We start from the raw sequence: 174,855 nt of genomic DNA, 5'->3' as shown, positions 1-174,855 counted from the left end.
TCTTCGCTACTTTCTTCGTCGCTTTCTTCGCTACTTTCTTCGTCGCTTTCTTCGTCGCTTTCTTCGCTACTTTCTTCGTCGCTTTCTTCGCTACTTTCTTCGTCGCTTTCTTCGTCGCTTTCTTCGCTACTTTCTTCGTCGCTTTCTTCGCTACTTTTTTCGTCGCTTTCTTCGCCATCATAATTCCCCTGTTATTTTAAAAATATACTCTTTCTTATATCATTTACTTATTCAATTGAATAGAAGGTGCCAAACTCGTTGGCATATTTTTGTGTAATCATTCCATAGCCCGGATATGATCGGTTATTTAAGATAAATTTCTTACCAAAACCTTTAACACCCCAAGAGTTTTTAAAATAGTAAACTCCCTTATATGAAAATTCCTTAGTACTACCATCAGTCATTAACATATTTGTTTTAACAATCACGTCATCGTCATAGCCAACAATAGTAATAGAGTGTCCTCCGCCATTAACTGCTGAGATCTCACGATCACGACTTCCTACTTCAGGATAACCAACAATACCTTGGTACCAAGTATCTTTATCTCTAGGTTGAATATCATAGGTCTCCACTTTTGAACTATTCCACGACCCGTAATAAAGCTTAGTCCCCATGATGAGAGGTTTTCCTTGAATCAAAAGCTCTCTTATCTTAGCCGTTGTCTTAACTCGATAAGAAGACTTTTTCTTATAAAGATTTTTTATTAATTGATCTTTAAGCAGCATCGCTTCTGAACGAATTGCTTCAAACTTTGGATCAACTTCGATTAACTGATGTACCGGCATATCATATAGCCTCGGATCACGATGACCAAGTAAACAACGTTTTAAAAGACTCACATTTCCTTCGAGATGTTCACAAGTTTGTCGACTCTCTACGTAATCATCAAGGGTCAACCATTTCTTTCCAAGATACGGCCATGTATTTTCGTACACAACTCCAGAGTTTAGAACTTCACGCAAATTTTTAGAAGTAGAAGATCCCTCAGTTTCTTTATTGCGCATAATTGTATACTGCATCCACTCTTCCGATAAATCGATGGACTTACTAGAGATTCCATTACCAATTAAGTAGGACTCAATCAGGCCAATTGTAGTGAACATTGTACAAGCACCACGTTGGCCTTGGGAGCGAACTGGGGACTGTTTATTAATCACCGATTCAATATCAGTTTTTGAAGCTAAACTAGACTTATTTTCAAAATGGTTAACAATAGGCGGCCTATTTTCACCAAAGTAGGCCATTGAGTTAGAAACAAATATAAGGGTGATTATTGCTCGTTGCAACATTCTAATAATCATAATTTTCTCCAATACTTAAGTGTTCCACTCAACTAACTATTTGTCAAAAATCGTGTTGTCTAATTGCAAGATTTAAAGCAAAGTCTGTCTATGATTTCTCTTAGTGGTCTTAATGACAAGCAGCGCGAAGCAGCAGAAACAATTGAAGGTCCAGTACTGATTCTGGCCGGTGCAGGCAGTGGTAAAACTCGTACCCTGACATACCGAATTTCTCATATGGTCGATAATCTTCATATCGATCCGAAGTCTATTCTTGCTGTTAGTTTCACCAATAAGGCCGCAAAAGAAATGAAGGAAAGGGTTATCGCCCTCCTAGGAAAGAGAAAGTCTAAAGGTACAACCCTCGCAACATTTCACTCATTGGGGCTTCGTATCTTAAAAGAGGAAATTGATAAACTTGGTTATCATAAGAAATTTTCAATCTACGATACTTCGGATCAGCTTGCCATTATTAGAGAAGCTCTCACTCTCTACAATGCAGAGAAAACTTTCAAAAAAGAAGTTATTCTCTCAAAAATTGGTGTCTTAAAAAATGCTGGCATCAGTGCCGATGACTTTAGCGACTCAAATTACTTTAATGATGAAGATCCATACGATCACGCTATTAACTATGTTTATGAAGTTTATCAAGAAAAGTTGAAATTCTTTAATGCTATCGATTTTGACGATATCTTACTTCTCACTGTGAAGCTATTTGATAAGTTTCCTGATATCGCAGAAAAATATTCAACGAAGTACAAATATATTATGATTGATGAGTATCAAGATACCAATACTCTGCAGTTTAATCTCGTTTTACACTTAACAAAAACACATAATAATCTCTGTGTTGTAGGTGATGATGACCAAGCGATATATTCTTTTAGAGGCGCTGATATTACAAATATTTTAAACTTCGAAAAGAATTTTCCTGGCGCAAAAATTGTCAAGCTTGAACAAAACTATCGTTCAATCTCGCCAATTCTCGAACTTGCTAACGAAGTAATTAAAGAAAATAAGAATAGAAGAGAGAAAACTCTTTGGTCAGATAAGAAGTCTCCTAACAAACCACTACTATGGTCTATGGCCGATACTGATCATGAATCACAAGTAGTCGTTGAAGATATCGTAAATTTCCAAAGTAAAGGTGGTCACTTAAGTGATATCGCGATTCTTTATCGCTCTAATACGCAGGCCATGCCAATTGAAGAACAACTTAGACTTTCGCGTGTTCCGTATGAAATGCTGGGTGGCCAAAAATTCTATGAAAAGAAAGAAGTTAAGGATCTCATGGCCTATCTCATGGTTATTAGAAATCCAAATGATCAAATTTCGCTGCGTAGAATTTTAAATATTCCTAACCGTGGAATTGGAATGCGTACACTTGAAAAATATCTTGAAGTCACAGAAGATGAGGATATAAGTCTTTATCAGGCACTGAAAGATAAGCCTGATCTAGACCCGAACAGACGGGATCATATACACAACTTCACTAAGCTAATTGAAGAATTTAGACATAAGTTCAATCATGGAACACTTGCTCAATCTATTTCTGCTCTCGTTGAGGAAATAAAGTATTTTTCTTTCATCGAAAAGAATTATGACAATGTAAAACAGATTGAAAGACGTCGCAATGATATTACGATGTTTATCGAGTCTGCAGAACGTTTTGAAAAATACTATAAAGAAAAAGCAAATCTTGAAACATTTGTTGAAAAGCTTCTCTTGCAAGACAATCAAGACACCAACGAAGACGAAGATGATGACATCAAGAAGAACTCTGTTACCATGATGACTCTACACTCTTCAAAGGGCCTTGAGTTTGACACTGTTTACCTTATAGGCATGGAAGAAGAGCTTCTTCCTCATAAAAGAGTTATTAGCGAAGGTGGCGGAACCGACGAAGAAAGAAGACTTTGCTATGTAGGAATTACTCGCGCCCAAGAAAAACTTGTCATGACATACTGTAAGCAGAGAAAGATCTATGGAACAGATGTTCCTAGGCATAAGAGTCGTTTTATTATTGATCTTGATAAGAAGGGGCTATTTCTCGAACAGGACAGACAAAGTTTTGGACATCTAGGAAGTGAAGAAGAAGTTCAAGAGTATAAGAAGAGTTTCTTCTCGAATCTTATGGGTCTTTTAGATGAAGATGAACGCAGTTAATAGCTAGAATAAGTGTAAAATAAAACTAATCATCACTAAAGAAAAGCCCGCATAATAAATCATTGAGTTTTTTATATCAATACTAGCGCGACCGGTACTAAAAAGTCTTCCTCGACTGACCTTCAACATTTTTCCGTATAATGAAACAAAAAGTCCTAACATAAATAGAAGCAGTATATATATCGAATAGAAATCTTGATGTAATAAATCAAGGAGCATATGTACAACAGAAAAAATATAGAAAACCTCTAATGAGAATGTAATTGATAATCCAATATTTGAATCAAGAAATTCATGCTTCAAGCCGACCTCCAAAAGAAGAAACATAACATGAGAAATCTAAAACTCTAAATCAATAAATCTTAATTATCGATACCAGATAGTGATTGTGCGAGAAGTAAAGGATGGAAGAATTCCCAAAACAACATCAGTAAAATCAGTTTCAACACTATAAAAAAGTTCTGACATCTGAGTGCAGTTCAATCCATGATCTTTTAATTCTTCATAGAGAAGAAAATCATAGTTCCCCACTCCCTTTGTTGTTATTTTAATATTTTCATACTTTTGACTACTAAAAGTCTTAGGAAACAAAACGAGTGAAGCGTTGCACTTATGTGGCTTGATCGTCAAAGATGTAGAGCATCCAGAGAGAAGAAATAGTAAAATAAAAAATAATATCCTATTCACTTAACTTGTACTCCCCCCAAAAATTATACTGAACTGTCTCTGGAATATAGATCCCAAAAGAGGCAATAGTTAGAAACTTCTGGTAACGAGTCTGATAAATCTTAACTGAAAGGTTTCCTACCTTATTATAGGCCCCCAAGTTAATATTTTTATAGACATCAAGCTTATTCTCGGTAGGTATCATTCCCCATAAAAGAGTTTCTGATACAAATTCAATAATATAATTTTGCTGCTTTTCGACTTTAGGAGAAACCGTTCTAATTAAAATATCTGAGTCATTGTAAAATGAAAGATTAGAACAACTCGCAAAAGTAGCAAGAATCATGATCATTAAGAAAGTAGTCAATAAACTACTTCCTCTCAAATTCAACCTCTGTTTTAGTTAGTAAAGCATCGATGGCCTTAAAGTGATCATCACTACGTTGAGTAATTCCCTGTGCAAGAGAAACAAAGTTCAAATGAGACTGTAGATCATCTTTTGCGGCACGTTTCATTGCCATTTTGGTAAACTCAATTGCAATAGGAGCATTTTTCGAAATCCTACGAGCAAGGCTCATTGTTTCATTTAACAATTCACCACTTAAGCAAACCTTATAAACAAGACCCATTTCCTTTGCTTGTGTTGCAGAATAAATATCACCTGTTAAGTACATCTCCATGGCCTTTGTATACCCAATGACACGTGCGAGAAAATATGGACCGCCATCTCCTGGAACAAGAGCAAGTTTAGTAAAAGTTTCGCCAAAACGAGAATTTTCATCACAGATTCTAATATCACACATTGCTGCGAGATCACAACCAGCACCGATAGCAGCACCATTAACCATTGCAATGATAGGCTTTTTTAGGGCTTCAATAGCAAGAGGGATTCTCTGAATACCTGATGCATATCGTTCACGCAATTCATAACTTTCCCCAGCAAACATCCCGGTCTTGTTCTGCATTGCCTTGACATCTCCACCTGCACAGAAGTTTTTCCCTTCTCCAGTAAGAATGATAACTCTAACGTCAGGAGAGAAATTTGCAAATTCTAATACTGATACAAAAGATGAAATTAATGCATCAGAAAATGCATTACTAAATTTCTGATTATCAAGTCCTATGACTAGAATTCCATCATCAAGTTTAACCTTTAAATCTTTAAATTCTCGAGAGAAAAAATCACTCATGACTTTCTTCCTTCAAAGGCATGAAAGAATTTAGATCCTCCCTGCTTTCCTAGATTTTCTAGGATATAAGATGATGCTTCGTGAAGTTTAGACGCATCGATACCTGTGTTGACGTTCATTTTATCAAAAAGATTTACAACGTCATCTGTTGCAACATTACCAGTAGCTCCTTTTGCGTAAGGACAACCCCCAAGACCAGCAGCTGATGAATCAAAAATTCTTATACCTTCGTTGAAACTAGTATAGATATTTGCAACGGCCATCCCTTCTGTATCATGAAAGTGCATTGCAATCTTTGAAAGATCAAAGTTCTTTTTAAGCGCCGTGATAAGTGTTTGCACCTGAATTGGGTTGGCCACCCCGATAGTATCTCCAAGTGAAATTTCATCAACACCCAAGTCTCTCATTTTCTCGATAACTTTAAGGGTATGGTCTAAATCAATTTCTCCCTCATAAGGACAGCCAAAGACAGTTGAGACATAGCCTCTCATTTTAACGGCTTTTCCCGAGGATTTCACATATTCAACGACTTCTTGTAGTCGACTAAAAGATTCATCAACAGTCGCATTAATATTTTTTTTGTTAAACGTATTTGAAGTCGCACTAAATAGTGCAATATGATCAACACCAAGGCCAAGAGCAGAATTTAATCCAATAAGATTAGGAACGAGACAAGGAAGTTCAACGGCCATATCCCTTGCAAATTCTTTGATTAACGGAAAAAGTTCTGAAGCGTCACTCATTTGTGGAATTTTATCCGGCCGAACAAAGCTAGTCACCTCAAGTGAACGAATACCAGCTGCCAGAAGTTTTTTTATAAAGTTAACTTTAACCTCAAGGCTCACAAGATTCTTTTCATTTTGAAGTCCATCCCTAGGACCGACTTCAACAATTTTCACATTATTATTTGTCATTTTAACTCTCAATTAGCTCAAAACTGATAAGGTCTCGAGACCCCTCAATTAATTGCCCCTCTGTAACAAGGTAATCTAGAAGTTTACCATGAACTGAAGCCTTTACCGTATGCTCCATCTTCATTGCTTCCATTACAAGAATCGCATCACCAGGAGCAAATGTATCACCAACATTTAAACATTGTTTTAAAATCTTTCCTGGCATTGGTGATAACATATCCCCACCATGAGATTTACTCGAAGAAGTACGCTCTGTCTTAACTGTCGCAAGCTCAATATCTTGACCATTAATAGCGACTCGATCATCACTAACTTGAGCTTTAAAATAAGCATCATTTAATGAAAAGACATCTCCTTCATTGCGAATAGTATAAAGAGTCTCATTATAGTAAAACTTTACTATATCGACATTAACCTCAATGATATCAATAATAATCTCACTATCACCTAATTTAAAAGAACGTTTCATTATATATTCCTAAATCCAACTAATGAGTCCCAAGACTTATTAGAATTAACATTTTCAATCAACTTATGATCATTCAGCAAAAGTGCTCCAATCGCTGCGGCAACAACATCATCAGAAGGTGCTGCTTTTTTTAGATCTTCTTCATAAGTTTTTACAAAGTGAGTATATGTCTCCCCACTCATAAATTTTTCATGTGTTAAGATACGAGTGAGATAATCACGATTAGTAGCAAAGCCAAAAAATGGTAGATCACTCAAAGACTCCAGCATCATCTCAATCGACTCTTCTCTTGTATCTCCATGAACGATTACCTTTGCAATCATCGGGTCGAAGTTTACAGTAATCTCAGAACCATCACGGTAACCAGTATCAAGACGAGTGAAATAATTTGGCTCTCCAATTTTTGTAATTTGTCCAATCGCAGGCATGAAATTATCATCTGGATTTTCCGCGTAAATTCTAACCTCTAACGAATGTCCAGTTTGAATGATATCATCTTGAGTAAAATCAAATTTTTCACCAGAAGCAGCTCTTAACTGAAGCTCAACAAGATCGAAGCCAGTGACCTCTTCAGTAATTGGATGCTCAACCTGAAGTCTCGTATTCATCTCAAGGAAGTAGAACTTATCTCCATCTAGAATAAACTCTACCGTTCCAGCGCCGGAGTAGTTAATTGCAGAAGAAATCTGCACGGCTGTTCTGGTTATCGAATCACGAAGCTCTGGACTAAGAGCAGGTGATGGCGTTTCTTCGATAATTTTTTGATGACGTCTTTGTATCGAGCACTCTCTTTCAAAAAAGTGAAAGTGGTTTCCATGATTGTCCGACATGACCTGGACTTCAATATGTCTTGGATTCTCAATGAATTTTTCAATTAATACAATGTCTGATCCAAATGAGTTTGTTGCTTCACGCTTACATGACTCTAACTCAGCAACAAAGGATTTCTTATCATAAACGACGCGCATACCTTTTCCACCACCACCAGCAGAAGCCTTGATAAGCACAGGATAACCAATACTATCAGCAGCGGCTTCTAGAGTAGAAGTGCTTTGATCAGCTCCATGATAGCCAGGGATAGTTGGTATACCAACTTCAATCATTTTCTCCTTAGAACCTTTCTTATCACCCATAAGAATGATGGATTCAACAGAAGGCCCAATAAAAATCAAACCATTTTCGACAACTTTTTTTGCAAACTCTGCATTCTCAGAAAGAAAACCGTAGCCAGGATGGATTGCATCAGCACCAGTCTCTTTAGCAACACTGATAATCTTATCAATATTAAGATATGTGTCTTTTAGTGGTCCATCTCCAAGGTAAACACTTTGATCCGCTTCAAAACGTTGAGGAAGATCTTTTTCTTCTTCAGTGTAAAGAGTTACAGTTTTAATATTATAGAACTTACAAGTTCTGATAATACGAATTGCAATCTCTGCTCTATTAGCAATTAGTACTTTATTAATTTTCATTACGACTCCAACCAATTTGGCTTTCTTTTTTCAAGAAGAGCATTCATCCCCTCTTGCCCTTGCTCACTAATCCTCATTTTGGCAATAGTTTCACAAGTAAATTTCTTTCTATCTTCAAGACTATGCATACGACTTTCAACTCCAAAGATCAGTTTCTTTGATTCAACTTGTGCTGCAGGCGATGATTTTAAAAACTCTTCAATTGTCGTTTGGATATCTTTTTCAAAATAACGATCGAGTGAGATGTCGTGAACAAGGCCGATACTCTTTGCATATACAGCATCAAAACGCTTCCCAGAAAGAAAAAGAGTTCTTGCATTTGAGTGACCAATTTTAGCAATAACATATGGAGAGATAACAGCAGGAACAAGCCCTAATCTTGCTTCTGTAAATCCGAAAAGAGCACTTTCGTGAGCAACGACATGGTCACAAACTGCAACAAGTCCACTTCCTCCTCCAAGAGCTGCACCATTAATTTTACCAATAATTGGCTTAGAGAAGAAATTTGTAACTTCGAAGAGGTTTGCAAGATTCATCGAATCAGCAATATTCTCCTCAAGAGTATAGCTCACCATTTTCTTCATCCAATTTAAATCAGCGCCTGCACAGAATGACTTTCCCTCTCCAGTTAAAACAACCAGCTTTACAGAAGGGTCTGCGTCCATCTCTTTAAATTCCTTAATTAGACCTAGAATCAATTCGTCATTAAAGGCGTTATGAATTTCTGGGCGATTTAGAGTGATCGTGGCCACTCCCCTTGTATCCAATGTTTTCTTATATAAATCAGTCATCAAATCACCAACCAAATTACATTCTAAAGACACCAAATTTAGTGTCCTCAATTGATTTATTTAAACTTGCTTCAATAGCAAGACCTAGAATATTTCTCGTGTGCTTAGGGTCGATAACTCCATCATCCCAAAGGCGAGCTGTTGAGTAATAAGCACTTCCTTCAACATCATACTTATCAAGAATAGGCTTTTTAAACGCTGCTACTTCTTCATCACTCATTGGCTTCTTTCCAGCTGCTTCAAGACCATCTTGTTTAACTGTAGCAAGAACACCTGCGGCCTGTTCTCCGCCCATTACAGATATTCTCGCATTTGGCCACATCCATAGGAAACGAGGAGAATAAGCTCTTCCACACATCCCATAGTTCCCAGCGCCAAATGAACCACCAATGATCACAGTAAATTTTGGAACGTCTACAGTTGAAACGGCCGTAACCATCTTAGCTCCATGCTTTGCAATACCCTCAGATTCATACTTCTTTCCAACCATGAACCCAGTAATATTTTGCAGGAAAACTAGTGGAATTTTTCTCTGTCCACAAAGCTGGATAAAGTGAGCTCCTTTTTGAGCACTTTCAGAAAATAGAATACCATTATTGGCAACAATACCTACCTGATGTCCGTGAATACGAGCAAAACCACAGACGAGTGTCGCCCCGTAGTTTTCTTTGAATTCATGAAATTTTGAACCATCAACCAGACGAGCAATGATTTCTCTAATATCGAAAGGCTTCTTCGTATCATGTGGAAGAATTCCATAAACATCTTCGATATCATATTTCGGATCTTCTACTATGCTTTCTCTCTTGTCTCCAGTAATGGTACCGAGTGACTTATAATTCAAGTTTTCAACAATATTACGAGTAATAGCTAATGCATCCATCTCATCTTCAGCATAATGATCAGCAACACCACTTTCATGAGTGTGAACATAAGCCCCACCAAGTTCTTCAGCCGTTACCACTTCACCTGTAGCAGCTTTAACAAGAGGTGGCCCACCTAAAAAGATTGTTCCATTGTCTTTAACAATAACTGATTCATCTGCCATTGCTGGAACATAAGCCCCTCCGGCCGTACAGCTACCGAGAACGACAGCAATTTGCGGAATTCCCACGGCAGACATCTGAGCTTGATTGTAAAAGATTCTTCCAAAGTGTTCCTTGTCAGGAAAAACCTCGTCTTGCATAGGGAGAAAAGCGCCCCCCGAGTCAACAAGGTAAATACAAGGTAGTCTATTTTCCCTCGCGATCTCTTGTGCTCTCAAATGTTTTTTAACTGTCATCGGAAAGTAAGTCCCACCTTTAACAGTTGCATCGTTCGCAACAAACATACATTCTACACCATGAACACGTCCAATCCCACAAACGATACCAGCACTTGGAACGTCCATTCCATACATTCCGTCAGCAGCAAGAGAAGACAACTCTAAAAATGGCGAGTCCTGATCAAGAATTTTTTCAATCCTTTCTCTTGGAAGTAATTTACCACGACTATGATGTCTAGCTACGGAACTTTCGCCTCCTCCAGCTTTAACGTGATTTATTTTTGTATAGAACGTTTCAAGTATTGAAATATTATGTTCTTTATTGGTCTTAAAATCGTCACTATGACGATCAATTTTTGAAATAATCGAATCCATCTCAAATCCTAAATTTAAAAGAGTAAGTATGTGAGAATATTACTATTTGAGTGACCTTTATGACAAGAACTTGTCTTAAGGCTTACTAGATTTCAGAGACTTTTCGATGCGTTATTTTATCAAAGAACAAAGATACTCGAGCTTGTTTGGAAATGAACCACTGAATTCCATTTTTGAGGCTAGTTGACCTTCAAAAAGTTGATGAAAGCTAATGGCAAGAAGATTAGTTTTAGGATCTGAAAAGTTACTAACATAAGGGTCGAAAGATTTTTTTTGTACCACATACTTAGCATGCATTGGACCTAGAACATATGTTAAAACATTATAGGCGTCGGCGGGACAAGATGTACCCAAAATCTTTTTAAAGTTTTCAAGTTGAGCTTTAGTGAGTGTAGAGAAAAGAGAATTCACTAAAAGCTTAGAGCTTTCGATATCATCGAGTTTAATAGAAATATCTTCCAATGGATTCACTTTGATTAAAATGATATTTTGAAGATTCACGATCTCCATATTAAATGACTTAGGGGCCCATACAAAAAATATTTTTGCCTGAAAGTTCTTTTTAAATCCAAAAAATTTAAAAACATCTTGATAGGCCTTTAGTACACCATTCTTCTTTAAACGCTTCTCAAGCTCGGGCGCCTTTCCTTTAAAACTAGCGGATTCAGAAATAAATGAACTTGCTTTTTGTTTGAAGTGTCTTAAAAGTTTAACGACAGTATCGACTTCTTTCTTTGTTACAACTTTAGAGAGGTTTTTTAAAGCTTCATCTATCGAACTTGCTTTATAAAATGAAAGTGTAAAACTATCGAACTCTTGATCTTTTTTATTATACTTTGCTCTCAATTCACGAAATTGCTTAAGCATCTCTTTCTCTTCATCACTAAACTGACCAAACTTTTTTATCCACTCGTTTTGATAGAGACCATCTTGATTCGACCCATAACTTAAAGATAAATAATCAAAATAGTTTAGAATATCAACAGATTGTGAGTAATTAAAAAAACCCTTACCAAAGCTAGTAAGGGTGATAAGAGATATAATAAAAATTTTCTTAAGCAATTTTACTTTTCTCCTTCCGCAGAATTTAAGAGTGCATCAAGTTGTGCTTTTCTATATGCAGGGTCTTCTGGATTCAACACAGGTTCATCTGTAACAGAAGCTGGGAGGCGTTTTAATTCTTCAGTATTAGCAGCAGCTAGTTCATCTTGTTCAATGAGCGAAGTCGTTGCAATTTCTGTAATAAATTTCAAGGTCCCATCTTCTTCGACAATATTACCTTTAGCATCTTTCATTGGACTAATTCTATAAACGTTTCCGCCAACATTAACATAGATTGTTTCAATTCCATTTTGGTATGCTTCTCTAACCTTTGTCTGCAGCGAAGGATCATCTAAACTCTTCGCTGATAAAATAGATAGTCCACCACCTGAAGCAATTCCCGCCTGGCTTCGACTTTCCTCAAGTCTCTTAAGAGCATTTTTTACATTTTGAGTATCTTTCGATGAACTAATTGAGTCAACTCTTGAAAAATTAGATCCACTACTTGTCGATACGACCCCTTGAGAACTTTCAACAGTGCCTTCACTTTGTTCAGCCCCTGAAGTCGCTAAGCTATTTCCTTTGGTATTCATAGGATTAGAATACTTAACCTTCTTATTTGTTGGAGTTGAAGCTAGCGATGCTTCTTTCTTCTCTAATTTGGCAATTTTATCTTCTAATGAGTTGATAGTATTTTGAAGTTTTCTTTCATTCTCATCGTTAATACGTTGTTGCTCAGCAAGCGCTTCTTTAGCCTTTAGCTCCTCAAGTTCTTTTTTTGTACTCTCCATCTCATTCTTTGACTTTGCCAATTCTTCTTGAACCTTTTTAAGTTCGTTCATCACTGCTGTGTTATCCGCATTAGCGGCTTGTACTTGAGCGAGGTCATTTGCTACGGCCTCTTCCCCAATTGCGACATCTGAAGCAGCACTTGAAGATGCGAATGAACTAAAATCAGACTTTGGTAATGCCGTCATCGCAGAGCTATTAGAAAAGGCGGTACTTGCTGCTTGTTCGAATCCTGTCGCGGCATGGTATTCCTCTTGAGAAGAATCAACAATATCAGTCGCATTACGATAATCAGCTTCTGCTCCTGGACTAAATTCCACATAAGATAATTCTTCTAACTCTGTAACACTAATTGGGCCAGATAGCTCTCCTCTACCAAATTCTCCATCAACAATTGAACGACCAGAGAGTTGACTATCTGTGGCCATGACGCTATCAAGAGTGAAATTCCCATCAGTTTCTTCTGGCTTATCACAATGTCTTACATTCTTATTTTCTTTGAGCTGACATTCATAAAGACTACAGTACAAGTAACCAGCATCGACATGTGCATCAATCGCATCTGATAGAGAATCCTCATCACTTAAGTAAATATCATTAAGTACTTTAGACAATTCACTTGGTTTCTCATTCATAATATATTTCCACGGATCTTGAGAACAAAATTTCTCAACATCTGCAAAGGCCTTCATACACTCTTGGTTCGCATTAACAGCGACTTCACCGATAGAATCAAGATACATTAAGTAAAGTTGTTCAGGTTCTTTACTTAAAACTAATGGTCCTTGACCAATCTGAGAATGCACCGACTTTAGAGCAAATCCTTTAAGTTTATTTTGAACTTCAAAAGAATTACTATTAATTGAATTTTTATTAAACATAAGACTTGGTCCAAAAGCTGCAGCATCAAAAGAAGGTATTGGATTCAGACTTCTAAGCAAAGGATTTTTTTTATAAATATCTGCAATGAATTTATACTCCTGCATTGTTGGTTGCCTTAGATCGGAAATTTTTCTCGATATTTCTTCAAGCTTAAGAAAGTCTCTCTTTTGTAATCGCTCATAAGCATCTCTATAAGCAGAAGGATTTTCGACTGCATCTTTAGATTTATAGATATTACTTAGTAAAATTTCTTGTGCCATCATACCAGATGCAAATGAAGCGCTAATTGTCTCATCTAATTTCGCACCAATACTAAGAACATTATCAGATTCGTCAAAAGATATTTCCTTCAATTTATTATATTCAACTGATTGTTCTTTTAGCTTGTTCTTTAAAACTTTTATCGACTTTTCACTTACTGCACCTCCCAAACAACCTTTTTTTTCTTTGTTCTTATTAGAGTTCAAAAGTCCTAACATTTTCTCTAAGTTTTTTGGTGAGCAAGAAGGATATTTAGAAAGACCTTTACTATTTCGAATCGAGTTATAATTTTTCATACTTGTATCAATTGCATTACCAACAGAGTCGGAAGTCGCTTGCCCATAGCCTACGAGTTCAGCGTTTTTAAAATATGATACAAGAGCATTGTTTAACTTAGAAGCTAAAGCAGAGGCATATAAATCTTTCGCAAGCTTTTTAAGATGACCCTTTTGCTTCTTAGACTTCTCAGACCTTTTCTTACCGTCAATACATTTACAATAATCCGTTGAAGATCCTCTCGCACTTAAACCACAACTTAAATTTCCAACTGATTCAGCGAGTTGTATAATTTTTAATTCTTCTTCTGTTTTTACTCGACAAGTTTCAGGGCTACTACTTAAACCTGTAGTAAAACTAAGTCCATCTGCAGATTGATGGACACTTGGGGACATTACAGGTACTCCATAGATTGCTCCATTTAAACCTAAGGTCAAAGAACTTTCTGCTAACAATAATGCGGCTGGAGTCGGCTGATTAGAAGGAGCATCCAAGAAGGGTTCCCCATATGAAAGCGAGCTCATCGTAAAAGACATAAGGATCAATAAGTTTTTAAAAATCTTCATTTACATTTCTCCAGTTTCCAAATGACTTATCGGCCATCCAACCAAATTACTTGAGCCATTCCCTCGCCTTATAAATACATTCTCTCGTGAAAAGGAAGTGGCACAAACACAAATACTCGCGATCTCAAAGAAATAGAGCAAGCAAAATGGTAAGCTACAGATTTTAAAAGATTAACAAAATAAAGATTGCAAACTGTTCATGAAAAAAAGCTTGAAGAAAACGCCAAAAAATAGAGGCAAGGGAGCTTAGATCCCTGTGCCGTAGCGCTTGATTTTTGATATATGGGCCTCGATAGTCACTCTAGCGTAGAGATGTAACCTCTCAGGAAGATCAGGATAAATTAATGATAACATCTCATCCTCTGACTTCCCCTCATCAAGATATTTTGAGATAGACTCTTCCCTCTCAAGACGATGCTTTAAAGTAGCCGCAATCTTATCTATCCCACCAAGTCCAATACCATGGGAAGGAAAAATACTTAGAGGATTTATATCAATCACCCTCTTCAATGAAGTGAAGTATTTCTTCATATCTCCTTCTTCTCCACCAATCACAACAGTACCAACACTTTGGATAAGATCTGAAACGATCATCCAAGCATTGTCAGCACGAAGAAGAGAAAGTTGTCCTTCATCATGACCTGGAGTAGAAAGGACTTGCACATCATGACCCTTAGATTGAGTGAGAATTTCTCCCTCTTTATAAAATCTAATTTTGATATTTCTAAAGTAGTCCTTACCAAGTTTTTTAGAAAGTCTTTCATATGAATCTTCACTCAACCCAAGCCCTACACCAAAATGTTCACACATCTCAATTGCATACTCATGGTGATCAGGATGGTGATGTGTTAAGAAGATAAGCTCGGGTACATGTCCATTATCAACAAGTGTTTGTAAAAACTTCTTATACTCTTCTTCATTCTTTGGAGAAGGATCAATTAAAACCTTCAAACCATCTCCAATAAAAAAAGAATTTGTCCTATTTGCTGGAGGAAAAGTATTTGAGAGTGGCAAATACTGATTAAGACCACTCACTGGAATAATCATTGGAACTTGAGTTTGACCATCGTACTTTAAATTTGGATCTATCTGCTCAGTTGATAAAATATCGCGACTCAAGTCTTTTAAGATTTTTATCATAGGAGGAACAACGAGCATCTTCCCTGAATCATATAAATCAAAGGCTTCTTTTGCATTAAGCCACTCTGCCTCAGCAATTTCACCTTCATCCACATCAAACTTAATCTCCTCATTTAAGAAGATTTTGAAATAATAATTCTTAAAACGATGAGGGTTAAAATCAGGAGTTACAGCTACGCCAAATTCAGAGATCGAATCAATTTTCTTTGAAGCAAGAAGAGATTTTATATCAACACCTAATTCTTCCTCAAGTTCTCTGGCCAAAGCATTAACAAAGCGATCTTCTCCACTTGTATCAATCTCATCGACCTTCCCACCAGGAAATGAATAATACCCAGGAAAGGCCTTCAGATAATTTTGTCTCTTTATTAAAAAAACCTTATCTTTGTGAATAAATATCGCTGAAACAGATTCTTTCATATAATCCTTAATTACTGATATAGAAAGGCCGCACTTTCGTAGCGAACTTTTCGATAACCTTTTACATTTTCTAATTGTCTAAGACTCATCAGAGGTTGAGCTTCCTTTGGTACTTTATTAAAAAGAGCATCTCTGATCTTCAAAGAAATCTCACGCTCTTTATGATGCCAATTTCCAAGCACAAATCTAAGAATACGAGCATGTCTCATGATCTTAAGCATCCAGTCCGTAGGAGAAATATCAAATTCGATAGTCTTACCAAAAACATCAAAGGCCGGTCTATTGATACGAGTTTTCCCATAACCTGTTCCTAAGTTAGCATAACGGTCATCATCCATCGCCTTTAGAAGGGGAGAAATCATCTGATGAGAAATGTAAACCTCATCTTTAATAATGAAAGTCTTTGCATAAGTTCTAGCAGCGATTTTAAAGTGTTTTGAATCCGGATAAATATCTTTTAAAGCTACAAGACCACTAATAAACTCATCAATATTTTGTCCTCTATCAAAAATAAACTGATCATGAACAAAAGTTATCAAGTCGTTACGTGAAATGTCAGAAATTTTAGTAGTAATCTTATTACAAGAGTCCTTAAACTTCTCAAGAATATATTTTCTTTTTTGCCAAGGAAGGAGTGACTCGCTAACTGACTGAGTCGCTAAGTCAAAATAAGACTCTGCTTTATGCTTTAAAACATTCTGGTACTTCGCTTCGAAAGCATTGTTCCCAAGGCTTACCATTTCACGGCCTAACTCAAAAGCAATAAGATTATTATCAACCTCATTTCCTTTAATAGATGCTCTTAATGCATTTTGTATGTCTTCATGAGCAAATGGAACTTTTCCATATTGATAAGCAACACCAAGAATCATCGAAGAAGCGTATACGGACTTTCCAAGTAAATTCTCAGACCATTTCTTTAAAGGAAATAGTCTAATTCTCTTATCTTCAGAATTACTAAGCTGATCACGAATTTCAATTGCATCAAGGTTACGATCAAGAAGAATTGAAAGTGGAACTTGATAATCTTGATCAAAAATAGCTAATCCATCTTCTTTTAAAAAGCTAAGCTGATTCGCACCATCAAGTAGATCTGGAGAAACTAAGACATCAGAACTTCCGATCGGCGTCACGGCGCCCATGGAATTTATAGATGGACAAATAGACATATGACTTGTCACGTTTCCATTACGTTGAGCAAGACCCTTTTGATCCATAAACTTAAAATCAAGGTCATCGTGCCCCCCCATTTTGATTGAGGCATTTGCGATAATCTTAGAAATTGTCGTAATCCCTGATCCTCCAACACCAGTCACAACCATTCGCCATGGTGTTCCTGCTGCGATTGTATCGAGAGTCTTTTCTCTTTCTGGTTCAGTGAGAGAAGAGAAATCAAACTTCATATTGTTAGAGATATATTTAGATGGATGATAATTCTTAACCGTTACAAGTTCAAAACTTGGACACGCCTTCATCTTAGTGCAGTAACTATCAGACACACAGATCTGAGGATCAATTGAGACCTTCGTACCGTAAGCATCGTGAACTTGAGTAAGACCTGGACATCCAGTGGCCTCGACACAAACACGACAATCTTCGCAAGCTAAAGTATTAATCTGATAAAAATTCTTTTCTTTAATTACACCAGACTGCTTGATTTCATTTCTTTCTTGTACTCTCTTCTTACTTTGAAAAGTAAGCGAGCACTCTTTATTCGAAACGATAACTTTTACGCCACTTTTCTTTATAAAGTCGCGCATCACATTCTGGTAGAAATAGCGATCACTTGGATTAACTTCAATAGTTTGAGTAACACCAAGAGATTTCACGACGGCCAACATATTTTGTCTTGGTCTTGTCTTACCCTCGACAGAGATCCCAGAGGCTGGCGTCATCTGATGTCCAGTCATCGCTGTATTATCATTATCAAGAAGGATATAAGTAATATCATGATCCATCTGTAAAGAGTTAGAGATATCAGTAAGACCAGAATGAAAGAAAGTAGAATCCCCCATCAAAACAACACTTGGATTTTCAGTAAATAAATCAACACCAGCACCAAGGGCCCCACCTTGTCCCATGGCCGAAAGGTTATGCATCTCTTTAAATGGAGGTAGGAAAGAAAGTGAGTAGCAACCGACATCCCCATGAGTGATAAGATCAATGCCATCTTTTTTAAGATGACTTCTTAAATCTTTTAGAAGAGACAATGTTTCGCGATGCGGACATCCGGGGCAAAAAGTAGGAAGTCTTCTTGGAAGAATTTCACCAAATGGACGAGCTTCAAACTTAATGCTATCGCAACTTTTATAGCCAAACTCTTTTAAAAGAATTTCTAGTTTATCTCTGATAATTTCAAAGCTTAAACCACCATAGGCAGGAAAACCTTCCTGGCCTTTAAATTCTTTTCCAAAAATTTCAAGCTCAAGCCCATATTTTTGGCAAAGCTGTTTAATTTCAGTTTCAAGGAAGCCGCGCTTTTCTTCAATAACAACTAGCTTTTTTAAACCTTTTAAATATGGAACTAAAAGATCGTCAACGAGCGGATAAGAAGCTGCCAACTTGTATAGGGAAAAATGAGAAAGATAATCAGCTTCCTCAAAAATTTGCTTAACCGATTCGAAAATAACTCCCGAACTAATATAACCAATTTCACTATTTATATTTCCAAAAACCTTATCAAGATTTAATTTCTTTAATGCTTCTTTGATTTTTGGAAAACGCTCTTTAATCATCGCATGATCAGCAAAGAGCGAGTTTGGAGGAACCATAACATTCTTAGAAAGATCGAAAGTAGAAGGGTCAAGATTAATAAGCTCTTTTGGAACTTCCTTCTCGGTGCTTAAGTCTACCCTTCCTCCTCCTTCGGCCAGGAATGTCGTAAGAACAAGACCTTGATATAAACTTGTCATCTTTGAGATTTCAAGGGCCTTACCAATCCAGTCTTTTAATTCCTGTGGAGTTGAAGGCTCAAGAAAAGATATATGGAGATGTTTAAATAGATAACGTGAATCAGCTGCTGTTGACGTTGACATCGACCAAGGATCATCACCTACAACGACAACAGTTCCAGGGTAGCGAGTCTCCCCTGTTACCTCATCTGTATAAGGGATGCCAGGGTTGGCGAAATTCCCAACAGAAAGCGCATCACTGGCCACATGAAGCCCCATGGACTTCATTGCGACCATACAGTCACGTCCCGCTTGTTTTGCACCCGAAGCCATCGCAGCAGCATTGGCCTCAGAGTTTGCTATAACAACTCGAATCCCTTTTTCATGAAACTCATTTTTTTTTGCGTAGAGAATATTAAAGTACTCAGCAAGTGGTGAGCCTGGATAACCAGTATATAAAGAGAATCCTGCTTCAAGGCCCCCTTGAACAATGATCTCATTGCCATTTAAAATTTTATGCGCCATATAAATCTGTCTCCCTTAAACGAGAAAATACTAACTTATATTTCACCGATGTGCTAGCTCACTAAACGAAACATTGCAGCATCTGATTTTCGTGCGTTGTGCCTTAAAAAAGCACATCAAGCTCCATAGACTGTAAAAAAAATTAACAAAGGACATTAAGTTGAAATCTAAAATCAGTGCGGAAAACCCACTTGGAATTTTGGCCATCGATCACTTGGAATTTACATGTGATACACTCGACACAAAAACAAAAAATTTATTCTATACATTTGGCTTTGAAAAAACTTATGAAAACCAAGGTCTTGATCTTGAGTTATTTTCACAGGGTCAAGTAAGGTTCCTTCTTAATGCATCAAAGAAGGAAACTGATCACTCAAGAAAATATTTTAATGCTCATGGAGAAGGTGTTTCAAAGATAAGCTTCCTTGTTGAAGACTGTGAACACGCAATTAACGAAGCATTAAAAAGAGGTGCCGAAGAAGTTAGTGGGCTCAAAGTAATCGAAAGCGAGCACGGAATGTATTTAACTGCAGCAATCAAGGGCTTTGGTGATGTTGTAAACGAATTTGTACAAAGACCAAATACTTACTTCCGTCCCTGGTTAACAAAACTTGACTCTGATGCTAACGCACGCCCACTTTCTGCACGTGTTGCAAGAATTGATCACCTCACAAATAATGTTCCAAAAGGTGAAATGAAGAAATGGGTAGAATTCTACGATAGAATTTATGGATTTAAAGTAACACGTTACTTTGATATCAAAGGCGTAAAAACTGGTCTTCAATCAGAAGTAGTTCAACTTCCAAATGGCGAAGTTATCATTCCAATTAATGAGCCAGAAGTTGAAGGTGGAAAATCACAAATTCAAGAGTTTTTAGATCTGCATAAAGGACCAGGGGTTCAACATATTGCCCTAACATGTGGAAATATTCTTTCAACTGTTGCAGACCTTAGAGAGCGTGGAATAAAGTTTCTCGATATCCCATCAACTTATTATGAAGACATCCCAAAAAGAGACTTCAAAGTTGAAGAGGATATTAAAGATTTAGAAGATAGACAGCTCCTTGTCGATGGTGACCCAGAAGGGTATTTAATTCAAAACTTTACTGAAACATATGTTGGACCACTATTTTTTGAATTTATTCAAAGAAAGAAGCACAACGGCTTTGGTGAAGGAAATTTCCAAGCACTTTTTGATGCGATCGAAAGAGATCAGCAAAAAAGAGGGTACCTCGACTAACAAGACAACAAGAGGGACATTCAGTCCCTCTTTTTTTAACTATAATAAACTCTATCAGACCAATTACATAAGGCCACGAGAATATTTCGTGCTTCAAGTCCATTCATTGTTAACATGTAATCATTGCCATCTTTGATCACAAGATTATCTCTTTGTAGCTCCTTGAGAGAAACTGATAACATTTTATCAGAGATTCCAACCACTTCACGAGAAACCCCAGCAAAAGTAAGCTTCTCTCGATACAAAAGTTGACCAAGTATTTTTATTTTCCATTTCCCGCCAAGCACATCAAGAGCGGTATAAATATTTCGTACGCTAATTTTAACTTCTTCTTCTGTCATAATTTCCTAACTTTTTGGTAAGTATTATTTAAAAGTTTTTTCATATATATTAAGCAAAAGGAGTTTTCATGTATAGATTATTATTTTTAGTACTTTTGTTAACATCATGTTCAAAAAGTATGGTTGTTAATAAAAGTTTCGATCAAAAGAAATACAAATTTCCAAAGAGGTCAGAGAACTACGTAAGCTTATCAAGAGTTCAAACAGGACACAATCTCTCCGCTGAATCACTTGTCATGGATCAAGGAAGAAACAATATCAATCACTACTCTATCCATCAGGCTTTTCTCATTGAGAAAAATAATCATCGAATTTTAATTGATACAGGCATGTCTAAAGATGGCAAAGCTCAACTGAGAGAAATTCCACAACCATTTCGATCGCTTCTTGATTATACTGAGGATGGAGACGTTAACTCAAAGTATCCACGAGATCTTGAAGCAATATTTATAACACATATGCACTTCGATCATGTCAGTGCAATTAAAGATTTGGCAGAGAATAAGAAAACTAAAATTTTCATATCTAATGAAGAATTTGAAAGCGCAATGGCCGAAAAACCACCTTTTGGCTATATTCCTCTACAGTATGATTCAAAGGATCTAAAATGGGAGAAGATTAAATTCACGGAGAAAACTTATGGTCCATTTCCAAGATACTTTGACTACCTAGGAGATGGAACGATTATTATCGTAGAACTACCAGGCCATACAAAAGGCTCAATTGGAATTCTAGTAAACACTCAAGAGACAAGAGTTTTCCTTGTCGGAGATGCTGTTTGGTCTATCGAAGAAGTCATTAGCCAAAAATCGAAATCAAAGCTAGCAAGTTACCTCGTAGATGAAGATAAAGAACAGACCCTTAAAACAATTAAACTCCTACATAATATTTGGATGGCAAACGCAGACACAAGAATCGTTCCGGCCCATGATTTGAAAGCATCAATATTTATAAATTCAATCGATAATGCAAAAGAAGTTCATTGATATCACAAGCGACAAACAAACCGCCAATAAATCTTCCGGCCTGGTCATGAAGAGGTATCGAAATACCAAGCTGGAAAACCTCTTCTGAGCGATCAAAGTAGATATTTTGAATGTGCAGTGGAGAAAATTGATTATTATCGCGAACAAGAGCAAATTTACTCTCATCAGATTGATCGAAATCACTTGTAACATTTAATGACGAGACTAGTGCTCCCTGTGCATTAAATGCAAAGATTTCATTAATGTATTTGTACTTTTCTTTAAAACTTCGAAGTAAGCTTGTATACTTATTACTCATAACTTCAGTACGAAGAGTACGCCGTTCAAAACTCTCTTCTCCTGTCCACACGGCCTCCCTTTTAGAGACGTCATTATAAACTTTAAATGGCCCGTTTATTCGAGAGCCCATAGCTAAGAAATCTTTAGCAATCTCTGAAAAAATCTTTTTTTTCTTATCATCTGGTAATTTGAAATCCATAGAAGAAAGACAACTTAAAAAATTATGTGAAAGTTGATCAATCGAAGACTCAGATTTTCGGACAAAGGATTTACTAACTTTAAGTCCCATACTTTCAAAATGTAAGCTTTGAATTTTATATTTCTTTAAATTAATTTCTCTTGGAAGTTGAGAACGACGCAAAACAACTGCATCACTGCGACGTCTTTCGAGACCACCAATAAGAGCCTCAACACTCGACACAGAATATAGCCTGTCGATGCGTCGATCAAACTTCTGAAGATAGTCGAGGTCTTCTTTAAGAGCCCCAACATTTAGCTTATCACCTAAATCCTCACCAAAGCGTGACATCAGCAAAAGTTCATCAATATATAAGGGAAATAGACCCAAGTCATTCTTATTCTCTTCCACTGAAATAGGGTAATAAGCATCGAGAACCTCATCTTTAAAACTACTTTTTACTCTCTGCTTAGGTAGTGTGATCATTTTGACTGTCAAACGTTTTTTCCTAACTGCACATTCAAGAATGCTTTGAATTTCAGATACCTTTAGAAAACCCAAATTATTATCTATGCGACCGACGACTAACGTCTGTGCGATACATGGGTAAGTAATTAAAAATATAAATACAAGTTTTTTTACTCTCATATCATCTTATTCAGTTCCTCTATCGATTCGCTTAATAACTCTGAAACATTATGAATATTCCTAGACAGATTTTCAACCTCATTTGAACGCTGAGCAGTCACCTGGTTTGAATCATTGATTTCCTGTACCGCTGAGTTTATTTCCTCGACACCTACACTTTGTTCCTTCGATGCGTCTGCAATTTCAATAGACGATGAAGATATGGACTCAAACATTGTACTAATTTTTTGCAGTACACTTTCACACTCTTGCGACAGATTTAAACATTCTTCAATTAATGATTTATTATTATTAACTCCAGCAAAAACCTCATCTTTTGAGCGCTGAATAATCCCCGAAATACTACCAAAACTATTATCAAGTTCTGTGGAGATTTCATTTGCTGACTTACCACTTTGCTGAGCAAGACCACCTATCTCCTCAGCAACAACAGCAAAGCCCTTTCCATGCTCTCCAGCACGGGCTGCCTCAACAGAAGCGTTGAAGGACAGCAATTTTGTCTGAAAAACGATATCGTTAATAACGCTAGTCTTACTTTGAATTTCATTAAATACACCAAGAATTTCAGAAAGACGTGTGTGGTTTTCATCAACACTTTTTCCAAGATCTTGAGACGCCTGGTTAACATCCTTAATTCTTTCAGCAAGTTTAAAAATGAGACCAATCCCCTCTGATAGTTGATTCTTACCGGTTCCAACCATATCAGCAGAATTTACAGCAATATCAGTGTTCTTTTTTACCATCTGAGAGATTTCGTGAAGGGATGAAGATGTTTCCTCTACACTGGCAGATTGCTCTTGAGCAATAGATGATAATTCAACTGACTTATTTGAAAGGTTCTCGGAAATATTATTAAGATCATCTTTATTTCCATTAATTGTCTTAACAGCAAAAGAAATCTTCTTCGTGATATTTCTTACAATGAAGAAACTTAATAATCCAGAAGATAGTAAACCAATTATTAACGCTAAAATTAACTCCTTAACGGATGAATTGTATGTCTCTTGTGCACCTTCAAACTCTTTATCTGCATAATTTAAAATAAATTCTTGAAGAGCATCAAGATCACCTCTTGAGTCTTCAAAGAGTTTTGAGGCTCCGTGTAAAGATTTTTCAACATAATCTTTTCTAGATCCCTTATAATCTACCTTTAAAATTGGTAGGTTCTTATCTGAGAACTGCGCCCAACTCTCATACTTCTTTGTAAAGCTTTCAATAAGCTTCTTTTCTTCCTCGGTTGCAGCGAGCTTAGCAAAAGTTGAAAATCGTTCAATAACTTGCTTTCTATTTTTATCATAATCTTTAACTAGAGATGCATATTCCTTATCACTTAATCCGTCCATCAAAAGAGTTCTCTCAGCGACAAGTGCTTGCTGAAAGTCTCTATCGGCCTGAACAAGATTATCTATTGATGGTAAACGTTTTTCAAAAACAGAAACAAGTCCATTGTTAACAGTTTTTATTGAGAAGTAACTCAGGGCACTAATGACAAGTTGAAAAAAAATAAGGACTAAAACTAACGAAAAAATCTGAACATTGATCTTTCGAAATATTTTCATAAATACCACCATACTTAAAATTAATCTCTATTTAGTTAATTATCGGAAAGTATTGAAATTAAACAAAGTAAATTATTGTTAATTTTCAATAATAATTGTTAAATATCAATATGGTAGAGCAAAGTAACACACTAATAAGCATGCGCTGAGTCTTATCAGAGGCTCCTTAAATCCCTATACTTTATGGAATTAATTATCTTTAAGAAAGGGACATATCTATGTATAAATTGATCGCAATTTACAAAATTCCAAATGATATTGATGCATTTGAAAAACACTATAACGAAGTTCACGGGCCACTAGCTGCTAAAGTTCCAGGTCTTGTAGAGCTTCGTGTAAATAAAATCCAAGGTACTCCGGCCGGAGCAAGCAACCTACATATCATTGCAGAAATGGTTTTCAAAAATAAAGATGACTTTAAAGTTGCAATGAAGTCAGAGGAAAATGCAGCAGCTGGAAAAGACCTTATGAGCTTTGCAAAAGATATTGTCTCAATTCACTTTGCAGAAGAAGTAGTAACAAAACCACTTTAATCAAGGATTCAATCTTGGAAAATATTATTGTTGAACATCCATATAACGGTGATAAACATGTTGCCCTTATAAGGCTCAATAGACCGAAAGTCTTAAATGCACTTTCTACAGAACTCATGCAAGAACTTGTTGAAGCTCTCTTCGATCTTGAAGATAACGATGTTGTTCGCTCAATAATCTTAACGGGTAACGAACAAGCATTTGCGGCCGGAGCCGATATCGCACAAATGGTTGAAGCCACACCTATTGATCAAATTACAGATAATCGTTTCAGATCATGGCAACAATTGGCAATGATAACAAAACCGATTATTGCAGCAGTTAATGGTTATGCTCTAGGTGGCGGCTGTGAACTAGCAATGTCTTGTGACATTATGATTGCATCAGACTCTGCAAAATTTGGACAACCAGAAATTAAGATTGGGACAACGCCAGGAGCTGGTGGAACACAACGCTTAACGAGGGCTATCGGTAAGAGCAAGGCAATGATGATGGTTCTAACAGGTGAAATGATCGATGCAAAAACAGCATACGATTGGGGGCTAGTTGCCAAAGTAACTCCAGTTAAAACACTTCTACAAGAAGCTTATGAACTGGCCAAGACAATTGCCAATAGAGCTCCTGTAGCAGTTAGACTATGTAAAGAGTCAGTTAATAAGGCCTATGAAATGAGTCAGTCTGATGCTATTGATTTTGAAAGAAGAAACTTCTATCTAACTTTTGCTTCTCGTGATCAAAAAGAAGGAATGAGAGCTTTTCTCGAAAAAAGAGAACCAGAATACAAAGGTGATTAAATGAGTGAATTTAAAAATATTTTAGTAACAAAAGAAAACTTCACAGGAACGATCACAATTAATCGTCCAGAGGTTTATGGCGCTCTCACAAAAGAAGCGAAGTTCGAATTAATTAGAGCAATTAGACAGTTAAATAAAGATAGCGAAGTTGGTTGTATTATTCTCACAAGTGAAGGAAAAGCATTTTGTTCAGGACAAGATCTCAACGATCGCACAGTACAAGCAAGTGATCGTGCTGTCGACCTAGGCGAAACGCTTGAGACAGAGTGGAATCCACTTGTAAATGCAATTAGAGAATCTAAGAAGATTGTGATTGGTGCAATCAATGGTGTTTGTGCTGGAGCAGGTGTATCAGTTGCTCTCGCATGTGACCTCATTGTTTCTCATCCGGATGCAAAATTTGTTTCAGGCTTTTCAAAACTTGGCCTTTGTCCAGATGCTGGAGCGACAAAGACTTTCACTCAAGCTCTTGGACCAAAAAAAGCACTTGAATTTTTCTTATTCAATGAAGCCTTAACTGCACAAAAAATGACTGAAGCAGGTCTTATAAACGCACAAGATGAACAGTTTCTTGAAGTAGCGAAAAAATGGGCAAGAGATATTAATCTCTTAGCTCCGATGAGTGTTGAAATTATAAAAGAAAATATCTCACGCGCTCAAGACTTAGACTATAATGAAGTTATGAGCAGAGAAGTAAGCTCACAGCGCTTCCTGGGCAATTCAGAAGATTACAAAGAGGGCCTTAATGCATTCTTTGAAAAGAGATCACCAAAATTTTTAGGAAAATAATAAGGAGTTTATATGAGTGCAAGACAATATACAGAAGAAGAAATCAAATTATTTGATGAAATTAGAAATGGTAGAAAATTTGATGCTGGTGAAGAATTACCTCCGCTATACAAGAAGGCGTTAAAAAATCTTCTTTGGATGCAACATGACTCAGAATACTCTGGGGCCCTAGGTTATGCTCCATGGATTGAGAAAGCTCCAACAATGCAAGAAAAAGTAATTGTTGCACAAATTGTAAAAGATGAAATGAGACATGCTTCAGTTATCTACAAGCTCCTAGAAGGTCTTGGAGAGGACGTAATGTCACATATTGAAAAAACAGAGCTTGGCTGGAAGAGTCCAGAAGATAAAGCTCAAATTGGTTTTCAAAGATTAAAAGATGATTACAGAGTTAATATCTTCTATTACGGAATTAACTTCTGGGAAGACTTTATTCTATTTAACTTCCTAATGGACAGAGCAGCTGGTCATCAACTAGAAGACACACTAGATTCAAGTTACCTTCCTTGGAAAAAAGGAATCGAAGGGATTTATAAAGAAGAAATCATGCACCTTGCTCACGGAGACAAGTGGATCAAGATACTTGCAGCGAGTGAGAAAAAAGATTTCTTACAGGAAAGATTGAATATTTGGTGGCCACGAGTGATGAACGTTTTTGGTTCAACTTCAGGTCGTTCAAATGATCTCTATGTAAACCTTGGGCTTAAGAAGAGAAATAATCAAATGGTAAGAGATACTTTCGTAAAAGAAGTTCAAGACATGTGTGAACAAGCAGGCCTTGTACTTCCTGAATACAAAGAGGAAGAACAACCAACAAGACAATAGTCATCACAAAAAAGAGGGGGAGCTCTCTCCCCCATCTTAACTTCATCTAAAGGAATCCACAGGATGGAAATAAATAAAGTTCTCATTATTGGTGCTGGCACCATGGGAAGAGGTATAGCTCAATGGTTTGCGCAACAAGGAGTTATTGTTGAACTAACCGACGCTGTATCAGAGATGGCAATAAAATCTCAAAAAATGATTGCGGACTCTCTAAATACTTTAAAGGCCAAAGGTAAATTTACAGAAGCACAAGTTACTGCAACACTAAACAATCTCAAAGTTGTTGACCTTGAAAATTACTCAACTGATTCAGATCTCGTAATTGAGGCTATTATTGAGGATTTAAAAATCAAGACCGATCTCTTCTTAAAACTCGATAAAACCATGAGTAAGCATACAGTACTTGCTTCTAATACCTCAAGTATACCAATTACAACATTAGCAAGAAACCTTTCAAAAGGAAGACAAGAAAAAACTCTTGGTCTTCACTTCTTCAATCCAGCGACTATTATGAAGTTGGTAGAAATCATCGAAACTCCTTGGTCTTCAAAAGAGCTCGCTAACAATCTAAAAACATGGTTTGCAGCTCAAGGAAAGAAACCAGCAATTTGCAAAGACTACCCTGGATTCATTGTTAATCGCGTCGCTCGTAACTTCTATGGAGAAGCTTTTCAAGTACTAGAAAGTTATGACCAAGATAAAATTAAGGAAATTGATGAAGTGATGACAGAGGTTGGTGGCTTTAAAATGGGTCCTTTTACTCTAATGGATCTCATTGGAATTGATATCAACTATGACGTTACTTGTAGCGTTTGGAATAGCTACTACAATGACCCAAGATTTAGGCCGCATCGAGTTCAAAGAGAAATGGTCGACAGTGGTCGCATTGGAAAAAAGGTCGGGAAAGGATTTTATAGCTATGACAAGTAAACTCATTTTAGCAACAGATAACCACCCTCTAGCTCAAGCACTAGCTGGGACAGATTACGATATTCTTGAAGTAGACTCGCAAGCTCTTTATGAACTTTCACCAAATGACTTTGAGAATAGAGAAATGATTCTTGATTTCACTGTAATGGATACGGATTCAAAAGCTGAATTACTTCTGAGTATTGAAAACTATACAGATGCACCAATTTTTAGTGATACAACTATTAACTGGGGTGATTATTTAGTAAAGAATATAAGTAGCCTAACAACATGTTTCGCAGGAGCTTTCTACTCTCCAAACCAAACAGTTGAAGTATCGTCAAGAGATGATCATTCATTTGAATTAATGACAAACTTTCTCAAAGAGATTGGCCTTAAATCAAAAAGAGTCGAAGCTCCGGGAATCTGTTTTACTTACCCAAGAATTATTTCCATGATTATCAATGAGGCTCATTTTGCAAAAGATGAGAATTTAGCAACTGATGAATCACTTGATACGGCCATGAAGTATGGAGTTAACTACCCTCTAGGCCCAATTGAATGGTCAGAAAAGATTGAACCAATATTTGTTTACCACGTGTTAACAGAACTATACAAAGTTACGGAAGACAGCCGTTACCGTGTTAGCAAATCACTTAAATTAAAAATTTAGTACCGGAGAATTATATGAAAGATGTATTTATCATTCACGCTAAGAGAACTCCCATTGGAAAGCTTGGAGGCAGTCTATCTCACTTTCGTGTAGATGACATGCTCGCAACTCTTTTTAGAGATTTTAAAGATTCTTTTAGTTTTGATATGAAAGAAATTGATGACGTTATCACAGGCTGTGCAAATCAGGCAGGCGAAGATAACAGAAATCTTTCGAGAATGGCCACGATTCTCGCGGGTCTTCCTCTTGAAGTTCCTGGAGTTACGGTTAATAGATTATGCGCATCAAGCCTTGATGCCATCATTGATGGATACTCAAGAATTGCTTCAGGAATCGCTGACTGTATTCTTGTAGGTGGTGCAGAGAGCATGACTCGAGCACCATATGTTATGTCAAAAGGATCATCTGCATTTGGTCGAGACTCACAAATGTATGATACAACTTTTGGGTGGCGCTTCCCAAATCCAAAAATGAAAGAAATGTTTCCTCTTCTTGGTATGGGTGAAACAGCAGAAGAAGTTGCACAAAAGTTAAATATAACAAGAGAAGAGCAGGATCTTTTCGCTTACAACTCGCATATGAAGGCAAGTAAAGCTTGGGAAGATGGCAAATTTGCCAACGAAGTAGTTTCTCTCGAACTTCAACTAAAAAAAGAATTACTCAAAGTATCCGAAGACGAATGTCCACGTGCAAACACAACACTTGAACAAATGGCAAAACTTCCAGCTGTTTTTAGAAAAGGTGGAAGTGTAACACCAGGAAATTCTTCTCCCATGAATGATGGGGCAAGTTGTGTAGCAATAGTATCAGAAGATTTTTTAAGGAAGCATAACTTAAAACCACTAGCAAGAATAACAGGCGGAGCTGTCAGAGGAATTCATCCAAGTATTATGGGCCTTGGTCCGGTTGAGTCAACAAAAGTATTACTAAAAAAATTCAACAAGAAGATTTCTGATTTCGACGTTTTTGAATTCAACGAGGCTTTTGCTGTTCAAGCATTAGGTTGTATGAGAGAGCTTGAAGTTGATCCAGAAAAAGTGAATCTCAAAGGTGGTGCAATTGCACTTGGACATCCCCTAGGATGTTCAGGAGCAAGAATCACAACAACACTGACGCATATTCTTCAAGAAAATAAAAATTTCAAGCAAGCCCTTGCAACAATGTGTGTAGGAGTTGGACAAGGTGTGAGCTTAAGCTTAGAAAATTGCTAATTAACGAGGTAGATATGAAAGAAATTAAATTATTTATAAACGGTGAATTCAAAAATTCTTCAACTGGTGAAACTTTTGAATCAATTGATCCGTGTACAGGTGAACTTGTCGCTAAAGTTCATAATCCTTCACAAGAAGACATCAATGATGCCGTAGAAGCTGCTCATACAGCCTTCTACTCTAAGGAGTGGAGTGAAATGACAAGAGAGAGAAGAAGTGAAATCCTTCTTACGATCTCAGAAAAAATTAAAGAAAGAAAAAAAGAGCTAATCGAAGAAGAAATTAAGGACTCAGGTTCAACATTTAGAAAAGCAGCCGCAGATGTACACAACACTTCAGCATTTTTTAAGGTCATGAGTAAAGTAGCTGCGACATTCAACTTTGAAGAAATAGATGCAAAAGCATCAAGAGAAGGCTTTTCAAAAAATAAAAGACAATACACTCCAATCGGTGTTTGTGCACAAATTATCCCATGGAACTTCCCTCTCGTAATGGCCGGTTGGAAAATAGGACCGGTTCTTGCGACAGGTTGTACTACAGTTATTAAATCAGCAGCAGAAACGCCTGTAACAGCATCAATCCTGGCAGAGATTTTAAAAGAATCTGGAGTTCCAAATGGTGTTGTAAACGTAATCACGGGAGGCGCAAAAGAAGGTCAGGCCCTTATCTCTCACCCGAAAATATCTAAGGTAGCCTTCACTGGCTCAACAGCTGTTGGTAAAATTATTCTTGGTGAGTCTGCTAAAACAGTAAAAAAGACAACTCTTGAACTTGGTGGAAAGTCTCCAAACATCGTCTTAGATGACGCTGACCTTGATATTGCAGTAGATGGAGCACTATACGCATTCTTATATCACTCTGGTCAAGCATGTGACTCAGGAACAAGACTGCTTGTTCAAGAAGGAATCTATGACCAATTCATGGCAAAGTTCTTAACTCGAATTGAGCAAATTAGCATTGGCCAAACAAATGATAAAAATACAGGCTTCGGTCCAGTTGTATCTGAAAAGCAATTCAATACAATTATGCGATATATTGAAACGACAAAGAAAGAAGGAGCAAAACTTCTTTTTGGTGGCGAGAGAATCACCGGAGAGGGTTTTGATAAAGGTTACTTCATTAGACCAACGGCATTTGAAATTACGCCATCAAATACGATTTGGAAGGAAGAAATTTTTGGACCTGTTGTCGGAGTTACAAAGTTTAAAACTGAAGAAGAGGCCATAGCCCTTGCAAACGACTCAATCTATGGGCTAGCAGCAGCGATCTGGACACAAGACGAAAACAAAGCTAATTCGATTGCCTCTAAGCTTGAGGCCGGAACAATCTGGATAAATGAGTATCACCTTCTAAACCCGGGGATGCCATTTGGTGGTCTTAAAGAATCAGGAATTGGAAGGGAGATGGGAGTAGAAGGAATCCTTGCCTACCTCGAAGTTAAGCATATCTGGGAATCTGATTGTAATACACGTGAAGGCAAAATGTGGTTTGATGCCCTATTTTAGATAATTCATTGTAGGCCACGCTCTGTGGCCTACTTTCTACCATAATTAGTTTAAACCTAATCATACTCGGCCAAAAAAACGATTTTACCAAAATCTAAAAAAGGTAGAAAATTCTTAATTAGATAAATGTTAAGTATTGTGCTTAATAATTGAGACAATTGACCGGAGGCCACATGAAAAAATCACTTTTACTTTCAACACTTCTTCTACTTCTTTCTGTAAATATTTATGCAGACACAGACTCAGATATGGAAGATACAACTGCTGTTGAGACGACAACAGAATCAGAAGTTTCTGGAGACCAATCTCAATGGTACCAAAACCAAAACTCTACAACTGAAACAACAGAGTCAACAGAAGACTCTTCTGAATCAGGATCTGATTACTAATTATCAAGGCCATGTAAATGGCCTTTTTTTAATTACACTTTGAGATATAAAGACTAGAGACTTCTGCCCCATTATTCATCACACCGACTTCAAATAGAGAATAGTATTGATTACTTTTAATTTTAAATTTTATAGACTTATCAGTGTAGCAACGTGATACACGTGTACGATAAAGCTCATAATCAGCAGTTATTAATGGATAGAATTGACAGGAGTTAAAATCCACAAGATCTCTTTCATCGCCAATACATTCAGGGTGAGAGATTTTATAAAATTCCGTCTGCTCCCAATTATTTTGAGTCACAACAATTTTATTTTTTTCAAGCCCACCTGAAGTTCCATAAAAAAGTGTCGAGATAAAGAAGTTATACATCGAAGAAGAAGTCACACTTCCAATAGGCTGAGAGCACAGGGCTTCTTGCTCACGAGTCAATTTAATTTCAGGAAATAAATCGGATCTTTGATAAGCTAGGCAGTTTAACGGAGTCGCAATAAGCAGATTTCTCCCCTTCTTTGTCCCCATTAGATTATTAAAAATATCTGTCTTCTCTACAATACCAGTTGCTAGACCTACAACATTTCCATTTGAGTCTAAAATCGCTGCCCCTAGACTCTCTGCTCCTGGAGGACAATTTGTAAGGATAATTTCTCGCTGTTCTCCATTTTGTTGAAATGGGAAACGAATATTATTCTTTGTCATACGACAGTATTTTGTTTTTTCTAAATGATACTTATCGTTTTCGTAACTTCTCACAACATTCCATCTTTCGTATGATGATGTTGTCTTAAATGACTCCTTAGATAAAGTCACAGGCTCAACATCAAGCTCATCTGCAAGCTCAATATGAACAAAGAGATCTTCTTCTCCATTCGTATTTACAAATCCGTGAGTTATATTTTTACAAAGAGCTGCATTACCCTTAATGTCTTTAACAGCTATTCCTGTTGAACATTTTTCGATAAAACTTCCGATACATTCTCTAGAAGTTATAATGTCTTTTTTACTGATAAAAAAACCAGAACAGACATTAGAGTTCGCAATAAGGTCATTACTTAGATTCTTGATAACAAGACCATATGCGCTTGGGCATTTTGAATCTTCACAAGAAAACTCAATATTAGAAGCTAATACTGAAGTTGAAATCTTCGCTGTTCCAGGTGAGCTTGGCTTACTAAGATCAATCTTGTCGCCACCACCGCATGATGAAAATATTAGAATGCAAAGCAATCCGATTAAAATATTGTTCATTGTGTCCCCGTGTTGAGAAACTTGTAACACACCTAAATTTATTTAACAATGTGCATATAATTGTAGTGAAAAAAATTTAGAATGCCTTGAGACTATGCGTAAATATGGTAAGTTGCACAAATGAAAATAGTAAGCGCCTGCCTTGCTGGAGTTGAGTGTCGATACGATTGCAAATCTCAAGAAAGGGCAGAAATCATTGAAATTGTTGAAAGAGGTGAGGCCATTCCAGTCTGTCCGGAACAGCTCGGAGGTTTACCTACTCCAAGAACACCTGCAGAACTCATCGAAAAAAAAATAATTACACGTGACGGGAAAGATGTAACAAATAAATATAACTTAGGAGCTGAGCAGGCCCTTAAAATAGCAAAGCTTTCTAATGCCACGGAGGCCTTACTAAAAAGTAAGTCCCCAATGTGTGGTTGTGGGAAAATCTATGATGGAACCTTCACTGGAAACTTAATCGAAGGAGATGGTGTTTTTACCAAACTCTTGAAAGAGAATGGAGTCATTGTTAAGTCCATCGATTAAGAACTACCCCTCAACTAGTGTTAGTACTTGATCAACGACCTGATCTAAATTATTTGCCTCAGCTTTTAATTCTTGAGCATTTCTAGCCGCAATACTTGCAGCATTATTATTTTGACTCGTAACATCATCAAGTAATCTCATCGCATTAGTGATTTCGTTAACACCCTGAGACTGTTCACGACAAGCACTCGCAATTTCTGAAATCTTGATATTTACTTCATCTACATTTTTAACGATCTCATCTAGAACTTCCTTACATTGCACGGCCTTGGCCTTCCCAGCTTCGACAGTACTCTTACCTTGGTCAATAACATTCTTAACCATTGAAGAAGTATCACTAACAATCAACTCTACACTTTTGATTGATTCATCTAAAAGTTGCTTAATCTCATCACTCGCCTTACCTGACATATTGGCCAGATTTCCGACTTCTTCAGCAACAACAGCAAAACCTTTTCCACTTTCACCAGCACGAGCTGCTTCGACAGAAGCGTTAAATGATAGAAGTTTTGTCTGGAAAACAATATCGTTAATAACCTTAGTCTTGTCTTCGATATTTTTGATAATACTTAAAATGCCTGCAATTTTTTGATTACTCGATTCCATCTGCTCCATGGCCTCGTTATTATGCTTACCAATCATCTCTATTGTTTGAACCATTTGGTCGACAGTTTGTTTACCCTGAATAGCATGTTGTTGAGAAGCATCACTTGTCATTTTCGATTGCTCAGCAAAATCACTATTTCTGCCAATCATAGAAGATATCTCATCAACAGAGGCAACTGTTTCTTGTAAGCTCGCGGCCTGCTCAGTAGTCGCTTTTGAAAGAATATCTGATGTTTCAAAAGTATCTTCTGAGCCTTTCGTTACATTCTTTGACGATTCTCTAAGTCGTTGTGCCATTTGAAGAAGTGGATTTGAAACTCCTTTTTTCAAGATGATGAAAAAGAATATTCCCATAAGAGTAATTCCAATAACTCCAAAAATAATTTGTTGCAAGAATGTTTTTAAAATATATGCTTCAACATCTTCAAGATAAATACCTGTACCAACAACCCATCCCCATGGCTTATATAGTTCGACATATGAGAGCTTATCAACAAATTTATTCTTATCTGATTTAGAAATCCAAGAATAATAAATATAACCATTGTTTTGCTCTTTAACGAGTTTAACAATATCAAGAAATAATGGTTTTCCTTTTTTATCTACAAATTTTGTAACATCCGTCCCTTCTAAAGCTTTCGAAGGGTGGGCCACCATAAATGGTGTTAAATCATTAATCCATAAATAGTCATCTCCATCACGCCCATAGCGAATGGTTTTAACAAAGTGCTTAGCAATAACCTTAGCCTGCGCCTCAGAAATCTCCCCACTTAAAACTTTTTCTTCAAGTGATTTAAATTGCGCGATCACTGTCGTTGTAACGTCATGAATAGTATTTTTCTTCTCGAGAATCAGTGCCTTTCTAGTTGAGTTATATCCATAATACATAAAAGCGAGAAGAAACAAGATAAAAGGAATCAAGGCCATATTCAAAATTTTTGCATTTAAGCTAAGCTTTCTTTTCTTAAGCATGATGTTACTCCGACAATTTCCTGATTTATATCAACATTATCGAATCAACCCATAGGTTAACAAACTTAAAAAATATAAAATTTACTATTTAACTGAACTAGTTCTATGAATACAAAGGCTTAAGCTAGACAAATGATTGAATCGAAGTGTTAAAAGAAACTTACAGTTCTAAACAGAATTTAAAATTGAGAATTTTTAGTTGCACACATAAAAAAAGGCCCCGAATTCTCGGGGCCGATACCTTTTAAAAAGTTTAAGTATTGATTTAATTAACCAATAAGTTTTAGTGCTTGTTGTCCTTGTGCATTTGATTGAGCAAGAACCGAAGTACCAGCATTTGTAAGAATATCAAGCTTAGTCTTCTTAGCTGTTTCTGAAGCATAATCAGTATCTCTGATACGAGAGTTAGCTGCAGATAAGTTTTCAGAACTAATCTGTAAATTTTGAACAGTTGAAGTTAATCTGTTCTGCTTCGCTCCTAGCTCCGCTCTTTGTCCTGATACTTGTTGAATTGCATTGTCAATTGCTGCAAGACCATTTTGTGCGTCTTCCTTTGTTGAAACCGCAAGACCATCAACACCAAGACTTCCAATTGATGAGTTTAGAAGTTGTGTATCAAAAGAAATTCTATCTTGGAAAGCGTCGTTATTGATACCAATTTGGAAATCATAAGTATCACCTTCTCCATTTAGAAGTTTCTTACCGTTAAATTCAGTAACTTGCGAAATACGCTCTACTTCTTGCTTAAGGTTTTGATACTCAAGATCAGTAAACTTTCTCTCTGTATCTCCTACAGTATCCGAAGCTGACTGAACTGAAAGTTCTCTTAGTCTAATAAGAATGTTCGAAATTTCATTTAAACCACCTTCTGCAGTTTGAATCATTGAAATACCGTCATTCGCGTTTCTTTCTGCTTGATTTGTTGATCTAACTTGCGCCTTTAACTTCTCAGAAATCGCTAAACCTGCTGCGTCATCTGCTGAACGTACAATTCTTGTACCAGAAGATAACTTACCTAGTGTTTGTGCTTGATCAGCGCTGTTGTTTCCAAGTGTTCTTTGTGCTGCTAGAGATGTAACATTCGTGTTGATACGTAAACCCATTGATGCCTCCTTGATCACTTTCCCCGTGCTGGAGTTAGTACATACAACCTTGTATGTCCAATGAGCTTACTGCTCTTAATAACCTTTTTTGTTAGTTAAAAGTTACTGGTCATGCCGACCATTCATGAATATTTTTCGGCAGTACTTTTATAAGCTTTAGCACAAAGTTAAAAAATTTTAAAAATAATGTTGGACAATATTTATCTGCTATTAAAAAACTTAAAAAAACAAGCTTTTGTGCCGATAAAAAAAGCACTATGAGCGGCACAAAACCATTAATATTCGTCCATCCCTTATCAGATTCTTTGAAGAAGCTGAAAGAAGTCATTGCGGAAACAGCCGATGAGGATGGAGTTGAAATTTATGAAGTAGACGATGTAATGGAAGTATCCCAATTACTTCCGACAATTGGACAGTCTCTAACAATATTTTCTAATCCAAAAAAATGTGCTTCAGTTCTTCAACCAAACAGAAGAGCTATACATAAATTAAATTCAAAAGTAATTCTTCTATCAGCAAAATCAATTCCTAGAAAGACACTTGATAAGTTTTCTAAGATTGGCCTTACTGAATGTGTAGTAGAACCTGTACCACCAAAGACTCTTCTTTATAAAGTTAAACTTCTACTACGCTCTATTGTTGTAGCAGGTGAAGAAGACGAAGAACAAAATGAGGAAGTTAAATTTGCTCATAGTGAAGATGAAGGTACTGATACAAAACAAAAACAACGTGTAGAAAAAGGAATTATTTCTGAAAGTGATAATCATATTGATTACAACCTTCGAGGAAAACTTGGCACAGAACTAGAAATTGATGCTGATGAGAGCGAAGAAAATAGGCCTGGTTATAAAGAAGGAAAGATTGAAACAGAATGGGAAGGAAAAGTTCACAATACAGACTTAGCTTTTGACGAAGACAAAGAAAAAGATAAAGAAATGAGTGAAGGTAGTTATCTCGACTCATACCTAAGAAGTAAAAAGAAAGATAAAAATGAAGTGACACTAGACTTTGAAGAACCAACAAAGGAACGTCGATCTAACGAGATGGAATATGATGAGTATGGAAATCCATCAAAGAAAAGCTCTCTAACACTAGAGACCGGAGAAGATAAAACAGGAAGAGAAAAAGAAGATAAGGATAAAGCAAAGGCTGATGATAAGTACTACAAGGGAAAACTCAACAGTAGCATGCTTGATATGAATTTTGATGAAGATGATAAAGACTTATCAAAAGAGGAAGAAGAACTCGAGGAACGCAGAAAGAACAAAACTGAATTAGAGTTTGGACTCGATTTATCAGCTGAAAATGATTCTGAATTAGAAGAATCATCGCAGCACACAGATGATGACGACCTTTACGGAAAAAGGAACAAATCATCAGAAACGATGCTAGATCTTGACGATGAAGAAGAGAAAAGCATCAAAACACAAGCAGAGTTGAAGCTTGATAGAGAAAGAGAAAGTGAAAGTGAAGATTCTGAACATACAAACGAAAAACGTCGTGCTGAACATGAAGGCAAGAATGATATCGACTTAGGCTTTGAAGAAGACGAAGAAGACCAAAAGAAAAATGATAATGAGATTGATAACTATATACGCGGAAATGTCTCAAAAACTGTTACTGTAATCGAAGAAGAGGAAATTGACGCTCGAAACAGCAATGATATATCAGCAGATGAAGATGAGGAATCTGATCACACTCACCTCGATCTTGAGAAGGGTCTTGATCTTGAAAATGATGATGAAGATGAGAGTGACCTCTATGGCACGAAATTAAAACTTCAAACAGATAAAGAACGAGAAGAAGGCCTTGATCTTGAAGAAGATAAAGACGATCAAGAAAACTCTCGAGCAGGAATTAACCTCAAGCTAGAAAATGACAGTAGCACAAGAGATGATAAAAGCATATCAGAGGATGAGGATGACTTTTCTAGCGTAAAGAAAGAAAAAGATCTCGACCTGGCCTTTGACAGTGAAGAGAGTGAAAAAGAGGCCAATAAGAAAAGTTCTACCGAAAAAGATTTTGGTCGCAGAAACTCAAGCATGGATCTTGATCTCGAGCATGAACAAGATGCAAAAAAGTATTCCGCGCACACAGAAAGAATAGAAACAAATCTTGATTCAAGAAAAGGGATCAAGCATCAAGAATACGACTGGGACATTAATAAGAAAAAAGATGGAACTGAAAATTATGGTCAAGAAAAGAAGAATAAATCTCAGCTAGATATCACTTTCAAAGAAAAAGTTGATCTTGGTGAACAAACAATTGATTATAGAAAGCTACATTCAGAATTTGAAGCAATTACTATTAATAGATCCTCCAGTGGTAAAAAATCAGAAGGGCCTAAATACTATAGTGAGAACGCAGACAAAGAGTTTCTGAGAGGTATTTATGAAGATGATTATCTCGACTCTCTTTCAGAAGCTGAGATTGTTGCTTTAAAGAACAAGGTGGATAAAGAAGAGGAGACCATTTACACTCCAAAGTCTAATGGAATTGAAATTGCGATTAAAGTACTAAACCTCTATAGCGACAAGAACTTAAACAAAGAGGATCTTTTTAAGTTTATTACTGACTCAATCAAAAATAAGTATCAAGGGTATTCGACTTTCTACTCTTTAAATAAAGCTAATGGAAAATTTGAAAAAATTTACCAATCTAAAGAAAATGTACTAGAGAAAATTACCGATAAAGAAGAAACACATAAAGATGAATGGGATTTGATGAATCTACCAAAGTGGGAAAATGAGAAATTTAACACTGAGGAGAATTTGTTTTTCTTCCCTATTTATGAAGGTGCTAACAAACTTGGTTATATTACTTGCTATTTTGAGAACTCTCCTAAAGAAGATATCTCTAAATCAATCGAAGTAATTTTTGAAACTACACGTGGTATTTTCCTCGAGGAATCTCACAAGGCTGGACTCACTGGGGAATACAATAAACCAAAAGCAATAAGTTCACAAAATAATAATGAGGAAGAAGGAATCATCAAATCAATATTTGGTAAATTCTTTAAAAAGGCAAGTTAATGAAGACACAAGAGTATTTTAATATCACAGTCGACATGCTTAGAGAAGGACAGCTCTTCCCTTTTCACCTCTATGTCTATAATCCACAATCAAAATTATACAATGTATTCTTATATGCAAATAGCCCATTAACAGATGATCATAGAGAGTTTATTTCATTTATCACTGAAAAAGGTGGCTCCCTTGCTGTCGATAAAAAACAGAAAAGAACTTTTCTTCATTCTGTAGAGATTGATGAAAGTGAAGTTCCCTCCCTTCAGGCTAGAGAGCTATCAGAAATAGAAATTAAGAGAAATGAGAAACTCAAGGCATTAGCACTAGAAGAATATGAATCAGAAAGTGGTGAAATTCCAAAGTATGACCTAAAATCAGGAATGAATAATTGTATTGATGCGGATTCATTTTTACCAATGATTTTAAGTGCCAAAAAAGAAATAGAAATATTTCAGCTAAATATCTCACACACTGTTTCTCTGGCCGGATACTTGGCAGAAGAATTGTTGACGGAAGACAATAGAACCAACCGAATTGTGGCTATATCTTATTATTTGGCGAAAAATATGAATATGAATGACCAAGAAACGTTGGCAGATATCGTATGTGCTGCATTTTTTGCTCATCTCGGATATACGCAACTTGATCACTCACTATCACACAGACCAACTAACGAGCTTTCTGATAAAGAAAAGGATAAGATTAAAAAACATCCTGGCTATTCTCACCATCTCCTACTAAAAAGTGGGATTGAAATCAGTGAAAGGTGCAAGAATATTATCTTTCAACATCATGAGCGCTATGATGGTTCTGGGTATCCCAGACAAAAACATAGTGAATTTATCGATACAATGGCACTCATTTTAGGTGCAGTATCTCATATTTTAGAATATTCAGAAGGTGAAATCACAGGTTCTAAGCTACCAATTCGCTCAGTTATTCAAAGAATGAAAAATAAAACCTTTAGCGCTGGACTTGAATTCGAGTTTGGCGATAAAATATATGAAAACCTAATAAACTTAATAAGTACTGAAAATATAAGTGAAGCTGCTTAAGGAGAAGAGAAATGGCGCTAAAAGCGAACATGAAAATTTTAGTTATTGATGATATGGCAACGATGAGAAAAATTATCAAGAACATGCTTGGTCAAATTGGTTTTACGAATATCACTGAAGCCGACGATGGTGCAACGGCCCTACCAATGATCGAAAAAGCAACTGAAGTTGGTGAACCGTATGAGTTTATCGTTTCAGACTGGAACATGCCACAGTTAACAGGTCTTGATTTACTAAAGAAATTAAGAGCATCTGAAGAGTATAAGAAACTACCATTTCTTATGATTACGGCAGAAGCTGAACAAGGTAACGTTGTTATCGCAGTAAAGGCCGGAGTAAGTAACTTCATTGTAAAGCCTTTCTCGGCGCAAGTACTTAAAGAAAAGATTGATAAAATTTTTAATAAGTAAGGATAACTATGGGCCTTATAGACGATCCTTCAATGAAGGAAATTATTATTGAGTTTTGTGATGAATCATTAGAACTTCTTGATGAGCTTGAAGCCTGTCTTGAAGAACTCGAAGAAGATCCAACGAAAACAGCAAAACTCGAACAGTTTGGACAAGTGATCGATCGTATCATGGGTGCGGCTAAATCAATTGGAGCTGATGAAATCGCAACTTTCTGCGATCTTGGAAAGGCCATTGGTTATAAGTCAAGCCAGATTAGAGATCATGCCCTACTTGAAGTCGTTGTAGCAATTCTTTTCGACGCTCATGACCTTCTGGGACGAATGGTAGATCAGCTAAAAACTGGAAATGATAATGGTCTAAAGTCTATGAATACACAAGCTTTTGTGACGAGACTTAAATGGCTACAAGATAAATTTAAGAATATCGAAAGGTCTTCTGTAGCATACAAAGATGATAGCGTACTTGATCAAAGTTCAATTGATGATCTAATGTCTAGTTTAGGTTTATAAGAGACAAATGGAGAAGTAATGTCGAATGCAAATTTTTTAGAGTTTTCAAAACCATTTATTGATGCTGCAAAAAATGTTTTTGAAACAATGGTATTTACCAAACTAGAACCAGGAAAACCACAAGTAAAGAAAGGTAACCTATCACAAGGTGATGTATCCGCCGTACTTGGTCTATCAGGGACTTTAAGTAAAGATGGTGTAGAGCGTGACTATCGTGCTATGCTTGTTATCTCATTTCCATATGCCACATACTTGAAAGTAGCTGGAGCAATGTTAATGGAAGAATATACAGAATTTAACGAAGATATCAGAGATGTTGGAGGTGAAATCTGTAATATGATTATGGGGAATGCAAAACGTGATCTTGCAGGAATGGGATATACCTCAAATATGGCAATCCCTTCGATCATTGAAGGTAGTAACCACACAATCAAATACCCAGAGGGAACTACTGTTATACTGATTCCTCTAACTTCTGCGCATGGGCCAATGTATCTTGAGCTCTGCTACGCTGAAACAGAATAAACTAATTAAAGTTATGGTATGGGAGCTTACTAGTTCCCTGCCATGAATTCAAATTCGATCTCAGATAACTTCCCTCTTTATTCTTTACAACATCAATCTTTGCAAAAGTAAGCTGAACACTTGAAGAATCTTTCCCGAAATCAAGGTGATACATTCGCGTCCATGTCCCGGTATTGATAAAAGTTTTACCATTGGCATAGTTACGACAAATAGGTTCGTGTGTGTGCCCAACAATTAGAACTTGCGTATCGTTACTCTTACTCAGAAAATCATAAGTCAGGGACTCATAATCCTTAAAGAGCTCAAGCTCTTTTAAACAGTGATTTAAGAGATCTGTGAGATTTTTGCTCGACTTGAATAAGAAGATCGTTCGAACCATCACAAAGTAGAACATATTAGCGAGGATGAAGCGAGCAGTAAAAAATGTATCGTAAATTAAGCCGTTGATTAAAAATTTATTAATAGGTCTCACAGCATTAACATGATAACGCTCTTCTTTGAATTTATTGATGACTCGTGTGACGTAATATGATCCCCAAGGTGGATTAAAATACTTCTCCCCGTCACTGTCCTCAATTATATTGTCCTCACTATTGAAGTGGTGTGCAAGCTCGTACTCATGCCCGTGTTTAACACAGACCTTTTCATGGGGACGATATTCGATATGCTCATTTAAAAGAATGGTGAATCTCTCAACTCTATCATCTGGGATTTTAGAAAGTACCATTTTCTGAAGAGACTCAAAAACAAGCTCTGCATCATGATTTCCTACAATCATCGTAATTTTGCGATTCTTCTTTTCAATGAACTTTGCAAGTGCTTCCATGACATCCTCATGGGCCTCTAAAATCATTTCTAACTTCTTTAAAGAAGCCTTCTCTGACCAGAACTCATCATCATAGAATTCGACAAAAGGAACCGCCAGAAGATCAAAAAAGTCACCGTTGATGATCAACTCAATCTCGCGGCTAGCATACTTTCCTTCACAAAAATATTCTAAAAAATCAATGAGCTCTTCATCTGAATGAAAATCTTCGAGATAGTTCTTTTGGCCATCAACGTATTCTCCAGCACCAAGATGGATATCAGAAATTACGAGAATCGTTTTTTCAATTTTATCTTTGCGCAGGAACTTCATATGATTTTTCACCTATTTTTAATTCTACTTCTTGGAATGCAGGAGAGAGCGGAATGAAATGATATTTTTTCGATTTATCGAACTCAAACTCAATCGATGTCGACTTACCAGGAGCCGTTGTTAAAAAAGCCAAATCCTCTTGTCCATTTCTTTGTAATTTGCCTCTAAGCTTATGTAACGTCTTGTTGACCACGATAAGACTTATTTTCTTATTTATAGTAACAGGAGAAAGAACCTTGTAATATCCAGAGAGTGCTTCAACAATAAAAGCATCGGCCTTCTCGTATGCGTGAGAAGCTGTAACCGACAAAAACAATAAGATAAATAGGATTAAATCTCTAATAAAAACTCCAATATAACTATCATACAAGAAATCTCGACTTCAAAGGACTCTTAGGTAAGTATTTCCCAAATAATATCAAGTGATTATTATAGTTGATTGAACTGATGATTATCCGATATTTAATCATGATCTTTGTAAAGTTGAAATCTAAAAACATAACTAAGCTGACAACCAAAGAACTTCTTCTTAATAGAGCTGAACACGAGTGGATACGTCAAGATAAAATACTCTATAGATTCTTCAAAGAATCCATGGAATTATTAACCCCCGAAGACTTCACTAAACTCAATAAGCAAAAAGAACTTTGCTTTCTCTATTCTACGGGAAAGTATGCATCCACCCTTGCTGCACATAATAATAAACAATTCATTATTCTTTATCCTGAGTTTATCGGTATGGTGAGATCTGTGGATAACACGATTGCTTTTGCCATTTTGTTTCATGAACTAGGACACATCTACTTTGGGCATAATCAATCAATGCTATCGGTTCTTGATAAACAATTTGAAGCGGACTTATTTGCATGCAAGTACGGATTCGAAAATGAACTTCTAGAAATCCTATATGGAGAAAATAAAACTAATGAAGTAATTCAGAGAATTAGTAGAATTCAGGAATACCAAAAAAGTCATCGTTCACATCAATAGAGAAAAGATCCAAATTATAAACTCCGTCGGCACATAGTATAAATCTTGGATTTGAGATTCTACCAAAATCATCTTTTTCAAAAAAAAGAACGGGATCAGCGGAAGAGTCATCACAAAGATTACGGTATGCCAACTTCTTCTTAATGCGACTTTGCCCTGTGACTAAATCATAAGGACTATCATAGTCAATCGAAACAAAGTTATTAGACTTTAAAAGATCAAAAAAATCGAGAGGTACTGCCAATTCTCCAGTTGTAATTGATTCACCAATACCATTAAAAATAAATGATGAAGTCATGTCAGTTGAAAAGCAATCATTACACAACTCTTCCTCAATAACCGTTACTTCATCAAAATATGTTAGGCATTCATTATTACCTTCACAGTATAGTGTTAGAGATTTTGAAAAATTATCATTCCATGAAACTTCAACGCTCATGGCCTCAACACTTAATGAAACTAAAACTAATAAAATATATCTCATTTCTTTTCCAGCTTACAATCAGACTTAATTTCAAAAGAGTCTTCATTTCTAAAGTTTACAGATACTGGCTTATGACACTCTCTAATTTTAAATCTATAATTACCAAACACAGTCTTAGATTCAGCTAAGATTGTTACATTGTACTTAGAATTTAGGATTGAAACGGCTTTCTCTTCTCTCGAACTTCCAAGGCAGGCTTTACCTTTTGTAAGTTTTTTTACACAAGATTTTGGAATATATCCAAAACGTCTATAAGTATTTTTTAAATGATTTAGATCAATTTCCCAATCTCTTGCAATATTATCAGGATCACTTAATCCCTTTACAAGTCTTACTACAGAGCGAACGAGGTAGTAAACAGGTCCAATTGCATAGTTAAAATAAGTCAAAGTGTTTGATACTGACTCGAAGTTTAGTCGACAAGCAAAACATCCCGACTTCACATCTCCATCAGGAGTCGAAATATCAGATGCAGAATTTACAATAATTTGAGAACTGTCTTTTGCAGTACACGCCCCTACTGAAACCCCATTGAACTGGTAAAGGTTATTGTATCCATTAGAATACTTTCCAGCAATTGAGACTGCACAAGGAACACCCAATAAAGGTCCAAAATCAGAAACAAGCTCCATCATCACTTTTTCTTTTTTAAAGTTCTTATTGAAAAGGATTTTCCCGTCTTTAACCATAGAGTTAAAGCTTTCAACGTGCCCTGGTTGTAAAGAAAACTTAGAGTATAGTACACCTGGAGTAAATCTACTTACAATTGCCTGAGAGATGTCAGATGTAAAGTTAGTTATTGTCGCACGAGTCTTAAACCACGGATCATAAACCTTACATGCAACCCTTTCACTATAAGGATTAAATACATCAGAGCTTGTTGCTTTATGTTTTGATTTCCAAAAAGTTGAAGCATAGTATGTTGCACGAGTTATTTCTAAGATATGTGAGATTGACTCTCTTACACACGAGCTAGGGGAATGGCAGATCACTTTACCAGAAGCACCATAACTAATATATGGCTTTAAGTTAAGCTCTGCTAATTTTTCTTCACTCGTAGACTTTAGATTCTTTACCTTATAGTTCTTGTCTAGGTACCACTGCTTAAACCCTGAACGGTCAACTTCAAACTCTCCCCCAAATAGCTGCTCTCCATCGAGGGAGTCACAAAATGCGTTAACATCTGTAAGAAGTGCTTCATAATCATTGACAATATCCTCAAGACTATTCTCATTGAAAAATAGCTTCATTGAGTCAATAAAGTTTGTATCTTTAATTAATGTAATATTCTTTTTTACAAAACTAAATGTTTCACTCGAAACAAACTTTGCTTCACTACACATATAGTAGATATCATTTTTTATTTTATCATCATCAAAGTTAGAAACACTGTAATAACGATTTAAATCATTACTAAGTTTTGAAACACTTAATCTCTTCGTTAAGATTGTATAGAAGCTTAGTGCGACAGTAAGTTTATTCTTAATATATGCCTTCGTACCAGAAAAATTATTAAATAGAGACTCAATCCACTTATTTGCGTCTTCACGAGTTGCAAGGTCAAGAATATCAGTATTAACTGCTGTAAATGGATTTTCGAGCATGATATCCTGAGCACCACTAACAACAGGGCTTAAGACATCCAACTCAAGAGCTGTTTTCTTGAAGTCATCTTTCGCCATTTGAGCAAGGACTGACTTTGATAGGTAGTCATTACTACACTCTGGTACTTCAATACTCTTACACCCATTAGAAACTAGAAGAATTGAATCCTCAGTTTGAGTTGATTGAATTATTAGTTCGTAATCAAAATCGACGACAGTAGTGCTTTTAAAGGCCCAAGAAAGATAGATTTTTAGACTGTTCCAAAAATCAAAACCAATCTTATTCCACTGAGAATCATCAAGATGTCTAATATCCAATTGATAACCAGCGACTTTAAGATTCTCGATACTCTCATCATCACACGAACCAAAGTACTTAGCAGTATCACCGAGTCGAGATGCAATTTTTTGAAGTACTTCACGATCAGGTTTAGTTCCAAATAAATGAGCTTGAATTGGAGAGAATTTTTTTAGAAGGTTACAGCTTAAACGTGTATCCTCATCAAGCTTGTGATAGCTCTCTTCGCTATGAAAGTTATCTGTTTTATAATTATTAACAATTTTTCTAACTGCAGGAACATTAAGTTTGCTATTTGCCCAAAGCTTTTCGAGATATTCATTTAACTCTGGACAATCTTCCTGCTCGAAGCAACCTTGTACAATTTGCTTATAACGGCTTGGTACATGGAGCGAGCTCGTTAGGTTTGGAAGAAGTGGCAACTCTCTATTAGAAAGCTTTTCAAATATAGTATTTGTTAAAGTGATAAGTTTTTTACGGTATGCTTTAATTGCAAGCTTTGTTGTCTCTTCTGGATCTTTACGAGTAAGTGAAGCAAGACGGTAAGCGGCTTTTCCAATTGTAGTATTATCGACTAATAAAAATACTGACTGTGTAGGAAACTCTGAATCCTTTGCACACCCTGCTCTGTTTCTAAGCTCGATTGGATTGACGTCCAAATTCAGATCGGCCAGGTCCTTATCCCAAGAATGGAAATCTGACGCAGCAAAGATATTGCTTAGAATTAATAGAGAAATTATTATTTTTATCATTGCCGATTTATACCAGATTATCGAGATAGATTGTTCAACTATGTAATAAGTAGAGGGTAAATCCCCCTACTTACCACATAATTTATTTATTACTTTGTACAACCTTTAACATTGTTCATGATAGTAGTGTAGAACATAATCATTGCTTCATCAGCAGGAGTAAAACCTCTTCTTGTTCCACCTTCGTCAGTAAGAAGACCATACATATAACGGTTTACAGCATAATATACTGATTTTGGTACTTTAACTGTTTGAGTACATTTTCCACGAGAATATTTTACTTGGAATCCCCAGTTTAAAGAGTCACAAGTATCACATGTCCCATAACCACCAGTGTAAATATTAACTCCATCCTTTCCATTTGTTGACATACCAGTACCTTGTCCAACATTGAAAGAAACTTCAAACCCACCGTATCTACTTTCCATTGAGTGAAGTGTACAAAGACCTTTGTCACAAGAAATAGCAGCGTTTCTGTCGATTTCTAATAGGATCGACTCATCAGAGAAACGGTCAAATTCAAATTGATCTTCTCCACTTCCAAATAAATCATCAACATCACCAGCAAATGACATTTGAGCAACTAAACCAAGCATTAATAGACTTTTTAAAATCATTTTCACGTTATTCTCCCTAATTGGCGCCATTCCCATGAATTGGGCCACAAATATTATTACAAATTCCTACATAATCATGTTGATGAACATCTCTAAAGTCTTTCTCATCCTTCCCATATTTGATATATGACTTTAGATGATCAGAATTGTTAAACCTTAAGTTTGTACACTCATAAATCTTCTTATTATCAATAGTCTGAAAGCTCGCCCCAACCTTAACAGTTTCAATCATTGAGCCATATGAACCATTCGTTCCATTATTATTACCGTTGGTAATTTCTTGAACATGACAAATTCGAATTGGCCCATCAGTGATAACTTCTTCGTGTGATTCAACGTTATTTAAGACTGTAATATTTTTCAAATCCCAGTCTCTCATTCTGTCTGGATAGATTTCCTTAAAAGATTGACGAATAAAACAAAACTCAGAGTTTGATACTGCATAATCAAAAGACGCTTGTTGTCCTGTTCCAAATGGTAGATATGAAGTCCCGTCAACAAGCGATACTGTTGAGTAGTCAAAATTCCCATCAAAATTCTGATCACAATAAAGAAGGAATCGAGAATGTAGGCCCGAGTGAATTGGATAAGAAATTCCATTACTACTTTCAGCTATAACACTAGAATTGATTGTAAAATCTAGGCTATATTGCTCAAGACCAGTTGTATTCATCCAACATGTATCAACAAAATATTCACCATTAAGGCGTTCTGAACCTAGTTTAAATGAAAGTCCGTTATCTTCTGTAATTCTTGTGTATGCAGGATCTGTCGTTGCGACATTGAAGGTAGCCTTTCCTGCATTGATATTTTTAACTTCTGTATTTGAACTAACTTCAGTCAATGGGTTATAAGTTGATAACTCAACAGAGAAATAATCAAATAAGTATAAGTCTTTTGCTGAAGTACAAACACAGTTTGCAGCACCTGGCTCACATTGAGAAACAAAACGTGGTTCACCTTCATCTTTGTTGATGCAAATTTGATTATCAACATCCTGATGTCTCATTCCAGCATTGCATACATAGGATTTTTTCACATTTCTAAGTCCACACTCACCGTAGTAGTCATTCTCATGTTCAGCAAGGTGACCGTATAAAGATGAAAATGATACGCATACCTCAACATAGTGAGGGTTGATTTCACTTCCTGCATGGCAGACAACGGCCTTATAGTCAGGACAATTAATTCTTGCAACTACAGAGAGAGAAAGAAGAAAAATGAATGTGAGTTTAAAATAAATTTTATTCATTAAAAATCAAATACCACGTCATCAAAGTCTGGCCCATCGCTATCGTCTTGAACCAATCCACAATTAATTTTTGGAAACTTATAATCTGAAATATGAATATCTTTAGAAAAATTTGATGTTTTTGAAAAATTGACATCACTAATTTTAAAACCTTTGTTTTTCTTTAATAATTTGAATCCTAGAGAAAGCTTTAACTTGCTCTTTTTTTGATCGATACATTTGCTATCTGTGCATACCTTATCAAAGTAAGGGGGCCAGAAAGAACTCTTAAAAGTGCGAGAAATCGAGTTCAAAGCGTTTCTTACACCATTAAACCCACTACCAGAAAAGTAAATACCAACAATAGAGTCAATCATTGGTAATTTTTTTATTTCTCCAATTGTACCAATTTGTGGAATCTCTCTTATACCAAGCCCTCCACGTCTAAGCTCAGGAATATTATTAGCATTCATTTTTATTTGTTTAGTAATTCTTCCCTTTAAGCTCATATAATTAAGTTCTTGATCACTAATATCATACTCAAGAACGTAGTCTTTCCCTTCTTGCAGAAGTTCCTTTTGAATTTTTACACCTACTCCATTCACATAACCGGCCCAATTAGCAGGAACAATTCCACCATCAAACCATGAAGCGAGTAGTTCTTTTTTACTCCCATTAACTTCATATAGAAGAAACTCTCCAGTCACAGGTTGCGAATATGTACAACTTGAAGCACATAGGCCTTCTTTACAAGTAAGTGGACAGTTATTATTAGCAAAAACAGGGACAGTGATTTCGTCAAAAAGATCAGAACCTGTAAGAATTTTTGGTTCCCCTAGATATAAATCACTTACATTCCATGTCGTAGGCCATGTCGGACGATCATCGCCGTAATCAACATTTGTTGGGATCAGGTCTTTTGGCGAGTTTACAGATATTCTAAAGTCCATTTGTTTAAGAGATGTTAAGTCAATTGACTTCCCTGTAGCATCTCCAGACTTATAAACTGTGATATTCCCAAGAATATCTTGAAGTTCAATTTTATTTTCTTTGTAATAGTCAAAGCTTTTACACTCATCTTTAATATCAACAGTAAAGACAATAGAGCTATCAACCTTTGGTTTTACAAAACAAAAGCTTCCTTCAAAATTAACAGCATTTTGAGAAATTTCAGTAATTTTACAACCTGGTTGCTCAGAGGGAACATCAATTCCAGTTCTTGAAAAGTCAGTTAATTGAAAGACAACACACTGATTTAAAAACTTACGTCTCTTAATGAGTCTTTTATTTCTATCTTCTTTCGTTGGAATAAACGATGAAGGATTATTATCAATTTTACACATATCTCCAGACATTGAGAGATAATCATTTATTGAGTAAGTCATAAACTCATCCGAAAGGATGAAGTTTTCTAAACCTACAGAAAACATAAGATACTTGTTCTCTTTAGCTACTTTTTCACAGTTTGAAGCACTAACATTTGGGCGATCGAAAACAAGTCTTAAATCATTATAGAAATAATGAGTCCCATTTTGAGGATCGATAGCGATATTGATATTCTCAGGAGTACTTAGATTCGCACAACCTAGAGTATAATATGAAAGTAAGAGTAGTATAAAAATTTTCATTTAAACCTTATAAAAAAAGTTGGCCAACATTAGTTTGTTGGCCTTACTCGAATTACTCTGCTTCGTTTACAGAAGTATAAGTACAGATTCTAGCTTTTTGAGCTTTCCACTTTCTTACACTTGAAATTCCGTCAACATTAGTTTCTTTGAATGTATATCTTACGATACAACCTTTAAGATCAGCTTTTGTGCTTCTTGAAGCAAATTTAATCTTTTGAGCAGCATCAAAAGTTGTATATGCAGTTTCTTCGTTAAATACTAAAGACCCATCTTTATCTTTACAGTAAAGAGTTGCTTTAACTTGAAGAGCTGAACTTGTTTCATAAGTTGCTAAAGAATAGATAACGTCTGTTTCATCAAGATCCCAAACATGAGTTGAATCACCAAGATCAGAAGATAGATCAGTAATTGTTACACCACGATCAATTGCCCAGTTAAGCTTGTCACCGTTTGCATATGTATTTGAAGATGGGTAATCAATTTGAGTTGCTCTGAAACAAACGTCAACAAAGTACTCTGCACCATATCTTTCAGAACCAAGATTAAAATCTAGGCTTAAAAGTTGAGTTGAGAATGTATCTGCTGCATTGATTGCAGTTTGAGCAGAATTCTTCCCAGCTGTTTTTCTTACATACTGAATATTTGTTGGAGCTTCACCATTGTCTGTCCAGTTTGCATATGAAGCGTTGAAGAAATCTAATCTGTACTCTCCATCATCTCTTCCATTATTTGGAAGAGTGAAACCACCTGTACAAACACAGTCACAAGCTTGTCCATCTTTACAAAGAACTGGATTACATGAGTTAAGAGTTTGTCTGTCATAACATACACGTCCAGCAGGATCAGCATGCTTTAGACCAGCATTACATGCATACATTGAGTTACCTGAAGATGTTACTTCAAATTTAAACGCAAGATTAACGGCACTTGCATTTAACGCCGCAAAAGTCATAGCAATTGCTATAATTAATTTTCTCATTCAACACTCCTTACAAAAAGATTGAGATAAATAAAATGTTTTTTTGATTCGCTGCTTATATAAAATAGAAATAAAGTTGTATACTAGGATAATGAAAAAGGTTCATGATTTTTATTAGATTTTTTAAAAAATATAAGAAAGATGGAATTTCTTTAATAATTGTAAATATTTTTCATATACATGGATGATTTAAATTAACAGATAAGCTTCGTTAAGACTTTTTATTTCATCTCTAAACTTAGCCGCGTCTTCAAAACGTAAGTCCTTAGAGGCTTCTTTCATTGCTTGCTTTAACTCATTGATTCTCTTTTCAATAGACTCTCGATCAAGAGCGATATCCTTAGCAGCAATGCGAGACTTACCTTTATTCTTACCTCGTAAAGTCTCGATAACTCCCCCCTTAACATCTTTTTTAATCGTTTTAGGAGTAATTCCATTATCAAGATTGAATTGGTGCTGAACCTCACGACGCCTCCTTGTTTCCCCTATGGCCTTTGCCATACTATTGGTCTCTTTATTAGCGTAAAGGATCACTCGCCCTTCACTATTACGAGCAGCTCGACCAATAGTTTGAATAAGAGATCGCTCAGAACGAAGAAAACCTTCCTTATCAGCATCAAGAATTCCAACCAGCGATACTTCAGGAATATCAAGGCCTTCTCTTAAAAGGTTAATCCCAACGAGAACATCAAACTCGCCAAGACGTAGGTCACGGATAATCTCCATTCTCTCAATAGTATCGATATCACTGTGAAGGTACTTAACTTTTACACCCACAGAGGCGTAGAAAGAGGTCAACTCCTCGGCAAGCTTCTTTGTTAGAGTCGTAATTAGAACTCTCTCCCCTTTAGTTACTGTGGCACGAACTTCAACAAGCAGGTCGTCAACCTGATTATCGGCCGGGCGAACATCAATGATCGGATCAAGAAGTCCTGTAGGACGAATTATCTGCTCGACATATTCGCCATGTGTTTTTTCAAGCTCATAATTTCCAGGTGTTGCTGAAACATAAAGAGTATCATCGAGCTTTGAGATAAATTCTGTAAAGTTTAATGGCCTATTATCAAGGGCGGAAGGCAATCGAAATCCATAATTGACAAGGTTTTCCTTACGAGCGCGGTCTCCACGATACATCCCTCCGACTTGGGGAACTGTAATATGAGACTCGTCGATAATCATAAGGAAGTCTTTTTTAAAGTAATCAACAAGTGTCGGAGGTGGATCACCTGCTTTTTGCCCAGTTAAGTGTCTCGAGTAATTTTCAATCCCTGAACAAAAACCCATCTCCTCTAACATTTCGAGATCTAGTAATGTTCTCTGTTCCAATCTTTGCTTCTCCACAAGCTTTTGGTTCTCTTCAAAGAACTGTAGTTGAGATCTAAGTTCTTCCTTAATTGTCTCAATTGCTCCATCTAACTTCTCAGTCCCAACAACATAATGAGACTTCGGATAAATAGTAACCTTATTAAGTGATGTGATTACCGTCGACCTTAATGGATCGACAATGGCAATTGACTCGATTTCGTCATCAAAAAATTCAATACGAACCACATTTGAATCCTCATGGGCCGGGAAAACCTCAACAATATCTCCACGAACTCTAAATTTACCACGGGAAAAGTCAATGTCATTTCTTTCATATTGAATTGAAACGAGTTGTTTTAAGAATTCATCACGATTGATAATATCCCCAACGAAGAGAGTTGCTTTCATTGATTCGTATTCATCAGGTGAACCAATCCCATAGATACAACTAACACTTGAAATAATAATGACATCATCTCTTTCAAGTAATGAGCGGGTAGCACTATGTCTAAGCTTGTCAATTTCGTCATTGATAGACGCATCTTTTTCAATAAAAGTATCTGAACCAGGAACATAAGCCTCTGGTTGATAGTAATCATAGTAAGAAACAAAATACTCAACAGCATTTTCAGGGAAGAATTCTTTAAACTCTCCATATAACTGGGCCGCAAGAGTTTTATTATGGGCAAGAATAAGAGTTTTCTTTCCTAGGGCCTGAATAATATTGGCCATGGTAAATGTCTTTCCAGAACCAGTTACACCGAGAAGTACTTGCTCCTTTTCCCCTTTATTAAATTTATTAACAAGGGTCTCAATAGCTTGAGGCTGATCACCACAAGGTTTAAATTCTGATTTTAATTTGAAAGGATTTTTTCTTGCCATGGACCTATTCTAGGCCCAAGACAAGAGTTTGAAAAGATTATCTGATAATAAATGCTTTAATCTGTGCCTTCTTAATGACTTCAAGAGATGTATCAAAGTACTCAACTTCAGAGACAGTCTGACCAGCACTTGGATTTTTAAATTCTGTATGAACAATATCATTCATTGAGATTACTTTCTTTGAAGTTACAATCATCTCAAGTGTATCGATATGAATCTTACCAGCGCCTGTAACCTCTCCAAGCTTAAGTCCTAAAGATTTTAACTTCGCTGTTGAGAGACCATTTTTAACAAGAATTGTTTCGATCTCTTTACCTGCCCCTGTTACTTCACCACCAAGAACAATATTTACGAACATAAAAAAAGAGAATATTACTTTTAATAAATTTTTCATTGGATTACCTCTACTTGATTACCAAGATCAAGTGTGTCACATAAGTCTAACGTAAAGAATGGAATATCACCTTCATAGAATGGAGACTGCATAATCGCATGTATCTTCTTTACTGCTTCTTTTTGAATTTCTTTTATTTTTCTAATTCCATCTTCACTGATTGATTCACTCAATGTATAAAAGAGATTTTTCCCATTTCCAACTTGATGTGGCTTATAAAATCTCACAAGAGACGGTAAGTGTCCTGCTGCGATATTTACATCAAGGGAAAAGTTCTTCTTTACCGCGTGATATCTTTCATCTTTTTGAACAACAATTCCTTTAGAAACAAGATAGTTTAATTTATCAATACCAAGCTTTCCAAAAGTTCCATCAATATCAACAAGATCAGTTCCGACTCTATTCGCACTTAACTTATAAACAAAGTATGTGATCTGATCTCTAAGAACATCGTTTAAATCAAGATCATAATTAGTATCGATTTCTGTAAGAAAATTACCGAACGCCTGAGTTAAATATTCTTGAATTGGACCTTCGTAGGCCTTTACAATCTTATCAAGTTTATTCTCATTTTTGATGGCACTTACGATATTTAAAACGGTGTGAGGAGCTGGATCTCCTTTTATCGTACCTTGTATTACTCTTCTAAGAGTTGTCGCAGCTACTCCACTTTTAAGTGATAGAGCGTTGATACTCATATGAGGATAGCGCTCAAAATAACTATTAACAACACTTTGTAACTGAAAGTTTACACTCATGACAGCCCCTTTCTCCCTAAGTCTGCTTAAGTTCAAAATATTAAACTTTCTCAAGAAGGGCCACCGCCACACAATAAATGGGCCAAAATTATGGCCCATTGTATGAAAGTGATAGAAATTTACAGTATTCATATTATTGAAAGTGGTCAAAGTGACACCCGAATGTCTTATCGACGTCCGAATATTGAGATACATGTTCGTTGTTTATCATGCCAAATACCACCGAGGCGACGACACATTTCAATCTTATCATCATCTCTATCTCCACGACCTGGGCGAGTAGGTCTTGTTGGACGCGTTGGACGACCTCTATCACTACATTTTTCCTTGTGTAGTTTTATTTTGAAGTTTCCACGCATATCACTGGAATCAATAGCAAGCATTGCTGTCGGTGTTCCTAATCGGCGATTAATAACCTCTGCACGAATAAAATTTCTTATTAAAAAATCAACCTTACTTGCTCTAGAACTTGTGTTACATGAAGAGTTGATATTAATAAAAGCATTTCGAGAAAGATCTAATTCCTCATCAAAATCGCCAGAGTAGACACGATTAACAATTACATCTGAATCATTTCGAGTTCCTCCAGAAGAGTCTTTCCAAGAAATAATACGCGAATCAAACTCTGTCTCTGTACCGTACTCTCCAAATGTCATCCCTCTAAAATCAGTCTGAAACTCAATACCTGTTATTCTCTCTCCTTCTGGAACATCAAGAGAAACAGAAATATTACACACCTTTCTGTCAATTAGTTTCTCTATTCCACTTCCAAAATCATCACTTCCAGAGAATGGTACTTCAACAATCATTTGATCAAACAATAGAGAAGCAGAAGTTCTATCAGGTGAAAAAACAACTGCGCTATTTTGATCTGAACAACCTCTTCCCTGTAATTTAATGCTGTCAAATTGCACCTCCAAGGCTTTCGCTGACAACGTTGATAGAGTACCTAGTATTAATAATGCTGTTTTCATTTTCCTCATATTTTCTCCTCTCTCTAGCTAAAATTAGCTCCCTGAAATCAAATTAAAACAACACTAGTAAGATATAAAGCAAGAACGTTAAAACTTAGAAGTATCTGCGCCACGTGGTGCACTACCAAGTGGAAATTACTAAAAACACGTTTATGGCCTCTATTTGGCCATACCACGTGTTCTAGAAAGTGTACAAAAAACTTGTTTGCTATTTTCTTTTTTTATTTGCACGTGCATTCTGGGTTCAAGAGAGAAACGCGAAAGCGATGGGAGATCTCAATTAACAATCTTTTGGAGGGATGTTTTATGAAAAAATTATTACTAGGACTTTTAACTCTTGCAAGTATTTCAAACATGGCACTAGCAAATGATGATCTAAGACTAGGTGAACCAGGTTACGGTGGTTCAGGTTGTCCAGCTGGTTCAGCTTCAGCAACACTTTCGCCAGATAGTAAGTCTCTATCAATTATCTTTGATGAATATATCGTAGAGGCAGGTGGTAGCACAGGAAAGTCACTCGATAGAAAGAACTGTTCAATTGCGATTCCTGTTCACGTTCCTCAAGGATTTAGTGTTTCAATCATCGATATTGACTACAGGGGATTTAACTCTCTTCCAAGAGGAGCAATGTCAAGATTTTCGGCAGAATATTTCTTTGCAGGGATGAGAGGACCAAGAGTACAAAAAGATTTTAGAGGTGGGCTAGATGAAGATTACATCATCTCAAACAAATTAGGACTTAACGCTACTGTTTGGTCAAAATGTGGAGCTGACGTGAACCTTCGTATCAACTCTTCTTTAATGGTTAGAAATACAAATAGAAGAATGGAAGCCTTAACGACTGTTGACTCAGCAGATATCAATGGTGGACTTGTTTATCACTTAGCATGGAAAAGATGTAACCAAGCTCAGGACGATGATTTCTTTGATGGTGTATTCTAAGAATTCGCCTTCTATTCCGATACACACTCAAAAAAAAAGCGGTCTTAGGACCGCTTTTTTATTGTGCTTGAGTTGCCTCAAATACGTTTTCAATTTTCTTTTTGACATCAGTTTTTTCTTCACCTTTTGTCAGTGCAATTTCTTGAACTAGTAAATCTCTACATTGCTCAAGCATTTTCTTCTCTCCGAATGAGAGATTTTTCTTATTCTTTAATAAGAAGAGTGATCTAAGTACATCGGCTATTTCAAGAAGAGAACCCGTCTTAACTTTTGCCATATAATCACGGTGTCTTCTATTCCAAGTTGAGTTATCAACTTTCACGTCGTGATCATGTAAGAGTTCAAATACTTCTTCAATCTGACTATTTTCGACTAATTGCCTGATTCCTGTTTCACTATTTGTAGGAACCATTACAGTCATACCGTTGGCGATCACTTTAATGATGTAAAATGATAAGGTTGCATCCCCCATCACTCTTTCTTCAATATCGACAATTTGCCCAACTCCGTGACCAGGACAAACCGCGTATTCGCCAATGTTAAACATTACATACCTCCAAGGGTCGTTATACCAACACAGTTATATCGCAAAGCAGCAATGCATACAATGGAGCTTGAAATATTTTCATAGTTTAGACGTGAAAAATTAACCCAAAATAGACATATAAGAATTATTTGATAGACAATAATAATCGCTGATTAGAAGGCGAATCTTAACGCGCCAATAGCCTGAATTTATTGAAAATTAACCTCGCCTTCGAGCAAGTTCATGATAGAACGATCATTCAATTCCTATGAATATTGTCACTTTATACCAATACTTAATGTTTAGCGGCGATTAGTATAGTAAAATGTATAGTCTTGCTACCAAGCTTTAGTATTTTAAGATAATAAGGCTCATGCGCTTATTAAGCTTCTTCCTATTTCTTTGTTTTCAATTAAACACTCTTGCGAGTGTCTGGGAATCAACACGTGACTGGGAGCTAGAAGACCTTAAAGGCTACTCTCATTGGATCGAAACTGAACTTAAGCATGACATCTTTTCAAATAAGGATGGCCCATACTACGGTATTGAAACAGACTGTGCTGATGCTGTATTTGCACTAATGATAATTTATAGTTACGAGAATAAGCTCTCACTCAGTATCAAGTTTTCGGAAGGCCACATTCTATCTAATACAACGGCACAGTTTGACGATTTGTCTGAGTTAGAAAGAATCAAAAGTTTTATCAAGCTGATTTCAAAAAGTGGTGGGACATACGCCCTGGCCCGCTATAATAGTGCAGCTCTAAAATTAGACAAGCTTAGACCTGGAGATATTTATATATCGTCGAGTGATAAGAGTAATCACGCGGCCATCATAAAGTCTTTTTTAGGAACAGGGCACTTTCGCCTATTTTCTTCTACAACTCCAGCTCTTATTCGTCCTCTTGCTGAAACCCAGGGGCATCCAGGACACATGACGAGCGAAGCTCCGTGGGGATTTAAACGACCAATGCCTTACAACTTAGTTAAGCAATTTGAAAAGACAGAATCTTTCTCTCTTGAGCAGTATCCATTAGCAAATAAGCTAGGTGATAAGTTTTTTAGTTATGTAACTGATATGTACGCAGTTGAAAAAGATACAATTGCAAAGTCTATAACAAGAAGGATTGATAATATCTGTCGTATGCTCGATGCTCGAAAATTTGCCATTGACTCTGCGCTTGAAAGAATCGAAGTTCAGGGTCGATGCCTTTCTGGTTCTCAAATAGAACTTTATTCAACTCCCACAAGAGATGGAAATATCAAGGCGGCCTTTTATCGACTTATGAATGCTTGGAAAAAAATTAGAAAAACAAATGCAACTGTAGAAGATGAAGATTATAAAATACTTGAATACATTCTTGGTAAGGACACAAGTACCGATTCTAAAAATATCACTTTTCTTAGATGTCCAATGACTATTCAGGGCGCCAAGTACGATCTCAGAGACTATTTTATGGCCCTTTACTATGGAAAGCTCTCCTCAAATCCAAATGATAGTGAATTGTCGCGCTGGGGAATTGGCGGCTCTTCAAAGGCATGTTTTCCATAAATAATAATTGACGATATCCCTTTTGTATTAAATGATATTTAAAAGTAAACAAAAGGACATATTGTGAAACTACTACTCATTTCGTTTATCACTCTATCTACACTAGCAACAGAATATACAACATCAATCTATTCTTCATTTTTAAAGCTTGAAAATGTTGAGTTTGAAAGAGCTTACTTAATGGATGGCAAGATTAATCGTGGAAAAGTTGTTAGAGCTACAAATGATGAAGATTTCCCTGTTTGTATCGTAAGCTTAATCACAGAAGGGCACAATATTAAGAATGAATTTTTTAATAATGGAAAAGTTATCATTCAACCAGGTAGAACTGAGCCTCTAGGTGGATTTACACAAATTAATCCAAGAAAAAGCTGGAACGCGAAATGGGTTCACATCAGAAGAAAGAAAATTAGCTCTTGTAATTAAGAAAACTTTGGAAGTGTAATGAGGAACTCTGTGTTAACAGAGTTCACATTGAACTTTAATGTCCCATTGAAGCTTTCGATAATTTGCCTAGAAATACCGAGTCCAAGTCCAGTTCCTCTATCTTTTTTACTCGAATAGAAGACCTCAAAAACTTTATCCGAGTTTTTAATATTGCTAGCATGACCTGAATCCATAAAAGAAATAGTAATAACTTCATGATCTTCCTTAATGGTAAGCTTTATCCATTTTTCATCATCATTAAGGATTGCCTCAACTGAGTTATTTAATAAATTCGTCAGGACTTGAATCAACTGGACGGATTTTCCAAAGAGACAATTTCTCGATGTCACCTGACTGTCGATGTATAAGTTAATACCTTCAATATGTAAGCGGTGCTCAACAAGTTCTTTAAATTCAAAAATACAGTCATCGATATCATATCTTTCGTTATCAACGTCGTTTGAATTTTTAGCGAGTAATTTAATACCTTTAATAATGCGATCAATTCGACGAGACTGTTCTCTGACGCTTGCAATACCTTTAATAATTTTTTCATCATATCCATCTGAGATAATGCTTTTTTCCAGGTTTGCAAGACGCCAAAGAATGATGGACAAAGGATTGTTAATTTCGTGAGCAACTGTAGCTGAAAATTCACCAAGAGATGCCATTTTCGAGGCATTAATAATTCTTAATTGACCGTCTTTAACTGTTTTCTCGAGACGCTTTCTTCGAGCGATTAAAATAAGAAGAGTGATTACTAAAGTTAAAGTCAATATTCCAAGTCCGATCAGAAAATATTTATTATTTCTTTGGCCCTTTTGAATATAGTGAAAATCAACAAGGCGCTCCCTCCAATATGTAGCCTCCATTGTCAGGATTTCTTTTATTAATGTCGAGATGCGGTACTCAATATTATAGAGTTCGACAACATTTACCTCATCACCGGCCTGAACTCTACTTACCTCTGCTTCAAACTGATCGATGATTTCTTTGATCGTATTTTTAGAATTAACAATATTACGAAGAGAAGGATTCCCCTCAATGTCACCGAAGTCATGATCAGCACTTGATCTAAAAAGAGCTAGTGCTGACTTCAACCTAGTTAAAGAGTCTTCAAGCACTGCGAAGTTATTTGTTCGAAGATACTTTTCCATTAAAAAATTAGAATCATATAGAGCATTTGAGACTTGCAAATGAACGCGTGAGTACAATCTATTATTATAGATATTTGTCTTACTATCATAGGAATTCAAATTTCCTATGATAAAAAAAATTAAAATCATGATGAGAAATACAAGGGCACTTAGAATTTTTGCCTTTCTATTAATATTATCATGATCACTATCGAGAATTTGATAATCTTCTTTATTCAAATTTTAACTCGCTTACCATCCAAACCCAAGGAGCACCTTCTAGAACGAGATTGTCTTTGGATATCACCCCAAGACCACTTCGAACAATTCGAAGGGGTCCCATTCTCTCAACAGTTATATACTTGCCATCTTCTTTGAAAACAAAATAAAGATTCTTTGCGACAGGACTGCCTTTTTCAATTTTAATTTTATAAAGGTTGATTGCTGTAACATCGACAGTCTTTGCCTCTGGAGCAAAAACTTTAAAAATATCATCAATTGAAAGTCCTTCAAAATCAATTTCCTTATCACTTGTGTAAGGGTCATTAATTTTAACTTTTTGAATACCAAACTTTTCAAGATAGTTAACTTGAAACTCTTTGCTAATTCCTTCTTTGATTTTTCCAGAAACTTTGATTTTCTCACGAGGCACAATACTTGCTGCATTTGCCAAACAAAGAAAAGTAAACAAAAATAGAACTTTCAACATTAAACTTCCTTTATTTTATTTAGAAATATTGGAACAAATAATTATTTAAAAATCAAGGCGCATATAAATGAATTTTAGGACTCCACATCATATTCTCAGATGGATATTTATTCCAAAGCAATCCTTTCTTGAAGAGTTCAAATTAAATTTCGTTGTCATGCCTCTTGATATTGATTTTAACTTACACCTCAACAATGCAAAGTACCTCGGTTTTATGGATATAGGTCGAATGGATGCAACCGTGCGCTCGGGACTGTTTAAAGCGGCTTTAAAGTATAAATGGCAGGCTGTAGCGGCCTCTGTGAATATTGTATTTAGAAGAGAAATTCCACCTTTTGCGAGGTTTTCTCTTGTCACTAAACTTATTTCGTTTGACGACAAATGGTTCTATGTTGAACAGGATTTCATTCACAAGGGAAAGCTTTGCGCAAAGGCAATTGTTAAAGTTGGAATGTTAAAAGGTAAGCTGATTGAGCCGAAGTATGTCTTAGAAAAAATGGGCATCACTGACGTTAATCTTGAGATGCCCGAGTATTTAAAAGAATTAATTCAAGGTGAGAAAGACTTTATTGCTACAACGAAGTAACCTGACAACCAAGAGTTCTACTTGCTCCCCAATGATCTGAAACCCAAGACATTATTAGTATGGCCTTAAACTCGCTGCCAACATGAAGATCAGATATTGAGGAGATTGGTAAAAGAAAACTTGTATACCCAAAAAATCCTTCTTCACCATTCACTTCATCAAGACCAGATGTATAATCAAACTGTACGTGGCCTTTATACTTTCTTGGTTTATAACTCTTGTTATTAGTGATTACCTTTTCAGACGAACCATTAAATTCATACCAAGGACTTCCTTCATCAGCATCAACAGCAAATGAAATATTTCTATCTTTAATGTGATACTCTCCATCTCCAAAACTTTTGAGTGTAAACGACATTTCAACGTCTAGCCCAAAATCTTGCTCAATTTGATAGAATGACTCACATTTAATATTTGCAGCGAAGATTGATACAGAAAATAGAAGTGTAAAAAGAAATTTCATATGTCCCCCCTAAGAACTTGACTTAGGGGTTTATACAAATATCAGACTGCAACGTAAAATAGATAAATAGAATGAACTCAATCTAATAAATAGATAGTAAACGCAGATTGTGAACTTAGAACGAGGACATTCGCACATCGTCGACTTCGGCTCCTGCCTCTCGTCGACATACCGTCCATCGGGCCATCGTCGACTTCGGCTCCTGCCTCCCGTCGACATACCATCCATCCTGGACATAAAATTAGTATCTTGGAAGAACTTCCCTTCGCCGAACTCTAAGGCAAAGTATTTCGTTTTACATCTTCATTACAAGTTGAAAAGTGACACTGTCACTTTTCATCGGCGAAGTATCTCAGAAGTACCTTCTTCTCCAAGAATGAAGCAAAAAGGCCCTGCATTAAGCAGGGCCTCATTGTATTTCAAAATATAATTTTAAAAATTAGTATCTTGGAAGAACTTCATTCTTGTCGAAGAAGTAATTGATTTCTCTTTCTGCAGCAGAAGCTGAATCAGATCCGTGAACAGCGTTTTCACCGATTGATTTTGCGTAAAGCTTTCTTAGAGTTCCTTCCTCAGCTTCAGCTGGGTTAGTTGCTCCCATAATTTTTCTATTTTTCTCAACAGCGTTTTCACCTTCAAGAACCATTAATACAACTGGAGCTGAAGTCATGAATGCTACTAGTTCACCAAAGAATGGTCTTTCTTTGTGCTCAATATAGAATCCTTCTGCTTTTTCTTTTGAAAGGTGAGTAAGTTTTGCAGCAGCAATTCTTAGCCCTTCGCTTTCAAATTTCTTAATGATGTTCCCAATGTTGTTATCAAGTACCGCATTTGGCTTAATAATACTAAACGTTCTTTCCATTGTATTGTCTCCTTAACGAATAAAATCTAATTATCTACAGCTATAATGGGATACTCGTAAAATGGCAAGTATCCCGGCTCAAATCAAAAATAACTATTTAGATTTAAGAACAGCTTCCATTTTTTCACCAAGCTCAGCAGGTGAACGACATACAGTAATTCCACACTCAGCTAGGATTTTAAACTTAGCTTCAGCAGTATCATCACCACCAGAGATTAGAGCACCTGCATGACCCATTCTCTTACCTGCTGGAGCTGAAGCTCCTGCGATGAACGATACAACTGGCTTCGTCATATTTTTTTGGATCCATCTTGCAGCGTCAGCTTCTGCTGAACCACCGATCTCACCGATCATGATAACTGCTTCTGTTTCTGGATCTTTTTCAAATAGTTCAAGAACGTCAATGAAGTTAGTTCCGTTAACAGGGTCACCACCGATACCAACACATGTTGATTGACCAATATCTCTTTGAGTTAATTGGAAAACCGCTTCATATGTAAGAGTACCTGAACGTGATACAACACCAACTTTACCTGGCATATGAATATGACCTGGCATAATTCCAATCTTACACTCACCTGGAGTGATAACACCTGGACAGTTTGGTCCAATTAGTTTCGACTTAGAACCTTGTAGCGCTGCTTTTACTTTAATCATATCAATAATAGGAATCCCTTCAGTAATCGCGATGATTAGAGGAATTTCTGCGTCGATACACTCAAGAATTGAATCAGCTGCAAATGGAGGAGGAACCATAACCATGGCCGCGTTTGCACCAGTTTTATCAATTGCTTCTCTTACTGTATTAAAAACAGGAAAACCTTCGTGGACAGTTCCACCCTTACCTGGAGTTACACCACCAACAAAGTTAGTTCCGTAATCTCTAGATTGAAGAGAGTGAAATGTACCTTGCTTACCAGTGAAACCAACAGTGATTAACTTAGTATCTCTATTAATTAAAATGGCCATTACGCATCTCCTTTTGCCGCTGCTACTGCTTTTTTAGCAGCATCTGCTAAATCGTCTGCAGCAATGATATCAAGGTCAGACTCATTAAGAATTTTCTTACCAAGAGCAACGTTTGTACCTTCAAGTCTTACAACGAGAGGAACTTTTAAACTTAATTCTTTTGCAGCAGCGATAACACCTTCTGCAATAATGTCACACTTCATGATCCCACCAAAGATATTAACTAGAATAGCTTTTACGTTTGGATCAGAAAGAATAATTGAAAATGCTTTTTGAACAGCTTCTTTAGTTGCCCCACCACCTACGTCAAGGAAGTTAGCAGGAGCTCCACCGTGAAGCTTAATGATGTCCATTGTACCCATCGCAAGACCAGCACCGTTTACTAGACAACCAATATTTCCATCAAGCTCGATATAAGAAAGACCAAAAGCAGAAGCTTCAAGTTCTTTTTCCGATTCTTCAGTTACGTCTCTTAGAGCTTCGATTTCTTTATGTCTAAAAAGAGCATTGTCATCAAAGTTAAGTTTAGCATCAAGAGCTAGAATCTCACCTTGCTTAGTTTTAACAAGAGGGTTGATCTCAGCTATTGAGCAATCATACTTAACGTACATATCATAAAGCCCTTTAAAGAACTTTGATGCTTCAGATACTTCTTCTTTAGTTTTTAAACCAATACCGTAAGCAAGTTTTCTTGCTACATATGGAGTAAATCCTGCACCTGGCTCTACAGCAACTTTAATGATCTTCTCTGGAGTTTCTTCTGCGATCTTTTCAATCTCAACACCACCTTCCGCTGATGCCATCATTGTGATCTTTCCAGTGTTCCTATCAAGAACAACACCTGCATAGTACTCGTGATCAATGTCACAACCTTCTTCAATAAGAAGTGTTAAAACTTTCTTACCTTCAGGACCAGTTTGGTGAGTTACAAGAGTCTTACCTAAGATCTCTGTTGCGTGTGCTTTAACTTCATCAAGAGTCTTAGCAAGCTTAACACCACCAGCTTTACCACGCCCACCTGCGTGAATTTGTGCTTTAACAACCCAGATGTTTCCACCGAGTTTCTTTGCCGCTTCAACCGCCTCATCAACAGTTTTAGCAACATGACCATTAAGAACCTTAAGACCTTCTTTTCTCATTAGGTCTTTGGCCTGGTACTCATGTACGTTCATAAGTTCTCCTCTATTTAATTGAACTTTTAAATGGATGTAACTGGCCTTATGATAGACCTCGAACCCCTATCTTCCTAGGAGCAACGCTTCATAAATTGCCGTTTTTTTTGGAATTTATTGTTTAATATCGATAATGTTGCTACCGTATCGGCATATTATATTCGAAACTATTGGAGAAATGATAGATATGAGTGAAAAAAATAAGAACTCTTGTGAAATCAAAAACTTTTGCATCAGTCCAGGTTTATTTAGACTCGACGGTGGCGCAATGTATGGGATTATTCCTCGCCCACTCTGGGAGAAAGTCTCACCACCTGACGAACTCAACAGAATTGATCTAGACCTTAGGCTTTGGCTTATCCAAACAGCTGACAAAAACATTTTAGTTGATACAGGAATTGGTGATTATCATGGTGATAAATTTGATAGCCGATTTGATGTAAGACAAAAAAGAGACCCTCTTGAAGAAACACTCAAAGCTTTAAGTCTTAGTACCAAAGATATCACTGACCTTGTCATCAGTCATCTCCACTTCGACCACATTGGCGGTTTGACTAAAAATGTTGATGATAAACTTGTAAGTGTTTTTGAAAATGCCACAATTCACCTTCACTCTAAACACTGGGAATATTCAAAGAATCCAACACAAAGAGATGCTGGCTCTTTTCACTATGATACATTTGCCCCAATTATTGACGAAGCTAACAAAGCAGGAAAAATAAATTGGCTCGATGGAGAAGAAGGTACGGTACTAAAAATAAGTGATGATAAAAATCTCTACTTTAAGTGTTCTCATGGTCACACACCTTTTCTTGCTCATCCTTATACTGATGAATTCATCTACCTTGCTGACTTAATTCCAACATCAAATCACGTTAGTATTCCTTGGGTCATGGGCTACGATATTAGTCCAGGGATTACAACAGAAAACAAAGTAGAATTTCTCGATATGATTATTGAAAAAGATTTAAAGCTGATTTTTGAACATGACACAAAGTTCTGGGGAGCAAAAGTTAGTAAAGACCCAAAGAAAGGTTATTACTGCAGCGAACTCTTTGTAAAAGAATCCCCTATATCGCAGATTTAACTTCTTCTAGTTGAAGTTTGATCGAATCTCTAATCTTTTGAATCTTTTCTTTATGCTCATCGATATAAACGGTGAGCGCTTCTCTTTTAGCTAATCTAATTTTTGAAGTTACTTTTGTATACTTACTAATATCTGCAGAAAGCTCCGAACTCATGGCCGCAATATCTTTTGCAACACCATGGATCTGCTCACTAATTTCTTGTAGAACTGCACGTTGTACAGAAGTCACATAAAGCTTTTCATAATCTTCAAGAATAATACTTTGTAAAAGTGGACCTGCTTGCATTTGATAGCGCTTTTCAAACTCACTACGACATTCTTTACCTGTGTTAAAGTTCAAAGATAGACGATAATGAAGTGACAATGAGGTTAAAATAGAGTCAACAGTCTGCAGTTTCTGATCAAGAGAAATCAGTATTTCCTTTTCGTGTATTTTCTTATTCGCCTGAATTGTTTGAATTTGCTTCTTATATTCAGATAAACTCGCAGGGATAAGGTAAGAGTCATTTTCGAAGTAAAACTCATTTGGTTTTTTCAAGACAAAGTTTTTAAGCTTATGCCAAGGATCAATTACCTTCGCAAGAAATCTTACATGATAAAGTCCCTGCACAATTCTTTCACCTTCAATGAAGTCGAAATCATCAAATTTAACAACGCCTTCTTTAAGAGTTGCAGAGGAATGAAATGAGATTTTGTCTGTATAGCTATCAACGCCAATTCTTTTAAACTCGGCCCTTACAATAGCATCTGAGCTTAGATTAGAACTTCCATAAATAACTTCACTACTCTTATCAAGACCAAGGTTGACGTAGAACTTAGACCCCTGTTGTTTCGTTTGTAGCTGATCAAGCACATCGATAGAGACATTTTTAAACAATGTAGGTCTTGATTCTGATGGAACAAGTACGAGAAAAGAAAAAACAACAAAGAGAAGAGAAAAGACAACACCTACTGCGAAAGTATAAACTGGAAATGATCGTTTTTCTTCATGATGAGATTCATTAGAGTCTATCTCAGCTTCGAAATCATCCTCGGCTTCGAACTCATTCACGGCCTCATCTTCACCCTCTTCGTTTCCAGAAGTTTCATCAATTAAAAGTTCAGCTTCCCCATCTTCATACTCAAGAAGAGCATCGTCGAGCGGATCAAGACCTGACTCTTCCTCGAGATCCATAGGGATATTTGGAAGTTCAGGTTCTATACTTGGTAATGGCGGAAGGTCCGGAAAATCAGGCAAAGGTGGTGGTACAACTTCAGCCTCAAGTAGACCTTGAGCCTGAAAAAAAGGAATCCAAGAAGGCATGCCCTTTCTTAAGCAAAGAGTAAATTCCTTTATCTCCCCTGCCTGAGCAAGTTTTAGTAATTCACTGGCCGAAAATGGGCCCTTGTTTTTACCATCTTGGTTAATGTACCATTGTTTATTCATAGCAATATTGTATAGGAAATATATATGAGATGGGAAGAAGTTAATAAAAATTTATCGTCACGAGTTGATGATTCAATCAAAGCAAAAATTAATAACACAAATAAAAATATCAAAGAAAATGTTCATCTCATCACAAGCTCAAGTGATACGGGAGTGATTAGAAACGGTGGACGCAACGGAAGTCTTTATGGACCACGTGCGATTATGGCCACGCTTTCAAAGATGGCAAATACAAACACGAATAAAAATATTTTTCATTCTGAAACTGTTACCAACGAGGATGAGAACTTTGACAGATTTCAAGTTGAGCAAACAGAGTTGATTAAAAATCTTCTAAACAAAGGCGACTCTACCATTCACATTGGATCTGGCCACGATGGGATTTATCCTTTTATTAAGGCCATCGCTGCCACTAATTCCAAAATAGGTGTTATCAATATAGACGCTCATCTCGACACACGTAAAGATCAAGTCCATCACTCTGGTACCCCGTTTAGGCAATTAGCTGATGAACTTGGCGAGAAACTTGAGTTGATACAAATCGGTATTCACGATTTTGCAAATGCCTCTTCAAATTATCAAGATATAAAAATGAATATTGTGACGATGAAAGAGCTTAAGTCACAAACTCAAAATATGAATCAAAATAAATCGTTTATAGAAAACTTATTTTCTAGTTTTAGCGAAAACGCAGTTATAATTATTAGTATCGATATTGATGCAATAGACGGAAGTGAAATGAAAGCAGTAAGTGCCGTTAACCATGACGGTATAACTCTGGCTTTTCTAAGAGAGCTTCTTTCAAGATATAAAGAGATTTATCCAAAACATTATTTAGGACTCTACGAGTACAATCCTCTTTTTGATGATCTTGGAACAACAGGGGCTCGAGCGATTTGCTCATTAATTCACCAGTTTTTTTATTCAAACTAGGCCACAAATTTTTCAGAGCTAACAACCAATAAACACCAAAATATTTAGACCTAGTTTAAATAAAAAAAAACCCGCTAAAGAAATTAGCGGGCTTTTTTGAGAGACATTTTGACGGAGTCGAAAAAATCCTTTTTTCTATCTCCAACACACACACGTATTTATATAAGCAAGAGCCGTGCCAACTTTGGCACACACATGCCAATAGCTAACTATCTGATATTACACACACCAATGGTTTAACTATTGTCAGTACTTTGACTGACACTGGGCGCATACAGGTTTATTTTCTGACACTATCAAGAAACTGACTTAACTTCATCATACCAAAATCTATGGACTCTTGATGGTCAGACAAATTAAAATGACTCCCTACATGCTTAAATATCTTACGAGACTCTTTCAAGACAATATCAATTTCTATAGAGAAGGACTTTGCTTGTTTTAACACAGTGATTCGACCAAGAAGGTTGTCATTACTTGTAAGTTCTATGTAAAATTCCTGAGGATAGTATTCATTCATAATTAATAGGGAGCATATATGTTTTTAATTGCAGCATTACTTACCACTTTCACAGCATCAGCACAATGTTTAAATTTTGATGCAAGCGCAGCTAAGATTCAGTGGACAGCATTTAAAACTCCTGCCAAAGCTGGAGTTAAAGGTTCATTTGATAAGATTACAATTACACCAGTGAAAAACAAGACAGCATTTGATACTCTTTTAAAAGGCTCAAAATTTAGTGTAGATACAGCTTCTGTAAATACAGCAAACCCAGGAAGAGATGCAAAACTAAAAGAGTTCTTCTTTATGGGGACAAAGATTGACGGTGTTGTTACTGGAGTATCAAAAAAAATGATTACGACAGAAATGACAATCAACGGGCAAAAGAGAACAGTTCCTCTAGCGTACACACTTGATGGAACCAAATTAAATGCGAAAGGTACGATTGATGTTTTCGATTTCAGCATGAGTAAACACCTAACAAGTATCAATAATGCATGTAAGGCACTACACGAAGGTAAGACTTGGAACGATGTTAATATCGAACTAGAAGTTAACTTCACAGGCTGTTAATGTCTCTACTTGTATCATTTAAAGGGCAATTCTCACCTCTTCAACTAGAGGTGAAACGACCAATGATACAAAAACCTCAAGAGGTCAATTCAGCACATGAAGTGAGACCTCTTGCAGATTTTGAAGATCGCTCTTCATTCTCTGAAAACTCTCCCAAAAAATCGGCCATAGGTAGTTATCTCAAAAACTCTACAAAAGCATCTCCTTCGATTATTCAAGTTCGAGCGAATGAGATTATGACAAGAAAAATTTTGACAATTAAATCAGATTCTAAACTTGATGAGTTACAAAGTTTTTTTGAAAGCTACAGCTTTCGTCATATTTTAGTTGAAAACAATGACAATCAAATTATTGGAATAATCTCGGATCGAGATTTTTTAAAAAGTCTATCAAGAGGACTGAATTTCAATAACGAGGTTCAAGAAATCATGACAGAGAAAGTGTTTTTTGCAAGCGAACATTCAACGATACAAGAAATTGCGCGCCTGATGTTCTATGAAAATATCAGCTGTATCCCTGTCGCAGATTCAAATTATAAATTAACAGGGATTGTGACGAGTACTGATATTTTAAAATTTCTTATCAGTACTCATAGTATCAATAGCAGGATCTAGAACTTAAGATTTAGGGGTATCTTAAGGTACTGTTTATCATTACTTTCACTTTTTGGAAGATGTCCAGCATCGATATTAACTTGAATACTTGGAAGTAAAAGCTTTGGAGCAGCAAGAGTGGCATCTCTCTTATTTCTAAAATCAATAAACTCTTCTTTAGATGTTGAGGCCTTTAATTGAATATTGTTTGCCTTCAGCTCTCCAATAGTTGTCTGCCAATTATACTCTCTTCCGTTTGGAGCATAATCATGACCAACATAAACAATTGTGTCATCGCTGAGCTTATATAGCTTTTGGATAGAATTATACAAATCCTCAGCACTTCCTTTTGGGAAGTCACAGCGACCAGTTCCCATATCTGGCATAAAGATAGCGTCCCCAGTGAAGATCATATTATCAATTTTATAAGTTAAGCATGCTGGAGTATGACCAGGCGTTGAGATTGCTTCGATCTTAATTGTTCCAGCTTCCAGAACATCTCCCTCATCCATTAAAATATCAAACTGAGATCCATCTGTATCGAGATCGACAAGATTAAAGACTGGTGCAAAAGTTTGCTGTACTAAAGTGATCGCCTTACCAATAACTAGGGCGGCCTCTGGAAAATCTTTCTTAAAAAGAGGTGCCGCTGTTAGGTGATCTGCATGAGCATGTGTCTCAAGAACTTTTTTTAGTTTTAATCCATTATCAAGAATATAATTTTTTACCTTAAGATAAGATTCATTGGTAATTGTTCCAGAATGTGAGTCAAAGTCTAAGACGGAGTCAATTACTACAGCATCTTTAGATTGCTCATCATAAACAACATAAGTCACAGTAAATGTATTTTTATCAAAGAATGATTCAACTTTCATAATTTTCCCTTTTTAAAAGTTCTAATTTAATTTAACAAATGGAGCTGTTAAAAACCATGACCATCGTCAAACTAAAAGACTTTCTTTTTATTTATTTTAACCATAAAATAATTGAATGTTTAGCCAATTTGATAAAAACTTTGATCTTCTTAAGCTTTTGACTAAAGAAGAATGCCAAGAAGTGACCACATTCAATTTCAAAAAAAGTGACATTATTTATAATGAAGGAGATGCCCCCTTGGGCCTCTATTTTATCAATAAGGGCTATATTGGGCTCACTCGCCTCTCAGTATCGGGTAGTGAAACTCTACTTCGAGTTTTCAGCCCTAAATACTTCTTTGGGCATCGTTCGTTGATGGCAAATGAAGCCTATCATGCCAATGCTACGGCCCTCGTAAATAGTGAAATCACCTTCATCCCTAAAGAGTGTTTTTCAAAAATTATAGCTCGAGATAACACGCTACTTGTCTATATCGCCCAGATTTTGGCAAAAGAGTTGAGAATTGCAGAGAATAAGTTCAGCTCTCTTGCTTCAAGTAAGGTGACTGCAAGGATCGTGCAAACCCTCGCCTTCCTTAGAACGAAGTATCCAGATTACAAATGGACGAGAAAAGAAATTGGCGAATACTGTGGGGCGAAGACTGAAACCGTTTCTAGAGTTCTTACAGTTCTTGAAGAGCAAGAATTGATAAAAAAAGATGGACGCAGTATTGAAGTCATTGACTATGAGAGATTGTACTTATTTGCTCAAGATCTCGAAGAAAATAATTAAACATTGATCATCATCATATAAAAAGATGCCCTCCATAAGCTAATATTTATCATGTAACCTATAAATGGGAGATTTTATGATTTTAGCATACCTACTCGCAACACTCATTGGATTGAGTCTAGGTCTTTTAGGCGGTGGCGGGTCTATTTTAACAGTTCCAATTCTTGTCTATGTCGTAAAGATGGATCCTAAAACATCAATTGCACTAAGTTTGGCCATTGTCGGTGCCACGAGTTTAATAGGTTCTATTGGACACTATAGAAAAGGAAATATTAACCTCAAGGTTGCACTAATTTTTGCACCATTCGCCATGATGGGCACATTTGGAGGGGCAAAGCTTTCTGTTTTCATGTCAGGGGCAACTCAGCTAATTCTCTTTGCTATTATTATGCTTATCGCCAGCTTCTTTATGTTCAAGGGAAGAAAAGAAGAAGAAATCGATGAGTCGAAAAAAATAAATTATGCTCTGATTGCTGGACAGGCAATCTTCGTTGGTATCGTAACAGGAATAGTTGGAGTTGGAGGTGGTTTCATTATTGTTCCGGCACTTGTTCTCTTGGCTAATATACGAATGAAACAAGCAGTAGGAACTTCTCTTTTTATTATCGCCCTAAATTCGATCTCTGGCTTTGTAGGTTATTTAAATCTCGTAGAGGTACCATGGTCATTTCTTGGGACTTTCATCATTTTCGCAAGTATTGGTATAATTATTGGAAGTAATCTTATTCAATATGTTTCACAGGCTAAGCTAAAAAAAGCATTTGCTATTTTCTTAGTTGTGATGGGATTTTTCATTCTCTATAAAAATAAAGATAAGTTTTACACTTCAACTCAGGAGTTAAATAATGCAAGAATTGAAAAATTTGTCTCATAAAATTGTCATTATTGGTGGAGGAACAGCAGGAATTACTGTGGCCGCTCAACTTCTAAGGAAAGATCAAGCTCTTGACATTGCAATTATAGAACCTGCAAAGAAACACTACTATCAGCCAATGTGGACACTCGCAGGCGCAGGGATCATTAACAAAGAAGTCACAGAACGCGAAGAAGCTGATGTCATGCCAGAAAATGTAAACTGGATAAAAGAGTTTGTTACAAAAATCCAAGCATCTCAAAATTATATTGAGACGAATAACTCTAAAATTAATTACGACTTTTTAATCGTTGCTCCAGGTCTACGACTTAGACCTGACCTTATTGAAGGACTTGATGGGCGTCTTGATCACCCAGGAATTGGTTCAATCTATGATTACAATACAGTAGATCACTTCTTCAAAGAACTTAATACATTCAAGGGCGGCAAGGCCATTTTCACAATGCCAAACACTGCCATTAAATGTGGAGGAGCTCCTCAAAAAATTATGTATCTCGCACAGAGTTTAATTAAAGATAATCTTGGAGAAGGAAAGTTTGAAACAATTTTTACTTCTGCGAAACAGTCAATTTTTGGAATTGATATCTTTTCAATTGAATTAAACAAGGTTATCGCAAGAAAGAACATTAAGACCAAGTTTGGCCATGACCTAAAAAAAGTCGATCTAAAAAACAAGAAGGCCACTTATAATATCATTAATGGAAATGGTGACGTACTTAATGAAGTAACACTTGATTACGACCTTCTTCATGTGACGCCACCAATGACGGCCCATGACTTCATTCTAGAGTCAGACCTCATTCATGAAGATGGACCTCAGAAAGGATGGCTTGACGTGGACATTCACACGCTTCAACACAAGAAATATAAAAATATTTTTTCTCTTGGAGATGTAGCAGGTCTACCAACAGCAAAGACAGGAGCTGCGGTTAGAAAGCAAGCTCCAGTAGTGGTATCTAACCTTCTATCCTTGATGGCCGATGGTGAAATAAAGATGCCAAAAGAGTATAATGGATATAGCTCATGTCCACTCGTAACTGATGAAGGAAAAGTAATCATGGCCGAATTTGGATATGACAATGTTCTTCTTCCAAGTTTTCCATTTAATCCTGCAAAAGAACGTTACTCAATGTGGCTTATTAAGAGATATTTACTTCCGGTACTATATTGGGAATTCATGTTAAGAGGACAGGCCTAGGCCTGTCTCCTTTTTTACTTAATAAGTGATTTACATTCATCTACATTAAGTTCTCCTAAAAATGCTGATCTTCTATGAGTGAATGGGATACCTCTTATTGTTGTAGTAACATCCTCATCTAATGACCTAAAACACTTCTGATCACTGATTGTAAAGCTTTCTGTTAGAGTAACTCTTACTGCAATATTTTCAGTTTCATTTTGAGAATCAATTAATACATCTGGGACAGTAAAATCTTCACAGAGCATTGTTCCCGCAGTGATACAAGGGCCTAGTCCATCTTGATTAGAATGATCAAAGATTGTTGCCCACTTCAAAGATTCTAAAGTAACCTTCAGTTCGGGAAAACCATATCCCACAGCAGAACAGCGAACAGTTTCTGTATTTAACGTAACGGCAGATTGATGTGTTTCATCTAACAATATCCGAGAAAATCTCTCTGATGAAGATGCTTGAAAACTTAAAAACAAACTAAAAAATAACATACTTTTTTTCATAACCCTCTCCTTTTCTGGTGAAAACAAGTTACAAAAATTCATTTATAAAATATAATTATATAAACTAATACTAATCATAGGTTTTTTTTATGTTAGCAAGTCACAATGAAATCATTTATTTTTTGGAAGTAGCGGCAACAGAGAATATCTCGAAAGCAGCAACAAGACTTGGGATCACTCAACCTACACTTACTCAATCAATTAAAAAACTAGAACAAACTCTTGGCCATGAGCTTTTGATTCGTTCAAAAAGTGGGGTTCAACTGACACGAGCCGGCAAGCTCTTCTTAAAGGAATCGAGACAACTAATTGAGCAGTGGGAAAATTTAAAAAAATCTATTAATCAAGAAAATGATGAGATAAGGGGTCAGTATACAATCGGATGCCATCCATCTGTTTCACTTTACACATTGCCTTACATCCTTCCAAACTTATTAAGAAATAGTCCACATCTGGATCTTAAGATCGAACACGCTCTCTCACGTATCATCACAGATGAAGTTATTAGCTATAATATTGATATAGGAATTGTGATCAATCCGATTAAACATCCTGATTTAATCATTAGAAAATTAAAAAATGACAATGTTACACTGTTTAAATCCAAAGGTATGCCTGAGAGTAAAATAAATAAAATTTTAATTTCTGATCCAGACTTAATGCAGTCTCAAACAATTATGTCAAAGCTTAGAAAAACAGAGTATATCGATTATAAACGTCTTTATACGTCTAGCTTAGAAACTGCGACAAAGCTCTGCCTCGAAGGCTGTGGTTATGCGATTTTACCGAGTTTGGTAACAGAAGAAGTTTGTAGTGGTCAATTAGAAAAAGTTAAAAACGCGCCAGTTTTTAAAGATGAGCTATGTTTAATTTATCGAGTTGAAAACAAAAACTCGAAGGCCTTACAAGAAATAGTAAAACATATTACTAAACTGTAGGGCCTTACAGTTTAATCAATCGAGAAAAATAATTCCTAATCCATCTTTTACAATGTAACCAGAGAATGACTCTCCAGCTTTAAGACACTTTCCACTTAACGAGTAATCAAAAACAAGATTATTTTCGATCTCAAATGAATCAAGAGAGCAGAAAACGTGAGGAAAAAGCTCTTCTACCTCAACCTTGTACTGACAGTTAAACTCTCTATTATCAACTGTAGTCGCTGACTCAAGAACTGTACCAAAAATTTGAGCTTCATACTTAGAACAATCAAGTGCAGATATGTTGAGAGAAAATAGCGAAATCATAATTAGAGATAATTTTTTCATTACGTGGCTCCTGATTTTTTTTTGAAAATTATCAGTAATTAATCTGTAAGCCAAATCATATTTTTATTAGGTAAATATTTTTTATCCTACTTATTTTCAGATATTTAGTTATTATTATATATATGGAAACTGATATGATAATCAAAGACATGATAGAAAGTCTGCAAAAGGATGTAAATTCTTACATGCGAATTGAGTCTGCAAGTATTCAAAATCTTCGCGCCGCCATTTATGACTTGGGTTCAAAAATCAATGAGCTAGCAAGTCTTTGTAATGAAATATCTGTGTCGACATCGTCACCGCTCACTCCCAAAGAGCAAGAAGTTCTCTCCTATGTAGCTGGTGGTTTTACAAATAAGGAAATTGCTAGTGCGATGAGAATATCTCCTAAAACAATTGAATATCATCTCACAAGTCTTTTTAAGAAAACAGAGAGTACAAATAGAACAGAATGTCTCGCAAATGCATTAAAAAACAGATGGTTATAATCATCCTAGGAGAACCCCTAGTATCCTTCGATCCAAAAAAAGACGATCATAAAGAATAGCAATAACGGGAGAAACAAAATGAAAGATACAAACTTAGAAAAAGTTCTTGGGAAATTATATTCTATCTTTAACGATCCAAATGTTGATGAGATATTTATCGATTCGTACAAGGATATCTACTACACAGAAAATAGCAAGATTGTTGAGTTAAAAGATATTTTTTCAAATAGAGAAGAATTAGAAAATTTCACTCTATCACTTATTAATTATTTCCAAGTCAAAATCACAGAAGAAACTGAAACGCTCAATTTGAGCTTTGATGATTATCGTAGTGTTAATATCATCTTAAGCACAATTAATAAAACTGGTCCAATTCTTAACTTCATGAAACTTCCACAAAAAACTTTCGGCTGGGAGGATTATTTAAAACATGGAGCAATAGATGAAGAAGGAAAAAATGTTATAGAAGGACTTCTAAAGGAAAATAAGAATATCATTATTGCAGGACCTGTCGGTTCAGGAAAGACAACACTTTTAAATCTTGTCGTAAACTCTATCCCTCTGCCAAATCGTGTCATAACAATCGAAAAAATTAGAAATCTCATTATCGACAGAAAAATGACTGCTCGCCTAATTGCAGAATCTTCAAATTCAAAGGGAGTCAGAAAACTAATCGAAGCTGTAAGAAGAATGAGAGCTGACTATATTGTTCTAGACGATATTCATGGATCAGAAGTCGTGGATTATATAAATCTTATCAATGAGGGACATAGCTCTGTCTCTCTAATTGGTGCGGACAATATCTTTGATGCCCTAAGAAGAATTGAAATTTTTGCACTGAATGATTACAATGCTAAAACACTGGACGATATTAGGTATTCAATCTCCACTGCATTTGATTATATTGTTTTCCAAGAGAAATTAGAAAACGGAAAAAGAAAAGTAACAAAAATTGGAAAAGTTATTTTTGATGGAGAAAAACCAAGTATTGAGTTAGTCTATAACAAATAAAAAAGTGAGTATTTATGTCTGAATTAAAAGATCGCGTAAGTAAAGAAATTATAACAGCAATGAAGGCAAAGGATAAAATTAGACTGAATGTTCTTCGTTATCTTAAAAAATTATTCATTGAAAATGATACGGCAAAGAAGCCTGTACCAGAAATGGATATTGTTATTTCACATGCCAAGAAAATAAAGGATTCTATTTCACTATACCCGGCTGGATCACCACAAGCACTTGAGCTTCAAGAAGAAGTAATAGTGATGGAGGAGTTTCTTCCAAAGCAACTAAGTGAAGAAGAGGTAATTGCAATGATCAATGAGATTAAGGCATCTCAAGAAAAGCCAAATATGGGAAGCGTGATGAAGGAGTTATCGGCGCGAACAAAAGGCCAATTTGATGGCAAAAAAGCAACTGAGCTTGTAAAGGCCAACCTGTAATCACAAAATCAATAACGGGGAAGTATTATATCTATTTTTAGATAGTTACCTCCCCTTTCCTTGTTTATATTTATTACATTTTCAATTACTTACCTTGCATAAAATCCATTAACTTGCTAAACAGCATTTATGAATAAATCACAAGATGAAATTGACTGGTCTGGAATCAAGTTCAAAATTATGAAAGAACTTGGCGAGTGTATCGATATTATTTTCATCAAGGAAAATCGAGAGAATACAAAGAAGAAGATTTTCCTGAAGTCTCACGATCTGGCCGATGGACTTAGTGCAATTACAGAGCTTCTTGAAATTGATAACAATATCAATATTGATCGCTTCCCGATTGTTAAGGCCCATAAGAAACCTTCACAAATAAAGAGACTGATATTGGCCTATAAACATCTCAAGCGTCAGAGTCCTGTCGATTATAATTGGAAAATTAAAAGGAAAGAAATAACTGGTACATCACCAGGACTTGCTTACTTCTATTTTACCAACGAACAGACAACCCTAATAAAAAAGATATGTGAGAAGCGTAATATCAATACAAACACTCTGATTCTTTGGGCGTTAGATAAAGTTGCTGGTGAAATATTTGTGAACCCAACAGAAAAGAAAGTTTGGATGGTGCCAGTTAACATTAGAGACTCATACGAACAGAAATATAAGAAAGGCAATCATGCAACTGCTTTAAGTATTATCACGCAAGGAAATCAAAAGCCAGAAAACATACATAAACAAATAAAAGAGCAGATGAAATCAGGAATAATCTGGGGAGGCAAGATAGTTGCCAATGCGCCAAAGTTAATTGGAGAAAAAAGACTAAGAAAGATTGGGGCCAATGCGAAAAGCCCTTATTTAGGACTTTGCTCAAATCTAGGCGAACAACCTTTTGAAGATTTTAGAATTAAGAATAAAGAGCAATACCAGTGGTTGGTTTTTCCTCCCTCTATTAAATATTGCCCAATTTCAGTGTGTATAATGACATGGGATGGAAGACTTGGTATTTCATGTCAACTTCACCCATCAATAGTCACGAACATAGATGAAACTAAGCAATTTCTTGAAAAAATGTATAATGAAATCTGTGAAGAATTAAATTCGACAACTTCATTAGTAACTACTGTAAAAACAATAAAGTGGGAAGATGTTGAAAAGAATGGAATTACTTATTAGGATAATAAATGAAAGTATATCATGATGTACAAGTTATATGGGATCTTACAAGTGAGTTTAAAAAAGTAAACCCCCTTAGGTTCTACTTCACACTAATTCACTGTGCATTAATTGGCTGGGGTTGCTTTCTCATAGCCGGTTATACCGATGGTTACCTCATGTGGATAAATTATCTTATTTCACTTGTTTTTATCTATAAGGGAACTTTAATGATTCACGAAGTGGCGCACTTTCAAAGAAAAGTTAAAGGTCTAAGAACAACTTATAACATACTCTTCGGATTCATGAATAACTACCCTGCATACCTTTATGATACACACGCCTTCCATCATGGTCGCAATACATTCTCAACTAAGAAAGATCCAGAATACCAATATGTAAAACCAGATAATTTTTTAACTATTATCGCCCCTATTTTTGCATCAGTATTTCTTCCTTTCTTTCAAATTATTAGATTCACCATCATTCCAATAGTCTATCTTTTCACTGGGAAAAAATTTAGAAAGTATATTTATACTAATTTCTCAACGCTCGTATTCGATCTTAAGTACCAAAGACCTTTAAAAAACGATAAAGATCTAAATCAAATGGTAAGAAATGATTTAATGTGTAGCCTCACAACTATTATAGGACTCGCACTTATTCTTACGGGATTATTACCAATGAAACTAATTCCAATGTGGTTTGGAATGGTTTTTACGGCTTCTCTTTTAAATATGTACCGTGCGAAGTTCAACCATGTCTATAATAATAAGGAACGTGCATCTCTTTCTTGGGAAGATCATCTCCTTGATTGCATAACTGTTGATCGTGGTATTTTTACTGAAATTTGGTCTCCAGTGGGACTTCGTTACCACACACTACATCATGTGATGCAAGAGATCCCATTTCACAATCTAAAGAAAGCACATGAACACTTAATGGCCAATTTACCTGCAGACCATATCTACAGGCAGACGGTTGTTCCAAATTTTATGGGTGCAATCAAAAGAAGAAATGCAGTGGCAGTCTAGAATTTAGCGTAAATTAAGTATTCTTTCTTATGTGAAGATAATTGCATCTCAATGACTTCTCTAGCGCCAAAATCAATAAAGAGTTTTTTGTACTCACCCATTTTTTGCAGATGAAACTCATTAACAATTTTAATAGTAAAAAGAATTCCACGGATATCGTGAGCATGCTTCTTTGTTAAACGGAGAACTTCTTTTAAAGATTGCTTTGGGTTAAGGTTAAGATCAACTGTAACCAGTTGAACTGGTGCATCTGGGAGTTTCTCCTGAGACAAATCTTGCACAGGAATTTGTAGATGTTTAAAGTTAGGATTATTAGCACAGCTCTCATCCATTAAAGCTGGATCAACTCCAACAACCTTTAATCCTTTATCTAAGAGATAAGTTGTCGCCCCCCCTGGAGCACTACCATACTCAATAACCAGATCATTAAAATTTAAATTTAGATTAAAAATCTTATCAGCTTCTGCAATTTTTAAATAAGCTCGAGATGGAGCGTTAGGAGGCAACACTATTTCAGTATTCCCGTTTGGATACGGATTAGTCGCATTAGTTACAAATGAAAGACCAATCCAAAACTTTCCAGGACTGATCTCAATAACATTAACGATATACTCGTAAGGTCTCGCTCTATTATTAAGCTGCGAATATGTTGATGCGAGTTTCTCTTCGCCAACAAGTGAAAATGGCTCACCTTTTATATTAAAGTAGTGTACGCCAAACTTTTCCCGAGCAATCAGATCTGTCACCTTGGCAAGATCATCCAACAACAAGTCCTCATCAGTTTTTAGAATATGAATCCCTGATCGCAATGCAAATACTGGACTTTTGTCTGCAAGTATTCTCTCATCGATTTTTTCACCTTTATTTTTGAAGGTAACAAGTCCCTTACCACTAAAGCTTAAAGTGAGATCAGGAAAATACAGACGAATCTCTTCTTTTAAAAGGGATTCATTACCAATAACTGTTGTACAAAAAATAAATTGATCGTTCATTCCCATCTTGTAACACAAAGCTTTCAAGTTAAAAAGCAAAAGGGTCAACTAAATTAAAAACACTTAGATTATTGGAATAAATTCCGATAACTACTTAGTAATCAGGAGAAGAAATGAAACTGTTTGGTTCTATTTTATTATTTTTAACTATTTTAATTAGTTCATGTTCAGCACCTAAAAGTTCTACAAATGCCAAGTTTGGCTTGAGCTTTTTGAATTCAGACTATGATACAGGTGGTCTGATGGTCTTTGGAAAGAACAATCGTACAAATGAATACGTTGGAAAAAACTTAACAGCGGGAGTTAATGAGTTCGAACTCACCAATGGAACCTGGGATTTCATCGCTATTGCTTGGGGATCAGCCTCTAATATTATGGAAGGAACATCTAAATGTGGTCGAGTTGAAGGAGTCAATTTATCAGGAGAAGATACGAGTGTTAATTTTATCCTTACACAAGATCAATGTGAAAAAAATGATGTTTTTGGAAAGAGAGTTACGTTTGAGAGTAATTTTCAAATTGCACCAATAACAATTCTTAACTGCACAAACATCAATGCGGGAGATGACCCCGATATTAACGATATAGCCAAAAAGTGTTTCATGGGCGGAGCAAAGTCTATGAAATTAAAAATACCTGAATTCGATGAGAATGGCTCTGTTTCGACAGCGAATGCATTAAGTTCGCGTTGTTTTGACTTCTCTTCGACACCACAACTTGCAACGACCATAAAAGTTCCAATTTTCAATGACCAAGCTTCTCCCTTACAAGTTATTTATGAAGCGTACACTGGATCTGGTTGCACAGGAAATGTTATAGCTCTTAATTCAAAACAACATAATAAAACTCGTTTAAAATATCAGCCGGCTAATCAGATAAACTATGTCTTTGCACAAGTAGATTATTGTCAGGCAGAAAGAAATACACAAAGCGTTCTATTAAACTCAGTTGGAGGTAGCTACTATATGATCTGTAGCAAGGCCCAATTTATTGAGGCCTTTAGTGCTAGCAATGACACTAATATGTATGTTCTAGCAAAAAACATCGACTTTGAAGGTGAAGAGATGTCTCAACATCTGCTAAATATCGGCTCAGGTGGAGAACTCGTTGGACAAGGTTTTACTCTTTCAAACTTTACACTTACTTCTACTGGACCAGTTGAAAACCAAGCACTATTTAAAACTGTCGCAGGAACAATTCGTGAACTAAATATCACGGATGTAACAGCTGATTATGACTTCACAGTTGTCACAACTCAAGGGGCAGGTATATTAATAGGTCAAAGTACTGCCGCGGCACAATTTGAAAAAATCTCAATGGCCAGAGTTACACTTGATGTAACTATTGACACTAATATGGACGGTTTTGGAATTTTTTGTGGTATCTGTCAAAATCATACAGGGCTTAGTGATATCAAAATCGATGCATCCCAAATTCTGCTTTCTGGAAATTCGACACCAACACTTACCGGCGTTGGATTTATTGCAGGACAGTTTGCAGGAAACCTCTCTACATCATCAGTAACAAACTCTTCAATTTTAGCAAACGACTCCTTTACACTAGTTTCAAAAGTTGGAGGCGTACTCGGATTCAACTCTGCTTCAAGTTTTGTCAGCGATATAAATGTCGAAACTGTATCAATAAAGATACAAAGCCCCTCTCAATCGATTGGCGGATTTGTTGGCTTTGCCAGCGAGCTAAACAACTTTATGCGAACATATATTAACGCATCAATCGAAGTTCCAGCGGGGGCTACTCAACCAGATATTGGTGGCGCAATTGGAAAACTAACTTCAGCCGGCGCTCCTATTATCACGTCAATAAATACAAAAATTTCCATAACTGGAGGAGCAAAACCAGCAGGAGGAATAGTTGGAACAGACCTTGGTACAGGGACAGTATACACATTTGTAAATGCTGATACTAATCTCTCAGGAGAAGGAACATGCGGCGGGATTGTTGGTAATGGCTCAGGAGCATCATATATAAAATACGCAAGAACAAGAGGTGTGATAAATTGCCCGACAGCGAGTATCGGCGGAATTGCGGGCACCACAGGGGCTACACTAGTTTCGGTACACTCTAAGTCTGATCTTACAAACACTTCAAGTGCAGGTAGTGGAGGGTTAGTTGGAAATGCGACAAGTGGTTCTATTTCAGACTCGATGTTTACAGGATCTATATCATTTGCAAATAACGTCAACAATGGCCTATTCGTAGGAACAACTACAGGTATCAGCATAAGTAATATTGTCTCAACTGCAGATAACTTGGCAGGAGGTTATGATGTCGCAGGATCAGCAAGTACTGGAAACACTACAGTATCCGCGAATTGCTACTTTATGAATCAAGCATCAATTGCATCAGGAACATCATGCCAGGGTTATGGCACTACCCTAGCATTAGTATCTGACTTTAATACTGGATCACCAGATCCAACTTACTGGAAAACTGCTTCCGGTGTTATTCCTCAACTCCATTCTGATCTTCTTCAGGAATTATTTCCAAATTCCGCTGGAGCAATAATTAAGCCTTACTCAATAACAGGTGTCGATCGATGGAATGCAATAGCAAATGTGATGAATATCGACGTGAACTCACATCTTCCATACAGTAGCTTCCTTCTCACTGGAACTATTGACTTTGCTAATGACTCCTCATTATTTCATCAGTGGCCAGTATTACGTGGAAGATTCAATGGAAATAATCAAATAATTAGAAACATCTCGTACGACTCCGGTTCTTATGGAAGTGGTCTTTTTGGGACAATATATGAGGGTTCAATTGTTAACGGTGACAATATTAAAGGAAAGTTAATTCTTGAAAATATTAATTTTCAATCAAGCTCAACATCATCTCCAATGGGAATTCTTGCGAGTCAAGTAAGTTTAACTGCTGGTGAGTCTTTAATTGCGAACATCATTTTAAAAAACTCATCTGTATCTTCAAATACTGCAATTAATGGAACTGGCTTAATAGGAGCTATCTCCGCTGACCCCTCAAGTAATATCTACATATCTGACATAAAAATTATTAATTCTACTTTCACTTCATCAGCATCAGATAACCTAGGTGCAATTACCGGTAACTTCAACGCAGGAACAACTCCTTCAGCCCCTAATCTTCAAAATATATTTATTGATTCATCATCACTTATAGATGGTTCAGGACAAAATTATGTAGGCGGAATTATTGGAACAGGAACAGGGCTGATTGGGTTTGGTCTAATCAGTGAAGCAGAAGTAAGAGGAGCTGAATATGTTGGAGGAGCTTTTGGATATCTTAGCAATACTTCTGTTATCCAAACATCAATAATCTCTGCTATTATAACTTCAGCAGGAACAAACGTAAGTGGAATAGTTGGAGGATGTGCAACATCATCAGTAATGAATTCCTATACAACTTCAACCTTAAACGGAGGAGCCACACATGTCGTCGGCACTGGTTGTACCGCTTCAAGTTCCTTTTCTACTTCTTCCGGAAGAGTTCACAATACGAGCAGTAGTGTTTCTGCAGAGACAGTAAGTCAGATACAGAGTGATTATTCGCTTTTTATATCAAATTTAAATGATAGTACCTTTGCCTTTTATTACGATTTTGGTAATATCCCTCGTCTTAGACTAGAGGAACACTTAAGATCATTATAAATAAAAACAGCTCCGAAAGGAGCTGCTTATATTTTCTATGGTTGGCTAGCTGATTGTAAGTATCTCTCAATACCAATCTTATCAATAAGACCTAACTGAGTTTCAAGCCAGTTAATGTGATCTTCTTCAGTATCTTTTAAAAGAGTCATAATAATTTCACGTGTTCCAAAATCTTTTTCAGCTTCACATGTTGCAATAACTTCTTTAAGTAATTTACTATTTTCATATTCGTAATTGAGTTCAACTTGAATCATCTCTTTTACATCAGTTGTTAAAGTATACGGAGCTCGCGTTCCGAGTTCAGGCATACCTTCAAGAAAAAGAATCCTCTCCATTAAAAGAGAAGCGTGTCCTGTCTCATCAGTCATTTCATGATTAATTCTTTCAAATAATTTTGTGAGACCATAATCTTGGTAGATTCTTGAATGAAGGAAGTAAATATCCATAGCTGTTAGTTCTTGAGTAAGTAACTGGTTAAGCTTTGATATAATTGTCTTATTACCTTTCATGATTTATCCTTTTTTTATTTAAAGACATTATACTTAATTCCCAATTATTTTCAATCTAAAACTCTGTCAGGAACTAATTCAACAGCTTACTCTTTAATTTTAGAAAGAAATTCTTTCATTGATGAGAGCTCAATAAAAGTAGACTTGTCTACTTGATCATCGGCAACAAGTTCATGGGCCCATGGTTGCTCACATGGTATGTAAATAGCTCTTCCCCCGATCTCGACAACGGGAAGAATATCTGACTTCAAGGAATTTCCAATCATGATGAATTCCTCAGGCTTTACTTGGAGTTTATCAATAATCTTTGAATATGTTTCGGGTTTCTTATCATTCACAACATGAATCGAATCAAAGAAGTCACCCATTCCACTACGAGCAACTTTACTCTCTTGATCAAGAAGGTCACCTTTAGTGATACAGATAACTTTGAACCTCGATGATAAATAGTCTAAGGTTTCTGGCACTTGGTCATAGAGATCAATTTTATAAGAAAGAATTTCTTTGCCCATATTAATAAGCTTTTGAATATCTTCACCAGCAATTTCATATTTTGTCAGCTCAAGAGCTGTTTCGATCATTGCTAACATAAAACCTTTAGCGCCATAACCAAAGAGATGAAGGTTTTTCACTTCATTTTCATATAAAGCTTTTTGCACATCCCTTGGACCCAGATACTTTTCTAAAATTTGCTCAAACTTAGCTTCCGCACTTCTAAAGAAGGGCTCGTTTACCCACAATGTATCATCTGCATCGAAAGCAATAACTTTTATATTTTCTAAAATCATTAATTATCTTCCCTTGGTACATACCAACAGCGAGGTCTTAGGCCTAAGAAATCCCCTCCGGGCACAGAGCAATTCCCTTTATTATAAAGGGCCATATCATTTAAGTCTGAATAGTCTTTTGGACATAAAGATCCAGCAAAAGCTGTGTCTATTCGACACTGCTCTGTCGGATAGCCATTAAATAGTATCAAACGTCTAACATATGGGTCAGGAGTATCAAACTGAGGGACTGATTTTAATCCAGACAATTTTGCAATTGTTGTAGAAAGAGATTCAATCGCTCTAGACGCTCTAAGACATACTTTATAATCATGACTTTTCTTATCATAACTTTCTTCACATTTAGAAAGAGCAAGTGGATCATAATCATCTTTAGAGCTAATTGAAATTTTTTCGTTGCTCATTAATTTTTTAAAACATTTTGAAGTTGAAAAATAATCTGCCTGCCCTTCTGAGCTTGCATCATTCAAAGGCTTGTATGTCGGTGCCCCTCCAATGAGGTGTCCAACTTCGTGACAAAGAACAAGTAAAAAGCCATCATCAGTCAAGGGTTCAAAACGAGCAAGACCTCCATAAACGATCATCTCAAAGTTTCCGTTTTTCTTTCTCGTAGCTGCATTTACTTGAGAATTTTCCCATTCTCTAAATACATTAAAATTCTTAGCACCATAAAGCTTAAAAATGTCTTGATAAGAGAGTATTACTTTATCGATGAGAGAATGAAAACGCTCCTCACTCATGTTAAGTGACTTGGACTCAGTGATTGGAGCTCGAATATTTGACTTAGGCAATATATTAGCAAAACAATAAAGCTGTAACAGGACAATAGTTAAAATTCTCATCCCCTAGAAATAGCACAGGAATGTCCTTCTGTTAACTATTTATCGTAGTCCCCCATAAGAGACTTACTCAATACTCTTCTAAGCTCGTGAATTTTGATCGGCTTTTCAATAAAGTCTTTCATCCCATAGTCCATGCATCTATCACGATCTTCTTTAAAAACATTTGCAGTCATTGCAATAATCGGAGTATTTTTATTTATGCCCTCAGCAAGTATTTCTTTAGTCGCTTCGTAACCGTCAACCTCTGGCATTTGAATATCCATGAAAATCAAATCATAGTTATTAGTCTGTGACATCTTTATGGCTTCTGCACCATTATTTGCAATATCAATATCAATTTCAAATTTCTTCATTAGAGAAGTGACGACCTTTTGATTGATATGATTATCCTCAGCAACGAGAACTTTCAAAAACCTAAACGCTTGTTTATCAGCTATAAAGTTTTGCTCCGATTTAGCATCAATGCTTTGTAATTCTTCGACTGTTAAATCAAATTGAAAACTTGATCCGATATCAACCTGACTCTCAACTGAGATATGACCCCCAAGAAGGTTTGCTAATTTCTGGCATATAACGAGACCTAGTCCAGAACCTCCAAATTTACGGGTAATAGAACTGTCAGCTTGAGTAAATGGGTTAAAGAGATTGTGAATAATTTCAGCATCGATACCAATTCCGCTATCTTTAACCAGAATACAAATATTTTTCAAATTATTCTCTGTAGTACTAGCTGAAACTTGTACTAGAATATTTCCTTTCTCAGTAAATTTGATTGCATTACTTAGTAAGTTAGTCAGAATTTGTGAGATCCGAACTGAGTCACTTTTAATAAAGCGAGGACAACTTGGCTCGATATATAATTTGAGAGATACGCCTTTTTCTTCGGCCTTACCTCTAAATAAAGCAAAAGTCCCCTCTATGTTCTTCCTAAAATCAAATCCATGTAGCTCTACAGACATCTTACCTGCTTCAATTTTTGAGAAGTCTAAAATATCATTAATGATGGTATATAAGCTCTCAGAAGCGATTTTTACGATCTCTAGACTGTTCTTCTGTTTCTCAGAGAGAGGATCTTCATCAATTGTATTTATCATTCCTAGGATCCCATTGAGAGGAGTTCTAATCTCATGAGACATATTTGCCAGAAATTCAGACTTATACTTAGACATTTGTTCAATCTTCAAGTTAGATTCTCTAAGATCATCATTCATTGACTTTAGAGCAAGAGTCTTGTCCCTAACTTCTTGACCAATTTTTTCAGTTTGACCACTAACGATTAATAAAATTACTCCTAGTAAACTTGAAAAGAAAAGTGATGATGTCAATAAAAACCATACTCCCCAGTTCTTATTGCGGCTAGCATACGCTCTTGTTTTTAAAGATTTGAATGTCCAAGACTTTTTTCCTATTTCAAATCGATATGTATTCTCAAGTAAGATATCCTTGGACAAATCTAAGTTTTGATTAAAAGACTTTACTACAAAGTCAGGATCATTCGTACCTGATTCGTCTTGTGTAAGAATATACTCAACTCCACTGAGGTCAATTTCGGACAAGGCAGAGCGTAATATATCCTTTATTTTGAATACACCATTAACATAACCAATAAATTCAAAACTTGACTTATAATAAACAGGGACAAAAAGTATAATAGCCGGGACTCGCTCATTGTCTTGAACAAGTTTAATCAACTGAGTTGAAACTATTTCATTATTTGTTTTTGCATATTCCAAAGCATCTTGTCTCTTCTCATCAGAGCCTAAGTTGTAACCAAGGACAACCTCATTCCCTTCATATGGTTGAACGTATGACACTGGGAAGTAGAAATCTCTGTTTGAATCTTTAACAAGTTTTCCAGCGACCCTCTTTGTAAAAAAAACCTCTCGACCATAATTATCACTGATTTGTTTTTCTACTCTTGATCTATCTTTATGCTGAACAACAGGGATCCACTCTAGCGCCTGAATTCCTTTCTCTCGCTTAAAAAAGAATCTTGTAAAATCACGAAAGTCTTCATGTGTCACATCTTCAGAACTTTCATAAAAAGCTTTAATTGACATCAAAATATCAGTGTAGTTTTTAATAGAATATTGTATTGCCCGTTCAACCTCATACGATTTTGAGTTAAACTCCTTTCTCTCTACTTCGAGTGCACTAAAAGATGACTTAATATAAATAAATACAGACACCACGAATGCAAGAAATAACGGGATACCTACAGCAAAAATACGGGACCGGTTTGTTCGATAATTATTAAAAAGTAAAAGCGTGATAGGAGAAAAAGTTAAAACACCAAGCGTATCACCAGCCCACCACGTGAACCAGTTTCTTGAAAATTCATCAAGTGTAATAAATTCAAAAGCAAAAAGACCAAAAGTTCCAAAACTGGCACTTAGGATACATCCACAGAACCCCCCCAATATGATCACGCCAATTATTTCTCTCAAGTTTATTAAATCTTTGATTCTAATTTTCCAAATATCTAATAAAGTTATCGCAATTACAGGGTGAGAAACTGCACCAAGTCCTATTACAGCAGGAAGCATAACCTGACTAAGTGTTACATTCTCGAAGCTTAAGAGAACTGTAACAAAATTAAGCAAGTAGGAACCTAGAAAAACTCCAGGAGCAACTCTCATCCCAAACTGGACCATGAATGCAAATGCAATTCCAGCAGAAGGCCAAACCGCAGTAGCGTACCCAGGAGGGATTGCCAATAATACCGCTAGGCGTCCGAACACAAAATAAAGACACGCGACAGTAATATTTAACAGTAAGAAGTTTTTTAATGTTCTTTCTTCAAGCATTAACAAGATAAATCCATTTTTTTTATAAATAATTAATTCACGAATCGGGTTAAATAATCAATTACTTAAGATTAAAGCCCCTTCTTTATCTACATGGAAGGTTATTTATTTAAATAGGCTAAATTTTGTCTTACTTTAGTAACGCATTTGCCTAAGAAAAATCGCTTAACCATTCATAATTATAGGTCTATACTTAAGCATATTTCATTTTTTTTAAATATTAATTCACAAGGGGAAACAGACCTATGTCTTTACGTTTTTACTTAAATTCTTCAGTGATGAAGAAACAGGTAATGGGAATTACTGGACTAATGCTGTGTGGTTTTTTACTTTCACACTTAGCTGGTAACTGTCTCATTTATGTTGGATCAGATGCATTTAACAAGTATGCACATGCTCTTATTACTAACCCATTGATCTACGTTGCAGAATTTATTCTTGCATCGATCTTCTTAACGCACATTGGACTTGCGCTTAAGCTTACAATCGAGAACAAGGCAGCAAGACCACAAAATTATTACATCAAACAAAAGACAGGACGTGGAGCGACTTTCGCTTCTTCAACAATGCCATACACTGGTATCATCATTCTTGCTTTCTTAGTATTCCACCTTATCAACTTTAAATTTGGGCCAGTTTATACTGCAACTGTTGGTGGTGTTGAAATGAGAGATCTATACAAGACTGTTGTTGAGTATTTCATATCTCCAGTAAACGTTGCTTGGTATATCTTTTGTATGATCGCACTAGGAATTCACGTTAGTCACGGCTTCTGGTCAGCTTTTCAATCAATTGGTTTTAACCACCCAAAATACAACTGTTTAATCAAATGTGCATCTAAGGCATTTGGTGTTTTAGTAACTCTTGGTTACTCTGCACTGCCTATTTTTTGCCACCTTCAAGGAGTTAAATAATGACTGACATTAAAAAACTTGATGGCAAAGTTCCTCAAGGAGATATTAGAACATTATGGGATAACCACCGTTTCAATATGAAACTTGTTAACCCTGCTAATAAGAGAAAATTTGAAGTAATCGTCGTTGGATCTGGTCTTGCTGGAGCATCTGCTTCTGCAACTCTTGCAGAGCTTGGTTACAAAGTTTCTTGTTTCTGTATTCAAGACTCTCCAAGAAGAGCTCACTCGATTGCAGCTCAAGGTGGTGTTAACGCTGCTAAGAACTACCCTAACGATGGTGACTCAGTTTGGAGACTTTTCTATGACACTGTAAAAGGTGGAGACTATAGAGCAAGAGAAGCAAACGTTTATCGTCTCGCTCAAGTTTCAAATAACATTATTGACCAGTGTGCTGCTCAAGGTGTTCCTTTCGCACGTGAGTACGGTGGGACTCTTTCTAACCGTTCGTTTGGTGGAGCACAGGTTTCAAGAACTTTCTATGCTAGAGGACAAACTGGTCAACAGTTACTTCTAGGTGCTTACTCTGCTCTTCAAAAAGAAGTTGGTAAGGGTAAAGTAAAAATGTACACAAGAAGAGAGATGGTTGAGCTTGTTACTGTTGAAGGTAAAGCTCGTGGTATCATCACAAGAAATATTATCACTGGTGAATTCGAAAAATTCTCTGCTGATGCTGTACTTCTTTGTACTGGTGGATACGGAAACGTATTCTTCCTTTCAACAAACGCAATGGCCTCAAACGGCTCAGCAGCTTGGAAAGCTTATAAGAAAGGTGCGATGTTTGCTAACCCTTGTTATACGCAAATTCACCCAACTTGTATTCCAGTTCACGGAGACTTCCAGTCTAAGCTTACGCTTATGTCTGAGTCACTAAGAAACGATGGACGTGTTTGGGTTCCAAAGGCTCAAGGTGATAAGAGAGCTCCAAATGAGATTCCAGAGGAAGAAAGAGATTACTACCTAGAGAGGAAGTATCCATCTTTTGGTAACCTTGTTCCACGTGACGTTGCTTCAAGAAACGCAAAAGAAGCAGTAGACGAAGGGAAAGGTGTTGGTAGCACTGGTGTAGCAGTTTATCTTGATTTCGCAGCAGCGATTCAGAGAGACGGTGAAGCAGCTATTAAAGAAAGATACGGTAACCTTTTTGATATGTACGAAAGAATTACTGATGATAACCCTTACAAAGTTCCAATGAGAATTTACCCAGCGGTTCACTATACAATGGGTGGTCTATGGGTTGACTATAACCTGATGACAACTGTTCCAGGTTGTTTCGCTCTTGGTGAAGCAAACTTCTCGGATCACGGAGCAAACAGACTTGGGGCTTCAGCTCTTATGCAAGGTCTTGCTGATGGTTACTTCGTAATTCCATACACTCTTGGTAACTACTTTGTAGAAGAAAAGATGATGGGTAAAAAAGTTGGAACTGATCACCCTGAATTTGATAAGGCACTAAACGCATCTAAAGAAAGATTCTCAAAACTTCTTTCTATCAACGGTACAAGATCTGTAGATACATTCCACAGAGAGCTTGGAAATATCATGTGGGAATACGTTGGAATGGCAAGAAATGAAGAAGGGTTAAAGAAAGCAATCGCTGCAATCAAAAACCTTCGTTCAGAATTCTGGAAAGATGTTAAAGTTACTGGTACTGCAGAAGGAATCAACGTTGAACTTGAAAAAGCAAATCGCGTAGCTGACTTCTTAGAACTTGGTGAGCTAATGGCAAGAGATGCATTAATGAGACCAGAGTCTTGTGGTGGTCACTTCAGAGAAGAGTCACAAACAGATGAAAACGAAGCAAAGAGAAATGACGAGCAATACTGTCATGTTGCTGCTTGGGAATACACTGGTGACGAAGCTGAGCCAATTAGAAATATTGAAGAGCTACAGTTTACAAACGTTGCTCTAACTCAAAGATCTTACAAGTAAGAGGTAGAAGATGGGAAATACTCACGATAAAGGTTTAACGCTTCACTTAAAAGTTTGGCGTCAAAAAAATAATAAAGAAAAAGGTAGAATGGAAGACTATACAATTGAAGGTGTATCAACAGATGCATCTTTTCTTGAAATGCTTGACGTTCTTAACGAGCAACTTGTTGCAAAAGGTGTTGATCCAGTAGCGTTTGACCATGACTGTAGAGAAGGTATCTGCGGGATGTGTTCTCTAATGATTAACGGTCAAGCTCACGGACCAGAGTCTGAAACAACAACTTGTCAGCTACACATGAGAAAGTTTCACGATGGTGATACTATCGTTATCGAGCCATGGAGAGCGAAAGCATTCCCTGTGCACAAGGATCTTATGGTAGATAGATCAGCTCTTGATGATATCATCGCTGCAGGTGGTTTCGTTTCTGTTAATACAGGTAACGCACAAGATGCTAACTCAATTCTAGTTTCAAAAGAAAACGCTGACCTTGCAATGGATGCAGCTGCTTGTATCGGTTGTGGTGCGTGTGTTGCTTCATGTAAGAATGCTTCTGCAATGCTATTTGTTTCTGCAAAAGTATCTCAACTTGCTCTTTTACCACAAGGTAAAGAAGAAGCTGCTCAACGTGTTCAAAACATGGTTAAGAAAATGGATGACCTTGGATTTGGTAACTGTACTAACGAAGCTGAATGTGAAGCATCATGCCCGAAAGGAATTGATATCTCTAATATCGCAAGAATGAATAGAGAATTCTTAAAAGCTGCTGTTACGTCAAAAACAAAACCAACTGTTTAATTTTTTAAAGTTAACAAAAAATTAACATATAAAAGGCCTAGCAATTATTTGCTAGGCTTTTTTATATGCTATGATTTCTATATGAAGATAATAATAACACTACTACTCTCTTTTAAAATAATGGCCATCTCTCCTGGCGATAATGCTCCAGACTTCACTGTTTTAAACGATCAGGGAAAACTGGTTTCACTTAAAGAATATCGCGGAAAAAAAGTCATTCTTGAATGGTATAACCATGGTTGCCCATTTGTTAGAAAGCATTACGACTCTAGTAATATGCAAGAGACACAGAAATTTGCAATATCTAAAGGTTTTATATGGCTATCTATCAATTCTTCAAACATAGACAAGCAAGGATATATCCCAAATGCGGCTTATGCACATGACCGCTTAAAATATGAGAGGTCGAACGCAAATGCCATGCTAATTGATACAGATGGAAAAGTAGGAAGGCTTTATAATGCGAAGACGACACCAGAGATTTTTATAATCTCTGAAACTGGTAAAATTCTTTATATGGGTGCCATCGATAGCATTGCCAGTGCAGATAAGGATGATATAAAGTCTGCCGAGAACTACGTAAAGAGTGCGATAAAAGATCTTGCTCAAGGAAACGAAGTCAGAGTTAAAAGAACCAAACCTTACGGATGCTCAGTAAAATACTGAGTATAATAATTTACTAATGTTTATTTATTCAAGTACGACAGAAACATTTCTAAAAAAAGTTAAAGCTCTTGCCAAAGAAATTTTAGCGAATGAAGTCTCTCTTCCCTACTCTGGAAAGAGATTACTGTACAATCGTACATACTACCCTTTGCACTTTGTATGCTTTGAACATGAAAAAATACTAGGTTTCTATGACCCAACAATTTATCAGATTGCCCTGAATAAAAATTTAATGTTCAAAATAGATGATGAAATTATTAAAAATGTCCTACGACACGAAGTAGCACACTTTCTATGCCATATCTTTCATGGTGATGATGTCAAAACCCACGGAATTGAGTTTAGGGAAGTATTTAAACGATATGGCTGGGATCCAAATTTTTCAAAATCAAAAATCATGCTTGAAGAAGTTATTCCAGAACGAGAGAAAGACCAAAAGATTCTTGAAAAAATTAATAAGCTTTTAAAATTATCAAACTCATCAAATGAGCATGAAGCAAATCTTGCAACAATCAAGGCCAACGACCTCATTGCCAAACATAATCTTGAATCAATAGTCCAATGTGATGAGCATACCAAAGATACAGAAGAGACTTACGTTATTAGAGTTGCAAGTTTCACCAGAAAGAATGCCCTCCATGATGGTCTCTACGAAGTTCTTCAAAGCTTTCAAGTCTACCCTATATTTAATCAAGGACGTGGAGGAGGATATCTTGAAGTCGTTGGATCAAGAGTTAATGTAACCGTTGCTGAATATATGGCCAATTACTTGTCTCTTTCAATAGAATCAATCTGGAAGAATCTGAAAAAGGAAAATTCAAAACTCAAGGGCATTGTTGCAAAGAATTCTTTTACTCGAGCTTTCTGTTCTACTATATCAAAGAATTTGAAAGAACATATTTATCAAACAGCTAGAAGTAAGGAATTAACTCTAACAAAAAATGAACTCACTATTCATGTAAACCGCGTCTACCCCAAAGTGCGCGCGAGTTACACTTCAGCAAAGAAAACAGATGCCATGGCATCAAATATAGGTCGTGCACTTGGTGAGAAGTTTCAATTTAAAAAAGGTTTAAATAGAGGAAGCTCTCCAAAACTTCTTAAGTAACTGACTAAAAACATCCATCGATCTATAAAATAGGAATTGTTTTCTTCTTAAAATTATGAGGAAAAATTCTTTTTTTTTTATATAATATTAATAATGAATAATAAGAAACAAAAAGTAGATCAGTTAATAACAAATTGTTCGATGGTATTTAAAAGTTACCTTTATGAAGTTGTTATATCCAAAAACAAGGCAAATCTTTGGCACTTTACCGCAAGCAAGAAAGATAAAAAATACGTAGTATATTGCGCACCTGATATTGCTAAAGTTCGTGGTATTATCAAAGTAGCTTTAAAGAAAATTCCAGGAGATTCAAAACTGGTAGTTATTTGTAACGGTTTTGAAGATGAGGATTCCAAACAAGCAGAAGAGTTTAACTACTCTATTCTAACAATAAGTACAATTAAGCAGTATGGAACATCAATGATTGAGGCAAGAACACAAGCTTAAACCTGCTTTTTGTCAGCTCCAAATACCCACTTATGTTGTTGGCCGATAACACGAAAAAGGCTTCCGTATTTTTCATTCATCGCCAAAATATTTTGAAATCTCTCCATTGGAAATTCTTCTTCAGGCTCGTAGCATGGAGTAAGAACCCAAGGAAAATCCATTGATTCACTTTGTGCGAGAACTTCATTATAAGCATCATATGTCGCCAAAAAATCTCTTTCATCAGCAATGACGGCCTTTATTTGAAATTTTCCAGGATACTGTTTATTAAGTGTGACAATATTTGAAACTCTAGTCTTAACTCCTGTAGATGGTGTCTTAAAATCAAAACTAATAAAATCGATTAAATCAAAAATTGTATGAACAACTCTTGAACCAGCAGCTTCAATATTAACAAAGAAACCTTTCTCTTTTAAAAAACCTGCAAGCTCTAAAACTTGTGGCTCATGTTTTGGATGAAGAGGGTCTCCTCCTGTTATAGAAACACGTTTTATTTTTAAGTTATATGTTTCTTCGACAAGCTTTTCCCAAATATCTTCAAGTGATAACATATCACCAGCAAACTCCCATGTATCCATTGAGTCGCAGTTAATGCAACCAATAGCACAGCCTTGAAAACGCACGAAAACCTGAGGAGTTCCAAGGTGAACACCTTCGCCTTCAGTCGCACGATAAATGGAGTTTATAAGATACTTCTTATCCATAGGCCTACATATAGCATAACTTACAGAGTTATCATATACTTTAGGTAAGAGATACATAGTAACAAGCCTATTAACACAGGGTTCTGATGAAAAAAAATGAAGAAACAAGAGAAATAGACGTCGATAAAATTGACCTAGACAGGCTAAAGACACAAGTTGCGGCACTGCCTTCGATCCTCCAGTACGCCCATGATCGCGGTTCAGCATTGATAAACCCAGAAGATATCGGCAAGCAGAAGTCTCGTGCCATCGCGGCCATGCAAGAGCAGACCAAGCGCGAATTTAAGCAAATCGTCGATCAGATGGCGCCTTTAATGGAGCAAATGGAGCTTTTGAAAAAACGTGTTTATATGTCAGAGATTATCTATCAGGCGCACATTCCTTTTGATCCAATTATTGGCCAATCATACTTTGTTTACAACAAGGAAGATGGAAATACTGTCCTATCAATGATTTCACCTTCAGAATGGGGAAAGTCAATGCCATTTAAAAGCTATGAAGGACGTGTTAAACTTTTAAGTGATCATACATGGGAAGTTGAGGATTAATTAGTGAATATTGATAACGTATTTAATGAAGTCATCGAAAAGTTGAAGCAGGATATTCGTCCTCACCTGCACCTCACAACAGAAGACCATGTGGTACTAAAAAATCAATGGTCGCAAATAAACGAGTCTCAAAACTTTCAAGAACTTTTTAAAATACTTTGTATTCTCGATAATACGAATTCATTAAACCTTATACACCAAGAAAATATCTCTCACACACTTAAAAACTGTAACGATGAAGAAATCTCAGTTCTCACGCTAGGAGTTGCTAGAAAGCATATTATTGAAGCCTCTCACAAGAATTCTAATCGTGTCTCAATGGACTTTCTCGAAGTTTTAAAGCATATGTTAAAAACTAACTCCTCAGAGACTTTAGAATGGACCCTGAGGCTAATTGAATCACTTGGTTCACAGTCCATCATTTTAAAGCCAGACGTTTTAAAAGCGAAACCAGGAATGCTTGCAAGCTTTAACTCGCACAAGAAAGCAGCAAAACAGATTATCGAGTTACTAGAGAGACGATGGGGAAATAGATGAGTAAAGATTTCGAATCACAGCAACAATATGAAAGATTAATGGCCGCAAAAAATGCAGTTGAACAAAGAATGTATAATTCTCAAGCAGAGGCGGAAATCCAAGTACAAATATTTCCAGATAAGTCTGTTTCCCCGGCCAAATTTGTTCCCAATAAATCGATACCTGGAACATACCGCGCACATCCTACAACAATACGCGCGATGCGTCCTGAAATCTTTACAGGAGCTCATAATGAACTCTTTGCTGATTTAGAATATGTGATAGAGTGCGAGTCGTGTCATAGCGAATATGACCTACAATTTTGGAAATTCTGCCCGTATTGCGAAAAATCTATCCCGAAGGACTTACCTAAGTCCCTGAATTCTCGTGCACTGTAAATCTTTGTAAGAAAAATACCTTTTACTAACACATGTAAAGTTCTGTAAATTCATTTGCAACACACAAACAACAAACTTTTAGCTTTAAATTTTAAGACAAGGACGGATTAAAAATTAGAGCGAGACATGACAACAGGAGTGGATAGTATGACAAGAGCAAACTCTTATCTGTCCGAGGAACAAATTAAAAACCTTAAGGACAAGCTTCTTGCTGATAAGGAAAGAATCCTGAATAAGAATTCTTCTAAAGATCAGTACTGTATGGACAAGAATGAACTTTTCGACCCAGTCGATGAGGCTTCTATCAACGCACAAACTTCTCAAGAAATCAGATTTAAAAACAGAGAGAATTTCTATCTCAAAAAAATTAATAAAACTCTTCTTAAAATTGACCGTAGCGAATTTGGGCTATGTGATGACTGTGATGCAGAGATCGGTTATGACAGGCTTAATGCACGTCCGACAGCGGAACTTTGTATCAACTGTAAAGAAGAAGCTGAGCTTGAGGAGAATAATAACTTCTTTAAGAAGAAGTCAAAATCTCTTGGAAAAACAATTCAAGAACTTGGAAAAAGATAATCAAAAAAGGCTTCCCTACGGAAGCCTTTTTTTTATTTTAAAGTTTCGATTTTAATTGAGTTAGATGCATCTAAACTTGCTTTGAAGTGGATTCTGAAAGCTCCAAAGTTAATTGTATTAGCATATTTTGAATCGTTAATTCTTACTAATTTCTGTACCTGGTAATCAAAGTTACCTGTAATTACTTTTCCTTCGTTTAAAGAAGAAATTTCTTCCAGTGATAATAAGTCTTCAATTTTAATATCGAGATCAAGATCTTGTGTTGAATCATTTGCGAGTACTACTTCTGCAATCTTTTTGAAAACACCATCTCTGTAAGCAATAACCTTAACTTCTTCAGGTTGTGCTATAACTTCTCTTACTTCCCTATCCATTGTTACAACTTTGTAGCTTAAAGTACTTAGAGGAGCAATTTCAGAGAATCCAATTTCTTCCCCCTCTGATTGGCAAGTTAGAAACTTTACATTGACATTGAAGTCAGCAGTTTCATTAGAAACTGAAACTGAATTTAGCGAAGTTTTATATGCTCCAAATTTATATCTTTGTATATCTGCTTTTGTTTTACACTGTGCTGTTAGACCATCGCTAACCTTTACATTAATACCTGTGCTTGCAAGAGTTGAGAGGCATAAAAAACTGAAAAGAATTGCTTTCATATAATTGTATCCTAGTTAAGTAATTGATAACTACGTATACAATAAAATCTAGCTGGTTTGGAAAATAGTAGGCTTCTTTGTAGATTTTACAAAGTAAGCCTATTTAGAAGAATAGGAAAGAGCTTCACTAAACATCGCCTCACCAATTGGCCTCTGTCTTGTCACCAAGTCTACAACTCGGATAGTTTTTGAAGCTTTTAGTAGCGTATGAATTTTGAAAATCTCATTACTCTCGACCTCAAGAGTTATTGATGAAATATCCTTATATAATGGACTCTTTGCCACAACTTTATATCCATAAGATTCTACCTCAGAAGAGATGTCTTCAATGGTAAACCCATTCGCAGGACCGACAATAAGCTTATTTGCGACGACACCATCACAGATGCCCTGATAAGAGTCAGCAAGATCAAAATCAAGAATAGATAACTCTCCTTTTTTATACTGTCCCCAGACACAAAAGTTTTGATCATTAGCAGTCGAAACTTTAAAAACGTGGCGAAGACCTAGGCCAGAACAGTGAATATAAGAATCTATATTCGTAATATCTGAGACAGTTACACTATTTTTTTCTAGGCGCTGAATCAACGGCCCAAGAAAATTCTTATCGACGACATAACTAGAATGTTCATTGAAAGAAGAAACTTTCAATGTGTCAGATTCATCCTGTGCCCAACATGCACCTTGTGATAGAATCTTGATATCGGCAGAATAAGTATAAGCAGACCATGCCATGCAAACGAGTATTAGTATTAGTTTTTTCATACTTATTTTGTCGGCTTTTAAAAACCGAACTTTATACTCGGACAAATATTTTTTATGAATAGTGAAAAAGATCATATATTACAAGTAGTTAGAAGCTTCTACGCGATCGCAATTAATGATGTCTTCATTGGCTATCACTTTAGAAAGATCAGCTCAGACCCAAATGGCCATAAAACTATTCATTCTGATCTCGGGGCATTTGAAGACCATATTCCAAAAGTTGTAGACTTCTGGGCATCGCAGTTAATCGAAGGACACACCCCTGAGTTTAATCGTCCAAATGTTCTTAAAATTCATGAATACCTAAAAATAAGACGCGGAGAGGTAGGTCGTTGGATTGTTCTATTCAAAGAGAACCTCTCAAAACACCAGTCTGAAGAAACAAAAAGCTTTAATCAAAGATGGCTGGCCAAGATTGATTTATTCGAAGCAGCATTCATTAAGTACTACTTTTCTGCGAAGTAGTTTGACATATCAAACTCCTATTCATATCGTTATTTATCGTAAATTTTTATTGGGGAGTTTTATGAATTTTAAATCATTCATTCTTGCTACAGTTCTATGTTCTGGCCTGAGTGTCCAGGCAGCAAAAATGGTTTTTCTTGTAGAAGATTCAAAAGGCAAACATATTGGTCTATCTACAAATCAAAAAGATTACACCATTCTTGAAAGTGATAAAGAATGGAATCTATATCCGAGTATCTCAAGTGATGGACAAAAAGTCACTTTCGTAAAAGGTAGTGATCAAGACTCACTAGTTCTTACGGTGAAGAACTTAAGTCTAGGAACTGACTCTACTTACACGGACAAGAGCTTTATTCTACAACCAAAGTTTTCAAAGCAAGACTCGATGATTTTCTTTTCAATGAAGTCAAAAATCGGTTTTATAAATACAACTGATAAGAATCAAAATATCACATATATTAATGAAGAACTTCCTTCTTACTTCCCTGTTCCATTTCAAAGTGGAGAGGTCCTTATCTATCAAAGAAATAATACAGAAAAAGAAATTGTTATTTTTGATATTCTAAATAATGACAAGAAAGTTATTGGGAAAGGAATGTCACCGTCACTTTCTAAAGATGAAAAGTACATTGCTTATACTTCTAAAGAAAATGATAACTGGGACATTCATATCTATGATCGCTTTACCAAACAAACGATAAAAGTAACTACTCACCAAGACAGAGATTTTTCACCATCATTTGATGCAAAAGGAAATCTACTTTATACCTCAGATCGTCTTGAAAATGGTGTTTTCTCAATCTACACACAATCCTTCAAATCATGGTCAGAAGGGCTAAACCAGGAAGTTCTTCTAATTTCTAAACCAGGAACTAGTTTCTATGCACCTCAGGTTTCGGGGAATATCAATATTGAGATTGAGCAGCTTCCAAAATTAATTGGCGAACCAAGATCATCATTTGGAACAATAGAACTAAACGGAAAAGTATATGTAGCAGGTGGTCACCAGGGTGCTGAGCACACATACCCACCAGAGTCATTTACAGGACGAGTGACTGCATATGATCTAAAAACTAAGACTTGGACGAATATGGCGCCAAGAATTTATCCTTCGCACGGATTTCAGTTAGCGGCCTATAAGCACTATATTTATGCTTTTGGAGGATTTGCTTACGAAGAAACAACTCTTCCGAAGTGGAAATCGCTTTCAGTAGTTGAAAGATATAATACACTTACAAATACATGGGAAGAAATCTCTGAGATGCCAAGAAAAAGATCTTCCAATACCGTATCAAGAATTGGGAATAAAGTTTATCTACTTGGAGGATGGGACTCTACACCAAAGTTTAAAGATGATATTGATGGAACATTCCACGATGAGATTGATGTATACGATCTTGAAAAGAATACTTGGGAAACTCTTGAAGTAAAACTTCCACTTAAGAGAAGAGCATTTAACTCTTTTGTAAAAAATGGAAAGATTCACTTAGTTGGTGGAATCTCAGAGGGCGGAAGTCATTTCGCGCTTCTTGATAACTTCACTGTTTTTGATCCTAAGACCAAAACTTTTTCAGAGCTTCCAAAACTACCATTTGCAACATTCGCCCCTGCGAGTGGAACAATTGGAGATACGGCATTTGTGTTTGGAGGGATGTTTAAGCTAAGCCAGTGGGAATATGAATATATTCCACATATCTATGAATATGATTTTACTAAGAAGCACTGGATACACAGTGGTAGGTACTTAAAAGAATATAAAGGCTTCTCACAAGTTGTAAAACTTGGAGATTGTCTTGGTGTTCTTGGCGGGCATAGCTATCAAGGAAATCAGGATAAGCCTGTTGATACTTTTGAAAAGGTTTGTCTAAAATAAATAGATATAATTACTCACAGTCCTTCTCGGACTGTGGGTTCTTTGCATCATACACTTCCTTCACAAAACTCTCCAAAACGGGCTCACCTTTTACATCATCCAGTAGCCAATTTCTTACATAATATTGATCAATTTTTAAAGCTGCCAGACAAGCACCTTTTTTCGTATGATATTGAGCGACAATCATTTCGACTAATCTAACTTTGAATCTTTTAGGGGAACCTTCAATACAACCCTCTCCGTAAGAACTACACTTCACACTCTTTGAGGGATCAGAAGCCGCAATACGAACTTCCTCAATTGAATTATCAAAGTTATAGGCCATAAAGAACATGTCCTGAGGAGTGTAAGTTTCCTCCTTTGAACAACCGGCCATAAAAAGAAAAAGTCCTATAAAAATTAAAATTCTCATAGGACTATTCTATATTAAAAAACTAGTTTTAAAAAAAGGAAATTATGTTCTCTTATTCGATCTTTTTGTCACCTTACGAGTTGGCCTTGCTGTTGAAGCCTTCGTTACTTTCTTCGTTGTTTTCACTCCAACTTTCTTCGTTGTCTTCTTTGTATTTTTCTTGGCAAATCTTGGAGTTCTTTTAGGTGCTGTATCACGTCTTGCTACTTTCTTGGCAGCTTTCTTCGCTGGTGCTTGTCCACCTTTAGCAAAAGCATTCTTTCTGATTGCAATTGAATCAATTTTTAAGGCAGTTTGGCCTTGAATTGCTTCATTGATACGGCCAATTAGTGGCATATCTTTATTCGTTACAAAGTTATAAACTTTTCCATAAGCACCATTACGACCAACACGCCCACTACGGTGAACGTAGTAAACAGCTTCAAATGGTAAGTCATAGTTAAGAATCCAAGCAAGTCCCTTAACATCAATACCACGAGCGGCCATATCAGAAGTGACTAGGATTCCACCTATTGTTCTAAAACTTTCAAAAGATGCCTTTCTATCTTTAGCACTCATATCACCATGAAGAACATGAATTTTAAGATCCTTAAAATTATTCTTTAAGAAGTCATATATTTCAACAACACTCTCTTTCTGGTTAAGAAAAATAACACCGCTGCCCTTGGCCTCTTTTTTAAGAAATTGCTCAAGCATCACTTTCTTTTCTTGATAATTGAGTGTGATGTTAAAGGTATCGATCTTACTAACAAGAGCATTAGTAATACCGACGTTTACATTTTCAAAAATATGTCCTGAAAAGAATTCTGTTTTAAAAGTTTCAAAGGCCTCAGCACTCGTTGCAGAGTAAAGAGCTGCTTGGTATGGCCCTTTAAAATGTTTTCTTATTCCTTTCATATCAGTCATGAAACCCATATCAAGAAGTTGATCGGCTTCATCAACAATAAAGCAATCGAGATTATCAAAGTTAATCTCGCCCTTATCAAGCATTGACTTAATACGACCTGGACCACCGATAAGGATATCAAAAGTTTGCCCCTTCAATGATTGAACGGCCTTTCCTTTATCTCCACCCATCGCAACACGCACGCGCTGCTTAATATGATGAGAAATTTTCTTTGCTTCATCCTGAACTTGAGTTGCAAGCTCTTTAATTGGAACAACGATAACAGCACGAGGGCTTCCCTTCTTAGCTTTTACATCATTCTCTGTTGCTTTTAGCATTTGAAAGAGAGGTAATAAATATGAGAGAGTCTTCCCACTACCAGTCTTTGCTAATACTTGAAGACTCTTTCCTTCCACAAACGGTGGAATAGCTTGGTGCTGTACATCAGTTGGTTTCACCAAATGATTTTCTTTGAAATAGTATCCAAACATTTCAACATCAAGAATATCAACAAATTCCTTTGCCACTTTAATCTCCTACAAATTTAATCTTTTATCCCGACGATATTTAGCATAGTTAGTCCCTCATTGATAGTTTTAAGAAAGCTCTGTGTAAAAAGACCAACAAAAGTCTTAAGTTATTATAAATAAAGGATAAAAATCTTCCCTCTACCCTAAAAACGAACCTGTTTATATGATGTGTTATAAATAAATTTTTCATAGCAGAGAAACAAACAAAGGATTTAGGATGAAGATTAATTTCAAAAAAATCTCACTAGGTGTTTTAGCTACAATTTGCTTAACGCAAAATGTACTTTCTTATGACATCGTAGACAGAGCAAAACTAATTGATGATAGGTTTAAAACAATGGAAATGTTGAGACCTTTCGGACACAACTTTTACCTTGATATTAATGGAGCTGTTACAACAGATGCCATGGATCTAAAAGATGATGCTGAAAAAATTGGTAAGCTTGAAGGGACAACTGATCAACAAATTGATGAAGCAAATAAAATTCTCGAAAAATATTATGACAAGGAACAAGTGCTAAGAGCAAGGTTTGGATTTGGGATTCCAATTTTCTCATTCAACGCATTTGATATTAACTTTGAACCAAATCTAAGAGTTGATGCAGGACTTATGGCAATTCTAACGCCGCAAAAAGAGACAGCAAACTTTACAACATTAGTTCAACAAATCGGAAATATTGACGGTGTACCACAGGGAGCTGTTGATAAAATACTAAACTGTGTTTCTGGAGCCACTCCAAGTGATGGTGATGATCTTCTTGTAGTATGTGTTCCAACCTATATTACGACAGCTGAAAGAGATCAAATTAAAGATGCAGGTATTGAAAAAATTCCTTATATCGCAAGTATTGCAAGTACAACAAAAGAACTTCCAAAGATCGATGTCTATGCAAAGGTTGAAGCTAAAGCTGGTCTTTGGTTCGATTACACTAAAGGTGAGCACTTCTTTGGGACATTTGGTCTTTATGGTCTAGGAAGAATTGATGTTAATAAAACGGCTAACGCGGCCCTACTACTTGGGGATTCTGCTGGTCTTGACGTAACAGAAAACACACTTATCAACGCAGCTGTTGACTATAGATTTGGATACAAGAATTCAAATTACTCTGCATTCTTCTCAGTTGAAGAATTAAAACTTGCGGAAATGTCTTCTGAAGATAATGGTGCAACTCCTGATTTTGGAACAGATCCCCTAATCAGACTTCATGGTCAGGCAGACTACAAAGTTTCATTCTTTAAAATGTCTCCATATGCAGGAATACATAAGAGATCAGGATATGATCTTGCAGATGGTTTCTATGTTGGTTCAGACTGGGGAATGCACGTTTGGGAAGACAGAGTTGGTCTAACTTTTAAAACTGCTCTTGATAAAGAACATATTACTTTAGGTCTTAAAACAAAGCTATGGCTTATGCACCTCGACCTTACTGGAAAATTTGCAGTTTCAGACAAAGTTGATGACATTAAAGTGTCAAATTACTACGGTCTAAACTTCAGATTATTTTTCTAATACTTTTTTAAGGGGCAAGGAATCTTGCCCCTTATTTTTGCAGGCGAAAATTCTTCCTCCTCCCTAAAATTGGCACGCATTCATAAATTAACCTATAATTAAAACAAATACTTAAACTAATTATACGGTTATCAAAATGACGACAAGAACCCATTTAATAGCAAAAACACACGATAACAAAACTTCTCATCCTCTAGTTGGCCAACTTTTCATTAAACCTAGTGGCACAGGTGCTGAAATATCAGAAAATGGTGGACCGATTCTTGTTTTCGAACAAGATGGCGTCGTCACAGTTAAAATAGAAAATGATGTAAGTGGAGTTAACTTCAATGGTCATCCTGTCAAAAAAGGTGGGATATACTTTCTAGAGCTAGGAGACACTGTTACTTGCAAAGAAACAGTAATTTCAATCATTGAAGTTGATATCATCGAGACTGCAACATCAATTAATGTGGACAGTCTTGATGAAATAAAACTTGAAAATACTGAAACAATGCCTGACACAAACCCTCAAGTTTTTTCTGACCAAACACTACAAAATGATCGCGAAACAAAGCTTGAGAAGAAGGAACCAAAAGAAGTTCACCATGAGAATCATGATGATGATTTAGGTTTCAGCGTTGATACAGAAGTTATTAAAACAGCAGAACTTAACGCCCCTATTAAGAAGAAAGTAAAAGAGCAAAAACAAAACCAAGAAATTACACGCACATCGATTGATATTGGCGAGCTATTACAAACTCAAAAGAAACAAACAAGAAAAGAAAAACTTGATAAGCTCGATGAGGAAGATGAAAGTGATCCAAAAGTAGTCGCCAAAAAGAAAAAAGCTAATCAAGTAAAGAAGATGGAAATTAAGACAAAAAGATCAGACTCAATTGAAACTACTCGTCGAGTTGGTCCCTTTACAAGACTTTTTTCAATTATCGCAGGATTCTCTCTTACGATGGCACTCTATCACTTCGTTGATGCAGCGACGTTGAATGAAATAACATCAAAAATTATCACATTAGTAAACACTAATATTCCACAAGCTAAAACTCTACTAAAGGATTATCAAGATCTCTTAGAGCAAACAATCTCTGTTCTTTTAATTTATTTTGGAATTAATTTCATTTCTAATATCATCTTTTCAACGAGCATTCCTTTATTTCTCGTCGGTGCAACAACGGAAGGAACATTTATTCGAAAAAGAATAAAGGCACTTCTAAGATTTCCTCTAGAAGTCATTTCATTTTTCCTACCAATTTTTGATCTTCCGGTATTAATAGGAAAACGCTCATTTAAAGAATTTATAACAAAGACACAAATTCAATATCGTCAAAGAATATTAAGACTTACTGCGATTCCTCTTCTTCTAATTTTCTCTCTATTGCCACACTTTGAAACACTGATTCGCGCTAAAATTGAAAAGAAACCAGAAATTTCAATAATTACTTCTACTATGTTTACAAAAGAAAAATCTGTAAAACACTCTGTTTTGATGGTTAGTCGTGGAATAGAATTAAATTATGAAATTGCGGGGTCATCGACTCCAAAAATGAACTTCTTTCTAATTAATAAGACCGATGGTAAAACTATTGCATTTCGAGAGTTGAGATCAATCAAATATTCTCTGATGAAGAGTGTTAAAGATGAAATTCCATTCTTCAGTCAATTCTATCCAAACCTTAGTGCAAAAATTGAAGGAGATACTCCTTCGGACTTAACTGGGCTTAGAGAAGAAGTTTTAAACTTTATAAAAAGTGGCGAATTTACAATCTGTGGGAAACCGGAATATTTATCTCAACTCAATATCCTAACAACAAATACAGCTTCAAATTTTCTTCGTTCAAATAATATACTTTTTGAAAAAATATATAAAACCACAGAGGAAACTCGTTATTACGAGTATAAGGGCGAGCTATCTCTGCTAGCGATAACCAATGATGAAATAAAAATTCTTGCAGTGGACTCAAACATTGAAAAGCCTTGGCCTTACTTAAGTCAAATAGCTCTTTCATTTAATGGACATGGCAAGCATGAAGAAATCGACTCAATTTTTAGAGATCCAGCGCTTTTCTCAAGTCAAAAAACGATAATCCAAGAACGTTTGAACAATATAAAAAGTGCTCTAACAAGAAATTCGGATCAAAGTAATTCTATTTTCTTTGAAAAGTTCGTCAAGGCGCTTTATGAACAAACACCTCAAGAGCTTACAGAATTCCAAGCTTATTTGAATAGTTTACTGTAAGAATTACTTCTTATATTGCAAATTGGTGCTCTCACTGCTAAATAGTGAAAATTACAATTTTTTAAGGTAGTTACATGAGAATTCAAGACCAAGTAAAAGAACATTTTAAGTTTGAATTAGTGCACGTAGATAAGCACTCAAAGGCGAGGGCCGGAGTTATAAAAACTCCCCACGGAGATATTCCTACACCAGTATTTATGCCAGTAGGTACTCACGGAGCAATAAAGGCATTACCTCCAAATTTTCTTGATGAAATGGATACAAAAATTATCCTTTCAAATACATATCACCTACACCTTTCTCCAGGTTCAAAGCTGATAGCGAAGGCTGGTGGGCTTCATAAGTTTATGAACTGGAATGGACCGATTCTAACAGACTCGGGAGGATTCCAAGTCTTCTCTCTTCAGGGAAATTCAATTACTGAAGAAGGTTCTTCTTTCAAAGACCAAAAAGGTAAGACTGTAATGCTTACGCCTGAAACATCAATCGAGATTCAACAAAATCTTGGTAGTGACATCATGATGGCCTTTGATGAGTGTATTCCATACCCTGCGGATAGAAAGTATACAAAGACCTCTATTGATAGAACTCACCGTTGGCTAGATCGTTGTATTGCTTCTTGGACAAATCCAACGCAAGCACTTTTTGGAATTATCCAAGGATCGACTTACGATGATTACCGTGATGAGTGTCTTAAAGAATTAGTAAAAAGAGATCTTCCTGGATATGCAATTGGTGGTGTATCTGTTGGTGAAGGCCCAGAACTCATGGAAAAAATTGTTAAATATACAGGACCTAAAATGCCTGCAGATAAACCACGCTACGTAATGGGTGTAGGTAATCCTGAAGATCTTTTTATGATTTGGGAATATGGAATTGATATGAGTGACTGTATCATTCCGACTAAATTTGCTCGTGGTGGAACATTATTTACCAACCGTGGAAAAATTAGAATTAAGCACAAGAACTACCGTCACGATTTCTATCCAGTAGAGCCAAATTGTGAGTGTTATACTTGTAAGAACTTTTCAAGAGCATACCTAAAGCACTTATTTGACTCTAATGAAATTCTAGGTCAGGTACTTGCGACACTTCACAATATTGCTTTCTACAAATCACTTGCAGAGAGAGCTCGTGAAGCTATTCTTGAAGATCGCTTCTTAGAATTCAAGAAAGAATTCCTTGCGGGATACAAGAAAGACTAGAAGATACAAGGCCCATCTCATGGGCCTTTTTTATTAGAATGTATAGCGAAGACTTACTCCATAAGTGCGTGGGACACCTCTTTGAGTATACCTTTCATCATTCCAGTCAGGTGGTCTATTGGCAAAGAAGAAACCACGAGTAGAATAATCTTCATTGAAGATATTCTTAGACCATATGCTAATGCTAAAACGTTTTATTTTATAACCTGCTTTTATATCTACAAGCTGATAAGCGCGAGATTTCTCTGAGTGAGAATTTGAGAAATAAAAATTATCTGACATAAAAACATTTCCTCCAAAATAAAAACCGTTATCGAGTCTATAAGTTGATGAAAGATTAAATTGATACTCAGGAGCATGTGGCATATCACGATCCTTTAAGGATTTTGAAGCATAAGAGTAATTTCCATATTCAGTCTTTAAAAGGCCAAGTGATGATAGTAACTCAAGCCCCTCAACTCCATTCCAACGGCCCTCAAGCTCCAATCCATAATTATATCCATCTGTCGCATTATCATTATAAAATGTATAAGAGCTCGGATCAGAAGGATCATCCTGGAAAGAAGTCTTCACTTGAATATCTTCTCGATACATAAAGAATGTGGAGAGGTTTGTTGACAAATTTAGGTGTTTAAAATTATTTTGATTTCCAATTTCTAAGCTATAGAGCTTCTCCTGCTTAAATTCTTTTCGATCCATTGGAACATCTGACTGAGTATTGAATCCCCCCGCTTTAAAACCTTTAGAAAGCTTCCCATAAAGTTTACTCTCTTTATTAATGTGGTAGTTAAGAGAAATTTTTCCACCATACATAAATTCATCTGGGGAAAAATTATTTCCAAGCGAGTCATTATAAATAGCACTACGGCTTGCAATACGGGCCCCATAATCCAAAGAAATGTTATCACTAAGATCAGACTCATTTTCAAAATACAGCGAAAGCTCCTTTGTTTTAAAGTTCCCTCGAATATTCTTTCTAACTGCTTCATTCTTATAAGCGACCTCACCAAAACTTTCATGTGAAAGCTTTCCATATAATCCAAGAACAAGCTTTTGTGCCTTAACTAATCGCTGATCAATGCTTAAATCTTCTTTAATTTTTGGAAACTCGATATTGTAATCATAGTTCGCGTTATAACCTGGCAACGCATTCCATTGAATATTGTTGCCCCAGTCTTCATCATAACTATAAAATATTTTCGATTTTATATGTGTAAAAATAGAAATTGATTTCCAATCACCACCAAGAATCTTTTCGACACGAAGTGCTTGCGCTAGTGTTCTTTGATCATCCTGACCAGGCTTATCAGAAGTAGTAATTCTATTATTACTTTGCGTGAATGCATCATAACCATTATTTAAATTAAAATAATGAAGATTTAACTTAAGCTTAAAGCCGTTAATCCTTCCAAGAAGTTTGGCTTTTGTCGTGAACTCATCCTTACCATTCGTATCTTTTCGATTAAGGAAATTATTATTCATATAACCATCACTATCTTTTTTTGACAGAGAGAGAGCTCCTTGAAAGTTCTGAGATACAGGGAATGAGGCACCGACACCTTCTTCAATAAGACGATAATTTCCATAATTAAAGAAGGCCTGCCCTTTAAACTTCTTAGAAGGTTCAAGTGAACTCATATGAATCATACCAGCAAGAGCACTTGGACCAAGTCTTGTTGCCTGTGGTCCACGATACACTTCGACTTGAGAGATATCCCTTAAAGAGGATACTCCAGCAATGCCTGAGTAATCAATATCATCAATCACGATCCCTACAGAATGATTTGGCATTCCTTCATAACTTGCTCTCTCCCCAATCCCACGAATCTGAAAATAACGTGTATTAGAACTTCCTTGAGAGTAATTGATATTAGGAATTGTCTTAATAAGATCTTCTATTTGAAAAGACCTTGCATTATCGATATCCTGGCCAGATCTCATTGACAGAGAGTTCCCACTATCATCATACGCCTTCTTAGGAATGAGTGTACCATAGACATAAACAGTATCATCTGCGATTGAAGCAAATGAGAAAAGAATTGAAATCAAAAGGATTTTTTTCATAAGAATCTCCCTATCAAGTAGTGAGATTCGGAGCACGCGAAACTGATAAAAACATGAATGTCTTTCCTAATTCCTACGTCGGTGCTAACCGAATCAGGTTCAAAGGGTCCTTCATCAAGGCCTAATTAGGCAAACAAAGTCTCAGCTCATTTACGATGAGCACCCCTTTAGGATTAATAACGGCTACAAACTAGACGTAATAATTACAGATGGCAAGAAAATAATTTGGAGAAGTGCTTTGTCCTTAGACAAAGCACATGTGATAAATTTTATCTTATGCAGATTCAATTGCTAAAGAGATAATCTCTGTAAGCTTTTTGATATCTTCAAGCGTGATATTGTGGAAGAGAGAAATTCTAAACTGGTTCTTTCCAAGCTTTCTATAGGCATCAATCCCGTAAACAGCTTTCTGTTGTTCAAGAACTTTGATTAAATCATCTGCACTATATTTTTCGTCAACGTTAATAGTTGCAACAGCATTTGAACGATAACTTTCCTTTTCAACATAACAAGAAAGGTAAGCCTTCTCATTCGCCCACCCATAGATATGATTTGCTTTATCATTTGCCATCGAAACAACTTTTTCATAACCAAGTTTATTCATTAATTTAACCTGCTCATTTAAGAAGAAGATTGTTGAAATACTTGGAGTATTATAAGTTTGATTTTTAACTGAGTTTTCAATTGCGTGAGACCAGCTCATAATTGGCGGAATATATCGAGACTTATCAGCAGCGACTTCCTCAGCTCTCTTTAGTGCCTTTGGAGACATAATTGCGACATAAAATCCACCTTCTGAAGCAAAAACTTTTTGCGGAGAAAAGAAGAAAACATCACATTCTGAAACATTGCATGGAACTTGTCCTGCTCCTGAAGTCGCATCAACACATAGAAGAGTATCTTCAGAAACTTTAGGAAGAGAATTTATCATTACACCAGTTGAAGTTTCATTAAGAGTTACAGCAATAAGGTCAGCATCATCAACATCATGAGCTTCACAACCATCACCGTATTCACTTGCAAATTCTTGTGCTTCTATCCATGGAATAGCTTTGTGTGACTTGTACCATTTTTGAGAAAACTCTCCACATGTAAAGTGAGCAGATTTTTTCTTTGTAAGCCCTAATCCAATAGCATCAAATAAGAACGTTGCTCCACCATTACCGATAACGATTTCATGGCCAGCAGGTACATTAAAATATTTTCTAAGCCCTTCTTGCATTTCTTTTACTAGATTTTTTACTACTGGCTTCCTGTGACTGGTACCAAGTAACTCAGTTCCAGTTTCTGCAAGAGCTGTCAAAAACTCTACTGGAACAAGTGATGGACCTGAACCAAATCTTGGGTCACTAGGTCTAAGGTTTTGCGGTATGTTAAAATTTTCAAACATAGTATATCCTTTCGTTTGCGTTTCAAAGTTATTCTACCCTATTTTATGTAAAAACTAGCCATTTGAAAATGAAAAGATATTGCCATTAGGTAGGTGAATTGCTTCAATATTCACATGAAAAAACTAATATATTTAATGACTGTTTTAACTTCGGTTAACTGTCTTGCCTATTATAAGAACATTTCGCTCGGTCTTGGTACATTTACTGAGCAAGTTTCAAAAATTGAAGAAGAAATTGGAGGCAAAACAAATACCTTTGAGTTCAATCCGTATGCGAGTTTGAAATTTGATTTTGACTTTTACTTTGATCACGATTTTATTTTTGAGTTTGGTCTCTCTACTCCACGCTCAAGCCGAGACACAGATGTGACAAGATTCAACTACTGGACAAACTTTTTACTACGCTATGACTTTACAAACTTTAGACCTGTCTATGGTTTTGGATTTCTATTCACTCGCCTCTCAATGGATGGCTCTCCACAATATCTAAATAATGGTGGAACAGAAAAAGAATTCCAAACTCCTGCCGGTTCAACAACGGCCGTAAACAACGTCTTAATTGTTGGAACTGACTACATGTTTGATAAAGAAATTTTTGCAAATATACAACTGATGGCACTAAATGCAGAAGACTCAGACGAGAGAGCATTTAATTACTATCTGTCGCTAAATTTTAACTTATAGGTTTTTATGAAATTAATTCTTCTAGCTATTTTTGCTTTATCAACTCACGCATTTACACTTGTGGGGAGTTCGATAGCCACATATTCAAACCCAGAGATACCAGTTTATATTGGAGATAGTTCATGTTCAAACCTTGATACTACTCCAGAAGAACTAAGAGATCTTTCGATTAAGGCGATGGAGAAATTTTGGAATAAAGTTTCAACTTCTGAACTAAGGCTTGATGTCCAAGGTTTAAAAAATATTGATTCAAGTTTTTATACTGATAAAATTTGTAGTACTGGTACAGGATGTATTCCGGCCGTGCCAAATGGTGTTTATATTATCTGTAATGACAATACGACAACATTCACCTCAACAGGAATTCTCGCAGTGACACTACCAAATAATGTGACTGGCTCCACTATCGTCGGAGGGGTCGTAGCAATCAATGCCATCGCGTCGACAAAATTTAATGGCCTTAGTGAAAATGAGAAGATCTCTGTTATCGCTCATGAAGTTGGCCACGCTTTTGGTCTAGGACACTCAAAAATTGAGGATTCATTGATGTACGCTTCTAGCAAGAGCGGTAGAACACGCCTTGGCCGCGACGATTGGGATGGGGCGACCTTTCTCTATCCAAAGGAGCAAGGGCCAGCAGGACTTTGCGGAACGATCAAGGATGTGTCTGAGCAAAACACTCAGGGACCATTTATTCTTGGCCTTTTTGCCCTACTATTTTTGCTCATTGGCCATAAGGCGTTTATTTTAAAAAATAGATAAAAAATATTAAAGTTTCAGCCCAAATAACCGATATATACCATATGTTTAAACTAAAAGGTTTTCACTTTGTCATGGTTGTTGTTGGTCTATTTATTTTTAAAATAGCTATTGCTGACACATTCCGCGGAAAAGATAATAATAATCGCAAGATTTCAAGTCAAAGAGTTCTTGAATAAGTTTGTAAATTTTTTTCCTCTCTCAACATAATTCTTAAATTGATCAAATGATGGAAATGCTGGTGAAAATAATAGTACACCTTCTTTTGAATCACTCGTAATTTCTTTGAATGCACCTTCAAGATCTTGTACGTAACTCACCTTTACGTGTGGCCTAAGTTTAGATTCAAGCCCAACACCACTTTCTCCAATAAGTAATATTTTTGAAAGAGATGAAAGATATGGCAATAACACATCTATTCTATCATCCCCATGTCCACGTTTCTGGCCTCCAATAATAAGTGTAACAGGCCCTCTATCCTTAACTCCAATAATAGCTGTTTCAGTCGCTTCCCAATTAGTACTTTTTGAATCATTAAACACTTCAAAATTTCTAAGTTTACCAAGATACTCAAGACGGTAGTGAACACCTGTGAATGAATAGCAGCCTATTAAGAATGAATCAATAGGAAGTCCCAAGGCCACCCATAGATGATAAGCAAAGAGTATATTCTTATGATTGTGAACACCAACTATTTTAAGTTTTTCAAGGTCTACAATATTAGAAAGCTCATCGAGATCGGAATTTTCTATCAACTTTAATGAAGAAGAGCTTTTCATTTTAAAATCAAATTCTTTCATCATACCTTGAGGCATGATGGCGATGTCTGAATTTTGCTGATTATTAAAAATATTAAACTTTGCAAAAGCATAAGGTTTAATATCATCGTAGCGCTCACCGTGACTGAAAGTGATATTTAATATAGCCGCAGCATTTGCCCTAAATGTATCAAGTGATTCAAGTTGAAAGCTAGATAATTCTAACACTATAACTTCAGCAATCTTTCTTTTATTCGAGATAACCTCTAAAACATAATCGCAAAATGGGGTTCCAATATTGCCACCAATGAAGAATTCTTTACCAGAAGCTTTAAGGCACTCCTCCAAAAGACTAACTGTCGTCGTCTTCCCATTTGTTCCAGTGACCGCGATAATTTTTTCGTCACTACTTGAAAGTAAGCGATATGCTAGTTCAACTTCACACCAGATTGGCCCCTTAAAGTCTTTTAAGATTTGAACATCTCTTGGGATTCCAGGAGAGAGAACGACCAAATCAGCAGTCGCCAAAACTTCTTTCAATTTTTTATCATTTTGCGAGATTAAATATTTTTCATCTAACCCAAGACCAGTTCCCCACGATGAAGTCTCACCCTGATTGACTGCATATACCGTTTTCCCTAAGTATTTTAGAAGGTTTAGTGCTGAAATTCCAGAGACTCCCATCCCTACAACAACTACAGTCTTAATATTTTTCATAATTTTATTGCCTTATGAGTCAGATTTCTATTATTGTCACTCAAATTATGAATTATACAAAGCGTTTTGACCAGATTGTTGCAAAGATAAAAGAGCATCAGGAGATGTGGAATGGTGAAATTATCACTCTCTACCCTGATCGCTTAGATATTTTTAATCAAGAATGGGTTAAGGAACTTTCGCTCCTTACTGACGAGCAGTTATGGCAAGTAGACTGTTTTCAAAACACTGAATTTTTAAATGAAGGTTCATTCAAGACATGGCTTAATGAGCTTAATGAACTTTGTGAGCTACCAAAGTACGAGTACGGAGAACTTGAAAAACTACCTGACTTTGCATTTAATAAAGTGAAAGGTAAAAAAAGACATGAAATTCTAGTTCTCGCAAAACTTCTTAAGCAAGTTCAAGCGGAAAATGACTTCTCTCACCTCGTCGATATCGGAGGAGGAGTCGGTCACCTCTCACGTGTTATGGCCCACTACAAATCTATAGAATGCATAAGTCTTGATATCAATAAAGATTTTCAAACGATTGGTGAAAAAAGATTACACAAATATACCAAGCCTGAAGATCATAAGAATGTAACATTTATTACACATGATTTCACATATGATCTAAAAGAAGAACAGACTCGTGATATTTTCACAGATAAATCATTCTCTCTAGGACTTCACACTTGTGGCCCTCTTGCGCTTAAACACATTGATGTTGCCACTGTGAATAAGACTCTAGGCTTTATCAACTTCGGCTGCTGTTATAATAAACTCAATCCGCAAACAGATTGCAATATTAGTCAGTACTCAAAAAATCATGGGCTTACCCTTACCGACTATGCCTTCACTCTCGCATGTAGAGGTCACAGCTCAATGGATTACAACGCGTTTAAACTAAAACGCCGAGTAAAAGACTTTCGCTACGCCATTCATATTTTCTTTTACAAGTATTTTGGAATAAAGGAAGTTGTTGCAGTTGGCGATAGCGAGCCACGCGAGTACTGGGGAAAGTTTAGTGATTATCTAATAGGAAAATGTGAAAAACTTGGAATGAAAAACGAGTACAGCGCTCAGTTCATCGATGATTTTTTTGAAGATGCAAAGATGCAAGAATATTTAAAAGAATTATTCCTGTGTAACGTCATCAGATGGCAGTACGGTAGAAGTCTAGAACTATATTTGTTAATTGATAGATGCCTTTATCTACAGGAGCGAGGATTCTCTCCTTTATTACTTGAGTTCTTTGATCCCTCTCTGTCACCAAGAAATATCGGAATCCTCCTGACGCGTCACAGCTAGCACTCGTCTCAATCCGCATTATAATTAAAGAAAACAATGAAAAGGAGTTTCTATGTTTTCTAAACTAGCATGTGCATCACTGATGCTAACATCCGTTCTTGCTCACTCTCCGAGTAAAGTTCTAGAGAATTCTAAATTAATATCAATTAACGCTGACAAGAACTATACAACTGTCATGAAGTTTCTTCAAAAAGAAGGATTTGATGTTCTAGGTGTTGACTATAAAAATAAAATTATCGATCTTAACGTTACAGATGAAGAACTTAATGAGCTTAGAACTAAGGGTATTAAATTTGAACTTAACTCTCAAAAAGCTCTAACAGCAAGTGTCGATGAGCGCTATTTAAACCCTGATGAAATCAAAGAAATTCTAGTTGAAACCAATAAGAAATATCCTGAACTAACACAACTTATACTTGTAGGAAAAACTCTTGAAGGTAGAGAAATTTGGGCCATAAAAATTTCAGATAATGCAAAAACTCTGGAACCAAATGAACCAGCTATTCTTTTCAATGGAATGCACCACTCTCGCGAGGTAATGACCACTGAAGTGACTACAGATATTATCACTTATCTCACGACAAATTATGCGACAAGACCAGAAGTAAAAAACTGGGTTGATAATAATGAAATCTACGTTCTACCAATGCTTAACCTTGATGGGAACACTAAGGTTTGGGAGGGAGAAAATATGTGGAGAAAAAATGCTCGTGGAGGATATGGTGTAGATATCAACAGGAACTATCCAACAAGCTGGGGAGCATGTAATGGTTCAAGTGGATGGAAAACTTCTCAAACATATCGTGGAGACGCTCCGGCCAGTGAGCCAGAAACGAACGCACTAATGGATTTTGTTGCTGATATCAAACCTGTATTTAATATTTCATACCATGCATATAGTGAACTTGTAATCTACCCTATGGGATGTAAGGGTCAAAGAACAAAGAATCAAAAAGTAGTTGAAGGCATTGGAAAAGAAATAGGAAGTCTTCTTAACTACCAACCAGGTACATCTTGGGAAACACTTTACTCTGTTGATGGTTCAGACATTGACTGGATGTACACGGAACACCAAGTTATCCCTTATGTTATTGAAGTAAGTCCACGTAGTGACGGATTTCAACCAGACTACTCAAAAAGAAATGCAACAGTTGAACTGAATCGAAAAGGTTGGCAACATCTTTTATCGAAACTTGAGACTTCAAGAGTTTCAGGCATTACAGCTCCAAACTCACTAATCGAGATTACTGGAGTTCAAAAAGACGGGTACAAAGTATCTTCAATGTACAAGACAAACCCTGATGGAAGTTACCATATTATTTTAAATGATGGGGACTACAATTTACAGCTTAGTGATGATAAGATAATAGAAGTACATTTAGGAAAATAAGAGGATCGGTAATGAAATTAATTTTAATGATGATGGTAGTACTAAGCTCATTTGCAGATGACTTGATGTTATCAAGTCTTAAGGAAGACAGTAATCTTATTGATGTTTTTCCCGTAAGTGATAAGAGAACTTTCTACGTATTAAAATCTAAAACTGATAATAATTATATTTTCTCTTTAAACGATTCGCTTGGGGAATCTTTTAAAGATAGAAAAAAAGAAGATTCAAAGGTAGTAACCTCATTTAGTTACGACCTAGGAGAAACACTTTTTTGGTCATATGGCCCTTCATTTCCATGTCTTTATAAGCAGCAAGAAGTACTTGCTATTTTTGAAAAGAAAGCAATTAAAGAGAGAGATGATTTCCATCCAATCGAAGCTTATACAATTGATAAAAATAGCAATATCTTTACTCGAGTAAAAAGTAGTGAAGTAAATTGTCGCTGGAGACCAAAAGCCGGAGACGTTTTCCCAAAAATCTGGCTACAGAATTAATTAAATATGGAGAGAGTGGGAACTCCACTCTCTACTTATACTGCCCTGGTAAGAAATCAAACTTAAATCCACCACTAATGCTTCCCTTTAGAGACTTTCCGACTTCAATATTAAAGTCGTCATTACTCTTTATCTTAGAAGTCATTAACATAAGTGACTTTGCAAAATTCACATTAAATGCATCTTTACTATTACATTGAGCGCGATCTTCTTTGAAGCAATCCGCGAATTTCTCGCCGATGTCCTGTCTCATTAACTCATAGTTTCCAGCAAGATCCTTTTCAATAGCATCAATACTTGCCTTAAGCTTATCAAGCTTAATCGGTGGCTTCTCGTTCTTTAATTTTCCAAGTACTCTAAAAGTAAGACTTGAAAGATTAGTCAGGTTATTATGATAAGTTCCTGATCTAAACTTAGCATTTACAGTTGAAGCAAACCAAGCTGATGCAGCATCAATTTCACTAAAGCGAGACTCTTCATTTGATAAAACATCTGCCAAAATCATGACTGAAGCACTATCATTATAAATACGTGTATTCGATTTAAAGTAATTTGAGTTTTTAACTTTGTTAAAAGTTTTACTTATAAACTCTTGATCATCAACTTTTCCGTAATCACGATAGAAGTCAACAAGCTGGCCTAGAAGCTTCTTGTTATCCTTGTTTACTAATTCCTTCTGATTACGATTAATAAATTCTTCAACATTATCAGTATAGCGGCGATCCCTTTTTTCCATTATCTGTAACGCCATTTTTAATGATGTCAGCTGGAACTGTTTACCAAGAATATTATTTTGATCATTTTGTAGTAACTCTTTAATTCTACCTTGAATAGCATCATTACAGGTTACTTCATTATGAAGACTTGATGGAGCTCTGGCGGGCGGAAGCTCAACAACAGGCTCCTTCGGCTCTTCCACGACAACTGTAGGTTCAGGAGTAACAGCAACGGCAACAGGCTTCTCTTCGACTGGAGTTGGAGCAGGCTTTAAACGTGCAATTGCATCATCCCTCTGCTCGTAAATTCTCTTAGTGATATCATCAATACACTTAGTATCGTATTGGTTACAATTTTTCTCAATCTCTGACTTCAATATTCTATCGTAAGCATCAGTTAAAGCTGCTTCCGCAGGATCAACTTCTGCTTCGCCAACCACCGATGGTTCCCTACTTGCATCTGCAACTGCCGTATTTCTTTCTCGCTTTATTCCACCTGAAGCAACAAACTCTTCAAAACCTTCAGGCAGCGTTCCATTTTTCTTTGCTACGGCAATAATTAGTTGCTCTAGCAATTCCTTTAGAACATCAGCTTGTATTTTTGGGTCTTTCTTAAACTCAACGAGTAGTTCATCAATACTTTTATCTTTGTTTCTTGCTGCAAATTTTTTACAGTACTCTTCAGTAGTTTCGTTATACTCCCCACGATCATTAATCAACTTCTGACAAAGCTTTGTCAGTGCTTCGTCTAGTGAATCGTTATAAAGTTTTTCGTGAACTTTCTTAAGCTCTTCAGGAGAGAGCTTAACGACAATTGGCTGAATTGTCGTGACAGGTTCTTTGATCACTACAGGCTCTTTAACCACTGGCTCGGCAACCGGCTCCTCAACTACAACAACTGGCTTCGCTGGTGTTACTGGCTCAACAGGGACTTGAACAACAGGAGCTGTTGGTTTCTTAGAAGGTCTTGGTTTGTTTTCAATATCTGGAGCATTATCTGTTAGATCTCTCACTACTGCATCAATATTTTCTTCTTTTCTAGGACGTGGAGTTGGTGCAGCCTGACGTTCTACAGAAGTAGCGCCTGGTTTTACAGTTGTTTGTTCCCCAAAAAACTCCGCAATATATTCTGGTTCCCTATCTGCAAACAACTTGTTAAATTCTTTTCTCGTTCGCTTCTCAGTTAGGATAACTTGAGGCACGGCCTTATTACGTCTTGCGAGATTATTAAACTCATATTGCATTGAGCGAAAAACTTCCGAGAATGATTCACCTTCAACTCTTGGAGCATAGTGCTTACAAAGCCACGCCTTTGGAGTTTCCTTAAGGGCCTCAATACAAATTTTGTAAAAGAGTTTTTGTCTATCTTCTTCCACCTGGACACTAAAAGTATCTGCGTTAGCATAGGGTGCAAAAGAAAGAAAAATTAGTAAAATCGATAAAAACTTCAAAAGAGTCTCCTCTATCATATTAATACTCAACAACTTTTCGGACAAAACTACTCAAGAATTTAGTAAATTTGTCGATAGCCCCTTATTTCAGCTAGTTAAATCGCAAAAGTAGTGCAAAAATGTCATATGGAAAAATACGCACTAATTACAGGATCGAGTTCGGGAATAGGAAAGGCAATGGCCTTTGAACTTGCAAAGCACGGATACTCACCTCTTCTTCATGGTAGAAATATAGTTGAACTTGAAAAAACAAGAGCAGAAATTTTAGGTAAACATCCAAGCCTTAAATGTGAAATAATTCAAGCAAATCTCAGCGTCGAAAATGAAATCGACAAACTAATCAGTAAAATTCAAAACTACGATATTGAAGTTTTTATTTCAAATGCTGGTTTTGGTATACCTGGCAACTTTGAGAACACAGAACTTTTAGCAGAAGAAACAATGATATCAACCCACGTCTCTGCTATCGTTAAACTGACGAAGTACTTTTATAAAAGCTGCGCAAATAAAGAAAGAGGATATATTTTAAATACCTCATCATTGTATTCTTTCTTTGCTGTCCCAAAGCAATCAATGTATGGAGCAACAAAAGCATTCCAGCATTCTTTTTTTATGGCGCTACACCAAGAGGCCAAATTAAATCGTCCACATATTTATATCTCGTCCCTATGCCCAGGATTAACCTATTCAAATTTTAGAATTAGCCAAGGTAAGAAGGAGAAGAAATCAATTGTAGGTATGGAAGCACATGAAGTGGCAACCATCGCGATCAACTCTCTTTTTAAAAATAAGCCAGTTATTATTCCCGGCATATTTAGCAAAATGATGGCCTTTGTCATTCCAAAACTTCCAATAGCTCTCCAACTATCAATAATTTACAATATGAATAAACAAAGAGGGTTTTGACAAGAGGTACCAATAATTCTTACTTCCCCTCTCATTCCTAGTCAAATCCCGATCTTTTTAATATGATTCCCCCACTTTCAAACGGGGACACACACACATGCAAACAACAACAATTAAACTCGCAGATATCAAATTATCTAGTGAGTACCTAAGACTAGACACAGATGTTGAATCACTGAAAACATCAATCTCTAAAATTGGGCTTATTAACCCACTGACAATTAACCTTGATAATGAACTACTCGCGGGAGCAAGAAGATACCAGGCCCTTAAGGATCTAGGGTTTGATGAAGTTCCTGTTCATATTGTTGATAGACAAGCTCTTGAGCAAGAACTTATCTCTATTGATGAAAACCTTGTAAGAAAACCACTTGATAAGCTTGAGCTTGAAAAGTGTCTTAATAGAGGTAGAGAAATCTACGAACAACTTAACCCGTCCGCGCCAAAAATTGAGCTAGCGGTTAAAGATCTTTCAACTGAAGAAAAGAAAATTGAAAAAGAAAAAGAAGAGCAAGACACTGATTCTTTTGCGGCAATCACTGCTGAGAAAACAGGCCTTTCTAAATCTATTATTAAAAGTGCAATTAAAAGGGATGCCCTAGCTTCAGACACAGTAAAGAAAGCAAGAAGCCTTGGTACAATCAATGCTAGTCAGACAAATGAAATCATCAAACTAGACAAAGAAGTTCAAGATAAAATTCTTCCAATCATTTCAACTAAGACAGTTAAGGAAGCGAAGAAAATTATCGAAGCGGCCAAGAAAGAAGGTTTCGACAGAGCAATTGAAGTTTCTGAAGAAATCATCCCTCTTCCAAAAGAGTACGCAAACCTTAGAAATCTTGCAAAAAGAGTGAATAAAAACCTATCACGAATTCTTCTTGAAGAACTTGAGTATACTGGACCAGAGAAGAAAGCAATTGATAAAGAGGTTTTCAAATTAAAAGAGAATCTTGATAACTATATGAGAATTTTTAAATATGATACATCAAGCTCAACTTCATTTAAAAGTGAAGAGGAAGACGATATCTTCGACGCTGATGACCTTGGTTCAACACAAGATTTTAGCCCTGAATATTTAAGTCAAAACGACGACAATATTGAAAGCTACGATCTTTAAACAAACGGTATAATTTCATCATCTCGAAACCACGTCGTAAGAGAAAAACGTGGCGATCTGGTTTCGAGAACTTCATGAAAAATAGTCTTAGAAATAAATAAAACAAAAGTCCCGCGCTTTGGTTTCACCACATAATCAACTTCATTTCGATTCTTTTCATTGAAAACGACAAGCTCTCCCCCATCTAAACAATCATTGAGATAAAAGATACAACTCATCTGACGGTGAGGAGACTGTTTATGTTGATCGAGGTGCTTCTTATAAAAGCCACCCTCTTCGTAAATGGCAAACTGAGATTCAAACCTTTTCATCGACAAAAAGAAATACTCATTGAGGTTAATCATTAAGTCGTTAAAAAAAATATTTATCTGTTTAAGCTCATCATTCTCGTTCCAATCTTCAATCCAAGACACTAAGCTCTTTCTAATTCTATTTTCAATAGAGAGATCAAGCCCTTTGCTCACTCCACCTTCAATAAAGTTATCAGCATCGTATTTTGCTTTTAAAAGCTTAGTTAATGTTTCACATGATTGATCTGAAAGAATTTTCTCACCACAAAACCATCCCTTTGTTTCAAGGTCTTGATTCATTTGTTGAAAATTAATATTCGATATATTCAATGGAACTCCAGGTGCGCAAAAGCTACGCACCTAGATATCTGATTAAAAATTAAACGTCACTAGAAATATTTGAGAGAATTTTTAATGCATCAGTTGATGTAAAAATTCCCACAACCTTACCTTCACTATTATTGATCAGGGCCGAATTAATTCTTTTTTCAACCATTTGCTTAGCAAGAGCTGCAATTGGCTCTGAAGTCGACACAGAGAAAATGTCAGTAGTCATTATATCTTTGCAAAGGACCTCTTTCTCATTTCCATACTGAGTAATGAACTGGAGATCTCTGTCACTCACCACTCCAAGCGCCTTCCCATTTTCAACAATTGGAAGATGGTGAACCTGTCTCTTTGTCATTTCTTGATAGGCCTCAAAAACACTCTGATTTGGAGAGAGAAAAGCTAAGTTGCTAATTACATACATATTCGCTGTCATTTTATCCATATCTAGTTCCTTTTCTTGGATATTTATTACTACAAGGAAATTTTATCGATGAAAGGGCTAAATAAATATAGGCCGTATCAGCTTTTTCCATGATTTCTAAACTGCCCCAGTTGAATGGTGTTAGAAATTTCAACTCTTTATACAGGCTCGTCCCATCAACTTTCTTAGTTAAAACAGCCGCGAACAGAAGGTTGTGATAGTTAACCAACTCGCAAGTTTAACAGAATTCTTCAAAAATGAACTAAAATCCAACACCACTCAGAGGGAGCAGTATGCACAAAATTCATAGTCACTTGAAGTATTATGCCTACTTATCTATAAACTCCCTATGAAAAATCTAATTCTATTATTAGCCCTAGGCCTTGCCGTACAAAATGCGGATGCAAAAATTGTCGATTTAAAACCTTATCAATCAGCAGTGAAAAACCAGCTTGATAGAAATACTTGTGCATACTTTGCAATTACTGCACTTCTAGAAGGAACCATCAAGTATCGCTTTAAAAAAGAGTACGATATCTCAGAACAGTTTCAAATTTCTTCGGGAAAGGAAAGATTCGGTCAGTACTCTGATAAAGAATTTGGAAACACCTACGAAATTGCCTACAACTTTAGAGATCAGTACTTTTTTGTTAAAGAGGAAGATGCACCTTATCAAACGTCCTTATTTGAAAAGGGAAAAATTTGTGAAAACTATGACCCGTTTGATACAACAGCACCGAAAGTTTGTTTTTCTCATGGGCCAATTGACTGGAAGCCACTAAAAACTGTAAAGCTTGATGGGCTAAGAGTTGAGTGGATCTCGGGTATGTGGAGTATTGGAAAAACGAGGGCGCAAATTCTTCAAGGGCATATGGATAAATTTAGACCAGTTGCTATAACAGTTAAAGTCTATCCACCGGGGTGGGATACTGCGAACGTCACATACACAGCAGAAGACGATGCCAATTGCTCAAATGGCAATTACGAATGCGCAGGTCACGCAATCCTACTTACTGGTTATGATGACGAAAGAGAAGTATTTTTCTTCAAAAATAGCTGGGGAGAAAGTTGGGGGAACGAAGGTTACGGAGAAATCTCGTTTGAATACATCAATAAATACTCTGATCAACCAATGACAATGGACTTTGAACGCCTCACAGGAAATATTCGCGAATAAAAAAAGGGACCATAAGGTCCCTTCTTATTTTTTATAAATCTAAAATCTCATTATCTTAAAAATAACATGTCAAAATAAGTAGGCAGTGGCCACTTACTATCTGGAATCAAGGCTTCTAATTGCTCACAGAAAATTGATAGTTGCTCACTCATTGGCATAAGTGTTTCAGCAATCATTTTCGCTCTTGCACTTTCATCGTGAGGAAGATCTTTAATTTGATTTGAAAGATTTCTCGCGTCTTCGTACAGAGTCTCAACAGTTAAATTAATCTTCTTATAAATATCCATTTCAACAGTTGATTCTACTTTGAGTTGCCTTTGCATTAGTACAATATCTCCAAGCTCTTTCTTATATGCAAGAGATGTTGGAACAATATACTGATGAATCATATCAATTAACGTATTAAATTCAATTTCACGTAGCTTACAGTATCTTTCAAGAAGAACGTTGTAACGAGTCTCTAATTCGATTTCTCGGTAAATTCCTTGGTTCGTCAGGAATGCCACATCTGACTTAGAATTAAAAACTTCAAGTGCCTCAGCAGAATTCTTTAGATTTGGAAGCCCTCTTTTTTCTGCTTCTTGTACCCATTCTTGAGAGTATCCATCCCCATTGAAAATAACATTCCAAGAAGATTTCATCCACTTTTCACAAAGAAGTAAAAGTGCGCGATCGATAGTGTCCCCTGCAGCAATTCTTTCTTCAATGAATGTATTTGATTCGGCAAAAACCTCACTAACGGCTGCATTTAAAATACTTAGAGGCAGACCAATTGCCTGGGAAGAACCGACAGCTCTAAACTCGAACTTATTACCAGTAAAGGCAAAAGGAGATGTTCTATTTCTATCTGTATTGTCTTTATGAAATTGTGCGAGTTGATTTGCACCAAGATCTAAGGTAATTTTTCCAGATGGAGTAAATTCTTTTCCATCTTTAATCGATTCAAGAACATCTGCGATTGTTGATCCAGTGAATACAGAAATAATACTCGGAGGTGCTTCGTTTGCGCCAAGACGATGATCATTACCATGACTTGCAATCGCAGCTCTGAGGGCCCTAGCGTGTCTATTTACAGCTTCGATAACAATTGAAGTCACAGCAAGAAAGCGCGTGTTAGAATGAAGTTCATTTCCTGGCTCAAGAAGGTTAATTCCTGTATCCGTAGACATCGACCAGTTTAAATGCTTTCCAGAACCATTGATTCCAGCAAATGGTTTTTCGTGAAGAAGAGCTACCATGTTATGTCTAGCGGCAACTGATTTAATAAGCGCCATGACGAGTTGATTATTATCAGAAGAAACGTTTCCTTCTCTAAAAATTTGAGCAATCTCAAATTGTCCAGGAGCAACTTCGTTGTGACGAGTTTTAGCAGGAATTCCAAGTTTATGTAATTCAAGATCAAGTTCTTCCATAAACGCAAGTACTCTTTCAGGAATTGCTCCGAAGTAGTGATCTTCTAATTGTTGGTTTCTTGTTGTACCTGCACCAAGAAGAGTTCTTCCAGTCATCACAAGATCTGGTCTTTGGTAGTAGAAATTTTTATCAACAAGAAAATATTCTTGTTCTGCTCCACAAGTAACAATAACTTTTGAAACATTCTTTTCACCAATAAGGTTCATGAACTTTGTAGCCTGAGTATTAAGCGTTGAAAGTGATCTTAAAAGTGGAGTTTTAATATCGAGAGCTTCACCATGATATGAAACGAATGCCGTTGGAATACAAAGAGTTTTTCCATTTGGTCCATTCATTAAAAACATTGGAGAAGTTAAATCCCAAGCAGTATATCCACGTGCTTCAAAAGTTGATCTTGAGCCACCGTTTGGAAATGAAGATGCATCCGGTTCACCTTGTAAAAGTTGGCTTACCGATAATTTTTCGATTGGCCTTTCACCGTCAAGATCAAGGAAAGCATCGTGTTTCTCAGCAGTCGCACCAGTTAATGGTTGAAACCAGTGACAAAAATGTGTTGCTCCTCTTTTAACCGCCCACTCTGTTACTGCTTTAGCTACGACACTTGCGTGTTCTTTTTGAATTGGTCTTCCAAGTTTCACACACTCTTCTAGTTCATTCTTAATAATTTCAGGAATCCCTGAAGATTTCGCAAAATAGAAAACATTCTGACCATAGTACTGACTTGCTCGGAGGTAGTTTCCAGCTGAGTCCATCGGTCTTTTGAAGTTTCTTGTTGATTGATTGATTGCTTTTGAACGAGACTTTGTTCTAGAAGGATTAGTGTCACCACCCATTCTCTTACTCCTTGAGGTGTGAGGGGATTAATATCTTCTAAATTATATAGAAATTAGGAATTTGTGTCTATGATTTGTTTGTTTAGATTAACGGACTAAAACTGTTGGAGATTGAATTTGAGAGTAATTAATCTCACTAGCTCTCGCCTTCGCCATACATAAAACCATCGCAGCAGAAACAACAAAAATAGCCTTTGCAATCATCGCAGCTAATTCATCTGGCATCATGAAATACTCCTCAACATATGTAAAAATTTAATTTAAACTTAAATGAAGTTATGACAAAATTAATGCGAAACGGCAATATGTAAAATGAACAAATATCACGTAAGAGTAGAATTTTCACACCCAGAGGATTTTCACCCCGAAGCAAATCAAGGGTTTAGAATATCCCGCTATGCCCTAAGCCAGCTAACTAAAAATCATCTCGGTCATGAAGTACTCGAAATCGAATCCTTTAATCATTTAAAAAACAATCCCGAAACCCTGGTTTCCCTAAGCCATACTAAGGATGCTGCCGCAGCAATCATCGCAAATCATAGCGACTACCAAGGAATTGGAATCGATATCGAGTGGAGAACAAGAAAGTATCGACCAGGAATTGAGAAGTATTTTCTACTTGAAAGTGATGACAAAGAACTACCACTGCTTGATCTTTGGTGTGCCAAGGAAGCCGCTTACAAGGCCTACTTCCCACACTATCGCGGAGAAAAAGTGCTTGTCATAAAAGATTTAATTATCAAAAATTCAAAATTCTATATAGAGGGAAATGTAGACGCTCTTGGTGACATATTATTTGAAAATACTGAGGACTACATTCTCGCCATTGCTCTCTTGGAGAAAAAGAAATGAAAAGCTTAATTTTGGTATTACTGCTACCTCAACTAGTTTTTGCCAACAAGCTCATTGAACGTTTTAAAAATGAACTCTACCCGACCTATCGTCCATGCTTTGATGCTAATAAAATTTCTTACAAGAGCTATGACATTCACTACTGTTTTGCGAAGGGAGAAACTGACGAGCTCTATGTCATCTCTCCAGGAAGAAATGAGTCAGGCTTAAAGTATACTGAAATTGGCGATGATATAAGAAAGAAAAAAAAGGCGAGTATTCTCATTATCGATCACCTCAACCAAGGCTTTAGTACTCACGTTGTTCCAGGAACCCAAAAGGTTCACATCGATGACTTCAATGAATACTTTGAATCTACTGAATTAATTATTTCAAAAATTTTAAATGAAAATGCAGACCTAAAAAAAGTAAATGCGGTTGCCCACAGTATGGGTAGTTATATTATTTTCGAAGTGGCCAAACGAGGAAAGATTCATTTTGAAAATCTCTTCTTATCTTCCCCAATGCTTGGAATCTCAACCCGTGGAATACCTCGCCCACTAGCAACTTGGCTTAGCTCATTCTTATCCGATATTGGTTTCGCAAAAAGCTATGCTTTTTTCCAAGGCCCATATAACCCAAAACCATTTAGCCTAGACAACTACAATACCACATCAAAAGATCGCTACGAACTGGCCCAATTCATTTATCGAGAACACCCAGAGATTAAGTCCGCGGGCTCGACATTTGGCTGGGTCAATCAAGTTTTAAAATTTACTTCAAAAGTTACAGAAAATCTTGAGGCATTAGACAAGACCAACGTTTTAATCTTCCAATCGGGGAAAGATCGCGTGGTTGATAACCAGTCGCAGAATATTGTCTGTGATCAATTAAAGAACTGCCAGCTCATCCACAGCCCCAATGCCTATCATGATTTTATCAATGAAGTAGATGAAATCAGAGGGATCATGTACTCGAAAATTGGCCTGTAAAAAATACAAAAAGTCTGCTTTAGAGTAGCATTCAATCCATAATTTTTATATAACCCCTGAATACAATTTTCAGGGGGAACACAAGTGAAGAAACTTCAAGTAGCATTACTATCGCTTATTCTAAGTACAGGATTTGTTAGCTCATCTCACGCAGCAATTGCTTCAATTGCAACTCTAGGTGGCGCATATGGAGTAGGTTTAAAATATGCTCTTGTCGGGCTTGGCTGGGTTTATGCTGGAAAGTCATTTGAAAGTAGCTCAAAAAAGTTAGGACTCATTGGTGTCGTAACTGGTGCAATTCTACTCGATGATAAGTCAGAAAAAATTACTTTCTCAAATATCGGAATCGAAGATGCGAAGAAAGCTGGTCTTACAATTTCAGAAATGATTGCTTACAATTCTGAAATCGAAGAGATTAATATGGTTTTTGATGAAGTCGTAAGTATTATTGCAAAACAACCAAGCGAAAAAATTGCAGTTAACGTATGGGAAGAGTACCAAGAAGCTCTATCTGCAGATGCTTTTACTGCCCTTAAAAAGCTTGTTAAATAATATAAAGTTCCATGCCTGTTAAACGGGCATGGAACCTTTTAGTTTTGTTTCAATTTCTTTATTATTCGCGCCTTCTTTAACCTTAATACTCTTAATACTACGAAGACCTTTTTCAACCAAAATTTCTTGTGGCATGACATGTCCTAGTCTTGAAATGAGTAGTGTATAGCGCTTGTTCTCAATAAAAATCTTATCGCGATTATCATAATCTGCTTTAAGAAATCTAAGCCCGTTTACACTTAAAATTTCATCTCCTGCATTAAGTCCAGACTTGTGAGCACTTGAGTCAGCGCGAACAGATTTAACAACGACTCTATCGCCTTTAAACTCAACATTAATTCCAAGGTCCGCCTTGGCCTCATCATATTCAAATACGAGATCAAATTTGTTAAATAGACTTTCAAAATCAATTTCATCGACACCTTTAACAAGGTAGATAAAGTCATCACGAAGTTTTTCACCCCCGATTTCGCGGATCATTTCAAAAACCTCATCTTCAACAACTCCAACTTTAGGATTTGCAAGATATCTCTTCCAAAGAGCATCAACAAGATCAAGAACTCCCTTTCCCTGCTCTAAAAGTTTCATATGAAGAACTAAGAAGATTAGTCCACCCTTCAGGTAGTAACTCACTGACGAGTTATTTGAGTTTTCATCTGGACGATAGAGCTTAATCCATGAATTAAAAGAACTATCTTCTGCAGAGTGATACTTGCGTCCAGGAGTTTGCTGATAACGATTAATATTGGCCTTGAGGCAATCAAGGTAATCCTCAAGAGAGTAATAATCAGTTCTAAAAATAAAGTACTGATCCATGAAGCTTGTAAGCCCCTCTGTTAACCAGTGCATACGAGTTAAGGCCTCAGTTGTATAATCAAAAGGTCCAAGTTCTAATGGTCTAATACGCTTAACATTCCACAGGTGGAAGAATTCATGGGCCACAAGCTCCAGCCAGCCCTTGTAGCCTTTCTCTTGTGAGAATTCATAACTACAGTATTGTAGTGCCGTTGAATTTAAATGCTCAAGTCCACCAAAAAGTCCTGGAGCTAAGTGGGTCATAAAAACATAGCGATCATAAGGAGCGCCACCCATCGTCGCAAGAATATGGTCGACAACTTTCTTGATATCCTCTTTTACTTTTGTTTCACTAATTCCATTCGAAAGAAACTGACCATAGAAAGCAAGTTCATGTGGTTTTCCGTGAGACATAAATCCATCAGTTTCGTGGCAACCAATTTCAATTGGACAATCAATGAACTCATCATAGTCAGCAGCAGAATAAAGGAAGACATCTCTTTTTTCAGAGATATCAGTTAATCCTGTTGTAATTTTCGACCAAAGCGGATTGATTTCAATCTCAAGCTCTGGCGAATTCATTTCTTTTCCAAGCACACCCATAAAGGTACTTGGTCCATGAATGAATGCATGGCTTTGATCAATATGTGATGTACGAACAGTTAATTCGTGACAAAATATTTCGTACTTTACACTGAACTCAAGTTCTTCAGGATGTTTTAAATCACTTGCAGAAAAATCAATTCGAAAAATTCCTTTATCAATTTGTTTAGTCGTTAGTCTCTCACCTAGTTTATTATGGGCCATAAAAATACGAATATTTCTCCCATACTCTCTCATCAGGTATGATCCTGGAGACCAAGAAGGGATAAAGAAATCTAGATAGTTATCTGAACTCTCGCGCTTTGCGTTGATCGTGATATTCGCCATATGCGTGTGTGGCTCTGGAATCGATAATTTATATTGCAGTTTCATAAAAAATCCTCAAAAAGTACTTGTAAAACGGTCCCATTTTTAGGTAGTAATCATCTTACAACTTAACACAATTACAAACACAAAGCTATATCACCACGCTTTACGCGCTGGAATCGAGGGAAAAATGACCCAAACTAGGTCAGTTAACAAAATTGATGCAGATCTTATTGTTCCTCCAAAAGTTACTCTTACAGACAGAGCGATGCAACAGCTAATGTTGATGATTGAAAATGACTTTACCCTAGCTGGTAAGTACTTTCGTCTTCTGATCTCTGGAAAAGGATGTGAGGGTTTCACATACTCTGTAGGTTTCACTGATAGAAAAGATGACGATATGTTAGTTAAAGTAACAAATGAGCAGGATCTTGAAGTTCTTGTTGATCCATTCGCTGCTTTTTACTTAGGTGAAACGGTTATCGATTACGTCCTTGATATTGAAAATAATAATGAAGGATTCACTGTAACGAATCTTGATCAGAAGAAATACTTTGGAAAGTTCTGGAGAAAAAGAGAAGATCTTGTTCCACCAATGGTTAACCAATAATAAGGAAGTAGATTTTCATGGATTATCGCTACGTCAAAGCATTCGTACTTACAGCAAGACACCTTAGCTTTTCAAAGGCCGCTGACATTTTAAAGATTGCTCAGTCAGCCGTCTCAAGACAAGTAAAACTTCTTGAAGAGTCTATTGGTGAAGAGCTTATTATTCGCTCAAGTAAGAAAGTTGTTTTGACAGAAAAGGGGAAGGAATTCTACGCGGCCTGTGAACACTTTGATCGTATCTCTAACGAAATATTTGACAAGGAAGATACAAGACAACTTAAAGTTGGAATCCTAAGTGGACTTTTAAAAACATGGTTCACACCTATCCTTCTTCGCTACTACAAGAAATATAATCGTAATATGCACATCCATATTGGCGATCAGCCAGAACTATTAAAAGGTATCGAGCTTGGTAACTTTGATATTATTTTCTCAACAGAGAATCTTCAGACTGATCTTGTAAGTTCTTTGAAACTTTTTGATGAGAAACTTGTGCTGATCAGTAAAGAAGCAGTAAACCGCAAAAAACTTCACGAGTACCGCTGGATCGTTTATTCAGAGGGTGATAATCTTTTCAAGCTTAGCAAGAAAAGAAGTGAGCAAATAATTATGGTTGAAAATATCTCAACGATTGTTCAACTTGCAAAAAATGGTGTGGGAATTGCTGTTATTCCTGATCACGTTATCAAGAAAACGGATTCAATTGTTATTGAAGAGCTTCCAGGACTAAAGAGCCCTGGGATCTACATGACTTCACTTAACTATAAGAACCAGCCTCAATTTCTAAAAGAAATCTTGAGCGTTATTTAAATTACTGAGAAACTTCTGAGTCAATTCTTTTGAGGTTCATTTTCTTTTTAAGAGAACCCTCAAACTTTGCAAAGCATTCTGAGAAGTACTCAACTTCATTGCGCTTTTGTGCAAGTTCTTTCTTAATCGTACTGAGATTAAGCTGACTTCTCTCAACCGTAGACTTAAGCTCTGAAATTCTATCTGCTGATCTTTCTAATGATACTTCGAGGTTCTCATTTTGAGTTGTCAGATTTGTGATTTGAGATTGTAACGAACTTACCTGCGCTTGCAGGTCATCGCGTAAGAATGCTAATTGCTCGATCTCACGCTCTCTTTTTGCTATTTCAGCTTTTGCACCTTCGATTGTTTCAGAAATCTCAAGCTTTAATAATTCTTTTTCACTTGAAAGCTTCTCAATTCGAGCAGCAAGAACTTCTCGCTCACTAATAATATCACGACACTGAAGCTCTCTTCTCTGGCTAGTCGAGTCGAGTTCCTGATACTTTTTCAAAGTAATATCATACTTATTTTTAATTTCTTTATTTTCTACTAAAAGTAGTTCTGCTTTCTTTTGAGATTGATTCAGCTCATGACAAAGTATCTCTCTTTGTTTTTCTAAAAGAGTATTATCATCAGAAAAATTTTTGTTAGCTGTTTCTAGTTTTGAAACTTTTCCTTTTAAAGACTCTACTTCATGATTTCTTGCATTCCAAATGGCCTCGAGGATTCCATAGTTTCTTGACTTGCCTACAGCATTGAATAAACCTTTATTCTGTTCTACAAGTTCGTTAAAATCTTTATAAATCTTTGCCATACCTATTCCTGCACATAATTAATTTCCTCTCTAATTATCGCTTGAATAAAAATCAAGTGCAAGACGGCAAAAAAAAAGGCCTCAAACGAGGCCTTCAATTTATTTTATTTTTACATCCTTAATCCCGACTGTTCCGATCATGAATTTCTTGTTAGTCACAAAGAATAACTTAGAAGCATCCCTGTTATTGAGAAGTAGTTTCCACTGTTCTCCTTGCTTTTCAACTTTCAGGTCATAAGTTTCCTTGTCCTTTGAAAGAGCAGAAACTAGAACCTCCATATCAAGGTCGGCACTATCTGTGGCATTAAAATTCTGCGCCTTAAGTTTTACAATCTCGTAACCCTTACGCTTAACCATCACCACACCCTTTGCAAGATCTGCAGGTGAATACTTGTCCACTGAAATCACATTACCACGCCCATCGAACTCTTTTTTTAGAATCTGCTGAACTTCAAGATTATCCTCGTCTGTTACAAGTCCAATCGTATAAGTGTTTGCGTCCTCATCATTTGAAATCGTAGATAATTTATGCTCCATTGCGCGAACTGATTGCATAAGTCCTAATACTAAAGATAATGCAAAAGTTGTCTTCAAAAAGCTTTTCATACTCTCCCCCTTTCTCTGTGGTGAACGGAGTATGGATTTTTATTGAACTTTTCTCAACGAAATTTGTAAAAATTTCTCAAAAATAAGGCCTAGTGTCGGGCTGACACTAGGATAAAGTATTGAAAATAATAGGGCCACCGACATGCTTGAATTCAGATTCCTCAAGTTCCTCGAGGTTGTACCCACCTAAATGTTCATTGATCAGTATTAGTATGTACTTATCAACTTCATTAATCTCAGCTAATCCAAAGGCCTGAATAAAGGCCGAAATTTTGGCCTGTAACAAATCATCGCTAACAGACTCCCCTAGGAATCTTCCATAAAATGATTTGAGCTCTGTCACAGTAACTCCCATCTTTTGAGTCTCTTCTTTCTTGAATTTATCAAGAGAGAAATTCACAAAACTTGAAAGAATTAGCGCTTCAAAATCAATACTATCGATATCGTAATTAAGGTAATAAGAATTTGATAGTCGTCCTTCACTACTCAGGGCCTCAAATGCTTCTTTAAAACTCTTCATAAAAGGAAGAAGTGAAACAAGAAGATTTGCATCCCTATTTACTTTTTCCCACTGAGACTTTTCAGTGATAGCATCAGACTGTTCAGACACACCTTTATATTTTGCTTCAATTGCAAAAAGGTCATCAAGAAAAGTTTCAAAATAATTCCCTAAAAATTTTTCATCTGAGTCATCTAGATTAGTTAATCGCAAATGCTTCTTTAATCTTTTTTGGACAACACTAATGAGAGAGAGACCCACGCGATGAACATCAACAAAATCAAAAACATCAAAAACACTAGTTTCGCCAAACTCTCTTGTTCCGCGAATATAGTTAATACCCAGATTAACAAGATTTCGAGTCGCCTTTCCTACTCTTGTCATTGCAATTGGACTATCTTTTAAAAGTCCATGAAATTCAAGATTAGAATTTATCAGTCGAATGAAATTAAAGTGAAGAAAATGAAATCTCTTCTCTTCACTAACCTTAGCTAGCTCCTCTGAGATTCTTACGTGATCTTGCTCAAATGCGACTAGTGAGTTCTGATGAAGAGTTTGAAGTCTTCCAATATTGTCAATTTCGCCTGTAAGAGCTTCTTTCTTATTAATAAAGAGATCAATGTGAGATACAGACGGTAACGGAGATAGAACTTCAAGTGCGTCGAAGTAATCTACGAAACCAAAATCACTAAGACGACCTTTTTTCTGTGAATACTCTTGCTCTGAAAGAGACATAAAACCATCAGAAACAATTGTGAAAAGATATTGATATGCCTTCTCTACCCCTAGTTCATAATACAGTTCACGAATAAGGGTCTTTGTTTCATCCACGATGTCACATGTTTCATCATATTCAAAAAGAAGCAGGTTATCTTCAGTTAAGAAGTAATAATCATGATCAGGATATTCAGGATCTTCCGCATCGAATGTCCAAATATTAAACTTTCCTTTTATAAATAATGCAAACTCAACCCCATGAGCAAATTCAAAACGAATTTTATCATCAGGAGAAAGTGCAGCTACTCGTACCCAGTTTTGAAATTCGTTAACATCAATCTCGTCTTTCTTCCATAGATCAAGATCGTAAACAACTTCCCTCTGCTCCTTAGTCATTAAAGAAAGTGCGTGACACTTTAATTCAATCGGCAATGAACGTAGAGAAACATAAAGAGGTTGAATAGGAATATTTGCTAGAGACTTCTCTTCTCCAATATAAGATTCGATTAGCTCCATCGAAGTGTAGGCCCTGGACTCTTTTAAAACGAGATCGATCACATTAGTTGAACTACTTGGTGCCGTTGGCAACTTTGTTTTACTGTCTTTGGTCATAAAAATCCTTAGGTGAGAGCTACTATTTATAACAAATTCAACATCTTATCAATCTATTTCTCCCTATAATAAATGTAAGTTATACTAATAAAAATCTTCTAACTAACCGAAAAGATAGCGATATGAGAAAGTTCGTTTTCCTTATTCCTACTTGCCTACTGCTTATAGTCATAAGTATTAACACAATTGTTTATGCAGGAACAAGAAGTGAGACAAAAAGCAGAGAAAAATATCGAAACGCCCATATCGTCAGATCAAATGAAGAATATCAGTATAAGGCCTGTCAAAAATATAATAACGAGGATAATGAAGATTACTTCATCAAATGTGTTGATGGCGAGATCCTAGAAGAGGAAGACCTCAATCAACTCGGAAAAAACTTATACGAAATAAATATAAAGCTCTACAAGAGTAATGTATTGAAAGAAATTAAAGAAGCATCTCTTGCGACTTTAAATGAACAAGAAAAAGCAACACAACTGATCATCAATTGTCTTAAAAATTTATCATCTCATGCAAAGTGCTCTCAAATTACAGAAGATCTACTTTCTAACACGAAATCAAATCTCATTAAGATGAGACAAGAACTTGCACTTGCGACGGGAAAAGAAAAAATAGAGCATCTTGTTGGAGACACTAATATTCCTACTCTCACGAGTCAAGAGAGAAAAGTTTTTAATGAAGCTAAAGAATTTTTAAATTTTAGATCTGAGCAAGAATGGATGCAGAAAGGGGCATCACGTATTAAGTGCATCGAGCAGGATGCTAGTGGTACTTACTATATCAAAGAGAGCGAAAAAACGTTACGCGGCCACTCATGCTCTAATCATATGAAGAATCAATTAAACAATCACGTTAAGTCTGAAAACAAAAAACTCAAAGAGAAGTTTGAAGACCAATACCTCAAGCGTCTAGATAGAATGCCACTACTTTCACAGCTCAATCTTTCCGGAGAAGAAAGAGATGAAGTTATTTCAAAAGAGTTACAAACTGCTTTAAAAGAAAGTCTTGCACAAGTTCAATCGGCAAAGCAAAAGCTTAATTCATTAAGAAGTAACAACCTTTATGAAGTATTTTCTAATTCACTCATAGTAGAAAATTATCTTGAAAGAATGGGTCCACCGAAATTTCTTTGTGATGTGGCCCAAGGCTATCGTGACGACTTAGCATTTGATGAAATCAAAACCGATATGGCACTGATTGGAACGGCACTAATTGGTGGTGGAATTTGTGGTCTCACAGCTGGTCTTGGTTGCGCTATTGGAATAGGACTGACAATGGAGGCCGCAAACTTAGCAATCTCGGCCAATAGAGTTTCATCAGAGGAAACTAACTTTCTTGCAGGTCTTAATTCTTCTCAGTCACTGCTAGATAGAGAAGAAGATTTTACTTTAAACTTGGTTCTTGCCCCACTCGCTATTGGAGGAGAATTTGTAGGAAAAGGAATTAAATACGGGGCCAAGGGTCTCAAGCAATCGCGCCATGACATTGATGATTCCTCGATCGCTATTGTCGATAACTATCAAAAAGCGAAACTTAAAAAAGTCTCTCAATATAATGTACCCAAATTAAAAACGGCTAAGCAACTTGAACATGAGTACGCGCATTTCATCTTGACTTCACCAAGATTAAACCAACGTTGGATTGATACGGCAAAAGATGGAGACGCAGCTTTTTTTCTTGACGTAGAAAACTCTGCACTAAAAAGACTTAACGATACCTATGGAAATAAAGAAGCCGTCACATCACTTACAAATTTGCACAAAGATATCATGATGCAAAAAATGAAAAGGCTTCTGGCTAACTACCCTGATGTAGACTTCGAAGTCTACAGTGATTTTAAATCTCTTCGTTTTGCATTTCTGCCAAAAGAAATGCCTCTAGAGCTTAGGACAAAGTTAGAAACCGAGCTTGGAAAAGTTTACAAAGAAAGTAATGAAGAGTTTGCTTCACAAATAAATGCCATCGGATTATTTGATAATAAAGAGCAGCCTCAAAATTGGTTTTCAGGGGCAATTGCAGATACAGCAGATCAGGCCGGGCTAGCATCAAAAAAATCTCGCAGTTTTTTAAGAAGTGACAGTATCCGAGACAGTGAGCTAGTCAAATATAGTGATTTAAGACTGATGTTAACTGAACAAGTTGATAATCTAAAAAAATTTCAATTTCAATTATCTTCAAACAAAAAATTTAAAGACTCACCCTATTTCGTCACTTTAGATAAGAATCAAAAAACGATCTCACCAGAACTTATCGATACTTTAAGGAAGTACGACCCACAAATTAACGACATTGAGATGATGAAACTAACACAAACCATTAAGAAAGAGTATGGTCTAAATCTAACAACCGGAGAGACAAGAGACTTTCTAAGTTATATACAGGAACTCAATGGTCTCACTCCAGGTCTTTGGGTACCTAAGCGTGAGATTGCTCATCTTGATAATGCAACTCTTGGAGGGTTTACTGGAGATGTCACAGGAATGGGCTCGCAGAATATTTTTCAAATTGCTAAAGATGTTGCATCTTCAAAAGCACAGAATATGAATTTAGAGGACACCATAAAGGCAATTCGAAATGGCGAACGAGAAGTAACAGAGAACTTCAATAGTATAAAAAAGAATTTCGAACTTACTGTTCGTGAAGATCTTCAACGAAAAGGCATCTCACACGATGTTATATGTAGTGGTGATGATTGCGCTGTTACGATCAAAGAAACTCTGACAAAAGATGATCAAAGAGACATTATCAAATCATTTTCAAAGCAGGACAACCCTTCTCAGTACCGTATGAGCTTCATTCCAGATAACACTCCAAAAGAGCTTAGACTTAAAATTGCGGCCCATGGGGAGATGGTTGAAAAGCGCCTGCGTAAATCGCTCAGAGGCCTTAGCGATGGGGACATTCCACCGGAAATGCTCAAGGAAATCACCCTGGCCACATCCATGCCGGCCAAACTTGGGGATGCCCCTATTGATCTTCTTATAGGATTTAAAAATCCTGAAAAACTGACAGAGAAACAACGCAGTAATATAGCTCAAAAGCTTAAAGATTCGATATTCCAGCTTAACCAAGATATCTTAATAAATGAGAAAGGTTATCGGGTCGGCTCTGTTATTATCAATTAAACCTTCATAAATACTTCAACTTTCTCTTTAAAACCTGACATAGGTCATGTATTTACAGGTGACTTATGTTAGATTGTTATTATTAAAATTTTTAAATATTATGCGCTTTTGCAAACCACAAGGTAAATAGAAATGAGAAAAGTGAAAGAAGAAGAAAAATGTCAAAGCTGCCCTTCTAAAGGTACAGGGATATTTTGCGACCTTAAGGACTCAGAGCTTGATGAAGTGTCAGTTCATAAAGTAACTAATACTTATAAAAAAGGTCAAACTCTCTTCGTTCAAGGAAACCACCCTTTTGGAATCTATTGTATCAACTCTGGAAATATCAAGGTCACGAAAACTGGACCTGACGGTAAAGAGTCGATCGTCAGAGTTGCAAAAGGTGGAGATGTTCTTGGTCATCGCTCTCTTTTTACAAGTGACTATTATTCAGCAACAGCAACAGCTCTTGAAGATACAAAAGTTTGCTTTATTGACAAGAAATTTATTCTAAAAGTAATTGAAGAAAAACCAAGCGTCTCACTTCATGTTATTAATAAACTAAGTCGTGATATGGGAGCGGCGGAAGCTAAGCTTAGTTCTTTCCATCAAAAAAACGTAAGAGAAAGACTTGCGGAACTTCTACTTCTTTTAAAAGAATCGCACGGTGTAAAACAAGATGATGGTTCATTCCTTCTTGATATTAAATTAACAAGAGAAGAAATGGCTACAATGATTGGTACGGCTAACGAAACATTAATTCGCTTCATTTCAGAATTTAAAGATGAAGGACTTATCCGCCAAGCAGGTAAAGCACTAATCGTTGTCGATGAAGAAAGACTTATCGAATGGGCGAACTTAAATTACTAGAAAAAACAATTAAAAACCTGATTTAAGACATATTTAGATAAAGAAAAAAAATCTAAACTCTGACTATGAAACTAGATACAGTTATGACATTTGACATTGAAGACAACACATTACATCAACTAAGAGAACGCGGTGAACACATCACCTACACCGCGACCTCAAATCTCTTTTACGAAGGTCAAATCCCAGTTGTTGCATACCTTGTTATCTCAGGAAATATTCATCTCACAAAAAATAAAAAGATCAAAAAAACTATCGGCTCTGGATGTCTGTTAGGAGTTAAAGAACTCCTTAATAACCAACCGGTAAACTATTCTGCAGTTATTATGCCAGGCAGTGATATTTGTTTTCTCTCTCGCAGTGATTTTAATGAAATTATCGAAAACGAAGACGATCTTTCCGATAAGATCAGTCAGCTTCTAGCGATATAAAGTTCATTTAAAAAAGTGATCCAGATCATGTTTTTTGATATACTTAAATCGTAAGATCATTATTAATTACAGAACCTTAAAAAGAGAGATTCTCATGGAAAAAGCCGTTATTTTCGCAACTTTAGAGACTGAAGTTTTAGAACAATTAAAAAAAGTAAAACAACATTTAGATGCAGAAAAATCGACTGTACACATCGTTCATTGTCACAAGATACAAATGTACATTAATGAGCTTTCAGTATTTACTTTCCCAACTGAAAATGAAATCCCGCAAATGACAGAAGCGACGAATCAAGTGCTAGAGCAATTTGCAAAAGAACTAGGCATTAAGAACTACACTGTTGAAACTCTTTTTGATCATGATCCAAAAGAGAGATGTTTAAATTATCTAAAAGATAAGAATGCAACTCTTTGTGTTTTAGGAGCAAAAAAGAAAAGTGGTTTCGAAACACTATTTGAAGGTTCATTTATTAGCTACATGAATAAATTTTCACCATGTGACATTTTAACACTGAGACCAGTGAAGTAAGAATAAAGAATGAGTACAGAACCTATCAACACATTGAAGTGTAAACATTGTAACGATTCATTTGATGCAAAGGTTGCTATTTTCAAAAACGAAGACGTGTTCTGTTGCAATGGCTGTAAGACTGTTTATTCCATTTTACACACTAAAGGTCTTGATAAGTTCTATGAGCTTAGAAACGAAGAAGAAGACTTTGTCCCTTCTCCAATTTCAAAGGATAAGGGAAGTTTCGAATATATGAACACAGAAGACTTCCAAGCGGAGTTTGTGAGAACAGCGCATGATAAGAAGCAAGTATCATTCTATCTTGAAGGTGTGCACTGCATGGCCTGTATTTGGTTAATCGAAAAAACTCCAAACTTCATTTTGGGATTACAGAATGCAAGACTCAATATCGCTGAGTCAACTGCGATGTTCGAGTTTTCAAAAGACTTAGAGATTTCAATTCTTGCGAAAGAATTAACTTCACTAGGTTATTACCCTCACCCAATCGCTCTAGGTGACACATCTAAGAAATTTCAAAAACAAGAAGAAAGAAGTGAAATTCTACGAATAGGTGTTGCCGGCGCGGCCATGGGTAATATCATGATATACGCTGTTTCGAATTATGCTGGAGCTGACGGAATTTATAAAGATGCTTTTAATTGGCTATGCTTGATACTATCCCTACCGGTGGTTTTTTACAGCGCGATGCCATTTTACAAAACATCCCTTCAGGCACTTAAATTGAAATCAATTTCAATCGACATGCCACTCTCCCTAGCAATTTTAGCAGGGTTTGTTTTTTCAACTATTGGTCTTTTTACTGGTAGTGAGCACAACTACTTTGATTCAATTACAACACTTGTCTTTTTAATTCTCCTTAGTCGCTACTTTGTTAAAAAAGCTACTCAACAGGGATTAAACAACAAAGGACTTAATACTTTTTTTACAAACAATGAAGTAACAAAGATAGAAGGATCAAGAGAGGTACTTACACACTCTCGATTCATTAGACAAGGTGACCTCGTCAAATTTAAAACAGACGAAAAGATACTATTCGATGGAGTCTTAAGAAGTTACGCTGCTTCAATTGACAACTCTGTAATAACTGGAGAAAGTCGCCCACTATCGATCAATAGTGGCGAAGAAATATTTGCAGGAAGTGTTAACCTTGAAGAAGAGATAATTTTAGAAGTTACTGCAACTGATAATCAAACAAGACTTGGAAAAATTGTTTCCGCAATTACGAACTCAGAACTTGCAAACAATAATATCATTTCAAGTGCGGATAAAATATCGAAGTATTTTGTATGGGCAGTAACATTTCTCACTCTCTCGACTTTTGCCTATCAGCTGAAATACTTTGGACTAAATCCAGCATTAGAAAGAGCGCTCGCGATTGTTATTATCAGCTGTCCTTGCGCCCTAGCACTTGCAACTCCACTTGCTTACATTAGAACTCTTAGTATTTTAAAATCACAAGGTATATTCATTAAGAATGAGAATATCCTTGAAAGAATTGAGTCAGTTAAAAACATCTTCCTTGATAAAACAGGAACTTTAACTGAGGGTAAATTTGAAATCATTTCTTTTAAAAACCTATCAAAATACAATGACAGCTATATTCACGAAATCGTAAATACACTTGAACAAGTCTCGACTCATCCAATTGCAAATTCACTGAAAAAACACTTCAAGAGGATGAGAATTGGAAAGCTTGCAGGTATCAAGAACATTCTTTCAATAACAGGAGCAGGAGTAAGTGTAAAAGAAGACAATCACAACTTCTACTTTGGTAAGCTTAAAGATGCAGAACAATTAAATTCAAAAAACGCACAAGTCGGACTTTATGAAAACGATGAACTTATAGCGACTTATACGATTGGTGACAAAATAAAGTCTTCTACGCCAGAACTTATTCAAAAGCTAATTAAGCTTGGGAAAATTATTCATATCGCCAGTGGTGACAATAATGAAGTAGTTGCAAGTGTTGCTACAGAACTTGGACTAGAGAGAAAACTCGCTCACGGAAACTTATCACCAGAAGATAAGGCCCACCTTATTTCTGGTTACTCAGATACGCTGATGGTTGGAGACGGAATCAATGATGTTCTCGCTTTCAAAAAATCTTCTGTATCAATAGCAGTAAGTGGTAGTGCTGATCTTTCAATGAGGGCAAGTGACATCTTTATCACAAACCAAAATTTAAGACAGATCTATAATCTTATTATACTTGCAAAAGAGACACACAAAGTAGTCTTTAGAAATTTCTACTTCTCTCTTTTTTATAATATAGCAGGCGTATTACTTGCCCTATTTGGTTATATCACACCACTAATGGCCGCAGTATTTATGCCAGTAAGTTCACTAACAGTACTTGCTTCAAGCTTTCTTGGAACGAACAATATAAGAAAAATTGAAAAATTTAAGGAGAGGCAATGAATGTAATTTATTTCATGCTCCCACTCGCTCTTATTTTAGGAGCACTATTTGTAGGTCTCTTCGTCTGGGCAACTAAATCAGGACAATACGATGACCTCGATACGCCAGCAAAAAGAATGTTATTTGATGATGATAAATTAGAAACTAAAAGGAAGGGAGATTTATGAGTACAAATTCACAAAACCCGGGTCAATTAGAGGAGTTCTCCTATAATGACAAAATTACCAAGTGGTTTATCGGGGCCACAATGTTATGGGGAGTTGTTGCCCTATTACTTGGTGTTACAGTTGCATTCCAACTTGCATACTGGAAATTAAACCTAGGCCTTGAGTGGACAACTTTTGGACGTTTAAGACCTCTTCACACAAATGCTGCGATTTTTGCATTTGTTGGTAACGCAATCTTTGCAGGGATCTACTATTCAACGCAAAGACTTTGTAAGGCAAGACTATTTAGTGATTTCTTGTCTAACTTCCACTTCTGGGGATGGCAATTAATTATTGTTGCTGCTGCGATCACTCTTCCTCTTGGTATTACAACAGGTAAAGAGTATGCCGAACTAGAGTGGCCAATCGATATTGCTATCGCTGTGGTATGGGTTGCTTTTGCAATTAACTTCATCGGAACTCTTGTAAAAAGAAGAGAGAGACATATCTATGTTGCTCTTTGGTTCTACATCGCGACTATCGTAACTGTTGCAGTACTACACATCGTAAACTCGATCTCACTGCCAGTTGACTTCATGAAGTCATATCCAGTGTACGCAGGTGTGCAAGACGCACTTGTGCAATGGTGGTACGGACACAATGCTGTTGCATTCTTCTTAACAACACCATTTCTTGGACTAATGTATTACTTTGTTCCAAAGGCAGCGAATAGACCTGTATATTCTTACAGATTATCAATTATTCACTTTTGGTCATTAGTATTTATCTATATTTGGGCGGGACCTCACCACCTACTATATTCTTCAACTCCAGACTGGGTACAGACTGTTGGGATGGTTTTCTCAGTAATTCTTTGGATGCCTTCTTGGGGGGGGATGATTAACGGTCTCCTAACTCTTCGAGGTGTTTGGGATAAAGTTAGAAAAGATCCAGTTCTAAAATTTCAAGCAACAGCTATCACGTTCTACGGTATGGCAACATTTGAAGGTCCATTACTTTCAATCAAGTCTGTTAACTACTTAGGTCACTTCACAGACTGGATCGTTGGACACGTACACGCAGGAACAATCGGTTGGAACTACATGATGATTGCAGGTATTCTATACTACCTAGTTCCAAAAATTTGGAAAACTAAGCTTTACTCTTTAAAGCTAGCTAATACACAGTTCTGGGCAGCAACTATCGGTCTTCTACTTTATATGATGTCAATGTGGGTAGCCGGTATTACTCAAGGTCTTATGTGGAGACAAATCGATGCAGGCGGAAGACTAGTTTATCCAAACTTCATTGAAACAGTTGTAAAAATCGTTCCGATGTACTGGGTAAGAGCTTTTGGTGGAGTTCTTGTTTTAGCAGGTTTTATCATCATGGTTTACAACCTAATCATGACAATCAAGCTAGCTAAGAAAGATGAAAAAGAAGAAGTGTTTGCAGCGGCTCCGCTTAACGCGTCCTCAGAAGAAGCAAATGCAACTCCTCACAGAAGACTAGAAGGATTACCAATTCTATTTACTGTACTAACAACTCTTGCAATCTTAGTTGGTGGTGCCGTTGAGATTATTCCTTCTCTACTTTCTAATAAGTTTATTGAGAAGAATCCAAATGTAAAACCATACACTCCACTTGAGTTAGCAGGTAGAGATATCTATATCGCTGAAGGTTGTTACGTATGTCACTCTCAACAAATTCGTCCAACTCCTGAAGAAAATCTTCGTTACGGCAAACCTTCAACAGCAGCGGATTCTGTATATGACAGACCATTCCAGTGGGGTTCTCGTAGAATCGGTCCAGACTTAGCACGTGTTGGTGGAAAGTACAACGATATGTGGCACTATAGACACATGATGAACCCAAGAGATGTTACTCCAAAGTCAATCATGCCTGACTATACTTGGTTATTTAAGAAAAAGACTGACTTCGCCTCGATTGAGAAGAAAGTAAAAGTAATGAAAGCACTTGGTGTTCCATACAGTGATGAAGAAGTGAGAAGAGCATTTGATCTTGCACAGGAACAAGCTGAGTCAATCACAAAGGGTCTTGTTGAACAAGGAATTCCTAGTGAAATGAAGAACAAGCAAATTATTGCACTTATCGCTTACCTACAACGTTTAGGTATCGATACTTCAGACAAGGAGTAATTATGTTTAAAGAAGCTATTGCCGCTGTAAATATGAATATTCTACCAACAATTGCATTGCTTTTATTTGTAAGTGTTTTTGTCGGTGTAGTCATTTGGAGCTTTCGTAAAGGGAGCTCTAAAGTTTATGAATCTGTGTCATCTAATGCACTAAATGATGGACCTCTAAAAAAATAGGCCGGAGAATTTTATGAGTGATAATAAAGAAAATCTAATTTTACACGAAGATGAAAAACATCTCGTACTAGAACACGATTACGATGGTATTCACGAACTTAATCACCCACTTCCAAGTTGGTGGTTTGGAACGTGGATTCTCTCTTTTGTATTCGCTGTTCCATACTTCATGTACTACGTGATGATGGACGGACCAACTCTAATGGATGAATACAAGAAAGACATGGCCGTAATCACACAAATTAAGGAAGCCGAAGCCGCAAATGGAGCCAACTTCAATCTTGAAGAGTATAATTCTTGGATAGCTGCCAATGATGGTGTCGCCAAAGGTGCTGTTGTCTATGAAGAGAACTGTCTTTCTTGTCACGCAGAAGGCGGTCGTGGGGATATTGGACCAAACCTTACAGACGATCACTGGATCAACATTAAGGATCACGTAGGAGCAGACACGATCTATCCTGTAGTTTTTAAAGGTGTTGAAGAAAATGGGATGCCTGCATGGGGAGAAGTATTAAGCAAGGAAGAAATTATGTCAGTAGTTTCTTATGTTTTAACTCTTCACGGAACAAACCCACCAGAAGCTAAAGAGCCACAAGGTGAATTAATTAAATAATGAGCCGGAGTGGAAGTCTCTTCCACTCCGTTCTTACTGGAATTGGGCATGAGTAAAAATAAATTTGAACTACACGAAGAACGTCTTGGAACAACTGATGAATTAGGTCATCGGATCTTCCTTTTCCCTGAAGAAGTAAAAGGTTTTTGGAGAAAGAGAAGATCCCTGTTCTATTGGTTCTTAATAGCCATCTATCTTATTCTCCCTTGGATTTACATCGGAGGAAAACAATCAATCAAACTTGATATTGCAAACAGAGAATTCACTTTTTTCTCTTATTCTTTCTTTGCTAGTAACGCCCCACTCTTACTTTTTTTATTTCTCGGATTCGTCTTCACAATCGGATTTATCACAAGTATCTGGGGTAGAGTTTGGTGCGGCTGGGCCTGTCCGCAAACAGTTTTCATCGATACCATCTATAGAAAAATCGAAATACTCGTTGAAGGAAATCCAAGACAGAGACAAAAACTCGACGAAGCAAAGTGGGATTTTGAAAAAATCTGGAAAAGAAGCTTAAAGTGGTTTCTCTTCACTGTTGTCTCTTTGCATATCTCTCATACATTCCTTGGGTACTTTGTTGGAACTCACGAACTACTTGCGATTTCTCTCCAGTCGCCGATGGCACATAAAACCCTATTCTTTGCGATGCTTATTATCACAACGATCTTCCTACTCGACTTTGGTTGGTTTAGAGAACAGTTCTGTATCATCGCATGTCCTTATGGAAGATTTCAATCCGTAATGATGGATGAGAATACGATGACAGTTGTTTACGATGAAAAACGCGGTGAACCTCGTCGTCAACCAGGAATGAAGAAAGAAGAACACGCCGACTGTGTCAACTGCTACGCTTGCGTGAAGGCCTGTCCAACAGGAATTGATATCAGACGAGGAATGCAACTTGAATGTATTGCCTGCACAAACTGTATCGATGCTTGCGACGACATTATGGAAAAGACAAATCGCCCCAAAGGCTTAGTCCGATACGACTCCCTCGCAAATATCGAAGGAAACAAAGCAAAAATCCTACGTCCTCGAAACATGGTTTACTTAAGCGCTATTGTTGTCATCATTATTGGTCTGATTTATTCATTGAATATTTCAACAGATATGAATGTGACAATCCTTAAAGGTCTAGGTACTCCATACACAGTCATGCACAACGAAGAAGGTCAAATCCTCAACCACTTCCAAATCACTCTAGATCAAAGTGGTGAGCTCAAAGATCGTGAAGTTGAAATTGACGTACTAGAAAAAGAGAACCTTGGAATTGATTTAAAAGTTCCACGTAATCCATATCTTCTAAAAAAGAACCATGCCCGCGTCAACGTCTTCTTAAAGTTTAAGAAGGAAATTCTAGAAAAAGGAAGTAAGAAGATAAAGTTTAAAGTTAAGGATTTAAGCAATAACAAAGAAATAATCAGAGAGGTTTCCATTGTTGGACCAATTAACTGATTTAAGTATTCACCCACTTTATTTCATCATCTTCGCAGGCCTCATCTCAGGCCTCGTAGGAAGTACCCACTGCATCGGCATGTGCGGTGGTCTCGTCGTCGCCATGACCAAAAATAAGAAAGGAGTTCTCTCCTATCATATAGGTCGCCTCCTTGGATATTCGCTCATCGGAGTGATTCTTCCACTCCTAGGTCTAAGAACGCTTGGACTAAATGGAAATAAGACCGTCTCAATCATTGGGGCCCTTATCATGGGAGGCTTATTTATTTATATCGGACTTAAAAATCTTTTAAAGTGGAAGAGCTACACACCAAAGCATGCTTTTTTAGAAAACTTAAATATTACTCTGTGGCAAAATCTCTATAAGAAATTTAGAGACCAAGAAATCCTTCGAAGCTTCTTCGGTGGAAGCGCGAGCGTTCTTCTTCCATGTGGACTTCTTTGGTCTATTCTTATTCTCTCTATCACGGCGGCAAACTCAATTTACTCACTAGCCTTCATTGTCGCGTTCTGGCTTGGGACAATGCCAGTTCTCACATTTGCGCCAGAAATTTTCCAAAAAATTTTAAAACCATTACAAATAAAGCTACCTCGCACAATTCCTATTGTCCTGATCATCATTGGTGTTTCTACAATTGGTTATCGAGTGGTTTATATTTATAACACTCATATGTGTCATTAGGAGACGATTAAATGTCTAAAGAAATTAAAGAAAAAGATAATAGCTTAGATGGGTTCTTTTTTAATCTTTTGTTGTTCTGTGTGGTTATTGTTTTTCCAATCACGCTCACGGTTTTAACATTTTTATTTTGGGCCTAGCTTAACTGCCCCCGAGGATTGGTGTTAGATTTAAAATAGTGAAGTTCATTTTTTGAATTCGCACCGAAATCTACTCAATAATATTCAATAATTACAAAGAATCAACTTGTTCTTATATTGCATTTGAAGCTGTATGAAACACGGCTGCCCTAATCAAAACTGTAATTACCACCAAAAACGCGAATCAATTATCAAAGATGGAACGTTCAAACGACGTGATGACTCTCGAATCATCCAACGCTATAAATGTAAAAGTTGTGGCACTCGATTCTCAAGCTCCACTTTTTCTCTAGCAAAAGGACAGATGAAGAGACGAGTTAATCGCATGGTCTACGAACTTCTTTGTTCTAAGATGTCGATGAATCGAATCGCACGAGTTCTGAGAATCAATCCCAAAACAGTTGCTAGAAAACTAGATTATCATGCAAAGAGATGCGCAATAAAGAATAAGAACTTTCGAGCATACCTTCGCGTGAAGCAAGTTGAGCATATTCAATTCGATGATCTGATTACAATTGAGCATACTAAGATGAAACCTTTGTCGATTTCGATGGTGGTAAACGCAAAGAATCGATCAATACTTGGTTTTCGAGTTTCTCGAATACCTGCGAACGGTTTGCTTGCAGAGAAATCTCGACGAAAATATGGGAAGCGCAAGAGTGAACATCTAAGAGAGTTGAGAAGTTTATTTGGAGAAATCAAAAACTGTGTAAAACCAAACGCACTCGTACAGTCTGATGATCATAGTGTCTATAATTCCGTGGTTAGAACTTATTTACCACAGGCTACTCATCAGCAATTCATAGGTGGTCGAGGATGTTCAACTGGTCAAGGGGAGCTAAAGAGATTAGGGTTTGATCCAATTTTTACATTGAATCATAACTTCGCAATGCTTAGAGATGGAATTGGAAAACTAATTAGAAAGACATGGGGGACGACGAAATGTCCAGATGCCTTGAGGAAACATCTGGAAATTTATATGTGTTATCACAATGAGAATTTGGGAATGCTAACACCACTGCCCGGGGGCAGTTACTTTTGACATTCCCTGATATTTCGAAGTAACTCAGGATCCCTTTCTTGAATAATTGGCCTTAGATATTCGACTACAGAAGCATTATCTCTCATGAAATCAACAAGTCGACAAAGAAGATTCATCGATTGCGAATCTCCTTCTAATGACCAAGAGACAATATCATAACGAGTTGTGAAAAATAATTTTGCAAGAAGTACTCGGTACTCAAGTCTCACCTGCTTTCCTGTTTGTTTGGCAAGCTCTTCTCCAATTTCAGAATCATGAATAGAGAATTGCCATGTGAGCTCGTCTCCACTTCCAAGGTCCAAAGTGCCTTCGTAAGTTTTGATAAGAATACCTGTTTGAGAGAGCTTTACAAGCTTTCCGGCCCTTACTCCACGAGAGAGAGTATATTGAGTTAGTAGGTAGGTAATAATACTACCAAGTGCGATTAGAATGACAAAAGCGCCAAATATTTTACGCTTCAAGTGAACCTCTTTGTACAATATTAGATAGATACCGCTAAAAGTTTAATTGTTTATTTCTCTTTTGTAAAAGTATTACTGAACGCGTCTAGATTTCTATGACTTAGAGCTTTTAAATCAGGGTTATCTTAATACAATAATTTTTATGCAGAACTTTCACTTAAATCAAACTACAATATTATTAGCTGCTTTTGTGGCTTAAATAATGATAAGTTTAGCCCGGAAAAGGGTTGAGGAATTGTTGTGGTTAGTAGTGAGCTCATCGATACATTGAACAGCACGGTCCCAATTCTTGGTATCACCTTGGTGCTATGTCTTATTATAGGGAAACTTGCAAAGAAACTTGGGGTTCCAAAAGTTTCTGGGTATATCATGCTCGGTGTTTTGCTAGGCCCAGGAGGGCTTGAATTTCTCTCGGAAGACTTCTCACATTCTTTTAAATATTTTAACGACCTTGCCCTGGGAATGATTCTTTTTAATATTGGTGGTGAGTTTAATAAGGCCCTATTATCGAAAATGAGGAAGGAGCAAATTCTTTACTCTGTCGTGGCGGTAGGCCTTACCATCACATTTGTTTTCGCTCTCTTTATCGTCTCTCTTTACACTCTTGGCAATTATGACATTACAACGATTCTCATCGTTTCACTCTTCTTAGCACTTGTTTCCGTGGAAGCAGCACCGCCAACGACGCTACTGGTGTTGAAAGAATATAATGCGGAAGGAAAACTTACGGATTCGATTAAAATCTATCTGGCTTTTGCAACGTTAATTGCGATTGTTTCTACGCTTGTGGTAATGAATGGATTTGAATACTTTGGTGTATGGCAAGGAAAGCTTAGCCACTCTCCAGTTTTAATTTTTAAAACGATTTGGAAAGTATTTGGTTCAATTGTCTTTGGCTTTATTCTTGGTATTGTTCTAACGATTATTGAGAGATATGAAACTCGTATTGGTAATATTCTCTTTGCGATTATCGCCGTTATTCTTTTTGGTCAGTCTTTAGCTGAATATCTAAGTGTTGACCCTCTTATTATTTCACTCTTTCTTGGGTTCACCGTGGCCAATGCTTCTGTTGAAGGCGAGACTATTCATGAGACGGTGAAGAACATGGGGGGCTCGATCTATGCGCTGTTCTTTGTTCTTGCTGGTACCCATATCAAGCTTTCAGGCCTTGTTGAAAATGTCGGAATAATTGGTGTCATTTATATCATTTCGAGGATGACAGGAATTCTTAGTGGCTCTTATCTTGCTGCAAAAGTTGTTGACCTTAAAGATGAAAATGTAAAAAATTACCAGGGAATGTCAGTAATGTCCCACGCCGGGGCGGCCCTTGCGATTGTTGCAAAAGTAACGATTTATAAAGAAACCTCAGCGAGTATTATTTTCAATACCGTTGTTGCAAGTATTTTTATCTTTGAAATCATTGGTCCTTTCCTTTTGAAGTTTGCTCTTTTTAAATCAAAGGAAATTGAACAATGGAGTCCTGCTCCAGATAAGACAACCAAGCTAAAGTTTAATCTTCTTGATATTTTAAAATTATTTCAAGAAAACGTAACGGCGGCAAAAGAACAAGATCCGAAAAAGACAAAGAGTCCCATTTATGAGCTTATTCACACTGATATTATCGCCATTCAGTCCGACGCTAATCTCACAAGTATCAGAACATTCATTGATGATAATTATGCACTCTACCCAGTGGTTGACAAGAATCATTGTTTTCTTGGAACTCTTAATCTTGAATCAATTAGAAAAATTGTGGCGCAAGAAGATGATGACCCCCTAATCACGGCAAGTATTCTGATAGGAGAAACTGTCTTTATTCCTTCGAACTCAACTCTTGAAGGGGCCAAGAATATCTTTCTCATGTCTGGAAAGGATATCCTCCCAGTAGTTAATCCCGTAAACCAAGTTCTAGAGGGTATTCTCTACCAAAAAGATACATTAATGGCCTTGCAAGAGAAGAAAATGATTTTTGAAGAATAAGAATAAAATCTCTGCTATAATCTCGCCATGGAAAATATCGAAAAAAGTAGAAAAGATCTTCATATACCTCGCCGTTTATTCCATATTTCAATGGGAATGGGCTGTGGATTAATTTACAAATATTTCTTAACGTATCAACAAGCGATACATATCCTTGGGATAGCCACATGTATTCTCTATATTCTTGAACAAGTAAGACTTAATTATCCAGAGTTTAAAAGTATATTTACCGAGGCCTCAAAGTATCTTTTACGTGCGGAAGAGCAACTAAAAGAATCAGCTTCAATTCCATTTCTCATGGGACTACTTTTAACGGTATTGACTTTCCCAAAAGAAATCTCTCTTGTTGCAATTTTCACGCTCGCTATTAGCGATCCCTTTTCTGCAATTATTGGAATTCAATTTGGAAAAAGAAAAATCAAAGAACATCGTACAGTTGAAGGCTCGAGTGCTTTTTTGATCTCTGCACTTATCATTCACCTAATTGTTCTCTCTCCAGTATTTAGTGGATTTAAGTTGGTCTTTGTTTCACTAATTAGTTCATCTATTGTGACACTCTTCGATCTTCTTGAACTTAAGATAGATGACAATCTAACGATTCCACTTGTGACAGCTGGTTCACTTTGGATTATGATGGCTCTTCTCTGATTAACTGCCCCATTCGAATGGTGTTAGAAATTGAGTATCATTAAAATAAGTATCTAGATTTAAGCTATAACAAAGTAGATTTCATATATGATATGAACTCCTGAAAATGAAAACTTCGTCATAACGATTGCGATTAGTTTTACGATAATTCCAACACCATTACGCGGGTGCAGTTACTAGGAGAAGAAAGACTTGATTTTTTGAACCCAAGTTCGCTTTTGAAATCTTCGGTAATGTATTTCCCCATTAATTTTTTTACTTTCTAACTGCCCACGCTTGATCAGAACTTCGATTGATTCTTTAAGTTCATCAAGTGTAATGGATTCGATAAGGATGAGGTCTTGGGGATTGAGAGAGATGAGAACTTTCTCGATATTTTGCCACTCATAGAATGAGAAGGTTTCTAGTAGAATTTCCTCAATAAAAACTGTGTCCAATTATCACCTATTCTTTAATTGAAAATAGCACTCAAAGTAGTATATCATGATTTGATGATAGAGAAATGCAAGAGAATATTAGTCCCGGCCGAGTCTGTAGTAGATTTTTTAGAATTTGGAAATCCTCACGCGAAGAAGCTGCTACTTATCCTTCACGGATATGGGCAAAATGCGCAGGAGATATACGAGTCTTTAAAAGACATCATTACTGATGAGTATCACTGTATCATTCCAAATGGTGTGTTTCCAATGCCAAAGCAAAGGGCCGATAAAATCTCATACCGTTTTGCTTGGTATTTCTATAATACAATTGAACAAAAATATTATATCGACTTCAAGTATCCATGCTCGGTGCTCAGCTCATTTTTGGCAAGAATAAATCCGGAGAATAGGCTCACGACGATTGTGGGATATAGTCAGGGTGGTTACCTCTCACCTTTTCTAGGACAGGTCTATGCTCCAACGAGAAGAGTTATTGGGATAAATTGTAACTACCGGTACGATATGCTTAATTCACAAATTGATTTTGACCTTTTTAGTATTCACTCAGAGGGTGATCCCATCGTAAATTTTGAAAATAGTCAGAGCTCTTTTGAGATGCTTCGCCCTCTATTGCTTAAAGGCGAATTTATTGCACTTCCAACAAAGACTCATGATATCGATCAAGAAATTAGAGAAACACTCTTAAGACTACTCTAACTTCTGTCCAAGCCACACCTTCTTTAGAAGTTGTTTATCGAGTTCACTTGGACGTCGCTTTGTCACATAAGATACGTGAGAGCTTAGACCCTGTGGAGAAAATTCAATGTGCCAAATAGGATCTTTTGCAAAAGGTAGAAGACTATAGCGGCCATCTGCAATAGATTTATCATCAAGCCAAAAGAGATAATCATCAGTGAAGTACTTAAATCTTTCATAATCGTAGATTTGAATTTTATTTTCACCAAGTAGGACCTTAACCTGGTCTGGTTTTACTTTCACCACACTTTCCCCTGGATAGAAGATATTCTCTCCAAATAGACTTAGGCGAACTGCAGAGAAGTGAAGTTGCTCACCGTCATCTTCAATAACACGCCAGATGAAGTTATTTGCAATGGTTGGCTTGATCATCACGCGACTATTTTTTGAAGTCAAACCATTATTATCTTCTAGCACTTTGCGAACACGGATTTTCTGGAAGGCACCAAAGCTTAAGTAAAGAACGAGGTAACTCCAGCAGATCCAGTTAAAAAGTTTCTTGCCAGAACGAATGAAGAGAATAGTCAATATCAGTAGCGGAATCGTTAAAAGTGGATCAACAACAGCAACACAATTCCAGGCGACTCTAGCTTTTGAAAAAGGCCACCATAATTGTGTTCCGTAATTTGTAAAAGCGTCAAGAAGGCCGTGAGTAGCATAACCAAGAAAAACAAACGGGTAACTATCTTTCACCTTGATCTTAAATAATTTGAGAACGAAACAAATGAGAAGACTTCCAAAAGGAATAAAAAATAATGAATGAGTAAATTGTCGGTGGTATTCGATCGTGAAAAGCGGATCAGAATCAATGCGAATGAGATAATCAATATCAGGGGCAATGCCGCCAAGCACCCCTAATAGCCACCCTTTAATCTTCCTTGTATCTTGCTTCTTATCTTCAATGAGTCCCTGACCCATAACACCTAATATTGCCTGTGATAATGGTTCCATATATTTCCTTTTATCCTTTAATTTAATAGTATAAAATATATATTGTGAAGCTTAATAAGAAACCAAAACATATCGTGATTCTAACTGGAGCAGGTATTTCTGCAGAGTCCGGCATTATGACATTCCGCGACTCTAATGGTCTTTGGGAAAATCATAGTGTCTACGAAGTAGCTTCTCCAGATGGTTTTCAAAGAGACCCAGAACTGGTTCATCGCTTCTATAATCTAAGAAGACAACAGCTTCTAAGTGGAGAGGTTCACCCGAATCCTGCACACCTTGCACTTTCAAAACTTCAAGAAAAGTTTAATGGAATTGTTACTATCATCACTCAAAATGTTGATGATCTTCATGAGAGATCAGGTTCGCGAAACGTGATTCATATGCATGGAGAACTCTTGAAAATGCGTTGTATCGAAACAGGTCGATCGCTCACAATAAAAAAAGATATTCATGCAACGACACCTTGTCCTTGCTGCCTCAAAGAAGGAAACCTTCGTCCTCATATTGTTTGGTTTGGAGAGAGACCAATGCATATGGATAAAATTGATACTGAATTACATTCTTGTGACCTCTTTGTAGCTATTGGAACATCGGGGCATGTTTACCCTGCGGCCATGTTCGTGGATACGGCCAGAGAAAGAGGCGTTCAGACGATTGAAATTAATCTTGAGTCCACTCAAATCTCAGATAGTTTTGATTTTCATCTTGTTGGTAATGCTTCGGTTGAGACAGAGAAATTTGTAGAAGAATTACTTACTTAATCTAAATCTACAAGTTGCGAATAAAATAGTCCCATTAAATCTAAAAGAGTTACATTCCCTATTGGATAGCCGTCTTGACCAACGATTGGCATATTGCGGTAGTCGAAAGCCTGCATATTTTTAAGAGCATTTCCAAACTGATGAGTTACAGATAGAAAGTCAGGAAGAGGTGTCATTAAATCAGAAGTGGGCGCATTTAAAGGAATTTCCTTAGAGTAAACCTTTTTTAATAAATCACGCTCAGTAATGATACCAATAAATGCTGTTTCATATTCCATGACGAATGCTACATGAACTTCATTTGAAACCATTTTATTTATCAAGGCTTCAACTGTTTCAGCATAGTCGATATGAATAAAGTTCGGATTAAAGATTCTCTTTAAAGGTGTTTCAAAAACGGCGGCAGATATACCATTGCCCTTGCGAGGAAATTCGAGAATATCAATTTCCTGCAGTGCCGGCTCTTCCTTATTCCAATGTTTAATTGGTTGGTATTTTGAAAGGTCATCCTTAAAACTCTCGCAAATAATATTTAAAATATCTCTTACGGAAATAATCTCAAGAGAATCTCCTTTTCTTATCGGAAGATGTCTAAAGTCGTGTGATGTCATGACTTTCATTGCTGCCAATAAATCTTTTTCTTCAGAAAAAACAATTGGGTTCTTTGTCATGACTGTCGTGATATCAATTTCTGAATCACTATCACAACATTCCTTAATGCGATGAAACTTTGTAAGGAAGTCTTTTTCTGTGATGATACCAATAAGCTTTGAGTTTTCGATGACACCGATAGAACCAATCGATTCTTCATTCATTTTCTCAATAATCTCAGAAAATGAAGCATCTCTCTCGACGCAGACTAGCTTTTGGAGCTCTAAAGATCCAAGAGTAATAGTTAAGCTGTCGCGAGAGATGAAACTAGTCATTATTTTTCTAGGATTGCAGTTACGCCCATTCCACCTGCTGTACAAATTGAAATAAGTCCCGTCCCGCTTCCTTTCTCATCTAATAGTTTTGCAAGAGTTGCCACAATACGTGCACCAGTAGCAGCAAATGGGTGGCCAAGTGCTAAACTTCCACCTTTCACATTCATCTTTGTTCTATCAATTGAACCTAGAGCACTATCAAGTCCAAGTTTTGTTCTACAAAACTCTTCTGATTCCCATGCTTTTAAAGTACAAAGAACTTGAGCAGCGAAGGCCTCATGGATTTCGTAAAAATCAAAGTCTTGAAGTCTCATATCAACTTTACCAAGCATCTTTGGAACAGCGTAGGCTGGTGCCATTAGAAGCCCTTCATCATTGATATAATTAACGGCACTTGAAATTCCAATTTTAAAGTAAGCCTTAACGTGTAGACCGTGGGCTTTAGCATATTCTTCACTACAAAGGAAAACACAAGCAGCACCATCAGAAAGTGAAGTTGAATTTGCAGCTGTTAAAGTTCCCGCACCTGAAGTTTTATCGAAAGCTGGCTTAAGTTTTGCCATCTTTTCCATTGTTGTATCGCCTCTTACGATTCCATCTTTCTTTAAAGTTCCAAAAGGGTAAACCATATCACTAAAGAAACCTTCATCATAAGCTTTCGCAGCTTTTTGGTGTGATTCAAGAGCTAGTTGATCCTGATCCTCCCGAGAAATCTTCCATGTTTTTGCCATCTCTTCACAACTCTCACCCATCGACATACCTGTTCTTGGCTCTTTTACTGCTGGAAAATTTGGAGCAAGGTCCCCTGGCCTAATTGCCATCAGGGCCTTAAGCTTATCGCCTGTTGACCTTGCGTAGTTTACCTTTGCCATTTTGTCAGAAAAAGTTTTTTGAAATTCTACTGGGATATCAGAGTTAGTATCAACTCCACCAGCGATAGCACTATCAATTTGTCCAAGAGCGATTTTATTTGCAAGCATGATGACTGCTTCTAAGGAAGTTCCACATGCTTTTTGAAGATCTGTTGCAGGAGTTGAAAAAGATAAGCCTGCTTCAATTGTACATTCTCTTGCAAGAGAGAAGTCATACGCGTGCTTGGAAACAGCTCCAAGGGCAACCTCACCAACTTCCTTACCTTTTAAAGACAGTTTATTAACAAGTTCAGTAAGCGCACCAGTCATCAGCTTCTTATTGCTAATTCCCATGTAATTTGCTCCAGAACGTGTGAATGGAATTCTCGCTCCATCAATAATACAAACTCTTTTAATTTCCATGAATTCTCCTAATATATGTAGATATTTTTACTGTGTAAGAAAATGTTTCTTTCCTATGGCTATAAAAAAATGGTCTAATATATATTAGCTAGAGATGCTTAAGATAACAAGTATCTGGCATTTCTTTGCCTTTCATCCAAGGAGGTTCTCAATGAAATGTACTATCACGTTTAGAAATCTTGAACACACTGAAGCTTTAGATGAAAAAATCAGATCAAAAAGCGAAAAACTCCAAAAATTCTTTAATCCCGAGGCTACAATAAACTGGACTTGTTGGATTGAAAAAGACACTCAGGTAGCCGAGGCCATAATTAAAAATAAGTCAGAAAGTTTTGTGGCAAAGGCTGAATCAGATAGTTTATATAAGACGATGGATATGGTTTTGACTAAGATTACGAATCAAGTAAGTCATAGACACTAATGAATTCAAGGCCTTAATCAAGGCCTTTTTTCTTGATACACATATTAATATATTATAATATGTGTATATGAATAAGGTACTCAAAAAAGCTCCTATTGTCGCAGAAAATTTAAAGCTCCTCGCTCACGAAGGACGCTTGAAGATACTATGTTTTCTGTGTGATGGGGAGAAGTCAGTTTCTGAGCTCGAAGAACTAACACAGTTATCGCAGTCCCAAATTTCGCAATACCTGAAGAAATTTGAAGACAAGAAAATTGTAAGAATAAGAAAAGATGGCAAATGGAGTTACTACCAAATTTGCGATCAAAAAATGTACTCTCTCATTCAATCTCTACACGATATATATTGTAACTAGGAGTTCTTATGACAATTGTTAACTTCACTCCACTTGAAAGTCTCTCTGGAGGCCTTTTGATTGGACTCGCTTCAACACTCTTTCTACTAACGACAGGAAGAATTGCCGGAATTAGTGGTATCCTCAAAGGAATGTTCACGTCGAAAACAAATGACGACAGACTAGTACGTCTTCTCTTCATCGTGGGTCTCATTGCTGGAGGACTTATCTACAACAACATTGCCTCTGCTCCAATCAATGCTTCTGCTATCACAGAGATCAACCCGAAACTTATCATCGCTGCAATCTTTGTTGGAATTGGAACGGCACTTGGAAATGGTTGTACAAGTGGACACGGGATTTGTGGACTTTCACGAAAGTCTAAAAGATCAATTATTGCCACACTACTATTTATGGCCGCAGGATTTGTAACTGTATTTATCACGAACTAAGGATTAAGAAATGAAAAAACTATACTCTCTACTAAGTGGATTAATTTTTGGAATAGGCCTTGGACTTTCAGGAATGATGTCTCCAGAAAAGGTAAAAGGCTTCTTAAATATCACACGTGAATGGGACCCTTCTCTAGCATTAGTAATGGGCGGCGCTCTTCTCATCACATTTGTGGCCTTCCCCCTTGTACTAAAGAAAAGTGCACCAATTTGTGAAGATACATTCTTCTTACCAACGAAGAAGGAACTTGACCTACAAGTTATCGCTGGCCCGATTCTTTTTGGGATTGGTTGGGGATTAATTGGACTTTGTCCGGGACCAGCAATTGCCAATATTGCAACAGGCGCAACGGGTGTTATCGCCTTCTTTTTCATTATGGCAATCGCAATGTATTTTACTGATCTTGTTAGAAATAAATTACTTAACTAGTAAGTTTTTTAAAAGCTCAATAACTTTTTTAAAACTCGGTAGTTTATATTTTTCTTCTAATTTTGAAAGGGTTTCAGCAATTGAAACCTTTTCTTTATTATAGACACTTCTTAAAATTCTATCAGAGAAATCTTCTAAAACAATGAATACAACTGCCATTGGAGAAATACTCGAAGTCAGAGTCGAAGGAAATCCAATTCCATTCGCTGAACCATGATGCTGCCTGATAATAACATCAATTCCCGCCGGACATTGAGGAATCCCCTGAACCAAAGTCGAGGCCCTATTTGCATGCTCTAAAATAAGAGTTTTTTCAGCTCCAGTAAGATCGGCTGCTTCCAATTCCTCTGCACTCATGATTCGAACTAACTTATCATCACGAAGATACGCATCATGAAAGAAAGAAACAAAAGTTATCTTCTCAAGATTCTGCTGTAGTTGATCTCCTCTTCCCCATCCAAGCTCAGGCATAATCTGGAAGGCAAAGAGCGATACAAGATAACTTCTCTTATATGAGTAGCTTGATTCGTTTTGAAGTATTTCCTTCAAGATTGAAGATAATTTAGAGTTTGCAGACACTGTCTTCATCATCGACTTAATTGACGTCTTGGCCATTTTAATGGTCCCTGGAGTAACTCCTAATTGTTCAATAAAGTTCTGTGATATTTCAAATGAGTCAGAACTCACCTCTAAAATATTTTCACCTGCTCGGTGTGCTTCAACAATTCTTTTAATTGATTGATTTAGAATTTGATTCATTAAATGAGAAAAATTCTCTTTCTTCACATAGAGTTCAGTAAGATTCATCGACTCATATTTTTTTACAATTCCCTTATCCATCTCCTCATCAGCATTAATTCTCTTAACAAACTGATCGCCTCCCTGCTTCTTAATTCGAATATAGATATCAGCACAAGGATTGTTTAACTGATAGAAATTTTGAATCGGAATGGCGAGATAATCGGGTTGCTTTACAAATTCAATTTCTTCTTTGGTAATATTTAAAATTTTCACTACTTCGCGACAAATATCATCACAGTCAGCATCAAATTTCATTGTCGAATAATTCCCAAACGAAACATCTAACTCGCCAAGCACGAGAACCTTACTCTCATAAGAATTATCTGTAATAATATTTAGAAAATTAGAAGCTGATTCAACAACACGATCCTCTTCATCCTTGATTTTATCAACAGTGATAATAAGAGGAAATTCCCAAGCTTTAAGTTGTCTTAGGGCATTGTCAAAGTCATCATCGCAAATTGATTCGACGCCATATTGAACCTTTAAAAGATTCGCAATAGCACCTGATGCAGTTGTATTTGTGTGGAAGATAAATATTTTTTTCAAATCAAATTTCCCTACGCTCAAAAAGGAATTTAAAAATATATCCCCAAATAATTATAACACAGAAAAAGTGCACCAAAGCGAGAACGAGAGATGTAGAATCAAATGTCTTCCCGCTTAAGTAGCCTTCACTGAAGTAATTTAACTCTCCTATTCTTGGTAAACAATAATGGGCAAAGAGTCCAAGAACTTTAGAAATAGAGAACTCTGCTTTCTCAAAACCACCATTGATAAAGTTATAGTAAGAAAATTTTGAAATAAGATAGAATACGATTGTTAAAATGAATGATGCAATCTTATTTAAGTAAACAGAGATAAAGCTAGCTACAAATGTAACTGTTAGTAGAGATAAGAGCATTAGCCCAAAAGTCATGAGCATCGACAAGAAATCAACCTTCATTGCCCCAGAGAATTTCAAGATCAATATCCCAAATGTCACAGTGATCGCGTAAAAGATCACACTAAGTGCCCAAGCACCTGTGATTCGACTCATAATATAAGTTAGTCTTGAAATTGGAAAACTCAAGATCTGAGGTAAGATTCTTAAAGACTGATCACTTCTAATCGCGCTAATACCAATAATAATTGAAACGAAAATTGAAATTGTTGAAACAAACGTAATGATGATCGCTTGCGTTGAGTTTGCAATAAGAGCACTCATATTAGCCTCATCAACATACTCTTTCACTCCAACCGCCAAGCTGTGCCCTAGGTATAGAGAAATAAGAGTCATCAAGAAAAGGAAGATTACACCCTTATTACGAATTTCTTTTTGTATTGTATTTTGAACTAATGAGTAATTAAGCATGCGCTTCACCATCTTTTACTAATTTGAAAAACTTATCTTCAAGGCTCATATCTCCACGAACCTCATCAACAGAACCAAAAGCAAGAGTCTTTCCCTTGTTTAGAATAATTACCCTGTCGGCCATCTTCTCCATTTCTGCAAGGATATGAGAGTTGATGAGAAGAGTCTTACCAGATTTTTTTAGATCGACACAAAGATCCTTAACTTCTTTGATTCCAATTGGATCAAGTCCAGAAAATGGTTCATCAAGAATGATAAACTCATGGCTTCCCATTGTGACACAAGCTAGTCCAACTCTTTGTAGTTGTCCTTTAGAAATATCAGAGATTTTCTTGCCTTTAATATCGAGTATCCCCAATTTTCTAAGAGCATTATCAATTATCTCTTGGCGATTACTTTTGATATTATACATATCAGCATAGAATCTCAGCGTGGCTTCAATTGTAAAATAAGGATAAAACGTAAACTTCTCAGGGAGGTAACTTACCTTTGATCTTGATACACTATCACTTTCCACATCAAAGAACTTAATAGTCCCAGAATCAGCTTTAAGTAAGCCTAGGATTGATTTTACAAAGGTAGTCTTTCCTGCACCATTTGGGCCTAAAAGAGCAATAACCTCACCTCTATTTAAAGAAATTGAAAAATTACTAAGGGCCTGATTCCCAGAGTAACTCTTCGATAAACTATCTACATTTAAAACTTCCATAATTCCTACTTTGTGCTAAATGAATGAATTGAGCGAGGGCGTCTCTCTTCATCTACAGCAACGTATGTGAAAACACCTTCAGTAACAAGAACTCTTTCTGTCTCAAAACGACGAATAGTCCAAGCTTCTATTTTTAAAGTGATTGATGAATTTCCTTCTTTAATAAGATCACAGTAACAACAAAGAACATCCCCTACTAATACAGGTTTTAAGAATGTCATCGACTCGATAGCAACCGTTACCGTTCTTCCATGACAATGTTTACCCGAGAAGATACCTCCAGCAATATCCATTTGAGATAGAACCCAACCACCGAAAATATCACCATTAGGATTTGTGTCCCCTGGCATTGCAAGCGTTCTTACACAAAGTTCACCACTTACTTGTTTTTTTTCAGATGACTTTTTAGTCTCTTCTTTTTTGCCCACTTATCTTTCTCCTTAATATCATTACAATAAATTGTATAAGATTCTTCCCCAAAAACAAATAAATCTATAAAAGGTAAAAATATGCTTACAAAGAAAGAAGTAATCAATATTACAAAAGCACTTCTGTCAGGAACTGTTTTTTCTGTAGTAATGAATATCCTCAATCTCCTCATCGATGGTGCACAATTTAAAACAACTCAACGAATCATTCTACTTCTAGGTGGAGACTTCAGTGGTGGCGGTTATATTCAGTGGATCACTTATGTCGCCTTTGTTTGGGCAATTTTAGAAATCAATAAACTTAATAGAAAAGTGACGGCTGAGACTTCTTACTTCAAGGCCGATCTCTTACCTAAGAACGAAAAGCATCTTCTTATGGCAACTGATGTTTATGATCTTTACCTCTCAATTAAAGAATTTGAAGCAAAACACACAAAAACTCTTCTGACTCAATTAATCAGGAATAGTTGTGCGAAATTTAGAAGTACAAGAAATATCTCAGAAGTACTCGACGTCTTAAATATTATGACAGACCTTCACCGTGAAACATCAGAGATGGAGCAGACCAATATTCGTTACCTGCTTTGGGCCATCCCCTCTCTTGGTTTCATTGGAACTGTTCTAGGTATTTCTCAGGCCCTGATGATAGCTAATAGTAAAGATATGAATGCAATTGCACTGACTCTTGGAGTGGCCTTTGATACTACTTTAGTTGCCCTTGTTCTGAGTATTGTTCTAATGTGGCTCTTTCATGATCTTCAAAGAAAGACAGATAGCTTTCATGTAAAAAGTAAAGAATATGTAATTGAAAACCTAATTAACAAGATTGAAATCGCATAATGAAAAGAAAAGAAATTAACGTATTCAATATATCCTTTCTTGATCTCCTCTCTGGAGCGCTTGGTGCTGTTATTATTCTCTTTATCTCTGTTCCAAAGAATGAAGCCCCTGAGGCCTCGTCAAAAATCGTTAAGGCTACATGTACTAACGAAGAGAAGCTTTTAAAACAGTGTCTCACCGACAATGAAGATCAGAAAAAAATTATTAGTGAAGGAAAGCTTGCCAAGGAAGAGCTTGAAAAGAAAGTAAGTTCCTTACAAGCAGAACTTGAAAAAATTAAAACAAAGGCTAAGGAAGAGTCGGAGATCATTCAAAAATCACAGAGTGAAGGAGATGGCTCGGCTGATACAGGCTTTAATTTCAAGGGTAAGAATATTGTATTTATTATCGATGTTTCAGGATCGATGCAAGGTGAAAAAATTGGACAAGTTAAGGCCGGACTTAAAATGCTTATTGCATCGATGGGAAAAGAATATAAAGTTGATGTAGTCTACTACCCTCACTCTGTTAATCAGGATTATTACTCTCTATGGGGAGTCACACAATCACTTCATAATCTACGAGTAAAAGAAGAAGTGTATGACTTTCTAAATAATCTTGTACCTAAAGGAAATACTCCAACAAGATCGGCCATGCTCTATGCCATGAGTAACTATAAAGAAGCCACAGATATCGTGCTCTTAAGTGATGGTCTTCCAACAATTTCTGGATCGAGGAAAGTTGATGATTACAAAGATCTTATTAAAGATATTCTTTGGCACAATGGGCGCTCAATTCAGATCAATACGATTGGTGTTGGAAAAATGGTCTTCTCATCAAGGGGCAATGATCTCTACAAATTTCTCAAAGAGTTATCAGAGAAAACTAATGGATTCTTCTACGGTTTCTAGTTAATAAGATAGAAACCGTTTGTTATAAAAGAATATTCCAAGAAAAGGAATAAAGTTCAAAAGAAGTATAATTGGTACATACGTAAAGCTTATCCCAAGAAAAACATCAACAATAATATACCCCACGACAAAAGCAATAATAATGGCCAACAAGATTGAGAGAGCGCTTAAAGTCATAAATTCTGTGACGCGAATTCTTCTAAGTTCAGCAAAGCCAACTCCAAGATATTTTAGAAGTTGATTTTCAGCTTGTGTAATTTTAATACTAAAAAATGTTAGTGAAATAAATGATAGAGCACTAATGACTAAGAAAACGAGTACCATATTAATAATAATCACTTGAACAATTGAAAGAAACTTCTGTGCTTGGGCAGTCATCTCTTTTATATCTACAATGCTTAAACTTTTAAACTCATTAACTAGTTTTACAATATCGCTGTAATTTTTAACATTACTTAGAGTTGTAAGAAATGTCTTAGGTGCATCGTTTAACAAACCATCTTCAAAAACAATGAAGAAATTAGGAAGAAAGCTCGTCCATTTCACAGATCGAATAGAAGTTACCACCACGTCAAAATTAATATCGAAGATTTCAAAAGAGATCTTATCACCGACATCAACTCCAATACGCTTGGCATAGCGAGTTTCAAGAGATACTTCATTTACCTCGTCATCAGGAGAACTATTTTTGAAGTAATTTCCTTTGATTACTCTCTCTGCACTATTAAGAGTATTTTCATAACTAATATTCACCCCTCGATTCAAGGCCCTATTTCTTTGTTCACCTTCAAAAGAGGAATTCTCACTAGCATCGGCCTTAACTTCTTTACCATTAATGGCCGTTAATCTTCCCCTAATCATTGGTGACACCGATGAATGTTCAATCTTATTTTCAGCTAGATACTTCTTTAATGGTTCAAATTGGTCTTCCTGGATATCAAAGACAAAGTAATCAGGACGACTCGACTTCCCAACTTCAATATCTGAACTGATCGACATGAATATTGTCGGAATGAGGTTTAAAACAAAGAAAGTCACAAAGAGAATATAGAACTTTGATATAGTCGTTGTTCTATTTCTTATAAGTGAGAGCATCGCCATATTAAAGAATGTATTTCTAACTCCAAGCAATGGTCTTAAGGCCATAGGGAGAAGATAATAGAATATCAATAATAGTAGTAATAATAGTCCGACTATCGCTGGTGCAATCAAAATAGAATTTGTCTGATAATAGACAAGTAAAATTAAAGTCACAACTGGCGCAATATAATATGAAAGACCGATTTTCTTTTCTTCAATCGTTGAATAGCAAAATGTCACAATAATCGATAAAAGAAATAAGGAAAGTATTCCTAGAAATTTAAATGGAATAAGAAGAGTAAAATCTCCAAGGCTGACAGATGAATACTTTCCCAATATCTCACTAACGTAAGGAGAAATAGCATAACTAAAGAGATAGGCCATAGAGAAGGTCGTAGCAAGACAGTAGATCCCATGAAGGAGATAGATCCCATAAATTGAACGTCGACTCACTCCAAGGGTACTATAAGTCAAAATATTAGATGATTCTTTCTTTAGAAAATAACGGTAAATAAATGCAAAAGCACTCACACTGATTAGTATCCCGCATAAAAAAATAATTTGAGAAAAATCAAAGACGATATTGAGTGATCTCGAAAACATATCATTCGCACCAGCGGCACGAGTGAAGCGGATATTCGTATCAAGTATTTTATCTTTCAGGGCAACGTATCGATCACGAATGAGCTCTTGCTTAAGTTTATAAATATATGAATAAAAGATTGTACTTCCTTCAGAGATCAGCCCAGCATCCATAACAGACTTTTCACTGACATAAACTTTAGGGGCCATCTGTGCGATCTGCATTCCCTCGTTCACATCTTTAGTGATTGTATCGACGATCTTAAATTTATAACCACTGATATCAATCGTATTCCCAATAGCGACGCCAAACTTCAATAACACTTCAGGCTTTACAAGCAGTTCAAAATCAGAGAGATCTGTAAGCGATGTCCCATTTTTCGTCTTAATGGTTCCGTAATAAGGAAACTCCCCTTTCACTGTAACAAGATTTAACATCCCAATCTTGTCGTTAGCACTTCCCATGGAGAACAAACTCTTTAACTCAGATTTTGAGACAATCTCATCCCCAAGAAATTCATCGATCCCCTTGAGGCTTTCATCACGGGGCTTGATACGAGATGAAATCTTCAAATCCCCACCAATGATGCCCTGACCACCTTTTTGAAAAATATCATTGATAGTATTCTTGTAAGAATAAAGTCCAATTGGCATTAAGACGCCAATGAAGAGATTCATCACCATCAGACATGTAATAAGAAAATTCTTCTTTAATAAAGAAAATGAGTATCTAAAGATCAAGGCATCTTCTCCAATAGACCTTTAGAGAGTGAGTATGTCGTATCACACTTAAGAGCAAGATCACGGTCGTGAGTAACTAAGATTAGAGTTCGATCAAATTCCTTAACAAGATCAAATAATAACCCCATAACTTCGTGCCCAGTTTCAATATCAAGATTTGCATTAGGCTCATCAGCTAAGATAACCTTAGAGTTTAGGGCCAGCGCTCTTGCAATTGCTACTCGCTGCCTCTCGCCACCACTTAGAGTTTCTGGAAATGAATGAACTCTCTCCCCAAGACCAACCTTATCAAGCATCAGCTTCGCCTGAGCCTCGTAATCGGAGATATTATTAAGTCTAAGAGGAAGAGCGACATTCTCAAGGGCATTGAGGTGATCAATAAGCTTGTAGTCTTGAAAAATGATAGAGATGTGATGAGATCTAAACTTCGCTCGAGCATCTTCTCCAAGAGTAGTGATATCTTCTCCATCAATGAGAATATTACCGCTTTCAGGAAGCGCGATTCCAGAAATTAACGTTAGAAGAGTGCTCTTTCCACTTCCCGACTTACCAAGAATGGCAACCTTTTGACCGGAACCGATGTGAAGAGAAGCCCCTTGTAAAATTGGAGTATAGGTATCGTTTTGAAAGCCTTTATTAATATTTCTAATTTCCAGCATCTGCTAGTCCTTTAAAGAATGGATAGAGTTTCTTGGCCATCAACTCATGACCCTTTATATTTGGATGTATTCCATCTGATTGATTCAATTCTCTCTGAGCAGCAACACCATCAAGTAAAAATGGCGCTTCTTTTAATTTATAATCGGCGGTGATAGCTGTAAAAGTTTTCTCAAATGTCTCACGATATGTTTGTCCATAATTTGGAGGAAGTAGCATTGGAAAAATAATTGGAGTCGAGTTTGCTTTTTTTATAGTCTCAACCCCATCCCTTAGATTCTTATTCATCTGCGTGAGATCAAGCCCACGAAGTCCATCATTGGCCCCAAGGGCAACAATGACGTAATCAGGCTTAATTTTAAGATACCACTTGAGTCGTGAAGCTAGCGAAGATGTTGTTGATCCAGAGATACTACCGTTTGTGATTTTCATCGGTATCTTTTCCTCATCCAATCTTTTTTGAATAAGATTTACATAAGACTTATCCTTCCCAACACCGTAACCTTCAGATAGCGAGTCTCCAAGAACAAGAACTTTGACTTCTGCAAATGATGCCACACCAAGAGTAGATAATATGATTAATTTTACAATCAGATTTTTAATAACACTCTCCATTTTAAAAACTGGTACTTTATCAAGTCGAGACGAGTACTCTCGCTATAGTTTTTTTTCAGATATAATTCTAAAAAATCTCGCTTCAATTGCTCATTACATTGATATATTGGTAAAAAACTCTCCATTATATTGTATTGTCCAAGCTTTCTCTCTCTCCACTTTAAAAGACGAAAAGTAAGAGAGTCTGACAATCCAAAGAAAGTAGCAATAAGCAGTATAGGAAAAAAAGAGAGAAAAAATGTCAGTAATTTGTAAAATCTTAGGTTTTTATTACTGAATTCATCGGCCCAAATCCTAAAACGCTGATATAACTCCTTTTGCTGTTCAAGATCAAAGCTAAAGAAAAGATAGTTAAGCTTTAAATATGAGCCATATAGGAAATCATCTAAACTAAAACTCAAGTCGTTCGAGCTGAAAAGCTCTCGCGCTTTAACTTCGGCCATTTCATTTGGAGGAAGAGAAGTTTTTGAAACAATAAACTCAACAGGGTCAAAGTCTACCCACTGAGTTCCATCGTAATACTCAATCCATGCATGGGCATTTTCTCCTTTTAAAACAAGAAAGTTGTTACTCTTATTGTACTCACCCCCATAATAACCAACCAACACATGTGATTGAATACCGAGATGATTCAAGGCAAGAGCAAAAGCAGAAGCAAAATGTTCGCAATACCCTTTTTTAGTAGTGTATAGAAATCCTGAAATATCATTTGTATCAAAGTCAGCACCGCTTAAAGAATATTCAAGTTTTAAAGATTTAAAGAAGTTTATTAAGGCCAATACTGTCTCATCAACGGATAGACCCTTAAATCGATCCAAGTCTTTAATCAGCTTTGGGGACAATCTCGTTTTAAACTTTCTTTCTTCATCGCTGACGGTGCTCCTCATTTTACCACTTTGTAAAAAATAATTAGAAATAGCTTTTGGAATTTTAATATCTCCGTATTCATTCTCTTTAACACTAACTGAGTCTGCCGCAACGAAGATATCCATGTCCTTATTCTTGATTACAGGGAGATTCTTTCGACCAATCTTATTCACTTTAAAATCATAACTATCTTGGCGAGTTTTTATCGACTCTTTATAGTTTGTTCTTCCCCACCAACGCTTACCATCAGTTCGGTTAAAGGTATAAGCGCGCCAGTAGAAAGATTTGGGAAAAGAATTCATTTCAATGATGTAGTGCACTGATTTATCGAGTACAAGATCCGATATTGTGCCAGGCTTTAACTCTTCGGACACACCAGTGCTTCCTGCTCGACTACTTGCAAATGAAAAAGCTCCCCCCATCCCAACTTGAGGAATGAGTAGGTACAAAATACTTACAAAGAGGACTGAAGTAAGAAGCATCATAGTTAAACGTCCACGTTCATATGTCACTCGTGTGATTTTTCCTAAGTTAAAAAACATCGAGCCTAAAGAATAAATAACCAAGACAATAGCAATAACTTCAGTCGTAAGAAGAATCGAACCGGCCATAAATAGGATATACATGACATAATAGCTAAACAAATCCCTAAGCTTCTTCACCTCAAAGGCCTTCAAAACACAGAGGGTCCCGAGAATGAAAGTAGCACACTCAACACTTCTAAACTGTCCGGTTAGATAAATTGCAAGCGGGATAGTGGAAAATATGTACAGTCCAGTTAAGAATCTATGTCGGCTTATAAGTTGAGACAAGGTGATGAGCGCGATATAAATAAAATATCCAACTGGCATCGTATCATAGAGCAAGATATTAAAAGCAAGGAATGAATTGAGAAGATATAGTGTACTTCTATTACTTGTATAATTAGCTACCATATGAAAACTTCTCCATATGGGTTAGTATATTTGCTCGTAATTGGTCTGTTCGATAAATCTTGCCACTTGAATTTCTTACTTGCCAACGATTTTGATAATAGAAGTAGAGTTTACCTAAATACAGCTTGGCCAACTCTTTCTTGAGCTCTCTTTCGACCAAATCAAAAGTAACAATATTGCCAAGTCGATCGGATTCTCCATACTCAATAAGGCTAGTGACAAGGGTTCTTTCATCACTACTACGCTTCCAATTAATACGAGAATAATTATCACCGTAAATATAATTGCGTAATTCAAAGTCCTCATTTTCAATCTCACCATCGACATCAGGTGTGAAGCTTGGAACAATATAGAGATTTTTGATCAGCAGAATATTCTTCCACGATTTAAATAAGAAAAAAGGATAAACAGATGAAATTTTCAAATTCACATCTTTAACACTACCCCAGGTTTCTAAGTCAAGGCGAAGATTAGATTCATATCTTTTTACGAGATAATCATGATCGAGGATATAAATATGGAAGTAAGCAGGCACACTACTGGTATGAGAGAATGAAAGCCTTAGTACTGCATTTTCTTCTGTCAGGATAAGAGAATCTACTCTTTGAACATCAATACCCTTCATGTAGTTATTGGTTAAAAAAGCAATCATCACAAAGAAAACAAGAAGAACAATGGAGAAGAAATATGAAAGTGGATGTCCAAAAGAGAGTGAGAAGACAAAGCTAATAAAAGTCACCGTCAGGTAGAAAAAACCAAAGCGACTAGGAAGAATATAGACTTTAGATTCCTTTTCAAAGGAATTCAGAAATTTTCTGTAACGAGCTCTTAGATTTTTCAAAACCATGACCTATAGTATTATCTTTAATAATACGATGAGAGAATACAAAAGGAGCTACGAAGAAAATATCAGCAGGGGTCACAAAGTTTCTTCCAGCAAAGAAAGCGATAGCTTTTGAGATCCTTTTCAAATCTTGTGCTGCTCGAATTGAAATATCTGAAGAGTGCTCCTTTCTAAACAACTCAAGAATATCAAGAATAATATCATAGCTTTTTTCAGCAACCTCTACATTTCTAATTTCTTCAGCAATCTTTAAAAACTCTTCATGAGAAATAACACTTAGTAATTTCCTCTTAGCTCCGTGATTTCTTTTTAGAATTTCTTTTTCTACATCTCGAGTATTTTGTCCTAAATTAAGAGAAATTGAAAACCTATCCATTTGAGATTCTGGTAGTTGGTGTGTACCAACTTGATCTTTATAGTTTTGAGTAGCAATAACACAAAATAATGGCGAGAGCTGAAAATGCTCATTCTCGATGGATACTTCCCTTTCTTCCATCGCCTGCAGAAAGGCACTTTGCGTTTTAGACGAAGCGCGATTGATTTCGTCGGCTAAAAGTATATCCGTAAAGATTGGGCCCTTCTTGAAAATAAATTCATTCACATTCTTATCAAGAAAGAGAAAACCTAAAATATCAGAAGGAAGTAGATCTGAAGTGAATTGAATTCTTTTAAAGTCTAGACCCGTAACTTGGGATAAAGCTGCAGAAAGAGTTGTTTTCCCCGCACCGGGGACATCTTCAATAAGAATATGGCCACCAACAAAAAGTGATGCAAGAGAAATTCGAACGATGTCTTCTCGTCCTAGAACTTCTTGGTTTAGTTCATTAAGTAGTGCTTCTATTCTTTTATTCACCCTATAAGTATACCAAGAATAAAATTCTATACAACTTTAAAAGCTTATACTTTGATCAATATGCTTAATGCTTTCAAAGATTGAGAAGTTCTTCACTGGCCCCTCTAGATCTTTAACTCTATTTGATTTCAAAGCAAAGAAATGCACATCATTTGAGACTTTCTTAGTTAAGTATTCCATATACTTCTGATGATACAAACTTTCTCTCTCTTCTCTTAGTGGACCGAGATAGAGCATCACGCCTTTTGCTTCAGTGGCATTAATCGTCTCGACCAGAGCTCCAGCAGAAACATCGTTACCCAAGTAAATAACTTCAATATTTTTAGAAATTAAAAGAATAGAAACAAGCAAAAGCGGAATCTCTTCAATAGAACCCTCTCCTCCAGCAACAATGACTTTTGAAAGACCAGGATTTTTCCTTCGCGACTTATAAATAACTTCGCCGAGATGAAATTTTAATAGTCCGTGAAAAGCTAACTCCCCCGCAGGTGATAACTCACGTCTTTGAATGAGAGCACCAACCTTATTTAAAAGTGGGATAAGTACTTTGATGACGAGGTCTCTGGTATTAACTAAGAGCTTAAGCTTTGAAAGCTCATGGTCAATAACATCAAGTTTATAAAGAGTAATGGCCATAACCATATTATCAAGAGACTGATTGAGATTAAGTTCGCCTGAAATTTTCTCTGGCGCCAGATCCTCACTATTAACCTTACCAAGTTTTTCCAGTAATTCTTTTAGCTCAGCGATATCAAGAGGTGCAATTTTCCCAATACTGTGCCCAAGAGTGCATAGTTGATTTAGAAGAACTAGCTTCTCCAAATCAACATCGCAATACTCTCTTCTACCCGTTGCCGACCTTTTTGGTACAACAGCATCATAGCGCTTTTCCCATGCACGAATAGTGTGAACCCCAACTCCAGATAACTTAGAGACCAACTGAATAGAATACTTTGTTTCGATATGCCCCTCCATCGTATAAAGGTAGTATAATTGGAAAAGGAAAATAAAAATAGATTTGTCTATGTTTTGTATAAATATTTTTAATCTCTATATAACTAAAATTACATAAAGAATTAGTACAACTTAAGGAGTGTAGGATGAATCTATTAATTACTGGGGGCACAGGCTTTGTAGGAGAGAAACTTCTGGAGCTCCTAAAGAGTCACAGTGAAATTAGCTCAATCTTCATGACCACAAGAAGTCCCGATCGTTATACGCATCTGAAAGATAAGTATCCAAAGATCAAGTTTATTACTTGGGATTCAGTATCAGATCTACCACAAGAGGAGTTATCGCAAATCGATGCTGTTATCAATCTTCAGGGTGAAAATATAAGTAATGGGCGATGGAGTGAGAAGCAAAAAAATAGAATTTATGCTTCACGAGTAGATGCCACAAAAGCGCTTGTAAACTCTGTTTTAAACCATTCTAAAAATTTAAAAGTATTTATCCAAACATCAGCAATAGGAATCTACCCTAGTAATGACAACTCAGTTATTAACGAAAATACGCAACCACAACAAGAGGGCTTCTTAGCTGGTGTATGTAAAGACTGGGAAGCGACTCTTAGACCTTTAGACGGAAGATGTCGTGTCGTAACTCTAAGAGTTGGAGTGGTTCTTGATCGCGATGGTGGTGCCATTGCTAAGATGAAGCTTCCCTTTCTAATGGGAGTCGGCGGAATCATTGGAAGTGGAGAACAACTAATGTCTTGGATTCACCGCTATGATCTGGCAAAGATCTACTGCGAAGCTCTCTTTAATGAAAAGTATGCAGGAGTATTCAATGCTGTGGCTCCAGAGGTTGTCTCTAATTATCAATTTACAAAGACACTTGGAAAGACGATAAAACGACCTACCATATTCCCTGTGCCAGCTTTCATCTTAAAGCTAATATTTGGGGAAATGTCATCGCTCCTACTCGACTCTCAACAAGTTGAAAATAAGGGCCTAAAAGACCTTGGCCATAAATTTCAATACCCTACAATCAAACAGGCTCTAGAAGAGATCTTCCCGTAAAATTGGGCCCTTATCACTGGGCCCACAAATTTTTTTGGCAAATTAGAAAAACCAATAAAAATCAATTTCTAAAGAACGAGTATTAAAAAAGCTTAATAATTAGTGTCTTAGAACTAAATTGTTAAGATATGTAATTAATCTGTCTCCAACTAGTGAGATTGAATATAATGACAAAAAGCTCATATATCCATCTGCACGTTAGTTCTCATGAGTAGGTTTTTAAGTAAGTGAAACTAACTTAAATAACCCATGAGGAGTAATTGTGATTAAAAAGATAATTAAACACACGACATTCATACTGCCGATACTCTTCACTTCTTGTGCAGGTCCAACAAATCCGTTTGGTAGTGAGACCATATCGATGTTTCTTAAATCAGAACAAGATAAGGTGGACGACTACAAGAAGCTTTCGCGTAGTCCTGCTCAAGAAGAGGAAAATAAAGTTCAAATTACTTTCTATCCAGAAAAGCAAAATTGGCATGATAATCATGACGTATACGTCATCATCAAATCATCAAAGAAGCAACTGCTTCCACAAAATCTTAGACTCTTCTGGAATCATAAAGACATTACAACAAGCTTTAAAGGAATTAGAGAAGTTATTTTTGAAGACAAGCTTAACATGATTATTAAAATCAAAGATATCAGACTACTTCCATTTCAAGACAACGATATCACTGCTTACTATATGGATTCAGAAAGTGGAATTGTCTCTTCAACTGAGTATCAAAAACCAGAATGCTTACTAAAAGAAGAAAGTAATATTGTTAACACAGATCCATTCAATGTTAAGCAGTCATTTATAAATCTTGTGAGAACCGAATCAGAAAAGGCAAATATCAATCCAAACCTTCTAATTGCCCTTATCGCTCAAGAGTCTGGTTTTAATCCTAAGGCGGTAAGTTACGCAAAAGCTATTGGCCTAACTCAAGTAACGGAACTGGCAAATAAGCATATTCTTGATGAGCATCGTCGTTGGAAGAGTGACAGTAGAATCAAGAAACTCCCTGTACCAATTATTCGCGCACTCATTGAACTTGGTAAGATCAATGAAAAAAATGAGTGGCGACTTGACCGTAA

Annotated in this window: 174 protein-coding genes and 1 riboswitch (1 of these 175 only partly in view); of the genes, 91 read left to right on the top strand and 83 right to left on the bottom strand. The window is 36.4% G+C overall.

Features of this window, described 5'->3' with window-relative positions:
• Window positions 1-227 precede the first annotated feature (227 nt).
• Window positions 228-1,304: a C1 family peptidase gene (locus tag M900_RS14655; RefSeq protein ID WP_021275636.1), complete on the bottom strand. Its 1,077-nt coding sequence runs from the start codon at window positions 1,302-1,304 to the stop codon at window positions 228-230.
• Between the two features lie 90 nt (window positions 1,305-1,394).
• Between M900_RS14655 and M900_RS14650 the strand changes: the two genes are divergently transcribed.
• The gene (locus tag M900_RS14650; protein WP_021275284.1) at window positions 1,395-3,449 is read left to right on the top strand and encodes an ATP-dependent helicase; all 2,055 of its coding nucleotides are present in this window, start codon (window positions 1,395-1,397) and stop codon (window positions 3,447-3,449) included.
• 3 nt (window positions 3,450-3,452) lie between these two features.
• On the opposite strand, the gene M900_RS14645 is transcribed toward M900_RS14650, so the two are convergent.
• The 13 genes from M900_RS14645 to M900_RS14585 form a co-directional block, all read right to left on the bottom strand.
• Window positions 3,453-3,752 (bottom strand): hypothetical protein, encoded by a 300-nt coding sequence (locus tag M900_RS14645; RefSeq protein ID WP_034732846.1) that lies wholly within the window; start codon window positions 3,750-3,752, stop codon window positions 3,453-3,455.
• A gap of 63 nt (window positions 3,753-3,815) precedes the next feature.
• A complete protein-coding gene (locus M900_RS14640) occupies window positions 3,816-4,136 on the bottom strand; it encodes a hypothetical protein (protein ID WP_021275562.1) in 321 nt (106 codons plus the stop codon).
• Complete coding sequence (locus M900_RS14635; RefSeq protein WP_021275419.1) at window positions 4,129-4,482, bottom strand: hypothetical protein; 354 nt, start codon at window positions 4,480-4,482, stop codon at window positions 4,129-4,131. The genes M900_RS14640 and M900_RS14635 overlap by 8 nt, the downstream gene beginning before the upstream one ends.
• A 4-nt stretch (window positions 4,483-4,486) precedes the next feature.
• Complete coding sequence (locus M900_RS14630) at window positions 4,487-5,305, bottom strand: enoyl-CoA hydratase-related protein (protein WP_021275516.1); 819 nt, start codon at window positions 5,303-5,305, stop codon at window positions 4,487-4,489.
• Window positions 5,302-6,219 carry a hydroxymethylglutaryl-CoA lyase gene (locus tag M900_RS14625; protein ID WP_021275614.1) on the bottom strand — a complete coding sequence of 306 codons (918 nt, stop codon included), beginning with the start codon at window positions 6,217-6,219 and terminating at the stop codon, window positions 5,302-5,304. Before M900_RS14625 ends, M900_RS14630 begins: the two co-directional genes overlap by 4 nt.
• Window position 6,220: 1 nt before the next feature.
• Window positions 6,221-6,688, bottom strand: coding sequence for an acetyl-CoA carboxylase biotin carboxyl carrier protein subunit (locus M900_RS14620; RefSeq protein ID WP_021275305.1), 468 nt, complete (start codon window positions 6,686-6,688; stop codon window positions 6,221-6,223).
• Window positions 6,688-8,160, bottom strand: coding sequence for an acetyl/propionyl/methylcrotonyl-CoA carboxylase subunit alpha (locus tag M900_RS14615; protein WP_021275439.1), 1,473 nt, complete (start codon window positions 8,158-8,160; stop codon window positions 6,688-6,690). The genes M900_RS14620 and M900_RS14615 overlap by 1 nt, the downstream gene beginning before the upstream one ends.
• Complete coding sequence (locus tag M900_RS14610; RefSeq protein WP_021275671.1) at window positions 8,160-8,951, bottom strand: enoyl-CoA hydratase-related protein; 792 nt, start codon at window positions 8,949-8,951, stop codon at window positions 8,160-8,162. Before M900_RS14610 ends, M900_RS14615 begins: the two co-directional genes overlap by 1 nt.
• A 16-nt stretch (window positions 8,952-8,967) precedes the next feature.
• Entirely contained in the window at window positions 8,968-10,590 is a 1,623-nt protein-coding gene (locus M900_RS14605; protein WP_021275452.1) for a carboxyl transferase domain-containing protein, read from the bottom strand.
• Window positions 10,591-10,701: 111 nt separating this feature from the next.
• Complete coding sequence (locus M900_RS14600) at window positions 10,702-11,652, bottom strand: hypothetical protein (protein WP_021275378.1); 951 nt, start codon at window positions 11,650-11,652, stop codon at window positions 10,702-10,704.
• Between the two features lie 2 nt (window positions 11,653-11,654).
• Window positions 11,655-14,405: a hypothetical protein gene (locus M900_RS14595; RefSeq protein WP_021275674.1), complete on the bottom strand. Its 2,751-nt coding sequence runs from the start codon at window positions 14,403-14,405 to the stop codon at window positions 11,655-11,657.
• Window positions 14,406-14,651: 246 nt separating this feature from the next.
• Window positions 14,652-15,965, bottom strand: coding sequence for an NUDIX domain-containing protein (locus tag M900_RS14590; protein ID WP_021275568.1), 1,314 nt, complete (start codon window positions 15,963-15,965; stop codon window positions 14,652-14,654).
• An 11-nt stretch (window positions 15,966-15,976) separates the two neighbouring features.
• On the bottom strand, window positions 15,977-19,381 hold the full coding sequence (locus M900_RS14585; protein ID WP_021275280.1) for a thiamine pyrophosphate-dependent enzyme: 3,405 nt from the start codon (window positions 19,379-19,381) through the stop codon (window positions 15,977-15,979).
• A 160-nt stretch (window positions 19,382-19,541) separates the two neighbouring features.
• Between M900_RS14585 and hppD the strand changes: the two genes are divergently transcribed.
• Window positions 19,542-20,621, top strand: coding sequence for a 4-hydroxyphenylpyruvate dioxygenase (gene hppD, locus M900_RS14580; RefSeq protein ID WP_021275347.1), 1,080 nt, complete (start codon window positions 19,542-19,544; stop codon window positions 20,619-20,621).
• A 35-nt stretch (window positions 20,622-20,656) separates the two neighbouring features.
• Here hppD and M900_RS14575 read toward each other — a convergent pair whose 3' ends face one another.
• A complete protein-coding gene (locus M900_RS14575; RefSeq protein WP_021275498.1) occupies window positions 20,657-20,962 on the bottom strand; it encodes a helix-turn-helix domain-containing protein in 306 nt (101 codons plus the stop codon).
• 68 nt (window positions 20,963-21,030) lie between these two features.
• Between M900_RS14575 and M900_RS14570 the strand changes: the two genes are divergently transcribed.
• A complete protein-coding gene (locus M900_RS14570; protein WP_021275465.1) occupies window positions 21,031-21,948 on the top strand; it encodes an MBL fold metallo-hydrolase in 918 nt (305 codons plus the stop codon).
• On the opposite strand, the gene M900_RS14565 is transcribed toward M900_RS14570, so the two are convergent.
• The gene (locus tag M900_RS14565) at window positions 21,911-23,053 is read right to left on the bottom strand and encodes a PDC sensor domain-containing protein (protein WP_034732839.1); all 1,143 of its coding nucleotides are present in this window, start codon (window positions 23,051-23,053) and stop codon (window positions 21,911-21,913) included. The genes M900_RS14570 and M900_RS14565 overlap by 38 nt on opposite strands.
• Complete coding sequence (locus M900_RS14560; protein WP_021275652.1) at window positions 23,050-24,612, bottom strand: methyl-accepting chemotaxis protein; 1,563 nt, start codon at window positions 24,610-24,612, stop codon at window positions 23,050-23,052. Before M900_RS14560 ends, M900_RS14565 begins: the two co-directional genes overlap by 4 nt.
• Before the next feature lie 218 nt (window positions 24,613-24,830).
• On the opposite strand from M900_RS14560, the gene M900_RS14555 reads away from it, so the two are divergent.
• From M900_RS14555 to M900_RS14515, 9 genes are all read left to right on the top strand, one after another.
• The gene (locus M900_RS14555) at window positions 24,831-25,145 is read left to right on the top strand and encodes an EthD family reductase (RefSeq protein ID WP_021275577.1); all 315 of its coding nucleotides are present in this window, start codon (window positions 24,831-24,833) and stop codon (window positions 25,143-25,145) included.
• Between the two features lie 14 nt (window positions 25,146-25,159).
• Window positions 25,160-25,939, top strand: coding sequence for an enoyl-CoA hydratase-related protein (locus tag M900_RS14550; protein ID WP_021275546.1), 780 nt, complete (start codon window positions 25,160-25,162; stop codon window positions 25,937-25,939).
• A complete protein-coding gene (locus M900_RS14545; RefSeq protein ID WP_021275654.1) occupies window positions 25,940-26,728 on the top strand; it encodes an enoyl-CoA hydratase/isomerase family protein in 789 nt (262 codons plus the stop codon). It abuts the gene before it with no gap.
• Between the two features lie 12 nt (window positions 26,729-26,740).
• Window positions 26,741-27,553: a Phenylacetic acid catabolic protein gene (locus M900_RS14540; RefSeq protein ID WP_021275327.1), complete on the top strand. Its 813-nt coding sequence runs from the start codon at window positions 26,741-26,743 to the stop codon at window positions 27,551-27,553.
• Window positions 27,554-27,616: 63 nt separating this feature from the next.
• On the top strand, window positions 27,617-28,483 hold the full coding sequence (locus M900_RS14535; RefSeq protein WP_021275432.1) for a 3-hydroxyacyl-CoA dehydrogenase NAD-binding domain-containing protein: 867 nt from the start codon (window positions 27,617-27,619) through the stop codon (window positions 28,481-28,483).
• Entirely contained in the window at window positions 28,473-29,135 is a 663-nt protein-coding gene (locus M900_RS17400) for a 3-hydroxyacyl-CoA dehydrogenase family protein (RefSeq protein ID WP_021275312.1), read from the top strand. The genes M900_RS14535 and M900_RS17400 overlap by 11 nt, the downstream gene beginning before the upstream one ends.
• A 14-nt stretch (window positions 29,136-29,149) precedes the next feature.
• Window positions 29,150-30,346 (top strand): thiolase family protein, encoded by a 1,197-nt coding sequence (locus tag M900_RS14525; protein WP_021275424.1) that lies wholly within the window; start codon window positions 29,150-29,152, stop codon window positions 30,344-30,346.
• 14 nt (window positions 30,347-30,360) lie between these two features.
• Complete coding sequence (locus tag M900_RS14520; protein WP_021275512.1) at window positions 30,361-31,851, top strand: aldehyde dehydrogenase; 1,491 nt, start codon at window positions 30,361-30,363, stop codon at window positions 31,849-31,851.
• Between the two features lie 173 nt (window positions 31,852-32,024).
• A complete protein-coding gene (locus M900_RS14515; RefSeq protein WP_021275621.1) occupies window positions 32,025-32,240 on the top strand; it encodes a hypothetical protein in 216 nt (71 codons plus the stop codon).
• Window positions 32,241-32,268: 28 nt separating this feature from the next.
• Here M900_RS14515 and M900_RS14510 read toward each other — a convergent pair whose 3' ends face one another.
• Entirely contained in the window at window positions 32,269-33,489 is a 1,221-nt protein-coding gene (locus tag M900_RS14510; protein WP_021275541.1) for a trypsin-like peptidase domain-containing protein, read from the bottom strand.
• Between the two features lie 120 nt (window positions 33,490-33,609).
• Here M900_RS14510 and M900_RS14505 point away from each other — a divergent pair, with 120 nt between their 5' ends.
• Window positions 33,610-34,017: a DUF523 domain-containing protein gene (locus M900_RS14505; RefSeq protein ID WP_021275420.1), complete on the top strand. Its 408-nt coding sequence runs from the start codon at window positions 33,610-33,612 to the stop codon at window positions 34,015-34,017.
• A gap of 3 nt (window positions 34,018-34,020) precedes the next feature.
• On the opposite strand, the gene M900_RS14500 is transcribed toward M900_RS14505, so the two are convergent.
• Window positions 34,021-35,595 carry a methyl-accepting chemotaxis protein gene (locus M900_RS14500; RefSeq protein WP_021275505.1) on the bottom strand — a complete coding sequence of 525 codons (1,575 nt, stop codon included), beginning with the start codon at window positions 35,593-35,595 and terminating at the stop codon, window positions 34,021-34,023.
• 269 nt (window positions 35,596-35,864) lie between these two features.
• A complete protein-coding gene (locus M900_RS14495) occupies window positions 35,865-36,698 on the bottom strand; it encodes a flagellin (protein ID WP_021275611.1) in 834 nt (277 codons plus the stop codon).
• Between the two features lie 257 nt (window positions 36,699-36,955).
• Between M900_RS14495 and M900_RS14490 the strand changes: the two genes are divergently transcribed.
• The 5 genes from M900_RS14490 to M900_RS14470 are packed head-to-tail and all read left to right on the top strand — an operon-like array spanning window position 36,956 to window position 42,226.
• Window positions 36,956-39,730 (top strand): hypothetical protein, encoded by a 2,775-nt coding sequence (locus M900_RS14490; RefSeq protein ID WP_198296021.1) that lies wholly within the window; start codon window positions 36,956-36,958, stop codon window positions 39,728-39,730.
• Window positions 39,730-40,779, top strand: coding sequence for an HD-GYP domain-containing protein (locus M900_RS14485; protein ID WP_021275533.1), 1,050 nt, complete (start codon window positions 39,730-39,732; stop codon window positions 40,777-40,779). Before M900_RS14490 ends, M900_RS14485 begins: the two co-directional genes overlap by 1 nt.
• 11 nt (window positions 40,780-40,790) lie before the next feature.
• Window positions 40,791-41,189, top strand: coding sequence for a response regulator (locus tag M900_RS14480; protein ID WP_021275561.1), 399 nt, complete (start codon window positions 40,791-40,793; stop codon window positions 41,187-41,189).
• Window positions 41,190-41,221: 32 nt separating this feature from the next.
• Entirely contained in the window at window positions 41,222-41,701 is a 480-nt protein-coding gene (locus tag M900_RS14475; RefSeq protein ID WP_157680685.1) for a hypothetical protein, read from the top strand.
• 18 nt (window positions 41,702-41,719) lie between these two features.
• The gene (locus M900_RS14470) at window positions 41,720-42,226 is read left to right on the top strand and encodes a chemotaxis protein CheX (RefSeq protein ID WP_021275315.1); all 507 of its coding nucleotides are present in this window, start codon (window positions 41,720-41,722) and stop codon (window positions 42,224-42,226) included.
• A 1-nt stretch (window position 42,227) separates the two neighbouring features.
• Here M900_RS14470 and M900_RS14465 read toward each other — a convergent pair whose 3' ends face one another.
• Entirely contained in the window at window positions 42,228-43,364 is a 1,137-nt protein-coding gene (locus M900_RS14465) for a metallophosphoesterase (RefSeq protein WP_021275528.1), read from the bottom strand.
• A complete protein-coding gene (locus M900_RS14460) occupies window positions 43,342-43,734 on the bottom strand; it encodes a hypothetical protein (protein WP_021275283.1) in 393 nt (130 codons plus the stop codon). The genes M900_RS14465 and M900_RS14460 overlap by 23 nt, the downstream gene beginning before the upstream one ends.
• A 98-nt stretch (window positions 43,735-43,832) precedes the next feature.
• Here M900_RS14460 and M900_RS14455 point away from each other — a divergent pair, with 98 nt between their 5' ends.
• A complete protein-coding gene (locus tag M900_RS14455; RefSeq protein ID WP_157680683.1) occupies window positions 43,833-44,354 on the top strand; it encodes a hypothetical protein in 522 nt (173 codons plus the stop codon).
• On the opposite strand, the gene M900_RS14450 is transcribed toward M900_RS14455, so the two are convergent.
• The 10 genes from M900_RS14450 to M900_RS14405 all read right to left on the bottom strand — a co-directional run bounded on the left by M900_RS14450 (window position 44,308) and on the right by M900_RS14405 (window position 56,269).
• Complete coding sequence (locus tag M900_RS14450; RefSeq protein ID WP_021275387.1) at window positions 44,308-44,838, bottom strand: hypothetical protein; 531 nt, start codon at window positions 44,836-44,838, stop codon at window positions 44,308-44,310. The two genes, M900_RS14455 and M900_RS14450, sit on opposite strands and share 47 nt — an antisense overlap.
• On the bottom strand, window positions 44,835-47,492 hold the full coding sequence (locus tag M900_RS14445; protein ID WP_021275590.1) for a hypothetical protein: 2,658 nt from the start codon (window positions 47,490-47,492) through the stop codon (window positions 44,835-44,837). Before M900_RS14445 ends, M900_RS14450 begins: the two co-directional genes overlap by 4 nt.
• A gap of 89 nt (window positions 47,493-47,581) precedes the next feature.
• Window positions 47,582-48,115 (bottom strand): hypothetical protein, encoded by a 534-nt coding sequence (locus M900_RS14440; RefSeq protein WP_034732835.1) that lies wholly within the window; start codon window positions 48,113-48,115, stop codon window positions 47,582-47,584.
• Window positions 48,116-48,125: 10 nt separating this feature from the next.
• Window positions 48,126-49,361: a hypothetical protein gene (locus M900_RS14435; RefSeq protein WP_021275391.1), complete on the bottom strand. Its 1,236-nt coding sequence runs from the start codon at window positions 49,359-49,361 to the stop codon at window positions 48,126-48,128.
• Window positions 49,361-50,968 carry a hypothetical protein gene (locus tag M900_RS14430; protein WP_021275407.1) on the bottom strand — a complete coding sequence of 536 codons (1,608 nt, stop codon included), beginning with the start codon at window positions 50,966-50,968 and terminating at the stop codon, window positions 49,361-49,363. The genes M900_RS14435 and M900_RS14430 overlap by 1 nt, the downstream gene beginning before the upstream one ends.
• Window positions 50,969-51,020: 52 nt before the next feature.
• A complete protein-coding gene (locus tag M900_RS14425) occupies window positions 51,021-51,947 on the bottom strand; it encodes a hypothetical protein (protein ID WP_021275521.1) in 927 nt (308 codons plus the stop codon).
• A 189-nt stretch (window positions 51,948-52,136) separates the two neighbouring features.
• The gene (gene uvrB / locus M900_RS14420; protein ID WP_021275653.1) at window positions 52,137-54,134 is read right to left on the bottom strand and encodes an excinuclease ABC subunit UvrB; all 1,998 of its coding nucleotides are present in this window, start codon (window positions 54,132-54,134) and stop codon (window positions 52,137-52,139) included.
• 37 nt (window positions 54,135-54,171) lie between these two features.
• On the bottom strand, window positions 54,172-54,528 hold the full coding sequence (locus M900_RS14415) for a hypothetical protein (RefSeq protein ID WP_021275358.1): 357 nt from the start codon (window positions 54,526-54,528) through the stop codon (window positions 54,172-54,174).
• Entirely contained in the window at window positions 54,525-55,286 is a 762-nt protein-coding gene (locus M900_RS14410; RefSeq protein WP_021275451.1) for a hypothetical protein, read from the bottom strand. The genes M900_RS14415 and M900_RS14410 overlap by 4 nt, the downstream gene beginning before the upstream one ends.
• A gap of 167 nt (window positions 55,287-55,453) precedes the next feature.
• Window positions 55,454-56,269, bottom strand: a complete 816-nt coding sequence (locus tag M900_RS14405) for a DUF4360 domain-containing protein (protein WP_021275543.1) — start codon at window positions 56,267-56,269, stop codon at window positions 55,454-55,456.
• A 297-nt stretch (window positions 56,270-56,566) separates the two neighbouring features.
• Between M900_RS14405 and M900_RS14400 the strand changes: the two genes are divergently transcribed.
• Window positions 56,567-57,202 (top strand): DUF4360 domain-containing protein, encoded by a 636-nt coding sequence (locus M900_RS14400; protein WP_021275389.1) that lies wholly within the window; start codon window positions 56,567-56,569, stop codon window positions 57,200-57,202.
• Between the two features lie 58 nt (window positions 57,203-57,260).
• On the opposite strand, the gene M900_RS14395 is transcribed toward M900_RS14400, so the two are convergent.
• Window positions 57,261-57,749, bottom strand: a complete 489-nt coding sequence (locus M900_RS14395) for a CarD family transcriptional regulator (protein ID WP_021275672.1) — start codon at window positions 57,747-57,749, stop codon at window positions 57,261-57,263.
• Between the two features lie 352 nt (window positions 57,750-58,101).
• On the opposite strand from M900_RS14395, the gene M900_RS14390 reads away from it, so the two are divergent.
• Together M900_RS14390 and M900_RS14385 are read left to right on the top strand one after the other, a co-directional pair.
• Entirely contained in the window at window positions 58,102-59,280 is a 1,179-nt protein-coding gene (locus tag M900_RS14390; RefSeq protein ID WP_021275537.1) for a hypothetical protein, read from the top strand.
• A gap of 63 nt (window positions 59,281-59,343) precedes the next feature.
• A complete protein-coding gene (locus M900_RS14385) occupies window positions 59,344-59,706 on the top strand; it encodes a hypothetical protein (protein ID WP_021275501.1) in 363 nt (120 codons plus the stop codon).
• Here M900_RS14385 and M900_RS14380 read toward each other — a convergent pair.
• Both M900_RS14380 and M900_RS14375 read right to left on the bottom strand, forming a co-directional pair.
• Window positions 59,703-61,082: a sensor histidine kinase gene (locus M900_RS14380; RefSeq protein WP_021275467.1), complete on the bottom strand. Its 1,380-nt coding sequence runs from the start codon at window positions 61,080-61,082 to the stop codon at window positions 59,703-59,705. The genes M900_RS14385 and M900_RS14380 overlap by 4 nt on opposite strands.
• A complete protein-coding gene (locus M900_RS14375) occupies window positions 61,075-61,551 on the bottom strand; it encodes a hypothetical protein (protein ID WP_021275580.1) in 477 nt (158 codons plus the stop codon). The genes M900_RS14380 and M900_RS14375 overlap by 8 nt, the downstream gene beginning before the upstream one ends.
• A 67-nt stretch (window positions 61,552-61,618) precedes the next feature.
• Here M900_RS14375 and M900_RS14370 point away from each other — a divergent pair, with 67 nt between their 5' ends.
• Window positions 61,619-62,137 carry an acyl-CoA thioesterase gene (locus tag M900_RS14370; RefSeq protein WP_021275398.1) on the top strand — a complete coding sequence of 173 codons (519 nt, stop codon included), beginning with the start codon at window positions 61,619-61,621 and terminating at the stop codon, window positions 62,135-62,137.
• Here M900_RS14370 and M900_RS14365 read toward each other — a convergent pair.
• From M900_RS14365 to sucC, 4 genes are all read right to left on the bottom strand, one after another.
• Window positions 62,124-62,600, bottom strand: coding sequence for a hypothetical protein (locus M900_RS14365; protein ID WP_021275321.1), 477 nt, complete (start codon window positions 62,598-62,600; stop codon window positions 62,124-62,126). The two genes, M900_RS14370 and M900_RS14365, sit on opposite strands and share 14 nt — an antisense overlap.
• Window positions 62,601-63,039: 439 nt before the next feature.
• Window positions 63,040-63,462, bottom strand: a complete 423-nt coding sequence (gene ndk / locus M900_RS14360) for a nucleoside-diphosphate kinase (protein ID WP_021275659.1) — start codon at window positions 63,460-63,462, stop codon at window positions 63,040-63,042.
• A gap of 93 nt (window positions 63,463-63,555) precedes the next feature.
• The gene (sucD, locus tag M900_RS14355) at window positions 63,556-64,431 is read right to left on the bottom strand and encodes a succinate--CoA ligase subunit alpha (RefSeq protein WP_021275296.1); all 876 of its coding nucleotides are present in this window, start codon (window positions 64,429-64,431) and stop codon (window positions 63,556-63,558) included.
• Window positions 64,431-65,603 carry an ADP-forming succinate--CoA ligase subunit beta gene (sucC, locus tag M900_RS14350; RefSeq protein ID WP_021275392.1) on the bottom strand — a complete coding sequence of 391 codons (1,173 nt, stop codon included), beginning with the start codon at window positions 65,601-65,603 and terminating at the stop codon, window positions 64,431-64,433. The genes sucD and sucC overlap by 1 nt, the downstream gene beginning before the upstream one ends.
• Window positions 65,604-65,790: 187 nt before the next feature.
• On the opposite strand from sucC, the gene M900_RS14345 reads away from it, so the two are divergent.
• Window positions 65,791-66,690, top strand: coding sequence for an MBL fold metallo-hydrolase (locus tag M900_RS14345; RefSeq protein ID WP_021275615.1), 900 nt, complete (start codon window positions 65,791-65,793; stop codon window positions 66,688-66,690).
• Here M900_RS14345 and M900_RS14340 read toward each other — a convergent pair.
• A complete protein-coding gene (locus M900_RS14340) occupies window positions 66,674-68,116 on the bottom strand; it encodes a DUF4339 domain-containing protein (protein WP_021275463.1) in 1,443 nt (480 codons plus the stop codon). The two genes, M900_RS14345 and M900_RS14340, sit on opposite strands and share 17 nt — an antisense overlap.
• 24 nt (window positions 68,117-68,140) lie before the next feature.
• Between M900_RS14340 and M900_RS14335 the strand changes: the two genes are divergently transcribed.
• Window positions 68,141-69,049, top strand: a complete 909-nt coding sequence (locus tag M900_RS14335) for an arginase family protein (protein ID WP_021275370.1) — start codon at window positions 68,141-68,143, stop codon at window positions 69,047-69,049.
• Between the two features lie 280 nt (window positions 69,050-69,329).
• Here the strand turns inward: M900_RS14335 and M900_RS14330 are convergent, their stop codons facing one another.
• Window positions 69,330-69,569 carry a hypothetical protein gene (locus tag M900_RS14330; RefSeq protein ID WP_021275453.1) on the bottom strand — a complete coding sequence of 80 codons (240 nt, stop codon included), beginning with the start codon at window positions 69,567-69,569 and terminating at the stop codon, window positions 69,330-69,332.
• Window positions 69,570-69,587: 18 nt separating this feature from the next.
• Between M900_RS14330 and M900_RS14325 the strand changes: the two genes are divergently transcribed.
• On the top strand, window positions 69,588-70,124 hold the full coding sequence (locus M900_RS14325) for a YceI family protein (protein WP_021275503.1): 537 nt from the start codon (window positions 69,588-69,590) through the stop codon (window positions 70,122-70,124).
• A 62-nt stretch (window positions 70,125-70,186) separates the two neighbouring features.
• Window positions 70,187-70,738 carry a CBS domain-containing protein gene (locus tag M900_RS14320; RefSeq protein ID WP_021275534.1) on the top strand — a complete coding sequence of 184 codons (552 nt, stop codon included), beginning with the start codon at window positions 70,187-70,189 and terminating at the stop codon, window positions 70,736-70,738.
• Here the strand turns inward: M900_RS14320 and M900_RS14315 are convergent.
• Window positions 70,735-71,592, bottom strand: a complete 858-nt coding sequence (locus M900_RS14315; protein ID WP_021275660.1) for an MBL fold metallo-hydrolase — start codon at window positions 71,590-71,592, stop codon at window positions 70,735-70,737. The genes M900_RS14320 and M900_RS14315 overlap by 4 nt on opposite strands.
• A 115-nt stretch (window positions 71,593-71,707) precedes the next feature.
• Between M900_RS14315 and M900_RS14310 the strand changes: the two genes are divergently transcribed.
• From M900_RS14310 to M900_RS14300, 3 genes are all read left to right on the top strand, one after another.
• The gene (locus M900_RS14310) at window positions 71,708-72,364 is read left to right on the top strand and encodes a Crp/Fnr family transcriptional regulator (RefSeq protein WP_021275664.1); all 657 of its coding nucleotides are present in this window, start codon (window positions 71,708-71,710) and stop codon (window positions 72,362-72,364) included.
• Between the two features lie 76 nt (window positions 72,365-72,440).
• Window positions 72,441-73,238, top strand: coding sequence for a sulfite exporter TauE/SafE family protein (locus M900_RS14305; protein WP_021275634.1), 798 nt, complete (start codon window positions 72,441-72,443; stop codon window positions 73,236-73,238).
• Entirely contained in the window at window positions 73,210-74,436 is a 1,227-nt protein-coding gene (locus M900_RS14300; protein ID WP_021275555.1) for an FAD/NAD(P)-binding oxidoreductase, read from the top strand. The genes M900_RS14305 and M900_RS14300 overlap by 29 nt, the downstream gene beginning before the upstream one ends.
• Before the next feature lie 14 nt (window positions 74,437-74,450).
• Here the strand turns inward: M900_RS14300 and M900_RS14295 are convergent, their stop codons facing one another.
• The gene (locus M900_RS14295) at window positions 74,451-74,933 is read right to left on the bottom strand and encodes a hypothetical protein (protein WP_021275485.1); all 483 of its coding nucleotides are present in this window, start codon (window positions 74,931-74,933) and stop codon (window positions 74,451-74,453) included.
• An 89-nt stretch (window positions 74,934-75,022) separates the two neighbouring features.
• On the opposite strand from M900_RS14295, the gene M900_RS14290 reads away from it, so the two are divergent.
• On the top strand, window positions 75,023-75,871 hold the full coding sequence (locus M900_RS14290; protein WP_021275592.1) for a LysR family transcriptional regulator: 849 nt from the start codon (window positions 75,023-75,025) through the stop codon (window positions 75,869-75,871).
• 15 nt (window positions 75,872-75,886) lie between these two features.
• On the opposite strand, the gene M900_RS14285 is transcribed toward M900_RS14290, so the two are convergent.
• Window positions 75,887-76,201, bottom strand: coding sequence for a hypothetical protein (locus tag M900_RS14285; RefSeq protein ID WP_021275346.1), 315 nt, complete (start codon window positions 76,199-76,201; stop codon window positions 75,887-75,889).
• Between the two features lie 134 nt (window positions 76,202-76,335).
• Between M900_RS14285 and M900_RS14280 the strand changes: the two genes are divergently transcribed.
• From M900_RS14280 to M900_RS14260, 5 genes are all read left to right on the top strand, one after another.
• Complete coding sequence (locus tag M900_RS14280; protein WP_021275397.1) at window positions 76,336-76,689, top strand: helix-turn-helix transcriptional regulator; 354 nt, start codon at window positions 76,336-76,338, stop codon at window positions 76,687-76,689.
• A 78-nt stretch (window positions 76,690-76,767) separates the two neighbouring features.
• Complete coding sequence (locus M900_RS14275) at window positions 76,768-77,700, top strand: ATPase, T2SS/T4P/T4SS family (protein ID WP_021275331.1); 933 nt, start codon at window positions 76,768-76,770, stop codon at window positions 77,698-77,700.
• Between the two features lie 14 nt (window positions 77,701-77,714).
• Complete coding sequence (locus M900_RS14270) at window positions 77,715-78,131, top strand: GatB/YqeY domain-containing protein (RefSeq protein ID WP_021275518.1); 417 nt, start codon at window positions 77,715-77,717, stop codon at window positions 78,129-78,131.
• Between the two features lie 129 nt (window positions 78,132-78,260).
• Window positions 78,261-79,307, top strand: a complete 1,047-nt coding sequence (locus M900_RS14265; RefSeq protein ID WP_021275571.1) for a hypothetical protein — start codon at window positions 78,261-78,263, stop codon at window positions 79,305-79,307.
• 8 nt (window positions 79,308-79,315) lie between these two features.
• Window positions 79,316-80,320, top strand: coding sequence for a fatty acid desaturase (locus M900_RS14260; RefSeq protein ID WP_021275421.1), 1,005 nt, complete (start codon window positions 79,316-79,318; stop codon window positions 80,318-80,320).
• Here M900_RS14260 and M900_RS17395 read toward each other — a convergent pair.
• Window positions 80,317-81,312 (bottom strand): SAM-dependent methyltransferase, encoded by a 996-nt coding sequence (locus M900_RS17395; protein ID WP_198296020.1) that lies wholly within the window; start codon window positions 81,310-81,312, stop codon window positions 80,317-80,319. The genes M900_RS14260 and M900_RS17395 overlap by 4 nt on opposite strands.
• 113 nt (window positions 81,313-81,425) lie before the next feature.
• Between M900_RS17395 and M900_RS14250 the strand changes: the two genes are divergently transcribed.
• A complete protein-coding gene (locus M900_RS14250; RefSeq protein WP_021275399.1) occupies window positions 81,426-84,959 on the top strand; it encodes a hypothetical protein in 3,534 nt (1,177 codons plus the stop codon).
• A gap of 35 nt (window positions 84,960-84,994) precedes the next feature.
• Here M900_RS14250 and bfr read toward each other — a convergent pair whose 3' ends face one another.
• The 4 genes from bfr to M900_RS14230 form a co-directional block, all read right to left on the bottom strand.
• The gene (bfr, locus tag M900_RS14245; protein ID WP_021275643.1) at window positions 84,995-85,468 is read right to left on the bottom strand and encodes a bacterioferritin; all 474 of its coding nucleotides are present in this window, start codon (window positions 85,466-85,468) and stop codon (window positions 84,995-84,997) included.
• 86 nt (window positions 85,469-85,554) lie between these two features.
• A complete protein-coding gene (locus M900_RS14240; RefSeq protein WP_021275340.1) occupies window positions 85,555-86,256 on the bottom strand; it encodes an HAD family hydrolase in 702 nt (233 codons plus the stop codon).
• Window positions 86,256-87,098 carry a hypothetical protein gene (locus M900_RS17390; protein ID WP_052600829.1) on the bottom strand — a complete coding sequence of 281 codons (843 nt, stop codon included), beginning with the start codon at window positions 87,096-87,098 and terminating at the stop codon, window positions 86,256-86,258. The genes M900_RS14240 and M900_RS17390 overlap by 1 nt, the downstream gene beginning before the upstream one ends.
• 35 nt (window positions 87,099-87,133) lie before the next feature.
• Window positions 87,134-89,905 (bottom strand): CHASE domain-containing protein, encoded by a 2,772-nt coding sequence (locus M900_RS14230; RefSeq protein WP_021275382.1) that lies wholly within the window; start codon window positions 89,903-89,905, stop codon window positions 87,134-87,136.
• A 245-nt stretch (window positions 89,906-90,150) separates the two neighbouring features.
• On the opposite strand from M900_RS14230, the gene M900_RS14225 reads away from it, so the two are divergent.
• The 6 genes from M900_RS14225 to M900_RS14200 all read left to right on the top strand — a co-directional run bounded on the left by M900_RS14225 (window position 90,151) and on the right by M900_RS14200 (window position 95,767).
• A complete protein-coding gene (locus M900_RS14225) occupies window positions 90,151-90,819 on the top strand; it encodes a succinate dehydrogenase cytochrome b subunit (protein WP_021275504.1) in 669 nt (222 codons plus the stop codon).
• A complete protein-coding gene (locus M900_RS14220) occupies window positions 90,819-92,750 on the top strand; it encodes a fumarate reductase/succinate dehydrogenase flavoprotein subunit (protein ID WP_021275608.1) in 1,932 nt (643 codons plus the stop codon). Before M900_RS14225 ends, M900_RS14220 begins: the two co-directional genes overlap by 1 nt.
• A 10-nt stretch (window positions 92,751-92,760) precedes the next feature.
• Window positions 92,761-93,546, top strand: coding sequence for a succinate dehydrogenase/fumarate reductase iron-sulfur subunit (locus M900_RS14215; RefSeq protein ID WP_021275630.1), 786 nt, complete (start codon window positions 92,761-92,763; stop codon window positions 93,544-93,546).
• A gap of 81 nt (window positions 93,547-93,627) precedes the next feature.
• Window positions 93,628-94,212 carry a redoxin domain-containing protein gene (locus tag M900_RS14210; RefSeq protein WP_021275422.1) on the top strand — a complete coding sequence of 195 codons (585 nt, stop codon included), beginning with the start codon at window positions 93,628-93,630 and terminating at the stop codon, window positions 94,210-94,212.
• Window positions 94,213-94,228: 16 nt separating this feature from the next.
• On the top strand, window positions 94,229-95,320 hold the full coding sequence (locus M900_RS14205; protein ID WP_021275339.1) for a DUF2786 domain-containing protein: 1,092 nt from the start codon (window positions 94,229-94,231) through the stop codon (window positions 95,318-95,320).
• A gap of 93 nt (window positions 95,321-95,413) precedes the next feature.
• On the top strand, window positions 95,414-95,767 hold the full coding sequence (locus M900_RS14200) for a hypothetical protein (RefSeq protein WP_021275587.1): 354 nt from the start codon (window positions 95,414-95,416) through the stop codon (window positions 95,765-95,767).
• Here the strand turns inward: M900_RS14200 and M900_RS14195 are convergent.
• The gene (locus tag M900_RS14195; protein ID WP_021275486.1) at window positions 95,764-96,471 is read right to left on the bottom strand and encodes a 7-carboxy-7-deazaguanine synthase QueE; all 708 of its coding nucleotides are present in this window, start codon (window positions 96,469-96,471) and stop codon (window positions 95,764-95,766) included. The genes M900_RS14200 and M900_RS14195 overlap by 4 nt on opposite strands.
• An 86-nt stretch (window positions 96,472-96,557) precedes the next feature.
• Here M900_RS14195 and M900_RS14190 point away from each other — a divergent pair, with 86 nt between their 5' ends.
• The 4 genes from M900_RS14190 (at window position 96,558) to M900_RS14175 (ending at window position 98,512) form a co-directional block, all read left to right on the top strand.
• Window positions 96,558-97,019, top strand: coding sequence for a DUF2452 domain-containing protein (locus tag M900_RS14190; protein ID WP_021275306.1), 462 nt, complete (start codon window positions 96,558-96,560; stop codon window positions 97,017-97,019).
• A gap of 3 nt (window positions 97,020-97,022) precedes the next feature.
• Window positions 97,023-97,556, top strand: coding sequence for a hypothetical protein (locus M900_RS14185; protein ID WP_021275377.1), 534 nt, complete (start codon window positions 97,023-97,025; stop codon window positions 97,554-97,556).
• Window positions 97,553-97,933 carry a hypothetical protein gene (locus M900_RS14180; protein WP_021275290.1) on the top strand — a complete coding sequence of 127 codons (381 nt, stop codon included), beginning with the start codon at window positions 97,553-97,555 and terminating at the stop codon, window positions 97,931-97,933. The genes M900_RS14185 and M900_RS14180 overlap by 4 nt, the downstream gene beginning before the upstream one ends.
• 147 nt (window positions 97,934-98,080) lie before the next feature.
• The gene (locus tag M900_RS14175) at window positions 98,081-98,512 is read left to right on the top strand and encodes a TraR/DksA C4-type zinc finger protein (protein ID WP_021275620.1); all 432 of its coding nucleotides are present in this window, start codon (window positions 98,081-98,083) and stop codon (window positions 98,510-98,512) included.
• A 32-nt stretch (window positions 98,513-98,544) separates the two neighbouring features.
• On the opposite strand, the gene M900_RS14170 is transcribed toward M900_RS14175, so the two are convergent.
• Together M900_RS14170 and M900_RS14165 are read right to left on the bottom strand one after the other, a co-directional pair.
• Window positions 98,545-99,168 carry a hypothetical protein gene (locus M900_RS14170; protein ID WP_021275425.1) on the bottom strand — a complete coding sequence of 208 codons (624 nt, stop codon included), beginning with the start codon at window positions 99,166-99,168 and terminating at the stop codon, window positions 98,545-98,547.
• A 99-nt stretch (window positions 99,169-99,267) separates the two neighbouring features.
• Window positions 99,268-99,933, bottom strand: coding sequence for a hypothetical protein (locus tag M900_RS14165; RefSeq protein ID WP_157680678.1), 666 nt, complete (start codon window positions 99,931-99,933; stop codon window positions 99,268-99,270).
• A 54-nt stretch (window positions 99,934-99,987) separates the two neighbouring features.
• On the opposite strand from M900_RS14165, the gene M900_RS14160 reads away from it, so the two are divergent.
• On the top strand, window positions 99,988-100,398 hold the full coding sequence (locus tag M900_RS14160; protein WP_021275414.1) for a hypothetical protein: 411 nt from the start codon (window positions 99,988-99,990) through the stop codon (window positions 100,396-100,398).
• Window positions 100,399-100,459: 61 nt separating this feature from the next.
• Entirely contained in the window at window positions 100,460-102,271 is a 1,812-nt protein-coding gene (locus M900_RS14155; protein WP_021275450.1) for a kelch repeat-containing protein, read from the top strand.
• 10 nt (window positions 102,272-102,281) lie between these two features.
• On the opposite strand, the gene M900_RS14150 is transcribed toward M900_RS14155, so the two are convergent.
• Window positions 102,282-102,683, bottom strand: a complete 402-nt coding sequence (locus M900_RS14150; protein ID WP_021275390.1) for a hypothetical protein — start codon at window positions 102,681-102,683, stop codon at window positions 102,282-102,284.
• A 42-nt stretch (window positions 102,684-102,725) separates the two neighbouring features.
• Entirely contained in the window at window positions 102,726-104,096 is a 1,371-nt protein-coding gene (locus M900_RS14145) for a DEAD/DEAH box helicase (RefSeq protein ID WP_021275299.1), read from the bottom strand.
• Between the two features lie 220 nt (window positions 104,097-104,316).
• On the opposite strand from M900_RS14145, the gene M900_RS14140 reads away from it, so the two are divergent.
• The 3 genes from M900_RS14140 (at window position 104,317) to tgt (ending at window position 109,047) form a co-directional block, all read left to right on the top strand.
• The gene (locus M900_RS14140; protein ID WP_021275598.1) at window positions 104,317-105,609 is read left to right on the top strand and encodes a hypothetical protein; all 1,293 of its coding nucleotides are present in this window, start codon (window positions 104,317-104,319) and stop codon (window positions 105,607-105,609) included.
• A 136-nt stretch (window positions 105,610-105,745) separates the two neighbouring features.
• Window positions 105,746-107,842 (top strand): hypothetical protein, encoded by a 2,097-nt coding sequence (locus tag M900_RS14135; protein ID WP_021275333.1) that lies wholly within the window; start codon window positions 105,746-105,748, stop codon window positions 107,840-107,842.
• Window positions 107,843-107,916: 74 nt separating this feature from the next.
• Complete coding sequence (gene tgt / locus M900_RS14130; RefSeq protein WP_021275462.1) at window positions 107,917-109,047, top strand: tRNA guanosine(34) transglycosylase Tgt; 1,131 nt, start codon at window positions 107,917-107,919, stop codon at window positions 109,045-109,047.
• 33 nt (window positions 109,048-109,080) lie between these two features.
• Here tgt and M900_RS14125 read toward each other — a convergent pair whose 3' ends face one another.
• Window positions 109,081-111,111, bottom strand: coding sequence for a TonB-dependent receptor (locus tag M900_RS14125; protein WP_021275499.1), 2,031 nt, complete (start codon window positions 111,109-111,111; stop codon window positions 109,081-109,083).
• 53 nt (window positions 111,112-111,164) lie between these two features.
• Window positions 111,165-111,288: riboswitch (TPP riboswitch) on the bottom strand.
• 97 nt (window positions 111,289-111,385) lie between these two features.
• On the bottom strand, window positions 111,386-112,501 hold the full coding sequence (locus tag M900_RS14120; RefSeq protein ID WP_021275579.1) for an aminotransferase class V-fold PLP-dependent enzyme: 1,116 nt from the start codon (window positions 112,499-112,501) through the stop codon (window positions 111,386-111,388).
• Between the two features lie 114 nt (window positions 112,502-112,615).
• On the opposite strand from M900_RS14120, the gene M900_RS14115 reads away from it, so the two are divergent.
• From M900_RS14115 to M900_RS18000, 3 genes are read left to right on the top strand one after another with little or no spacing between them, the layout of a single operon-like run.
• A complete protein-coding gene (locus M900_RS14115; RefSeq protein WP_034732827.1) occupies window positions 112,616-113,185 on the top strand; it encodes a hypothetical protein in 570 nt (189 codons plus the stop codon).
• A gap of 6 nt (window positions 113,186-113,191) precedes the next feature.
• Window positions 113,192-113,947, top strand: a complete 756-nt coding sequence (locus M900_RS14110; RefSeq protein ID WP_021275623.1) for a matrixin family metalloprotease — start codon at window positions 113,192-113,194, stop codon at window positions 113,945-113,947.
• Window positions 113,948-113,988: 41 nt separating this feature from the next.
• Entirely contained in the window at window positions 113,989-114,123 is a 135-nt protein-coding gene (locus M900_RS18000) for a hypothetical protein (protein ID WP_255344727.1), read from the top strand.
• On the opposite strand, the gene murD is transcribed toward M900_RS18000, so the two are convergent.
• A complete protein-coding gene (gene murD, locus M900_RS14105; protein ID WP_021275351.1) occupies window positions 114,100-115,419 on the bottom strand; it encodes a UDP-N-acetylmuramoyl-L-alanine--D-glutamate ligase in 1,320 nt (439 codons plus the stop codon). The genes M900_RS18000 and murD overlap by 24 nt on opposite strands.
• A 47-nt stretch (window positions 115,420-115,466) precedes the next feature.
• Here murD and M900_RS14100 point away from each other — a divergent pair, with 47 nt between their 5' ends.
• The 3 genes from M900_RS14100 to M900_RS14090 are packed head-to-tail and all read left to right on the top strand — an operon-like array spanning window position 115,467 to window position 118,595.
• Window positions 115,467-116,711, top strand: a complete 1,245-nt coding sequence (locus tag M900_RS14100) for a methyltransferase (RefSeq protein ID WP_034732825.1) — start codon at window positions 115,467-115,469, stop codon at window positions 116,709-116,711.
• A gap of 52 nt (window positions 116,712-116,763) precedes the next feature.
• Window positions 116,764-118,101, top strand: coding sequence for a M14 family metallopeptidase (locus M900_RS17385; RefSeq protein ID WP_021275567.1), 1,338 nt, complete (start codon window positions 116,764-116,766; stop codon window positions 118,099-118,101).
• 11 nt (window positions 118,102-118,112) lie between these two features.
• A complete protein-coding gene (locus M900_RS14090) occupies window positions 118,113-118,595 on the top strand; it encodes a hypothetical protein (RefSeq protein WP_021275369.1) in 483 nt (160 codons plus the stop codon).
• Between the two features lie 31 nt (window positions 118,596-118,626).
• Here the strand turns inward: M900_RS14090 and M900_RS14085 are convergent, their stop codons facing one another.
• A complete protein-coding gene (locus tag M900_RS14085; protein WP_021275426.1) occupies window positions 118,627-120,762 on the bottom strand; it encodes a hypothetical protein in 2,136 nt (711 codons plus the stop codon).
• A 126-nt stretch (window positions 120,763-120,888) separates the two neighbouring features.
• Here M900_RS14085 and M900_RS14080 point away from each other — a divergent pair, with 126 nt between their 5' ends.
• Together M900_RS14080 and M900_RS17380 are read left to right on the top strand one after the other, a co-directional pair.
• Window positions 120,889-121,668 carry an SDR family oxidoreductase gene (locus M900_RS14080; protein ID WP_021275517.1) on the top strand — a complete coding sequence of 260 codons (780 nt, stop codon included), beginning with the start codon at window positions 120,889-120,891 and terminating at the stop codon, window positions 121,666-121,668.
• Between the two features lie 97 nt (window positions 121,669-121,765).
• Entirely contained in the window at window positions 121,766-122,785 is a 1,020-nt protein-coding gene (locus M900_RS17380) for a ParB/RepB/Spo0J family partition protein (RefSeq protein ID WP_021275532.1), read from the top strand.
• Here the strand turns inward: M900_RS17380 and M900_RS14070 are convergent.
• Genes M900_RS14070 through M900_RS17835 form a run of 3 tightly spaced genes read right to left on the bottom strand, consistent with a single transcriptional unit; the run spans window position 122,782 to window position 124,055 of the window.
• Window positions 122,782-123,405, bottom strand: coding sequence for a 2OG-Fe(II) oxygenase (locus M900_RS14070; RefSeq protein ID WP_021275619.1), 624 nt, complete (start codon window positions 123,403-123,405; stop codon window positions 122,782-122,784). The two genes, M900_RS17380 and M900_RS14070, sit on opposite strands and share 4 nt — an antisense overlap.
• A gap of 49 nt (window positions 123,406-123,454) precedes the next feature.
• Complete coding sequence (locus tag M900_RS14065; RefSeq protein ID WP_021275651.1) at window positions 123,455-123,847, bottom strand: CBS domain-containing protein; 393 nt, start codon at window positions 123,845-123,847, stop codon at window positions 123,455-123,457.
• Complete coding sequence (locus M900_RS17835; protein WP_034732816.1) at window positions 123,840-124,055, bottom strand: hypothetical protein; 216 nt, start codon at window positions 124,053-124,055, stop codon at window positions 123,840-123,842. Before M900_RS17835 ends, M900_RS14065 begins: the two co-directional genes overlap by 8 nt.
• Window positions 124,056-124,175: 120 nt before the next feature.
• Here M900_RS17835 and M900_RS14055 point away from each other — a divergent pair, with 120 nt between their 5' ends.
• Window positions 124,176-125,003: a C1 family peptidase gene (locus M900_RS14055; protein ID WP_021275355.1), complete on the top strand. Its 828-nt coding sequence runs from the start codon at window positions 124,176-124,178 to the stop codon at window positions 125,001-125,003.
• Window positions 125,004-125,053: 50 nt separating this feature from the next.
• Here the strand turns inward: M900_RS14055 and M900_RS14050 are convergent, their stop codons facing one another.
• Together M900_RS14050 and M900_RS17780 are read right to left on the bottom strand one after the other, a co-directional pair.
• The gene (locus M900_RS14050) at window positions 125,054-127,249 is read right to left on the bottom strand and encodes a glutamine synthetase III (protein WP_021275570.1); all 2,196 of its coding nucleotides are present in this window, start codon (window positions 127,247-127,249) and stop codon (window positions 125,054-125,056) included.
• Between the two features lie 87 nt (window positions 127,250-127,336).
• Entirely contained in the window at window positions 127,337-127,477 is a 141-nt protein-coding gene (locus M900_RS17780) for a hypothetical protein (protein WP_021275513.1), read from the bottom strand.
• A gap of 84 nt (window positions 127,478-127,561) precedes the next feature.
• On the opposite strand from M900_RS17780, the gene M900_RS14045 reads away from it, so the two are divergent.
• From M900_RS14045 to M900_RS14035, 3 genes are all read left to right on the top strand, one after another.
• Window positions 127,562-128,101 (top strand): 4'-phosphopantetheinyl transferase superfamily protein, encoded by a 540-nt coding sequence (locus M900_RS14045; protein ID WP_021275415.1) that lies wholly within the window; start codon window positions 127,562-127,564, stop codon window positions 128,099-128,101.
• Window positions 128,098-129,072, top strand: a complete 975-nt coding sequence (locus tag M900_RS14040; protein ID WP_021275522.1) for an alpha/beta fold hydrolase — start codon at window positions 128,098-128,100, stop codon at window positions 129,070-129,072. The genes M900_RS14045 and M900_RS14040 overlap by 4 nt, the downstream gene beginning before the upstream one ends.
• 84 nt (window positions 129,073-129,156) lie before the next feature.
• Window positions 129,157-129,624: a hypothetical protein gene (locus M900_RS14035; protein ID WP_021275405.1), complete on the top strand. Its 468-nt coding sequence runs from the start codon at window positions 129,157-129,159 to the stop codon at window positions 129,622-129,624.
• Window positions 129,625-129,642: 18 nt separating this feature from the next.
• Here the strand turns inward: M900_RS14035 and M900_RS14030 are convergent, their stop codons facing one another.
• Window positions 129,643-131,394, bottom strand: a complete 1,752-nt coding sequence (locus tag M900_RS14030) for a M61 family metallopeptidase (protein WP_021275492.1) — start codon at window positions 131,392-131,394, stop codon at window positions 129,643-129,645.
• A 124-nt stretch (window positions 131,395-131,518) separates the two neighbouring features.
• Here M900_RS14030 and M900_RS14025 point away from each other — a divergent pair, with 124 nt between their 5' ends.
• Both M900_RS14025 and M900_RS14020 read left to right on the top strand, forming a co-directional pair.
• Window positions 131,519-131,938, top strand: coding sequence for an iron-sulfur cluster assembly accessory protein (locus M900_RS14025; RefSeq protein WP_021275610.1), 420 nt, complete (start codon window positions 131,519-131,521; stop codon window positions 131,936-131,938).
• A 17-nt stretch (window positions 131,939-131,955) separates the two neighbouring features.
• The gene (locus M900_RS14020; protein WP_021275363.1) at window positions 131,956-132,747 is read left to right on the top strand and encodes a LysR family transcriptional regulator; all 792 of its coding nucleotides are present in this window, start codon (window positions 131,956-131,958) and stop codon (window positions 132,745-132,747) included.
• A 1-nt stretch (window position 132,748) separates the two neighbouring features.
• On the opposite strand, the gene M900_RS14015 is transcribed toward M900_RS14020, so the two are convergent.
• The 3 genes from M900_RS14015 to M900_RS14005 form a co-directional block, all read right to left on the bottom strand.
• Window positions 132,749-133,543, bottom strand: coding sequence for a hypothetical protein (locus M900_RS14015; RefSeq protein WP_021275468.1), 795 nt, complete (start codon window positions 133,541-133,543; stop codon window positions 132,749-132,751).
• Window positions 133,544-133,642: 99 nt separating this feature from the next.
• On the bottom strand, window positions 133,643-134,149 hold the full coding sequence (locus M900_RS14010; protein ID WP_021275479.1) for a hypothetical protein: 507 nt from the start codon (window positions 134,147-134,149) through the stop codon (window positions 133,643-133,645).
• Between the two features lie 106 nt (window positions 134,150-134,255).
• Window positions 134,256-135,977 carry a DUF6178 family protein gene (locus tag M900_RS14005; RefSeq protein WP_021275449.1) on the bottom strand — a complete coding sequence of 574 codons (1,722 nt, stop codon included), beginning with the start codon at window positions 135,975-135,977 and terminating at the stop codon, window positions 134,256-134,258.
• A gap of 122 nt (window positions 135,978-136,099) precedes the next feature.
• Here M900_RS14005 and M900_RS14000 point away from each other — a divergent pair, with 122 nt between their 5' ends.
• The 13 genes from M900_RS14000 to M900_RS13950 all read left to right on the top strand — a co-directional run bounded on the left by M900_RS14000 (window position 136,100) and on the right by M900_RS13950 (window position 149,745).
• The gene (locus M900_RS14000; protein WP_021275394.1) at window positions 136,100-139,105 is read left to right on the top strand and encodes a hypothetical protein; all 3,006 of its coding nucleotides are present in this window, start codon (window positions 136,100-136,102) and stop codon (window positions 139,103-139,105) included.
• A gap of 132 nt (window positions 139,106-139,237) precedes the next feature.
• Window positions 139,238-139,954, top strand: a complete 717-nt coding sequence (locus M900_RS13995; protein WP_021275675.1) for a Crp/Fnr family transcriptional regulator — start codon at window positions 139,238-139,240, stop codon at window positions 139,952-139,954.
• Between the two features lie 65 nt (window positions 139,955-140,019).
• Complete coding sequence (locus M900_RS13990; protein ID WP_034732813.1) at window positions 140,020-140,385, top strand: cyclic nucleotide-binding domain-containing protein; 366 nt, start codon at window positions 140,020-140,022, stop codon at window positions 140,383-140,385.
• A 94-nt stretch (window positions 140,386-140,479) separates the two neighbouring features.
• Window positions 140,480-140,914, top strand: a complete 435-nt coding sequence (locus M900_RS13985; RefSeq protein WP_021275576.1) for a universal stress protein — start codon at window positions 140,480-140,482, stop codon at window positions 140,912-140,914.
• A gap of 9 nt (window positions 140,915-140,923) precedes the next feature.
• Entirely contained in the window at window positions 140,924-143,335 is a 2,412-nt protein-coding gene (locus M900_RS13980) for a heavy metal translocating P-type ATPase (protein ID WP_021275295.1), read from the top strand.
• Window positions 143,332-143,502 (top strand): cbb3-type cytochrome oxidase assembly protein CcoS, encoded by a 171-nt coding sequence (gene ccoS / locus M900_RS13975; protein WP_021275381.1) that lies wholly within the window; start codon window positions 143,332-143,334, stop codon window positions 143,500-143,502. Before M900_RS13980 ends, ccoS begins: the two co-directional genes overlap by 4 nt.
• Window positions 143,499-145,640 carry a cytochrome-c oxidase, cbb3-type subunit I gene (gene ccoN, locus M900_RS13970; RefSeq protein WP_021275515.1) on the top strand — a complete coding sequence of 714 codons (2,142 nt, stop codon included), beginning with the start codon at window positions 143,499-143,501 and terminating at the stop codon, window positions 145,638-145,640. The genes ccoS and ccoN overlap by 4 nt, the downstream gene beginning before the upstream one ends.
• A 2-nt stretch (window positions 145,641-145,642) precedes the next feature.
• Window positions 145,643-145,816 (top strand): cbb3-type cytochrome c oxidase subunit 3, encoded by a 174-nt coding sequence (locus M900_RS17595; RefSeq protein WP_021275565.1) that lies wholly within the window; start codon window positions 145,643-145,645, stop codon window positions 145,814-145,816.
• A 13-nt stretch (window positions 145,817-145,829) separates the two neighbouring features.
• Window positions 145,830-146,429 carry a c-type cytochrome gene (locus M900_RS13965; RefSeq protein ID WP_021275304.1) on the top strand — a complete coding sequence of 200 codons (600 nt, stop codon included), beginning with the start codon at window positions 145,830-145,832 and terminating at the stop codon, window positions 146,427-146,429.
• A gap of 48 nt (window positions 146,430-146,477) precedes the next feature.
• Complete coding sequence (ccoG, locus tag M900_RS13960; protein ID WP_021275285.1) at window positions 146,478-147,884, top strand: cytochrome c oxidase accessory protein CcoG; 1,407 nt, start codon at window positions 146,478-146,480, stop codon at window positions 147,882-147,884.
• Entirely contained in the window at window positions 147,868-148,566 is a 699-nt protein-coding gene (locus M900_RS13955) for a sulfite exporter TauE/SafE family protein (protein WP_157680676.1), read from the top strand. The genes ccoG and M900_RS13955 overlap by 17 nt, the downstream gene beginning before the upstream one ends.
• Window positions 148,567-148,577: 11 nt before the next feature.
• Window positions 148,578-148,703: a hypothetical protein gene (locus tag M900_RS17995; protein WP_021275436.1), complete on the top strand. Its 126-nt coding sequence runs from the start codon at window positions 148,578-148,580 to the stop codon at window positions 148,701-148,703.
• A gap of 133 nt (window positions 148,704-148,836) precedes the next feature.
• Entirely contained in the window at window positions 148,837-149,745 is a 909-nt protein-coding gene (locus M900_RS13950; protein ID WP_021275292.1) for a hypothetical protein, read from the top strand.
• On the opposite strand, the gene M900_RS17375 is transcribed toward M900_RS13950, so the two are convergent.
• On the bottom strand, window positions 149,736-150,206 hold the full coding sequence (locus M900_RS17375; protein ID WP_021275572.1) for a hypothetical protein: 471 nt from the start codon (window positions 150,204-150,206) through the stop codon (window positions 149,736-149,738). The two genes, M900_RS13950 and M900_RS17375, sit on opposite strands and share 10 nt — an antisense overlap.
• Before the next feature lie 240 nt (window positions 150,207-150,446).
• Here M900_RS17375 and M900_RS13940 point away from each other — a divergent pair, with 240 nt between their 5' ends.
• Together M900_RS13940 and M900_RS17370 are read left to right on the top strand one after the other, a co-directional pair.
• Window positions 150,447-152,186 (top strand): cation:proton antiporter, encoded by a 1,740-nt coding sequence (locus M900_RS13940; protein ID WP_021275457.1) that lies wholly within the window; start codon window positions 150,447-150,449, stop codon window positions 152,184-152,186.
• Between the two features lie 27 nt (window positions 152,187-152,213).
• Complete coding sequence (locus M900_RS17370) at window positions 152,214-152,834, top strand: diacylglycerol/polyprenol kinase family protein (RefSeq protein WP_021275409.1); 621 nt, start codon at window positions 152,214-152,216, stop codon at window positions 152,832-152,834.
• 176 nt (window positions 152,835-153,010) lie between these two features.
• Here the strand turns inward: M900_RS17370 and M900_RS13930 are convergent, their stop codons facing one another.
• Entirely contained in the window at window positions 153,011-153,271 is a 261-nt protein-coding gene (locus tag M900_RS13930) for a hypothetical protein (protein ID WP_021275650.1), read from the bottom strand.
• A 54-nt stretch (window positions 153,272-153,325) separates the two neighbouring features.
• Here M900_RS13930 and M900_RS13925 point away from each other — a divergent pair, with 54 nt between their 5' ends.
• Window positions 153,326-153,970, top strand: a complete 645-nt coding sequence (locus M900_RS13925; RefSeq protein ID WP_021275434.1) for an alpha/beta hydrolase — start codon at window positions 153,326-153,328, stop codon at window positions 153,968-153,970.
• Here M900_RS13925 and M900_RS13920 read toward each other — a convergent pair.
• A complete protein-coding gene (locus M900_RS13920) occupies window positions 153,962-154,960 on the bottom strand; it encodes a metal-dependent hydrolase (RefSeq protein ID WP_021275344.1) in 999 nt (332 codons plus the stop codon). The two genes, M900_RS13925 and M900_RS13920, sit on opposite strands and share 9 nt — an antisense overlap.
• A gap of 44 nt (window positions 154,961-155,004) precedes the next feature.
• Between M900_RS13920 and cobB the strand changes: the two genes are divergently transcribed.
• Window positions 155,005-155,721, top strand: coding sequence for a Sir2 family NAD+-dependent deacetylase (cobB, locus tag M900_RS13915; protein ID WP_021275490.1), 717 nt, complete (start codon window positions 155,005-155,007; stop codon window positions 155,719-155,721).
• Here cobB and M900_RS13910 read toward each other — a convergent pair.
• Both M900_RS13910 and M900_RS13905 read right to left on the bottom strand, forming a co-directional pair.
• Entirely contained in the window at window positions 155,718-156,647 is a 930-nt protein-coding gene (locus M900_RS13910) for a CBS domain-containing protein (protein WP_021275597.1), read from the bottom strand. The genes cobB and M900_RS13910 overlap by 4 nt on opposite strands.
• Window positions 156,647-157,921 carry an acetyl-CoA C-acetyltransferase gene (locus M900_RS13905; RefSeq protein WP_021275359.1) on the bottom strand — a complete coding sequence of 425 codons (1,275 nt, stop codon included), beginning with the start codon at window positions 157,919-157,921 and terminating at the stop codon, window positions 156,647-156,649. The genes M900_RS13910 and M900_RS13905 overlap by 1 nt, the downstream gene beginning before the upstream one ends.
• A gap of 151 nt (window positions 157,922-158,072) precedes the next feature.
• Here M900_RS13905 and M900_RS13900 point away from each other — a divergent pair, with 151 nt between their 5' ends.
• The 4 genes from M900_RS13900 (at window position 158,073) to M900_RS13885 (ending at window position 159,558) form a co-directional block, all read left to right on the top strand.
• The gene (locus M900_RS13900; RefSeq protein WP_021275314.1) at window positions 158,073-158,342 is read left to right on the top strand and encodes an HPF/RaiA family ribosome-associated protein; all 270 of its coding nucleotides are present in this window, start codon (window positions 158,073-158,075) and stop codon (window positions 158,340-158,342) included.
• A 67-nt stretch (window positions 158,343-158,409) separates the two neighbouring features.
• Window positions 158,410-158,697, top strand: coding sequence for a helix-turn-helix transcriptional regulator (locus M900_RS13895; RefSeq protein WP_021275612.1), 288 nt, complete (start codon window positions 158,410-158,412; stop codon window positions 158,695-158,697).
• Between the two features lie 8 nt (window positions 158,698-158,705).
• Window positions 158,706-159,128: a YeeE/YedE family protein gene (locus M900_RS13890; RefSeq protein WP_021275497.1), complete on the top strand. Its 423-nt coding sequence runs from the start codon at window positions 158,706-158,708 to the stop codon at window positions 159,126-159,128.
• A gap of 10 nt (window positions 159,129-159,138) precedes the next feature.
• Window positions 159,139-159,558 carry a DUF6691 family protein gene (locus tag M900_RS13885; RefSeq protein ID WP_021275357.1) on the top strand — a complete coding sequence of 140 codons (420 nt, stop codon included), beginning with the start codon at window positions 159,139-159,141 and terminating at the stop codon, window positions 159,556-159,558.
• On the opposite strand, the gene M900_RS13880 is transcribed toward M900_RS13885, so the two are convergent.
• From M900_RS13880 to M900_RS13865, 4 genes are read right to left on the bottom strand one after another with little or no spacing between them, the layout of a single operon-like run.
• Window positions 159,547-160,908 (bottom strand): hypothetical protein, encoded by a 1,362-nt coding sequence (locus tag M900_RS13880; protein WP_021275549.1) that lies wholly within the window; start codon window positions 160,906-160,908, stop codon window positions 159,547-159,549. The genes M900_RS13885 and M900_RS13880 overlap by 12 nt on opposite strands.
• Window position 160,909: 1 nt before the next feature.
• Window positions 160,910-161,713 carry an ABC transporter permease gene (locus tag M900_RS13875; RefSeq protein WP_021275676.1) on the bottom strand — a complete coding sequence of 268 codons (804 nt, stop codon included), beginning with the start codon at window positions 161,711-161,713 and terminating at the stop codon, window positions 160,910-160,912.
• Entirely contained in the window at window positions 161,706-162,422 is a 717-nt protein-coding gene (locus tag M900_RS13870; RefSeq protein ID WP_021275487.1) for an ABC transporter ATP-binding protein, read from the bottom strand. Before M900_RS13870 ends, M900_RS13875 begins: the two co-directional genes overlap by 8 nt.
• Before the next feature lie 5 nt (window positions 162,423-162,427).
• Window positions 162,428-162,850 (bottom strand): acyl-CoA thioesterase, encoded by a 423-nt coding sequence (locus M900_RS13865; RefSeq protein ID WP_021275395.1) that lies wholly within the window; start codon window positions 162,848-162,850, stop codon window positions 162,428-162,430.
• Between the two features lie 81 nt (window positions 162,851-162,931).
• Between M900_RS13865 and M900_RS17365 the strand changes: the two genes are divergently transcribed.
• Window positions 162,932-163,690: a MotA/TolQ/ExbB proton channel family protein gene (locus M900_RS17365; RefSeq protein ID WP_021275519.1), complete on the top strand. Its 759-nt coding sequence runs from the start codon at window positions 162,932-162,934 to the stop codon at window positions 163,688-163,690.
• The gene (locus M900_RS13855; RefSeq protein WP_021275625.1) at window positions 163,690-164,580 is read left to right on the top strand and encodes a VWA domain-containing protein; all 891 of its coding nucleotides are present in this window, start codon (window positions 163,690-163,692) and stop codon (window positions 164,578-164,580) included. The genes M900_RS17365 and M900_RS13855 overlap by 1 nt, the downstream gene beginning before the upstream one ends.
• On the opposite strand, the gene M900_RS13850 is transcribed toward M900_RS13855, so the two are convergent.
• Genes M900_RS13850 through M900_RS13820 form a run of 7 tightly spaced genes read right to left on the bottom strand, consistent with a single transcriptional unit; the run spans window position 164,581 to window position 172,693 of the window.
• Window positions 164,581-166,983 (bottom strand): ABC transporter permease, encoded by a 2,403-nt coding sequence (locus M900_RS13850; protein WP_021275644.1) that lies wholly within the window; start codon window positions 166,981-166,983, stop codon window positions 164,581-164,583. It lies immediately after the preceding gene.
• Window positions 166,980-167,642: an ABC transporter ATP-binding protein gene (locus tag M900_RS13845; protein WP_021275332.1), complete on the bottom strand. Its 663-nt coding sequence runs from the start codon at window positions 167,640-167,642 to the stop codon at window positions 166,980-166,982. Before M900_RS13845 ends, M900_RS13850 begins: the two co-directional genes overlap by 4 nt.
• Complete coding sequence (locus M900_RS13840) at window positions 167,629-168,255, bottom strand: arylesterase (protein ID WP_021275569.1); 627 nt, start codon at window positions 168,253-168,255, stop codon at window positions 167,629-167,631. The genes M900_RS13845 and M900_RS13840 overlap by 14 nt, the downstream gene beginning before the upstream one ends.
• On the bottom strand, window positions 168,231-170,057 hold the full coding sequence (locus M900_RS13835; RefSeq protein WP_021275279.1) for a DUF3488 and transglutaminase-like domain-containing protein: 1,827 nt from the start codon (window positions 170,055-170,057) through the stop codon (window positions 168,231-168,233). Before M900_RS13835 ends, M900_RS13840 begins: the two co-directional genes overlap by 25 nt.
• Window positions 170,047-170,898, bottom strand: coding sequence for a DUF58 domain-containing protein (locus M900_RS17775; protein WP_157680674.1), 852 nt, complete (start codon window positions 170,896-170,898; stop codon window positions 170,047-170,049). The genes M900_RS13835 and M900_RS17775 overlap by 11 nt, the downstream gene beginning before the upstream one ends.
• Complete coding sequence (locus M900_RS13825) at window positions 170,852-171,754, bottom strand: MoxR family ATPase (protein WP_021275548.1); 903 nt, start codon at window positions 171,752-171,754, stop codon at window positions 170,852-170,854. The genes M900_RS17775 and M900_RS13825 overlap by 47 nt, the downstream gene beginning before the upstream one ends.
• Window positions 171,755-171,790: 36 nt before the next feature.
• Window positions 171,791-172,693, bottom strand: a complete 903-nt coding sequence (locus M900_RS13820) for a MerR family transcriptional regulator (protein ID WP_034732801.1) — start codon at window positions 172,691-172,693, stop codon at window positions 171,791-171,793.
• A gap of 161 nt (window positions 172,694-172,854) precedes the next feature.
• On the opposite strand from M900_RS13820, the gene M900_RS13815 reads away from it, so the two are divergent.
• The gene (locus M900_RS13815; RefSeq protein ID WP_021275666.1) at window positions 172,855-173,775 is read left to right on the top strand and encodes a TIGR01777 family oxidoreductase; all 921 of its coding nucleotides are present in this window, start codon (window positions 172,855-172,857) and stop codon (window positions 173,773-173,775) included.
• 262 nt (window positions 173,776-174,037) lie between these two features.
• A protein-coding gene (locus M900_RS13810; RefSeq protein ID WP_034732800.1) for a lytic transglycosylase domain-containing protein crosses the window boundary here: on the top strand, window positions 174,038-174,855 show its 5' portion. 313 nt of this gene lie beyond the right edge of the window; the window shows 818 of its 1,131 coding nt (coding positions 1-818); its start codon is at window positions 174,038-174,040; the stop codon falls past the right edge of the window.

The organism is Bacteriovorax sp. Seq25_V (genome assembly GCF_000447795.1).
Classification (GTDB): Bacteria; Bdellovibrionota; Bacteriovoracia; order Bacteriovoracales; family Bacteriovoracaceae; genus Halobacteriovorax_A.
Note: the sequence above shows the minus strand (reverse complement) of the source record. Positions and strands in the feature narration are given on the sequence as shown.

Bases quoted from the DNA above. Each gene is read 5' to 3' on its own strand.
- M900_RS14655 (WP_021275636.1), bottom strand. From the start codon at position 1,304: ATGATTATTAGAATGTTGCAACGAGCAATAATCACCCTTATATTTGTT.
- M900_RS14650 (WP_021275284.1), top strand. From the start codon at position 1,395: ATGATTTCTCTTAGTGGTCTTAATGACAAGCAGCGCGAAGCAGCAGAA.
- M900_RS14630 (WP_021275516.1), bottom strand. From the start codon at position 5,305: ATGAGTGATTTTTTCTCTCGAGAATTTAAAGATTTAAAGGTTAAACTT.
- M900_RS14625 (WP_021275614.1), bottom strand. From the start codon at position 6,219: ATGACAAATAATAATGTGAAAATTGTTGAAGTCGGTCCTAGGGATGGA.
- M900_RS14620 (WP_021275305.1), bottom strand. From the start codon at position 6,688: ATGAAACGTTCTTTTAAATTAGGTGATAGTGAGATTATTATTGATATC.
- M900_RS14615 (WP_021275439.1), bottom strand. From the start codon at position 8,160: ATGAAAATTAATAAAGTACTAATTGCTAATAGAGCAGAGATTGCAATT.
- M900_RS14610 (WP_021275671.1), bottom strand. From the start codon at position 8,951: ATGACTGATTTATATAAGAAAACATTGGATACAAGGGGAGTGGCCACG.
- M900_RS14605 (WP_021275452.1), bottom strand. From the start codon at position 10,590: ATGGATTCGATTATTTCAAAAATTGATCGTCATAGTGACGATTTTAAG.
- M900_RS14595 (WP_021275674.1), bottom strand. From the start codon at position 14,405: ATGAAGATTTTTAAAAACTTATTGATCCTTATGTCTTTTACGATGAGC.
- M900_RS14590 (WP_021275568.1), bottom strand. From the start codon at position 15,965: ATGAAAGAATCTGTTTCAGCGATATTTATTCACAAAGATAAGGTTTTT.
- M900_RS14585 (WP_021275280.1), bottom strand. From the start codon at position 19,381: ATGGCGCATAAAATTTTAAATGGCAATGAGATCATTGTTCAAGGGGGC.
- M900_RS14575 (WP_021275498.1), bottom strand. From the start codon at position 20,962: ATGACAGAAGAAGAAGTTAAAATTAGCGTACGAAATATTTATACCGCT.
- M900_RS14570 (WP_021275465.1), top strand. From the start codon at position 21,031: ATGTATAGATTATTATTTTTAGTACTTTTGTTAACATCATGTTCAAAA.
- M900_RS14565 (WP_034732839.1), bottom strand. From the start codon at position 23,053: ATGAGAGTAAAAAAACTTGTATTTATATTTTTAATTACTTACCCATGT.
- M900_RS14560 (WP_021275652.1), bottom strand. From the start codon at position 24,612: ATGAAAATATTTCGAAAGATCAATGTTCAGATTTTTTCGTTAGTTTTA.
- M900_RS14555 (WP_021275577.1), top strand. From the start codon at position 24,831: ATGTATAAATTGATCGCAATTTACAAAATTCCAAATGATATTGATGCA.
- M900_RS14545 (WP_021275654.1), top strand. From the start codon at position 25,940: ATGAGTGAATTTAAAAATATTTTAGTAACAAAAGAAAACTTCACAGGA.
- M900_RS14540 (WP_021275327.1), top strand. From the start codon at position 26,741: ATGAGTGCAAGACAATATACAGAAGAAGAAATCAAATTATTTGATGAA.
- M900_RS14535 (WP_021275432.1), top strand. From the start codon at position 27,617: ATGGAAATAAATAAAGTTCTCATTATTGGTGCTGGCACCATGGGAAGA.
- M900_RS17400 (WP_021275312.1), top strand. From the start codon at position 28,473: ATGACAAGTAAACTCATTTTAGCAACAGATAACCACCCTCTAGCTCAA.
- M900_RS14525 (WP_021275424.1), top strand. From the start codon at position 29,150: ATGAAAGATGTATTTATCATTCACGCTAAGAGAACTCCCATTGGAAAG.
- M900_RS14520 (WP_021275512.1), top strand. From the start codon at position 30,361: ATGAAAGAAATTAAATTATTTATAAACGGTGAATTCAAAAATTCTTCA.
- M900_RS14515 (WP_021275621.1), top strand. From the start codon at position 32,025: ATGAAAAAATCACTTTTACTTTCAACACTTCTTCTACTTCTTTCTGTA.
- M900_RS14510 (WP_021275541.1), bottom strand. From the start codon at position 33,489: ATGAACAATATTTTAATCGGATTGCTTTGCATTCTAATATTTTCATCA.
- M900_RS14505 (WP_021275420.1), top strand. From the start codon at position 33,610: ATGAAAATAGTAAGCGCCTGCCTTGCTGGAGTTGAGTGTCGATACGAT.
- M900_RS14500 (WP_021275505.1), bottom strand. From the start codon at position 35,595: ATGCTTAAGAAAAGAAAGCTTAGCTTAAATGCAAAAATTTTGAATATG.
- M900_RS14495 (WP_021275611.1), bottom strand. From the start codon at position 36,698: ATGGGTTTACGTATCAACACGAATGTTACATCTCTAGCAGCACAAAGA.
- M900_RS14490 (WP_198296021.1), top strand. From the start codon at position 36,956: ATGAGCGGCACAAAACCATTAATATTCGTCCATCCCTTATCAGATTCT.
- M900_RS14485 (WP_021275533.1), top strand. From the start codon at position 39,730: ATGAAGACACAAGAGTATTTTAATATCACAGTCGACATGCTTAGAGAA.
- M900_RS14480 (WP_021275561.1), top strand. From the start codon at position 40,791: ATGGCGCTAAAAGCGAACATGAAAATTTTAGTTATTGATGATATGGCA.
- M900_RS14475 (WP_157680685.1), top strand. From the start codon at position 41,222: ATGAAGGAAATTATTATTGAGTTTTGTGATGAATCATTAGAACTTCTT.
- M900_RS14470 (WP_021275315.1), top strand. From the start codon at position 41,720: ATGTCGAATGCAAATTTTTTAGAGTTTTCAAAACCATTTATTGATGCT.
- M900_RS14465 (WP_021275528.1), bottom strand. From the start codon at position 43,364: ATGAAGTTCCTGCGCAAAGATAAAATTGAAAAAACGATTCTCGTAATT.
- M900_RS14455 (WP_157680683.1), top strand. From the start codon at position 43,833: ATGATCTTTGTAAAGTTGAAATCTAAAAACATAACTAAGCTGACAACC.
- M900_RS14450 (WP_021275387.1), bottom strand. From the start codon at position 44,838: ATGAGATATATTTTATTAGTTTTAGTTTCATTAAGTGTTGAGGCCATG.
- M900_RS14445 (WP_021275590.1), bottom strand. From the start codon at position 47,492: ATGATAAAAATAATAATTTCTCTATTAATTCTAAGCAATATCTTTGCT.
- M900_RS14435 (WP_021275391.1), bottom strand. From the start codon at position 49,361: ATGAATAAAATTTATTTTAAACTCACATTCATTTTTCTTCTTTCTCTC.
- M900_RS14430 (WP_021275407.1), bottom strand. From the start codon at position 50,968: ATGAAAATTTTTATACTACTCTTACTTTCATATTATACTCTAGGTTGT.
- M900_RS14425 (WP_021275521.1), bottom strand. From the start codon at position 51,947: ATGAGAAAATTAATTATAGCAATTGCTATGACTTTTGCGGCGTTAAAT.
- uvrB (WP_021275653.1), bottom strand. From the start codon at position 54,134: ATGGCAAGAAAAAATCCTTTCAAATTAAAATCAGAATTTAAACCTTGT.
- M900_RS14415 (WP_021275358.1), bottom strand. From the start codon at position 54,528: ATGAAAAATTTATTAAAAGTAATATTCTCTTTTTTTATGTTCGTAAAT.
- M900_RS14410 (WP_021275451.1), bottom strand. From the start codon at position 55,286: ATGAGTGTAAACTTTCAGTTACAAAGTGTTGTTAATAGTTATTTTGAG.
- M900_RS14405 (WP_021275543.1), bottom strand. From the start codon at position 56,269: ATGAGGAAAATGAAAACAGCATTATTAATACTAGGTACTCTATCAACG.
- M900_RS14400 (WP_021275389.1), top strand. From the start codon at position 56,567: ATGAAAAAATTATTACTAGGACTTTTAACTCTTGCAAGTATTTCAAAC.
- M900_RS14395 (WP_021275672.1), bottom strand. From the start codon at position 57,749: ATGTTTAACATTGGCGAATACGCGGTTTGTCCTGGTCACGGAGTTGGG.
- M900_RS14390 (WP_021275537.1), top strand. From the start codon at position 58,102: ATGCGCTTATTAAGCTTCTTCCTATTTCTTTGTTTTCAATTAAACACT.
- M900_RS14375 (WP_021275580.1), bottom strand. From the start codon at position 61,551: ATGTTGAAAGTTCTATTTTTGTTTACTTTTCTTTGTTTGGCAAATGCA.
- M900_RS14370 (WP_021275398.1), top strand. From the start codon at position 61,619: ATGAATTTTAGGACTCCACATCATATTCTCAGATGGATATTTATTCCA.
- M900_RS14365 (WP_021275321.1), bottom strand. From the start codon at position 62,600: ATGAAATTTCTTTTTACACTTCTATTTTCTGTATCAATCTTCGCTGCA.
- ndk (WP_021275659.1), bottom strand. From the start codon at position 63,462: ATGGAAAGAACGTTTAGTATTATTAAGCCAAATGCGGTACTTGATAAC.
- sucD (WP_021275296.1), bottom strand. From the start codon at position 64,431: ATGGCCATTTTAATTAATAGAGATACTAAGTTAATCACTGTTGGTTTC.
- sucC (WP_021275392.1), bottom strand. From the start codon at position 65,603: ATGAACGTACATGAGTACCAGGCCAAAGACCTAATGAGAAAAGAAGGT.
- M900_RS14345 (WP_021275615.1), top strand. From the start codon at position 65,791: ATGAGTGAAAAAAATAAGAACTCTTGTGAAATCAAAAACTTTTGCATC.
- M900_RS14340 (WP_021275463.1), bottom strand. From the start codon at position 68,116: ATGAATAAACAATGGTACATTAACCAAGATGGTAAAAACAAGGGCCCA.
- M900_RS14335 (WP_021275370.1), top strand. From the start codon at position 68,141: ATGAGATGGGAAGAAGTTAATAAAAATTTATCGTCACGAGTTGATGAT.
- M900_RS14330 (WP_021275453.1), bottom strand. From the start codon at position 69,569: ATGAATGAATACTATCCTCAGGAATTTTACATAGAACTTACAAGTAAT.
- M900_RS14325 (WP_021275503.1), top strand. From the start codon at position 69,588: ATGTTTTTAATTGCAGCATTACTTACCACTTTCACAGCATCAGCACAA.
- M900_RS14320 (WP_021275534.1), top strand. From the start codon at position 70,187: ATGATACAAAAACCTCAAGAGGTCAATTCAGCACATGAAGTGAGACCT.
- M900_RS14315 (WP_021275660.1), bottom strand. From the start codon at position 71,592: ATGAAAGTTGAATCATTCTTTGATAAAAATACATTTACTGTGACTTAT.
- M900_RS14310 (WP_021275664.1), top strand. From the start codon at position 71,708: ATGTTTAGCCAATTTGATAAAAACTTTGATCTTCTTAAGCTTTTGACT.
- M900_RS14305 (WP_021275634.1), top strand. From the start codon at position 72,441: ATGATTTTAGCATACCTACTCGCAACACTCATTGGATTGAGTCTAGGT.
- M900_RS14300 (WP_021275555.1), top strand. From the start codon at position 73,210: ATGCAAGAATTGAAAAATTTGTCTCATAAAATTGTCATTATTGGTGGA.
- M900_RS14295 (WP_021275485.1), bottom strand. From the start codon at position 74,933: ATGAAAAAAAGTATGTTATTTTTTAGTTTGTTTTTAAGTTTTCAAGCA.
- M900_RS14290 (WP_021275592.1), top strand. From the start codon at position 75,023: ATGTTAGCAAGTCACAATGAAATCATTTATTTTTTGGAAGTAGCGGCA.
- M900_RS14285 (WP_021275346.1), bottom strand. From the start codon at position 76,201: ATGAAAAAATTATCTCTAATTATGATTTCGCTATTTTCTCTCAACATA.
- M900_RS14280 (WP_021275397.1), top strand. From the start codon at position 76,336: ATGATAATCAAAGACATGATAGAAAGTCTGCAAAAGGATGTAAATTCT.
- M900_RS14275 (WP_021275331.1), top strand. From the start codon at position 76,768: ATGAAAGATACAAACTTAGAAAAAGTTCTTGGGAAATTATATTCTATC.
- M900_RS14270 (WP_021275518.1), top strand. From the start codon at position 77,715: ATGTCTGAATTAAAAGATCGCGTAAGTAAAGAAATTATAACAGCAATG.
- M900_RS14265 (WP_021275571.1), top strand. From the start codon at position 78,261: ATGAATAAATCACAAGATGAAATTGACTGGTCTGGAATCAAGTTCAAA.
- M900_RS14260 (WP_021275421.1), top strand. From the start codon at position 79,316: ATGAAAGTATATCATGATGTACAAGTTATATGGGATCTTACAAGTGAG.
- M900_RS17395 (WP_198296020.1), bottom strand. From the start codon at position 81,312: ATGAACGATCAATTTATTTTTTGTACAACAGTTATTGGTAATGAATCC.
- M900_RS14250 (WP_021275399.1), top strand. From the start codon at position 81,426: ATGAAACTGTTTGGTTCTATTTTATTATTTTTAACTATTTTAATTAGT.
- bfr (WP_021275643.1), bottom strand. From the start codon at position 85,468: ATGAAAGGTAATAAGACAATTATATCAAAGCTTAACCAGTTACTTACT.
- M900_RS14240 (WP_021275340.1), bottom strand. From the start codon at position 86,256: ATGATTTTAGAAAATATAAAAGTTATTGCTTTCGATGCAGATGATACA.
- M900_RS17390 (WP_052600829.1), bottom strand. From the start codon at position 87,098: ATGAGAATTTTAACTATTGTCCTGTTACAGCTTTATTGTTTTGCTAAT.
- M900_RS14230 (WP_021275382.1), bottom strand. From the start codon at position 89,905: ATGCTTGAAGAAAGAACATTAAAAAACTTCTTACTGTTAAATATTACT.
- M900_RS14225 (WP_021275504.1), top strand. From the start codon at position 90,151: ATGTCTTTACGTTTTTACTTAAATTCTTCAGTGATGAAGAAACAGGTA.
- M900_RS14220 (WP_021275608.1), top strand. From the start codon at position 90,819: ATGACTGACATTAAAAAACTTGATGGCAAAGTTCCTCAAGGAGATATT.
- M900_RS14215 (WP_021275630.1), top strand. From the start codon at position 92,761: ATGGGAAATACTCACGATAAAGGTTTAACGCTTCACTTAAAAGTTTGG.
- M900_RS14210 (WP_021275422.1), top strand. From the start codon at position 93,628: ATGAAGATAATAATAACACTACTACTCTCTTTTAAAATAATGGCCATC.
- M900_RS14205 (WP_021275339.1), top strand. From the start codon at position 94,229: ATGTTTATTTATTCAAGTACGACAGAAACATTTCTAAAAAAAGTTAAA.
- M900_RS14200 (WP_021275587.1), top strand. From the start codon at position 95,414: ATGAATAATAAGAAACAAAAAGTAGATCAGTTAATAACAAATTGTTCG.
- M900_RS14195 (WP_021275486.1), bottom strand. From the start codon at position 96,471: ATGGATAAGAAGTATCTTATAAACTCCATTTATCGTGCGACTGAAGGC.
- M900_RS14190 (WP_021275306.1), top strand. From the start codon at position 96,558: ATGAAAAAAAATGAAGAAACAAGAGAAATAGACGTCGATAAAATTGAC.
- M900_RS14180 (WP_021275290.1), top strand. From the start codon at position 97,553: ATGAGTAAAGATTTCGAATCACAGCAACAATATGAAAGATTAATGGCC.
- M900_RS14175 (WP_021275620.1), top strand. From the start codon at position 98,081: ATGACAAGAGCAAACTCTTATCTGTCCGAGGAACAAATTAAAAACCTT.
- M900_RS14170 (WP_021275425.1), bottom strand. From the start codon at position 99,168: ATGAAAGCAATTCTTTTCAGTTTTTTATGCCTCTCAACTCTTGCAAGC.
- M900_RS14165 (WP_157680678.1), bottom strand. From the start codon at position 99,933: ATGAAAAAACTAATACTAATACTCGTTTGCATGGCATGGTCTGCTTAT.
- M900_RS14160 (WP_021275414.1), top strand. From the start codon at position 99,988: ATGAATAGTGAAAAAGATCATATATTACAAGTAGTTAGAAGCTTCTAC.
- M900_RS14155 (WP_021275450.1), top strand. From the start codon at position 100,460: ATGAATTTTAAATCATTCATTCTTGCTACAGTTCTATGTTCTGGCCTG.
- M900_RS14150 (WP_021275390.1), bottom strand. From the start codon at position 102,683: ATGAGAATTTTAATTTTTATAGGACTTTTTCTTTTTATGGCCGGTTGT.
- M900_RS14140 (WP_021275598.1), top strand. From the start codon at position 104,317: ATGAAGATTAATTTCAAAAAAATCTCACTAGGTGTTTTAGCTACAATT.
- M900_RS14135 (WP_021275333.1), top strand. From the start codon at position 105,746: ATGACGACAAGAACCCATTTAATAGCAAAAACACACGATAACAAAACT.
- tgt (WP_021275462.1), top strand. From the start codon at position 107,917: ATGAGAATTCAAGACCAAGTAAAAGAACATTTTAAGTTTGAATTAGTG.
- M900_RS14125 (WP_021275499.1), bottom strand. From the start codon at position 111,111: ATGAAAAAAATCCTTTTGATTTCAATTCTTTTCTCATTTGCTTCAATC.
- M900_RS14120 (WP_021275579.1), bottom strand. From the start codon at position 112,501: ATGTTTGAAAATTTTAACATACCGCAAAACCTTAGACCTAGTGACCCA.
- M900_RS14115 (WP_034732827.1), top strand. From the start codon at position 112,616: ATGAAAAAACTAATATATTTAATGACTGTTTTAACTTCGGTTAACTGT.
- M900_RS14110 (WP_021275623.1), top strand. From the start codon at position 113,192: ATGAAATTAATTCTTCTAGCTATTTTTGCTTTATCAACTCACGCATTT.
- M900_RS18000 (WP_255344727.1), top strand. From the start codon at position 113,989: ATGTTTAAACTAAAAGGTTTTCACTTTGTCATGGTTGTTGTTGGTCTA.
- murD (WP_021275351.1), bottom strand. From the start codon at position 115,419: ATGAAAAATATTAAGACTGTAGTTGTTGTAGGGATGGGAGTCTCTGGA.
- M900_RS14100 (WP_034732825.1), top strand. From the start codon at position 115,467: ATGAATTATACAAAGCGTTTTGACCAGATTGTTGCAAAGATAAAAGAG.
- M900_RS17385 (WP_021275567.1), top strand. From the start codon at position 116,764: ATGTTTTCTAAACTAGCATGTGCATCACTGATGCTAACATCCGTTCTT.
- M900_RS14090 (WP_021275369.1), top strand. From the start codon at position 118,113: ATGAAATTAATTTTAATGATGATGGTAGTACTAAGCTCATTTGCAGAT.
- M900_RS14080 (WP_021275517.1), top strand. From the start codon at position 120,889: ATGGAAAAATACGCACTAATTACAGGATCGAGTTCGGGAATAGGAAAG.
- M900_RS17380 (WP_021275532.1), top strand. From the start codon at position 121,766: ATGCAAACAACAACAATTAAACTCGCAGATATCAAATTATCTAGTGAG.
- M900_RS14065 (WP_021275651.1), bottom strand. From the start codon at position 123,847: ATGGATAAAATGACAGCGAATATGTATGTAATTAGCAACTTAGCTTTT.
- M900_RS14055 (WP_021275355.1), top strand. From the start codon at position 124,176: ATGAAAAATCTAATTCTATTATTAGCCCTAGGCCTTGCCGTACAAAAT.
- M900_RS14050 (WP_021275570.1), bottom strand. From the start codon at position 127,249: ATGGGTGGTGACACTAATCCTTCTAGAACAAAGTCTCGTTCAAAAGCA.
- M900_RS17780 (WP_021275513.1), bottom strand. From the start codon at position 127,477: ATGATGCCAGATGAATTAGCTGCGATGATTGCAAAGGCTATTTTTGTT.
- M900_RS14045 (WP_021275415.1), top strand. From the start codon at position 127,562: ATGAACAAATATCACGTAAGAGTAGAATTTTCACACCCAGAGGATTTT.
- M900_RS14040 (WP_021275522.1), top strand. From the start codon at position 128,098: ATGAAAAGCTTAATTTTGGTATTACTGCTACCTCAACTAGTTTTTGCC.
- M900_RS14030 (WP_021275492.1), bottom strand. From the start codon at position 131,394: ATGAAACTGCAATATAAATTATCGATTCCAGAGCCACACACGCATATG.
- M900_RS14025 (WP_021275610.1), top strand. From the start codon at position 131,519: ATGACCCAAACTAGGTCAGTTAACAAAATTGATGCAGATCTTATTGTT.
- M900_RS14020 (WP_021275363.1), top strand. From the start codon at position 131,956: ATGGATTATCGCTACGTCAAAGCATTCGTACTTACAGCAAGACACCTT.
- M900_RS14015 (WP_021275468.1), bottom strand. From the start codon at position 133,543: ATGGCAAAGATTTATAAAGATTTTAACGAACTTGTAGAACAGAATAAA.
- M900_RS14010 (WP_021275479.1), bottom strand. From the start codon at position 134,149: ATGAAAAGCTTTTTGAAGACAACTTTTGCATTATCTTTAGTATTAGGA.
- M900_RS14005 (WP_021275449.1), bottom strand. From the start codon at position 135,977: ATGACCAAAGACAGTAAAACAAAGTTGCCAACGGCACCAAGTAGTTCA.
- M900_RS14000 (WP_021275394.1), top strand. From the start codon at position 136,100: ATGAGAAAGTTCGTTTTCCTTATTCCTACTTGCCTACTGCTTATAGTC.
- M900_RS13995 (WP_021275675.1), top strand. From the start codon at position 139,238: ATGAGAAAAGTGAAAGAAGAAGAAAAATGTCAAAGCTGCCCTTCTAAA.
- M900_RS13990 (WP_034732813.1), top strand. From the start codon at position 140,020: ATGAAACTAGATACAGTTATGACATTTGACATTGAAGACAACACATTA.
- M900_RS13985 (WP_021275576.1), top strand. From the start codon at position 140,480: ATGGAAAAAGCCGTTATTTTCGCAACTTTAGAGACTGAAGTTTTAGAA.
- M900_RS13980 (WP_021275295.1), top strand. From the start codon at position 140,924: ATGAGTACAGAACCTATCAACACATTGAAGTGTAAACATTGTAACGAT.
- ccoS (WP_021275381.1), top strand. From the start codon at position 143,332: ATGAATGTAATTTATTTCATGCTCCCACTCGCTCTTATTTTAGGAGCA.
- ccoN (WP_021275515.1), top strand. From the start codon at position 143,499: ATGAGTACAAATTCACAAAACCCGGGTCAATTAGAGGAGTTCTCCTAT.
- M900_RS17595 (WP_021275565.1), top strand. From the start codon at position 145,643: ATGTTTAAAGAAGCTATTGCCGCTGTAAATATGAATATTCTACCAACA.
- M900_RS13965 (WP_021275304.1), top strand. From the start codon at position 145,830: ATGAGTGATAATAAAGAAAATCTAATTTTACACGAAGATGAAAAACAT.
- ccoG (WP_021275285.1), top strand. From the start codon at position 146,478: ATGAGTAAAAATAAATTTGAACTACACGAAGAACGTCTTGGAACAACT.
- M900_RS17995 (WP_021275436.1), top strand. From the start codon at position 148,578: ATGTCTAAAGAAATTAAAGAAAAAGATAATAGCTTAGATGGGTTCTTT.
- M900_RS13950 (WP_021275292.1), top strand. From the start codon at position 148,837: ATGAAACACGGCTGCCCTAATCAAAACTGTAATTACCACCAAAAACGC.
- M900_RS17370 (WP_021275409.1), top strand. From the start codon at position 152,214: ATGGAAAATATCGAAAAAAGTAGAAAAGATCTTCATATACCTCGCCGT.
- M900_RS13925 (WP_021275434.1), top strand. From the start codon at position 153,326: ATGATAGAGAAATGCAAGAGAATATTAGTCCCGGCCGAGTCTGTAGTA.
- M900_RS13920 (WP_021275344.1), bottom strand. From the start codon at position 154,960: ATGGAACCATTATCACAGGCAATATTAGGTGTTATGGGTCAGGGACTC.
- M900_RS13910 (WP_021275597.1), bottom strand. From the start codon at position 156,647: ATGACTAGTTTCATCTCTCGCGACAGCTTAACTATTACTCTTGGATCT.
- M900_RS13905 (WP_021275359.1), bottom strand. From the start codon at position 157,921: ATGGAAATTAAAAGAGTTTGTATTATTGATGGAGCGAGAATTCCATTC.
- M900_RS13900 (WP_021275314.1), top strand. From the start codon at position 158,073: ATGAAATGTACTATCACGTTTAGAAATCTTGAACACACTGAAGCTTTA.
- M900_RS13895 (WP_021275612.1), top strand. From the start codon at position 158,410: ATGAATAAGGTACTCAAAAAAGCTCCTATTGTCGCAGAAAATTTAAAG.
- M900_RS13890 (WP_021275497.1), top strand. From the start codon at position 158,706: ATGACAATTGTTAACTTCACTCCACTTGAAAGTCTCTCTGGAGGCCTT.
- M900_RS13885 (WP_021275357.1), top strand. From the start codon at position 159,139: ATGAAAAAACTATACTCTCTACTAAGTGGATTAATTTTTGGAATAGGC.
- M900_RS13875 (WP_021275676.1), bottom strand. From the start codon at position 161,713: ATGCTTAATTACTCATTAGTTCAAAATACAATACAAAAAGAAATTCGT.
- M900_RS13870 (WP_021275487.1), bottom strand. From the start codon at position 162,422: ATGGAAGTTTTAAATGTAGATAGTTTATCGAAGAGTTACTCTGGGAAT.
- M900_RS17365 (WP_021275519.1), top strand. From the start codon at position 162,932: ATGCTTACAAAGAAAGAAGTAATCAATATTACAAAAGCACTTCTGTCA.
- M900_RS13855 (WP_021275625.1), top strand. From the start codon at position 163,690: ATGAAAAGAAAAGAAATTAACGTATTCAATATATCCTTTCTTGATCTC.
- M900_RS13845 (WP_021275332.1), bottom strand. From the start codon at position 167,642: ATGCTGGAAATTAGAAATATTAATAAAGGCTTTCAAAACGATACCTAT.
- M900_RS13840 (WP_021275569.1), bottom strand. From the start codon at position 168,255: ATGGAGAGTGTTATTAAAAATCTGATTGTAAAATTAATCATATTATCT.
- M900_RS13835 (WP_021275279.1), bottom strand. From the start codon at position 170,057: ATGGTAGCTAATTATACAAGTAATAGAAGTACACTATATCTTCTCAAT.
- M900_RS13815 (WP_021275666.1), top strand. From the start codon at position 172,855: ATGAATCTATTAATTACTGGGGGCACAGGCTTTGTAGGAGAGAAACTT.